The sequence below is a fragment of the Stenotrophomonas sp. 107298_Sma genome, from assembly GCF_056480345.1.
This window is the reverse complement of record NZ_CM151094.1, coordinates 4,340,406-4,569,058: the sequence shown is the minus strand read 5'-3', so window position 1 is coordinate 4,569,058 and position 228,653 is coordinate 4,340,406. Positions and strand designations below refer to the sequence as shown.

At 64.2% G+C, this 228,653-nt stretch carries 193 protein-coding genes, 3 tRNA genes and 6 pseudogenes (1 of these 202 only partly in view); 93 read left to right on the top strand and 109 right to left on the bottom strand.

Annotation, left to right across the window (positions count from 1 at the left end; genetic code table 11):
• From ACZK2G_RS21100 to ACZK2G_RS21085, 4 genes are all read right to left on the bottom strand, one after another.
• On the bottom strand, nt 1-83 hold the 5' end (the start) of the coding sequence (locus tag ACZK2G_RS21100) for an RtcB family protein (protein WP_478474283.1). The gene continues 1,138 nt to the left of window position 1, outside the view; the window shows 83 of its 1,221 coding nt (coding positions 1-83); its start codon is at nt 81-83; its stop codon lies beyond the left edge, outside the window.
• Between the two features lie 56 nt (nt 84-139).
• Entirely contained in the window at nt 140-1,264 is a 1,125-nt protein-coding gene (locus ACZK2G_RS21095; RefSeq protein ID WP_478474281.1) for a slipin family protein, read from the bottom strand.
• A 353-nt stretch (nt 1,265-1,617) separates the two neighbouring features.
• Nucleotides 1,618-1,690, bottom strand: a tRNA-Gln gene (locus ACZK2G_RS21090).
• Nucleotides 1,691-2,337: 647 nt separating this feature from the next.
• Nucleotides 2,338-3,294 (bottom strand): aldo/keto reductase, encoded by a 957-nt coding sequence (locus ACZK2G_RS21085; protein WP_478474280.1) that lies wholly within the window; start codon nt 3,292-3,294, stop codon nt 2,338-2,340.
• A 169-nt stretch (nt 3,295-3,463) separates the two neighbouring features.
• On the opposite strand from ACZK2G_RS21085, the gene ACZK2G_RS21080 reads away from it, so the two are divergent.
• From ACZK2G_RS21080 to ACZK2G_RS21070, 3 genes are all read left to right on the top strand, one after another.
• Nucleotides 3,464-4,321 carry a class I SAM-dependent methyltransferase gene (locus ACZK2G_RS21080; protein ID WP_426354855.1) on the top strand — a complete coding sequence of 286 codons (858 nt, stop codon included), beginning with the start codon at nt 3,464-3,466 and terminating at the stop codon, nt 4,319-4,321.
• A gap of 76 nt (nt 4,322-4,397) precedes the next feature.
• Nucleotides 4,398-4,718 (top strand): hypothetical protein, encoded by a 321-nt coding sequence (locus tag ACZK2G_RS21075; protein ID WP_248298505.1) that lies wholly within the window; start codon nt 4,398-4,400, stop codon nt 4,716-4,718.
• A gap of 188 nt (nt 4,719-4,906) precedes the next feature.
• Nucleotides 4,907-5,446, top strand: coding sequence for a pseudouridine synthase (locus ACZK2G_RS21070; protein ID WP_046983506.1), 540 nt, complete (start codon nt 4,907-4,909; stop codon nt 5,444-5,446).
• Nucleotides 5,447-5,539: 93 nt separating this feature from the next.
• Here the strand turns inward: ACZK2G_RS21070 and ACZK2G_RS21065 are convergent, their stop codons facing one another.
• Complete coding sequence (locus tag ACZK2G_RS21065) at nt 5,540-5,914, bottom strand: hypothetical protein (RefSeq protein ID WP_006401326.1); 375 nt, start codon at nt 5,912-5,914, stop codon at nt 5,540-5,542.
• Between the two features lie 187 nt (nt 5,915-6,101).
• On the bottom strand, nt 6,102-8,606 hold the full coding sequence (hrpB, locus tag ACZK2G_RS21060) for an ATP-dependent helicase HrpB (protein WP_478474277.1): 2,505 nt from the start codon (nt 8,604-8,606) through the stop codon (nt 6,102-6,104).
• Between the two features lie 67 nt (nt 8,607-8,673).
• Between hrpB and ACZK2G_RS21055 the strand changes: the two genes are divergently transcribed.
• Nucleotides 8,674-9,471 (top strand): TatD family hydrolase, encoded by a 798-nt coding sequence (locus ACZK2G_RS21055; protein WP_046983513.1) that lies wholly within the window; start codon nt 8,674-8,676, stop codon nt 9,469-9,471.
• Nucleotides 9,472-9,520: 49 nt separating this feature from the next.
• On the opposite strand, the gene ACZK2G_RS21050 is transcribed toward ACZK2G_RS21055, so the two are convergent.
• The 5 genes from ACZK2G_RS21050 to ACZK2G_RS21030 all read right to left on the bottom strand — a co-directional run bounded on the left by ACZK2G_RS21050 (nt 9,521) and on the right by ACZK2G_RS21030 (nt 14,423).
• Complete coding sequence (locus ACZK2G_RS21050) at nt 9,521-10,390, bottom strand: Rossmann-fold NAD(P)-binding domain-containing protein (RefSeq protein WP_478475609.1); 870 nt, start codon at nt 10,388-10,390, stop codon at nt 9,521-9,523.
• Between the two features lie 50 nt (nt 10,391-10,440).
• A complete protein-coding gene (gene panE, locus ACZK2G_RS21045; RefSeq protein ID WP_295381116.1) occupies nt 10,441-11,379 on the bottom strand; it encodes a 2-dehydropantoate 2-reductase in 939 nt (312 codons plus the stop codon).
• 187 nt (nt 11,380-11,566) lie between these two features.
• Nucleotides 11,567-12,334, bottom strand: coding sequence for a hypothetical protein (locus tag ACZK2G_RS21040; RefSeq protein WP_478474276.1), 768 nt, complete (start codon nt 12,332-12,334; stop codon nt 11,567-11,569).
• A 323-nt stretch (nt 12,335-12,657) separates the two neighbouring features.
• The gene (locus ACZK2G_RS21035; protein WP_426354864.1) at nt 12,658-13,458 is read right to left on the bottom strand and encodes an ABC transporter permease; all 801 of its coding nucleotides are present in this window, start codon (nt 13,456-13,458) and stop codon (nt 12,658-12,660) included.
• Nucleotides 13,455-14,423: an ABC transporter ATP-binding protein gene (locus ACZK2G_RS21030; protein ID WP_478474275.1), complete on the bottom strand. Its 969-nt coding sequence runs from the start codon at nt 14,421-14,423 to the stop codon at nt 13,455-13,457. Before ACZK2G_RS21030 ends, ACZK2G_RS21035 begins: the two co-directional genes overlap by 4 nt.
• 84 nt (nt 14,424-14,507) lie before the next feature.
• Here ACZK2G_RS21030 and ACZK2G_RS21025 point away from each other — a divergent pair, with 84 nt between their 5' ends.
• From ACZK2G_RS21025 to ACZK2G_RS21005, 5 genes are all read left to right on the top strand, one after another.
• A complete protein-coding gene (locus ACZK2G_RS21025) occupies nt 14,508-15,269 on the top strand; it encodes a ferredoxin--NADP reductase (RefSeq protein ID WP_197587235.1) in 762 nt (253 codons plus the stop codon).
• A 66-nt stretch (nt 15,270-15,335) separates the two neighbouring features.
• The gene (locus ACZK2G_RS21020; RefSeq protein ID WP_125899101.1) at nt 15,336-16,670 is read left to right on the top strand and encodes a site-specific integrase; all 1,335 of its coding nucleotides are present in this window, start codon (nt 15,336-15,338) and stop codon (nt 16,668-16,670) included.
• 23 nt (nt 16,671-16,693) lie between these two features.
• The gene (locus ACZK2G_RS21015; protein WP_008267993.1) at nt 16,694-18,664 is read left to right on the top strand and encodes a hypothetical protein; all 1,971 of its coding nucleotides are present in this window, start codon (nt 16,694-16,696) and stop codon (nt 18,662-18,664) included.
• Nucleotides 18,664-20,667 carry a site-specific integrase gene (locus tag ACZK2G_RS21010; RefSeq protein ID WP_125899103.1) on the top strand — a complete coding sequence of 668 codons (2,004 nt, stop codon included), beginning with the start codon at nt 18,664-18,666 and terminating at the stop codon, nt 20,665-20,667. The genes ACZK2G_RS21015 and ACZK2G_RS21010 overlap by 1 nt, the downstream gene beginning before the upstream one ends.
• Entirely contained in the window at nt 20,664-21,170 is a 507-nt protein-coding gene (locus tag ACZK2G_RS21005) for a hypothetical protein (protein ID WP_049459868.1), read from the top strand. The genes ACZK2G_RS21010 and ACZK2G_RS21005 overlap by 4 nt, the downstream gene beginning before the upstream one ends.
• A 42-nt stretch (nt 21,171-21,212) precedes the next feature.
• On the opposite strand, the gene ACZK2G_RS21000 is transcribed toward ACZK2G_RS21005, so the two are convergent.
• The 3 genes from ACZK2G_RS21000 to ACZK2G_RS20990 form a co-directional block, all read right to left on the bottom strand.
• Nucleotides 21,213-22,361: a hypothetical protein gene (locus ACZK2G_RS21000; protein ID WP_148565003.1), complete on the bottom strand. Its 1,149-nt coding sequence runs from the start codon at nt 22,359-22,361 to the stop codon at nt 21,213-21,215.
• Nucleotides 22,362-22,868: 507 nt separating this feature from the next.
• Nucleotides 22,869-25,037 (bottom strand): SIR2 family protein, encoded by a 2,169-nt coding sequence (locus tag ACZK2G_RS20995; protein WP_197573146.1) that lies wholly within the window; start codon nt 25,035-25,037, stop codon nt 22,869-22,871.
• A 585-nt stretch (nt 25,038-25,622) separates the two neighbouring features.
• Nucleotides 25,623-26,465 (bottom strand): LysR family transcriptional regulator, encoded by an 843-nt coding sequence (locus ACZK2G_RS20990; protein ID WP_080281918.1) that lies wholly within the window; start codon nt 26,463-26,465, stop codon nt 25,623-25,625.
• A gap of 348 nt (nt 26,466-26,813) precedes the next feature.
• On the opposite strand from ACZK2G_RS20990, the gene ACZK2G_RS20985 reads away from it, so the two are divergent.
• From ACZK2G_RS20985 to ACZK2G_RS20975, 3 genes are all read left to right on the top strand, one after another.
• Nucleotides 26,814-27,878, top strand: coding sequence for an SDR family oxidoreductase (locus tag ACZK2G_RS20985; RefSeq protein ID WP_008266446.1), 1,065 nt, complete (start codon nt 26,814-26,816; stop codon nt 27,876-27,878).
• 75 nt (nt 27,879-27,953) lie between these two features.
• A complete protein-coding gene (locus tag ACZK2G_RS20980) occupies nt 27,954-28,688 on the top strand; it encodes an SDR family oxidoreductase (RefSeq protein WP_075075813.1) in 735 nt (244 codons plus the stop codon).
• Between the two features lie 146 nt (nt 28,689-28,834).
• Nucleotides 28,835-30,886, top strand: a complete 2,052-nt coding sequence (locus ACZK2G_RS20975) for a TonB-dependent receptor domain-containing protein (protein ID WP_080347466.1) — start codon at nt 28,835-28,837, stop codon at nt 30,884-30,886.
• A gap of 282 nt (nt 30,887-31,168) precedes the next feature.
• Here the strand turns inward: ACZK2G_RS20975 and ACZK2G_RS20970 are convergent, their stop codons facing one another.
• The 9 genes from ACZK2G_RS20970 to ACZK2G_RS20930 form a co-directional block, all read right to left on the bottom strand.
• The gene (locus ACZK2G_RS20970) at nt 31,169-31,414 is read right to left on the bottom strand and encodes a hypothetical protein (RefSeq protein ID WP_008267212.1); all 246 of its coding nucleotides are present in this window, start codon (nt 31,412-31,414) and stop codon (nt 31,169-31,171) included.
• A gap of 39 nt (nt 31,415-31,453) precedes the next feature.
• Complete coding sequence (locus ACZK2G_RS20965; protein WP_032961297.1) at nt 31,454-32,095, bottom strand: hypothetical protein; 642 nt, start codon at nt 32,093-32,095, stop codon at nt 31,454-31,456.
• Nucleotides 32,096-32,111: 16 nt separating this feature from the next.
• Nucleotides 32,112-32,810, bottom strand: a complete 699-nt coding sequence (locus ACZK2G_RS20960) for a HupE/UreJ family protein (RefSeq protein WP_008264906.1) — start codon at nt 32,808-32,810, stop codon at nt 32,112-32,114.
• A gap of 29 nt (nt 32,811-32,839) precedes the next feature.
• Nucleotides 32,840-35,977, bottom strand: a complete 3,138-nt coding sequence (locus ACZK2G_RS20955; RefSeq protein WP_032961302.1) for an efflux RND transporter permease subunit — start codon at nt 35,975-35,977, stop codon at nt 32,840-32,842.
• Between the two features lie 9 nt (nt 35,978-35,986).
• Nucleotides 35,987-37,219 carry an efflux RND transporter periplasmic adaptor subunit gene (locus tag ACZK2G_RS20950; protein ID WP_040006894.1) on the bottom strand — a complete coding sequence of 411 codons (1,233 nt, stop codon included), beginning with the start codon at nt 37,217-37,219 and terminating at the stop codon, nt 35,987-35,989.
• Nucleotides 37,216-38,466 (bottom strand): TolC family protein, encoded by a 1,251-nt coding sequence (locus ACZK2G_RS20945; RefSeq protein ID WP_075075812.1) that lies wholly within the window; start codon nt 38,464-38,466, stop codon nt 37,216-37,218. Before ACZK2G_RS20945 ends, ACZK2G_RS20950 begins: the two co-directional genes overlap by 4 nt.
• A gap of 88 nt (nt 38,467-38,554) precedes the next feature.
• Complete coding sequence (locus ACZK2G_RS20940; protein ID WP_075075811.1) at nt 38,555-38,920, bottom strand: hypothetical protein; 366 nt, start codon at nt 38,918-38,920, stop codon at nt 38,555-38,557.
• Between the two features lie 129 nt (nt 38,921-39,049).
• Nucleotides 39,050-39,700: a hypothetical protein gene (locus ACZK2G_RS20935; RefSeq protein WP_008264806.1), complete on the bottom strand. Its 651-nt coding sequence runs from the start codon at nt 39,698-39,700 to the stop codon at nt 39,050-39,052.
• A 19-nt stretch (nt 39,701-39,719) separates the two neighbouring features.
• Nucleotides 39,720-40,370 carry a HupE/UreJ family protein gene (locus tag ACZK2G_RS20930; RefSeq protein WP_223224807.1) on the bottom strand — a complete coding sequence of 217 codons (651 nt, stop codon included), beginning with the start codon at nt 40,368-40,370 and terminating at the stop codon, nt 39,720-39,722.
• A gap of 379 nt (nt 40,371-40,749) precedes the next feature.
• Between ACZK2G_RS20930 and ACZK2G_RS20925 the strand changes: the two genes are divergently transcribed.
• Nucleotides 40,750-41,073, top strand: a complete 324-nt coding sequence (locus tag ACZK2G_RS20925) for a hypothetical protein (RefSeq protein WP_008264507.1) — start codon at nt 40,750-40,752, stop codon at nt 41,071-41,073.
• A 111-nt stretch (nt 41,074-41,184) separates the two neighbouring features.
• Here the strand turns inward: ACZK2G_RS20925 and ACZK2G_RS20920 are convergent, their stop codons facing one another.
• The 10 genes from ACZK2G_RS20920 to ACZK2G_RS20875 all read right to left on the bottom strand — a co-directional run bounded on the left by ACZK2G_RS20920 (nt 41,185) and on the right by ACZK2G_RS20875 (nt 51,792).
• Entirely contained in the window at nt 41,185-42,519 is a 1,335-nt protein-coding gene (locus ACZK2G_RS20920) for an MFS transporter (protein WP_008267238.1), read from the bottom strand.
• Nucleotides 42,520-42,616: 97 nt separating this feature from the next.
• Complete coding sequence (locus ACZK2G_RS20915) at nt 42,617-45,862, bottom strand: CusA/CzcA family heavy metal efflux RND transporter (protein ID WP_008266162.1); 3,246 nt, start codon at nt 45,860-45,862, stop codon at nt 42,617-42,619.
• Nucleotides 45,862-47,031, bottom strand: coding sequence for an efflux RND transporter periplasmic adaptor subunit (locus ACZK2G_RS20910; protein ID WP_032961315.1), 1,170 nt, complete (start codon nt 47,029-47,031; stop codon nt 45,862-45,864). Before ACZK2G_RS20910 ends, ACZK2G_RS20915 begins: the two co-directional genes overlap by 1 nt.
• Complete coding sequence (locus ACZK2G_RS20905) at nt 47,032-48,255, bottom strand: TolC family protein (protein ID WP_008266451.1); 1,224 nt, start codon at nt 48,253-48,255, stop codon at nt 47,032-47,034.
• Between the two features lie 87 nt (nt 48,256-48,342).
• The gene (locus ACZK2G_RS20900) at nt 48,343-48,906 is read right to left on the bottom strand and encodes an RNA polymerase sigma factor (protein WP_049400889.1); all 564 of its coding nucleotides are present in this window, start codon (nt 48,904-48,906) and stop codon (nt 48,343-48,345) included.
• A 14-nt stretch (nt 48,907-48,920) separates the two neighbouring features.
• Nucleotides 48,921-49,349 carry a periplasmic heavy metal sensor gene (locus ACZK2G_RS20895; protein WP_087786541.1) on the bottom strand — a complete coding sequence of 143 codons (429 nt, stop codon included), beginning with the start codon at nt 49,347-49,349 and terminating at the stop codon, nt 48,921-48,923.
• Nucleotides 49,350-49,366: 17 nt separating this feature from the next.
• Nucleotides 49,367-49,654: a CnrY/NccY family anti-sigma factor gene (locus ACZK2G_RS20890; protein ID WP_133308083.1), complete on the bottom strand. Its 288-nt coding sequence runs from the start codon at nt 49,652-49,654 to the stop codon at nt 49,367-49,369.
• Nucleotides 49,655-49,857: 203 nt separating this feature from the next.
• The gene (locus ACZK2G_RS20885) at nt 49,858-50,304 is read right to left on the bottom strand and encodes a cyclin-dependent kinase inhibitor 3 family protein (RefSeq protein WP_226053690.1); all 447 of its coding nucleotides are present in this window, start codon (nt 50,302-50,304) and stop codon (nt 49,858-49,860) included.
• Nucleotides 50,305-50,491: 187 nt separating this feature from the next.
• A complete protein-coding gene (locus ACZK2G_RS20880) occupies nt 50,492-50,947 on the bottom strand; it encodes an NIF family HAD-type phosphatase (RefSeq protein ID WP_032961321.1) in 456 nt (151 codons plus the stop codon).
• Between the two features lie 68 nt (nt 50,948-51,015).
• Nucleotides 51,016-51,792: a hypothetical protein gene (locus ACZK2G_RS20875; protein WP_125899104.1), complete on the bottom strand. Its 777-nt coding sequence runs from the start codon at nt 51,790-51,792 to the stop codon at nt 51,016-51,018.
• A gap of 120 nt (nt 51,793-51,912) precedes the next feature.
• On the opposite strand from ACZK2G_RS20875, the gene ACZK2G_RS20870 reads away from it, so the two are divergent.
• The gene (locus ACZK2G_RS20870) at nt 51,913-52,182 is read left to right on the top strand and encodes a helix-turn-helix domain-containing protein (RefSeq protein WP_075075810.1); all 270 of its coding nucleotides are present in this window, start codon (nt 51,913-51,915) and stop codon (nt 52,180-52,182) included.
• A gap of 177 nt (nt 52,183-52,359) precedes the next feature.
• On the opposite strand, the gene ACZK2G_RS20865 is transcribed toward ACZK2G_RS20870, so the two are convergent.
• From ACZK2G_RS20865 to ACZK2G_RS20855, 3 genes are all read right to left on the bottom strand, one after another.
• The gene (locus ACZK2G_RS20865; RefSeq protein WP_478474274.1) at nt 52,360-53,520 is read right to left on the bottom strand and encodes a lytic polysaccharide monooxygenase; all 1,161 of its coding nucleotides are present in this window, start codon (nt 53,518-53,520) and stop codon (nt 52,360-52,362) included.
• A gap of 160 nt (nt 53,521-53,680) precedes the next feature.
• Entirely contained in the window at nt 53,681-54,853 is a 1,173-nt protein-coding gene (locus ACZK2G_RS20860; protein ID WP_478474273.1) for a lytic polysaccharide monooxygenase, read from the bottom strand.
• Nucleotides 54,854-55,044: 191 nt separating this feature from the next.
• A complete protein-coding gene (locus ACZK2G_RS20855) occupies nt 55,045-55,572 on the bottom strand; it encodes a DUF1203 domain-containing protein (RefSeq protein ID WP_136639227.1) in 528 nt (175 codons plus the stop codon).
• 156 nt (nt 55,573-55,728) lie between these two features.
• Between ACZK2G_RS20855 and ACZK2G_RS20850 the strand changes: the two genes are divergently transcribed.
• The 4 genes from ACZK2G_RS20850 (at nt 55,729) to ACZK2G_RS20835 (ending at nt 60,450) form a co-directional block, all read left to right on the top strand.
• Nucleotides 55,729-56,931, top strand: a complete 1,203-nt coding sequence (locus tag ACZK2G_RS20850) for a GGDEF domain-containing protein (RefSeq protein ID WP_478474272.1) — start codon at nt 55,729-55,731, stop codon at nt 56,929-56,931.
• A gap of 68 nt (nt 56,932-56,999) precedes the next feature.
• Nucleotides 57,000-58,526 (top strand): alpha/beta fold hydrolase, encoded by a 1,527-nt coding sequence (locus ACZK2G_RS20845; RefSeq protein WP_295381102.1) that lies wholly within the window; start codon nt 57,000-57,002, stop codon nt 58,524-58,526.
• The gene (locus ACZK2G_RS20840; protein WP_136639224.1) at nt 58,523-59,269 is read left to right on the top strand and encodes an ABC transporter ATP-binding protein; all 747 of its coding nucleotides are present in this window, start codon (nt 58,523-58,525) and stop codon (nt 59,267-59,269) included. Before ACZK2G_RS20845 ends, ACZK2G_RS20840 begins: the two co-directional genes overlap by 4 nt.
• Nucleotides 59,266-60,450, top strand: a complete 1,185-nt coding sequence (locus tag ACZK2G_RS20835; RefSeq protein ID WP_136639223.1) for an ABC transporter permease — start codon at nt 59,266-59,268, stop codon at nt 60,448-60,450. The genes ACZK2G_RS20840 and ACZK2G_RS20835 overlap by 4 nt, the downstream gene beginning before the upstream one ends.
• 72 nt (nt 60,451-60,522) lie before the next feature.
• On the opposite strand, the gene ACZK2G_RS20830 is transcribed toward ACZK2G_RS20835, so the two are convergent.
• Nucleotides 60,523-60,951, bottom strand: a complete 429-nt coding sequence (locus ACZK2G_RS20830; protein ID WP_136639222.1) for a DUF7832 domain-containing protein — start codon at nt 60,949-60,951, stop codon at nt 60,523-60,525.
• Between the two features lie 67 nt (nt 60,952-61,018).
• Nucleotides 61,019-61,804 (bottom strand): AraC family transcriptional regulator, encoded by a 786-nt coding sequence (locus ACZK2G_RS20825; RefSeq protein WP_478474271.1) that lies wholly within the window; start codon nt 61,802-61,804, stop codon nt 61,019-61,021.
• Between the two features lie 77 nt (nt 61,805-61,881).
• Here ACZK2G_RS20825 and ACZK2G_RS20820 point away from each other — a divergent pair, with 77 nt between their 5' ends.
• Entirely contained in the window at nt 61,882-62,136 is a 255-nt protein-coding gene (locus ACZK2G_RS20820; protein WP_012512430.1) for a hypothetical protein, read from the top strand.
• 73 nt (nt 62,137-62,209) lie between these two features.
• Here ACZK2G_RS20820 and ACZK2G_RS20815 read toward each other — a convergent pair whose 3' ends face one another.
• Nucleotides 62,210-63,211 (bottom strand): energy transducer TonB, encoded by a 1,002-nt coding sequence (locus tag ACZK2G_RS20815; RefSeq protein ID WP_478474270.1) that lies wholly within the window; start codon nt 63,209-63,211, stop codon nt 62,210-62,212.
• A 200-nt stretch (nt 63,212-63,411) separates the two neighbouring features.
• On the bottom strand, nt 63,412-64,032 hold the full coding sequence (locus ACZK2G_RS20810; protein ID WP_136639219.1) for a TIGR00645 family protein: 621 nt from the start codon (nt 64,030-64,032) through the stop codon (nt 63,412-63,414).
• A gap of 112 nt (nt 64,033-64,144) precedes the next feature.
• On the opposite strand from ACZK2G_RS20810, the gene ACZK2G_RS20805 reads away from it, so the two are divergent.
• From ACZK2G_RS20805 to ACZK2G_RS20790, 4 genes are all read left to right on the top strand, one after another.
• Nucleotides 64,145-64,834 carry a glutathione binding-like protein gene (locus ACZK2G_RS20805; RefSeq protein ID WP_136639218.1) on the top strand — a complete coding sequence of 230 codons (690 nt, stop codon included), beginning with the start codon at nt 64,145-64,147 and terminating at the stop codon, nt 64,832-64,834.
• A 161-nt stretch (nt 64,835-64,995) separates the two neighbouring features.
• Entirely contained in the window at nt 64,996-67,221 is a 2,226-nt protein-coding gene (locus tag ACZK2G_RS20800; protein ID WP_253079689.1) for a S9 family peptidase, read from the top strand.
• 24 nt (nt 67,222-67,245) lie between these two features.
• Nucleotides 67,246-67,761 carry a cytochrome c oxidase assembly factor Coa1 family protein gene (locus tag ACZK2G_RS20795; RefSeq protein WP_295381087.1) on the top strand — a complete coding sequence of 172 codons (516 nt, stop codon included), beginning with the start codon at nt 67,246-67,248 and terminating at the stop codon, nt 67,759-67,761.
• Nucleotides 67,762-67,966: 205 nt separating this feature from the next.
• Nucleotides 67,967-69,766: a DUF885 domain-containing protein gene (locus tag ACZK2G_RS20790; RefSeq protein WP_136639215.1), complete on the top strand. Its 1,800-nt coding sequence runs from the start codon at nt 67,967-67,969 to the stop codon at nt 69,764-69,766.
• Between the two features lie 145 nt (nt 69,767-69,911).
• Here the strand turns inward: ACZK2G_RS20790 and ACZK2G_RS20785 are convergent, their stop codons facing one another.
• On the bottom strand, nt 69,912-70,376 hold the full coding sequence (locus ACZK2G_RS20785) for a hypothetical protein (RefSeq protein ID WP_136639214.1): 465 nt from the start codon (nt 70,374-70,376) through the stop codon (nt 69,912-69,914).
• 184 nt (nt 70,377-70,560) lie between these two features.
• Here ACZK2G_RS20785 and ACZK2G_RS20780 point away from each other — a divergent pair, with 184 nt between their 5' ends.
• The 4 genes from ACZK2G_RS20780 to ACZK2G_RS20765 all read left to right on the top strand — a co-directional run bounded on the left by ACZK2G_RS20780 (nt 70,561) and on the right by ACZK2G_RS20765 (nt 73,160).
• Nucleotides 70,561-70,809: a hypothetical protein gene (locus ACZK2G_RS20780; RefSeq protein WP_005420185.1), complete on the top strand. Its 249-nt coding sequence runs from the start codon at nt 70,561-70,563 to the stop codon at nt 70,807-70,809.
• A 122-nt stretch (nt 70,810-70,931) separates the two neighbouring features.
• Nucleotides 70,932-71,849 carry a bestrophin family protein gene (locus tag ACZK2G_RS20775; protein ID WP_012512425.1) on the top strand — a complete coding sequence of 306 codons (918 nt, stop codon included), beginning with the start codon at nt 70,932-70,934 and terminating at the stop codon, nt 71,847-71,849.
• Nucleotides 71,850-71,868: 19 nt separating this feature from the next.
• Complete coding sequence (hemB, locus tag ACZK2G_RS20770) at nt 71,869-72,858, top strand: porphobilinogen synthase (protein ID WP_032129123.1); 990 nt, start codon at nt 71,869-71,871, stop codon at nt 72,856-72,858.
• A gap of 32 nt (nt 72,859-72,890) precedes the next feature.
• On the top strand, nt 72,891-73,160 hold the full coding sequence (locus ACZK2G_RS20765; RefSeq protein WP_049461678.1) for a hypothetical protein: 270 nt from the start codon (nt 72,891-72,893) through the stop codon (nt 73,158-73,160).
• A 97-nt stretch (nt 73,161-73,257) separates the two neighbouring features.
• Here ACZK2G_RS20765 and ACZK2G_RS20760 read toward each other — a convergent pair whose 3' ends face one another.
• Nucleotides 73,258-74,121, bottom strand: a complete 864-nt coding sequence (locus ACZK2G_RS20760; protein WP_136639213.1) for a TolB-like translocation protein — start codon at nt 74,119-74,121, stop codon at nt 73,258-73,260.
• A gap of 48 nt (nt 74,122-74,169) precedes the next feature.
• Here ACZK2G_RS20760 and aroE point away from each other — a divergent pair, with 48 nt between their 5' ends.
• The 3 genes from aroE (at nt 74,170) to dinG (ending at nt 77,642) form a co-directional block, all read left to right on the top strand.
• Entirely contained in the window at nt 74,170-75,015 is an 846-nt protein-coding gene (gene aroE / locus ACZK2G_RS20755) for a shikimate dehydrogenase (RefSeq protein WP_006400656.1), read from the top strand.
• Between the two features lie 3 nt (nt 75,016-75,018).
• On the top strand, nt 75,019-75,372 hold the full coding sequence (locus ACZK2G_RS20750; RefSeq protein ID WP_478474267.1) for a hypothetical protein: 354 nt from the start codon (nt 75,019-75,021) through the stop codon (nt 75,370-75,372).
• Nucleotides 75,373-75,539: 167 nt separating this feature from the next.
• Nucleotides 75,540-77,642: an ATP-dependent DNA helicase DinG gene (dinG, locus tag ACZK2G_RS20745; protein WP_136639211.1), complete on the top strand. Its 2,103-nt coding sequence runs from the start codon at nt 75,540-75,542 to the stop codon at nt 77,640-77,642.
• A 57-nt stretch (nt 77,643-77,699) separates the two neighbouring features.
• On the opposite strand, the gene ACZK2G_RS20740 is transcribed toward dinG, so the two are convergent.
• Both ACZK2G_RS20740 and ilvD read right to left on the bottom strand, forming a co-directional pair.
• Nucleotides 77,700-78,311, bottom strand: coding sequence for a hypothetical protein (locus ACZK2G_RS20740; RefSeq protein ID WP_136639210.1), 612 nt, complete (start codon nt 78,309-78,311; stop codon nt 77,700-77,702).
• A gap of 138 nt (nt 78,312-78,449) precedes the next feature.
• The gene (ilvD, locus tag ACZK2G_RS20735) at nt 78,450-80,288 is read right to left on the bottom strand and encodes a dihydroxy-acid dehydratase (RefSeq protein WP_136639209.1); all 1,839 of its coding nucleotides are present in this window, start codon (nt 80,286-80,288) and stop codon (nt 78,450-78,452) included.
• A 509-nt stretch (nt 80,289-80,797) separates the two neighbouring features.
• On the opposite strand from ilvD, the gene ACZK2G_RS20730 reads away from it, so the two are divergent.
• Together ACZK2G_RS20730 and ACZK2G_RS20725 are read left to right on the top strand one after the other, a co-directional pair.
• Nucleotides 80,798-81,370 carry a DUF1190 domain-containing protein gene (locus tag ACZK2G_RS20730; RefSeq protein ID WP_014038869.1) on the top strand — a complete coding sequence of 191 codons (573 nt, stop codon included), beginning with the start codon at nt 80,798-80,800 and terminating at the stop codon, nt 81,368-81,370.
• Nucleotides 81,371-81,377: 7 nt separating this feature from the next.
• The gene (locus ACZK2G_RS20725) at nt 81,378-82,556 is read left to right on the top strand and encodes a glutathionylspermidine synthase family protein (protein ID WP_478474266.1); all 1,179 of its coding nucleotides are present in this window, start codon (nt 81,378-81,380) and stop codon (nt 82,554-82,556) included.
• A 536-nt stretch (nt 82,557-83,092) separates the two neighbouring features.
• On the opposite strand, the gene ACZK2G_RS20720 is transcribed toward ACZK2G_RS20725, so the two are convergent.
• The 9 genes from ACZK2G_RS20720 to baeS all read right to left on the bottom strand — a co-directional run bounded on the left by ACZK2G_RS20720 (nt 83,093) and on the right by baeS (nt 92,702).
• Nucleotides 83,093-84,391, bottom strand: coding sequence for a DUF58 domain-containing protein (locus ACZK2G_RS20720; protein WP_478474265.1), 1,299 nt, complete (start codon nt 84,389-84,391; stop codon nt 83,093-83,095).
• Nucleotides 84,388-85,374 carry an AAA family ATPase gene (locus ACZK2G_RS20715; RefSeq protein ID WP_478474263.1) on the bottom strand — a complete coding sequence of 329 codons (987 nt, stop codon included), beginning with the start codon at nt 85,372-85,374 and terminating at the stop codon, nt 84,388-84,390. The genes ACZK2G_RS20720 and ACZK2G_RS20715 overlap by 4 nt, the downstream gene beginning before the upstream one ends.
• On the bottom strand, nt 85,371-86,555 hold the full coding sequence (locus ACZK2G_RS20710) for a DUF4350 domain-containing protein (protein WP_136639204.1): 1,185 nt from the start codon (nt 86,553-86,555) through the stop codon (nt 85,371-85,373). Before ACZK2G_RS20710 ends, ACZK2G_RS20715 begins: the two co-directional genes overlap by 4 nt.
• Nucleotides 86,552-88,168 (bottom strand): DUF4129 domain-containing protein, encoded by a 1,617-nt coding sequence (locus tag ACZK2G_RS20705; protein WP_478474261.1) that lies wholly within the window; start codon nt 88,166-88,168, stop codon nt 86,552-86,554. The genes ACZK2G_RS20710 and ACZK2G_RS20705 overlap by 4 nt, the downstream gene beginning before the upstream one ends.
• Entirely contained in the window at nt 88,158-89,150 is a 993-nt protein-coding gene (locus ACZK2G_RS20700) for a stage II sporulation protein M (RefSeq protein ID WP_295380696.1), read from the bottom strand. Before ACZK2G_RS20700 ends, ACZK2G_RS20705 begins: the two co-directional genes overlap by 11 nt.
• The gene (locus ACZK2G_RS20695; RefSeq protein ID WP_136639201.1) at nt 89,147-89,836 is read right to left on the bottom strand and encodes an RDD family protein; all 690 of its coding nucleotides are present in this window, start codon (nt 89,834-89,836) and stop codon (nt 89,147-89,149) included. The genes ACZK2G_RS20700 and ACZK2G_RS20695 overlap by 4 nt, the downstream gene beginning before the upstream one ends.
• A 123-nt stretch (nt 89,837-89,959) precedes the next feature.
• Nucleotides 89,960-90,490, bottom strand: a complete 531-nt coding sequence (locus ACZK2G_RS20690) for a gamma carbonic anhydrase family protein (protein ID WP_295380699.1) — start codon at nt 90,488-90,490, stop codon at nt 89,960-89,962.
• 134 nt (nt 90,491-90,624) lie between these two features.
• On the bottom strand, nt 90,625-91,314 hold the full coding sequence (locus ACZK2G_RS20685; protein ID WP_295380700.1) for a response regulator: 690 nt from the start codon (nt 91,312-91,314) through the stop codon (nt 90,625-90,627).
• On the bottom strand, nt 91,311-92,702 hold the full coding sequence (baeS, locus tag ACZK2G_RS20680) for a sensor histidine kinase efflux regulator BaeS (protein ID WP_478474259.1): 1,392 nt from the start codon (nt 92,700-92,702) through the stop codon (nt 91,311-91,313). Before baeS ends, ACZK2G_RS20685 begins: the two co-directional genes overlap by 4 nt.
• 128 nt (nt 92,703-92,830) lie before the next feature.
• Between baeS and smeA the strand changes: the two genes are divergently transcribed.
• Genes smeA through smeC form a run of 3 tightly spaced genes read left to right on the top strand, consistent with a single transcriptional unit; the run spans nt 92,831 to nt 98,601 of the window.
• Nucleotides 92,831-94,027, top strand: a complete 1,197-nt coding sequence (smeA, locus tag ACZK2G_RS20675; RefSeq protein ID WP_295380702.1) for a multidrug efflux RND transporter periplasmic adaptor subunit SmeA — start codon at nt 92,831-92,833, stop codon at nt 94,025-94,027.
• A 12-nt stretch (nt 94,028-94,039) separates the two neighbouring features.
• On the top strand, nt 94,040-97,189 hold the full coding sequence (gene smeB / locus ACZK2G_RS20670; RefSeq protein ID WP_478474258.1) for a multidrug efflux RND transporter permease subunit SmeB: 3,150 nt from the start codon (nt 94,040-94,042) through the stop codon (nt 97,187-97,189).
• Nucleotides 97,186-98,601: a multidrug efflux transporter outer membrane subunit SmeC gene (gene smeC / locus ACZK2G_RS20665; RefSeq protein ID WP_337302344.1), complete on the top strand. Its 1,416-nt coding sequence runs from the start codon at nt 97,186-97,188 to the stop codon at nt 98,599-98,601. The genes smeB and smeC overlap by 4 nt, the downstream gene beginning before the upstream one ends.
• A 162-nt stretch (nt 98,602-98,763) precedes the next feature.
• Here smeC and mnmG read toward each other — a convergent pair whose 3' ends face one another.
• A complete protein-coding gene (mnmG, locus tag ACZK2G_RS20660) occupies nt 98,764-100,653 on the bottom strand; it encodes a tRNA uridine-5-carboxymethylaminomethyl(34) synthesis enzyme MnmG (RefSeq protein WP_295376509.1) in 1,890 nt (629 codons plus the stop codon).
• A gap of 548 nt (nt 100,654-101,201) precedes the next feature.
• Nucleotides 101,202-101,687 carry a hypothetical protein gene (locus ACZK2G_RS20655; protein WP_012512405.1) on the bottom strand — a complete coding sequence of 162 codons (486 nt, stop codon included), beginning with the start codon at nt 101,685-101,687 and terminating at the stop codon, nt 101,202-101,204.
• A 159-nt stretch (nt 101,688-101,846) separates the two neighbouring features.
• On the opposite strand from ACZK2G_RS20655, the gene ACZK2G_RS20650 reads away from it, so the two are divergent.
• Nucleotides 101,847-102,809: a pyridoxal-phosphate dependent enzyme gene (locus ACZK2G_RS20650; protein ID WP_136639192.1), complete on the top strand. Its 963-nt coding sequence runs from the start codon at nt 101,847-101,849 to the stop codon at nt 102,807-102,809.
• Nucleotides 102,794-103,438 (top strand): YdcF family protein, encoded by a 645-nt coding sequence (locus ACZK2G_RS20645; RefSeq protein ID WP_041864602.1) that lies wholly within the window; start codon nt 102,794-102,796, stop codon nt 103,436-103,438. The genes ACZK2G_RS20650 and ACZK2G_RS20645 overlap by 16 nt, the downstream gene beginning before the upstream one ends.
• A 167-nt stretch (nt 103,439-103,605) precedes the next feature.
• Here the strand turns inward: ACZK2G_RS20645 and bioC are convergent, their stop codons facing one another.
• The 5 genes from bioC to bioB all read right to left on the bottom strand — a co-directional run bounded on the left by bioC (nt 103,606) and on the right by bioB (nt 108,443).
• A complete protein-coding gene (bioC, locus tag ACZK2G_RS20640; protein ID WP_136639191.1) occupies nt 103,606-104,490 on the bottom strand; it encodes a malonyl-ACP O-methyltransferase BioC in 885 nt (294 codons plus the stop codon).
• Between the two features lie 12 nt (nt 104,491-104,502).
• Complete coding sequence (locus tag ACZK2G_RS20635) at nt 104,503-105,282, bottom strand: SDR family oxidoreductase (RefSeq protein ID WP_478474257.1); 780 nt, start codon at nt 105,280-105,282, stop codon at nt 104,503-104,505.
• 29 nt (nt 105,283-105,311) lie between these two features.
• Nucleotides 105,312-106,091, bottom strand: coding sequence for a pimeloyl-ACP methyl ester esterase BioH (bioH, locus tag ACZK2G_RS20630; protein WP_478474256.1), 780 nt, complete (start codon nt 106,089-106,091; stop codon nt 105,312-105,314).
• A gap of 17 nt (nt 106,092-106,108) precedes the next feature.
• On the bottom strand, nt 106,109-107,332 hold the full coding sequence (bioF, locus tag ACZK2G_RS20625) for an 8-amino-7-oxononanoate synthase (RefSeq protein WP_136639188.1): 1,224 nt from the start codon (nt 107,330-107,332) through the stop codon (nt 106,109-106,111).
• Between the two features lie 67 nt (nt 107,333-107,399).
• Nucleotides 107,400-108,443 (bottom strand): biotin synthase BioB, encoded by a 1,044-nt coding sequence (gene bioB, locus ACZK2G_RS20620; protein WP_478474254.1) that lies wholly within the window; start codon nt 108,441-108,443, stop codon nt 107,400-107,402.
• A gap of 203 nt (nt 108,444-108,646) precedes the next feature.
• Between bioB and ACZK2G_RS20615 the strand changes: the two genes are divergently transcribed.
• The 5 genes from ACZK2G_RS20615 (at nt 108,647) to ACZK2G_RS20595 (ending at nt 113,286) form a co-directional block, all read left to right on the top strand.
• The gene (locus ACZK2G_RS20615; protein ID WP_478474253.1) at nt 108,647-109,999 is read left to right on the top strand and encodes a chloride channel protein; all 1,353 of its coding nucleotides are present in this window, start codon (nt 108,647-108,649) and stop codon (nt 109,997-109,999) included.
• 255 nt (nt 110,000-110,254) lie between these two features.
• The gene (locus ACZK2G_RS20610) at nt 110,255-111,424 is read left to right on the top strand and encodes an L-dopachrome tautomerase-related protein (protein ID WP_478474252.1); all 1,170 of its coding nucleotides are present in this window, start codon (nt 110,255-110,257) and stop codon (nt 111,422-111,424) included.
• A 95-nt stretch (nt 111,425-111,519) separates the two neighbouring features.
• Nucleotides 111,520-112,209: a ComF family protein gene (locus ACZK2G_RS20605; RefSeq protein ID WP_295380157.1), complete on the top strand. Its 690-nt coding sequence runs from the start codon at nt 111,520-111,522 to the stop codon at nt 112,207-112,209.
• A 58-nt stretch (nt 112,210-112,267) separates the two neighbouring features.
• A complete protein-coding gene (locus tag ACZK2G_RS20600) occupies nt 112,268-112,819 on the top strand; it encodes an HdeD family acid-resistance protein (RefSeq protein WP_021203354.1) in 552 nt (183 codons plus the stop codon).
• Complete coding sequence (locus ACZK2G_RS20595; RefSeq protein ID WP_136639182.1) at nt 112,816-113,286, top strand: SecDF P1 head subdomain-containing protein; 471 nt, start codon at nt 112,816-112,818, stop codon at nt 113,284-113,286. Before ACZK2G_RS20600 ends, ACZK2G_RS20595 begins: the two co-directional genes overlap by 4 nt.
• Nucleotides 113,287-113,337: 51 nt before the next feature.
• Here the strand turns inward: ACZK2G_RS20595 and ACZK2G_RS20590 are convergent, their stop codons facing one another.
• The 6 genes from ACZK2G_RS20590 to ACZK2G_RS20565 form a co-directional block, all read right to left on the bottom strand.
• A complete protein-coding gene (locus tag ACZK2G_RS20590; RefSeq protein ID WP_478474250.1) occupies nt 113,338-115,140 on the bottom strand; it encodes an MFS transporter in 1,803 nt (600 codons plus the stop codon).
• 89 nt (nt 115,141-115,229) lie between these two features.
• The gene (nagA, locus tag ACZK2G_RS20585; RefSeq protein ID WP_253078392.1) at nt 115,230-116,345 is read right to left on the bottom strand and encodes an N-acetylglucosamine-6-phosphate deacetylase; all 1,116 of its coding nucleotides are present in this window, start codon (nt 116,343-116,345) and stop codon (nt 115,230-115,232) included.
• Nucleotides 116,342-117,118, bottom strand: a complete 777-nt coding sequence (locus ACZK2G_RS20580; protein ID WP_014038836.1) for a DeoR family transcriptional regulator — start codon at nt 117,116-117,118, stop codon at nt 116,342-116,344. The genes nagA and ACZK2G_RS20580 overlap by 4 nt, the downstream gene beginning before the upstream one ends.
• A gap of 33 nt (nt 117,119-117,151) precedes the next feature.
• Nucleotides 117,152-118,486 (bottom strand): D-tagatose-bisphosphate aldolase, class II, non-catalytic subunit, encoded by a 1,335-nt coding sequence (locus ACZK2G_RS20575; protein ID WP_478474249.1) that lies wholly within the window; start codon nt 118,484-118,486, stop codon nt 117,152-117,154.
• A 16-nt stretch (nt 118,487-118,502) separates the two neighbouring features.
• On the bottom strand, nt 118,503-119,441 hold the full coding sequence (locus ACZK2G_RS20570) for an ROK family protein (RefSeq protein ID WP_164157788.1): 939 nt from the start codon (nt 119,439-119,441) through the stop codon (nt 118,503-118,505).
• Nucleotides 119,434-120,588, bottom strand: a complete 1,155-nt coding sequence (locus tag ACZK2G_RS20565; protein WP_337302336.1) for an SIS domain-containing protein — start codon at nt 120,586-120,588, stop codon at nt 119,434-119,436. The genes ACZK2G_RS20570 and ACZK2G_RS20565 overlap by 8 nt, the downstream gene beginning before the upstream one ends.
• Nucleotides 120,589-120,910: 322 nt before the next feature.
• Here ACZK2G_RS20565 and ACZK2G_RS20560 point away from each other — a divergent pair, with 322 nt between their 5' ends.
• The 4 genes from ACZK2G_RS20560 to ACZK2G_RS20545 all read left to right on the top strand — a co-directional run bounded on the left by ACZK2G_RS20560 (nt 120,911) and on the right by ACZK2G_RS20545 (nt 129,363).
• Nucleotides 120,911-124,270, top strand: coding sequence for a TIM-barrel domain-containing protein (locus ACZK2G_RS20560; RefSeq protein WP_478474246.1), 3,360 nt, complete (start codon nt 120,911-120,913; stop codon nt 124,268-124,270).
• Between the two features lie 133 nt (nt 124,271-124,403).
• Nucleotides 124,404-127,379: a TonB-dependent receptor domain-containing protein gene (locus ACZK2G_RS20555; RefSeq protein ID WP_478474244.1), complete on the top strand. Its 2,976-nt coding sequence runs from the start codon at nt 124,404-124,406 to the stop codon at nt 127,377-127,379.
• A 65-nt stretch (nt 127,380-127,444) separates the two neighbouring features.
• A complete protein-coding gene (locus tag ACZK2G_RS20550; protein WP_478474242.1) occupies nt 127,445-128,800 on the top strand; it encodes a Gfo/Idh/MocA family protein in 1,356 nt (451 codons plus the stop codon).
• A gap of 155 nt (nt 128,801-128,955) precedes the next feature.
• Nucleotides 128,956-129,363, top strand: a complete 408-nt coding sequence (locus ACZK2G_RS20545; protein ID WP_426354911.1) for a hypothetical protein — start codon at nt 128,956-128,958, stop codon at nt 129,361-129,363.
• Between the two features lie 43 nt (nt 129,364-129,406).
• On the opposite strand, the gene ACZK2G_RS20540 is transcribed toward ACZK2G_RS20545, so the two are convergent.
• The 3 genes from ACZK2G_RS20540 to ACZK2G_RS20530 form a co-directional block, all read right to left on the bottom strand.
• Nucleotides 129,407-131,284 carry an aspartyl protease family protein gene (locus ACZK2G_RS20540; protein WP_426354912.1) on the bottom strand — a complete coding sequence of 626 codons (1,878 nt, stop codon included), beginning with the start codon at nt 131,282-131,284 and terminating at the stop codon, nt 129,407-129,409.
• Between the two features lie 82 nt (nt 131,285-131,366).
• Entirely contained in the window at nt 131,367-132,560 is a 1,194-nt protein-coding gene (locus ACZK2G_RS20535) for a helix-turn-helix domain-containing protein (RefSeq protein ID WP_426354913.1), read from the bottom strand.
• Nucleotides 132,561-132,569: 9 nt separating this feature from the next.
• Nucleotides 132,570-132,646 (bottom strand) — tRNA-Arg (locus ACZK2G_RS20530).
• A 149-nt stretch (nt 132,647-132,795) separates the two neighbouring features.
• On the opposite strand from ACZK2G_RS20530, the gene ubiA reads away from it, so the two are divergent.
• The 3 genes from ubiA (at nt 132,796) to ACZK2G_RS20515 (ending at nt 135,717) form a co-directional block, all read left to right on the top strand.
• Nucleotides 132,796-133,689, top strand: a complete 894-nt coding sequence (gene ubiA, locus ACZK2G_RS20525; protein ID WP_097049961.1) for a 4-hydroxybenzoate octaprenyltransferase — start codon at nt 132,796-132,798, stop codon at nt 133,687-133,689.
• Between the two features lie 168 nt (nt 133,690-133,857).
• Nucleotides 133,858-135,282 carry a short-chain fatty acid transporter gene (locus tag ACZK2G_RS20520; RefSeq protein WP_012512380.1) on the top strand — a complete coding sequence of 475 codons (1,425 nt, stop codon included), beginning with the start codon at nt 133,858-133,860 and terminating at the stop codon, nt 135,280-135,282.
• Nucleotides 135,283-135,555: 273 nt separating this feature from the next.
• On the top strand, nt 135,556-135,717 hold the full coding sequence (locus ACZK2G_RS20515) for a hypothetical protein (protein WP_167796845.1): 162 nt from the start codon (nt 135,556-135,558) through the stop codon (nt 135,715-135,717).
• Nucleotides 135,718-135,771: 54 nt separating this feature from the next.
• Here the strand turns inward: ACZK2G_RS20515 and ACZK2G_RS20510 are convergent, their stop codons facing one another.
• Entirely contained in the window at nt 135,772-136,398 is a 627-nt protein-coding gene (locus ACZK2G_RS20510) for a YiiX/YebB-like N1pC/P60 family cysteine hydrolase (RefSeq protein ID WP_046984148.1), read from the bottom strand.
• A gap of 81 nt (nt 136,399-136,479) precedes the next feature.
• Here ACZK2G_RS20510 and ACZK2G_RS20505 point away from each other — a divergent pair, with 81 nt between their 5' ends.
• Nucleotides 136,480-136,992, top strand: coding sequence for a hypothetical protein (locus ACZK2G_RS20505; RefSeq protein WP_478474238.1), 513 nt, complete (start codon nt 136,480-136,482; stop codon nt 136,990-136,992).
• A 73-nt stretch (nt 136,993-137,065) separates the two neighbouring features.
• Nucleotides 137,066-138,913 carry a M3 family metallopeptidase gene (locus ACZK2G_RS20500; protein ID WP_478474236.1) on the top strand — a complete coding sequence of 616 codons (1,848 nt, stop codon included), beginning with the start codon at nt 137,066-137,068 and terminating at the stop codon, nt 138,911-138,913.
• Nucleotides 138,914-138,936: 23 nt separating this feature from the next.
• Here ACZK2G_RS20500 and ACZK2G_RS20495 read toward each other — a convergent pair.
• Nucleotides 138,937-139,608: pseudogene (locus ACZK2G_RS20495) on the bottom strand (VOC family protein).
• A gap of 240 nt (nt 139,609-139,848) precedes the next feature.
• On the opposite strand from ACZK2G_RS20495, the gene ACZK2G_RS20490 reads away from it, so the two are divergent.
• Together ACZK2G_RS20490 and ACZK2G_RS20485 are read left to right on the top strand one after the other, a co-directional pair.
• Nucleotides 139,849-142,251 (top strand): TonB-dependent receptor plug domain-containing protein, encoded by a 2,403-nt coding sequence (locus ACZK2G_RS20490; protein WP_478474234.1) that lies wholly within the window; start codon nt 139,849-139,851, stop codon nt 142,249-142,251.
• Complete coding sequence (locus ACZK2G_RS20485; protein ID WP_478474233.1) at nt 142,251-143,552, top strand: aminotransferase class V-fold PLP-dependent enzyme; 1,302 nt, start codon at nt 142,251-142,253, stop codon at nt 143,550-143,552. Before ACZK2G_RS20490 ends, ACZK2G_RS20485 begins: the two co-directional genes overlap by 1 nt.
• Before the next feature lie 44 nt (nt 143,553-143,596).
• Here ACZK2G_RS20485 and ACZK2G_RS20480 read toward each other — a convergent pair whose 3' ends face one another.
• Genes ACZK2G_RS20480 through ACZK2G_RS20465 form a run of 4 tightly spaced genes read right to left on the bottom strand, consistent with a single transcriptional unit; the run spans nt 143,597 to nt 147,469 of the window.
• Nucleotides 143,597-145,111 (bottom strand): aminotransferase-like domain-containing protein, encoded by a 1,515-nt coding sequence (locus tag ACZK2G_RS20480; RefSeq protein WP_478474231.1) that lies wholly within the window; start codon nt 145,109-145,111, stop codon nt 143,597-143,599.
• A gap of 9 nt (nt 145,112-145,120) precedes the next feature.
• Nucleotides 145,121-145,720: a DUF6436 domain-containing protein gene (locus ACZK2G_RS20475; protein ID WP_012481503.1), complete on the bottom strand. Its 600-nt coding sequence runs from the start codon at nt 145,718-145,720 to the stop codon at nt 145,121-145,123.
• On the bottom strand, nt 145,720-145,998 hold the full coding sequence (locus tag ACZK2G_RS20470; protein WP_478474229.1) for a hypothetical protein: 279 nt from the start codon (nt 145,996-145,998) through the stop codon (nt 145,720-145,722). The genes ACZK2G_RS20475 and ACZK2G_RS20470 overlap by 1 nt, the downstream gene beginning before the upstream one ends.
• A gap of 55 nt (nt 145,999-146,053) precedes the next feature.
• A complete protein-coding gene (locus ACZK2G_RS20465; RefSeq protein WP_337302315.1) occupies nt 146,054-147,469 on the bottom strand; it encodes an aminotransferase-like domain-containing protein in 1,416 nt (471 codons plus the stop codon).
• A gap of 183 nt (nt 147,470-147,652) precedes the next feature.
• Between ACZK2G_RS20465 and cyoA the strand changes: the two genes are divergently transcribed.
• From cyoA to ACZK2G_RS20440, 5 genes are all read left to right on the top strand, one after another.
• A complete protein-coding gene (gene cyoA / locus ACZK2G_RS20460) occupies nt 147,653-148,558 on the top strand; it encodes a ubiquinol oxidase subunit II (RefSeq protein WP_049444335.1) in 906 nt (301 codons plus the stop codon).
• Nucleotides 148,559-148,563: 5 nt separating this feature from the next.
• Nucleotides 148,564-150,540 carry a cytochrome o ubiquinol oxidase subunit I gene (gene cyoB / locus ACZK2G_RS20455; protein WP_014038802.1) on the top strand — a complete coding sequence of 659 codons (1,977 nt, stop codon included), beginning with the start codon at nt 148,564-148,566 and terminating at the stop codon, nt 150,538-150,540.
• A complete protein-coding gene (cyoC, locus tag ACZK2G_RS20450; protein WP_478474226.1) occupies nt 150,537-151,166 on the top strand; it encodes a cytochrome o ubiquinol oxidase subunit III in 630 nt (209 codons plus the stop codon). The genes cyoB and cyoC overlap by 4 nt, the downstream gene beginning before the upstream one ends.
• A 1-nt stretch (nt 151,167) precedes the next feature.
• Nucleotides 151,168-151,500, top strand: coding sequence for a cytochrome o ubiquinol oxidase subunit IV (cyoD, locus tag ACZK2G_RS20445; RefSeq protein ID WP_005411473.1), 333 nt, complete (start codon nt 151,168-151,170; stop codon nt 151,498-151,500).
• Nucleotides 151,501-151,644: 144 nt separating this feature from the next.
• Complete coding sequence (locus tag ACZK2G_RS20440) at nt 151,645-152,316, top strand: SCO family protein (protein WP_308517456.1); 672 nt, start codon at nt 151,645-151,647, stop codon at nt 152,314-152,316.
• A gap of 179 nt (nt 152,317-152,495) precedes the next feature.
• On the opposite strand, the gene ACZK2G_RS20435 is transcribed toward ACZK2G_RS20440, so the two are convergent.
• Together ACZK2G_RS20435 and ACZK2G_RS20430 are read right to left on the bottom strand one after the other, a co-directional pair.
• Nucleotides 152,496-153,089 (bottom strand): S8 family serine peptidase, encoded by a 594-nt coding sequence (locus tag ACZK2G_RS20435; protein WP_006399785.1) that lies wholly within the window; start codon nt 153,087-153,089, stop codon nt 152,496-152,498.
• On the bottom strand, nt 153,089-154,855 hold the full coding sequence (locus tag ACZK2G_RS20430; protein ID WP_046984158.1) for a S8 family serine peptidase: 1,767 nt from the start codon (nt 154,853-154,855) through the stop codon (nt 153,089-153,091). The genes ACZK2G_RS20435 and ACZK2G_RS20430 overlap by 1 nt, the downstream gene beginning before the upstream one ends.
• 310 nt (nt 154,856-155,165) lie before the next feature.
• Here ACZK2G_RS20430 and ACZK2G_RS20425 point away from each other — a divergent pair, with 310 nt between their 5' ends.
• Nucleotides 155,166-155,606, top strand: coding sequence for a DUF2231 domain-containing protein (locus tag ACZK2G_RS20425; RefSeq protein ID WP_478474225.1), 441 nt, complete (start codon nt 155,166-155,168; stop codon nt 155,604-155,606).
• The gene (locus ACZK2G_RS20420) at nt 155,599-156,909 is read left to right on the top strand and encodes a PQQ-dependent sugar dehydrogenase (RefSeq protein WP_046984159.1); all 1,311 of its coding nucleotides are present in this window, start codon (nt 155,599-155,601) and stop codon (nt 156,907-156,909) included. The genes ACZK2G_RS20425 and ACZK2G_RS20420 overlap by 8 nt, the downstream gene beginning before the upstream one ends.
• 128 nt (nt 156,910-157,037) lie before the next feature.
• On the opposite strand, the gene ACZK2G_RS20415 is transcribed toward ACZK2G_RS20420, so the two are convergent.
• Complete coding sequence (locus ACZK2G_RS20415; RefSeq protein WP_065723628.1) at nt 157,038-157,700, bottom strand: exopolysaccharide biosynthesis protein; 663 nt, start codon at nt 157,698-157,700, stop codon at nt 157,038-157,040.
• Nucleotides 157,701-157,849: 149 nt separating this feature from the next.
• Between ACZK2G_RS20415 and yidA the strand changes: the two genes are divergently transcribed.
• From yidA to ACZK2G_RS20400, 3 genes are all read left to right on the top strand, one after another.
• Nucleotides 157,850-158,683 carry a sugar-phosphatase gene (yidA, locus tag ACZK2G_RS20410; protein ID WP_478474224.1) on the top strand — a complete coding sequence of 278 codons (834 nt, stop codon included), beginning with the start codon at nt 157,850-157,852 and terminating at the stop codon, nt 158,681-158,683.
• A 444-nt stretch (nt 158,684-159,127) separates the two neighbouring features.
• Nucleotides 159,128-161,446 carry a TonB-dependent receptor gene (locus tag ACZK2G_RS20405; RefSeq protein ID WP_478474223.1) on the top strand — a complete coding sequence of 773 codons (2,319 nt, stop codon included), beginning with the start codon at nt 159,128-159,130 and terminating at the stop codon, nt 161,444-161,446.
• A gap of 178 nt (nt 161,447-161,624) precedes the next feature.
• Nucleotides 161,625-162,011, top strand: a complete 387-nt coding sequence (locus ACZK2G_RS20400; protein WP_046984163.1) for a hypothetical protein — start codon at nt 161,625-161,627, stop codon at nt 162,009-162,011.
• 160 nt (nt 162,012-162,171) lie between these two features.
• Here ACZK2G_RS20400 and ACZK2G_RS20395 read toward each other — a convergent pair.
• A pseudogene (locus ACZK2G_RS20395) lies at nt 162,172-162,774 on the bottom strand (ATP-binding protein); the annotation flags it as partial.
• A gap of 61 nt (nt 162,775-162,835) precedes the next feature.
• Between ACZK2G_RS20395 and ACZK2G_RS20390 the strand changes: the two are divergent.
• Genes ACZK2G_RS20390 through ACZK2G_RS20380 form a run of 3 tightly spaced genes read left to right on the top strand, consistent with a single transcriptional unit; the run spans nt 162,836 to nt 167,358 of the window.
• Nucleotides 162,836-163,957 carry a tyrosine-type recombinase/integrase gene (locus ACZK2G_RS20390; protein ID WP_164083984.1) on the top strand — a complete coding sequence of 374 codons (1,122 nt, stop codon included), beginning with the start codon at nt 162,836-162,838 and terminating at the stop codon, nt 163,955-163,957.
• The gene (locus ACZK2G_RS20385; protein ID WP_141097644.1) at nt 163,954-165,570 is read left to right on the top strand and encodes a site-specific integrase; all 1,617 of its coding nucleotides are present in this window, start codon (nt 163,954-163,956) and stop codon (nt 165,568-165,570) included. Before ACZK2G_RS20390 ends, ACZK2G_RS20385 begins: the two co-directional genes overlap by 4 nt.
• Nucleotides 165,571-165,573: 3 nt before the next feature.
• Nucleotides 165,574-167,358 carry a hypothetical protein gene (locus ACZK2G_RS20380; protein ID WP_141097645.1) on the top strand — a complete coding sequence of 595 codons (1,785 nt, stop codon included), beginning with the start codon at nt 165,574-165,576 and terminating at the stop codon, nt 167,356-167,358.
• Between the two features lie 939 nt (nt 167,359-168,297).
• On the opposite strand, the gene ACZK2G_RS20375 is transcribed toward ACZK2G_RS20380, so the two are convergent.
• A tRNA-Ile gene (locus ACZK2G_RS20375) sits at nt 168,298-168,390 on the bottom strand.
• Nucleotides 168,391-168,838: 448 nt separating this feature from the next.
• Between ACZK2G_RS20375 and ACZK2G_RS20370 the strand changes: the two genes are divergently transcribed.
• Nucleotides 168,839-169,093: a helix-turn-helix transcriptional regulator gene (locus ACZK2G_RS20370; RefSeq protein WP_053443643.1), complete on the top strand. Its 255-nt coding sequence runs from the start codon at nt 168,839-168,841 to the stop codon at nt 169,091-169,093.
• Between the two features lie 174 nt (nt 169,094-169,267).
• Here ACZK2G_RS20370 and dndE read toward each other — a convergent pair.
• Both dndE and ACZK2G_RS20360 read right to left on the bottom strand, forming a co-directional pair.
• A pseudogene (gene dndE / locus ACZK2G_RS20365) lies at nt 169,268-169,717 on the bottom strand (DNA sulfur modification protein DndE).
• A gap of 474 nt (nt 169,718-170,191) precedes the next feature.
• The gene (locus ACZK2G_RS20360; RefSeq protein WP_088479540.1) at nt 170,192-170,983 is read right to left on the bottom strand and encodes a DUF3800 domain-containing protein; all 792 of its coding nucleotides are present in this window, start codon (nt 170,981-170,983) and stop codon (nt 170,192-170,194) included.
• Nucleotides 170,984-171,229: 246 nt separating this feature from the next.
• On the opposite strand from ACZK2G_RS20360, the pseudogene ACZK2G_RS20355 reads away from it, so the two are divergent.
• Nucleotides 171,230-171,526: pseudogene (locus ACZK2G_RS20355) on the top strand (transposase); the annotation flags it as partial.
• A gap of 213 nt (nt 171,527-171,739) precedes the next feature.
• Here ACZK2G_RS20355 and ACZK2G_RS20350 read toward each other — a convergent pair.
• On the bottom strand, nt 171,740-172,498 hold the full coding sequence (locus ACZK2G_RS20350; protein ID WP_088479541.1) for a YaaW family protein: 759 nt from the start codon (nt 172,496-172,498) through the stop codon (nt 171,740-171,742).
• 829 nt (nt 172,499-173,327) lie between these two features.
• On the opposite strand from ACZK2G_RS20350, the gene ACZK2G_RS20345 reads away from it, so the two are divergent.
• The 6 genes from ACZK2G_RS20345 (at nt 173,328) to ACZK2G_RS20320 (ending at nt 184,290) form a co-directional block, all read left to right on the top strand.
• The gene (locus ACZK2G_RS20345) at nt 173,328-174,260 is read left to right on the top strand and encodes a DUF4007 family protein (protein ID WP_088479543.1); all 933 of its coding nucleotides are present in this window, start codon (nt 173,328-173,330) and stop codon (nt 174,258-174,260) included.
• The gene (locus tag ACZK2G_RS20340; RefSeq protein ID WP_141097647.1) at nt 174,250-177,570 is read left to right on the top strand and encodes an ATP-binding protein; all 3,321 of its coding nucleotides are present in this window, start codon (nt 174,250-174,252) and stop codon (nt 177,568-177,570) included. Before ACZK2G_RS20345 ends, ACZK2G_RS20340 begins: the two co-directional genes overlap by 11 nt.
• Complete coding sequence (locus tag ACZK2G_RS20335) at nt 177,563-178,402, top strand: phosphoadenosine phosphosulfate reductase family protein (protein WP_088479546.1); 840 nt, start codon at nt 177,563-177,565, stop codon at nt 178,400-178,402. Before ACZK2G_RS20340 ends, ACZK2G_RS20335 begins: the two co-directional genes overlap by 8 nt.
• A 9-nt stretch (nt 178,403-178,411) precedes the next feature.
• The gene (locus ACZK2G_RS20330; RefSeq protein WP_088479547.1) at nt 178,412-179,569 is read left to right on the top strand and encodes a cysteine desulfurase family protein; all 1,158 of its coding nucleotides are present in this window, start codon (nt 178,412-178,414) and stop codon (nt 179,567-179,569) included.
• Nucleotides 179,570-179,644: 75 nt separating this feature from the next.
• The gene (locus ACZK2G_RS20325; protein WP_088479548.1) at nt 179,645-182,134 is read left to right on the top strand and encodes an ATP-binding protein; all 2,490 of its coding nucleotides are present in this window, start codon (nt 179,645-179,647) and stop codon (nt 182,132-182,134) included.
• Nucleotides 182,134-184,290, top strand: coding sequence for a hypothetical protein (locus ACZK2G_RS20320; RefSeq protein WP_088479549.1), 2,157 nt, complete (start codon nt 182,134-182,136; stop codon nt 184,288-184,290). Before ACZK2G_RS20325 ends, ACZK2G_RS20320 begins: the two co-directional genes overlap by 1 nt.
• A gap of 360 nt (nt 184,291-184,650) precedes the next feature.
• Here ACZK2G_RS20320 and ACZK2G_RS20315 read toward each other — a convergent pair whose 3' ends face one another.
• The gene (locus ACZK2G_RS20315; protein WP_088479550.1) at nt 184,651-186,963 is read right to left on the bottom strand and encodes a type I restriction enzyme HsdR N-terminal domain-containing protein; all 2,313 of its coding nucleotides are present in this window, start codon (nt 186,961-186,963) and stop codon (nt 184,651-184,653) included.
• Between the two features lie 473 nt (nt 186,964-187,436).
• Between ACZK2G_RS20315 and ACZK2G_RS20310 the strand changes: the two genes are divergently transcribed.
• Entirely contained in the window at nt 187,437-187,844 is a 408-nt protein-coding gene (locus ACZK2G_RS20310; protein ID WP_478474220.1) for an integrase core domain-containing protein, read from the top strand.
• Nucleotides 187,845-188,799: 955 nt separating this feature from the next.
• Here the strand turns inward: ACZK2G_RS20310 and ACZK2G_RS20305 are convergent.
• A pseudogene (locus ACZK2G_RS20305) lies at nt 188,800-189,735 on the bottom strand (YifB family Mg chelatase-like AAA ATPase); the annotation flags it as partial.
• Between the two features lie 217 nt (nt 189,736-189,952).
• On the opposite strand from ACZK2G_RS20305, the gene ACZK2G_RS20300 reads away from it, so the two are divergent.
• From ACZK2G_RS20300 to ACZK2G_RS20290, 3 genes are all read left to right on the top strand, one after another.
• A complete protein-coding gene (locus ACZK2G_RS20300) occupies nt 189,953-190,294 on the top strand; it encodes a regulator of G-protein signaling domain-containing protein (RefSeq protein ID WP_478474219.1) in 342 nt (113 codons plus the stop codon).
• Between the two features lie 239 nt (nt 190,295-190,533).
• Nucleotides 190,534-190,929, top strand: coding sequence for a hypothetical protein (locus ACZK2G_RS20295; protein WP_253079704.1), 396 nt, complete (start codon nt 190,534-190,536; stop codon nt 190,927-190,929).
• Nucleotides 190,930-190,984: 55 nt separating this feature from the next.
• Nucleotides 190,985-191,743, top strand: a complete 759-nt coding sequence (locus tag ACZK2G_RS20290; RefSeq protein ID WP_478474217.1) for a hypothetical protein — start codon at nt 190,985-190,987, stop codon at nt 191,741-191,743.
• Here ACZK2G_RS20290 and ACZK2G_RS20285 read toward each other — a convergent pair.
• A complete protein-coding gene (locus ACZK2G_RS20285; protein ID WP_478474215.1) occupies nt 191,697-192,221 on the bottom strand; it encodes a cold-shock protein in 525 nt (174 codons plus the stop codon). The two genes, ACZK2G_RS20290 and ACZK2G_RS20285, sit on opposite strands and share 47 nt — an antisense overlap.
• A gap of 45 nt (nt 192,222-192,266) precedes the next feature.
• Nucleotides 192,267-192,623, bottom strand: a complete 357-nt coding sequence (locus ACZK2G_RS20280; protein WP_046984191.1) for a hypothetical protein — start codon at nt 192,621-192,623, stop codon at nt 192,267-192,269.
• Between the two features lie 628 nt (nt 192,624-193,251).
• Here ACZK2G_RS20280 and ACZK2G_RS20275 point away from each other — a divergent pair.
• From ACZK2G_RS20275 to ACZK2G_RS20265, 3 genes are all read left to right on the top strand, one after another.
• Nucleotides 193,252-193,854: a DUF998 domain-containing protein gene (locus ACZK2G_RS20275; protein ID WP_478474213.1), complete on the top strand. Its 603-nt coding sequence runs from the start codon at nt 193,252-193,254 to the stop codon at nt 193,852-193,854.
• A gap of 75 nt (nt 193,855-193,929) precedes the next feature.
• Nucleotides 193,930-194,307, top strand: coding sequence for a hypothetical protein (locus ACZK2G_RS20270; protein ID WP_136639284.1), 378 nt, complete (start codon nt 193,930-193,932; stop codon nt 194,305-194,307).
• 92 nt (nt 194,308-194,399) lie between these two features.
• Nucleotides 194,400-194,834, top strand: a complete 435-nt coding sequence (locus tag ACZK2G_RS20265) for a DUF4279 domain-containing protein (protein ID WP_046984194.1) — start codon at nt 194,400-194,402, stop codon at nt 194,832-194,834.
• A 4-nt stretch (nt 194,835-194,838) separates the two neighbouring features.
• Here ACZK2G_RS20265 and ACZK2G_RS20260 read toward each other — a convergent pair.
• The 6 genes and pseudogenes from ACZK2G_RS20260 to ubiK form a co-directional block, all read right to left on the bottom strand.
• Nucleotides 194,839-195,181, bottom strand: a pseudogene (locus tag ACZK2G_RS20260) (NAD(+)--rifampin ADP-ribosyltransferase).
• Nucleotides 195,166-195,375, bottom strand: coding sequence for an accessory factor UbiK family protein (locus tag ACZK2G_RS20255; RefSeq protein ID WP_478475607.1), 210 nt, complete (start codon nt 195,373-195,375; stop codon nt 195,166-195,168). The pseudogene ACZK2G_RS20260 and the gene ACZK2G_RS20255 overlap by 16 nt, the downstream one beginning before the upstream one ends.
• Nucleotides 195,339-195,818 (bottom strand): hypothetical protein, encoded by a 480-nt coding sequence (locus ACZK2G_RS20250; RefSeq protein ID WP_478474212.1) that lies wholly within the window; start codon nt 195,816-195,818, stop codon nt 195,339-195,341. The genes ACZK2G_RS20255 and ACZK2G_RS20250 overlap by 37 nt, the downstream gene beginning before the upstream one ends.
• A complete protein-coding gene (locus tag ACZK2G_RS20245) occupies nt 195,815-196,366 on the bottom strand; it encodes a hypothetical protein (protein ID WP_478474211.1) in 552 nt (183 codons plus the stop codon). The genes ACZK2G_RS20250 and ACZK2G_RS20245 overlap by 4 nt, the downstream gene beginning before the upstream one ends.
• A gap of 550 nt (nt 196,367-196,916) precedes the next feature.
• Nucleotides 196,917-197,351, bottom strand: coding sequence for an NAD(+)--rifampin ADP-ribosyltransferase (gene arr, locus ACZK2G_RS20240; protein WP_478474210.1), 435 nt, complete (start codon nt 197,349-197,351; stop codon nt 196,917-196,919).
• Nucleotides 197,352-197,476: 125 nt separating this feature from the next.
• Nucleotides 197,477-197,728, bottom strand: coding sequence for a ubiquinone biosynthesis accessory factor UbiK (gene ubiK / locus ACZK2G_RS20235; RefSeq protein WP_049456468.1), 252 nt, complete (start codon nt 197,726-197,728; stop codon nt 197,477-197,479).
• A 136-nt stretch (nt 197,729-197,864) separates the two neighbouring features.
• Here ubiK and ACZK2G_RS20230 point away from each other — a divergent pair, with 136 nt between their 5' ends.
• The gene (locus ACZK2G_RS20230) at nt 197,865-198,203 is read left to right on the top strand and encodes a P-II family nitrogen regulator (RefSeq protein ID WP_032977217.1); all 339 of its coding nucleotides are present in this window, start codon (nt 197,865-197,867) and stop codon (nt 198,201-198,203) included.
• A gap of 185 nt (nt 198,204-198,388) precedes the next feature.
• Here ACZK2G_RS20230 and ACZK2G_RS20225 read toward each other — a convergent pair whose 3' ends face one another.
• Complete coding sequence (locus tag ACZK2G_RS20225) at nt 198,389-199,048, bottom strand: RIO1 family regulatory kinase/ATPase domain-containing protein (protein WP_253079714.1); 660 nt, start codon at nt 199,046-199,048, stop codon at nt 198,389-198,391.
• A 436-nt stretch (nt 199,049-199,484) separates the two neighbouring features.
• Between ACZK2G_RS20225 and ACZK2G_RS20220 the strand changes: the two genes are divergently transcribed.
• Nucleotides 199,485-200,390, top strand: coding sequence for an aspartyl/asparaginyl beta-hydroxylase domain-containing protein (locus ACZK2G_RS20220; protein ID WP_046984214.1), 906 nt, complete (start codon nt 199,485-199,487; stop codon nt 200,388-200,390).
• 123 nt (nt 200,391-200,513) lie between these two features.
• Here ACZK2G_RS20220 and speE read toward each other — a convergent pair whose 3' ends face one another.
• Nucleotides 200,514-201,368, bottom strand: a complete 855-nt coding sequence (gene speE, locus ACZK2G_RS20215; RefSeq protein ID WP_136639275.1) for a polyamine aminopropyltransferase — start codon at nt 201,366-201,368, stop codon at nt 200,514-200,516.
• A gap of 191 nt (nt 201,369-201,559) precedes the next feature.
• On the opposite strand from speE, the gene speA reads away from it, so the two are divergent.
• Complete coding sequence (gene speA / locus ACZK2G_RS20210; RefSeq protein WP_136639274.1) at nt 201,560-203,449, top strand: arginine decarboxylase; 1,890 nt, start codon at nt 201,560-201,562, stop codon at nt 203,447-203,449.
• A 43-nt stretch (nt 203,450-203,492) separates the two neighbouring features.
• On the top strand, nt 203,493-203,813 hold the full coding sequence (locus ACZK2G_RS20205; RefSeq protein ID WP_005411369.1) for a DUF6122 family protein: 321 nt from the start codon (nt 203,493-203,495) through the stop codon (nt 203,811-203,813).
• A 124-nt stretch (nt 203,814-203,937) separates the two neighbouring features.
• On the opposite strand, the gene ACZK2G_RS20200 is transcribed toward ACZK2G_RS20205, so the two are convergent.
• The 3 genes from ACZK2G_RS20200 to ACZK2G_RS20190 are packed head-to-tail and all read right to left on the bottom strand — an operon-like array spanning nt 203,938 to nt 206,203.
• Entirely contained in the window at nt 203,938-205,257 is a 1,320-nt protein-coding gene (locus tag ACZK2G_RS20200) for a sensor histidine kinase (RefSeq protein ID WP_478474207.1), read from the bottom strand.
• Nucleotides 205,254-205,913 (bottom strand): response regulator transcription factor, encoded by a 660-nt coding sequence (locus ACZK2G_RS20195; RefSeq protein WP_136639272.1) that lies wholly within the window; start codon nt 205,911-205,913, stop codon nt 205,254-205,256. Before ACZK2G_RS20195 ends, ACZK2G_RS20200 begins: the two co-directional genes overlap by 4 nt.
• Nucleotides 205,913-206,203, bottom strand: coding sequence for a PepSY domain-containing protein (locus tag ACZK2G_RS20190; protein ID WP_099589012.1), 291 nt, complete (start codon nt 206,201-206,203; stop codon nt 205,913-205,915). The genes ACZK2G_RS20195 and ACZK2G_RS20190 overlap by 1 nt, the downstream gene beginning before the upstream one ends.
• 151 nt (nt 206,204-206,354) lie before the next feature.
• On the opposite strand from ACZK2G_RS20190, the gene ACZK2G_RS20185 reads away from it, so the two are divergent.
• Nucleotides 206,355-206,789, top strand: coding sequence for a PepSY domain-containing protein (locus ACZK2G_RS20185; RefSeq protein WP_046984202.1), 435 nt, complete (start codon nt 206,355-206,357; stop codon nt 206,787-206,789).
• Nucleotides 206,790-206,969: 180 nt separating this feature from the next.
• On the opposite strand, the gene ACZK2G_RS20180 is transcribed toward ACZK2G_RS20185, so the two are convergent.
• The 3 genes from ACZK2G_RS20180 to ACZK2G_RS20170 form a co-directional block, all read right to left on the bottom strand.
• Nucleotides 206,970-207,452: a hypothetical protein gene (locus ACZK2G_RS20180; RefSeq protein ID WP_006399397.1), complete on the bottom strand. Its 483-nt coding sequence runs from the start codon at nt 207,450-207,452 to the stop codon at nt 206,970-206,972.
• 126 nt (nt 207,453-207,578) lie between these two features.
• Nucleotides 207,579-208,787, bottom strand: coding sequence for an NAD(P)/FAD-dependent oxidoreductase (locus ACZK2G_RS20175; protein ID WP_478474204.1), 1,209 nt, complete (start codon nt 208,785-208,787; stop codon nt 207,579-207,581).
• A gap of 13 nt (nt 208,788-208,800) precedes the next feature.
• Nucleotides 208,801-209,295 carry a lipocalin family protein gene (locus ACZK2G_RS20170; RefSeq protein ID WP_136639270.1) on the bottom strand — a complete coding sequence of 165 codons (495 nt, stop codon included), beginning with the start codon at nt 209,293-209,295 and terminating at the stop codon, nt 208,801-208,803.
• Between the two features lie 182 nt (nt 209,296-209,477).
• Here ACZK2G_RS20170 and ACZK2G_RS20165 point away from each other — a divergent pair, with 182 nt between their 5' ends.
• Nucleotides 209,478-209,726 carry a hypothetical protein gene (locus ACZK2G_RS20165; protein ID WP_006399378.1) on the top strand — a complete coding sequence of 83 codons (249 nt, stop codon included), beginning with the start codon at nt 209,478-209,480 and terminating at the stop codon, nt 209,724-209,726.
• A 147-nt stretch (nt 209,727-209,873) separates the two neighbouring features.
• Complete coding sequence (locus ACZK2G_RS20160) at nt 209,874-212,243, top strand: DUF3772 domain-containing protein (protein ID WP_295380034.1); 2,370 nt, start codon at nt 209,874-209,876, stop codon at nt 212,241-212,243.
• 554 nt (nt 212,244-212,797) lie between these two features.
• Here the strand turns inward: ACZK2G_RS20160 and ACZK2G_RS20155 are convergent.
• Nucleotides 212,798-214,903: a phosphoglycerol transferase I gene (locus ACZK2G_RS20155; RefSeq protein WP_295380032.1), complete on the bottom strand. Its 2,106-nt coding sequence runs from the start codon at nt 214,901-214,903 to the stop codon at nt 212,798-212,800.
• A gap of 241 nt (nt 214,904-215,144) precedes the next feature.
• Nucleotides 215,145-216,836, bottom strand: a complete 1,692-nt coding sequence (locus ACZK2G_RS20150) for an ABC1 kinase family protein (RefSeq protein ID WP_208043613.1) — start codon at nt 216,834-216,836, stop codon at nt 215,145-215,147.
• A 200-nt stretch (nt 216,837-217,036) separates the two neighbouring features.
• Here ACZK2G_RS20150 and ACZK2G_RS20145 point away from each other — a divergent pair, with 200 nt between their 5' ends.
• On the top strand, nt 217,037-217,963 hold the full coding sequence (locus ACZK2G_RS20145) for a DUF808 domain-containing protein (RefSeq protein ID WP_046984841.1): 927 nt from the start codon (nt 217,037-217,039) through the stop codon (nt 217,961-217,963).
• Nucleotides 217,964-218,070: 107 nt separating this feature from the next.
• Here ACZK2G_RS20145 and ACZK2G_RS20140 read toward each other — a convergent pair whose 3' ends face one another.
• Nucleotides 218,071-219,609 (bottom strand): diguanylate cyclase domain-containing protein, encoded by a 1,539-nt coding sequence (locus ACZK2G_RS20140; RefSeq protein ID WP_046984840.1) that lies wholly within the window; start codon nt 219,607-219,609, stop codon nt 218,071-218,073.
• 106 nt (nt 219,610-219,715) lie between these two features.
• Here ACZK2G_RS20140 and ACZK2G_RS20135 point away from each other — a divergent pair, with 106 nt between their 5' ends.
• A complete protein-coding gene (locus ACZK2G_RS20135; RefSeq protein ID WP_211195206.1) occupies nt 219,716-220,351 on the top strand; it encodes a Rossmann-fold NAD(P)-binding domain-containing protein in 636 nt (211 codons plus the stop codon).
• Nucleotides 220,351-221,058 carry a helix-turn-helix transcriptional regulator gene (locus tag ACZK2G_RS20130; protein ID WP_478474203.1) on the top strand — a complete coding sequence of 236 codons (708 nt, stop codon included), beginning with the start codon at nt 220,351-220,353 and terminating at the stop codon, nt 221,056-221,058. Before ACZK2G_RS20135 ends, ACZK2G_RS20130 begins: the two co-directional genes overlap by 1 nt.
• 55 nt (nt 221,059-221,113) lie before the next feature.
• Here ACZK2G_RS20130 and ACZK2G_RS20125 read toward each other — a convergent pair whose 3' ends face one another.
• On the bottom strand, nt 221,114-222,586 hold the full coding sequence (locus tag ACZK2G_RS20125) for a S1 family peptidase (RefSeq protein WP_478474201.1): 1,473 nt from the start codon (nt 222,584-222,586) through the stop codon (nt 221,114-221,116).
• A 353-nt stretch (nt 222,587-222,939) separates the two neighbouring features.
• Between ACZK2G_RS20125 and ACZK2G_RS20120 the strand changes: the two genes are divergently transcribed.
• Nucleotides 222,940-223,326 carry a VOC family protein gene (locus ACZK2G_RS20120; RefSeq protein WP_136639145.1) on the top strand — a complete coding sequence of 129 codons (387 nt, stop codon included), beginning with the start codon at nt 222,940-222,942 and terminating at the stop codon, nt 223,324-223,326.
• A gap of 189 nt (nt 223,327-223,515) precedes the next feature.
• Here ACZK2G_RS20120 and ACZK2G_RS20115 read toward each other — a convergent pair whose 3' ends face one another.
• The 4 genes from ACZK2G_RS20115 to pdhA are packed head-to-tail and all read right to left on the bottom strand — an operon-like array spanning nt 223,516 to nt 227,419.
• Entirely contained in the window at nt 223,516-224,925 is a 1,410-nt protein-coding gene (locus ACZK2G_RS20115) for a dihydrolipoamide acetyltransferase family protein (RefSeq protein WP_478474200.1), read from the bottom strand.
• On the bottom strand, nt 224,922-225,275 hold the full coding sequence (locus ACZK2G_RS20110; RefSeq protein WP_012512332.1) for an SH3 domain-containing protein: 354 nt from the start codon (nt 225,273-225,275) through the stop codon (nt 224,922-224,924). The genes ACZK2G_RS20115 and ACZK2G_RS20110 overlap by 4 nt, the downstream gene beginning before the upstream one ends.
• A gap of 1 nt (nt 225,276) precedes the next feature.
• Nucleotides 225,277-226,344 carry an alpha-ketoacid dehydrogenase subunit beta gene (locus tag ACZK2G_RS20105; protein ID WP_006474353.1) on the bottom strand — a complete coding sequence of 356 codons (1,068 nt, stop codon included), beginning with the start codon at nt 226,342-226,344 and terminating at the stop codon, nt 225,277-225,279.
• Nucleotides 226,337-227,419 carry a pyruvate dehydrogenase (acetyl-transferring) E1 component subunit alpha gene (gene pdhA, locus ACZK2G_RS20100; protein WP_046984835.1) on the bottom strand — a complete coding sequence of 361 codons (1,083 nt, stop codon included), beginning with the start codon at nt 227,417-227,419 and terminating at the stop codon, nt 226,337-226,339. The genes ACZK2G_RS20105 and pdhA overlap by 8 nt, the downstream gene beginning before the upstream one ends.
• 335 nt (nt 227,420-227,754) lie before the next feature.
• Between pdhA and ACZK2G_RS20095 the strand changes: the two genes are divergently transcribed.
• A complete protein-coding gene (locus ACZK2G_RS20095; RefSeq protein WP_136639147.1) occupies nt 227,755-228,630 on the top strand; it encodes a tryptophan 2,3-dioxygenase in 876 nt (291 codons plus the stop codon).
• The last annotated feature ends 23 nt before the right edge of the window (nt 228,631-228,653 follow it).

The following is a 228,653-nucleotide window of genomic DNA, read 5'->3' as shown; positions in this document are numbered from 1 at the left end:
TCCAGCGGCACACCGTTGACCCAGCCCTTGATCGGCGTGGTGCCCTCGGCGTGCAGCCATTGATAGTTGTGTTGAGTGTCCATGTCTTCGTGTTTGTCCTTGATGGGCCGGCGGCGCGTCCCTGCGCCGCCGCTACCCCCTACCTGATCGTCACCAGTTGCTTCAGCACGCCATCCAGGCCGCCGAACACGGTGAGCTTGTCGATCTTCTCGGTGACCTTCTCCAGTGCCTCCAGCTCCTTCAAGCGCATCAGCACCGGGTTGTCCTCGATCAGCTTTGCGGTGTTGAGCTGCGAACGCGTGGCGTTGGCCTCCTCGCGGCGACGGATCACGCTGGCCTGGGCCTGCTTCTCGGCCAGCACCACGCCGTTGAGGATCTCCTTCATCTCGCCCGGCAGAATCACGTCCTTGATGCCCACGCCGAGCAGCCGCACGCCGTGACCCGCGATCGCCGCCTGCACATGCGCGGCGATCTCGCCGTCCAGCGCGGCCTTGTCACCCAGCAGCTCGTCCAGGCTGCGCGAGGCGATCGCCTGGCGCAGGCCGAACTGCAGCTGCCGATAGATGAACTCATCGGCATTGCTGAGCGTGCGGTGTGCACGCACCGGGTCGACCACCTGCACGGTCGCGGCCAGGTTCACCCGTAGGGTCACCTTGTCGCGGCTGAGCAGTTCCTGGCCGGACACGTCCAGCGAACGCGCACGCAGCTCCACACGCTCCACCGACACGTTGCCGTTGAAGTTCCAGAACGCGTGCAGACCGGCGTCCAGCGTCTGCCGCAGCGTGCCATCGATGAACAGCAGGCCGACCGATTCGCTCGGCACGGTACTGATCACCGCTACACGCGGCAGCACGCCCAGCTGGCCCAGGCGCTGCTGCACGTCCGCCGGGATGCGCGGCTCGTCACCCAGCGCCATGACGCGCACCCGGGTATCGACCGAGCCCCGCCAGTACAGTCGGCGGCTGCTCGGTGGCAGCACTTCATCGATACGGCCGTTGCGCAGCAACAGACCGACCTCGGTGGCGCCGACATTGGCCAGCACGAAGTGCGTGTCCAGCCGTGCGCCCAGCGCCTCGATCAGGCTGTCCTGGTCGCTGCCGGTGTAGGCCGCGCCCTTCGATGCAGTGTGGATGTCCACGTGCGGGCGGCCGCCGAACGGCGACAGGCGGTGCACGCCCGGCAGCAGGATCTGCTGGAAACGACGGTTGCGATACACCAGGCCGCGCTCGCCGTCGCCGATCACGACCTTGATGGTCCAGAACATGGGAGTCTCTCCTTGTATGGCTCTGGTGGTTCGACCCGATGGAATGAATGCCATGACCCGGGTCGATCAGGTCGTGGCAGGGCTGGCTGCACACCTTGTGCAGCTGGCGGAAGAGGGCGGCCATCGGCGGACGGTCCGCACGCGGAGCCTTCGGTGCACCGGCACTGCTGCCATCGCCGTTCCCGGCAGGCAGCACCGGTGCGGAACGTGGCTGGCAGTGGCGGCGGGCCGGGGCCCGGCGTGCGGTCCGTTGCCGTTCCTGCGGTGCCCGAGGGTGTCTGCAGGGACGGCGACGATGGCCGCTGGGGCTTGCGCCCCGGGTGCTGCTTCAAGTCATGACGTGACAGGTCATGTGGTTTGGAGTGGGAGTCGAACCCACGACAGACGGAATCAGGATCCGTTGCTCTACCCTACTGAGCTATCCAGTTGGGGACCGCGCGGAATCGAACCACGTACCGGCGAACCGGTGCCTGCCTCCAGCAGGCGATCCAGGCGATGGCATGTCCGCGACCTCCGGCATACGCCACGGCAACGCCGCGCGCACCAGCCCGTGGTGGAAACGGGACCGTTGGAGAATCGAGGGTGCAGACCACCGACATTATCGCGAGCGATAATGTTTGGGGGCGATGCAGATAATGTCCAGGCGTCGCCACTCGCGCGAAGTAAATCCTTCGGCGGGGCGGGAAAACCTGGGTCAGTGAGCGGCGGGTTGCCGCGCGGGGTGCAGTTCTGGCATCGCGGGTCCTTGTGCCGACGCAAACGAAAACGCCCCCGGGACTTGCGTTCCGAGGGCGTCGTCAGGCCTCGGAGATCGGGGTGGCCGATCTCCGCAGGGCGGGTATCAGGCCGTTGTCAGCTGGACTTCCTTGCCGAACGCGCGCGCCAGCACGTCCATGCGCAGGCATGGCAGCAGTTTGGCGATGGCGACGGAATGTGCGTTCAAGGGAAGTTTCCAGTGGTTGTTGAAACGAGGTGCGCACGATAAACCACGATTTAGTCGTGCGCAACCATTTTGTTCAATTATTTTCTTCGGTGCGCGTGTCATGTCGGCCAGCGGCCGGCACTACCGTGTCTCAAGCTTCCGTGCTGGCGGCATCCAGCTGCGCGACATCCTGCACGCTCAGCGACACGTTGGCCGCCGCCAGCAGATCGTGCAACTGCTCGACGCTGGTGGCGCTGCCGATCGGCGCGGTGATCGACGGTCGCGCGATCTGCCACGCCAGTGCGATCTGCGCGGTACTGGCATTGTGCTTGCTGGCCACGTCATCCAGTGCCTGCAGGATGCGCAGGCCACGCGGATTCAGATAGCGCTTCACCACGGTTTCGCCACGCGCCGGGCTCTTGGCCGCATCGGCCGGCGTGCGGTACTTGCCGCTGAGGAAGCCACTGGCCAGCGCGTAGTAGCCGATCACGCCGATCTGTTCGCGCTGCACCAGCGGTTCCAGCTCCTTCTCGTAGCCGGCGCGGTCATACAGGTTGTACTCCGGCTGCAGGGTTTCGTAACGCGGCAGCTTGTAATCGGTGGACACCTTCAGCGCATCGGCCAGGCGCGTGGCGCTGTAGTTGGAAGCACCGATCGCACGTACCTTGCCGGCTTCGATCAGGCGGCCGAACGCGGCCAGGGTCGCTTCCAGCGGCGTCGACTCGTCATCCTCGTGGGCCTGGTACAGATCGATCACGTCGGTCTGCAGGCGGCGCAGCGAATCCTCGACCGCCGCATTGATGTTGTCCGGGGTCAAGCCGGGGCGCTCGGCCCACTTGGCCACCTTGGTCGCCAGCACCACCTTGTCGCGCTTGCCGCTGCGGGCAAACCACTTGCCGATCAGCGTTTCCGATTCGCCGCCGGCATTGCCCGGGACCCAGGCCGAATACACATCGGCGGTGTCGACCAGGTTGAAGCCGGCGTCGACGAAGGCATCGAGCAGGGCGAAGCTGGCCTTTTCATCGGCGCTCCAGCCGAACACATTGCCACCGAAGGCGAGCGGACGTACATGCAGGCCGGAACGGCCCAGTTCGCGGGTTGCCGTCATGGGCACGGACTCCTTGGGGGAAGTGCTCCAGAATAGAACGCGTTGTGTGACCGCGCTGCGGCGGCGACCACAAAACAGTGTTCCGCGACGCGCACGCAGCTAACGTTTTGTGAACACCTGGGACGCTGCGACTGCTAGTCTCGCCGCATCTTCCGCTGGAGTCGCCCTGATGATTGCTGCCTCTTCCCTGCGTGGTTGCCGCCTGCTGCTTGCTTCGGCCCTGCTTGCCGCTGTTCCCGCGTTCGCCGCACCGGCCACGGTGGCGCCGGCGAAGATCCAGGTGTCACCGGCCATCGATGCGGCGGTGAAGGCGTCGACCCGTGATGCCAACAACGTCAAGCGCGATGGCTATCGTCATCCGGCGCAGACGCTGTCGTTCTTCAAGGTGGCGCCGGAAAAGACCGTCATCGAGATCACCCCGGGCAACGGCTGGTACTCGGAGATCCTGGCGCCGTTGCTGCGTGACAAGGGCCATTACGTCGCTGCCGTGGTCGACCCGATGGCTGTTGCCGAAGGCCGCGGCCGTGACTACCAGCAGCGCAGCCGCGACAGCCTGGAAAAGAAGTACGCCGGTGCACCGGCACAGTTCGGCAAGACCGCCGTGGTCGCCTACGATCCGGCCAAGCCGGTGTTCGGCCCGGCCGATTCAGCTGACGTGGTGCTGACCTTCCGCAACGTGCACAACTGGCGCAAGGCCGGCCAGGCGCAGGGCATGTTCCAGGGCTTCTTCAACGTGCTCAAGCCAGGCGGCGTGCTGGGCGTGGTCGAGCATCGCGCCAAGGCCGCTGTGGCCGACGACGATGACACCGGCTACGTCGGCCAGCAGCAGGTGATCGCGATGGCCGAGGCCGCCGGCTTCAAGCTGGATGCGCGCAGCGAGGTCAACGCCAACCCGCGCGATACCAAGGACCACCCGAACGGCGTGTGGACGCTGCCGCCGACCAACCAGCACGACAAGGCCGATGATGCGAAGTACCAGGCAATCGGCGAAAGCGACCGCATGACCCTGCGCTTCATCAAGCCGTAAGGGCTGGTGCCGGGCTGGCGCATGTTGACTCTGTGGAGCCGAGCCCATGCTCGGCTCATCGCGCGTAGTGCGGCGCATGGCTGGTCCCAAGGCCGGCCATGCGTCGGAATTCAATCGTATGCAAGGACATGGACTGTTGAAGAAGGTTCTATACATCGCCGTTGCGGTGCTGGTGCTGACGCGGCTGATCGATTTCATGTTCTACGGCGGTCACACCCATGACCTGGTCGGGGCTGTTGGTTTTGCAGTGCTGTTCGCCGGCATCCTGCTGGATGAACGTGCACGCAGCGCAAGTCAGCCACCAGCTCGCCTGCGGCGCCGGGCCAATGTCATAGCGGCGTGCGGTATCGCACTGGTGCTGGGCTCGTTCCTACTGGAGTGGAAGGTCCTCGGCTGAGCCTGCCGTAATCGCGGCGGCAGGAAAGAGCAGCCGAGCATGGGCTATGCCGGCCGTCCTGACTGGCACCCTTCGTGCCCTCGCGCGCGACGTTGGAAGCGGCTCCTGCTGCTGCCTTCGGCTCTACAGCTGAGTGGCGCGTGGCGCGGCGTGGGACAATGCCCCACCCGCCGCCCGCCGTGCCCGCAATGCTGATTGCCTTCAACAAGCCGTTCAACGTGCTCTGCCAGTTCACCGACCGCAGCGTGCCGCCGCGACCGACGCTGGCCGGGTTCGGCCTGCCGCCGCGCGTGTATGCCGCCGGGCGCCTGGACCATGACAGCGAAGGGCTGCTGCTGTTGACCGACAACGGCACGCTGGCGCACAAACTGACCGACCCGAAGCACAAGGCCGACAAGACCTACTGGGTGCAGGTGGAAGGCATGCCCAGCGACGAACAGCTGCAGCAGCTGCGTACGGGCGTGGTGCTCAATGACGGGCCGACCCTGCCGGCGAAGATCGAGCGCCTCGATCCGGCGCCATCGCTGTGGACGCGTGATCCGCCGGTTCGCTTCCGCAAGACCGTACCCGACAGCTGGCTGGCGATCACGATCCGCGAGGGCCGCAACCGGCAGGTGCGGCGGATGACCGCGGCGGTGAACCTGCCGACGCTGCGGCTGGTACGCGCGTCGATGGGGCCGTACCGGCTGGACGACCTGCAGCCGGGGCAGTGGCGGCAGATCGGCTGATGCAGAAAGGGCCGGGTACTTTCCGGTACCCGGCCCTCTCGTAGCTGGTGGGGTCAGATCCCTTCCGCAGGAAGAGCTCTGACCCCCGCAGACTCAGGCATCGCTGCCGATGTCGCTGTGCTCGTCGACCACGGTGTCATTGCGGCGGTCGCGCGCATTGATGCGCTGGGCCTGGCCGTTCACCACATGGCCCTGCGCGGCCTTCTTCTTCTGCTGCTTGCGGTATAGCGCATAGCCAAGCAGGCCGACGCCAACGGCTGCGGCAGCCACGGCGACTGCCGGGTTGCGGCGCGCGAACCTGGTCGCGGCCTTGCCGCCAGTCTTCACCGCGCCAATGGCGGCACCGGTCTTGATCCAGTCGGCACTGCGCAGGCTGCCACCGGCGCTCTTGAGGCCGTCGCCGGCGGTGTGGGCCAGCTCCAGGGCGCGCTCCAAAGCGCGGTCGGTGATTACGGTCAGCTTGCTCATGCGGGGGGTCCTTTGCCTCGGGTCGAAGTCCAGTGTCGCGCGTTGCCCGTAAACGGTATGTCAGTCGGGGTCGCACGTGGTGTGACTCTACCGCAGCCATTCAGGATCAGGCAGGGTGGGGTTGGAGCGCTTTCCCTGGAGACGGGGTCAGAGCCCTTTGCGCTGCAAAGGGATCCGACCCCAGCAATCAGGTGCCGCGCGGCTTGGCCCGATGGGTGGCCGTCGCCGTCCACGGATCATCCGGCCACGGATGGCGCGGGTAGCGGCCCTTCATTTCCTTCTTCACCTCGGCGTAGGTGTTTTCCCAGAAGTTGCGCAGATCCTGGGTGACCTGCAACGGCCGCCCGCCGGGCGACAGCAGGTGCAGGGTGAGCGGCACGCGGCCATCGGCAATGCGCGGGGTGTCGGCCAGGCCGAACAGTTCCTGCAGTTTCACCGCCAGCACCGGCGGCAGCGGTTCGCCGCTCTCGCTGTCCAGCGCATAGGTGATTGGCCGCTCCAGTCCGGACGGCACGGTGATGCGGGTGGGCGCATGACGTTCGACCAGCTGCCGCTGCGACCATTCCAGCGGCGACTTCAGCGCCTCGCCGAAGCTGGCTTCGTCCAGCGCATCCAACCGTGTCTTGCCGGCGAACGCAGGCTGCAGCCACTGCGCACGGTTGGCCAGCAGGGCCACATCGCTGCAGTCAGGCAGATCCAGTTCCGGCATCCAGCGCCGCAGCGACTCCACCCGCGCCTGCCATTGGCGCAGGCCTTCGGTCCACGGCAACGCCTGCAGGCCGAGTTCGGCCACCGCGTCGGTCAGCGCCTGCGCGGCGTGCTGTGGATCAACCCGGCCGGCCGAGCGGCTGTCCAGCACGATGCGGTCGAAACGGGTTTCACGCAGCGCGACGAGCGCGCGACGCTCGCTGTCCCAGCGCACCACATCCTCGCTGACGAAGCGTTCCGGCCACGACTTGCGCAGCTGGCCTTCGTCCACCGGTGCTGCACGCAGCAGCAGGGCGTCGCGTGCCTCGAAGCGCAGTTCACTGGCCACAAGCCACGGCTCGCCGCGCAGGTCACTCAATTCGTGCAGGCGCGTGCTGCGGCCATTGGCCAGCAGGTAGCGCAGTGGGTCGCTGGGGTGCTGGAAACCGATGCGGTCGGGGAAGGCGTGCGCGAGCAGGTCACCGAGCTCATGGGCTTCGATGCTGGCTGGCGGTGCGGCATCGCAGCGCAGGCGACGTCGCCACTGTTTGGCGGCGGCATCAATCGCGGCCAGACCGCTGCGGTCGGCGTCGCCCGGTGCGCGGCCATTGCGGAACGCCGCCAGCGCACGCCAGCGCGCCGCCAGCGCGTCACCGCCCTGGCGCAGCGGGTCGCGCGCCTCCAGCAAGGCGGCCAGGTCGGCGGCCAGGGCTTGCGCACGTGCATCGGGCGCCGCCAGCAGCATCGCCGCCATCCGCGGATGCGTACCCAGCGCCAGCACGCGCCGGCCGAGTGCGGTGATCGCGCCGCTGCTGGACAGCGCGCCGAGCCGCTGCAGCAGTTCGCGTGCCGCGCCCATCGGGCCCGCCGGTGGCGGATCGAGGAATCGCAGGTCGCTGCTGCCCCAGGCCGCCAGTTCCAGCGCCAGCCCGGCCAGTTCCACCTGATCGATCTCGGCGCGACGCTGTGGTTCCAGCCGCTGCGACTGCGGCCACAGCCGCCACGCCACGCCCTCGGCGACACGGCCGGCGCGGCCCGCGCGCTGGTCGGCCGATGCCTGCGCGATGGCCACCACGTCCAGCCGGGTGAAGCCGCTGTTGGGGTCGTAGCGCGGCTCGCGTGCCTGGCCGCTGTCGATCACCACGCGCACGCCTGGCAGCGTTACCGAGGACTCGGCGACGTTGGTGGCCAGCACCACGCGGCGGCGGCCATCACTGGACGCCTGCAACACCCGCGCCTGCTGTTCCACTGGCAGCTCACCGTGCAGAGCCAGCACTTCCACGCCGGCATCCAGCGATTCCTGCAGCCCGGCCTGCACCCGCGCGATCTCGCGCTGGCCGGGCAGGAATACCAGCAGGTCACCCGGGTGCTCGGCCAATGCCTGTTGCACCGCGCGGCGCACCTGCAGTTCCAGCGCTTCATCGCGGCGCGCCGGGAAGTGACTGACCGCCACCGGGTAGCTGCGGCCTTCGCTGCTCAGGCGCGGCGCATCAAGGAAGCGGGCAAGGCGCTCGCCATCCAGCGTGGCCGACATCACCACCAGGCGCAGGTCCTCGCGCAGCTGCGCCTGCACGTCCAGCGCCAGGGCCAGGCCGAGGTCGCCACTGAGGTGGCGTTCGTGGAATTCATCGAACAGGATCGCGCCGACCGTTTCCAGCATCGGGTCGTCCTGCAGCATGCGGGTCAGGATGCCCTCGGTGACGACTTCAATCCGCGTACGCGCGGAGACCTTGTTCTCGAAGCGGATGCGGTAACCGACGGTGCCGCCCACCTCTTCGCCCAGCTGCCGCGCCATGAACAGTGCGGCGCTGCGCGCTGCCACCCGGCGCGGTTCCAGCATGATGATCTTCCGGTCCTGCAGCCACGGCGCATCGAGCAGGGCCAGTGGCACCTGGGTGGTCTTGCCGGCGCCGGGCGGGGCCTCCAGCACCAGCCGCGGGTGTGTGGCCAGGTGCTGCTGGATCTGCGGCAACAGCGGGGAAATCGGGAAGAGCGGGGCGTTCATGTGTAAAGGATAAAGGGCCACGGCAGCCGCAGGTACAATGCGCGGGCACTTTTCCCCCGCGATGACCATGCAACTGATCGATATCGGCGCCAACCTGACCCACGACTCCTTCGACCGTGACCGCGATGCCGTGCTGGACCGCGCACGGCAGGCCGGCGTGGTGCAGATGGTCATCACCGGCGCCAGCCGCGAGCACTCGCCGCTGGCCGTGCAACTGGCGCAGCAGCACCCCGGCTTCCTGTACGCCACCGCGGGCGTGCACCCGCATCACGCGGTGGAATACACCGAGGAATGCGATGCCGAGATGCGCGCGCTGCATGCTCACCCGGAGGTGGTAGCAGTGGGCGAGTGCGGGCTGGACTACTTCCGTGACTTCTCGCCGCGCCCGGCCCAGCACCGTGCGTTCGAGCGCCAGCTGCAGCTGGCCGCGGACAATGGCAAGCCGCTGTTCCTGCACCAGCGCGACGCGCATGCTGACTTCATGGCACAGATGAAGAACTTCGAGGGTCGCATCGGCCCTGCGGTGGTGCACTGCTTCACCGGCGAACGCGACGAGCTGTTCGACTACCTGGACCAGGATTGGTACATCGGCATCACCGGCTGGTTGTGCGACGAACGCCGTGGCGCGCACCTGCGCGAACTGGTGAAGAACATCCCGGCCAACAGGTTGATGATCGAGACCGACGCACCGTACCTGCTGCCGCGCACGTTGAAGCCGATGCCGAAGGACCGTCGCAACGAACCGATGTTCCTCTCGCACATCGTGGAAGAGCTGGCGCGCGACCGGGGCGAAGACGTGGCGGTGACGGCGGCCAATGCGACTGCAGCGACGCGTGCGTTCTTCCGCCTGCCCGACGCGGGTTGATTCCCTTCGTCGCGGCGACCCTGCGTCGTAGAGTCGAGCAAGCTCGACTCTACGGAAGCGGTGGTAGCGCTGGGCCATGCCCAGCGAACGCAGCGACCAGATCTTCCAATCCTTCCCGATACGTCGGGAACCTCGGCTCCCACCCCAGCGCTTCACGCGTGCCGCGACTGTCGATGCGCTTGTTGCTCTCGTAGAAGCGTCGCAGCGTCGGGCTCAGTGCAGGGTCGTCCCATGCCACTGCAGGTGGCATCGCAAAGCCGCCCAGCTGCGCGGCGAAGGCCAGTACCTCCTGCGACGGTGCCGGCTCGTCATCGGCCGGCAGATACAGCCCATCCACGCACGGCCGCCGCATCGATGCGATAACGACCGTTGCCAGGTCGTCCACGTGCAGCCGGTTGAATACCAGCCCAGGACGCACTACGTGGCGCGCACGTCCCTGTGCCAGCTGCAGCAGCGCATTGCGCCCCGGCCCGTACAGGCCGGGCAGGCGGAACACTGCCGATGCGATGCCGCGTTCTTCAGCAAGCGCACGCCATTGCGCTTCGGCCCGCAGGCGCATCACGCCGGCTGCTTCAGTGGCATCGACTGCACTGCGCTCGTCGACCCAGCCGCCGGCCCGATCGGCATATACCGACGTGGACGACAGATAGCCCACCCAGCGCAATGCCGGGCTGGCCTGCAGCGCGGGCAGCAACAGACGCAGTGCCGGGTCACCCTCGGCATCGGGCGGCACGCTGCACAGCACGGCCTCGGCCTGCGCGATCTCATCGAGCAGGGCCGTCGATGGCGTGGCGTCGGCGCGTAGCTGATGGCGCAGCAGGCCATCGTGCGGTGCCGACGCCGGGTCGCGCACCGTGCCGACCACGTGTACGCCCAGCACCCGCAGATGCGTGGCCAGCACGCACCCGCTCCAGCCCATGCCGAGGATCAACACCCGCGCGGGCAGGGCGTTGGCCTGCGTCGTATCGCTCACGCGCCGCGCAGTGCCTGGTAGGCCTGCAGGCTGCTGTAGGCGACCTGCAGCAGCAGGCCTTCCTGGTCGGCCTTGCGCGCACGCGCCAGCATGTCGCCGACAATCTGCGCGGCCTCCACCTGCTGGCCGGCCTCCAGATCGCGCAGCATCGAGGCCTTCAACGCTGAACCGGCCTGGGTCAGGGTCCCGCGCGCGGTGTCCTGCGCGGCATCGGGAATCGGCTCACCGGCAGCTTCGGCCACGGCCAGGCATTCGTCGTACAGGCCGCGCACTATCGCCTCGCCATCATCGGTGGCGACGATGGTTCCGATATCCGCACGCAGCAGGCAGGTAGCGGCGGCCAGCGCAGTCAGGAAGGTGTACTTGATCCACTGCTCCTGCCCAATGTGTTCGCTGGCCAGGTGGTCCAGGTTGGCCTGCGCACAGGCGGCGGCGAAGGCGCGCACGCGCGTGGAGATCACACCGCCGTCGCGCTCGCCGAAGGTGAGCTTGGCCGGCTTGCCCAGATGCAGCACGGCGCCGTCGGGTGCCTTGGTGGCGCTGATGAAGCACAGGCCACCGAGCACCGCTTCGCGGCCGAAGCGCGCATCGAGCGCGTTGTAGTGATGCAGGCCGTTGAGGATCGGCAGTACGGTGGTGTTCGCACCGACTGCCGGCGCGATGGCATCGATCGAGCTGTCCAGGTCGTAGGCCTTGCAGCTGAGGATGACCAGGTCGAACGGCTTCTGCGCGGCCAATGCGGGTAGTGCATCGGCGGTGACGTGCTGTACAGGGAAACTGGCATCGCCGAGCGGGCTGCGGATGACCAGGCCGTCGCGATCCAGCTGTGCGGCGCGTGCGGGGCGCACGAGGAAGGTCACGTCCACGCCGGCCTGGGCCAGGCGACCACCGAAGTAACCGCCGGTACCGCCGGCGCCAAGGATCAGGATGCGCATTGCACGTTCACCGTCTTCTGGGGAATCAGGAGTGCGATTGTGCCGGAGATTGCGGCCAACGGCGGTGCCCCTCGTGGTGGTTCGCGGAATGCACTGTTCATTGGGGTTGGTTGGGCGCGGCCACCACGGGAAGCAGATCAAGAGCGGAAGCGGGTCGCTCGCTGCGCTCGCTCGAGCAGAGCGGTGCTCAGCGCAGCTGTTCGCTGAAGTCTTCGGTGTAACCCAATAGAAGCGTGGTGCGGTTGGCCAGCGTTGCAGCCAGCTCTGACCACGTGCCGTGCGTTCCGGCCGCGTAGACGCGCTGCAGGTCCGCGACCAACGCGCTCGCCTCTGCAGGCGACGGTGCGCTGTCGCGCTGGAAGCCGAGCCACGATGCGCCGAGTCCGAACAGGCGGTAGTCGTAGTGCTCCTGCAGATGCCGTATGAGGGCGTGGTTCTGGAAGATGTCCCAGTCCGCGCTGAAGTAGCCGTTGGGCAGGGCGGCGATCAGCAGGTCATCACGGGTCACGGGCACCTGCTGCACGCAGACCACGTCATCGATGATGAGATCCGGTGTCGCATTGGCAGCGACCAGCGCCTCGGTGTCCTCGTTGCTGCACATCAACGTGCCGGCCAGCGCTGTCCACTCCAACCGATGCGTGGAATGCTCAAGCTGCGCGACCACATTCGCCAGCAACCGCTCGCGTGCCGCCAACGCATCTTCCGGCGTTGCCGGGTCTTCGTCCTCGTACAGCGCGATGCGCTCGTCATCGGACGCATGCATGCTGGTGTAGCGGCACTGGCCGACATCGTCGAGCGTGCACAGGTAGCGATGGCGGGGATCGGCCATGTGCAGCGAGGCCAGGCAATCCAGCACCTCATCCAGCGTGGGCGAATCGCTCAGCAGGACATGGCTGAAGGCATCGATCAGACCCTCCGATACGGCCTTGTCCAACGGAATGGAAATGATCTTCATCGCCACAGCCTAGCCGCAATCCGAAACGAAAAGAGCCAAGCATCGGCTTGGCTCTACAGGGAACGCTTCATCCACGCATGGCGTGGATCTACCGTGTCGACCAAGGTCGACACCCACCAACAGCAGCGGGAACCTGTCGAGGGCGGGGTGGGTCCGGTTGCGGGGGCGTGAGCCGCATGGATGCGGCGATCGAGCTTACATGGACGTACTTGCAGCGTCCCCCGCAACCGGACCCACCCCGCCATCCCACGGATAGTCAGCTGTTGAAGTTGCCGTTGACGTTGATTCGGCGGGTGCAGGGCCGCAGGCCCTGCAGAACATCCTCAGCTGCGCATGCCCACGCCACGGCGCAACAACCACAGCGCCAGCGCCGTCAGCACCACCACGAAACCGATCATCAGCGCATACGCCACCAGCACCGGCACATCGCTGCTGCCCAGCAGGCCATAGCGGAACGCGTTGACCATGTAGAAGATCGGGTTCGCGTGCGTGGCCGCCTCCGCCCATGGCGGCAGCAGCTTCACCGAATAGAACACGCCGCCCAGGTAGGTCAGCGGGGTCAGGATGAAGGTCGGCACGATCGCCACGTCATCGAACTTCTTCGCGTACACCGCATTGATGAAGCCGGCCAGCGAGAAGATCGTCGCACCCAGGATCACCGTGGTCAGCGTCACCAGCGGATGCGGAATGCGCACCGGGGTGAAGAACATCGCGATGATCAGCACGATCACGCCCACCATCAGGCCGCGCAGCACCGCACCGGCCACATAGCCCCACAGGATCACCCAGTTCGGCATCGGGCTGACCAGCAGCTCTTCCACGTGGCGGCCGAACTTGGCGCCGAAGAACGAGGAGCTGATGTTGCCGTAGCTGTTCTGGATCACGCTCATCATCACCAGGCCAGGCACGATGAACTGCATGTAGCTGTAACCACCCATGTCGCCAACGCGCGAGCCGATCAGGCCGCCGAAGATCAGGAAGTACAGGGTCATGGTGATCGCAGGCGGTACCAGGGTCTGGCCCCAGATGCGCATGATGCGGGCGACTTCGCGGCGCACGATGGTCATCAGTGCGATGCGGTTGCGCTGGCCGTCGGTCAGGACCGGGGTCGGGGTGCTGCTCATGCGGACGTCTCCTGGTTGCCAGTGAGGCGCACGAACAGTTCCTCCAGGCGGTTGCTCTTGGTACGCATCGAGCGCACGCGGATGCCCGCCGCGTTCAGTGCCTCGAACACGCGGTTGAGGTCCATCGCACGTGGCATGTCGATGTCCAGCGTATGGCCGTCGGTGGCGGTCAGGGTTGCCCCCTCGATCACCGGCAACCGGGCGGGCAGGATGCCGTCGATGTCCAGCAGGAAGCCTTCCACGTCAAGCTTGGCCAGCAGTTCGCGCATCGGGCCCTGGGTGACGATCTGGCCGTGGTCGATGATGGCCAGGTTGCGGCACAGGTGCTCGGCCTCTTCCAGGTAGTGGGTGGTGAGGATGATCGTGGTGCCGGCGGCGTTGATCTCCTTCAGCACCCGCCACATGTCGCGGCGGATCTCGATGTCCACGCCAGCGGTCGGTTCGTCCAGGATCAGCAGGCGCGGCCGGGTCATCATCGCGCGGGCGATCATCAGCCGGCGCTTCATGCCACCGGACAGGGTGCGGCTCATCACCTGCGCCTTCTCCCACAGGTGGGCGCGCTTGAGCTCGACTTCGGCCATCTGCTCGGCTTCGGCGCGCGGCACGCCGTAGAAGCCGGCGTAGTTCACCAGGATGTCGAAGGGCTTTTCGAACAGGTTGAAGTTGATTTCCTGCGGCACCAGCCCGATCAGGCGCATGGTGGCGCTGCGGTTGCGCACCAGGTCGCTTCCGAACACTTCCACCTGGCCCTCGCTGAGGTTGACCAGGGAGCTGATGATGCCGATCAGGGTCGACTTGCCGGCACCGTTGGGGCCGAGCAGGGCGAAGAAGTCGCCCGGGGCCACTTCCAGGGAAACGCCCTTCAGGGCCTGGGTGCCGTTGTCGTAGGTCTTGCGCAGGTCGCGCACGCGCAGGGCGGGCGCCGTATCGTTCAGGGAAGCCAAGCTCGAAGCCTTCGCGCCCATGGGCTGGCGCTGGAGAGGGGCGGGGAGGGGCTATTATAGAAGACCCCGAGGGCTTGCCCCGGCTACACACTGTCCCGAAAAGTCGTGCCTGTTCAATTCCCCCTCAAGCTGGTCGGCTGCCGCATGCTGGCCCCGACCGTCGGCCACTACCAGTTCGTGCGTGACGATGGACAGCCACTGGATTTCCAGCCTGGCCAGTTCATCCAGGTCCATTTCAGCTACGCCGACGGCACCGAAACCAAGCGCAGCTATTCGCTGGCGACCATCCACGACCACGCGCTGGGCCCGGGCGAGGCGGTGGATATCGCGGTCAGTTTCGTACCCGGTGGCGCCGCCACGGCCCTGTTCGAGGCGCTGGAGCAGGGCGGCCAGATCAGCGCGTCCGGCCCCTACGGCCGCTTCTGCCTGAATCCAGGTGACCACAACGCCCGTTACCTGCTGATCGCCACCGGTACCGGCGTTACCCCGTACCGCTCCATGCTGCCGCTGCTGGAGAAGGCCATGGCCGAGCGCGGTGTGCAGATCGTGCTGCTGCAGGGCGCGCGCAGCCCGGGTGAGTTGCTGTACAGCGAAGACTTCTACAGCTTCGCCGAAAAGCATCCGAACTTCCGCTATGTGCCGTGCCTGTCGCGCGAATTGCCCGCCGATCCGCACCCGGACGTGCAGCACGGCTACGTCCAGCAGGCGCTGTCCGGCTTCACCCCGGACCCGGCCACCGACATCGCCTACCTGTGCGGCAACCCGGACATGGTCGATGCCTGTGCCGAACTCCTCAAGGCCGCCGGCCTGGGCAATCCGCAGATCCGCCGCGAGAAGTACGTAAGTTCAACCCCTTCAAAGGCTTAAGTGGCCTATTGACCTTGGCGAACAGCGGGCGTACCGTCCGCTGCAGGTCAGCTCGGAGTCAATCCGATGCAAGTGGTTATGCCCCCTGAGGGAGCCTTTGCACACGCGCCTAAGTTGCAGCATGTACCGATTCTGATCGGTGACGATGGCTCATACCCAATTGAAGCCAACCGCTACCTCGATGAGCGCAGCAACGGGGAATGGCAACTTCCTCGCGACCGATCAAAAGCAAAAGCTGAGAGTGAGCTCTTTTACGGGCCCATCCCAACCTTGCGCTCGCGAAGAAACATGGCCGCAAGGCTTTCTATTTTTCTCGAATGGTGCATAGACCAAGCCACTGATTGGCGAGAAATTTCCTACAACGAGAATATCCTTCATCAGTATCAGCCGGCACTCCTGAGTGGAGACGGCTCCCCGAGTGGGAGGCAGTTGGATCCCGCTACAGTTAACCTCTACGTCAATGAGGCGTGTCTATTTCTGACCTGGGCCAGCGAGCGCGGCTATCGCCTGCCCATGCAGATACCTGTAAGAAAAGTTGCATACACCTACATATCGCCCACAAGCTCGCAAAGCGGAACACTGCGCTCAAAGACTGTGCGGATCGGGTCTCTAACTGCGCCGGAAGCTCCGATCATCCTCCCTCCTGACAGGGAGGTTGAGATGTGGTTGAAGTCGATTTCGGTGCGTGCGCCCGTAAAAATTCTGATCTTCGAGCTGATCATCCGTTCTGGCCTCAGGATCTCGGAAGCCAATCAACTACGGGTCACCTGTTTTCCAGCAAAAAGAACGAGCGAGAGAACCAACTGGCAACCCGACTGGATATTGGCTGGTGAGGTTCCGCTAGTGCTCAAGTATGGCACTAAGGGAGGCAAGGTCAGTCCTGGGTCAGACCTTGGCACAAGATGGCGTACGGTATTTGTGCCACTAGATCTTGCCGAAAGGATCTGGCACTACATTTCGGTGATTCGACCGACCCAGCTGACGAGATATCACATTGGTGATAGGAAACACACCAAGCGGACAGATCGTCTGTGGCTTGGAGAAGGTGTGAACCGACCTGTGAGCAATGAGATGCTTCGCCGGATTTGGACTTCCGATCGGCATTGTCCCAAAGGATGGCACCCTCATACAGGAAGGCACCATTTTGCGGTGGAGAAGATCTGCGCCCTGACGCGGGCGCAGTTGGCCCTCGCAGGCAACTCAGAGCTGAGTGGTGCTGACTTCGGTTGGTTGCATGGGCTCATGGCCGGACAGGTAAAGATGCTTCTCAGTCCGCTTATGGGGCACGTTGATGAGCGCACGACGATGCAATACTTGCGCGCTGCGGTAGCCAAAATTGGTCGTGATCGAGGGCATCCAGCAATTCGTTGGAATGCGATCATCGACGAGGCATTGACGTGAGAGCGCGTGAAGATACAGGGGGAATGCCTGGGAAATGGGTGGTGCCCTGTACACATCCGGACCTCATTAGCACGGGGAAGATCTATGACTTCTCGATTCTGGCGACTGGTGCAAGTGATGCCCCGCCCATTGCCGCAGTCAGGCATTCCTGGAAGGGGGGATTCACTGGTAGGCCGGAGCTGCTGCGCGATCTATGGCCTACGCTGAGCGCGAGTATTGAAGGCATCGCATCAGACGGTGCAGCTGCAAGAAGGGGGGCACTGGTGTCCTTCTGGAGATTCCTCGATGCACTTGAGGGATACATGGCCTCAAATGGAATTCCATTCAAACGGGTGGTTAGACTTCGCGATCTGACATCCCGGCACGTTGCCCTCTACACAAGCCCGGGTCCGGAGGGTGCATGGGATGCCACTATGGACAGCAGAGCTGCCGTCGTCCGCGCGATTATAAAGACCGCGATTAGCTACCATGAACTTCCAGAGCTAGTACTTCCAGTTTTCAGGATAGCCTCGAATCGCCGCGAGACCCCATCCGAAGAGCACGGATTGGCCGTCATTAGGCTGCTACGAGCGGAGGCACTGAAGGTTCTACAGCGGTGGAGGAGAACGGACAGACTCATTCCTCAAGGACGCGATCTGATCGAGTTGTACAGAGAGAATCCTGAGTTCATGAATGCCCCCGACTTCGTATGTACGGAAGCGGATGCGCACGCGACCTATCGCGCGCTCATAAGGCTGACGGGAAATCCAGTGCCTCGGCGATCTCAGTTGTTGGCGATCTTCGGCAAGCGCATCAAAAGACTCCCAAGCTGGTGGGCGCACTACCCCGATGACCACGAACGATCAGGAAGCGAGGTCGGCTGGCACGATCTGGTTGCCGGAACCTATCCTACTAGCGCAGATGTCTCAATTTTCTTCCTGCTCTTTGTAGCGCGGAGCGCCTGGAACCCCGCAACCGCAGCATCCATGAACTTGAGCGACTGGACGGCAGTCTATGATGAGCAGCATGCATGGATCTATGCGCCTAAGGACCGGGCCAAAGGGACCGCGCAATGGACTGTGTCACGGGTAGGCGATGCGACGGGCTGTCATTCGTTAGTTGAGCTTCTTCTGAAGCGGACAGAAGGGCTTCGAGGCCATATCGAAAGAAACCCGCGCCTGTGCCCTCTCCCAGACGTTGTCGCTCGTAGTCCATGGGTGGGCGTAACAGTGCGCGGACGGCGACAAGGGGTGTATGTAGTAAATCCCCGCACAACTCGAACTGCAAACAACTGGCTCGCCTCTCTGATAGAGCAACTCGATGACGGCACCCGTACAGCTTCCGAGACCATGTCAATTGGACAGTTCAGAGATGTCGCCGCGGCTGCGATCTTCAAGGATTCTCAATACTCGAACTGGGTAATGATGGTACTACTTGGTCACAAGAACCTCATGACCACTAGGCACTATGGCTACCGAAGATCTTCTTTTGAGGAATCCTTCTCGCTTGTGTCCGAAGTGATTGATGACTTGTTCTCCCAGCTTCGGGTCAATCGTGTGTTCGACGTAGCCTTGACGAGGGCGAAGCTCGCAAAGTTGGACGTCAGTGAAGCCGAGATCGAAAAGCTGAATCAAGCACGCCGTCATAAGACCTACGACGGAAGCGGATGTGCAGATCCTTACAGCCCGCCAGCAGTCATTGATCCAGGCAATCCGAGAGATGGATGCACTCTATGCGTCCAGCAGCATAGGTGTGCTTCCAGCGGCTGCCCCAACTGTTTTGTGTTCACGGACAGCCTGGACTTCATCTGCCGGCGTGTGGCAGAGCTAGAGGCAGTTCGGACCTCCGTAGGAATGGTTCGGTTCGATGCTGGATCAGATGCAAGTGACCTGGCGCGGCTTCGCCTAACCGTTCTTCAATGGCCAGCAGATGCAGTGAAGTTCGCCATTGATAAGTGGGCGGCAAGGATAGCCTCCGGTGAGCACATGCCAATCTACTTCGCAGGGCAGCACTGATGAAAATGGTCAACCGGTCTCTAGTAGCAGGCAACCATGAACTCCTAGCTCCTGACGTGGAGGTGTCGCTACTGTCGATTAGTCCGAATGAGCTGAGGTTGGCGCCGGAGGCAAAGCTGAAGCAGCTTCAGAAGCTTGTTGGAATGGGGGACAACTGGGGCGTTCTTCGTATTGACGACGAACATCAGTCTGGCCTACGGACCTCTGATCTCGATCTAAGGCTCTATTCTGGAAGGGGCAAGACGTGCAAGGGGAAGCACTCACCCTTCGTAGTTCGAGAGCTTATGAGGCTGGCGATCACGATGGCGATAATTCCAGGCAAAACCGGGAAGGTGTATAGATACACAACGATCCGGACGCTCATTGCCAATCTTAAGAGGGCGATCCAGCGTACAAATGTACGTCCAAGCTCCAAGAGACTCTGGAGCCTGGTCGAACGCGCTGGCCTGACGCAGAAGTACTCTGACTGCCTTGGGGTGGTTGAGTACTACCACCGACTGGGGTGTCTTCCCGATGGCCCCGCGCCCATGCGTCCAACGGTTCATGGAATGAAGGCTGCGCGAGATCGAACGGGTGAACCTGAGCATACAATCCCGGTCAGCATAGCGAAACCTCATCAGCCATACTCAGATGAGTTCGTCTCTGAAGCAGGCTCGATGGCACTGGTGATGATCGAAGTCGTTGGTCCTACTTTGTTGGATGCCGTAGAGGCCGCACTCGCCGCTACTGAAACTACTCGTGATCTGAAAGACGGTCCCTCGCCATCTCCCAGTCGCCGAGCTGCTCGCGTAAGCAATGCTGTGATCCGGTCATGGGAATGGCGGGGGCCTGACGGGGAGCCGCTTAGGGATGCCCCGCTTCAATTTTCGATGAAATCCGGGCGAAGTGGAAAAACCGTCGCATGGCCGCCTCGGACGTTACCCCAGGCCTTGCGCCTGATAGTGGTTCTACAGGGTGCACACGCTTTTCCGGTGGCTCTTTCTGGCGGTCCCCGACATGGTGAACTGCTAACGATGCAGATCGGCTCGCTTGGCAAGCGAGGTGGTTCCAGTGTTTACGAGTTCAGAACCTGGAAGTTTGAGAATCCCGGAGGGAGGCAGAGTGAAGCGCCAGCGCCGTCAATTGCCATTCAAGCGATTCTGCAGCAAGAGCGCCTAGCGAACATTTTTCGACGGCACCACGGCCTAAAGGGGAACGGCCTGTGGGTTTCCCCAAGATATCCAGATAAGGTGCCGAGCCTTGCGCATGTGTTCAATAGCTTCGTGGAGATACTTGGCCTGGAGCGCTGGCTCACCGATGGTGGTATGAACCCGCATCGATTCCGAAAGACCCTCGCTCGAATTGTTGCTCTAGCGCTTGTCCATGCGCCAAAGATTTTGATGGATGTCTTTGGGCACAGGGATGAACAAATGACAATCATGCGCTACATACTTTCGGATCCAGGAATTCTTTCCGAAGTACAGCAAGTTGTACGTGAGATGCTTATTCTAAAGGGAGTGGAGGCGATCAATAAGGCTGATGAGGTTCAGGGGGCCGGCGCAGAGAAGCTACGGGGGCGTGTGGCGCTGTTCGCGCGCCGGCTGGGTAAGTCCGCCCTTGATCCGCAGAACATCAGGGAGTTCGCCCGCGCGATGACTGCTGAGGGCTCTTCTTGGGCAGTTGTCGCACCAGGAATAGTGTGTACGAACTTCACCGATGGAGGCCTTTGCAACAAGGGGCATGGTCAGGCTAATCCACACTACTGTCATCCTGCATGTGAGAATCAGTTGATTCTCCCTGACGACGAGGATAAGGCGTCCAGAAGCGTTGTTCAGGCCATCGAGACAGTTCAGTACAATCTTGAGTTGCTAGAGCACGCTTTCGTGGATGATGACGTTATGCTCATTGCTCAGTTCCGGGGGCAGATCAAGTCCGTGCTCGGCAGGTGGAAGAAGGTGGACGAATACTTCTCGAAGAGCAGTTTGCTGACGCGCCTCGTACCCAATGTGGTACTTCTGAAATGAGACAAAAGAAGAGTCTTGCCGAGCTTGGAAAGGAGCGGACGGAGGCGTTCGTTGCACGCCTTCGATCAACTATGGCCGAGATTGACAGGGAGATATCGGAGAACGACGGAGTGTATCCACGGAACTCTGGTCGGCTGAATGTTGCAGAGCTGTGTCGGCGGGCAAAGGTAACAGCGGTATCGCTGCACGGAGAGAAGCATGCCGGCACCACAAAGCTCGAGGTGCAGGCCTGGCTCACGAAACTTCGAGTGGACGTTCCTACGAGCGTGAAGGCCGCCAGACGAAAGTCCTACTCACAAAGGCTGGGATGGAAAGAGAGGTACGACGGTATTTCTGCGCAGTTCAAGAACATGTACTCGATCGAGGTGGTGCAGCGAGATGCAAAGATCGCCGCCTTGAAGAAGGAGATTTCTGAGCTGAAGTCACAGATCAAGAAGCAGCGCGAGGCGGGCTCAAGGGTGGTTGGAATCGAGAGCGGGAGAAGGAGAAAAGCGAGTTCGTAATAGGGCATCTCGCAAGCTTCGAATGATGCCCCGCCAGAACTCTTAGGAGCGCGTTCGCACCAGCTCCTCAAGTCGATGAAACTGGTTGTTTCGCTCTAGGTCGGGAGCGGCGGCCCTTACTTGAGCTAGGCATTCATTCAGTCCTAGAGGCGCCCATTGTTGGGATCCAACAACGGCACCCAGCAAATCTAAAGCCTCAGTTGGCGACTGGCTACAAAGGCCAGATTCTAGTAGAAGATGGACGATGTAGTCCGAATTCGCTACCGGCTGAAGCCAGTCACGTACCGCCTTCAATGCGGAAGGGAACTCAACCCGGGCCGCGATGGCGAGTCGAGCTAAGGAGGCAGCAATGCTGGGTGTAGCTAGATTGCGCGATTTTGGCCAAATCTCCTGCCAGAAGGGTTGGACTCGATTTCTCCAGAAGTCTTCGCGTTGATCGCCTGCGGCCTCCAGTGCTTGGGAGAGCGATTGTGCGGACTTCTCCAGTCCATCCTGTGGAAGCTTGCCCAATGCAGATCTAAAGTCGTCCCGAGAGTAGCCTTCCAATTGCCCTAGGGCTGAGTGCGTTAGGAAAGCAGAGAACTGTCCTCGGTGTTCACCAAGGTCGGCGTAGTGACCGGCCGTCAATAGGAACTGCGACTTCAATGCCACCATCAATGGCTGGTACAGTCGCGGTGACCAAAGAAATCCTTCCCAGGCTGCTTTCGCTTCGACAGGGTTGGACCAATCGAAGAGCGGTAGTAGCGTCGCTTCGGTCCACGCCCGGTCTACGCGATACAGGGCGATGAGTCTAGATGCGAGCAACACCCTGCCATGGCGGAATCGATCTACTTCAACATCGCATATGGCGGAAAATGCCGCCTTAAGTTCAGGGGGAAGTAGGTCTCCATCGTTGGGCGCCCTCTTGAACCATAGATTGAGCAAGGCGCGCGTGGCATGCCCAATGGGGTGATTAATCGCCTCCGAGACAGGGTTATCGATTGGCTCGCCGTTCCTTGTCATGCCACTACTCAAGGGGATCGGAAGCGCAAGCACTCGACCGGCGAGAGTCAATAGGAGGTTCTCGCGATTCGCGCCGCTTCTTGAAGTGGCCTCCATCCACCACGCTACTGCAGGTGCGATCTCGGACAGAACTTCATCAGGCATTAGCAGTACCAAAGGCGATGCGTACTGCCAGGAGCGGGCTGCCATTGAATCGTCCGACCAAACCTGAAGCGCCTCGCGCCACCGAACTGCGGGCCAGACGTCTTGGTGAGCGAGGTCGCAGAGCGCGGCAAGGCTATGGAAGAAGCGAGTACGGCAGACATCCCGCCAAGTGTCCTCATAGAACGGTCTATGGGCAGGCCTCGGCGATTCAAGCCATTCAACTAGCTCCTTGCGAGTGCGAGGGGCGACATCGACCTCTCTGCCGTCCTCGAAATCCGGATCTCCGGTGCCGCTCATCCAGTGTGAGAATTCGTCCTTCTCGTTAGGGTCCAATCTCAACTCAGGATGCGCGATGGATATCTCCGCTAGGCGCCTTGCTGCAGACACACCAAGATGTAGGCCCGAGGACTCCAGCTTCGCTAGACGAATCCATACTGCGCGAGCAACCAGGCGATCCCAGCGTTCGGACTCCAGATCATCGCGATACATCTCGCGGGGAGGTCCTGCCAAGATGACATTCTCCAAGCGTGCTTGAGACGCGTTGTCTAGAATTCACCCCTGGAGAACAAGAAGCCTCAGCACTTCGCGTGCGGTGCACTGCGACCACAGCCACCGCCCCTCATCCAGTAGCAGCCAATCGACCCACTGCTCCTGCTCGATGCAATTGTCCTGGCTGGCCGCAAACAATGCCAGCCGCTTGAATGTGGGATACGGGATCTCGAACCATGCCTGAGCCATGAGCGTGGATCTCGACTCATCCGTAGCTCGAACTGCTAACCAAGCGTCGCGTAGCAGTTCAATCAGGCTAACCCAGTCTCGGAAGGACCGGTTCTGCCAATGGGGCGTGATTGATGGAAGGTCCCAGTAGGATCTATCGACAAGGTCATCTGCCTCTCCTAGATCTCGAAGAAGGCCCAGCGCGTCACAGAGCAGTTGCTGTAGGTCCGAATGCAGGAGCGGGAGTGCCTTCTCCCACTCACCCTTAGACTGATCCTGGAGGACCGCATGTACATTGTCCTCCGCAAGCACAAGGTCCCAGTCAACCAACTGCTTAATTCGCACTGTCTCGTCTGCACCATCGGCCACTTCGCCGTCCCAAACAAATGGACGCCTTAGTGTGATCTTTGGGCTGAGAAGGCTACGAAGTTCCATCCGAAGAGACGTGTTCAGTCCCTCACGTCTAAGACGCTTGATCCAACGATATAGCAGCCCCCCTGACAGTGGGGTCTTGAGTCGGCCACCGAGCACGATTCTCCAAAGAGTTCGCATCTTTGGATCGGGCACACCCTTTGGGGCGTCCAGGCGAATAAGATCCAGCTCCGAGACTTTGCCATCCCGTTCCAGTGTGGCCAGACGCTCAAGTTCGGAGTCGACTAGAGAGATCCAGCGACTATCCATCTGCCCGCCACGCTCTGCAATCCATATGATCAATCGTGGATCGTCCAGATGACGCACAAGCCAGCGTGCGAGCTGGAACATCAATCCATCCCATCGGCTGGCCATACTTCCAGAAGACGCCAGTGTCATAGGAGGAGCGTGATCATAAGGCGCAGGCCTACGAACCAAGCTGAATCTGAGTTCTGCATCCTCCTCCTTAACCGAGGAGAAGCCAAAGCGGGCTAGATCCCTCTGCAAGAATCGCTCATGGGAAAATGCCTCGAGGAGCCACTCAAGCGGGGGAACTGGATTGAACTCCGCGAAGCGCTTCGCGGGGAGGCCTGACTTGTCTGAAAGAGCCCACAGCATTCGTCCAACAAAATCGTCCTGGAGCGTGCTGTCCTGAGGTTGGGCCATGGCGTGCTTCGCAACAATGGCCTCTTTACCTTGAACTCCATCGCGATAGACATCTGCCCAAGTCCTGATTGTGTCGTGCAACGCAGAGTGGTCATGGGTAGCAGGCTGAACCCTGTAGAGGATAGGTCTAACGCCCTTAGCTTCCCATTCAATAGTCTTCAGATGCTCTTTCCCGGCTTCGCAATCTCCGAACGCCCACGCCTGCGGGGTAACCTCACCGAGCATTCGATCTGCTGCTAATGCGTCCATCATGTACCGGAGGACCGGATCGTCAATGCTGTATCCAATGAAGCAAACGACATAGTTGCGAAAAAGTTCGCTGACGAACCGCGCGGCCCAGCGTTCGGTCAAGTAAGCCAAGCCGAAGTCACCACTGGTGGCCACTAGTCGATGGAGTGCTGCATCATCCTCACTCTCCGGAAGCAGGCCATGCAGAAAGACAAGCCCATCCCAGCGGCTGCTCTTAGGGATCGGCAGCATTGGAGCGGGATAGGCCGGAAATGGTTGGCCCATGCGCTTCGCCGCCGCGTGGAAGGTTCGATCGAAGTTGGTAGTCACCAACCGCAACGCGCCATCCCGGCTTCGTGCTAACCGAAGAAGCGCTGCTTGGGTGTCAATTGCTCCCTTCCGACGAAGCTTGGGTCTCAACGATTTCGCTAGGGCGCGCCGAACCGCCAATCGCTGCCCAGGCAGTCGCCTTTCAAGTAGATCGAGAGTCGCGTCGAACTTTGAATGATCGAAGGCGGCACGCTCGATGTCCGTGAATGATGTCCCATTCGACGCATAGATTTGCTCAACCAGTCCTTTGAAACCAGGTAGTCCTGACGGGTAGGAGACTCCGGCGCCGCAGAAGAAGACTACTCGTCCTTCTTCGTGTGCCTGTAGAAGTGCTTCTGGGATGTCTGGCCCGTCGACGATGAACTGCATTGCAACTCCCTCTGAATGCTCTCGAACAGAGTGTAGGTTCAAATCAGATGGAATTGGCCAATCGCAGCGTCCAATTAAGTTCTTCTTTTGAAGTTTGTGCGGATTCAGTCTGATGGTCCAAGAGGTGAGATCTGTCCGAGCCCGCTCAACGCCTCGTCGTGGCAGTGCCAATCATTCTTCAGTAAATTCGGCTTCGAACTCGTGCTGATGTGGCAGTATTGAAGGTAGGGTTTTTGGTCTCATCCGCGTTTAGGAATGTTAAAGCCAACCACAGCGGAGGACCGCAACTTCAGCGCCTCAACAGTGGTTGGCAATTGAACGCTTCCATATGAAGGGACTGCATTCCGATACCCACTCATATGGACGAGGTGCTTATGGAACTAGCGAGTCCAGGGCATCCATTCTCGGAGTCCTCCGGACTGGCTCTGTCTGATGCCGGTGGCAAGAAGCGCTCTCATTGCCTCACAGCAACCTACATATGTGATCCAGAGGGAGAGTCTGGAGAGCACTCCGGTATCGAACTGGTGATGGAGTACGTTGGCAGACCATTCATGTCGATCCCAACTCCATAGTTTGGAGCATGTTTTAGCATGCATCGATCATCTGTGTCCGAATTACCTCCGCTAGCCCCTTGAGGCCGGGCAGGGATTGGCGACGAGTGGGGTAGTACAGCATGAATGGTGCGCCCATTGATGCCCAGTCTGGCATCACAACTTCAAGTGCGCCGGACGAGATTTCGTCCTGCACTCTGAGTTCCAGACAGTATGCCAACCCCAATCCCTGCAACGTTGCAGCGAGCAGAGAGTCGGTGCTGCTCACCCTCAGCATTCCGCTGGGAATTACCTTGACCATACGATCACCGTCGCCAAGTTCCCAGCGATAGATTGAGCCGTCGCCGATTCTGTTCTCAATACAAACATGCCGCCGCAGATCGCTTGGATTCTCAGGTCTCCCAGCATGTTGCAGATAGCTGGGCGCTGCCACGACCACCCACTTAAGCGGATGTGTAAGCTCCAGACCAACCATCCCCTCTGGCACTCGGTCACCGTATCGAATGCCGCCGTCAAAGCCTTCCGCTACTAAGTCCACCAGGCGTTCTTCTATCACTAGATCAAGATGGACGTTAGGCCAGCGTTGCTGAAAGCTCCACAGCACTGGCCAGAGTAGGAGGCGCGCCGCATCGTGTGATAGCGAGATCTTGAGCATCTGGATCTCTGACTGCTTCCGAGCCCGAATCGCGGCTAGACCCTCTCCAATTGTATCTAGGCCAGTGGCTGCATAGCGTTCCAGTTCGCGTCCTTCAACGGTGATCGAAAGCGCACGGGTCGTACGATTAACGAGACGCACACCCAGTCGATCTTCCAGCCGCTTTAAGGCGTGACTTAGAGCTGAGGCAGATAAGCCAAGTTCGAGGGCGGCGGCGCGCATTGATCCATGCCGAGCGATCTCGATGAACGCAGCTAGATCTGAAATGCTTATTCTCTCTAGATCACCTTTCAAGACACTTCACCCGGGTATCGATTACTAAACGTGCCAATGATCCGCCGCACAAAGCATGATTTATGGATCGAACGCAGTGCAGATGCTTCCCCATTATCGCCGAGGATGGCATGGCAAGAAGCTGCGCCGTCGACGCTTTCGATCATTTCTGAATTGAAAGAACTTCAGCAATAAAATTGCTACTTGCGCATGTTCGCCGCAGTAAAGTTGCGTCTCCTCCACGGTCGCTGTACTCAAATTTGCTTGGGCCAGAGTGACCAATCAACTGGGATGAACATGTCAAATTCGAATAGTGATTTGCCTGAGCACGACGATGAAGCCACGCCGGTCATCGGCCGCAGACAGTTTATTGCGGGAAGCAGTGTGGCCATCGCCAGCGGAATTGCTGCTTCCTCGGCATTCGGTGCTGTGCCCGCTGCGGTACTCTCGGAGGCGCAGGGTCAGGGCCGCCCGCGAGCCGGCCTGATCGACCCTCGGCAGGCATATCCTCGGCCACCCTACCCGCGCCAAGAACAGCCTTGGCCGGGGCTTGCGTCGAAGATGCGTCCGCTGCCGGACCACGGTGAGAAAACCTATCGAGGCAATCGGCGCCTTGAAGGCCGCAAGGCACTGATTACGGGAGGAGACTCAGGAATCGGTCGGGCCGCTGCCATTGCATACGCCCGCGAGGGTGCCGATGTGGCCATCAACTATTTGCCTGAAGAAGAGGAAGATGCGCGTGAAGTTATTGCGCTGATACGCGCAACCGGCCGTCAGGCATACGCTTTACCTGGTGATATTCGCAGCAAAGACTTTTGCCTGGATCTTGTGCGCAAGGCGGCATCGGCGTTGGGCTCGATCGACACCTTGGTGCTGAACGCGGCGTATCAGCAGCAGGAGCCGGACATTCTAAAGATTACCGACGAACACCTCGAGAACACCTTCCTTACCAACATCAATGCAATGGTATGGATGACCCAAGAGGCACTGCGTGTGTCTCTTCCGCCTGGAAGCGTCATCATCGTTACTACGTCTGAGCAGGGCTACGATCCGTCCCCCTACCTGGTCGACTATGCGATGACGAAGAGTGCGCAGGTTAGCTACGTTCGCTCGATGGCTAAGCAGCTTGGCCCTAAGGGGATTCGGGTAAACGGAGTTGCTCCAGGTCCTATCTGGACTCCGTTGCAGATCAGTGGCGGGACTGCATCCGAGAAGATTCCGAACTTCGGGGGGGACAAGCCGCTAGGACGCGCAGGTCAGCCTGCTGAGCTGGGTTCAATCTTCGTCCAACTTGCGGCAAGCGACGCCAGTTATGCGAACGGCCAGGTGTATGGGGCCGAAGGTGGCGCTGCACGCCCCTAACTTGCGTCACAGACGACCCCAACTCCTTTCATGACTCAACTACACCTGGTCGCCAACGAACGTAGGAGATAGACCTTGACAGAAGCAAGTTACAGCCTTAGAAACCGCTGCGTTGCCATTACTGGCGCCGGTTCGGGGATCGGACTGGCAACGGCGGAGATGATCTTACGCAGTGGTGGAAGCGTTCTTGGAGGATCCAGGCGTTTAGGTGACTTCAAGCGGCTACAGGATGAGTTCGGCGCTGATCGCGCCTACTGGATGCGTCTGGATGTGCGCGATCCGGATAGCGTGGGTGCCTTCGCATCTTGCGGCATTGATCACTTTGGAAGCGTACATTCGGTAGTGGCCAACGCCGGGGTTGGCTACTACGGCGGAGTCGCTGACGCAAGCGATGATCAAGTCATCGAAATGTGTGAAATCAACTATCTCGGAACGGTCCTCACGGTACGTGCTTTCCTCCCTCATCTTCGTAGCGTTGGTGGCGGGGATATTTTGATCGTATCGAGCGTCGCAGCTCATCGCAGTGGGGCGGACGAAGCCGTCTACGCAGGTACCAAGGCCGCCCAGCTCATTTTTGCGGGCGGCTTGGACCGAGAAGTAAGGAAAGATGGGATTCGCGTGAGTGCCATCTGCCCCGCAGGTACTCATACATCTTTTGCCGTGGGTCACGGTCGCACGGCCGACGATCCCCGTTTGAGCGAATTCATGGCCGCGCAGGATGTAGCCTCGCAGATTGTCTATTGCTTGCAGCAACCGCGGACCTTGCGGACCGGCGTATGGACGACTTGGAGCATGAGCCAGTCCAGCTGAGGTGCTGCCCAGACAGCATCGGTCGGCCACAGTTTGATACCTGACCTCAAGACGCAAGCCAGCCCTCGACCCGATATGGGCGTTTTCCGGAATCAAGCGAGGCAGCCATTCCCCAGCAATAATGCCCGTTACCGGATTACCCCGAGATGTCGCACACATACCTGAAGTCACGACTTGCTCTTCCCACGCTGACAGTTGCTATTGGTCTGGCCCTTTCTTCGCATGCCAGCGCTGAAGCTTTGACGCATGCCTCCTCCGTCAAGCAGTTGGACACCTTGGTCGTTACCGCCACCGGTGCCCAGCAGTGGATCAGGGATGCGCCAGCCAGCATTAGCGTTATCAGCCGCGAGGAGATCGAGCGTAAGCCGGTCACCAGCATCGGCCAGCTGCTGAGTACCGTCCCTGGAGTGACCGGTGGCTATGCACTGTCCGGAGCGCAGTCGAAGATCCGCCTGCGTGGACTGCCCGAGCAGTACACGCTGATCCTGATCGACGGCCGCCGCCAGGGCAACTCCTCCGGCGTGAACTACCGCGACGACCTGGGTCCGCAGGATCTGAACTGGCTGTCGCCGGACATGATCGAACGAATAGAAGTGGTGCGCGGCCCGATGTCGTCGCTATACGGTTCGGATGCGATGGGCGGCGTGATCAACATCATTACCCGCAAGATTTCCGACCACTGGGGCGGCTCGGTCACCTTGAACCACAGCGTGCCCGATTCATCCACCCGCGGTGATACCACGCAGATGGGTGCCCTTTTCAGCGGCCCACTGACCGACAACCTGGGGATCCGCATCGGGGCCAACGTGACCGACCGCAAGTCCGATCGCCTTGAGGGCCAGACTCCGGGCAGCAAGGCGGAGAATGCCAACCTGCAGTTCCACTGGCGCCTCAACGATGACCACGCACTGACCATAGAAGGGTCGCGCGGCGTGCAGCGCAACACCGGCAGCGGTGATGTATATGCCTGGGGTCTGTCCAAGCTGGTACAGACCGGTTACGTGCTGGGCCATGATGGCCGTTACGGCGACTCCACCACCTCCAAGACCACCCTTGTGCGGAACGACTACCAAGACAAGGGCAGTGCGGTGGGCAACCATTCGAAGGAAACGGTGTTCGATACTGCCTTCACCACCGCTTTCCATTGGGGCTTCGAGCACAGCCTGAACGTGGGTGGTCAGTGGAAGCGCGAGCAGCTGGAAAACAGCGACACCATCGGTACCGTACCTGTGACTTGGACCGGCAGCAGCCGCATCAGCCCGACCAGTGAAGCGGACTCATGGGCCTTGTTCGCCGAAGACCACATCACCCTGCACGAGCGCTTCGTGCTGACTCTGGGCGTGCGCTGGGACAACACCGACAACTACGACGACAACGTGAGCCCGCGCATCTACGGCGTGTGGCACCCGGCAGACGCATGGACAGTACGCGGCGGTGTCTCCAAAGGGTTCCGCGCGCCCAATCTTAAGCAGGGCACCGCTGGTGCGGCCACCCAGTCTCTGGGACGCGGCTGCGGCAGCCTGACCCCGGAAGGCTGGAACAGCCGGCTGATCAACGCCGACGGCACGACCGGCTGCTACATGGCCGGTAACCCGAACCTGAAACCGGAAACCAGCACCAACTATGAGCTTGGCGTGGGCTTCGACCAGAACGGCTGGTCCGCATCGGCCACCTACTTCCTGACCAACTTCGACGACAAGATCGAACAGGTGCCGCTGCGCGAGATCCCAGGCCAGAACACTAGCTTCGTAAACGGCTTCTGGTGGACGGTGGCGCAGAACATCCAGAAGGCTCGCACGCGAGGCGTGGAAGCCAGTGTGACCGTGCCGCTGCACGAGCGACTGAGCTGGACCACCAACGCCACACGCATGTTGGAATCGAAGAACCGCACCACCGGCGCCAGCCTGCTAGTGGTGCCGAAGATCACCGCCAACACTTCGCTGAACTGGAGCGTGTCCGATGCATGGTCGCTTAACCTCAGCGCGCAACACATCGGGAAGCAGCTTGTGTCTTCGTCCAGACCTACCTTCGCCAAGGCATACACCACGGTGGATCTGGTCACCGCTCTCGATGTGAACGAAAACCTGACCTTGCGCGTCGGCGTACTGAACTTGGGTGATGTTTCCACGCTTGAAGAAGGCAATAATTACGACGGCGGCGCACGCACGCTCTTTGTGGGCGCGACCGCGCGCTTCTAAGGCGGGTTGATCAGGTCAGGAGATTGCGTTCGGTTCAGCACGTTCGATCACGTCGATGATTGCAAATGAACTTTGCCGCACTCGGGTTTGGAGAATGTAAGCCCGAGTGCGGCTCTAATCGCAATCCTCCGGTCAAACGCTAGCATTCGAGAGCGAGCCTGTTGGAAGAATGAGGGTCTAACCGAGGTCTATTTGTAGGACGACGCTGGCACTATTCGCTTGGCTCAAGGGTAAAGACGAATGGTCCGACTTCACCCAAGCCGGACCATTCGCCGCAATCAATTACTTCTTCTTCGCAGCCGACTGCGCCTGAGCGTCGCACCTGTCCTTCAGCGCCTTGGTCTGAGGATCGGCAAGATCCACCTTGAACTTCGTCCGGTCAGCCAGCTGTTCACACGTAGCAGGCTTTGCCTTAGGCGCCTCCTTCACTTCCGACTCGGCATGAAGCGCCGGATCATGTGCGAAGGCCGATGCGGACGCTGCAATGGAAGCGAAAAGGACGCTGATGAGGGCAAAACGATTCTTCATGTTGCTTCTCCTAGGTTGATTTCGGCGTTATGCCGGGTGTCACGGCTGGTAGAGGTCGGCTTGGTAGCCGGTAATTTGCACCTCGATGATCACGGGGGTGCTGCCGCGGTTCTGCCAGTACCACCCATGGGTACCTTCAAAGGGAGCAATGAACGTTCCCTCGGCCTGACGCTGGGCGCCTTCAACGGCGTAGCTGGTCCAGGGGCCCTTCACGTCGGGACGCTCGCCGTGCATGTCCACGGCAACATCAGACGTGGCCTTCCAGCTGAAAACCATCCCAGCGCCCTGAGCCATATGGGCCTTCACCTCCTGGCCCTTACCAGGGGCAAGCTCGATCGTCAGTGAGTCCTGCCGTAAAGGAGTGCTGGCGAGAGAGACAGCGGCGGGTTCGAAGGCCTGCTTGCCATTGCTCCCGAAGGCAACCTTGGCCTTCTCGAACAGCGCCGAGACGGCTTCGGCGCTGCCAGCAGATGCCGGAACTGGGGGAGCTACGGCCTCTACCTGGTCAGTGGAGGCTAGGGCGTCCAGACCCAGAACCTTACCTACGCCCGTAGGGTCGATTCCGTACTCCGCGGGAAGCACGGTGGTGAGCAGAATCACCCCTGCAACGGCAGCGGCCAGGGCGGTGGATTTCAGCAGCTTGCGAGTGCTGGGCAGCTGATTGGAAAGCGTGATGGACATGAGTACCTCTGTAGATTCAGGAAACGAAGTAGCCGGTGAGCTGCATGCCAACAAGCACGAAGCCGGCGCACATAAGGGCGGTGTTGATGCTGTACGCCTGTCGATGGAATGACGGCAAGCGGCGCCAGAAGCCCATCACGATCAAGATGCCTGCGAGCGCGAGCAGCTGTCCGATCTCGACCCCCACGTTGAAGGCGAGCATGTTTGGGACAAGCCCGTCAGGTGAGAGCGAGAAATCCTGCAGCTTTGTCGCTAGACCAAAGCCATGGAAGAAGCCAAAGATCAGCACGGCGGCTTTGGTGTTGGGCTGTACCCCAAACCAGCGCTTGAACGCGCCCATGTTGTCCAGCGCCTTGTAGACAACCGACAGGCCAATGATTGCGTCGACCAGGTACGCATTCACATGCAATCCGCCCAGGACACCTAGCAGCAAGGTGGTGCTGTGGCCGATCGCGAACAACGTCACGTAGATGCTGACATCACGCATCCGGTACAGGAAGAAGATCACCCCGAACAGAAACAGGAGGTGGTCGTATCCAGTCACCATGTGCTTGGCGCCGAGGTACGTGAACGCGATGAGCTGCAGGCCGGTACTGTCTTCCAGGAAGGCCTGGTCGCCTTCACTGACGCCATGCGCCCAAGCAACGCAAGGCAGAAGGATGGCTGCAAGCAGGTAGAGCCACGCTTGGGTTCGTTTGGAAATGGTCAACTGCATGTTCCTGGGAGGGGTTGAGATGGACGGGTTCACGCTGCGTCCTCCTTCCGCTCATCCCCTTCGCGGTGGATGAGGCGATAGAGCGCCGGCAACACCAGCAAGGTCAGCAGCGTGGAGGAGATGATTCCGCCGATAACGACCGTCGCCAGCGGGCGCTGAACTTCCGCGCCAGCCCCAACGTTTAGGGCCATTGGCAGGAAGCCCAGGCTGGCAACCAGGGCCGTCATCAGCACGGGGCGCAGCCGGGTCAGTGCACCTTCGGTTACCGCTTGGTGCAGGGGAGTGCCCTGTTCCCTAAGGCTCTTGATGAAGCTGATCATGACCAGGCCGTTGAGCACGGCGACGCCCGACAGCGCGATGAACCCCACGCCTGCAGAAATGGACAGGGGTATGTCACGCATCCACAGAGCCACCACGCCACCGGTCAACGCAAGTGGAACGCCGCTGAACACGATGGCAGCATCCTTGCCCGAGCCGAACGCCATGAAGAGCAAGCCGAAGATCATCACCAGGACGACCGGCACGACCACGGACAGCCGCTTGCTGGCAGAGATGAGCTGCTCGAAGGTACCGCCATACTCAATCCAGTAGCCTTCCGGCAACTGCACCTCCTGACCAACCTTCTCTCGCAGCTCCTCTACGAACGAACCAAGGTCGCGACCACGTACGTTGCTGGTGATGACGACGCGACGCTTGCCGTTCTCGCGACTGACCTGGTTTGGGCCTGGCGCAACTTCAACTTTAGCCAGCTGCCCCAGCGGAACGAACGCTCTCTGTTCGCCGGAACTGGCCCCGACGGCGACGGCTACCGGTAGCGATGCGAGCGTCCGGGTGTCCTGACGCAGGTTCTCGGGCAGACGAACGACGATGTCGAAGCGACGATCACCCTCAAAGACCTGACCGACCGCCTCACCGCCCAGCGCAACAGAGATGGTCTTCTGGACCTCGTCGATCGAAACGCCATAGCGGGCCAAAGCACCCAGGTCAGGCGTGATGGTCATAAGAGGCAGACCACTGATCTGCTCTAACTTCACGTCTGCGGCGCCTGGGATGGAACCTGCGGCGTCCTCGATCTGGCTGCCGATCTGCGCCAGCTGATCCAGGTCGTCACCGTACAACTTCACCGCCACCTCGGCGCGTACACCGGCAATCAGCTCGTTCATGCGCATCTGCACGGGCTGGGTGAACTCGTAGTTGTTGCCGGGAATTGCTCGGACAGCCTTCTCCAGCTCAGCAATGAGCTGCGCCTTTGGCTTGCGGGGATCAGGCCATTGGTCGCGATCCTTGAGCATGATGAAGGTGTCTGCGACCGACGGTGGCATGGGGTCGGTCGCTACCTCTGCTGTGCCGATCTTTGCGACAACCTCATCCACCTCGGGGAACTTCTTGATGGTCGCTTCAAGCTGGCGCTGCATGCCGATGGCTTGCGTCAGACTAGTGCCGGGAATGCGCAGCGCGTGAAGCGCAATATCACCTTCGTCCAGATTCGGAATGAACTCAGTGCCCATGCGACTGGCCAGAAGACCCGCCAGTACGGTGAGGACGGCTGCACCACCCACAACCAGTTTGCGAGCACTGACTGCCCGCTCCAGCATCGGGCCATACAGCTTGGTTACGCCCCGCATAGCCTTGGTTTCCTTCTCCGAGACCTTGCCCGTGACAAACTGAGCAACCGCAGCGGGAACGAACGTGAGGGACAATGCCATCGCACCAGTCAGCGCGATAACGACGGTCAGGGCCATCGGGTGGAACATCTTTCCTTCCACGCCGGAGAGCGCAAAGATCGGGATGTAGACGGCGGCAATGATGAACAAGCCGAACAAGCTGGGCTTGATCACCTCGGCACTGGCGCTGGCGGCCAAAGCAAAGCGCTCATCCCGGGTCAACAGACGCCCCAGGGCGTGCTGACGCTCGCCGAAGCGGCGCAGACAGTTCTCAACAATGATGACCGCGCCGTCGACGATCAGACCGAAGTCCAGCGCACCCAAGCTCATCAGATTTGCTGAGACACGGTTCTGGACCATGCCGGAGATGGTCAGCAGCATGGTCAAAGGAATGACCGCGGCCGTGATCAGTGCGGCGCGAAGATTTCCGAGCAGAAGGAACAGCACCGCAATGACCAGCAGGGCACCTTCCAGTAGGTTCTTCTTGACGGTTTCAATGGTGCGGTCGACCAGCTCCGTACGGTCATAGACCGCATGCGCGCGGACACCTTCTGGAAGCGTCTCGTCGATCTCCTTCAGCTTGGCAGCGGTTCGCTGAGCGACTTCGCGGCTGTTCTCACCAATGAGCATGAATGCAGTACCAAGTACCACTTCCTTGCCATCTTTGGTCGCTGCACCCGTTCGCAGTTCGGTGCCCTCGTGAACGTCTGCGAGGTCACCGACGCGAAGCGGCAGCCCCTCGCGATTGGCGACCACGATCTTGCGCAGGCCGTCCATGTCCGCCACTTGGCCAGGAACGCGCACAAGGTACTGTTCACCACTCTTTTCAATGTAGCCGGCACCCACGTTCGCATTGCTGCGCGCCACGGCCTCCATCACATCCTGCATGGTCAGCTCGTACGCCTGAAGCTTGCGCGGGTCAGGCGTGATGTGGAACTGCCGCACATAGCCACCGACGGTGTTGACCTCTGTAACACCTTTCAGATGTCGCATCTGGGGGCGTACCACCCAATCCTGGAGGGTACGAAGCGCCATCGGCGTCCAGGTCTCTTCAGCACCCTTCTCGGCTTCCACGGTGTACATGAAGATCTCACCGAGACCGGTGGCGACCGGGCCCAGCGTTGGCTTCAGCCCAGTTGGGAGCTGGGATGCGGCTTGCTGCAAGCGCTCGGCCACCTGCTGCCGCGCGAAGTAGATGTCGGTACCGTCTTCGAATACAACGGTGACCTGGGAGAGACCATAACGCGAGATGGACCGCGTGTACTCCAGCTTGGCTAAGCCGGCCAAGGCTGTCTCGACGGGGAACGTTACCCGCTGCTCTGCCTCCAGTGGAGAGTAGCCCGGTGCTTCGGTGTTGATCTGGACCTGGACATTGGTGATGTCAGGGACGGCGTCGATTGGCAGCTTGCTGTAGTTCCAGATGCCCAAGCCTGACAGCGCCAGGACCAGAAGCAGCACAAGCCATCTATGCGCGATGGACGCGCGAATGATTCGCTCTAGCATGATGGATCCTTAGTGGTCGTGGCTGGCGCCAGACTTCTCGATGTCTGCACGGATCAGATAGCTCTGCTCGGCGACGTACCGCGTTCCGGGCTTCAGTCCGCCAAGAACCTCTGCCCACTCGCCATCACGCTTTCCAAGCTCAAGCATGCGCACCTCATAGGTATCGCCCACCTGCGCAAATACGACGGTAAAGTCGCGAAATCGCTGGAGCCCTGACTCTTTGACGGCCAGTGGAACAGGTGTCTCGGCAATGATGACCTCGGCCGAGACAGCCATTCCTGGACGCCACTTGCCGTCACCATTGGGGATACTCACGCGCGCAACCACGCTTTGGCCGCTGCTTGCCAGCGGAAGCAGGCTTTGGAGCCTACCTTCAGTCTCCAAGGCACCCGTGGCGGAACGGATCCGCACTGCTTGACCTGGAGCGAGACGCTCGGCGTCAGTGCCCAGAGCTCGTAGATCGACCCAGACCTCTGACAGATCGGCAACGTCGAACAGTGTGTTGTCGGCGGCCACATCACCAACACTGGTGTTGCGCGCAAGAACGATGCCGCTGAAGGGAGCAATCACCGCGTAGGTGCGCATGCTGTCATTGCCTTCAACCGTCGCCAGCGTCTGCCCTGCGGAAACGCGTTGGCCCATCTCGACCGACACGCTGCGGACAATACCTGGGAATCGTGCTTTGACGGCGGCCTGGCGGCCAGTGTTGACCGCGATGTTCCCCATCAGCGTGACCGTATCGCGGATAGTGCCAGCGGTAGCCTCTTCCACCACCACACCCGCATCCTTGGCAGCGCTTGGCTCGATGGTGGTACGGCCCTCATAGGACTGATAGGACCAGGTGTGTGTCTTTCCTCCTACCACTGCGTCTGCCTTCACGTCGAAAGAATGAGGTTCCACGACCTCGCCGTTCCCCACGAGATAGTCGTTTTCGGCGGTGAAAGTGAAATCATTGACCTCACCGTCGAGGCGCTTCAACTGCATTGTTGCCTTCACCTCATTCGGTGAGATCGGCTTGTCATTTCGATAGGCGTAGAGGCGGAACTGAGGAGGCGTGTTGGTTTCATAGACGGTGACTTCAAGTGCGAAATCACCATCGCGGAGCATGCGACCGCGGTTGGGGCCGCGCTCGTAGTCGCCGGCCGCGGCGGTGGACTCTGCGGCTTCTTTCTCAACCGGCTTTTCACCGCCACAGGCGGCCAGTGCCAGCGGAAGCAACATAAGAAGGGCGTAACGATTCATGGGCGGATATCCTGGGCGGAGGCGGTGAGGCGATCTGCCTCGACCAGCAATCGGAGATAGAGTGCGGCGGACTCGACTTCGCGCTCACGAAGGTCGAACAGCGTCTTCTGCGCCTGGCTCAATGCGAGATAGGAGAATCGACCCTCCTCGAAGCCACGACGGCTCTGATTCATCGCCTGCTCCGCCTTGGGGAGCTGCCGCTCACGAACGGAGGTGACCTCCAACTGCGCTTGGCGCAGCTGTTGATAGACTCCGAACAGCTCCTGGTTGAGCTCCAACATTTGTGCTTCACGGCGTGACTTGAGCGCACTCAGTTCGTAGTCGACTTCGGATACCGAGTAGGCTGATCGACGCCGGGTTCCCAAGGGAACCGAGATCGACATGACCAAGCCACTGTCCTTCGTTGCTTCAAGACGGCGAAGTCCAAATCCAACACTCACGTCAGGCTTCGCGCTGGAAACGGCGACATCGCGGCGCGCGGCAAGAATTCTGGACTGGGCATCGAAGGCACGTTGCTGTGGCGCGTTCTGAAGGCGTTCGGACAGCGTCTGGTAGTCATCCAGCGGGGGGAGGATGTTTGTATCGCCGGCGACGGTGTCGAAGTCAGCGGTGAAAGAGCCCCAGGAAGACGCAAGCGCCATGCGCGATGCCTCCAACCGCTGGACTGCTTGATCACGCTTGAGCTCTGCATCGGCCAGGGCGATTTCAGCGGCCCTCAGGTCTGAGTCCGGGTTCCGTGCCGCAGAGACCCAGCGGGCCACCTCTCGCTGGAGCGCGCGGGCCATACGAATCCGCTCTTCCGCATGCTCGACATGCTCCTGCGCCGCAAGCACGTCGATGAATCGACCAGCGGTGCGTGTGGCGATGGCCACCCGGGTCACATCAGCCTCTCGCTGGGCTGCATCGACCTCCGCGCCGCCAAGCGCTTGGCGGGCCGCCCGCTTGCCACCCAGTTCCAGAATCTTGGATACCCGGAACGTTGCCTCGGCAGCGTCCATACCTCGCACGCTGCCACTACCGGCCACGTTCTCCAGTTCTCCGCCGAGCACCAACGGGGCTGCTAAGCCCTCTCGCGCCGCACGGTTCTTTGTCGCCTCTATTTGTGCGGCATCTGCCTGCACGCTTGGGTGAGTGCCAAGGGCGCGGGCAACCGCATCCTCCAGGCGCAGCACTTCGGCGGCGTGGCCAGGAAGGGCCACACCGCAGGCGCCGGCAACAGCCAGCGCCCACACACTACGGAATTTCACGGAAGCCTCCGGAAAGAAAGTCAGAACGACGCGCCGCGTCCCGCTACACGGGAGGCGCGCTCAGGCTGCTAGAGCGCAGCTAGGGTCGTCAGACGATCGGAGGTCGGAAGGGTGACGCCGGGTGCCCTGCAGGCACCCTCAGAAGTCGCAGAGCATGGACTTCACCGGCCAGCGGTAGTGAAGCCAGGTAGACGTGGGGCGTGAACAAGCTTCCAGCGAAACTCGCGTCTGCCTGATGCAGTACCGCATGAGCGCCAGTGGCGTGATCCGGGTCCAGATTGTCGCCCGCACCGCCGGCATGTGAATGGCCATGATCCACCGCTGCTGCGATGTCATGTTCCAATCCGTGCAGTTCGCTGAGCTGGATCACCATCGGCCGCGCAACGACACTCAACAGCATCAGCGCAAAGAAGCTGATCCTGAGGGCAAGGCCGTGGCGGGCGGAAAGACGCATATGGGTTAGCTTAAGCGGGGCTGGCTGGGGTTGTCGAGGGGCCGAAACTGGGCGCAGCCCATCGGAAATACCCCACATAGGGCGGTGGCCGGGCCTTAAGCGCACCCGGCCACCGCTCACCGCTGCGGTTTACATCTTCTTGATCAACTCGTACTCCCCTCCGGTGCGGAGCAGAAGCGTTACGGGCTCCTCGCCCCTGTTGCGCCAGAACCATCCGTGGTTGCCATCGAAGGCAGCCAGGAGCACCCCCTGCTTGGTGGCTTCCCCTCGACCCTTCTCATAGCTGATCGCTCGACCGCCGCCGTCTCCGTGGGTGTCGAAGTTCACGACGCCGCCTTCAACAGACCACTGGTAGCTGGCGCGCTCGCCCGCCTTCATGACGAGCTTGATCTCGGTGCCCTGGCCCGGCGTCAGGACAACCTGTTCTTCGTCCCGCCATTCGGCAGCGGTGGCCGCATTACTCGCGGCAGGCTTCTGAGCAACTTCAACGGTCTTACGGTTCTGCGTGGACACCTGCGTCAGCAGGGCGGCTGCCTCGTCTTCGGCGGCCTTTGCGTCCATCGCAGCGTCAGCTGCCGCTTCCTCGGCAAGCTGTTCCTTGATCTCCCCCATTTCCTTCAGACCAAGTACCCGACCAACACCAGTGGGATCGATTCCGTACTCAGATGGCATCACCACTCCAACCAGGAGGATGATGGCGATGCCGGCGGCAATTGCGGTGGTGCGTCCCAGCTGGCGGCTGGTGGGAAGGTCGCCTTCGGCGGGCTTACTGTTGTACATGATGTAGTTCTCTTGAAAGTCAGGAAACGAAGTAGCCAGTGAGCTGCATGCCGATCAGAATGAATCCGGCGCAGAGCATGGCGGCATTGGCGGTGTAGGCGTGCTTGAAGAAGCTGGGCGTGCGGCGCCAGTAGCCCATTGCGATCAGAATCGCGCCAAGCGAGAGGATCTGGCCGATCTCCACGCCGACGTTGAACGCAAGCAGGTTGGGCAACAGACCATCGGGTGAGATGTCGTACTCGATGATCTTGGTTGACAGACCAAAGCCGTGGAACAGGCCGAAGATCAACGTCGCAACCTTTGTGTTTGGCTGGAAGCCGAACCAACGCTGGTAGGCGCCCAGATTGTCCAAGGCCTTGTAGACCACAGACAGACCAATGATTGCGTCGATCAGGTAGCTGTTGATGCCCACGTTGAACAGCACACCCAGCAGCATCGTTGTGGAGTGCCCGATCGCGAACAGCGTCACATACAGCGCGACATGCTTCATCCGGTACAGGAAGAACACCACGCCCAGGAGGAACAGGATGTGGTCATAGCCGGTGGCCATGTGTTTCGCGCCCAGATAGGCGAATGCGATCAGATTTACTCCAGATATTTCCTGGATGTAGCCCTTGTCGCCTTCGGCGATCGCGTGAGCCAACGCCCCGTCAGCTGTGAGTAGCAGCATGAACAGGGAAAGCAGTGCGAGTAGAGTTCGCGGCCAGTGCGACAGTAGTGGGGGTTGGAGAAGGACGCGCGAGAGCGTCCCGGATTCAGAACTGGGGATCATGATGAGGATCTACGAATGCGGTCAGCGGACCTCCGCCAAAGCTATCCGCTACGACACTGGGAACCGGCGCAACGTGCTACGAGTGCGCAGAAGGCGCGCACGGCACGTCACACGGATCACTGCGCGTAAGCGGGGTCCGGGCGGGGAACGAATGAATAATTTCTTGCAGCGACGAACGTCCAGTAAGGATTGACTGGACGGGCGCTGCCAAGCCTCTGCTCAGTGCGAGCACGATGCCTGGGTCTCAGGCGATAGGAGGCCTGAACAGGGATGAGCGATGATGCTGAAGCTCTGCCGCTGGCTGGTGCCAGGGATGGATATCGCTCAGATCAACTCGAGCGGGTCCAGCAAGGCTGGCCAAGATGCCTACAGAAGCCGTCAGATCGGCCTGGTGCAACAGGCTGTGCAATCCAACCGCGTGTTCAAGATCACGGTCTGCGGCATCACTCACCCCAACATGGGGGTGACCATGTTCCACCGCAGCCTGCACGATGTGCTGCAAGCCGTGCAGCTCACCCAGATGATTCAGGACGGGTCGCACGAGCAGACTCGCCACCAGCATCATGAAGATGCAGCTGCGCAACAGCACGCTGGTTGGTAGACGAAGGGATCGCACGGGCAAAGACTAGAGGCTTGTTCTGGCAAAGTCGATATGACAACGTCGGGCGCGAGCGGTGAAAATGCCCTCTCGCGCCCCTTGTTCAAGTTTCCGTCATCCAGGCCAACGAGGGTGCACGTCGTCGATGACATACCGATGTGAATGCTTGCCGTTGGAAGAGGCGTGTTCCGCCCAGTGGGGATGGTCCGCAGCCAGATCGTCGTGACCGTGGGAAATCTCGTCCGGGTCATGGGCGGGCCAGATTCTCCAGGCGAACACGAATCCGGCGATGCCGACTACTGCCAGTGCCATGATCGCCACTGGCATTCCAAACTTCGCACCCACGGTTCCCGCCAGAGGGTAGGCAATCAGCCAACACACGTGGGAGAGAGAGAACTGCGCTGCGAACAGGAATGGCAGATCGGTGGATTCCGCTGATCGTCGCAGCAATCTGCCGCCAGGAGTCACCAGCCCCGCATAGCTCATCCCCAACAATGCCCAGCCGGCGAGCACGATGGGCCAACCTATGGAGGAGGGCGAGAGCAGCCAGGTAAGACTGAGGGTCACAAGTACAATGCACATTGCAAGGGCTGCGGAGAGCATCACACGCCTGTCAGCCACCCGATCGAGAACCTTGGGGAGGACAAGCGCCGTCAGCATCGAACCGCCACCGAAAGCTGCCAGCGCCCATGCCACCTGTGACTCTGCTCCGCCGAGAACGTTGCGCACCACGACGACAGTGTTCACGAACACCATGGCGCCGCCGGCGGCCGCACACAGATTAAGGGCAAGCAACCCTTTCAGCCTGGGCGTCTTCAGGTAGATCCGCATTCCTCGAATCGCGCGGGCGTAGGGACCGTCCTTTCTCAGGGAAGGAGCAACGAAGGGGAATGCAGTTGAGAACACCAGCATGGCGGATATCACGAAGCCTACGGACGTACCAGCGAACAGGCCGTGGAAGCTGATCAGCGTCAGCAGAGCAGCGGCCAACGCGGGACTCAGCAGGCTCTCCAGGTCATAGGCCAGGCGCGACAGGGACAGTGCTCGGGTGTAGTCGCGTTCCTCCTTCAGGATTTCCGGGATCGTCGACTGGAACAGAGGGGTGAAGCACGCCGAGGCCGACTGCAGCAAGGCAATGAGCAGGTACACCTGCCAGATCTGGTTGACGAACGGCAGACAAAGCGCCGCGCCCGCCCGCACCAGGTCGAGGGCAATAAGCACCGGTTTGCGTAGATTTGCCGGGACGATCGCTCCGGACAGAGGGGCCAACAGCACGTAGACAATCATCTTGATTGCCAGAGCCGTACCTAGCACAGCGCCCGCCTCAGCCCCCGCCAGGTCATAGGCCAAAAGAGAGAGCGCCACGGTAGCCAAGCCCGTGCCGATCAGCGCGATAACCTGCGCAGCGAACAGGTTCCTGAATGTTGGAAAGCGTAGGACCTCGATCATGGCTCACCTCTAGATGGAACAGTGGAAAGCGCCGCTGCCCTGCGGATCGTAATCCGATCCGTAGGGCAGGACGTGAAGCCGTGGAAGGGGCTTGTGCTCAATCGACTTCGGGTACCGGCAGGGGGTCTTCAATGCCCGCGGCCTTCCTGCGCGCAGTTCTTCGGAGTACCAGCCCGCACAGCGCAGGCAGCACGAACAGCGTCAGTACGGTTGCCGTGGCAAGACCCCCGATAACCACTGTAGCCAGTGGCTTCTGCACTTCGGCGCCCGTACCCGTTGCAATCGCCATCGGGACGAAGCCCAGGGAGGCAACCAGCGCGGTCATAAGAACCGGTCTGACGCGCTCCATTGCACCCAGTTCGACCGCCTCATCTGGCGGAAGCCCCTCGTGCAGGCGTTTCTTGATCGCGGAGATCAGAACCAGGCCGTTGAGCACCGCGACACCAGATACCGCGATGAAGCCCACAGCGGCTGAGATCGAGAAGGGGATTCCTCTCAACGCCAATGCGAAGAATCCACCGGCCAGAGCAAGTGGCACTGCAGTCAGTACCGTACCTGTCAGCAAACCGTTGCCAATCGCCATGTAGAGGACGGCCGCAATGAGGATGAAGCAGAGAGGCACAATGATCGCCAGTCGCTTCGTTGCTGCCTGCAGATTTTGGAACTGCCCGCCCCATTCGATCCAGGAACCGGTGGGCAACTGCACCTGCTGGCCAATAGCCGCCTTGGCGTCGTCAACGAAGCTACCCAGGTCACGCCCGACCACATTCGCTTCCACATAGATTCGACGTTTGCCATTGTCGCGGCTGACTTCGTTCAGACCCTGCGTGAAGCGGAAGCTGACCAATTCACGAAGCGGAACAGACTGACGGCCTTCCTGACTGCCTGGCGGCAGCATGACCGGAACGGCTCCCAGTACATCGAGATCGCTGCGGTCCACACGGGGCAGACGAACCACTACGTCGAAGCGCCGATCACCTTCGAAGATCTGGCCCGCCATGCGACCTGCCAGCGCAGCAGACACTGTGTCGGCCACTTCCTTGACGGTCAGTCCGTAACGGGCGATCGCGGCCCGGTCGAATGCCATGTCAAAGGTCGGGAAGCCTCCCGTTTGCGCCACACGGACATCCGATGCGCCCGGAATCTTCTTGAGGACGCTCGCAATCTTGTCAGCGCTGCCGGCAAGCGCCGTCAGGTCTTCGCCATAGATCTTGACTGCAACGTCGCTACGAACGCCGCCGATCAGCTCATTGAAGCGCATCTCGATGGGCTGGGTGGCGTCATAGTTGTTACCAACAAGAAAGGCTGTCTTCTCTCGAATCCTCTCGATCACCTGCTCTTTGGTCTTCACTCCATCCGGCCATTGGTCCTTGGGCTTGAGGATCACGTAGTTGTCGGACGCGTTGGGCGGCATGGGATCTGCGGCCAGGCTTGCGGTACCGGCCTTGGAGTACACCGTCTGTACCTCCGGCAACGTCATCAGTGCCTTCTCAAGAGGAAGGTCGATGGCGACGGACTGCTCGATCGATGTGGACGGGATGCGAACGGAGGACAGGTTGAGATTCTGCTCATCCAATGTGGGCATGAACTCCCGACCCACAAAGCCAAAGGCCACAACGCCGGCCACCAGGACGCCAAGACCACCGGCCAGGTAGGGCATGGGTTGGCGGATTGCGCTGCGAAGCATCGGCTGATAGCGGCTCTTGGTGGCAGCGACTACCCGTACTTCTTTCTCGGAAATGTGGCCCTTGAGCATGACCGCCACCATCGCCGGAACGAAAGTGAGGGAGAGCACGAATGCAGAGGCCAGCGCCAGCATCAGGGTAATTACCATCGGGGAGAACATCTTTCCCTCGACGCCCTGGAAGGTCAGGCATGGCACGAAGACCAGGAAGATGACCGCCTGCCCATACACGGTCGGGCGGACCATCTCCTTGGACGAGGCGATCGTTTCATGCAGCCGCTCCGATAGATTGAGTGGGCGCCCAAGTGCATGCTGTCGCTCTGCCAAACGGCGCAGCGCGTTCTCGACGATGATGACCGCGCCGTCGATGATCAGGCCAAAGTCGAGCGCACCCAGACTCATCAGGTTGCCAGAGATCCCGAGCTTGTTCATGCCGATCGCGGTGATCAGCAGGGACAACGGAATCACCAATGCAGCAATGACAGCAGCTCGCCAGTTTCCGAGCAATGCAAATAGGATGACCACGACTAGAAGAGCGCCTTCGGCCAGGTTCTTGGCGACGGTCTTGATCGTTGCGACAACCAGCTGGGATCGGTCCAGCGTGGGAACAATCCTCACGCCCGGCGGCATGGTCTTGCCGATCTCCTGCAGCTTGTCACCCACTGCGGCCGCCACAGTTCGGCTGTTGGCGCCAACCAGCATGAGTGCGCTGCCAACGACGGTCTCGTAGCCATTGCGGCTGGCGGCACCGCGGCGGAGCTCACCGTCAACGACCACACGTGCGACGTCTCCCACTGTTACGGGAACTCCGTTGCGATTGCCCACAACGGCACGGGCAATCTCGTCCACGGAGCGGATGCGGGCGTCTGCGCGCACCAGATAGGACTCGCCCGACCTCTGGATGTAGTCTGCTCCGACCGACAGGTTGGCATCCTGCAACGCGTCGGCTAGGTCGGTATAGGAGAACCCGTACTCTGCGAGCTTGCTCGCATTGGGCTCAACGACATACTCCTTGACGTAGCCGCCGAGGCTGTCGACGTCTGCTACGCCCGGCGTCGTGCGCAGCTGAGGCCGCACAATCCAGTCCTGGACTGTGCGCAAGTAGGCCAGACGTGCCATGTTGTCCGTCAGCCGTTCCCCCTGATCAGTCAGGAACGAACCGTCGCTTTGCCAGCCAGGCTTACCATCATTTCGCGGGGCATCTTTGCCATCTGGGTGGGTGAATTCAACGCTGTAGTGGAATACTTCGCCCAACCCGGTCGAAACCGGGCCCATCAGCGGTTCGGCACCCTCCGGCAACTGGGGCCGAGCCTGAGTCAGTCGCTCGGTGACCTGTTGGCGCATGAAGTAGAGGTCTGCGCTCTCATCGAAGATCACCGTGACCTGGCTGAAGCCGTTGCGCGAGAACGACCGGGTGTTCGCGACGCCCCGAAGTCCTGCCATCGCGGTCTCGATCGGGTAGGTAACGCGCTTCTCGACCTCCACTGGACTCAGCGTCGGGATGACGGTGTTGATCTGGACCTGCTTGTTCGTGATATCCGGAGTCACGTCGATCGGTAGCAGGTTCAGTTGCCACCCGCCGATCACCGCAATCACCAGTGTGATGAACAGAACCAGCCAGCGGTGCCGTACGGCACCCGTAAGTACTTGCTCGATCATTACTCGTCTCCGCCCGACTTTTTCATCTCGGCCTTCACCAGAAACGCATTACGGGTAGCAACCGGGGTTCCCGCAGTGACGCCAGAAAGGATCTGCGCCATACCACCGCTACGGAGGCCAATGAAGACCGGCTGTGCAGTGAACCCCTTACTGGTTCTGACGAAGAGGACGTCTTTTCCGTCGATGTTCTGGACCGCCTCTTCCGAGACAGACAGCCCCTCACCCGATCCGGAAGCGGTGACCAGCCGGACCTGCACACCGTCACCCACAACCAATCCGTTCGCCTCTGCGCTCGGGGTGATTACGACTGTGGCAGCCCTTGTCAGCCCACCTACGGCGGCAGCAACTGAACGGACCTTGCCTGAGGTGACGCTTCCGTCGGAGCGGGTAATGGACGCGCTGTCGCCGGCCTTGATCCGACCGGTGTCACCCGCACGAACGGAGGCCTGAATCTCCACGCCATTGGAACCTGTGACCCTATAGAGGGAGGCCTGCGGCTCGACGAAAGCGCCCAGAGTCACTTGCGAGCTGCTGATGGTTCCATCGATAGGGCTGATGACGTTGACGCTACCTCCTCCATCCACATTGGCGGTGCGTGCCACCAGGGCAGCGCGTTGTGCTTCTGCTTGCGCTGTGAGATAAGCGGCGCGACTCGCCTCGGCCTCTTGTCGTGCCAACACGCCCTGTGCGAGCAACGACTCATCGCGCTTGACGTTCTTTTCGGCGAGGGAGAGGCTGGCGCTGGCCACACGAAGGTCAGCCGCAATACGGGCCCCATCAGGGCTGGCTACGCGTGCCAGCACTTCGCCCTTCTTCACCTTGTCGCCCACCTGCCGGATGACATCGGTGACGTTACCGGCCGCACGTGCCACCACGACGGCCTCACCACCGGGGATTGCCACGACCGAACCCGATGCGGTGATGTTCGCCGCTACCTGAGCGGAAGTGACGGGCTCCACCGAGATCCCCGCAGCGGCAACATACTCCTTGGGAATCGCGACTTCCTGAGCCGCCTCCGCCGGCGCACTGGCGCTGGCTTCGTCTTTCGCGGGGTCGACCACCGTCTCTGAAGGGGCGGATAAGCGTGCAATGCCAAATCCTGCGCCAAGCGCCAAGGTAGCCACGCCGATCATCGTCAGGGTGTTAACAGCCGGAATACTTCTCTTCATCTACATGTCTCCAAAGGCAATCTGACCGCTGGCCACGGCGAGCGATGCGTAGGCGGCAACGCGTGCGAGTCGTGCATCCACCACGCTCAGCCTCGCGTCCGTCAGCGTGCGACGGCTAAGCAGCAGCTCAACCAGTGGGGTTCTACCGGCCTCGTATCCCAAGCGCGCCATTCGGTAGGCTTCCGTGGCTGCTTCCTCTCCCTTGGAGGCAGCGATCAGTCCTCGCTTGGCGGCGTCAACACGCGCAAGCGCAGTCGCACGGTCCGCCTGGCTCTGGAGGCGTGCGGCATCCAATCGAGCACGGGCGGCGTCGCTCCGTGCTCGAGCCGCGCTGATCCCGCCACTGTTCCGGTCAAACAATGGGATGCTCAGAGACACGCCGACGACCAATGCGTCCCCACCGGCGGCGAAGTTGCGACGGCCTGCGGTGAGGTTCAGGTCCGGTGCCCGCTTGAAGCGTTCAGTGCGCAGAACCGCATCGCTCGCGTCGACGTCTGCCTTCGCAGACAGGACAGATGCCGAATCGACGTTCGCAATTGCGGGCGCAACCCACTCGCGCACCAGGAGTGACTCGGACGTGCCTGAGTAGGGTTCCGCTCTTCCCGCCAGTACTGACAGTTGCTCGAGAGCTGCAGCCGCCTCTGCCTCTCTTGAGGCGGCAATCGCTTCTGCTGAGCTCAAGCCTGCCTGGGCTTGTGCTACGCGCAGGCTGGCCTCCTTTCCTGCGTCAACCAGCGCCTGAGCTGCCTTCAGGTCGCCTCTGGCGCGATCAACATCTTCGGCAGCAATGTCGCGCCGTATCAGCCCAGCTTCGGAAGACGCGTAGGCAACAGCCAAGGCTGCGGCGAATTCGACTTGCGCCTGGTGCTGGCGAGCTTCGGCCGCCTGCAGCCCTTTCTCTCCCGCCTGGATTCGAGCCCCACGTTGGCCAAAGATCTCGAGTGGCTGGCTGATGGTGTAGGTCGTCTGCCGCTGGCTCGCGCCATTGCTGGGGGGAGCGTTGAGATTCTCTGCGAGGGCATCAATGGTGGGGTTACGTAGCGCTCGCGCTTGGCGGGCTTCGCCCGCAGCGGCAGCTGTGTCGAACCCCTTTTCCTGAAGGAAGGGGGATTGGGCCCTGCTCTGCTCGAGCAACGCGCTGAAGTTCGGGGCGTCCGAGGCATAGGCCGCAGAGATACTGGTCAGGGCCAGCATCACCGTCAGGGCAAGCAATGATGGTTTCATGAGGATCCGGTGCAGTGGGGCCGCAATCTCGGCCGTCTTTCTGCACTACGCGGCCTGCGCGGCCTTCCCCTCGAATCCGGCGAAAATTTATTTCCCGCGGCTCAGTGCATCTGTCAGTTTGGCCCGCGCTCTCAGGACGCGACCCTCTATCGTTTTGAGACTGATACCCAGGGCGGAAGCTGCTTCAACCTGGGAAAGGCCGACGAAGGCAGTCAGAACCAGAGCTTCACGCAGGCTCGGGTCGATCGTGTTGAGAACCCTTCTTACTTCTGCGAGCTCAAGCTGAGAACCGGCAACCTGCTCTGGCCCGGCCTGCTCGGAATGCAGGGCGCGTCCTTCCTCATCATCCAAAGGCTTGGCCCGAAACAGGAAGTGGCGGACGCGTCGAAACCGTTGCGTATCACGAACCTTGTTGATTCCAATACGCATCAGCCAAGGAAGTACCGAGCGCGTCGGATCGTACTCTGACAGGCCTCGCCAAGCGGCAACGAATGTCTCCTGCACGACATCATCGACGTCGGTTTCGGGCAGACCCATGCCTCGAACCATCTGCTTGATTGCTGGCGAGTGACGGCGGACCAGGCGAGCGAAGGCCTCAGCATCACCCGCCGCAGCTTCAACTGCCCAGTTGTTGTCGTCCTCGATGGTCACAACGTTTGTGGGGCTCAGGGAGAGTCGGTGCGAAGTGCTTCAAGGAGTGCCTTGTCGTAGGCCGGCCGGTGCTCGGGTTTCAAGCCCTCGCGCATCTCGAACACATGCTCGAGCGTGATGCGCTGGAGATCGCCCGCAGCCCGCTCCACCTCACGACTTGCACGTTCCACCTGGGGGTTCCATTTGGGGTCAGCCGCGATGGCGTCCGCCAGCTGGCGGTTGGCAATCCGCAGGCGCGCTTCGATCTCACCTCGCCTTGTTGCGAACAGCTGTTCCTTGGCCTGGAGGATCTGCTTCTCCGAGTCGTCCAGAGGCACCACGGCGTGAAGGCGTTCATGGAGATCGCTGTGCCCAGGATTGAGCGAGTGCCAGATCCAGCCGATAGCCAGCGCGCACACTACGCCAATGATGGCGCCAGCGATTGTTGCCAGCGGCAGCCTCATGAGGGGTCCGATTGCCATCAGCGTTCCACCAGTAGAGCGTATGGGGACATGGAAGCTGGGGCCGCGACCCATGTCGGGCGCGAGGGTGCCTGGGTGACAAAGAAGGCGGAGCCTACTCCTCCGCAGGTAAGCACCGCCGCGAGCGCCGCGCATGCGAGTGCCCGGCGGAACTCTCGCTTACCGGCCCATTGCGAAGGGGAAGCTTCCTGGGACAGGCGTCGGACCAGGCTATCGGTGGCCCGATCATGGCCGTCTGGCCTTGTAGCTGCCGAGGCTCTGGACAGCCAATCGTCTAGATCATTCATGTGGAGATCTCCTCATCCTTCCCTACTTATACGCCTGCCGTGGGGAGATCCCCTCAAACCTCTGATTGCTGACCTCCCCGCGGGTTCTCAGATTCACCGATGAGCACCGGGGCGAAGCTGATCCGGCACTGGGAGGTTCACAGGTCTGGACGTGATTAGTGCCGTGTCAAGAGTTCAGAACGGATGCTTCAGCGCACACGGTTCTAGAGCATCCGAGAAGCCCAGTGAAGAAGGAAGCGCTCTTGCTCCGCCGTTTCCACGGCTCCGGGACGAGCACTCCGAACTCTGGCCATAGCTTCTTCAGCGCTTAGGCATGATCTGCTCTCGAGCAGTAGCATCGAAGCCACGGTGCCCGCTCTGCCAAGCCCTCCTTTGCAATGAACGACTACTTTGTCACCGCGGAGCAAATCGTCAGTGAGGACGGGGCCTAGTCGTGTCCACTCGTCCAAGAACTGAGGATCCGGCGCTTCTCCATCACGAATCGGAAGACCATGCCAGTGCAGGCCATGAGCGCGCGCGCGTTCGGGTAGCGACCCTATCCCGAGATCGTCGAACTCCCACGGTTCAATCAAGGAAAGCAGATGGCGACATCCCCAAGCTGAGACGGACGCTAGATCGAGCTCGAGATCTCTACACCACGAGCCCGTCATTGCAACTTTCTGATGCTTACCGGGGGCAAAGGTAACGCCTATGGTTCCTCCGTTGGCACCGACGGAAAGTCCCGCAATCTGCAACGGATGAGACAAGCTAGTTCTGTGCACAGAATCCTCGAGTATTGGGGGCTGGCGGTGTCTCACTGCGGCGTCCGAAGATTGCATCCACGGCACACTCCATCCACTAAGGCCGCGCCTTGGGCTTTGTGCTGCCTGGATTGAGGCGCTCCTCAAGACGCTGGATCACCAGCTGCAGCCCCTCGTCTCCATCAGAATATGGTGCAGCGAAGAGAGGGGCTTCAATCCAGAGGAAGTGTTGGCCGGGATGCACGTAGGCCCCGTGATCATCCAGCAACAGTGCCTCGCCAAGTTCTGCCGAAACGAATCGAAGGTCCTTCGTCGGACCGTCCCATTCGATGTATGGGAGATGTTGAGACCATTCGGGAGCGCGTCCCTCCAGCACCAAGAGGGATGTAATCTCTGCAACAACCTTTTGGGGTACAGAGGTGAACATGACGATCCGATTGAAGGTGCTGCTGGCATAGTTTAGGAACTCCATCAGGCCGGGTCGGGGTATTTGACTGACGGCATTGGAGATAAGTGTTCCCTCAAGGTCCAGTGCAAGAATGATTGGACGCATCTATCAAGTCTCGTGATTCTTGGTTCAGCTGAGCCAGGGAAGTGGGTAATCGAGGGCCTCTGTTTTGACTAGATTTCGCCCAAGGATGGAGCTGCAAGCCAGTAGTCATCGCCTATCTTCAGTATGCTTTCCAGCGCTACATCGATCATCAGTGGTCGTCGCCAACCTGTGTCAGGAAGGAAGCAATAGTCGGTTCTTCGAAGTTCACCCGCGGCCGCCTTTACTACCAGCCAGCGCGTCCTCCTTCGCATCTCTCGGGAAAGCACTTCTAGTGCGGCGTCCTCGTTGCCACCGCTACTAAGGAACTGGCTCGCTGCTCCCCTTACAGATGACCAGAGCACGTATCGTTTCCGCCCCAGGCTCAGACGAGTCCACTCCTCATCCTGACTTCTCAGGATTTCATCTACGCGGTGCACTCCGATACGGTGACGGCGCAGCAATGATGTGAGATAGGCGCTTGCCTCTCGATCCGCTAGCTGGCGCCAGATCCAAAGTCTTGCGTGTTTATCAAGCGTCGGGCGCCAAGCATCAAGCATCCCCTTGAGCGCTGCATCAAGGTCATCAGGAAGAATCAGGTCATCGACGTAGGACCAACTGACCGGTTCGTAGAGAGAGCGCTTAACGGCTCCGTTGCCTGAACTGGAACCGGTCACAACACCTGCGCTTTTTAGGAATTGCAGGAGTTGCTGGGCGACAGCAGGGTCTGAGGAAACGGGCGCGCTAACGGAAGTGGAGCGTTCAAGCGCACACCAGGCGCAGGTGTAGAAAGGACCAAGCGATACGACAAGTGAGTCGAGCTCGGGCCACGAAGGAAGGAGGGTCTGTTGGCTACGGCCATAGATCACTCGATCCCCGGCAAATTAACCAGTCCGGATGCTACCAAGGCGGCACGATGTCGTCTACATGATTTTCATGTATGCCGTGCCCCGGTCATAGATTTCCATCCGCTCCTTGAGGCGGACCGGATGGCTACGAAGACGATCTATCAGAACCCGTACCTCCGTTTGGTCGGAAAGCTTCGGGAGCATCGGGAGATCTTGGGCATCAGTCAGACTCAGCTTGCTGCCCATCTGGGGTGGCCCCAACAGCGCATTTCTTCAATAGAGTCTGGATCACGTCGTCTAGACGTTCTCGAATTCTGCCAAATGGCATCTGCGCTGGGTGTCTCTCCAGCTGAGGTGTCTGATCTGATCTGCAAGGCTCTAAAGGCAGTGCGAGTCTCGAGGATCAATTGACAAGGCTCACATAAGTCGAAAGTCTTATTTCAAGCATAAGTAATTGATTTATATGCTTTAAATAAGTTTTCCGTTGTTATTTAGTCCTTCAGCAGTAAATAATCCCGGGTAGTGCCGGCCGCTGGCCGGCAGTCCCACGAACCGAAGGCGGCGTCACGCCGCCCCCGGTGCCGTGCCTCAGTACGCGATCCAGGCGTCACGCCAGGCATAGCCGGTGCCCGGGCGGTAGGCATCGGCGTTGATGTTGCACCAGGCGCCTTCCGGGAACGGGCGGCAGGCGTACAGCTTGCCGTCGGTGCCCTTGACCACGGTCTCGCCCGGCTTGTAGCTGCCGATACCGGCCGGATACACGAAGTCGTAGTCGTCACCCGGCGGCGGATCGACCGGACCCGGCAAGCGGGTATCGAGCTGGAACAGGTTGCCCGGCCTCAGATAGACACGGTTCTCGGTGGCCGAGGCGACGGGCGTGATCACGCCATCCTTCATCACGCCCACGCGTGCCTGTTGGGCGCTGCCATTGACCTTGCGGGCCAGCGCCAGCGGCCACTGGTTCGCAGCGGTCTGTCCGGCTGCCAGGGTGATCTCCGGGCGTTCCAGGTCGTTGCCCTGGGCATTGAACACGCGCAGGGTCACGGTGGTGCCAACGTCCAGCGCACCGCGGGCGGTCACCGGACCAGCATCCTGCCACTGCGGCGGCGGGGTCACGCCACCGCCCCCCTCGAAGCGCACGTCCGCGCAGGTGTAGAACGCTTCGCCCGAATCCGAGCGCTGCCAGGTGTTGTAGATGATGTGCTGGCCGCTGCGCTCGGGCAGCGGGCAGTCCAGCTTGTAGACGTCGCCGGAAAGCGGCACGTTGCCCAGCGTGCAGAACTCCTGCAGGTCCGCCCAGCGCAGCGGGCTGCCCGGCTGCCAGCCGTCGCGGGTGACGTAGAACTTCCACTCGCGTGTGGCATGCGGCGCCGGTGCCTTGAACTCGAAGGTGTAACGCCCGCGCGAATCGGCGCGGATCGGCGAGGTCGGCCAGTCACTGCGGTTCAGATCGAGGCCGCGGTACTTGCTGTTGCCGCCGCTGCACAGCTCACCATCTGGAACAACCGCTTGATGGTTGCCGTTGGCGTTGGCCTGGTTGACGCCGGCCCAGTCATAGAACGGCTGTGCGCCACCGATGGCCTTGGCGGCGGCACAGGCCGGGTTGGTCGGGTTCTCGGGGTTGCCCTGGTAACAGGAATAGACGCGGCTGGATGGCTTGGACAGAGTGCCGTGTGCGAAAGCGCCGCCAGATACGGCTACACCCGCGACAACGGATAGCGCGAGGACGGCCCGCTGGGACAAATGCATGGAGAATCTCCTGTGGGTGATGGAACCCCGCGGAGTTTCGACACGCGTTCCCCTGGTCGCTATAGGAATAGTTTGAAAGGGGAAGGTGCGTTTACTTTGCTGAGATGAAGCTCACATTGTTCGGGGAACGGCGTTCTTCCGCCGTTCCCCGAATGACATCTCAGTAGGGCACCCACGCATCGCGCCAGGCGGCACCCGCACCAGGCCGATATGCCTCAGCATTGACGTTGCACCATGCACCTTCCGGGAACGGGCGGCAGGCATACAGCTTGCCATCGCTGCCCTTCACCACGGTCTGGCCAGGCACGTAACTGCCGATGCCGGCGGGGTATACGTGGTCGAAATCACCACCCGGTGACGGCGTCCCCGGGTCCGGCACCTTGGTGTCGAGCTGGAAGCGGTTGCCGTTCTTCAGGTACACGCGGTTGTCGGTGGCCGAGGCGGAGGGCGTGATCACGCCGTTGTTCAGCACGCCCACGCGCGCATGCTGGGCACTGGCATTGACCTTGCGGGCCAGCGCAAACGGCCATTGCGCGGCCGCGGTCTGGCCGCTGGCCAGGATCGCTTCCACGCGTTCGACATCATTGCCGTTGGCATTGAACACGCGCAGCGCCAGGGTGGTGCCGACCGGCAGCTCGCCGCGCGCGGTGACCGGACCGGCGTCCTGCCACTGCGCTGCCGGCGGGGTGCTGCCGCCGCTTCCTTCAAAGCGCACGTCCATGCAGGTGTAGAACGCTTCGGTCGAATCCGAGCGCTGCCAGGTGTTGTAGATCACATGCTGGCCGCTGCGCTGCGGCAGCGTGCACTGCAGCTTGTAGGTGCCATCGGCCGACAGCGGCGTGTTGCCCAGCGTGCAGAACTCCTGCAGGTCGGCCCAGCGCAGAGGGCTGCCCGGCTGCCAGCCGTCGCGGGTGACGAAGAAGCGCCAGTCGCGCGTGGCATGTGGTGCGGTTGCCTTGAACACGAAGGTGAACCTGCCGTTGGCGTCTGCCTGGATCGGAGTGGTCTGCCAGTCGCTGCGGTTCACATCCAGCCCGCGGAAGGTCGGGTTGTTGCCGCTGCACAGCTTGCCGTCGGGCACTACGGCCTGGTGGTTGCCGTTGGCGTTGGCCTGATTGATGCCGTTCCAGTCGTAGAACGCCTGCGAACCACCGACGGCCTTGGCGGCGGCACAGGCCGGGTTGGTCGGGTTCTCCGGATTGCCCTGGAAACAGGCATAGACGCGGCTGATCGGCGTGGTCATCGTGCCATGGGCAAATGCATCGCTGGCTACCAGCAGGCCAGCGGCGGCCAATGAAGTGGCCAGCAACAGCGGTGTGGATCGGAATGACATGGCGCTTCCTTGTGGTCGTCGAAAGAGAGCGGTGACCGCAGGAGCTGCGCTGCACGGCGGACTTTCGGCGGCACCACGGCGAGTATCGAGTCGCGATGCGGGCTGAGGAACCACGGAAGCGCCGATCCGTGACTGTGGGTGTGAAGCCCTTCCCGCCAGCTTCACGTGGGGCTGAACGGATGCGTTGGCGGTCACGCGACAGGCGTGGCATCGATCACGTCGTGGAGATCGTGCTGGCCAATCTCGCGGTCGATCCGATCGGCCTGGCACGAAAAGCAGCCATGTGCCGCGTTGTGCAACTGGACGAAGGCCACCGCTGGGTCGGCGAACAGGGTGTCCAGCTGCGTGGCGACGTCGGTGCCGGCGCAGACCTGCGCAGCCAGCATCAGCGCAGCGTGGTCATAGGCGCGCAGCGAGATCATCCGCCGTTGCACATAGGGAGGCACCTCGCCCGCTGGCAGCACGCAACGGGTCACCCCGCGCTGCACGAAGATCGGGCCGGAGGCGTGATAGGGAGAGTGCAGGGGCAGATGGACATGCGACAACAGCAGCAGTTCGCTGCCACTGGGTGGATCGCTCAGGCTGATCCGGCAGGGATGGCCGCCGCTCTCGCCGGCCCAGCGACGCTGGATGCCCAGCGCGGCGAGTTCGCGCTCACTTTTCTCGAACAGGTGCTGGAAGGGGCGGTGGTCGAGGCCACCGAGGTACCAGGTGTGCACGGACGTCTCCTTGGATTTCCTGCGGAGTCTGCGCATGCGTCGCCAGTCCTGCTCGCCGTTTTCCGACCCCGCATCACCCCCGGACCGGACAACGCCAATGGGGACTGCACCACAAGGCGCTAAGATGCGCGCGCCGCCCCGGTCGACGAGCGCCGCATGTCCCTGGATTTCCCCACCATCACCGTGCTTGGCTTCCTGCTCTGCATCGGCATTGCGGTGGGGTTCTCGTTGCTGCTGGTCGTGCTGCGCGGGCAACCGGTGCTGCGCCAGTGGACCATCAGCCTGTGGCTGCTGACCGTGGGCGTGACCCTGCTGGCCTTGCGGCCGTACCTGCCGCTGGCCCCGGCCGTGCTGGCCGGCAATGCGGCGATGGCCGGTTGTGGCCTGATGATGCTGCGCGGCGTGGCACTGCACCTGGAGCAGCCGTTGCCGTTGTGGCGGCCGCTGCTGATCGCGGCCGCGTTCATGGCAGGCATCTTCGCCTTCCTGGTGCTCTGGCCGAACCTGCACCTGCGCCTGCAGGTGTTCAGTGTATTCGCGCTGATCGTCGATGGCTGGATCGCATGGCTGCTGCTGCGACATGCACCGGCGCAGCAGCGCACCAGCTGCCGGCTCGCGGCGGCGGTGTTCCTGGCCGAGGCTGCGCTGTACGCCGTGCGCTTGTTCCTGCCGGTGGCACCCGATGCCGGCGAGGACATCATGCGTACCGGCTCGCCGATGTTCGTTACCTACATCGCCGGCGTGATGCTGGAACTGGCGCGCTGTTTCGCGATGGTGCTGCTGCTGGTCGAACGCATGCTGGTCGATCTGCGGCATGCGGCACGCACTGATGGCCTGACCGGCCTGCTCAACCGTAGCGCGCTGCTGGCCGACGGCCAGGCACAGCTGCAGCTGATGCGCCGGCAGCAACGGCCGCTGGCCCTGCTGCTGGTCGACGTCGACCACTTCAAACGGATCAATGATCGCTGGGGCCACCTGGCCGGTGACCAGGTACTACGTCACTTTGCTTCGGTGCTGCAGCACAGCACGCAGGGGCGGACACACCTGTTGGGTCGCTATGGGGGCGAGGAATTCGTGCTGGCCCTGGCCGACGGTACGTCGAGCGACGCAGTGGCGTTGGCAGCGCTGATCCGCACCCGCCTGCAGCAGTACCCTGCATTGCTGGCCGGTGGGCCGGTGACGGTCACCGCCAGCATCGGCCTGGCCATGGACGAGGGCCAAGGTGAACTGTCGACGCTGCTGGCAGCGGCTGACGCCGCGTTGTACCGGGCCAAAGCCGAGGGCCGCGATCGCCTGGTCTGCGCCGTTCCGGCGCCGATTTCGGCCTTGCCCATCGCCGACGACGCCGTGCCCGTGTAAGTTGAGTCACATCTTCCGCGGCAGCCCGTCGTGGTTGCCAGGAACGTCCTCCAGGGGAAACGAGCACGATGCAAAGACACCACCTCGCGTTGGCCGCAGCGTTGGCCAGCCTGATGCTTGCCGGTTGCAGCCAGTTACCGTCACCCGGCGCCGAAGGCGCCAGCGATGCACCAAGCCGCCGCTTCGGCACGATCGATTTCCAGCCCTGTACGCTGTCCACCGAAGGTGCCAGCGCCAACGTCGAGGCGCAGTGCGCCACCCTGCAGGTGCCGGAGAACCGTGCACAGCCCGATGGCCGACGCATCGGCCTGCGCATCGCCTGGCTGGAATCGGGCAGCAGCGGCTCCAGCCAGCCCGACCCGGTGTTCTTCCTGGCCGGTGGCCCCGGCCAGGCGGCCAGCGAAGTGGCCGTCATCGTCGATACCGCGCTGCGCCAGGTGCGCAAACAGCGTGACGTGTTCCTGATCGACCAGCGCGGCACCGGCGGCTCCAATCCGCTCAGCTGCCACGGCACGGACGGCAAGGAACTGCAGATGGACGAGGACGCCGCCCCCACAGAGGCGTCGCTGCGCGACTACGCACAGCGCTGCGCGGCCTCGCTGCAGGGGCGTGCCGATGCACGCTTCTACACCACCACCGAGGCCATCGCCGACCTGGACGCCGTGCGCCAGGCCTTGGGCGTGGACCGGATCAACCTGGTTGGCGGCTCCTACGGGACCCGCGTGGCCCAGCGCTATGCCGGCGCTTACCCGCAGCACACCCGCAGCATCGTCATCGATGGCGTAGTGCCCAATGAACTGGTGGTGGGTGGCGACTTCGCCACAACGTTCGAGGATGCGATCGCCCTGCAGTCGGCGCAGTGCCGCAAGGATGCCGCCTGCAGCAAGCGCTTCCCGACCGACACCCGCGCGCAGCTGCGCAGCGTGGTCGAGACACTGCGCCGTGCCCCGGTTTCGGTCGAGTACCGCGATCCTGGCACCTATCAGACCCGCAAGGATGTGCTGAATCCGGACAGCGTGGTGGGTCTGGCCTTCGCTTTCTCCTACGTTCCGCAGTACGCCTCGCTGTTGCCGCTGGTGCTCGATGAGGCCGCGCAGGGACGCTACGCGCCCCTGGCCTCGCTCGCGCGTGGTGCGAACCGCAGCATGGATTTCCAGATCAACCGCGGCATGCAGTGGTCGGTGATCTGCAGCGAGGACGCGCCGCGCTACAGGGCGCCTGCCGAGGACCCGGAGCGACTGTTCGGAAACGAGGTGGCCAGCGCGTTCTTCGCCGCGTGCCCGGTATGGCCGCACCAGCCGGCGCCAGCCGCCAATGCCGTGCCGCTGCGCAGCGAGGTACCCGCGCTGCTGCTGTCCGGTGAACTGGATCCGGTGACACCCCCGCGCTACGCCGAGCAGGTACTCAAGGGCCTGCCGAATGGCCGTGCACTGGTCGCCCGTGGCCAGGGCCACGGCACGCTGAGTGCCGGCTGCATGCCGCGCCTGCTCGGCCAGTTCATCGACAGGACCGATGCCAAGGCGCTGGATGCCGGCTGCCTGGACACGCTGAGCTACGTGCCGGCGTTCACCTCGTTCAACGGATGGGAACCATGATCGTCGCCGACAACCTGCACAAGGCTTTCGACACCCGTACCGGGCGCATCCAGGCGGTCGCCAACGTCGGCTTCCGTGCCGAGGATGGCCGCATCACCGGCCTGCTCGGCCCCAATGGTGCCGGCAAGACCACCACCATGCGCATGCTGTACACACTGATGACTCCGGATCAGGGCAGCATCAGCGTCGATGGCATCGACGCGGCGCGCAATCCGGTGGAAGTACGCCGCCACCTTGGCGTCCTGCCCGATGCGCGCGGTGTCTACAAGCGCCTGACCGCGCGCGAGAACATCGCCTACTTCGGCGAGCTGCATGGCCTGTCGGCCGAGCGCATCCGCGAACGCATCGAAGTGCTGTCGCATGCCTTGGACATGGGTGACATCCTCGATCGCCAGACCGATGGCTTCTCGCAGGGCCAGCGCACCAAGACCGCGATCGCCCGCGCGCTGGTGCACGACCCGCGCAACGTCATTCTTGATGAACCCACCAACGGCCTGGACGTGATGACCACGCGCGCGCTGCGCCGTTTCCTGCTGGGCCTGCGCGAAGAGGGCCGTTGCGTGATCCTGTCCAGCCACATCATGCAGGAGGTGGGCGCACTGTGTGACCACATCGTGATCATCGCCAAGGGCACGGTGATGGCGGACGGCAGCGCCGATGAACTGCGCGCGCAGGCCGGCGAACCCAACCTGGAAGACGCGTTCGTGAAACTGATCGGCAGCGAAGAGGGCCTGCACGCATGAGCATGATGTCGACCCTGATGACGGTAATGCGCAAGGAACTGCGCGATCTTTCCCGTGATCGCCGCACGCTGCTGCTGACCCTGCTGTTCGGGCCGCTGCTGTACCCGGTGCTGCTGCTGGGCATGGGCAAGCTGGCCGAGAGCCGGGTACGCACCCAGATCGAACAGCCGCTGCAGATTCCAACCATCGGTGCGGAGAATGCACCGAACCTGGTGCGCTTCCTCGCCGCACAGGGGCTCAATACCGCACCGGCGCCGAAGGACCTGGCCGAGGCCATCCGCAGCCAGGACATCGACGTGGCGCTGCGCATCAGCGATGACTTCGGCAAGGACTGGGCCGACGGCAAGCCGGCGCTGGTGGAAGTGATCAAGGACAGTACCCGCCGTGCTGCTGAGGTACCCAGTGCGCGGCTGGAAGCGGCGCTGGCCACCTACAACGGCCAGGTCGGTGCGCTGCGGTTGATGGCGCGTGGCGTTGACGCGCAGGTGGCGCGGCCGCTGGATGTGGCACGCCAGGACCTGGCCAGTGCCGAGGCCAAGCGCGGCATGATCCTCTCGATGCTGCTGCCGGTGCTGCTCACGCTGACCTCGTTCATCGGCGGCGCCTATCTGGTGATGGATGCCACCGCCGGCGAGCGCGAGCGGCAGTCACTGGAACCGCTGCTGGCCACGCCCGGCTCGCGCAGCGCGATCGTCAGCGGCAAGATCGCGGCTGCCTGCGTGGTCGGCTTTGTGTCACTGCTGCTGACCCTGGTGGCGTTCAAGGTGAGCGCACAGATCGCGCCCGGCAACATCGGCCGCCAGTTCAACATGAACGTCGCTTCGATGCTGCAGATGCTGCTGGTGATGCTGCCGATGCTGATGATCGGTACCTCGCTGCTGACCTTCCTGTCGGCGGCGGCCAAGAGCATGAAGGAAGCGCAGAGCCACATGACCTGGCTGATGCTGCTGCCGATGATGCCCGGTTACGCACTGGTGGCGTACCCGCTGAAGAGCGAGCTGTGGCAGTACGCCGTGCCGTTCCTGTCGCAGAACCAGATGCTGCTGAAGGTGATCCGCCACGAGACGATCACGCCGGCGGTGTGGGCGATCTACCTGGGCGCCAGCCTTGGCCTGGCCGCGGTGCTGTGGTTCGCTGCCGTGCGTCGCTACCACAACGAGCGTCTGGCCATCTCGGGCTGACCCCCACTGGTAGCGCCGGGCCATGCCCGGCGGATTTGGAACGAGGCCCGGTCATTCCGGGCCTCGTTGTTTTCAGGATTGCGTTGCCTGCCAAGCGGCGAAGCGTTGGGCGATCACCGGTGCCAATCGATCAAAGTTCTCCCAGGTATCAGCGACGTGGTACAGCGAAAGGACGTCGGCCCCCAGCTGTTCCTCATAGTCTTCGAGATACTGGCCATTCTCGAGGTCGTAATACACAGCAGTGAACGTGTTGGCTTCATCACTGATCAGGTCATCGACGAATTTGCCGTCGCTGCATCGAAGCAGGAACAGGCCGGGCGTCGTACTACGTTCCCGCAGCGCCTGCAGGTCTTCTTCTGCGTCCTCGGCGAGCTCTTCGCTTGCCATGCCCTGTGACAGCAGCCATGCCAGGTACATGCCGATGTGGGTGGCGCTGGCTTCGGCCGGAAGATCCGAAGGGAAGTCACCCCCGGAATGCCAGCTGGCGTCGTCGTACTTCATCTGTTCTCCTCCTGAATTTGGAAAACAGCTTAGGTCGCGAGTACAGACAGCGGGAGCGTTGAATGCGTCATCCGCCGGCATACCGCGAAGGCGTCACCCCCATCTCGCGCTTGAACACGGCGATGAAGGCGCTGGGTGTGTCGTAGCCCATCGACAGCGCGACGCTGATCACCGGTTCTCCCGCCAGCAGGCGTGGCAGTGCCAGCAGCACCCGCAGGCGTTGCCGCCATTGGCTCAGCGTCATGTGGGTCTCGGCCAGCCAATGGCGCGCCAGACTGCGGCTGGACAGTCCAATCGCGGCCGCCCAGTCCTCGACGCTGCGAAGGTCGTCCGGTGAACGTGCAAGTGCGGCAGCGATCCGGCGCAGGCGACGGTCGCGCGGTTGCGGCAGGGCCAGCGGCAATGGCGAGCTGGCGGCGATCTCATCGGCGATCACCCCGGCCAGTCGCGCCTGTGTGGCATCCAGCGGAACATGCGGCCACTGCAACGCCCGGATCACTGCGGCCTGCAGCAGCGGCACTGGCTGGAAGATGCGAGGAGCTGCAGGCAGGTCGGCACAGGCCTGCGCGCTGAAGTACAGGCTCCAGCCGTCGAACGCACTGGTGCTGGCCAGTGCGTGGGGCAGCGAAGGCGGTATCCAGGCGACATGACCCGCCGGCAGCAGCCAGTGCAGGTCGCCGACCTCGATCCGCAGCAGGCCCTGATGTGCACCCAGCAGCTGCCCGCGGGCGTGCTGGTGGCGTGCCGTGCGGCGCGGACCCGGCAGGTGCAGCTGCGCCGCCAGCAACACCGGGCCGCCGGCGGCATCGGCCAGCGCCGGGTCAATCAATGCGGAGGATGTCTGTTCTGCCATATCGTGTGGCAGTTATACGGCAGAACAGTCGAACGGCAAGCCTGACACTGGGCTCCCCTCAATGGAGCACCCACACCATGCAGCCACAGGACATCCTCCCCGATCACCAGAACGACGTGCAGGTGAACGGCCTCACTGTGCGCAAGGGCAGTGTTGGCGCCTTTCTTGCCAGCGTCCGCGACTGGCAGGACCCGGCCAGTGATCCTACCCTTCGCACCACTGCCGAGGCCGACCTGCGCGCACTGTTGCCGGGCCTGCACGCACTGGGCCTGTTCCAGGTGCTGGCTGCGCGTGATCCGGCGCTGCAACGCCTGATCGACAGCGTCTGCTGAAACGGACAAGGCCCGGAACGCTCCGGGCCCTGTGGGCAACAACTGCCGCCGGGCGTGGCCCGGCGTTACCCGCTCAGCCGCCCGGTGCGAACACCAGCGTGCGGCGGGTGGTGACCGGTGCGCTGACCGGTTCGAAACGCCAACGCTTCACTGCGTTCATCGCTTCCCGGTCGAAGACGCGCGACGGCGTTGCGCGCAGCACGCGGGCATTGATCACTGATCCGTCGGTGCCGACGGTGATTTCCACCAGCACTTCGCCGGAGGTACCGGCGCGCAGTGCCTCGGCCGGATAGCGCGGTGCCGGCGTACTGACCGGGCGCAGGCTCGGTGCCGCCGCTGCCGTGGCCTGGCGTGCGGCACTGGCCTGCTGGGCGGCCGCCTGCTGCTGCTTCTGCTCGGCCTCGCGGCGGGCGGTGGCCTGGCGATCGGCTTCCTGACGCTCGCTGTCGCGGCGCGCGGCGTCCTGTTGCGCGGCGATCTGCTTGGCCGCATCGGCCTCCTTGGCGCGCTGCTCGGTCAGGCGCTGCTGTTCGGCCTGCTGCTTGGTCCGGTCTTCGGCGTCCTTCTTCGCCTTTTCAGCTTCGGTCTCGGTGCGCTTGGCCGCGTTCTCCACGCCCTTGGCCAGGCCTTCCTTCAGGCGCGGCAGGGCGGGGGCGGAGGCGTCCACCTTTTCGATCAGCGCTACCAGGCGCTGCGCCTCGGGGTAGTCCTCACGGCCCAGGTGCTGCTCGGCGGCGATCAGGGTGTAGGGCAGCAGATCGGTCAGCGCGCTCTTCACCGAAGCGTCGTCCGGCGTCTTGTCGCGCAGCGCCAGGTAGTACTCGATGGCGTTGTCGCCGGCCGGCGCATACATGCGGTTCTCACGCAGCGCCTGGCTGGCCGATTCGCGCAGCTGTTCGGTGCCCATCGACTGCACCTTGGCGGCGACCACCGGTGCTGTTGATGCAGCCGCGGCGGGCGTAGTGGCGGGTGCGGGTGCCGGGGTTTCTTCCTTGCCCGAGCAGGCGGCCAGCGCCAGTGCCAGGGCAACCGGCAGCCACCGGCGCGCGGCGGTGATCGTTGAGACGTGCGACATCCTGCTCCCCTCTAGAAGACGACGTGACGTAAATCATTGATATGCATGGCCGGGACCAGCGGTCCGGGCGCGGCAGGGTGACGTTTCCCGACGCCACCGCCGGCAACGGCGAGGGAGCAATCTAGCATCCCGGCCACCGCCGCGTACAAGGGCGATGGCCGGAACAGGGCAGCGGCAATGCGCCGCTGGTGGTCGCTACATCAGTGGTCGTGCGCCTTGTCGTGCGCCTTGCTGTGGCTGTTGGACATCAGCTTGTCGGTCCAGGCGATGCCGATCGCCGACAGGATGAACACGCAGTGGATGATGGTCTGCCACAGCACGCCTTCCTGGGTCAGCATCGAGCAGCGGGCGACACCGATGTTGGCCGCGGCCACGCTCATCTGCTCCGGGGTGCACAGCGGAATGCCACCCAGCGCACCACTGGCGATGAAGGTCTTCAACAGGTGGATCGAGGAGATGCCGATGATCGCCATCGCCAGCTTCACCTTCAGCACGCTGGCGTTGACGTGGCTCAGCCATTCCGGCTGGTCCGGGTGGCCTTCCAGGCGCAGGCGCGAGACGAAGGTCTCGTAGCCGCCGACGATCACCATCACCAGCAGGTTGGAGATCATCACCACGTCGATCAGGCCCAGCACGATCAGCATGATCTGCTGTTCACCCATCGAGGCCGAATGCGAGATCAGGTGCCACAGTTCCTTGCCGAACAGGAACACATAGACGCACTGCGCCACGATCAGGCCCAGGTACAGCGGCAGCTGCAGCCAGCGCGAGGCGAAGATCAGCGTGGACAGCGGGGAGAGCGGCGGGCGGTTTGCACTCATGCGGAGGATGCTGCGTTGCGGGGGAGTGGCGAGGTTACCGACCTGCCGTGACGGTGCCAACCCAACTCACGCACTAGACTTCAGGTTCCTTTCCGCACCCCGAGCCGCCGCCATGATCGACCTGTATTACTGGCCCACCCCGAACGGCCACAAAGTGACCCTGCTGCTGGAAGAAGCCGGCCTGGAGTACCGCATCCACCCGGTCAACATCGGCTCGGGCGACCAGTTCAAGCCGGAGTTCCTGGCCATCTCGCCCAACAACAAGATGCCGGCCATCGTCGACCATGCCCCGGCCGACGGCGGCGCCCCGCAGAGCGTGTTCGAGTCCGGCGCGATCCTGCTGTATCTGGCCGAGAAGACCGGTCAGTTCCTGCCCAGCGACCCGCGCGGCCGCGTCACCACCCTGGAGTGGCTGTTCTGGCAGATGGCCGGCCTGGGCCCGATGAGCGGCCAGATGGGCCACTTCAATGTGTACGCGCCGGAAAAGATCCCCTACGCGATCGAGCGCTACGACAACGAAGTACGCCGCCTGCACGGGGTGATGGACAAGCGCCTGGCCCAGCACGCCTTCCTGGCCGGCGATGACTACACCATTGCCGACATGGCCAGCTACCCGTGGATCGGTGCCTACGACAAGCTGCCGGTGGATTTCGCCGCGTTCCCGAACCTGAAGCGCTGGCATGAAACGATTGCTGCGCGCCCGGCCACCCAGCGCGCCTATGCCCTGCGTGAGCAGGTGAACCCGAACGCGGGCAAGCCGCTGAGCGACGAAGAGCGCAAGCACCTGTTCGGCCAGCGCTGACCCGCCGCGGGGGCGGATCCCTTTGCAGCGCAAAGGGCTCTGACCCCAGCACCGCGGCATGGGCAGAAGGTCATGCTGCCTTCCCGCACGGGCTTGGTTAGGATGGGGGACGACCGCCCCGCACCCACCGGGGGCGGACCTGCCGTTTGCCGGGATCCTCCATGCGCCACCTGTTCGCTTCGCTCGCCCTCATGCTCGCCACCAGTACTGCCGCCCACGCCGAAAAGCTGACCCTGGAAGCCATCACCGGCCCGCTGCCGTTGTCCGGCCCGACCCTGATGAAGCCGAAGGTCGCTCCCGACGGTTCGCAGGTCAGTTTCCTGCGCGGCAAGGACAGCGACCGCAACCAACTGGACCTGTGGACCTACGACATCAGCAGCGGCCAGACCCGCCTGCTGGTGGATTCGAAGGTGGTGCTGCCCGGCACCGAGACCCTCAGCGATGAGGAGAAGGCCCGCCGCGAGCGCCAGCGCATCGCCGCGATGACCGGCATCGTCGATTACCAGTGGTCGCCCGACGCGCAGCGCCTGCTGTTCCCGCTCGGCGGCGAGCTGTACCTGTATGACCTCAAGCAGCAGGGCCAGGCGGCGGTGCGTCAGCTGACCCATGGTGAAGGTTTCGCCACCGACGCCAAGCTGTCGCCCAAGGGCGGTTTCGTCAGCTTCATCCGTGGCCGCAACCTGTGGGTGATCGATCTGGCCAGCGGCAAGCAGCTGCAGCTGACCCGTGATGGCAGCGCCATCATCGGCAACGGCGTCGCCGAGTTCGTCGCTGACGAGGAGATGGACCGCCACACCGGTTACTGGTGGGCGCCGGATGATTCGGCGATTGCCTTTGCCCGCATCGATGAATCGCCGGTGCCGGTGCAGAAGCGCTACGAGGTCTATGCCGACCGCACCGATGTGATCGAGCAGCGTTACCCGGCCGCTGGCGACGCCAACGTGCGCGTGCAGCTGGGCGTGATCGCGCCGGCCGCCGATGCGCAGCCGCGCTGGGTCGACCTCGGCAAGGAACAGGACATCTACCTGGCCCGCGTCGATTGGCGCGATGCGCAGCACCTGAGCTTCCAACGCCAGTCACGCGACCAGAGGCAGCTGGACCTGGTGGAAGTGGCACTCGAGTCCAACCGCCAGCGCGTGCTCGCCCACGAAACCAGCCCGACCTGGGTGCCGCTGCACAACAGCCTGCGTTTCCTCGACGACGGGAGCGTGCTGTGGTCGTCCGAGCGCACCGGTTTCCAGCACCTGTACCGCATCGACAGCAAGGGCAAGGCCACCGCGCTGACCCACGGCAACTGGCCGGTAGACGAACTGCTGGCGGTCGATGAGAAGGCCGGCAAGGCCTACTTCCGCGCCGGCATCGAGACCTCGCGCGAAAGCCAGATCTACGCGGTGTCGCTGCAGGGCGGCGAGCCGCAGCGCCTGTCCAGGGCACCGGGCATGCACAGCGCCAGCTTCGCCCGCAACGCCAGCGTCTATGTCGACAGCTGGTCCAACAGCACCACGCCGCCGCAGATCGAGCTGTTCCGCGCCAACGGCGAGAAGATCGCCACCCTGCTCGAGAACGACCTGGCCGATCCCAAGCATCCGTATGCGCGTTACCGCGATGCGCAGCGCCCGATCGAGTTCGGCACGTTGATGGCTGCCGACGGCAAGACCCCGCTCAACTACAGCCTGATCAAGCCAGCCGGCTTCGATCCATCCAAGCGCTACCCGGTGGCGGTATACGTATATGGCGGCCCGGCCAGCCAGACCGTGACCGACAGCTGGCCCGGCCGTGGTGATCACCTGTTCAACCAGTACCTGGCCCAGCAGGGTTACGTGGTGTTCTCGCTGGACAACCGTGGCACCCCGCGACGTGGCCGTGACTTCGGTGGTGCGCTGTATGGCAAGCAGGGCACGGTGGAAGTGACCGACCAGCTGCGTGGCGTGACCTGGCTCAAGCAGCAACCATGGGTGGACCCGGCGCGCATCGGCGTGCAGGGCTGGTCCAACGGTGGCTACATGACCCTGATGCTGCTGGCCAAGGCCTCGAACCAGTACGCCTGTGGCGTGGCCGGTGCGCCGGTGACCGACTGGGGCCTGTACGACAGCCACTACACCGAACGCTACATGGACCTGCCGGCGCGCAACGAAGCGGGTTACCGCGAAGCGCGCGTGCTGACCCATATCGACGGCCTGCGCTCGCCGCTGCTGCTGATCCACGGCATGGCCGATGACAACGTGCTGTTCACCAACTCGACCAGCCTGATGAGTGCGCTGCAGAAGCGTGCACAGCCGTTCGAACTGATGACCTATCCGGGTGCCAAGCACGGCCTGTCCGGTGCCGATGCGTTGCATCGCTACCGCGTCGCCGAAGCCTTCCTGGGACGTTGCCTGAAACCCTGATCACCAGCCGGGAAGGAGCCCGTCATGACCCTGCCACCGCCGATTCCCACCCCTGGACAGACCTCCACCGGTTGGTGGTGCCGTCACTGGCGCTGGGCGATGCCGTTGATGGTCGTGCTGGTGCTGGGCGGCGTAGGCGGTGTGGTGGCCTGGAGCGTGCTGCGCTGGAGCGAGGCGGCACGCGAGAGCCCACCGATGCGCGAAGCACTGCGCCGCGCCGGTTGCAGCATCGAACTGGTGGAAGCCTTCGGCGAGCCGCTGCGCACCGAATCGATGCCGCTGGGCAGCATGCAGACCGCGATCAACGGCCAGCGCGATGTCGGCCTGACCGTGGCCCTGGAAGGCCCGCACGCGCATGGTCGCCTGTTCGTGAAGGGCACCCGCAGTGATGACGTGTGGGATTACCCGGTGATGTACGTGCTGGGCGAGGACAAGCAGACCTTCGACCTGACCGCGCTGGATGATGACGAGGCCGCACAGGAGTGCGAACTGCAGGCCTGCCGCGAGCGTGGCGACTGCCCACTCACTGCCGCGTTGTGACCTTCGGTCACGCGACCGGGTAAGGGCGACCATGTAGAGTCGGCTGTTGGTCGACTGCTCTCCACAAGACGCCTGAAAACCCCGCGCTGCGCGCGATAGTCGACTGACAGTCGACTCTACCCATAAGCCGCGCCGTGACCTCCAGCCGATTGTCGCCGCCGCCCTGAGCGCGTAACTTGCGGGCAACCCTTTGCTGGAGTGTCCCATGAAGCCGATTGCGCTGGCCGTTGCCCTGGCCCTGACTGCCGCCCCGCTGCTGTCCGCGCCACCGGCGCTGGCGGCACCCGCCGCCAAGGCCGCCACTCCGGCCAGCCCGGCCTGGGTCGCCCGCAGCAATGCGCTGGCGCAGATCCTGCTCGATGCGCAGGGCCCGTTCCAGCCAGAGGAAACCGGCTTCTTCGGCGTTCCCGGTTATGACGACAAGGTGGCCGACCTAGGCCCGGACAATGATGCGCGCTACCGCGCCGCCATGGCCAAGGCACGCGACGAACTGAAGGCGAAGCTGGCCACCGAGAAGGATCCCAATGTCCGCCAGGACCTGGAGATCATGATCCACGCCGCCAACCAGAACATCGAAGGCAGCGAGCTCAACGAGAAGTACCTGCTGCCGTGGAGCGATGCGCCGCAGACGGTGTTCAGCGGCCTCAACCTGCTGCTGTCCGATCAGGTGCCGGCCGAGCGCCGGGCCAAGGCGATCGAGCGCCTCAAGGCCTATGCCGGCCTGCAGCCGGGTGGCACCGCGTTCACCACGCTGGCGCGCCAGCGCTATGAAGAGCGATTGAAGGACAGCAGCCTGCTGCAGCCGACGAAGATCGAAGTGCAGCAGTCGCTGGACAACGTCGAGACCTACATCACCGGCATCGAGTCGCTGCTGAAGAAGTACCAGATCGCCGGTGCCGATGAAGCGATGAAGGCCCTGGCCGGGCAGATGAAGGACTACGCCAGCTGGACGCGCTCGACCGTGCTGCCGAAGGCGCGCACTGATGCACGCCTGCCGGCACCGTTGTACGCGTACCAGCTCAAGCAGGTCGGCATCGACATCGACCCGAAGCTGCTGATGCAGCGCGCGCAGTTGGAATTCATGGAAACCCGCTCGGCGATGCAGCAGCTGGCGCCGCTGGTGGTGAAGGACAAGGGCCTGAAGGTAGCCGACCCGAGCGACCCGGTGGCGGTGATCCGTGCGCTGAAGGCTGACAAGATCGCCGACGATCATCTGGAAGGCCACTACCGCAAGGTGATCGACGCGATCGATCCGCTGATCCGCGAGCACGCCATCGTCGACGTGCCCAAGCGTGCCATGCAGATGCGCCTGGGTTCGGCCGCCGAGAGCGCCGCCAGCCCGGCGCCGCACTTCCTGCCGGCGCCGCTGGTCAACAACACCGGGCAGCAGGGCACCTTCGTGCTGCCGCTGGGCAATCCGGCCGCCGGTCCGGGTGCGCAGTACGACGACTTCAACTTCGGCGCGGCGGCGTGGACGCTGAGCGCGCATGAAGGGCGTCCCGGCCACGAACTGCAGTTCACCGCGATGGTCGAGCGCGGCATTTCGCTGGCGCGCACCATGTTCGCGTTCAATTCGGTGAACGTGGAAGGCTGGGCGTTGTACGCCGAAGCCGAGATGGTGCCGTACGAGCCGCTGGACGGTCAGATGATCGCCCTGCAGTTCCGCCTGCTGCGTGCCGCGCGCGCGATGCTCGACCCGATGCTCAACCTTGGCCTGACCGATCGTGCCAATGGCGAGCGCGTGCTGATGGAGCAGGTTGGCCTGTCCAAGGCGATGGCCACCCAGGAACTGGACCGCTACATGGTGCGCATGCCGGGCCAGGCCGGAAGCTACTTCTACGGCTACACCCGCATCCTGGAACTGCGCATGCAGACCGAGCTGGCACTGGGCGCGAAGTTCGACCGCCTGGCGTTCAACAACTTCCTGCTCGACCAGGGCCTGCTGCCGCCGGACCAGCTGGCCGATGCGGTGAACAAGGTGTTCGTGCCGAAGTACAAGCGCTGAACGTTGCCCGGTAGTGCCGGCCGCTGGCCGGCATTACCCCATCCCATCAGGTAGTGCCGGCCGCTGGCCGGCATTCCCTTGGCGCAGGAAGCATTCCTGAGGTTGCCGGCCAGCGGTCGGCACTACCGGCGGTGACCCGAGAGGGTCACCGCTGCGGTTGCGGTGTGATCACCTGTGTCGGCAACCGCGCGGGCGGTGCCGGATTCGGCACCCAGATCGCGACGCCGGCGGCGCGCTTCTGCGTGGTCGGAATACCAATGCCTACCCCGCCACCGACATGCGAGCCAAACGAACCGGCGCCGACGGACATGCCCACCGGCGAGCCACTGCTGCCCACGCCCACCAGCACCACGCCATTGGCGCCCAGCGCCGCGGCCTCTCGCTTCAGGCGGGCCACGGCGGCATCGGTCTGGCCCTGGGTGCCGAAGCCCACCGCAGACGCTGATTCCAGCTGGGCGATTTCCTGTGAGCCGGCCGGCGGCGTTGAATAGATCTGCACCAGCGCCGGATCGATCGGTGCGCGGGCGCGGCCCAGCATCACCTTGGAAGTGCTGGCACAGCCAGCGGCGACCAGCAGGATGGCCGCCAGCGCGGCCCAACGGATGTTCATGGCACGACCCCTGTAGGACTGGTTGCGATCATCGGCGGGCCACTCTGAATCGGCGCCAACACCCGGGCCAGGGCACGCACGGCAGCACGCTAGCACGGTGGTGGTGACAGCCCCGCCAATGGCAGTAGGCGGCGGCAGCGGGAACGTCTATGGTTGGGGCAGGAACCAACTGCGGGAGAGCGGAATGGGTGTGATCAGTCTGTTGTGGGGCGTACTGGCGCTGTTGTGGATGATCCTGGCGCTGATTCCGCTGCTGGGCTGGGGCAACTGGTTCCTGATCCCGTTCGCCGCCGTCGGTGCGGTGATCGCCGCGCTGGGCATCCTGTTCACCCATCCGACCAAGCGTGGGCGGGCCTGGGCCGGGCTGGTGCTGAACGGCATCGTGGTGGTGGTTGGCATCCTGCGCCTGGGCCTGGGCGGCGGCGTGATCTGATCCCGGGCCGGGGTGCGACAGGGCGTCGCAGGCGCACGGCCCGTGGCCGGGCAGGGGCGTACAATGAATGGCTGCGCGAGCCCCCCGCGTGCCTGTGAATCCGCGCCCGGCGCGGCTGCCCCATGATCATCCGACCCCGTCCCCACGGCTGGCAACTGCTGTACATCCTGCGCGGCTCGATCGTAAAAGCGATCGCGCCGAAGGTGCTGGCCATCCTGATCCTGTCCATCGCCGTGGCCGCAGTGGTGGAACTGGCACCGCCGACCGGCATCGAGCGCGTCTCGGTCACGCCGTTCACCCTGCTCGGCCTGGTGCTGTCGATCTTCCTCAGCTTCCGCAACAGCGCCTGCTACGAGCGCTGGTGGGAAGGCCGCAAGCTGTGGGGCCAGCTGGTCTACGAATCGCGATCGCTGGCCCGCCAGGTAAACCTGCTGCTGGCCGATGACACCGGCCGTCGTCGCCGCATCGCCTACCTCACCACCGCCTTCGCCCATGCCCTGGCCGGTCGCCTGCGCGGGCGTATCGTCGCCCTGGTGGCCTTGCCATGGCTGGACAAGCGCCAGCGCGAACAGCTGGGCCAGCGCGAGAACGTGCCCGACGCGCTGTTGTCAATGATCGCCGCCGAACTGGCGCAGGCACTGCGCAGCGGTGAGCTGGACCCGATCCTCTACACCCAGCTGGAAGAACGCCTGCACGCGATGTCGTCGATCCAGGCCGGCTGCGAGCGCATTCTCACCACACCGCTGCCGTTTGCCTACACCCTGCTGCTGCACCGCTGCGCATGGATGTTCTGCGTGCTGCTGCCGTTCGGCCTGGCAAGTTCGCTGGGCTGGGGCACGCCGGTGCTGTCGGCGGTGCTGGCCTATGCCTTCTTCGGCCTGGACCAGCTGGGCGAAGAAATGGAAGACCCGTTCGGCCTGGAGCCGAACGACCTGCCGCTGGACGCGCTGGTGCGCACGATCGAGATCGACCAGCTCGACGCGCTCGGCGAACGCCCCTTGCCCGAACCCCTGCTGCCGCAGGGCTACCTGTTGCAATAGCCACTCCTCGGAGCCTGCCATGTCTCATCCGCTTTACCGCCCGCGCCGCATGCGCCACGACGAGTTTTCGCGCCGCCTGATGCGCGAGAACACGCTGACCACCGACGACCTGATCTACCCGGTGTTCGTGCACGAACTGGCTGGCCGCACCGCAGTGCCGTCGATGCCGGGCGTGGAGCGTCTGTCCATCGAAGAGCTGCTGAAGGTGGCCGAAGAGGCGCTGGAGCTGGGCATCCCGGTGATCGACCTGTTCCCGGTGATCGACCCGTCGCTGAAGTCGCTGGACGCGTCGGCGGCGTGGGCCGAGGACGGCCTGGCGCAGCGTGCGATCCGCGCGCTGAAGTCACGCTTCCCGGAGCTGGGGGTGATGACCGACGTGGCGCTGGACCCGTACACCACGCACGGCCAGGACGGCATCATCGACGACAAGGGCTATGTGCTGAACGACATCACCGTCGAGGCGCTGGTCAAGCAGTCGGTATCGCACGCCGAAGCCGGTGTCGACATCGTCTCGCCGTCGGACATGATGGACGGCCGCATCGGCGCGATCCGTCGTGCGCTGGATGCCGACAACCACATCAACGTGCGCATCATGGCCTACTCGGCCAAGTACGCCTCGGCGTTCTACGGTCCGTTCCGCGATGCGGTGGGCAGCGCGGCCAGCCTCGGCAAGGCCGACAAGAAGACCTACCAGATGGACCCGGCCAACGGCGACGAGGCGCTGCGCGAGATTGCGCTGGACCTGGAAGAGGGCGCCGACATGGTGATGGTCAAGCCGGGCATGCCGTACCTGGACCTGGTGCGCCGGGTGAAGGAAAAATTCGGCGTGCCGACCTTCGCCTACCAGGTGAGTGGCGAGTACGCGATGATGAAGGCCGCCTTCGCCAATGGCTGGTTGGACGAGCGCGCCTGCGTGCTGGAGTCGCTGCTGGGCTTCAAGCGGGCCGGTGCCGACGGCGTGCTGACCTATTTCGCGCCGCAGGTGGCGCGATGGCTGCGCGAGCGCTGACAATAGCGCCACGATAGACAGAGGACTACGCGATGGGACCCGAACTGGGATGGATGCAATGGCTGATCTGGGGCATCGGTACGCTGGTGTTCGGCGCCATCATCGTCGGTGTCTTCATCGCCGCCTGGCGGGCCGGCAAGCGCCCGCCGGAGCAGCTCTCCGCCGCCCGTCACGTGGCCCGTGAGCAGGCCCTGCCGGACAGCGTGCAGGCCGAGCTGGCCGCGCTGAACCAGCGCAAGGACAACGGCCAGCTGAGCGAGCTGGAATACGAGCAGCAGCGCGCCAAGGTGCTGTCGCGCTGACCCTCACGTTCTGGTAGCCGCCAACCTTGGTTGGCGCTTTCCCGCATGCCAACCAAGGTTGGCATCTACCAAACGATCATCCATCCGTTGCGTGGATCTACGGCATGCACCCGGCCACCGCCGCCACCTTCGGCACGGCCAACCGGTATACGTCCACGCCACCGGCACGCGGTGCCTTCGCCGCACTGCTGGCGACCATCATCTCGCCGGGCTTGGCGTTGTCGATCACCGGCGCGCCGGTCCAGCCGCCGGCCTGGTTGAACGACAGCCCCAATGGCTGCAGCGCCGCACCGGTCCACGCACAGCCGCTGCTCCACACCTGCGCGGTGCTGCCGCTGCCGCGGCTGAACACCACTGCGCCGTCATGGCCCAGCCAGTCGCCATCGGTCTCGTCATCGGCGCTGTTCAACGCGGTCAACGCCGTTGCAGGGCCACGCCTGCCCTGGGCATCCAACGTGGTCACGAACAGGTCCCAGCCCGCGCTACCGCCCTGCTGCCGAGCAAACAACAGCCGCTGGCCATCCGCGCTCAGGGCCGGCCCGCGTTCTTCCCGGCGCCCGCCATCACCGGCCAGGGCCTGCGCGCTGCCCAGCCGGCCATCGGCAGCCAGCGCGGCCCGGTACAGCGCCAGCTTGCCCTCGCGGCCGGCCGCGAACAGCAGCCAGCGGCCGTCACGGCTGAAGTAGGGATCACGGGCCTCACCGGCCACGCCTACCGGCAAGGCCTGCGCCTGCTGCCAGCGGCCGTCGACCACGCGCGCCTCCCACAGGCCCCAACCGGCCTCGCCACGGCGGGCGAAGACGATGCGCTGGCCATCGGCGCTGATCGTGGCGCGGCCCTCGTCGGCGCGGGTCGAGACCACGCCCATGCCTTCGATGCCGTACTCGTTCAACGCCATCGCCACGGGGGCAGAGAGTAGACTGGCGGCAAGCACCAGCAGGGGCGGGGTGATGCGCATCATCCGGGTCCGTGCACGAAAGAGCACCAGTCTAGCCAGCTTGAGGATTCCATGACCGACCGTTACGCCGTCTTCGGACACCCCGTTGCCCACTCGAAGTCGCCGCAGATCCATGCCACGTTCGGTCGCCAGGAAGGCATCGCGGTGGATTACCGCGCGATCGACCTGGCCCCGGATGCGTTTCTGGCCGGCCTGGAAGCCTTCGCCGCCGACGGTGGTGTCGGCGCCAACGTCACCTCGCCGCACAAGGAAGCCGCGTTCTCGGTGTGCACCACGTTGACCGCGCGCGCGCGCCGCGCCGGCTCGGTCAACACGCTGCTGCGCAAGGGCGACCGCTGGCATGGTGACACCACCGATGGCATCGGCCTGGTGCGCGACCTGACCGACCGCCACGGCCTGGACCTGCGTGGCCGCCGCATGCTGCTGATCGGTGCCGGTGGCTCCGCGCGCAGCGTCGCTCCGGCCTTCCTCGATGCTGGAATCACCGAACTGGTGGTGGTCAACCGCACGCCGGAACGCGCCGATGAACTGATCGACGCCATGGGCGAGCCGGGCCGCGCGATCAGCCGCTACTGGGAAGACCTGCGCGAGCTGGGCGACTTCGAGCTGATCGTCAACGCCACCTCGGCCGGCCGCGACCGCGACGTTGAGTTCAAGCTGCCACTGTCGCTGGTCAACTCGATGACCACCGCCGTCGACCTGAACTACGGCGAGGCCGCCATCGCCTTCCTGGCCTGGGCGCGCGCAGCGAACTGCCGCAATACCGTGGACGGCCTGGGCATGCTGGTCGAGCAGGCCGCCGAGAGCTTCCTGCAGTGGCACGGTGTGCGCCCGCAGACCGACGAGGTCTACCAGACGTTGCGGCAGGGTGCCGCCGTGCTTGCCGGCGAGGACTGATCGATGGACAACACGACCCTGATGGTGACGGTGCTGAGCATCGTGGGAGTGCGCCTGCCGGTGCTGATCGCACTGTGCGTGGGCCTGGTCTGGGTGGTCGGCGCACCACGCGATGCCACCCGCACAGGCGCCCTGGTCGGTCTGGTGCTGTTGCTGCTGTCCAGCCTCGGCGGCATGGCCGCCGGCATCCTGCCGATGTGGTTGATCAACAGCGGCAACTTCGACGCCATCTCGGGCATGAGTGCCATCCTTGGCGTGCTGCACTTCGCGCTGGCGATGGTCGAGGCCATCGGCGTGGTGCTGCTGGTGTGGGCGCTGGTGCGCCTGCTGCGTATCCGTTCGATCCCGGCATCCTGACCGGTAGCGCCGGGCCATGCCCGGCGTATCTGGCCCTTGAGCGGTCCGCCCATCGGACCGTGACCGCCGCCTGGCGTCGTCGCTGGCCCGTTCAGGCTGCCAGCGACGGTGAACGCGGCCGGCCATGCGACAATGACCGGCCTGATCCAGCCACGGTACTTCCCGGCGTGACCGAAACCGTCGCCGCTCCGCGCACGCTCGATGACCCCTTGAAGGACGCGATCCGCAAGGCGTACACGACGCTGCAGGCCAATACGCCCGGCTTCTCCACCCGCCGCTCGCAGAGCCAGATGATCGGCGTGGTGTCGCGTGCGCTGTCGAAAAGCGGTGGCGTCGGCGTGGTCGAAGCGCCCACCGGCGTCGGCAAGAGCCTGGGCTACCTCACCGCAGGCGTACCGATCGCGCTGGCCAGCAAGAAGAAGCTGGTGATCAGCACCGGCACCGTGGCGCTGCAGTCGCAGCTGGTCGAGCGCGATATCCCGAATTTCCTCAAGGCCACCGGCCTGGAAGCGACTGTCGCGCTGGCCAAGGGCCGTACCCGCTACCTGTGCACGCGCAATGCTGCCGAAGCGCAGGGCGAGGGCTCGCAGGGCGGCATGTTCGAGGATGACGCACCCTTGTTCGACCGGCCACTGGCGCCGATCGAGATGGATATCGCCAAGCGCCTGACCGATGCCTTCACCGGTGGCAGCTGGGATGGCGACATCGACAACGCGCCGGAGACCATCAGCCCCGGCCTGCGCAGTCGCATCACCACGCCGGCTTCGGGTTGCGCCGGGCGCCGCTGCGCCTATTCGGCGCAATGCGCGGTGCTGCGTTCGCGCAACACGGTGCGCGACGCGCAGATCGTGGTCACCAACCACGCGCTGCTGCTGTCAGCGCTGTCGATCGGCGACAGCGACAACGGCCAGCCGTTGATCGCACCGCCGTCGGACATGCTGCTGGTGCTGGACGAAGGTCATCACATCGGCAACGTGGCGATCGACCAGGGCGCGGCCAGCCTGGCGCTGGACGAGATGGCCAAGCGCACAGGCCGCCTGCAGATCCTGATTGCCGGTGCCTACCGCGCGGTCGACAAGGACCGCCTGGGCAACCTGCTGCCCAACGAAGCGATCGACGTCGCCAGCAACGTGGCCAAGCAGCTGCGTGCGTTCCGCGACCACATCGAACGGGTATGGATGCCGGCACCGGCCGACGAGGAACCGATGTGGCGCGCCGCCAACGGCCGCCTGCCCGAGGCCTGGCGCGAGCCGATCGAAGCGCTGGCCGACGACACCCGCAGCCTCTACAACTGGGCGCATGCCGCCACCGCGCAGGTGGCCAAGGGCAAGCAGGACGATGCCGCGCGCGAGCGCCTGCAGCGCAACCTGGGCATGGCGCTGGAAATGATCGAGCAGCAGTACAACCTGTGGCAGGCGTGGCGCCGCGAGGACAAGGATGGCGCGCCGCCGATGGCGCGCTGGGTGACTGCCACCCGCGATGGCGACCTGGTGCTGCACGGCTCGCCGGTGTCGGCCGCGCACGTGCTGCGCAAACTGCTGTGGGATGAAGTGGACTCGGTGGTGATGACCTCGGCGACGTTGACCGGCGGTGGCGATTTCCAGTCGCTGGCGATCGACAACGGCATTCCCGAAGAGGCGGAGATGGTCTCGCTGTCGTCGCCGTTCGACCTGCCCAACCAGGCCGAGCTGATCGTGCCGAAGTTCCCGGTCACGCCGGACGACCGCGAAGGCCACCCGCGCGAAGTGGCGCGTTACCTCGACACCGAACTGGACTGGGCCAAGGGCTCGATGGTGCTGTTCACCTCGCGCTGGAAGATGGAGAAGGTGGCCGGGCTGATGTCGGCCGCGCGCCGCAAGCGGGTGCTGGTGCAGGGCGAGATGTCCAAGACCCGGCTGATCGACGAGCACCTGCGTCGCGTGGCGGCGGGCGAAGGCTCGGTGCTGTTCGGGCTGAATTCGTTCGGCGAAGGCCTCGACCTGCCCGGCGAAGCCTGCACCACGGTGGTGATCACCCAGGTGCCGTTCGCGGTGCCGACCGATCCGCAGACCGCCACGCTCAGCGAGTGGTTCGAGGGGCGCGGGCTTAACGCGTTCAACCTGATCGCCATTCCGCATGCGCTGCGCACGTTGACCCAGTTCGCCGGCCGACTGATCCGCACCTCCACCGACACCGGCCGCGTGGTCATTCTCGATTCGCGGCTGCTGACCCGCCGCTACGGCAAGCGCATCATCGACGCGCTGCCGCCGTTCAAGCGCGTGATCGGCTGACACAGGGTCGGATCCCTTCCGCAGGAAGGGCTCTGATCCCACCACGCACTCTGTCGCTCAACCGCCCTCCGGATTCCGGCAGGACTGGTTGCCCATCGCATTGTGGTAATCGCGATCAAAGCAGCGCAGGAAGCCATCGAGCACGTCCAGGTTCGGCGGCCACGGCGCATCCACCTTCTGCCCGCCGGCGGTCGTGAAGTGATAGCGCCCATCCTTCAGCGCCCTGGCAATCTGCGCCGGGGCAGGAATCGCGATCAACCTTGCACGCGCTTTCTCCAGCGCCGCACGATCGCGCTGCAGGAACGCGATCGTGCCGTCCACGTAGGCGTTCCAGTAACCGGGATCGGTGTCGGTGGGCTTGTAGGTGCGCTGCATCAGCGCCACCGCCTGCGGGTACTGGCCCGCCTCCGCACGCATCTGGCCTTCATGCCACAGAATCATGGAGTTGCCTGCAGCCTTCGGCAACGCAGCATAGGCGGCGAGAAGGTCAGCGGCTTCGCGGTGGCAGCCACGGTCGGCCAGCGTGCGCCAGCCGCCTTCCATGTCCTGATCGAACGCATCCGGTTCCATCGCCAGCATCGCATCGCGGTCGTAGCTGCAGTCCGGGGCTTTGGGCGGTTCGGCTGACGTGCCCATGGCAGCGGCCAGCGCAAAGGAAAGCAACATCATCGCAACCTCCGTGTTGGTGACTTCCTGGAACACCATAACGGATCAGGATGGGTAGTGCCGGCCGCTGGCCGGCAACCTCATTGGTACGCGGATGCATCGTGCAGATGCCGGCCAGCGGCCGGCATTACCGCACACAGATCAGTCGCCGAGCAGGGCGGTGTTGCGTACGGCGCCCTTGTCGGCGCTGGTTGCGAGCAGGGCGTAGGCCTTCAGTGCGCTGGTGACCTTGCGCGGGCGCGGCGCACGCGGTTTCCAGCCGCGTGCATCGGCGTCGGCGCGGCGCTGGGCCAGCGTGGCTTCGTCCAGCAGCAGATCGATGCGGCGGGCGGGGATGTCGATGCGGATGCGGTCGCCATCTTCCACCAGGCCGATCGTGCCGCCGCTGGCGGCTTCCGGCGACACGTGGCCGATCGACAGGCCCGAGGTACCGCCGGAGAAACGCCCATCGGTGAGCAGTGCGCACTGCTTGCCCAGTCCCTTCGATTTCAGGTAGCTGGTCGGGTACAGCATTTCCTGCATGCCGGGGCCACCCTTCGGGCCTTCGTAGCGGATGACCACCACGTCGCCGGCCTTCACCTCGTCGGCGAGGATGCCGGCCACCGCCGCGTCCTGGCTTTCGTAGACGCGCGCGTTGCCTTCGAACACGTGGATCGATTCGTCCACGCCGGCGGTCTTCACCACGCAGCCGTCCACCGCCAGATTGCCACGCAGCACGGCCAGGCCGCCTTCGGCCGAATAGGCGTGCTCGACGCTGCGGATGCAGCCCTCGGCACGGTCAACGTCCAGCGTCGGCCAGCGTGTGGCCTGGCTGAAGGCCACCTGGGTGGGGATGCCGGCCGGGCCGGCACGGAAGAAGTCCTGCACGTTCGAGTCGCTGCTGACCGCCACGTCCCAGCGTGCGATGGCGTCGGCCAGGCTGCGGCTATGTACGGTCGGTACGCTGGTATCCAGCAGTCCACCGCGCGCCAGTTCACCAAGGATGCCGTACACGCCCCCGGCGCGGTGCACGTCTTCCATGTGGTACCTGGGCGTGTTCGGCGCCACCTTGCACAGCTGCGGCACGCGCCGCGACAGTGCATCGATGTGGGTCAGGTCAAAGTCCACTTCCGCTTCCTGCGCGGCGGCCAGCAGGTGCAGGATGGTATTGGTGGACCCGCCCATGGCGATGTCCAGGGTCATCGCATTGGCGAACGCGGCCTGGGTGGCGATGCCACGCGGCAGCGCAGTCGGGTCTTCGCCGCCATACCAGCGGTGGCACAGCTCGACGATCAGGCGGCCGGCGCGCAGGAACAGTTGTTCGCGGTCGGCGTGGGTGGCCAGCGTGGAGCCGTTGCCGGGCAGCGACAGGCCCAGCGCTTCGGTCAGGCAGTTCATCGAGTTGGCGGTGAACATGCCCGAGCACGACCCGCAGGTCGGGCAGGCACTGCGCTCGAACTCGGCCACTTTTTCGTCGCTGGCGGTTTCGTCCGCGGCGATCACCATCGCATCGACCAGGTCCAGCTTGTGCTCGGACAGTTTGGTCTTGCCCGCTTCCATTGGTCCGCCGGAGACGAACACCACCGGGATGTTGAGGCGCAGTGCGGCCATCAGCATGCCGGGGGTGATCTTGTCGCAGTTGGAAATGCACACCAGCGCATCGGCGCAGTGCGCGTTGGCCATGTACTCCACCGAGTCGGCGATGATTTCGCGGCTGGGCAGCGAATACAGCATGCCGTCGTGACCCATGGCGATGCCATCGTCCACGGCGATCGTGTTGAATTCCTTGGCGACGCCGCCGACTTTTTCGATCTCGCGCGCGACCAGCTGGCCGAGGTCCTTCAGGTGTACGTGGCCGGGCACGAACTGGGTGAAGGAGTTGGCGATGGCGATGATCGGCTTGTGGAAGTCGCCGTCCTTCATGCCGGTGGCGCGCCACAGGGCGCGGGCGCCGGCCATGTTGCGGCCGGCGGTGGAGGTACGGGAACGGTATTCGGGCATGGCTGGCGGAACGGGCGGGCCGTACGACGTGGGGGTCGCCCGATCATGGACAATTTTTTCGGTTGCTGCTGCAACCACCGGAGGTGGTCGGGCCGGGCTGCGCCCGGCACCCGCGGTAGTGCCGGCCGCTGGCCGGCAACCTCAACAGCAACAGCTGGGCTATCCGTGGGATGGCGGGGTGGGTCCGGTTGCAGGGGACGGCGCAAGTACGTCCATGTAGCCTCGGTCGCGCCTTGCTCGTGTGCGCTTCCCTGCGCACGCGGCAAGACCGGGGTTGAGCGTCCTGCCCAACCCGCCCGAGGCATGCCTCGCGCCCATGGCGCTCACGCCCCTGCCACCGCACCCACCCCGCCTTTGACAGTTGGCCGCGATCTGACGGGATCCGACCCCGATTCCTGATTGGAACGACGAAAATGAAAGTCCGTTCATCTTTCGGACTTTGCCGATTCCGGTTGCTGGTCCGGATTTGGCATCATTGGGGCATTGATCCGTCGACAGGGCATGAGGCCATGAAACGTTCCCGCACCACCGCGCTGCTGCTGATGAGCGCTGCGCCGCTGCTGTTCACCGCCTGCCAGAAGGAGCCGGAGGTGAAGGTGCAGGAAGGCCTGTACACCTCGGTCGAGGCCTGCACCGAGGCCACCGGCGATCCGTCGTCGTGCCGCAATGCCTTCGCGGAAGCGCAGAAGCAGGCCGCCGATGCCGCGCCGAAGTACGCCAGCAAGGAAGCCTGCGAGAAGGACTACAAGCCGGAACAGTGCGTGCAGCAGCACACCTCGGCCGGCACCTCGTTCATCGGCCCGATGATGATGGGCTTCTTCATGTCGCAGATGCTGAGCAACCGCGGTGGTCTCGCTCCGCAGGCGCCCGCGGCGTCGCCGGCCTACCAGGACAAGAGCGCCGGCTGGGCGCGTCCGGCACCGGGCGGCAGCGGTGGCCTGAATACCGCCAGCGGCATCGGCGCAGGCAAGGCGGGCCTGGCCCCGGTCACCAGCGAGCCGAACCGTGCGGTCACTGCCAGCCGTGGTGGCTTCGGCAACACCAGCGCGCGCCGCAGCACCAGCGGCAGCTACGGCGGCTGATCGACCCATGCAGCGTATCCGGATTGCCGAGCGTGCCCAGTGGCGGGCACGCGCGGAAGAGGCGGGTTTCCGCTTCCACACCATCGACGGCCAGCCGTACTGGGATGAGAGCGCGTACTACGCCTTCACCCTGCGCCAGATCGAACAGGACATCGAAGACCCCAGCGCCGAGCTGCACCAGATGGCCCTGGACCTGGTCGGCGATGTCGTCGGCAGCGAACGCCTGATGGACCAGCTGGCGATTCCATCGCATTACCGCGACTGGATCGCCGACAGCTGGCGCCAGCGCCAGCCGCATCTGTACGGTCGCCTGGACCTGGCCTACGACGGCAGCGGTCCGGCCAAGCTGTACGAACTGAACTACGACACGCCGACCTCGCTGTTCGAGGCCAGCTTCTTCCAGTGGCAGTGGCTGGAAGACCAGCGCAACGCCGGTCGCCTGCCGCAGCATGCCGACCAGTTCAACGCGATCCATGAGGCGCTGGTCGAGCGCTTCGGCGAACTGGCCACGCAGCTGCCGCCGCCGCTGTATTTCAGCGCCGTGGGCAGTTCGGAAGAGGACCGTGGCACCGTCGACTACCTGCGCGACTGCGCCTCGCAGGCCGGCCTGCATGGCCAGGCGATCGCTGTCGAGGATATCGGTCTGTCCGAGGACGGTCGCTTCACCGCGCTGGACGATTCGGTGATCGGCACGCTGTTCAAGCTGTACCCGCTGGAAGACCTGATGGCCGAGGAATTCGGTCGCGCGCTGCCGGGCTCGGGCGTGCAGCTGCTGGAGCCGGCGTGGAAAGCGGTGCTGAGCAACAAGGGCATCCTGCCGTTGCTGTGGCAGCGCAACGTGGGCCATCCGAACCTGCTGGAAGCGCATTTCGATGACGGCAGCACGCTGGCCTCGGGCTGGGTACGCAAGCCGCTGTTCTCGCGCGAAGGTGCCAACATCGAGATGCACCTGGCCGATGGCAGCACCCAGCGCAGTGACGGTCCCTACGACGGCCCGGCGATCATCCAGCGTGCGCATCCGCTGACCCGCTTCGAAGGCGGTTACCCGCTGATCGGCAGCTGGGTGATCGGCGACCACGCCTGCGGCATCGGCATCCGCGAGGACGACAGCGCGATCACCCGCGACAGTGCGCGCTTCGTGCCGCACGCGATCATCGATGAGGCGCCAACGCGGATCTACGTCTGATGGCGGTGCGGCGCCCCCGGGCCGGCGTGGGCAACCGACGCCGGTCGTAGAACAACCGCTGTAGGTAGTGGCCGACCTTGGTCGGCGCTGTTGATTCCGTGCCAACCAAGGTTGGCATCCACCAGAGCGATGCGTCGGTTGCTGCAGGGATAGCGCCGGCCGCTGGCCGGCAACCGCAGTTGGTAGAGTCCGACCTTGGTCGGCGCTGTGGGTTCTGTGCCAACCAAGGTTGGCACCCACCAGAGCGATGCGTCGGTTGCTGCAGGGTAGTGCCGGCCGCTGGCCGGCAACCGCCGTTGGTAGAGTCCGACCTTGGTCGGCGCTGCGGATTTTGTGCCAACCAAGGTTGGCACCTACCAGAGCGGTGCGTCGGATGCTGCAGGGGTAGAGCCGGCCGCTGGCCGGCAACCGATGTTGGTAGAGGCCGACCTTGGTCGGCGGTTTGGATTTCGTGCCAACCAAGGTTGGCACCTACCAGAGCGGCCGCGAACCAGCGCAATGCGTCGGTAGCGCCGGGCCATGCCCGGCGCCATCGATCAGAGCAGCCCTTCGCGCTTCACTGCCAGGTAGCGCTCGACCAGTGCGGCAGGCAGGGCATCGGCAGTCACGTCCAGCACCATCACCTTCTCGCTGCGCAGTGCCTCATGCGCCTTCGCGCGCTGCTGCAGGTACAGTGCAGCGGCACCGGCCTGGGTCGCGTCCTCCAGGGTCTGCACGTCACCTTCCAGCGCAGCGTCCAGTTCGCGTTCGCGCAGGCTGGCCACGCACACCAGATGGCGGCGCTGCAGCAGGCGCACCGCCGCCAGCAGGTCCTCGATATCCTCGTCGCGCACGTTGCTGACCAGCATCACCAGCGCCCGCCGGCGCTGGCGCAGCGACACCTCGGTGGCGGCGGCCAGGTAGTCGGTGGCGACTGCGCGCGGCTGCAGGTCGTAGCTGGCGCGCAGCAGGTGCTCGACCGTGCCCATGCCACGCTGCGGCGCCACCCAGCGGCGTTCGCCACCAGCAGCGAACAGGCCGGCGGCATCGCCTTGGCGCAGCGCCAGGTAGGCCACCACCAGCGAGGCGTTCAACGCGTGGTCGAAGTGCGAGAGCCCGCCTTCGCTGGCCAGCATGCGCCGGCCACTGTCGAGCATCAGCAACAGCTGCTGGTTCTTCTCGTCCTGGTACTCGCGCGAGATCAGCTTGCGCGCACGTGCGGTGGCCTTCCAGTCGAGCTGGCGCAGGCTGTCGCCGATGCGGTACTCCCGCATCTGGTGGAAGTCGGTGCCTTCACCCCGGCGGCGCTTCACGTGCGCACCGACCAGCCGCGAGGCCTGGTCGGCACTGAACAGGGCGAAGCGGGTGAGTGGCACGAAGTTCGGATAGACCCGCACCTCCAGCGCCGGCGGCAGCGTGCGTTGCTGCCACCACAGGCGCCACGGCGAGCGCATGCGCAGGCGCACGCCTTCGAAGCGGAAATGCCCACGCTGCAGCGGCTGCAGGTGGTAGTGCAGGGTGGAGGCACTGCCGCCCTGCAGGCGTACGCGCTGCGGCAGTGATTCCAGCGGCCAGCCGCCGGGCACCAGGTCGAACACCTGCACCGTCATCGATTGTCCGGCCTGCAGGCGCAGCGCGGCTTCGCGACGCACGCCCAGTGCCAGCGCCTCGGGCAGCTCGCGTTGCACCTGCGGCGACGGACGCCGCGACTGCCGCCACAGATCCATCAACGCCGGCACGGCAATCGCCAACGCCGCCAGCGCCCAGCTCCAGCGCGGCAGCACGCCGCCCAGCACCAGGCCGCCCAGCGCGGCCCAGGCCAGCAGCAGCGCCAGCAGCAGAGGTGCCGGTCTCATCGGCGCGGCGCTTCCACCTTGGCCAGCAGTGCGCCCAGCACGTCGTCGGCGTCCTGGCCTTCGATCTGCAGTTCCGGTGCCAGCGCGATGCGATGGCGCAGCGCAGGGCGCGCGATGTCGCGCACATCATCCGGAGTGACGAAATCACGACCGGCCAGCACCGCCTGTGCACGCGAGGCACGCACCAGCGCGATGCTGCCGCGCGGGCCGGCGCCGACCGCGATACCCGGCCACTGCCTCGTCGCCGCCACGATCCGCACCGCGTAGTCGATCACTTCGTCGTCAACCGTGATCGCGGCGGTGGCACGCTGCAGTTCCAGCAGCTCACCAGCACCGAGCACGCGCGGCACGTGGCTCAGGTCGAAATCGCTGGCAGCGCGGCCACTGGTGATCGCGGTCACCATGCGCTTCTCGTCCTCCAGCTGCGGATAGTCGATCAGGACCTTCAGCAGGAAGCGGTCCAGCTGTGCTTCCGGCAGCGGGTAGGTGCCTTCCTGCTCCAGCGGGTTCTGCGTGGCCAGTGCCATGAACGGCGGCGCCAGGGTGAAGGCCTTGCCTTCGATGGTCACCTGGCCTTCCTGCATCACTTCCAGCAGCGCCGACTGGGTCTTGGCCGGTGCGCGGTTGATCTCGTCGGCCAGCAGCAGGTTGGTGAACACCGGACCGCGACGGATCTTGAAGCTCTCGCTCTTCGGGTCGTACACGGCGTGGCCGCTGACGTCGCTGGGCATCAGGTCGGGGGTGAACTGCACGCGGCCATAGTCCAGTTCCAGGGCCTGTGCCAGTGCGCGCACCAGCAGGGTCTTGCCCAGCCCGGGTACGCCCTCGATCAACACGTGACCGCCGGCGAGCAGGGCCACCAGGATCTGGTCAAGCACCTCGGCCTGGCCGATGAAGGCGTGGCCGATAGCGTCGCGGATGGCATCGACGCGTTCGATCAGGCGGGCGTTCGCGGCCGCCGGCAGCTCGGGGACTTCGGTCATAGCAGGGATCTCATCTGGAGCAGCAAGCGGATGCGCTCGCGCAGGGCGGAGGAATCGTGCGGCGGAGGGGGGGAGAGCGCGCTGGCGACGCGGCTTTGCGGCCACTTCAGCAGCTCGGCGATGGCCTGATCGCGCGGCGCGCCGTCGAGTGCGGCGGCAACCGGCGCGCGCAGGCGCAGGCGGTGCAGGAACAGCGCGAGCACGGCCTCGTACAGGCGCGTGCCGTGACCGAAGCGCAGCAGCAGTTCGCCACTGGCACGCACGTGCTCCAGCAGCGAGCGGCGTTCCAGCACCGGCGACGGCAGCAGGCTGCCGAAGCGCTGCGAGCGGCCCCACAACCAGCCCAGCAAAGCCAGCAGCAGAGGCACCCACAACGGCCAGCCCTGGTAGAACAGGCGCGCCCACAGCGATGGCGGTTGACTGGCATAGACCAGCCAGACCGCCCCCTTGCCGTAGTTCGGATCGAGCAGGTAGCGGGTCAGGTCGCGGTGGGCGGGATCATGCAGGCCGTCGCTGGCCTTGCCGGCAGTAGCCGCCAGGCGCGCTGCAGGCGAGTCGACATCGCCGCGCATGAACTCCATGTCGGCCAATACGCTGACCCTGCCCTGTCCGTGGCGCAGGCGCGCGAACACCAGATCGCGATCACCACCCCAGCGTCGCTCGGCCTGCGCTTTGGCGGCAAAGCCAAGCGTGAAGCGGCGGCCACCGCAGAATTCGCTGTGACCGGTGTCGTCGTCGATGTGGAACGGCTGGCAGTCGCTGCGCTGGAACAGGCTGTCCACGCCCAGCTGGTCCAGCAGCGGCCCCTGCGTGCTGCTGGCATCGTCTTCGGCCGGCGGCGGCGTGCGCACCAGCAGATGGCCGCCACGGTCGACCCAGTCCAGCAGCTGCTTCACGGTGGGTGCCGGCAGCTCGCTGCTGTCCTGCAACAGCACCACGGTGTCGTGCGGCGCCAGCGCCATCTGCTGCAGCTCAAGCCGCGGCCGCGCGTGCACGTCGATACCGTCGGCGCGCAGCGCCTGGCCCAGCACGTACAGCGGGTTGTAGGCGGCTTCGCCCTGCGGCGGCAGCGGAAGCGTTTCGGTGACCCGCTCGTGCGTGCGCAGGTAGAGGATGGTCAGCGGCACGCCGAACAGCACCAGCACGCCCAGCAGCAACGACCAGAACAGGCGCGGGCTCATGCCTGCCACCGGTACTGCTGGCGCAGGGTCTCGGCCAGCGCGTCGAAATCGCTGCGGCTGGGCAGGCGTCCACCATAGGCGGCGTACTGCCACATGCGCACGATGCGCGCGAAAAGATCACGGTCGGCTGCTTCGGGCATGCGCCGCGATGCGCGCAGGCATTGTGCTTCGGTAGCACCGGGTGGCAACGCGATGCCGCTGCGCTCGCCGACGGTACGCACGCTGGCACGGTACAGCAGCGCCAGCGCCTGGCGTGGCCGGCCCTGGTCCCACAACAGGCCGGCCTGGGTGGCGACGTCCGGCGGCAGCACCACCGGCAACGTCACCTGTTCCTCCACCACCTGCGGTGCCGCCTCGGCCTTGCGCCGCCCGCTGCCGCGCAGCCACGGCAGCCACAGACGTGCGGTCAGCAGCAGCACCAGCAGCAGGACGCCGAGCAGGCCCCACAGGCCCCATTCGGCCAACCGTGCCAGCCAGGCGATGCCGTCCTTGCGCGGCTTGCGCTCGCCCTTGTTGCTGCTGTCGCTCTGCAGCGATTTGTCTTCCTTCTTCTTTTCCTCGGCCTTTTCGATCGGCTTCCAGTGCGTGACCTGACGGGTCGGGCGCTGCAGCGGATCCTCATAGGCACGGTTCACCGCCTGGCGGAAACCGGCGGTGTCCACCGGCAAGGTGCCGAAGATCGTTGCCGGGGTGTTGGCCGGGTCGATCGTGGCTTCGTCGTCGTCCGTATCGGCGCCGACGTCGCTGGGTTTGCCCAGCACACGCTCCGGCCCGGCATCTGCGTCCTGCGCATGCACCGGTGCGGAGACCAGTGGCAGCGCCAGGCACAGCAGCAGGGCCAGCGTCGATGCGGCCGGCAGCAGACGATCGCGCAGGCGGCGCAGGGCGATTTCCACGTCCCAGGCTTCCATCTGCGTGCGCCGGTTCAGATACAGGCCGAAGCCGCCACCGACGAAAAACGGGCCGATCATCACCGAGGCCAGCCAGCACGCCAGGTTGAAACCCAGCCGCGCCCACGCCGGTGTATCCCGGCCGATCATGTCCCACGCTGCGCGCCAGGATTCGGACATCAGCTCCAGCGGCATGAACATGAACACTGCGCCGATCGCACCCGATACCAGCGCCGCTTCGAAGGCCATGCAGGCCACGGTCAGTACCAGTGCTGCGCCAGCGGCACCGGCCGCCACTGCGCGCCGACGTGGACCACGCTGGTCGGGGGCGTTGCCCTCCAGCAGGTTCACCGGCAGGCACAGGCTGCGCAGCACGCTGAAGCGGCGCCATCCCAGATAGCCCCAGAAACCGTTGTTGCCCCAGTGACGCTGGACGCGCAGCGCTGACAGCGCACCGACCGGCTCGCCGAAGATGCCGCGCGACAGCACGTACAGCGGTGCGCGTTCGAACAGCGGTTTGCACCACCACATCGCCAGCCAGGCCCAGCCGAACGCATCCAGCCACCAGCCCAGCGCGTTGAAGATCACGAACAGCGGTGCGCTGGCCAGCAGCCAGCTGCCCCACACCGCACGCGCGTGCCGGCGGGCGAGGGCGTTGCCCAGCTCCATGGCTTCCCAGCCGCTGCGCGCCCGCAGCACCACGTCCAGGTGGTCAATGCGCATCGCTGCCTCCGCGTCCGCCGCGCCACAGCCACAGCAGCACGCCGGCCCACAGCACGCCGGCCACGCTGAACTTGCCCCACGCCGGCACTTCGGCGATCGATGACCAGAACGCTTCAATGAAGGCCGCGACCAGCAGCATGAAGGCGACGCCGAGGCACAGCCGGGCGCCGATGCGGCCGCCGTCGACCAGTGCATCCAGGCGGCTGCGCCGGCCCGGTGCCAGCAGCTTCATGCCCAGCTGCAGGCCGGCGCCGCCGGCAATCACGATCGCGGTCAGCTCGAACGCGCCATGGCCGACCACGAAGCGCCAGAACGGGCCACCATGGCCGATGTGCTGCAGGTGGCCGGCCACCGCACCAATGGTCACGCCGTTGAACAGCAGCACCAGCAGCGTGCCCAGCCCGGCCAGCAGGCCGCTGGCAAAGGTGCGCAGGGCGATGCTGATGTTGTTCATGATGTAGTGGCCGAACATCATCCAGTCGGTGCCGCTGTCGCGGCCCAGGCGTTCGGCGGCCGGGTCGTACATGCGCTCCATCGCGGCGATCTGGCGGTTGTCCATCAGCATGTGGATCAGGTCCGGGTGGACCTGCGCCAGCACGAAGCAGGCCAGCGCTGGCAGCGCGAACATCGCCAGCGCCACCCACATGCTGCGTGCCTGGCTGCGCACCAGCAGCGGGAAGTCGGCCACCAGGAATTCCAGCGCCGCGCGCCAGCGCGTCGGCGGTGTGCGGTACAGCACGCTGTGGCCCTGCTGCATCAACTGCTGCAGGCGCTGCACCAGCTGGGGGCTGTAGCCGCGCTCACGGGCCAGCGCCAGCTGCTGGCACAGGCGCCGGTAGCGCTGCGGGAAGGCGGTGTCGTGCAGCGACAGACCACTGGCCTTCCGGCGCGTGCGGCGCGACACGCCAGCGCGCAGCAGCAACCATTGCTCCAGGTCCTGCCATTCCTGCTGGTAGCGGGCGACGAACTGTTCCTGCTTCATCGCCGGCCCAGCAGCCAGTTGGCCATCGCGTACAGGCGCAGCACACCGATCTGGCCGTGGGTACCGGTCAGAGGTTCGACGATGCCGGCCAGCTCCTGCTGGCGCGCCGGTGACAGTCGAGGTGCGCGCTCGGCGAAGGCCATCAGTGCCGCCTGCTCTTCCGGCCGCAACGGTTGTGGCGGAGCCAGCACGCTGTCGATGGTCGGCGGTGGCGGCAGGTACAGCGCCGGTGCGTGCACCACCACGGTGCCTGCCACCAGGTCACCGAGGCGACGGCCATGCGGATCGAACAGGCTGCTGATCAGGCCCAGTGCATAGCCGAACGGCAGCATGTCCACGGTGCGCAGCAGGTTGCGGGTGACCGCGGCCATCCAGCCCACCGGCGCGCCATCGCGGGCGAGCACGCGCAGGCCCAGCGCACGCTTGCCCAGGGTACGGCCCCACAGCGCTTCGCAGATGATCGGGTAGGCCCAGTAGACCAGGAACATCAGCGCCAGGTAGAGCCCGGTGCCGAACTTGTCCAGCAGCGCCAGCGGGAACGACATCAGCACCAGTACCGCGATGCGCACGCCGAGATCGACCAGCCAGGCCATCGCCCGAGGCACCGGGCCGGCCGCCGGCAACTGCAGCGGCACACCCTCCGGCGTCACCACCTCGCGGTAGGTATCGAGCATCGGTGCGGCCATCAGCGCGATGGCCTTCGTTGTGGGCGCCGGAGTCCTCTCCAGCAGGCAGCCACAGGCATGGGGTTCTCGACAGGTCCTGGTCGGGCCCAGACTTTAACAGAGCCGCATGGCGGCGTTGGCCGCTCAGCCCAGGTATTCATCCTTCAGCCGCACGTAGTGGTCGGCTGAGTAATGCAGCGCTTCGATCTCCTTGTCGCTCAGCGTGCGTGCCGGACGGGCCGGATTGCCCACCCACAGCTCACCTTCACCCACCACCTTGCCCGGGCCGATCACCGCACCGGCACCGACGAAGCCATGGCGCTCCACGCGGGCGCCATCGAGGATGCAGGCACCCATGCCGATCAGGCTGTAATCGCCGATCGTGCAGGCGTGGATGATGCAGCCGTGGCCGACCGTCACGCCTTCGCCGATCAGGGTCGGGTAGCCGGCCTTGTTGTACGGGCTGTGGTGGCTGACGTGGATGATGGTGCCGTCCTGCACGTTGGTGCGTGCACCGATGCGCACATGGTTGACGTCGCCGCGGATGACCGTGCCCGGCCACACCGACACGTCGTCGGCCAGTTCCACGTCACCGATGAGGGTGCAGGCCGGATCGATGTACACGCGCTCGCCGAGGACGGGCATCTTGTCGCGGAAAGGGCGCAGCGGGTTCATCGGTGTCTCCGGAAATCAGGGCGTTCACGACGATGATACCTGCGTGGTGCGCACGGGTAGTGCCGGCCGCTGGCCGGCAACCACGGAAATCCAGGCGTGCCGCGCGGTTGCCGGCCAGCGGCCGGCACTACCCGCTACGGTTCGTAGCTGTAGCCCATGCCATACACCGAACGGATCGGCTCGCCTTCCATGCCGGCATCGGCCAGCTTGCGGCGCAGGTTGCGCACGTGGCTGTCGACGGTACGGTCGACCACCACGCGGTGGTCCAGGTACAGCCGGTCGAGCAGTTCGTCGCGGGCCCAGATCCGGCCCGGCGTGGCCAGCAGGGTACGCAGCAGGCGGTACTCCACCGGCGTCAGGTCCAGGCCCTTGCCGTTCCAGGTGGCGCGTGCCGCCGGTTCGTCGATATGCAGGCCGCCGTTGGCGCGTGCACCCGGGTCCGGGCGGTAGCGGCGCAGCACCGCTACCACCCGCGCGACGACTTCGCGCGGACTGAACGGCTTGCAGATGTAGTCGTCGGCACCGATCTCCAGGCCCAGCAGGCGGTCGATCTCTTCCACCCGTGCAGTGACCATGATCACCGGCACGTCGCTGCTGGCGCGCAGCTCGCGGCAGAGGTCCACGCCATCGCGCTGCGGCAGCATCAGGTCCAGCAGCACCAGGTCGGGCTGGTAGCGCGCAAACGTCTCGATCACCTGGCCGCCGTCATCCACCCATTCGCTGTCCATGCCGGCAGCGGCCAGGTAGTCGCGCAGTACCGAGGCCAACCGCGGCTCGTCCTCGACGATCAGTATCTTCGCGGGCGCGACGGGGGACGTGCTCATGCAGGCTCCGGCAGGGTGATGGCCACGCGCAGGCCGCCCCGTGGCGAGGGCTCGGCGTGGATGTGGCCGTGGTGGGCGAGGATGATGTTGTGGCTGATGGCCAGGCCCAACCCGCTGCCACCGCTGGCACGGTTGCGCGAGCTCTCAACCCGGTAGAAGCGCTCGAACAGCAGCGCGCACTTGTCAGCCGGTACGCCCGGAGCGGTGTCTTCCACGATCAGCTGCACGCCTGCAGGCACGCGCGCGGCCTGCACATGCACGCGGCCGCCGGTATGGGTGTAGCGCAGCGCGTTCTCCAGCAGGTTGGCCAGTACCTGCTGCAGGCGTCGCTCGTCGCCGGACACCTGCAGCGGTGTGGCGGGTAGATCTTCTTCCAGCGACAGGCCTGCGTTGGCGAAGCGCACGCGCATGCCATTGAGTTCGCTGCGCAGCAGCGCCACCAGGTCCAGCGGCGCGAAGCGGTAGGCGAGGCCGCCAGACTGGGTCATCGACAGGTCGTGCAGGTCGTCGACCAGCTTGCCCAGCTGGCGGATCTCGCTCTGCAGGCCACCGAGGTTGGCGCGGTCCAGCGGGCGGATGCCGTCCTCGATCGCCTCCAGCTCGGCGCGCACCACCGCCAGTGGTGTGCGCAGCTCGTGCGAGATGTCGGCGATGAACGCGCGGCGATTGCGCTCGGTATCGTCCAGCGCCTGTGCCATCCGGTTGAAGTCGTTGACCAGTGCGTCCAGCTCGTCATCGCTGGTGCGCTCGATGCGGGTGGCATAGTCGCCTGCAGCGAGCCGATGGGTGGCCGCAGCCAGCTTGGCCAGGCGCTGGCGCAGCGCACGCGACACCAACCAGGCCAGCAGCACCGTCACCAGCAGCAGGGCGACGCCGATCACCCACCAGGCGCGCACCTGGGTGTTGTAGAAGTTCAGATCGTTGGTGGCGATGACCGTCTGGAATGGCACCATGCCCAGCCAGCCGACGGTGTGCCCGTCCAGCTGCACCGGATGCGGCTCGTCATCACTGGTGGCATCGGGGTTGCCGGCCACGAACCGGTGCTGCGCATCGAACAGGCCCAGCCGCGACGGTACGCCGGTCTGGTCGGACAGCGGCGGCACCGGGCCCTCATGCCCATGGGCCAGATCCGGACGCAGCAGCCGCGCCCAGCGATCACTGTCACCGCGCAGATGCTCCCAGCCACCGTGCGCGCTGTACTCGCGCTGCAGGTGTGGCATCAGGCGCTGCATGCGCAGGTCGCCCTGGTCGTTGAGGTAGTCCAGGAAGCCGGTCTGGAATGCCACGCGGCTGGCAATGCCGTTCACTGCCAGCACCAGCAGGCAGGCGGTGAAGATCGCGAGGAAGGTCTTCGCGGTCAGGCCGAATTTGAGTCGAATCTTCACCATCGCGGGGCCATTAGCGGCGCATGTGGCGCTGAAAGCAAGCGCCAGCTGAGCTGGTCGCAGATTCTCCATATTCTCTGCACAGTTCCACGGCAGCGTGCACGGGTCAACGCAAGGCCCCCACGCCCCCCATGTCACTCCCGCGCCTGCTGTACCGCTCTCCCCATCCATTGTTGTTGCCCCTGCTGATGTCCCTGGCGGCCTGTACGGCGGGCAGGACCGACGCCCCGGCCACGCCTGAAGTGGGCGTCATTACCGCCAGCGCGCAGCCGCTGGCGCTGCAGCAGACCCTGCCCGGTCGCGCGGTGCCGTTCGAGGTGTCCGAGGTGCGGCCACAGATCGGCGGGTTGATCCGCCAGCGTTTGTTCACCGAAGGCCAGCAGGTCAAGGCCGGCCAGCTGCTGTACCAGGTCGATCCGGCGCCGTACCAGGCCGCCTTCGATACCGCGCGTGGCCAGCTGGCGCAGGCCGAGGCCACCGTGCTGTCGGCGCAGCCGAAGGCCGAGCGCACCCGCACGCTGCTGGGCCTGGATGCGGCCAGCAAGCAGGACGCCGACGATGCCACCTCGGCGCTGAAGCAGGCACAGGCCAATGTGATCGCCGCGCGCGCTGCGCTGCAGGCCGCCCGCATCAACCTCGACTACACGAGGGTGACCGCACCGATCGCGGGCCGCATCGGCACCTCCAGCGTCACTGCCGGCGCGCTGGTCGCTGCAGGACAGGAAGCGGCGCTGGCGACCATCCAGCGGTTGGACCCGGTGTACCTGGATGTCACTCAGTCCAGCACGCAGATGCTGGCACTGCGCAAGCAGCTTGATGCCGGCCTGGTGAAGGCCATCGACGGCAAGGCGCAGGTGAAGGTGCTGCTGGAGGACGGCAGCACCTATGCCCATGAAGGCACGCTGGAGTTTGTCGGTAGCGCGGTCGATCCGGGTACCGGTAATGTGGTGTTGCGCGCGGTCATTCCGAACCCGGACGGTCTGCTGCTGCCGGGCATGTACCTGAAGGCGGTGCTGCCGATGGCCACCGATGCGCGTGCCCTGCTGGTGCCGCAGAAGGCGGTGCTGCGCAATGAACGCGGCGAGCCGCTGCTGCGCCTGCTCGATGCCAAGGACCACGTGGTCGAGCGCCGGGTCAGTACCGGCCAGGTGGTGGGCAACCAGTGGCAGATCATGCAGGGGCTGAAAGCCGGTGAGCGGGTAATCGTCAGCAACGGCAGTGCGGTAGCGCTCGGCCAGCAGGTGAAGGCGGTCGCAGCCACCACCGCGCAGCTGGCCGCCATGCCGGCGATCGACCCGAACGGCAACACCGACGAAAAGTCGCACTGAGGCCCGCCGCGCATGGTTCGCTTCTTCATCGACCGGCCGATCTTTGCCTGGGTGATCGCCATCGCGGTCAGCCTGCTCGGCCTGCTCGCGATCCTGATCCTGCCGGTGGACCGCTACCCGCAGATCGCCCCGCCCACCATCACCATCCGCGCCACCTACACCGGCGCCTCGTCACAGACCGTGGAAAACGCGGTCACCCAGGTCATCGAGCAGTCCCAGCAGAGCCTGGACCACCTGATGTACATGACCTCCACCAGCGCCTCGGACGGCTCGGCGCAGGTCAACCTGGTGTTCGCTACCGGTACCAATCCGGACACTGCACAGGTGCAGGTGCAGAACCAGCTGCAGGCGGCTATGGCGACGCTGCCGCAGGCGGTGCAGCAGAACGGCCTGACCATCACCAAGTCCAGTGGCTCGATCTTCGAGGTGCTGTCGTTCACCAGCGAAGACGGCAGCATGGACAACTTCGATGTCGCCAACTTCATGGAAGCGCGCATCGACGACCAGATCAGCCGTGTCAGCGGCGTCGGCAACATCCAGCCGATCGGCCAGGAATACGCGATGCGTATCTGGCTGGACCCGGAGAAGATGCGCCAGTACGCGCTGATGCCGTCGGACATCGAAACCGCACTGCAGGCGCAGAATACCGACGTGTCGGCCGGTGAACTGGGTGGCCAGCCGGCGCTGAAGGGCCAGCAGCTGGACGCCACGGTGACCGCGCGCAGCCGCCTGCACACGCCCGAGCAGTTCGCGCAGGTGGTACTCAAGGCCGATGCCAATGGCAGCGTGGTGCATCTGGGCGACGTGGCGACGATCGGCCTGGGCCCGGAGAGCTACGACAGCATCAGCACCTTCAACGGCAAGCCGTCGGCCTCGCTGGGCATTGAACTCAATGCCGGTGCGAACGCGATCGCCGTCTCCAAGGCCATCGATGCACGGCTTCAGCAGCTGCAGAAGTACTGGCCGCATGGCTACACCGCCCACGTGGCATTCACCACCACGCCGTTCGTGACCATCTCGCTGAAGGAAGTGGTGATCACCCTGATCGAGGCGATCGCACTGGTCGTGCTGGTGATGTACCTGTTCCTGCAGAACTGGCGGGCCACGCTGATCCCGACCATCGCGGTGCCGGTGGTGCTGCTGGGCACGTTCGGCGTGCTGGCCGCGTTCGGCTATTCGATCAACACACTGACCATGTTCGCGCTGGTGCTGGCCATCGGCCTGCTGGTGGACGATGCCATCGTGGTGGTGGAGAACGTGGAGCGGGTGATGACCTTCGAAGGGCTGGCACCGAAGCCGGCCACGCTGAAGGCAATGGGCCAGATCACCGGTGCGCTGGTCGGCATCGTGCTGGTGCTGACCGCGGTGTTCCTGCCGATGGCGTTCTTCAGCGGTGTCACCGGCGTGATCTATCGCCAGTTCTCGGTCACGATCGCTGCTGCGATGATCCTGTCGGTGCTGGTGGCGATGACCATCACGCCGGCGCTGTGCGGCAGCATCCTGCATCAGATTCCCAAGGGCGGCCACCCACATGGTGACCACGGCGGCGAGCCGAGCCTGCTGGGCAAGTTCTTCATCTGGTTCAACCACCGCTTCGAGCGCACCTCCAACGGCCTGCGCCAGCGCGTGGATGGTTTCCTTGGCCGGCGCACGCTGGGCGTGCTGTTCTACCTGGTGCTGAGCATGGCCACCGGCCTGCTGCTGTGGCACCTGCCGGGCGCGTTCCTGCCCGATGAGGACCAGGGCATGCTCAACGCGCTGGTGAAGCTGCCGGCCGGTTCCACCCTGGAGCAGACCCGCGCGGTGATGGGCCGCCTCAGTGCCGCCGCGGTGAAGGACAACAGTGTGCTGTCGATCCAGGCAACTGCCGGTTTCAGTGTTACCGGCAGCGGCCAGAACGTCGGCCAGGCCTTCATCCGGCTCAAGGATTGGGATGACCGCAAGGACGATGCCGATACCATCGCCGCGCGGCTGACCGCAGCCATGGCCAGCGTGCCCGATGCGCAGGTGTTCATCACCTCGCCACCGGCCATCCTCGGCCTGGGCGATGCCGGTGGTTTCACCCTGGAACTGCAGGACGAAGGCGGTGCCGGCCATGCCGCCGCCGTGGCCGCGCGCAACACGCTGCTGAAGGAGGCCGCCAAGGATCCGAAGCTGGTCAACGTGCGTTATGCCAGCCTGGAAGACGCGCCGGTGTACGCCGTGAAGGTGGACGACGCCAAGGCGCAGGCCATGGGCGTGAATCCGCAGGACATCAATGACACCTTGAACGCGGCGCTGGGCGGCGACTTCGTCAACAACTTCATCTACAAGGGCCGCATCAAGAAGGTGTTCATCCAGGGCACCGCTGAAGCACGCATGCAGCCGCAGGACATCGAGCGCTGGAGCGTGCGCAACCAGGCCGGCCAGATGGTGCCGCTGTCGTCGCTGGTCAGCAGCCACTGGACCAGCGCGCCGGCCGCGCTGCAGCGCTACAACGGCGTATCGGCGATGGAAATCACCGGCCAGCCGGCGCCAGGCGTCAGCTCTGGCGAGGCGATGGCCGAGATCGCGCGCCTGGCCGACACACTGCCGGAAGGCTTCAGCCATGCCTGGTCGGACATGGCCTACCAGGAGCAGCTGTCAGGCAACCAGGCGCCCATGCTGTACGCCATCTCGCTGCTGTTCGTGTTCCTGTGCCTGGCCGCGCTGTATGAAAGCTGGGCGGTGCCGTTCGCGGTGATGCTGGCGGTGCCGGTGGGCGTGTTCGGTGCCGTGCTGATGATGAACCTGCGTGGCCTCAACAACGACGTGTACTTCCAGGTCGGCCTGCTGACCACGATTGGTCTGGCAGCGAAGAACGGCATCCTGATCGTCGAGTTCGCGCGCATCCTCGAACAGCAGGGCAAGAGCACCCGCGAAGCGATCCTGCAGGCGGTCTATCTGCGGTTGCGGCCGATCGTGATGACCTCGCTGGCGTTCCTGATGGGTGTGTTGCCGCTGGTATTCGCCACTGGCGCCGGTTCGGCCGCGCGCCGTTCGCTGGGTACCGGCGTGGCCGGCGGTACGGTCGCCTCGATGGTGCTGGGCATGTTCTTCGTGCCGTTGTTCTATCTGCTGGTGCGCCGCATGTTCCCGGGCCGTGCGCCGGCCGAAGCCACTGCCACGGAGGCAAGCCCATGAAGCTGATGCTGCTGCGCGCCCTGGCGGCCGCAACGATGACCACCGTGCTGGGCGGCTGCGTGAGCATGGCCCCGCACTACCAGCTTCCCGAAGCACCGGTGCCGGCACAGTTCGACAATGCCGCAACGGGCGAGGCCGGGCCGGCATTGGCGATGCCGGCCTGGCGCGAAGTGTTCCTGGAGCCGCGCCTGCAGCAGGTCATCGCGCTGGCACTGCAGAACAACCGCGACCTGCGCGTGGCGGTGCTGCAGGTGGAGAAGGAACGCGCGCAATACCGCATCCAGCGCGCGGCGCTGCTGCCATCGGTGGATGCCAGCGGCAGCGTCACCCGCTCGCGGGTGAGTGATGCCAACAGCGAGACCGGTACCACTCAGGTGACCGAATCCGATGCGGTGCAGGTGGGTATCAGCAGCTGGGAACTGGACTTGTTCGGGCGCATCCGCAGTCTGAAGAACGAGGCGCTGCAGAACTGGCTGGCCAGCGCCGAGAACCAGCGCGCCGCGCGCACCAGCCTGGTGGCCGAAGTGGCGACGGCGTGGCTGGCGCTGGCGGCGGACGAGCAGTCTCTGGCGTTCACCCGGCAGACCCTGGACAGCCAGCAGCAGACCCTGCAGCGCACCGAGGCCCGCCACGCACAGGGGTTGGCCTCGGGCCTGGACCTGTCGCAGGTGCAGACCAGCGTGGAAGCCGCGCGCGCTGCGCTGGCCAGGCTGCAGACCCAGCAGGCGCAGGATCGTGATGCGCTGCAGTTGCTGGTGGGCGCTCCGCTTGACGCGGCGTTGCTGCCCAGCGCGCAGGCGCTGGATGGCACCGTGGCGCTGGCACCGCTGCCGGCCAACCTTCCCTCAAGCGTGCTGCTGCAGCGCCCGGACGTGCTGTCCGCCGAGCACGCACTGCAGGCGGCCAATGCCGATATCGGCGCTGCGCGCGCCGCGTTCTTCCCGACGCTGACGCTGACCGCCAACTACGGCCACAGTTCCACCGTGTTGTCGACGCTGTTCTCGGCCGGTACCCGCGGTTGGTCGTTCGCACCCAGCATCACTGCGCCGATCTTCCACGCCGGCGCGTTGAAGGCCTCTCTGGATGCCTCGAAGATCGGCAAGGACATCGGCATCGCCCAGTACGAGAAGGCAATCCAGCAGGCCTTCAGCGAAGTGGCCGATGCGCTGGCCACGCGTGATCACCTGGTTGCGCAAATGGAAGCGCAGCGTGCACTGGTCGCCGCCAGCCAGCGCAGCTACACGCTGGCCGATGTGCGTTACCGCACCGGGCTGGACGGCTATCTGCAGGCGCTGGATGCACAGCGCAGCCTGTATGCCGCGCAGCAGGACCTGATTGCGTTGCAGCAGCAGGAGGCGGGCAACCGGGTGACGTTGTTCAAGGTGCTGGGAGGTGGCGCCGACGCACGGTAACGCGCCTGCGCGGGTGTGTGCGTCTTCCGCTCCGGTGGGTGCCGACCTTGGTCGGCACGGAAGCATGCGATCAGATGATTCGTGCCGACCAAGGTCGGCACCCACCAGGGCAGAGCTATGTGCCGACCAAGGTCTGCAGCCACCAGAAGCAGGTGCGACCGCTTACGCCACGCGGCCGCGGCGTGCGCGCTCCAGGTGCACCAGCAGCAGCGAGATCGCCGCGGGGGTCATGCCCGGGATGCGCTGCGCCTGACCGATGGTCTGCGGCCGCACGCGCTCCAGCTTCTGCAGTGCTTCGGCCGACAGCCCGCGCACGGTCGCGTAATCGAAGGCCTCAGCGATCGGCGTGGCCTCATGCCGCTGCTGGCGCTCGATCTCCTCGCGCTGGCGATCCAGGTAACCGGCGTACTTCACGCCGATCTCCACCTGCTCGGCCACCTTGCCGTCGGTCACCGCCGGGCCCAGCGAGGGCACCTGCATCAGCTTGGCGTAATCCAGCTCGGGGCGCTTGATCAGGTCCAGTACGTTGGTTTCGCGGCTGACCGCCACGCCCAGCGTTTCGTTCACTTCGCGGCCCAGCGCATTGGCCGGGGTCGCCCAAAGCGCGCCCAGTCGCGCGCGCTCGGCGTCCACCGCCGCCTGCTTGGTCTCGAATGCGCTCCAGCGGCGATCATCGACCAGGCCCATCCCGCGGCCGACCGGGGTCAGGCGCTGGTCGGCGTTGTCTTCGCGCAGCTGCAGCCGGTACTCGGCGCGGCTGGTGAACATGCGGTACGGCTCGTTGGTGCCGTGGGTGATCAGGTCATCCACCAGCACGCCCAGGTACGCCTCGTCGCGGCGCGGGCACCAGCCCTCCAGCCCGCGCACCTGGCGCGCGGCGTTGAGGCCGGCCAGCAGGCCCTGCGCGGCCGCTTCTTCATAGCCGGTAGTACCGTTGATCTGGCCGGCGAAGAACAGGCCGTTGACCAGCTTGGTTTCCAGCGACGCCTTCAGGCCGCGCGGATCGAAGAAGTCGTACTCGATCGCATAGCCGGGGCGGGTGATGTGCGCGTTCTCGAACCCGCGGATGCTGCGCACCATCTCCAGCTGCACGTCGAACGGCAGCGAGGTGGAGATGCCGTTGGGGTAGATCTCGACGATGCCCAGGCCTTCGGGTTCGACGAAGATCTGGTGGCTGGCCTTCTCGGCGAAGCGCACCACCTTGTCCTCGATGGACGGGCAGTAGCGCGGGCCGATACCTTCGATCTGGCCGCTGTACAGCGGCGAGCGATGCAGCGCGTCGCGGATGATCTGGTGGGTCTGTTCGGTGGTGTGGGTGATCCAGCAGCTGACCTGCTGCGGATGCTCGTCCACCGAGCCGAGGAAGGACATCACCGGCCGCGGCGTATCGCCGGGCTGCTCGTCCATCACGCTGTAGTCCAGCGAGCGGCCATCGATGCGCGGCGGCGTACCGGTCTTCAGGCGGTCGACCTGGAACGGGCGCTCGCGCAGGCGCGCGGCCAGCGTGGTGGCCGGCGGGTCGCCCATGCGGCCGGCGGCGTACTGGGTCGGCCCGACATGGATCTTGCCGGCCAGGAAGGTGCCGGCGGTCAGCACCACCGCTTCGGCGTCGAAGCGCAGGCCGGTCTGGGTGATGACCCCGCGCACGGCGTCACCCTCGATCACCAGATCGTCTACTGCGGCCTGGAACACGGTCAGGTTGGCCTGGCCTTCGACAATGGCGCGGATCGCCATGCGGTACAGGTTGCGGTCGGCCTGGCAGCGGGTGGCACGCACGGCCGGACCCTTGGAGGCGTTGAGCGTGCGCCACTGGATGCCGGCGCGGTCGGCGGCATGCGCCATCGCACCGCCAAGGGCGTCGATTTCCTTGACCAGGTGGCCCTTGCCGATGCCGCCGATGGCCGGGTTGCAGCTCATCGCGCCCACCGTCTCGATGTTGTGGGTCAGCAGCAGGGTGCGCACGCCGGTGCGGGCCGCGGCCAGCGCGGCTTCGGTGCCAGCGTGGCCACCGCCGATGACGATGACGTCGTAACGATGGAAGGACGGGTTCATGGGTGCTGTTCAGCTGGATGCGGGCGCGGCCGGGGGCGGCGCCGGGGTGGCGATTTTAGCGCCATTCCGGGCCGGGACGTCGTCGCCAGGCGCCTGGCGTCGAAATCAGCCCTAAAGTTGGCAGGATTTTTGCAGATAACCCAATAGCACCCACCGTGGCTGGCGCCGTAGGCGCCCGTGACCGGAATTGGAACAGGGGCCGGTACAGGCGCACGGTGGGGGAGCAGGGGGCCGGCAGTCGGGGGACTGTCCGGCCCTGTTTTTTTGGGGTTACCGGGAAAGCTCCATCCACGCATGGCATGGATCTACTGAAGCCGGGGCTGTCGCCGGTTGGCGACCCGTCAAAACAAACGGCCCCGCATTGCGGGGCCGTCTGCTTTCAGAGGTGCCGACATCCGACAGGGCCGGAACAGGGGGGATCCAGATGTTCCTGTCGGATATCGACGTAGAGCTTTTTGCGGCGGCCCGTGTCGTTTTTGTCACTTTGTGACGCGGGCCGTCACCATCCCCGTAGATTGCGGCTTAGACCGTGTGAAATGCAAGACGGTTCAGCGCTCAACTGTGCGCTGCGTCCCACGATCCATGTTGCGCCAGGGGGAACCGTTCATCCTCGGTGCGCTCGGCGCCGGCGCCGGACGCGCCTGCGGCGGGGGCGCCGATGGCTGCACGTTGGACTGCGGCGGGCGTCGCATCGAATCCATGTTCCGCCACGGCGAACCCCCGTTGTAGGACGGGCGCGACGGCGGCGGACGGTTCTCGCCGCCATTGCCCGGACGCGGCGGCGGGCGGTGATTGTGCGGCGGGCGGTAGATCGGGCGCGAGTAGTACGGATTGCCGTAGCCACCGTAGTAACCGCCATAGCCGCCGTAGTACGGGTAGCCGGAGTTGTAGGGATAGCCGGCCGGGTAGCGGTATTCCACCGACGGCGCACCGTGGTAGTAGCCGCCACCGCGGCCACCGCCGACGTAGTCGTAGGTGGTGCAGCCGGTGAGGGCCAGCATCAGGCCACCGGCAAGCATCAAGCGCGTTTTCATGGTGGGTCCCCCCAGAGGACGGGTGTGCAGTCAGCTTCGTGCGCGGGCATTGAATCGACCCTTAATTCCACCGGTCAGGATGAATGGAGGTGAAGGCTCGCATGCTGGCATGACCTGTGCCCCGGTCGCCAGCGCGGGGGCATACGTTAATCTTGCGTCATGAGCGATTCACTGTTGCCCCGCGCCGACGACGTCCTGCTTGCTGCCGCGAGGATCGCCCCGCATGCCAGCGTGACCCCGGTGCTGCGCTCGCACACGCTCGATGCGCTGGCCGGGGCACAGCTGGCCTTCAAGGCCGAGCACCTGCAGCGTGGTGGCGCGTTCAAGTTCCGCGGTGCCTGCAATGCGGTGTGGTCGCTGGATGCCGGCCGCGCCGGTGCCGGCGTGGTGACCCATTCGTCGGGCAACCATGGCGCCGCGCTGGCGCTGGCCGCGCGCACCCGGGGCATTCCCTGCCATGTGGTGGTGCCGGAAGGCGCGGTGGCGGCCAAGCTGGCCAATATTGCCCGGCATGGCGCCACGCTCTGGCACTGCCCGCCGACCATCGCCGACCGTGAAGCCACCTGCGCCAAGGTACAGGCTGATACCGGCGCAACCCTGGTCCATCCCTATACCGACCCGGCGGTGATGGCCGGACAAGGCACCGCTGCCCTGGAACTGCTGCACAGCGACGGCCCGTTCGACGTCCTGGTGGTGCCGGTGGGCGGCGGCGGCCTGGCCACCGGCACTGCGCTGGCCCTGCAGCACGCCAGCCCGCAGACCCGGCTGGTGCTGGCCGAACCGGCCGGCGCCGATGACACCGCGCGCTCGCTGGCTGCAGGCGAGCGTCTGGGCGCGTTCACCCCGGACACCATCTGCGATGGCCTGCGCACGCTGATCGGCGCGCCCAACTTCGCGCTGCTGCGCGCGGCCGGCGCCGAGGTGATCGTGGTCGACGACGCGTCGACAATGGCCGCGATGCGCCTGTTGTGGGAGGTCCTCAAGCAGGTGGTCGAACCGTCCTCGGCCACCGTGCTGGCCGCAGTGCTGGCGCAACCTGAGCGCTTTGCAGGGCTGCGCGTCGGGCTGGTGCTGTCCGGTGGTAACGTCGACCTGCCAGCGCTGCGCTGGGGGGCGCCGTGAGCCGCGACCGGCAGCGGCATCGCACCGGCCTGCTGGGCTGGCTGTGGCGGCTGTTTGTCCTGCTGGTGATCTGGCTGCTGGGCGTGACCGCGTGGATCGTGTGGGTTGGTGAACGCGACCAGGCCGCCAAGGCCGACGCCATCATCGTGCTCGGCGCGGCGGCCTATGACGCCAAGCCGTCACCGGTGTTCGAAGAGCGCATCCGCCACGGCCTGGATCTGTACGAGGCCCGCTACGCGCCGCTGCTGATCTTCACCGGTGGCTATGGCGGCACCGGTGCACGCTTTTCCGAATCACAGGTGGCGCGGCGCTACGCGCTCAAGCACGGCATCCCGGACGATGCGATCCTGATCGAGACCGCCTCGCGCAACACCGTGCAGAATCTGGTCGAAGCCAAGCGGTTGATGGAGCAGCGTGACCTGCACCGGGTGATCATTGTCAGTGACCCGCTGCACATGGCGCGCGCGCTGCGCCTGAGCAAGGCACTGGGGATCGACGCGCTGGCCTCGTCCACGCCCAGCACGCGCTTCCGCAGCTTCCACACCAGCTGGCGCTTCCTGGTGCAGGAGATCTACTTCTTCCACCGCGACCTGGTGCGCCCGCCGCTGAGTTCGCCGGCCAATACCTGAGGCGGAAGCCTGCTTGGTGTGGGTGCCAACCTTGGTTGGCACAATGCCGGCCGCAACGCGATCTGGCGTGCTGTGCCAACCAAGGTTGGCACCTACCAGTGCGGGTTGCGCCCGGTAGCGCCGGGCCATGCCCGGCGGTGCCTTTCAATCCCGGCGGTGCCTTTCAATTACGTCTGCCTGCGCCGGATCGGAATCGCCGACACCGGTACCGATGCCACGTCATGCCCACCCTCGCGGATCGGCGCGCCCGGGTCCGGCGCCCAGGCGTGGGCATAGATCACTTCCCAGCTGCTCGGCAGCTTGCCGTCGGCGCGGCGCATCGGCTCGTAGGCGGCCGCAGCAGCAGCGAAGCGGCCACGCCCGGTCAGCGTGTGGCGGCGGTCGACGCGGGCATTCGTTGCGCCCATCGCACGCAGTTCGCGCATCAGCGAGGGCAGGTCGTCGTAGGTCAGGGTGAACAGGTCGCGGTCCAGCACCGGGTCGCGGAAGCCGGCCATCATCAGCGCATCGCCGAACTGGGCGATCTGCGCGAAGCGGCTCACGTGCGGGCGGTCATCGGCAGCGGCGAATGCCTCGTTGAGTTCGATCAGGGTTTCCGGGCCGAAGGTCGAGCACACCAGCAGGCCGCCTGGTTTGAGTACGCGGCGGAACCCGGCGAACACCGCCGGCAGGTCGTCCACCCACTGCAGGCACAGGTTGCTGAAGATCACGTCCACGCTGTTGTCGGCCAGCGGCAGCGCGGCGGCGTCGCCGCACAGGCGCTGGAACGGCTTCCACCAGCCGGCCTGGCGCTTGGCCTGGTCCAGCATCGGCAGCGCCACGTCCAGTGCGATCACCTGCGCCTTCGGCCAGCGCTTCTTCATCAGCGCGCTGGCGTGTCCGGTACCGGCACCGATGTCCAGCACCACCTCGGGCTTGCGTGCCTCCAGGTAGTCCAGCGATTCGATCAGCCGCGACTGCACCTCGCGCTGCAGGGCGGCGGCGGCATCGTAGCTGTTGGCGGCGCGGGCGAACGCGCGGCGGACGTGGCGGGCATCGAAGTGGGACGGCATTGCAGGAGTCTCTTAGAACGTACCGGGGTAGGCGCCGCCATCGATCAGCAGGTTCTGCCCGGTGAGGTAACCGGCCTGTGCGCTGCACAGGAAGGCGCAGGCGGCGCCGAACTCATCCGGCGTGCCGAAGCGGCAGGCGGGGATCTGCTGGCGGCGGCGTTCGGCCACTTCGCCAGCATCGCCGTCCTTGCCGGCACTGTGGGCGAAGTTGGCACGCAGGCGGTCGGTGTCGAACTGGCCGGGCAGCAGGTTGTTGATGGTGACGTTGTGGGCCACGGTGCGGCGCGACAGGCCGGCGACGAAGCCGGTCAGGCCACTGCGCGCGCCATTGGACAGCGCCAGGATGTCGATCGGGGCTTTCACCGCCGATGAGGTGATGTTGACGATGCGGCCGAAGCTGCGCTCGATCATAGCGTCGACGGTGGCGCGGATCAGCGCGATCGGCGCCAGCATGTTGGCGTCCAGCGCAGCGATCCAGTCGTCGCGCTCGAAGGTGCGGAAATCACCGGGCGGCGGGCCACCGGCGTTGTTGACCAGAATGTCCACCTGCGGGCAGGCGGCCAGCGCTGCGGTACGGCCGGCCTCGGTAGTGACGTCGGCGGCGACCGTGCGTACTTCAGCGGCGCCGGCCAGTGCGCGCAGCTCCTCGGCAGCCTGCTGCAGCGCCGTTTCGCCACGAGCCACGATCACCACGTTGACGCCCTCGCGCACCAGCGCACGCGCGCAGCCCAGACCCAGCCCCTTGCTTGCGCCGCAGACCAGTGCCCAGCGGCCATTGATACCCAGATCCATGCGTCAGTCCTGCGGAATTCGGAAGGCGCTCATTGTCCGCCATCGGCCGGTGACAGGCCGGCAACGAAGTGTTGCAACGCGGTGGCCACCTCATCGGCATGGCCGAGGAAGGGCGCGTGTCCGCCATGGGCGATGGTCAGCACCTGTCCGCCCGGGGCCAGCGCTGCAGCGGCCTGCATCGCTGCTGGCGAAACCAGCCGGTCGCGTTGGCCGGCGATCCACAGGCTGGGCTTGCCCAGCGTCGGCAGCGCGCCACGCAGGTCGGTGCTTTCCAGCAGCCGCAGGCCTTCCAGCAGCGCGCGTTCGGTGGGCGCACCGCGCTCGACCAGGCGCTGGCGCAGGGTGCGCAGCTCTTCGCGGGCGTGCGCCGAGCCCATCACGTCCAGGGCGAGGAAGCGTTCCAGGGTGCCGGCGAAATCGGTGGCCAGCTCACGCCCGAACTGCTCGAACACGGCCGGTTCCACCGCGTGCGGCCAATCTTCGCCACGTACGAAGCGCGGTGTGGCGGCGATCATCGCCAGCCCACGCACCTTCGGCAGCGTCGCTGCCGCGTGCAGCGCGAACAATCCGCCCAGCGACCAGCCGCACCACACCGCCGGTGGCGTGGCCGCAGCAATCGCGTTGACCACGAACGGCAGGCGCAGCGGCGTGGTGTCGTCGCGGCTGTGGCCATGGCCGGGAAGGTCGACCAGGTGCAGGGTGAACCGGTCCGCCAGGCGCTGCACCAGCGGTGCAAACACGCCGCCCTGCAGGGCCCAGCCGTGGATCAGAACCAGGTCCGGCCCGCGGCCGGTGACTTCAATATGCATGGGGAACTACACGGAACTCAGGCAAAAGCGGGCAGCGGCGGTGGCGCGGCTTCACGCGCGGCCAGGGTCACGCGGTCGCGCGCGCTGGCGATGGCCTCGACCAGGCCGCGCACCTGTTCCGGCGTATGCAGTGCGGACAGCGTGACGCGCAGCCGCGCCTTGCCTTCCGGCACCGTCGGCGGGCGGATCGCACCGACCAGCCAGCCGGCCTGTTCCAGCGTCGTGGACATCGCCACGGCCGCGTGGTCATCACCGCACAGCAGCGGTTGGATCGGTGTATCCGAGGCCATCAGGTCCAGCCCATGGCGACGGGCTTCGCTGCGGAACAGCGCGATCAGGTCGGCCAGCTTGGAACGGCGCCAGTGGTCACGGCGCGCCAGGCGTACCGCTTCCAGTGCGGCAGCGGCCATCGCCGGTGGCACTGCGGTGGTGTAGATGTAGGGGCGTGCGGTTTCGGCCAGGTGCTCGATCAGGTCGTCGCGGCCCAGTACCAGTGCGCCGGAACCGCCCAGCGCCTTGCCCAGCGTGACCAGCTGCAGCGGCACATCGTCCACGCCCAGACCAGCGGCCGCGACGGCGCCGCGGCCATCACCGACCACGCCTACACCGTGTGCGTCATCGACGTAGAACAGCGCCTGCTGCAGGCGTGCCACAAGCGACAACGCGCGCAGCGGTGCGATGTCGCCATCCATGCTGAAGACACCGTCGGTGGCCAGCATCGCCGCGCCATCCGGCGCGTGCTTGAGCTGACGCATTGCGCCCTCCGCATCCAGATGCGGATAGCGGCGCAGGCGTGCACCCGCCAGCCGCGTGGCATCGAGCAGGCTGGCGTGGTTGAGCTTGTCCTGCACGCAGACGTCGTTCTCTTCGCTCAGCAGCGCCTGCTGCACCGCCAGGTTGGCGGCGAAGCCACTGCCGAACAGCAGCGCACGCGGATAGCCCAGCCACTCGGCCACTTCGCGTTCAAGCGCTTCGTGCATGGCGTGATGGCCGCAAACCAGGTGCGAGGCACCGGCACCGGCACCCTCACGCGCCGCGGCGTCCTGCAACGCGTTGACCACGCTGAACTGCTGGGCCAGGCCCAGGTAGTCGTTGCTGCAGAAGCCCGTCAGCCACTGGCCGTCCACCTCCAGGCGCACGCCATCACGACGGGTGACCGTGCGTCGCGGGCGGCGACGGCCTTGGGCATCGCGCAGGGCGCGTTGGGCGTGGAGGCGGGCGGTCAGGTCGGGGCGGGCCATGGCGGCTGAATGCGACGACGGGGCGGCTAGGGTAGCGCGTTGCCGCGACGCCTGCCTGCATCCCGTCTCAGGCCGCGTGAGCGCAGCCACAGCGGGGCGTATCGGCGCTGATATCGGCGTGCACGGTGCCGCCGTGGTCGTGGCCCTCGGCATCCACCTGCACCGCCATCGGCTGCAGTCCCAGCCGCGCGAACAGCGCCAGGTCGCGCTCGCTCTCCGGGTTGCCGGTGGTCAGCAGTTTGTCGCCGTAGAAGATGGAGTTGGCGCCAGCGACGAAGCACAGCGCCTGCAGTTCATCGCTCATCGCCTCGCGACCGGCCGACAGCCGCACCATCGAGCGCGGCATGACGATGCGTGCCACCGCGATCATGCGCACGAACTCGAACGGATCCAGTTCGGCGCTGCCATGCAGCGGCGTGCCCGCCACCTGCACCAGCTTGTTGATCGGCACCGAATCGGGGTGTGCCGGCAACGTGGCCAGCGCCAGCAGCAGGCCGACGCGCTGCGCGCGCGTCTCGCCCATGCCGACGATGCCGCCGCAGCAGGTCTTCAGGCCGGCATCGCGCACGTGCTCCAGCGTATCCAGGCGGTCCTGGTACTGGCGCGTGTGGATGATTGAATCGTAGTAGTCCGGCGCGGTATCGAGGTTGTGGTTGTAGTAGTCCAGTCCGGCGTCCTTCAGCGCACGTGCCTGCTCGCCACTGAGCATGCCCAGCGTGGCGCAGGTCTCCAGGCCCAGTGCCTTCACCCCGGCGATCATCGCCGCCACCTTCGGGATGTCGCGGTCCTTTGGTGAACGCCACGCGGCGCCCATGCAGAAGCGCGACGCACCGGCGGCCTTGGCCTGGCGTGCCTTGGCCAGCACCGCATCGGTCTCCATCAGCTTCTGCGCGTTCACCCCGGTGTTGTAGCGCTGCGCCTGCGGGCAGTACGCGCAGTCTTCCGGGCAACCACCGGTTTTCACCGACAGCAGCGTGGAGACCTGCACCTGCGAGGGGTCGAAGTGCTCGCGATGGACCGCTGCGGCGCGGAACAGCAGCTCGGGGAACGGCAGATCGAACAGCGCCTGCAGTTCGTCGTGTTGCCAGTCGTGGCGGATGGCAGCAGCCATGGCGGGACCTTGGGTACGAGTGGAGCGAGGGCGGCAGTGTGGGTGGGTGCGTCCGGACTGTCAACCATCTATTAATCAAAATAGTTTACAGACGGGCCGCTCAATCAAGTCCGAAGGATGCGCCGCATTTCACCGCATCCTGCAAGGCCTCTGGCCACAGTGGCCGCTGCCCAACGCAAGCGCTGGCGCGCAGACTCTTTCCCATGATCGATCTTTACCGCCTCCGCGGCCGTATCACCGCGCTGGTTCTCAGCGAGGCCTGGCGCCGCCGCGCCGCGCTCTGGGGCGGCGCCGTGGCCGTGGCACTGGTGGCGATCCTGTTCGCCAAGGCCAGCGACGCCGCGTTCCACCTGTTCCAGCGCATCACCTCGCACTCGCCGTGGTGGGCCCTGCTGCTCACGCCGGGCATCTTCGCGCTGTTGGCCTGGCTGACCGCGGGCGTGCTGAAACCCACCCGCGGCAGCGGCATTCCGCAGGTCATCGCTGCGTTGGACAAGCCAGATGAGTCGTTCCGGAAAACCAACCTTTCGCCTGCGGTGTCGGCCGGCAAGTTGCTGCTGACCTCGTTGTCGCTGCTCGGCGGCGCCTCGGTCGGGCGCGAGGGGCCCACCGTGCATGTGGGCGCGAGCCTGATGTATCTGTTCGGCCGCTGGTTCGGCTTCAAGGATCCACGCGAGCTCTCGCACTTCCTGCTGGCGGGCGGCGCGGCAGGCATCGCGGCGGCGTTCAACACGCCGCTGGCCGGTATCGTCTTCGCCATCGAAGAGCTCAGCGGCCGCTTCGAGCATCGCTTCTCAGGCACGTTGCTGACCGCGGTGATCGTCGGTGGCGTGGTGTCGCTGGGCCTGCTGGGCAACTACACCTACTTCGGCCATGTGAGCGCACGCCTGCCGCTCGGCCAGGGGTGGCTCGCGATCCTGCTGTGCGGCGTGGTGGCCGGGTTGCTGGGAGGCCTGTTCGCGCGTGCGGTGCTGGCGAGTGCGGCGGGCCGCCCGCGTTGGCTCGGGCAACTGCGGCAGCGGCATCCGGTTCTGTTGGCCGCAGGCTGCGGTCTGGTGGTGGTGCTGCTCGCCCTGGTCTTCGGTGAAGGCGCGTTCGGCACCGGCTACGAGCAAGCGCGCAGCCTGGTACAGGGGCAGGCGATGGTCGGCCACGAGTTCGGGTTGATGAAGCTGCTGGCGAACCTGGCGTCCTATGTGGCGGGCATTCCCGGTGGCCTGTTCTCGCCGGCGCTGGCGGTCGGTGCCGGACTGGGCCACAACCTGGCGGTCCTGATGCCCGGCGTGGACCCGCGCGCGTTCGTGCTGCTGGGTATGTGCGCTTACCTGACCGGCGTTACCCAGGCCCCGCTGACCTCGGCGGTGATCTCGCTGGAGCTGACCGACAGCGGCGATCTGCTGCTGCCGATCCTGGCCACGGTTCTGATCGCGCGTGGCGTGTCCGGGTTGGTGTGCCGCGTGCCGATCTACCGTGGGTTGGCGGAGTTGTTGATGGTGCCTGCGCCTGCGCATGAAGATGCCGAGGACCGCGGCCGGGACACCACCGCGGGGCGTTGAGCCTCTTCCGATCCGCTGCTGTGCTTCATCGCGCCGGAGCGATGCACGGTCAGGGCGCGCGGGCCAATAGCGTCAGCCGTCGCGAGCGTTGTCGATAGGTATCGCCCATTGCTGTGATCAGCGCGATCAATCCGCCTTCCATCTTCACTTTTGCAGTGAAGCTGATTTCCCGTTGCACCGTCTAGCCGATGCCAGGTGCGCCGCTGAAGATGCATACACGCCGGGGCTGCACCCGGACCTGCATCGAGAGCAACCATGATCAACTGCCGTATCCGCCGCCTGGCGGCTGCCGTGCTGGCCCTGGCCAGTTCCCCCGCGCTGGCGCTGGCGGGCACTCCTGTGCTGCCCAGCGAACGCAGCATCGGTGTCATTGAGCCGGTGGCGCGTTTCGAAGGTGCCATGCCCACCAGCGTGGCGGTGTCTGAAAGCGGACGCATCTTCGTCAACTTCCCGCGCTGGGGCGATGAGGTGCCCTACAGCGTGGCCGAGTGGCGTGATGGTCACGCCGTGCCCTATCCGGATGCGCGCATCAACCGCAAGGACGGTCCCGATCCGACGGCCCACTTCATCAGCGTGCAGAGTGTGGTGGCCGATGGCCAGGGCCGGTTGTGGGTGCTGGATACCGCCGCGCCCGGGTTCTCTGCGCCGCAGGCCGGTGGCGTCAAGCTGGTGGCGATCGATCTGGCCACCAACACCGTGGCCAGAACGCTGGTGCTCCCGGCCAACGTCATCGACGCGCGCACCTACGTCAACGATGTGCGCTTCGATTTCCGTGTCGGCCACGAGGGCGTGGCCTACGTGACCGACTCGTCGCTGAGCGGAATCGGCGGAATCATCGTGATCGACCTTGCCACCGGCGCCGCGTCCAAGCGCCTGGTCGGTCATGTGTCCACATCGGCGGATCCGGCATTCGTACCGATCGTGGAAGGGCAGCAGATGCGGCTGCGCAATCCGGATGGTTCGACGCAGCCGTTCACCGTGGCCGCCGATGGCATTGCCTTGTCACCCGATGGCGGGACGCTGTTCTATACCCCGTTGTCCAGCCGTCATCTGTACAGCGTGCCCACCGTCTTGCTGCGCGACCCCAAGGTAAGCGAAACGGCGTTGGCTGCGGCCGTGGTCGACCTGGGCGACAAGGGCGCCTCCGATGGGATGGAAATGGATGCCAACGGCCGGCTGTATGCGAGCGACTACGAGCACAACGCCATTCATGCCCGCGATGCGGATGGGCGATGGACGACCGTGGTGCACGATCCGCGCATCCTGTGGCCGGATACCCTGTCGATGGGACCGGACGGCTACCTGTACTTCACCGCCAACCAGCTGCATCGGCAGGCCGGATTCAATGGTGGCGTTGATCGCCGGCAGACGCCGTACATGGTGTATCGCACCCGGGTGGATGCGAAGCCTGCGCCAACGCGGTGAGGTGATCGGGGCAGCGGGTGGGCGACAAAACTCCTACGGCTCGTTGAGGACACACCCGATGGCGACGCGCTGACGGCTGCGTCACGCTGAAGCGCATGTCTGTTTTCTTCGACGCGGGCCGCCACGTGCAGGCAGCACTTCGCGTGCTGCTACCACTCCGTTGCCTGGTCTGCGGTGACCCGGGCCACGATGGGCTCGATCTCTGCGGTGCCTGCCTGGCCGGACTGCCCTGGGCTGGCCGCGCCTGCCTGCGGTGTGCACTGCCGTTGCCGGACAACGCGTTGATCGTCTGCGGTACCTGCCGTGAGGAAGCACCGCCGCAGGCCGCCACGCATGCCAGCCTGCTGTACCTGCCGCCGGTCGACCAGCTGCTGGTGCGCTACAAGTTCCATCAGGACCTCGCCGCCGGTCGCCTGCTGTCACAGTTGATGCAGCGGGCACCGCCGCCCTGGTCATGCCCACCGCTGGTGCCGGTGCCGTTGCACGGGCGCCGCCTGCGCCAGCGCGGTTACAACCAGGCGGCAGAACTGTGCCGCCTGCTGCCGATGCCGGTCTGGCAGGGGCTGTACAGGCGGCGCCACACCGCGCCCCAGTCCGAACGCACGGCCGAACAGCGCCGGGAGAACCTGTTCGATGCCTTCGATGTACGCCGTCCGGTGCCACCGCGACTGACGGTGGTCGATGACGTGATGACCACCGGCAGTACGGTGATGGAGATTACCGAAACGCTGCGCTGCGTGGGAGTTGGAGAGGTGCGCGTATGGGTGTGCGCGCGGGCGCCGTGATCGTCCTCTTCATCCACAGGGGCTAGGATGAGGCCGGTTCCGGATCGAAGGAGTGGCCATGAATTCCCCCTTGTCTCCCTTGCTGTCGGCGGTTGGGCGCAGCTGGTGGATCCTGCTGCTGTACGGGCTCGTCGCACTGGGTTTCGGCATCGTTGCCATTGGCTGGCCGCTGTCCGCGGCGATGGCACTGGCGTGGACACTGGGCGTGATGGCCATCGTTGAAGGTGTCATCAGCCTGTTCGCACTGATCAGCGGCGGCAGCGGTGCCTCGCGTGGGTGGTTGGCGCTGTATGCCATCGCCTCGCTGGGCTTCGGCATCCTGGCGGTGATCAATCCGCTGGCCACCGCCAGCGTGCTGGTGCTGTTCCTGGCAGCGTGGCTGCTGGTGGCAGGTATCTATCGCATCGTGTTCGCGATACGCGTGCGCAAGCAGATCCAGGGCGAGTGGCTGCTGATCCTCAGTGGCGTGCTGGCGGTGGTGCTGGGCCTGCTGTTTGCGGCCAATCCGTATGCAGGCGTTGCGGTGACCACGCTGTGGATCGGCATTGGCAGCCTGCTGTATGGGCTGCTGCAGGTGCTGGTGGCATTCAAGCTGCGGAAGCTGAAGTGAGGGCTGCGCTTCCGCTGTTGCTGGGCATGGCGTTGATCCTGACCGGATGCATGCCGGGCGCCACACCCGGTGCCTGGGCAGGCAAGGATCATGCGCCACGACCCGGAGTGGATGTGCGCCTGAGCGCGGTCGATGCAGCCGGCAAGGGCACGCCGGTGCAGTGGCAGGGCGAAACCCTGGCCCTGCGCGAGCCGCCGATTGCCGGCAGCGCAGACATCGCCGATGTGCGCTACGTGCTGGACGAACGCAAGCAGCCGGGCCTGCAGATCCGCTACCGGCCGGAGGCACATCAGCGCATCCACGATGGCACCGCTGCCTTGGTGGGCCAGCGTGCGGCGCTCAGCGTGGATGGCCGCGTGCTGATGGTGGCGACCGTGCAGGGGCCATTCGGTGAATCGATGATGCTGAGCGGGTTGTCCAGCGTTGCCGAAGCGCGGGAGCTGGCCAGGCACATCACCGGCGAATGACGGCGCGCCAACGCCCCCGCGCTGCGTGCGGAGGTCGACCAAGGTCGACCGCTACCGGGCGAACCGCGCTTCGATCTCTTCCAGCGACTTGCCCTTGGTCTCCGGCAGCCAGAGTGCAGCCACCAGGAAGAACACGAAGGTGCACGCCGCCCAGAACACGAACATGCTGGCGTAGCCGTAGTGGCCCACCGTGGGCAGGAAGATGGCGGCGATGGTGGTGGATACGAACTGGTTGATCAGCAGCGCGATGCTCATGCCATTGGAGCGGATACGGTTCGGCATCAGCTCCGACAGTGCCAGCCACACGCAGACGCCCGGACCGACCGCGAAGAACGCGACGTACACCAGGATGCAGGCGGCCACCGCCCAGCCATGTGCAGGCGGCGGCACCGGGCCGATGCGGGCCTGTTCGATGCGCAGCGGCGCCTGCGCAGCAGCGGCCGGGTCGGCGAACGGGTTCAGGCGCAGTTTGCGGAAGAACGCGCCGATCACGCTGTCCGGCTGCACGGTGCCGGCGCGCTCGATGCGCAGCTCGCGATCAATCAGGTTGTCGCTGCGCAGGGTGCGCACGTTGGTGAAGTCACCGTAGGCGTAGGAGACGGTCAGCTGCATCGGCCGGCCTTCGCTGTCGATGCCAGCGCCCAAGCGCTGCCACTGCGTATCGTCCAGTACCAGCTGCAGGCCATCGCCGCTGACCGCCGCCTGCAGCTGCGGCTGCACGTCGGTGCGACCGCGTTCGGCCTGGAAGAACAGCGTCGCCGCTGCCAGCAGGGCCACGCAGATGCCGCCACTGCCAAGCATCAGCAGGAACTTGCGGCCCTTGCGGTCGACCAGCAGCAGTGCGACCACGGTCATCACCGCGTTGAGCAGCTTGATCGCCACGTCGGCGCCATTGGCCACCGAGCCGGACAGGCCGGCCTGGTTGAGGATGTTCACCGCGTAGGCCAGCACCGAGTTGATGCCGGTGGCCTGGGTGCAGGCCAGCACTACGCACGCGAGCAGGAACGGCACCACATAGCGGCGGCTGAGCAGCGGGTCGCGCTTGCCGCTGCTGCTGCTCGATTCCGGCGCCTGGATCTGTGCAAGCGTGGGCTCCACCTCCGAAGCAGGCAGCACGCGCTGCAGGCTGCGGCGTGCGTCATCGATGCGGCCGCGGCGCACCAGCCAGCGCGGTGACTCGGACAGCCAGAAGATGCCGGCGCAGAACAGCAGGCCCGGCGCCAGGCAGGTCCAGAAGATGGTGCGCCAGGCGTGGTCCTTCACCGCAAACAGCTCCTGCGCCTGCTGTGCCACCGGCAGCGAACGCACGGCTTCAGCGGCGGCATCCACCGCATGCGCGTGATAGAGGCCGATCAGGGCCGCCAGCACCAGGCCGATGGTCAGCAGCAGCTGGAACATCGCCGCGCCGCGCCCGCGTCGTTCCGGGCTGAGCACTTCGGCCAGGTACAGCGGAATCACCACGCCGATCAGGCCGCCACTGATGCCCTGCAGCAGCCGGCCGAGCAGCAACGGCGTGTAGCCCGAGGCCAGCGCCATGATCGGAATCGAGGCGGTGAACAGCAGGCCGGCCAGCAGCATCGCGCCGCGGCGGCCGATCAGGTCGGCGACCATGCCGGCGAACAGCGAGGACAACACGCTGCCGAGCAACACCGCCGCCACGACGAAGCCGAGCTGCTGGCTGCTGAGCTGCCAGGCGTGGCTGGCGGTGGCTTCAAGATAGGGCAGGGCACCGGCGATGATGCCGATGTCGATGCCGTACAGCAGGCCACCGAGGCCGCCGATGAAGAGCAGGTAGCGTACGGGCCAGCGCGGAGCGGTGGAAGCGGGTACGGCAGGTGCAGTGGCTGCGGTCATCGACTCGTTCCTGGACTAACGGGATGGTGCGTGGCTGATGCAATGCGCTTGCGCGCCTTGTGTGCGGCATCCGGGCCGCATGGCCTGTGTCAGTTCAAATCGACCACGCGCCCGCCCACCACCACTTGCTGCAGGCGCAGTTCGGCATCCAGCACCACCAGGTCGGCGCGGGCGTCGGGCGCAATGCGTCCGCGATCGTCCAGGCCGAGATACGCGGCGGGGAAGGTGGAAACACGTTGCGAGGCATCGGCCAGGTCCAGGCCCACTTGCACCAGATTGCGCAGCGCCTGGTCCATGGTCAGTGCGCTGCCGGCCAGCGAACCGGTCGCCAGGCGCACGCAGCCGCCGCACTTGTGCACGCGCTGTTCGCCCAAGGCGTACTCGCCATCGGGCATGCCGGTGGCGGCGGTGGCGTCGGTCACCGCGTACAGGCGCGGAATCGCGCGCGCGGCCAGGCGGATTACGCCGGGGTGAATGTGCTGCAGGTCGGGAATGATCTCGGCGTACTGCGCATGTGCCAGCGCCGCCGCCGCAATGCCGGGGCGATAGTGATCGACGCCGGTCATGCCGTTGAACAGATGGGTGAAGCCGGAGGCACCGGCCTGCAGCGCGGCCACGCCTTCCTCGTAGGTGCCAGCACTGTGACCAAGCTGCACGCGGATGCCCATTGCCGAAAGCGCGGGAATCAACGCGGTGTGCTCGCCGATCTCCGGAGCCAGCGTCATCACCCGGATCGGTGCCAGCGCATGCAGCTGCTGCACCAGTGCCAGCGTCGCCTCGATCGTGCGGTTCGGCTGCGCGCCAAGACGCTGCGGGCTGATGAACGGACCTTCCAGATGCACGCCGGCAATGCAGGCGGCTTCGGCGTCGGGCGCTGCCATGGTGGCGGCAACACCCTGCAGTGCGTGCTCGATCTCGTCCAGCCCGGCGGTCATGGTGGTCGCCAGCAGCGTGGTGGTACCGAAGCGCAGATGGGTGCGGGCGATGGTGCGCGCCACGTCGCCGCCCTGCATCAGGTCCACGCCGGCGGCGCCATGCACATGCAGGTCGATGAAGCCGGGCAGGATCACCGGTAGCTGCAGATCATCGGCACCGCTGTGGTCGTCCACCTGCAGCTGGCGCACCTGCGAATCGAAGTGGACGTGGCCGCGTCGCCAGCCCAGCGGGGTGAGGATGCGGCCATGCAGGGTGCGGGTGTCGGTCATGCGGTGGGCTCGGCGATGATCACTTCGATGCCCAGCCGCTGCAGCCCCTCACGGGTCGCATCGTCGATGCCGGCGTCGGTGATGATGGCGTGGATCTGATCCAGCAGAGCGATGCGGTGCAGGCTGACGCGGCCGAACTTGGAGGCGTCGGTCAGCACCACGATGCGGCGTGCGCGCTCGACCATGCGGTGGTTGAGGCGGGCTTCTGCCTCGTCGTGGGTGGTCAGACCGAACTGCAGGTCCAGGCCATCCACGCCCAGGAACAGGGTGTCGAAGCTGTACGAGTTGAGGCTGGCTTCGGCCTGGCTGCCCTGCAGCGACAGCGACTGCTGGCGCAGCAGACCACCGGTCAGCAGTACGGTAATGCCCGCCGCATTGGCCAGTTCCCAAGCGATGTTCAGGCCGTTGGTCATCACCGTTACATCGCGATGCGCGCGCAGGTGGCGGGCCAGGGTCATCGTTGTCGAGCCGGAGTCGATGATGATGTTGTCGCCGGGCTGCACCAGGCGCGCGGCGCGCGCACCGATCGATTCCTTCAGCGGCAGGTTCAGCGCGTCCTTCTCGTGGATGTCCTGTTCCTGCGGCGGCGTGCGCACCAGGGTGGCACCGCCGTGGGTGCGGTTGGCCAGGCCCTGCGACTCGAAGTGGGTCAGGTCGGCACGGATGGTCACCGCCGACACGCCAAAGCGCTCGACCAGATCGGCCACCTGCACCGAGCCGTGCTCGATCAGCAGCTGCAGGATCTGTTGCCGGCGGGAGCGGGTGTTGCGCATGGCCATTCTCGGTTTCGCGGGAAAAGGTGGAGATTAGCCGTTCGCAAGAACGGCGGCAGCCGAACCTGCGTTCTGCGCGCGGGTACCGGCCTGGTTGGCGCTGCAGGCGCGGGCGTATTCGCCCAGGCACAGGCCGATACGGTGCTGCACCAGCGCGGTGGGCGTGTTGGCCAGGGTTCCCTCGCGCACGGCGCGGTACTGCTCCGGCAGGTACTGGCTGAGCAGCACCAGCGGTGGCGCGTGCTGCTCCAGGTTGGCGAACAGGGTCTGCACCGCTTGTAGCAGCGCCGGCTCGCCCCAGTAGTAGCGACAGCGGTCGCTGAAGGAATAGCTGCGCAGCAGGCGCAGCGCGGCGTCATCACCCTGGTAGTAGGACTGCCAGTATTTCGGCTGCGCCAGCATCACCTCGTCCAGTACCTGCGGCAGGCGCGAGCACTGCGCGGCCGGCAGCAGCTCGGCTTCGATCGCGGCCAGCGCGAACAGCGCTTCGCGGTAGGCGAAGGTCGCCGCCGGGCCGACCTTGAGGATGGCGAAGTGGTCGCGCACCAGCGCGTGCAGGCCACTCTCGCGCTGGTAATCGGTGGAGTGCGCCTCGAACACGATGCGCGGTTGCTGTTCCAGGAAATCAGCCAGCGTGCTGGCGGCGGCCGCGTCGTACTCGTGCACGCTGCTGTGGTCGAAGTCCACGCCCGGCTGCACCACCATCGCGATCACGCGCTGCCACGCATCGCGCAGCTGCGGCGTGTCGAACGCCTGCTGGTGGATGGCCAGGGTCTGCGCGGCGGCGGCCGGGGTGGTGACCTGCAGGCCACCGGCCAGCGAGGCTTCGCCACCGGGAATCGGCACTTCGGTGCCGATGACATAGACCGGCGGCGGCAGGCCGTGTTCGGCGGCGGTGCGCTCGGCGATCTCGGCCAGCTCGGCCGACCGCGCAGCGACGATGGCGTCCGGCAACGGCACCGGGTCATCGGCGCAGGACATGCTGCAGTCCAGGTGGATCTTGTGGAAGCCGGCCGCGACGTAGGCTTCGATCAGCACGCGCGCGTGGGTCATTGCTTCGGCGGCCGGGCGCTTCTGCCAGGCATTCGGACCAAGGTGGTCGCCGCCCAGGATCAGCCGTTCGCGCGGGAAGCCTTCTTCATCGGCCAGCGTGCCGACGTAATCGCGGTACTGCGGCGGGGTCATGCCGGTGTAGCCGCCGAACTGGTCGACCTGGTTGGAGGTGGCCTCGATCAGCAGCACGGTGCCATGCGCCAGCGCCACGTGCATGGCCGCGCGCAGCACCTGCTCGTTGCTGCAGCAGACGCTGTACAGGCCGACGTTATGGCCGGCGCGGTGGGAAGCAAGCAGGGTCTGCAACGGGGACATGGTCAAGCTCCGGACATCAGGAAAACGAGGGTTGGCAGGCGAGCAGGGCAGCACCACGTGCGCCACCGGCATCGCCGAAGCGTGGCGGCACGATGGGCGGTACCTGTACGCCGTTGAACAGATGCGCGGCGATGGCCGCAGGCAACTGCTGGTACAGCGGCGCATACTGCGAAAGACCACCGCCGAGCACGATCACGTGCGGGTCCAGCGCCAGCACCAGCGCGGCCAGGCTGTGGCCGAGCAGGTCGCGATGGATGTCCAGCGCCTTGCGTGCGCGGGCATCGCCGGCTTCGGCCAGTGCGATCACTGCGCTGGCGTCGGCGGCGCTGCCACCGAGGTGGCGTTCGATCATTGCCACGCCACTACCGGACACGTAGCGCTCCACGCAGCCCTGCAGGCCGCAGGCGCAGTCGATCAGCGGCAGGCCGTGGCGCTGCAGCAGGTGGCCCGGCACGCTCCAGTGGCCCCATTCGCCGGCCAGGCCGTTGAAGCCGGACAACAGGCGGCCCTGCAGGCAGAAGCCGCCACCGGCACCGGTGCCGAGGATGGCGCCGAACATGCTGGGGTAGCCATCGGCGGCGCCACCATGCGCCTCTGAGAGCGCAAAACACTGCAGGTCGTTGCCGAAATGCAGCGGGCGCTGCAGGCGTGCCTGCAGATCAGCCGCCACGCTGTGGCCGGTCAGCGCGGGAACGTTCGCGCTGAGCTGGCGGCCGCTGCGGCGGTCGCGCACGCCGGGCAGCGCAATGCCGATGGCCGCGTCACTGCGGCCCAGCGCCGCATCGGCCTCGACCACCAGTTCCACCACCGCCTGCAGGAAACCGTCGTAGTCACCCTGCGGGGTGGCCACGCGGCGGCGCCAGCTGACCTGCATCGCCGCATCGCACACCACCAGCTCGATCTTGGTGCCGCCGATGTCGATGCCGTAGCAGGCGTGGGCGATCAGCTCAGCCATGGTGGATGGTGACGCCCTTGACGACGCGGTTGACGGTGCCGTCCGGGAACGGATTGTCGGGGGTCAGCCCGAGCGCAGCCGAGCGCTGCAGCGCGAACAGCTGCGCAAAGCCCAGCCACACCGGCGCCAGCCACGGATCATCCAGTGCCGGTACGGTAAGGGTGTATTCGTCATCGGCGCCGATATCCGAATGCGGGCCGATTGCCAGTACCTGGCCGGCCACGCCATCGCGGCGCAGTTCTTCCAGCAGGTCCTGTTCGTAGCGGCGCGCCAGCGGCTGCACGCTGCGCAGCACCACCACCAGGGTGTTGCCATCCAGCGTCGACTTCGGGCCATGACGGAAGCCCAGCGGCGTGTTGGCCAGCGCCAGCACGCGGCCGGCGGTCAGTTCCAGCACCTTCAGCGCGCACTCGCGTGCCAGCGCTTCCAGCGGGCCGCTGCCGAGGTAGATGATGCGGTTGAACGGGCGCTGCGCCAGCGCCGCCACCGGTGCATCCCACTGTGCCTGGCCTTCGCGGGCCAGCACGGCAATCTGTTTCAGACGCGCGATACGCGCATCCCACGGCGAACGATCAAACACGGTCAGCGCGGCCAGCAGCATGCAGGTCAGGCTGCTGGTCATGGCGAAGGCACGGTCGCAGCTGGCCGACGGCATCAGCAGGGTGCAGGTATCGGCACGGCCGGCGCCACGACGGGCCAGTTCGCCATCGGCGTTGCAGGTGATGTCGAGGAAGCGCGCGTCATCCACGTCGCTACGCACGCGGTCCACCGCCGCCACGCTCTCCGGGCTGGAGCCGCTGCGGCCGAACGAGACCAGCAGGGTCGGGCGGTCGCGCTGCAGGTACAGCGCCGGGTGGGTCAGCAGGCTGGTGGTGTGCACCACGCGCACCTCGGCCGGCCATTGCGCATTTATCGCATCGGCCACCATTTCGGCGATGAAGCCTGAGCTGCCGGCGCCGGTGAACAGCACGCGCTGGTTGGGATCGTTGAGGCTGTCGCCAAGGAAGGCCTGCAGGCGGTCGCGGGCACGCGACAGGTCCTGTGCGAGGGCTTCCCACAGCGCAGGCTGCTGGGCGATTTCGGTAGCGGTATCGGCTCCGCCGCGGCGCTGCCAGGCGGACACATCGGAAAGCAGGGTGACGTCCATTCGGAGGTTCCAGTTGGGCCAGCGCACCATCTGCGTTTTCTTTCGAAATGTCAAACATCGAAATTAAAAAGAAAGAAAATGGCGGAGTGACTTTTGCCACCGCGAGGTGCCCAGAAAAACGAAAGGAAGGACCGAATGCCGTATCGCACAATGCTTAACAGGCAGCTGCAAGCGCTTACACAAAGTATTGCAACGCAACAACTTTCGTTTCAATGGAATATATCTTCCTTTTTTCTTTCAATTTGTTGACATCTTTCGAATCGCTGCCCTAGAGTCGGCCCAACCGCTTTCGAAACGCCCGGTGAACGGGTTGGGAGTCCGTGTGGAAATCTGCGTTCGTCGTTCGCCACTGCTGCTGGCCCTGTTGCCGGCACTGCTGTCGGCGTCCCTGTCGGCCCAGGCCGCACCGGTCGGCAACCTGCGCTCGGTCAGCGCCAGTGCCAGCACCGACGGTGTAAATGGCTGGGACCTGCAGACCGACAACGGCACGCGCATCCGCATTGAACTGCCGGCCACCGACATCATCCGCGTGCAGGCCGGCCGCAACGGCAAGCTGACCGGTGCCGGCGACAAGGCCGCGCCGATCGTGCTGCCACAGCCCAAGGCCAACGTGCAGGCACAGCTGGAAGAAGACGCGCAGGAGATCCGCGTGCGCACCGATGCACTGGTGCTGCATGTGCAGCGGCAGCCGTTGCGCCTGCGCCTGGAGCGCCTGGACAACGGCCAGCCCACCGCGCTCTGGCAGGAACTGCAACCGCTGGATCTGGATGCGGCGCAGAGCGTGCAGGTGCTGTCCTCGCAGGCCGATGAAGGCTATTACGGTGGCGGCCAGCAGAACGGCCGTTACCAGTTCAAGGGCCGCGAGCTGGAAGTGTCCTATTCCGGCGGTTGGGAAGAGGGCGACCGCCCCAGCCCGGCACCGATGCTGCTGAGCAGCCGTGGCTGGGGCATGCTGCGCAATACGTGGAGCGATGGCAGCTACGACCTGCGGCAGAGCGACCAGGCCACCCTGCTGCATCGCGAAGACCGCTTCGATGCGTACTACTTCGTTGGCGCCGATCTGCCGAAGCTGATCGAGCGCTACACCCAGCTGACCGGCCGCCCGAACATGGTCGCGCGCTGGGCGCTGTCCTACGGCGATGCCGATTGCTACAACGACGGCGACAACAGCAAGAAGCCCGGCACCGTGCCCGAGGGCTGGAGCGACGGCCCGACCGGCACCACCCCCGATGTGATCGACAGCGTAGCCAAGCAGTATCGCGCCAATGACATGCCCGGCGGCTGGATCCTGCCCAACGATGGCTATGGCTGCGGCTACAAGCAGTTGCCGGAGACGGTGAAGGGGCTGGCCGGGTACGGTTTCCGCACCGGCCTGTGGACCGAAAACGGCGTCGACAAGATCGCCTGGGAAGTAGGCAAGGCAGGCAGCCGCGTGCAGAAACTGGACGTGGCCTGGACCGGCAAGGGCTACCAGTTCGCGATGGATGCCAACCGCCAGGCCTTCAACGGCATCCTCGACAATTCCGATTCGCGCCCGTTCCTGTGGACGGTAATGGGCTGGGCCGGCATCCAGCGCTATGCCGTGGCGTGGACCGGCGACCAGAGCAGCAGCTGGGACTACATCCGCTGGCATGTGCCGACCCTGGTGGGTTCGGGCCTGTCCGGCATGGCCTACGCCAGTGGCGATGTGGACGCGATCTTCGGCGGCAGCGCCGAGACCTTCACCCGCGACCTGCAGTGGAAGGCGTTCACCCCGGTGCTGATGGGCATGAGTGGCTGGTCGTCGAATGCGCGCAAGCACCCGTGGTGGTACGACGAGCCCTACCGCAGCATCAACCGCGATTACCTGAAGTTGAAGATGCGCCTGACCCCGTACATGTATGGGCTGGTGCATGAGGCAGCGCAGACCGGTGCACCGCCGGTGCGTGGCCTGATGTGGGACAACCCGCGCGATCCGCACGCGCAGGATGAAACCTACAAGTACCAGTTCCTGCTCGGCCGCGACCTGCTGGTTGCACCGGTGTACCGCAGCCAGGCCGCCAGCCGTGGCTGGCGCCGCGACATCCACCTGCCCGCCGGCGGCTGGATCGACTACTGGGATGGCCGCCGCGTGCAGGCCGCCGCCGATGGCCGCCAGCTGGACCGCCAGGTGGACCTGGCCACCCTGCCGGTGTTCGTGCGTGCCGGTGCGATCCTGCCGATGTACCCGTCGATGCTGTTCGACGGCGAGAAACCGCTCGATGAAGTGACCTTCGACCTGTACCCGCAGGGTGATTCGCAGTACACGCTGTACGAAGATGACGGCAACACCCGCCGCTACCAGCAGGGCGAATCGAGCACGCAGCGGATCCGTGTGCAGGCGCCGGCACAGGGCAGTGGCCCGGTGCAGGTGCAGATCGATGCGGTACAGGGCCAGTACAACGGCCAGCTGGCACAGCGCCGCTATGGCCTGCGCGTGCTCAGCCGGCAGGCGCCGCGTGCGGTGCAGGCCGCTGGCCGCGCGCTGCCGGCGCTGGCCGACGCGACCGCATTCAACAGCGCCAGCGAGGGTTGGTACTTCGATGCCAAGGAGCGTCGCGGCACCCTGCATGTACGCACCGCGGCGCAGGACATCCGCCAGCCGCTGCAGCTGCAGCTGGACTTCGCCGTCACCGCAGCGGCCGCCGACGATGCCTATCCGGCCGCACCGGTGCTGGGCCGCGAACTGCCGGCCGACAGCCTGTTGGTGGTCAACCGCCCGGCCGAAGAACCCGGCCATGCGCTGGAAAATGCCTTCGATGATGATCCGGCCACCTGGTTCCGCAGCGTGCGCAACCAGGCCGTGCGCACCGGTGCCCATGAGTGGGTGATCGGTTTCGGCGAACGGAAGATGATCGATGGCATCGACATCGCGCCGCGCAACGACAAGAACTGGAAGCACGGCCAGGTGCGCGACTACGAGGTGTACCTGGGCGACAGCAACGGCGAGTGGGGTGAACCGATTGCCCGCGGCCACCTGCAGCTGAAGGAAGGCATGCAGCGCATCGACTTCCCGGCCCACGCCGGCCGCCTGCTGCGTTTCCGTGTGCTGAGCGTGCAGAACCCTGAAGGTGACGGTGCCTCCAGCACCGATCCGATGGTGACCGCTGCACAGGGCAGTGCGCGTGCCTTCGACGCGCTGCAACCGCGCGACGTCGGCCCGATTGCGCTGTCCACCTTCCACATCCTCGAACACCAGGAACCGGAGCGACCGGCCCGGCAGCGCTATCTCTCCGAGCTGCCGGTGCCGGCCGCGCTGGCCAGCCAGCTGCGCACCGACCAATCGTTCCGTGGCGACGCCGGCATGCGCATGAACGGCCTGCAGTTCCGCCGTGGCCTGGGTGTCGGCGCCAACAGCCGCATCGACCTGCGCCTGCAGGGCGGCTGGCACCTGCTGCGAGCCGACCTCGGCATCGACGACGCCTGCCGCACTGCCGGTGGCCTGCAGTTCCAGGTCTGGGGTGACAACCGCCTGCTGTACGACAGTGGCCTGGTGAAGGCTCCCGGCGTGGTCAAACCGGAGCTGGACATCCGTGGCCTTTCCACTCTGAGCCTGCGCACGCTGGGTGCGCAGGGCAGCCAACCCGCCCAGGTCTGTGCCAACTGGGCCAATGCCGTGCTGATCGGCCAGGAGGGCGACTCCGCCAGCCTCGTCGCCCCATGACCCCCTCGTAACACCGCTCCTCCCCCCGCCCATTCCGACTGCGGCCCTCATGGCCGTGGCCCGGGAGCGTTTTGCCCGCCGAACGCCCACGCGCTCACCTTTCGCGCCGCACCCCTGCCAGGAGAGAACCCCGATGTTGCCCGCACGCCACCACCGCCCCCCCTGTCGTTCCATCGCCCCGCTGACGCTGGCCATTGCCGGCGCACTGCTCTCGGTCGCCGTTCCTGCCGTTGCTCAGGAGAGCAAGGACAAGGCTACCGACCTGGCCCGCATCGAGGTCACCGGTTCCAACATCCGCCGTACCGACGTTGAAACCGCCTCGCCGGTGCAGGTGATCAGCAAGCAGGACATCCAGAACATGGGTGCGCGCACGCTGCTGCAGGTGCTCGACAACCTGCCGGCCGCGCGGCCAGCGCAGCAGGATGCGCGCTCACTGTTCACTGGTTCCGACGGTGCTTCGCAGGCCAATCTGCGCGGCCTAGGTGCACAGGGCACGCTGGTGCTGCTGAATGGTCGCCGCCTGTCGTACTACGGTGCGCCGGCGGGCTTCCAGACCCAGTTCGTCAACATCGATGCGATCCCGGCTGCGGCCATCGAGCGCATGGAAGTGCTGACCGACGGCGCTTCGGCCGTGTACGGCACCGACGCGGTGGCCGGCGTGATCAACGTGATCACCAAGCGTAACTTCCAGGGTGCCGAGGTCAGCTTCACCAACGATACCTCCTCGCGCATTGACTCCTACGGCGAGCGCCAGGCCAGCATCACCGCTGGCTTCGGCGACCTGACCGAGAACCGCTTCAACATCTACGGCGCGGTGAACATGTACCGCCGCGATGCGATTCCGCTCAGCGATTTCTACGACAAGCGGCCCGACCAGTACTACGTCAACAATCCGAACTATCTCAACAACCTGCGCCTGGGCGCGGGCAGCAGGCCGGGCGAGTTCAACCCGGGCAGCTACTTCGCCTTCGATCCGGTCACCGGCCGCCGCGTGCAGGAAGCCGCACCGGGCTGCAAGAACGTGCTGACCAGTGAAGCGGCCGGTCCGCGTTGCGTCTGGGAAACCTGGATGAACAACGAGATCGATGCCGGCGCCAAGTCCGAGCGCAACACCGCCTACCTCAACGGCACCTTCCTGGTGGGTGAGAGCACCGAGATCTTCGCCGAGGCGACCTACACCGACATCGACCTGCGCGCCAATGGCGGCACGCCGCGCACCTACGGCACTACCACCGGCAACCCGACCAGCTGGTTCTCGCGCAACACCGGCAACAACGTCAACCAGTTCCTGTACCCGTTCCTGGGCCCGAACAACGAGTACAACCACGCAAGCCCTGAAATGAAGGCGATGATGGGCGGAGTGGTCGGCCTGAACTACCTGCTGCAGGATGCCGGCGCCAACTACTTCGGCCAGCGCAACACCGACAAGAGCTACCGCGTGCTGGCCGGTGCGCGCGGCAGCAGGGGTGACTGGAACTGGGAGACCGCGTTCGCCAGCGCGGGTACCCACTCCACCACCTATCAGACGATCAACGTCAATACCAAGGGCTTCGAGAAGGCCTTCGGTCCGTACACGATCGATCCGGGTACCGGCCGCGTGATCATCTCCGACCACCCGGCGTACAAGTTCGGCGAGATCAGCGAAGCCAACGCTGCATTGATCCGTGAAGCGTTCCCGACCTTCGACATCCAGTCGTGGACGCGCCTGCATACCCTGGACGGCAAGATCGAAGGCCCGCTGTTCCAGCTGCCGGCCGGTGAGATGCGCGCCGCGTTTGGCTTCAACGCCAGCCGTGAGACCTTCTATACCCCGGGCAACGCCGATGCGGCCAACGGCCTGATCACCCAGCAGGGTGGTTCCTGGTTCGATGGCAAGCGCAACACCTACGCGCTGTTCGCCGAGACCGTGGCGCCGATCACCGACAAGCTGGAACTGGATGCGGCGGTGCGCGTGGACAAGTACCCGAACTTCAGCGCCAACATCGCGCCGAAGATCGGCTTCAAGTACCAGGCGTTCGATCAGCTGATGCTGCGCGGCACCTACTCCACCGGCTTCCGTGCACCGAGCCTGGCCGAGTCCGGCAACGGCGGCGTGTTCGCGCAGCTGGGCGGCTACCGTGACGAGCTGCGCTGCAACGAGACCAACGCCATCGCCAACCTGCTGCTGAGGTCGCAGCGCCCGGGTGACGTGGATCTCGGCAAGAACCTGCTGAACGTCGATTGCAGCCGCACCGTGGCACGCATGACCCAGCCGAACAAGGACCTGAAGCCGGAGAAGGCGAAGATCGCTACCCTTGGTTTCGTCTACGAGCCGGCAACCTGGCTGTCGGTGTCGGCCGACTACTGGTTCATCTACCGCGACAATGAAATCGTTGCGCCTGACTACCGCCGCATGGAAGACATCATCTCCTCGTCGCGTTCGCCGATCACCGACAGCGACCGTGCCAACCTGGCGCAGCTGGCGGCGATGTGTGCCGACCCGGCCAGTGGCGTGAACTGTCCCTCGACGCTGCCAAGCTACTCCGCCGGCAACGTGGCCAGCGTGGTGGGCCAGTACAAGAACCGTGGCAAGACGCTGATCGACGGCTTCGACATCGACGCGCGCAGCCGCTTCTCGCTGGGTGACTGGGGCAACCTGAACATCGGTCTGGCTGCCACCATCGCCAACCGCAACCGCTTCTACATGGATGAAGCGAGCGGCTGGTACTACGGCGATGTGGTGGGCTATTACAACAACCCGCGCCTGCGTGCCACGCTCAATGCCGACTGGACCTACAAGCAGGTCACCACCAGCATGTTCGTCAACTACGTGGGTGGCACCAAGTGGGCTACCGACCAGGTCGACGAAAAGAGCAACAACAAGGAAACCTGCACCGGCGGCTACCTGGCCCTGCAGAAGAGCAAGTGTGATGGTGCACCGTCATGGTGGACCGCCAACATGAGCGTCACCTGGCGCCCGGATGATGCGTGGAACCTGAGCTTCACGGTCAAGAACCTGTTCAACCGCCTGCCGTTCTACGACCCGAACAGCTTCCTGGGTGACTCCAGTGACTACGCGACCATCTTCGGTCGTGGTTACAGTGTGACTGTCGGTTACCGGTTCAAGTAATTCCGTTTGCGTGATCTGGCGTGCCGGCTTCGGCCGGCACGCTGCCAAGAGGAGAGATGTTTGCCATGAAGCGTAGGGAATTCATCGCGGCCAGCGCCGCTGTCGCCGCCAGCAGCCTGCTGCCGCAGACCCCGGCCTGGGCACGCGGGCGCAAGGTGCGCCTGGCCATGATCGGTACCGGCATGCGTGGCCTGGTGCTGCTGAAGGAACTGGTGCGCCGCGAAGACGTCGAGGTTGTCGCCGTCTGCGATATCGAGCCGATCATGCTCGGCCGCGCCGTGGAGATGGTCAGCAAGGCCGGCAAACCGGCCCCGAAGACCTACGGCCAGGACCGCGACACCAACGCCTGGAAGCGCCTGCTGGAACAGAAGGGCATCGATGGCGTGATCATCGCCACGCCGTGGGAGTACCACGCGCCGATGGCGATTGCCGCGATGCAGGCCGGCGTGGCCGTGGGCTGCGAAGTGGTGGCCGGCATCACCCTGCAGGATCACTGGGACGTGTTGAAGACCCAGCTGAGCACCGGCACCCCGTACATGCTGCTGGAGAACGTCTGCTACCGCCGCGACGTGATGGCCGCGCTGCAGATGGTGCGCCAGGGCCTGTTCGGCGAACTGGTGCACCTGCAGGCTGGCTACCAGCACGACCTGCGCGGCGTGAAGTTCAATTCCGGCGACCCGAACCAGCCCTACGACAGCGGCGTGGAATTCGGCCCCAAGGGCTGGAGCGAAGCTCGCTGGCGCACCGAGCATTCGGTGGAGCGCAACGGCGAGTTGTACCCCAGCCACGGCATCGGCCCGTGCGCGATGTATACCGGCATCAACCGTGGTAACCGCTTCACCCACATCAACGCCTTCGCGACCAAGGCGCGCGGCCTGCATGAATACACGGTGGCCAAGAGTGGCGGCACCACCCACCCCAGCACCAAGGTGAAGTTCAAGCTGGGCGACATCGTGACCACCACGCTGGCCTGCGAGAACGGCGAGACCATCCTGCTGCAGCACGACACCTCGCTGCCACGCCCGTACTCGATGGGCTTCCGCGTGCAGGGCACCAAGGGCCTGTGGATGGATGTGAACCATTCGATCCACATCGAAGGCCGCAGCCCGCCGCACCAGTGGGAAGAGTTCAAGAAGTACCAGGACCAGTACGAACATCCGCTGTGGAAGCAGAATGCCGACACTGCTGCGAGTGCAGGGCATGGTGGCATGGACTGGTTCGTGATCCATGCGTTCGTGGAAGCGCTGAAGGCCAAGGCGCCGATGCCGATCGATATCTACGACGCGGTGACGTGGAGTGCGATTACCCCGTTGAGCGAGCAGTCGATTGCCAACAGTTTCCAGACGCTGGAGTTCCCGGATTTCACTGCCGGTGCGTGGAAGCAGCGTAAGCCGATCTTTGCGTTCGACGGCAGGTATTGATCCGCTCTCTGTAGAGTCGAGTCATGCTGGACTGTTTTGAACACAACGCCGGGCACTGCCCGGCGTTGCTGTATGTGGGGCTCCCCTGCCACGCCCATGCTAGGCTCGGATACGTACCTGGCAGATGACGCCAATCGGTGGAGAGGAGCTTCCGGATGCGCGTGCTGACCTTCACGTGTCCACTTTGCGGCGCTGCCGGGCAGCGATTCCCGCTGCTTTGCGCATCGAGACGGCAGGCGAAGACGGCATGCAGGGAATGTGGCGTGGTGCTGCGCTCGGATCCCCGCTTGGGCCTGCATACGCTCTACCTGCTGTATACGCAGATCGTCGTGCTGCTGGCTGCATTGCCCATGATCTGGGCCTATGCCTCGGGTAGATGGTTCTGGTTGGCTGCGATCTGGGCCGTGGTGTTGGTGTTGTCCTGGTTCCCCGGCGTGATCAGGCACGCACGAAGTCCGATCGTGCGCGCCTGCCGGGATCCCGATTACAGCTATGCGCGCAGGCCGGGCGGACCATCCACCGGCGGCACCGCAGAACCGGCGCAGCGCAGCCGCATTCAATGATGGCTATCGATGGATGTTCTACTGTGTTCGCATCGGTCCCAGCTCAATCGGCAGGCCAGCGCTCCTTCACCCGGTCCGCCAGCGCCAGTTCGGTATCCACCTGCCGGCCATCGCGCAGATAACGGATGCCCACGCGCGTTCCGACCGGGCGCTCGCGCAGCAGCGCACGCCAGTCTCCCAGCATCTGAGAGGCAATCGGCTCTCCCGCAATCATGACGATGCGATCATCCTTGCGCAGCCCGGCGCGTGCACCGGCGCTGGTCGGCGCTACATCCGCTACCCGCAATGCGTCGTTCTCGGCCTGCAGCCACAACCCACTGCGGTCGAAGGCATCCGGCTGCGTACTTTCGGCATTGGGCACCAGATAGAGGCGCTTGGCGTCGTAATCGATGCCCATGGAGAATCGGCGCAGCACGCCACCGCCCAGGATCGCACCGTAGTCGGCCAGGGCCAGCGCGCCTTTGTCGGTGGTGGATAGATCACCGACCAGGCCGCTGACCTTGATGCTGCCCATGCCGAGCACACCGAGCCGGGCCGGTCGCGCGCGGCCCGGACCACCGATGCCCCACCCAAGGACCGCCTCCTCACTGGCGCGGTACTTCTCCAGCAGATGATGGGTGAGCACGAATGGGCTGCTCAGGCTCAGCGAGTTGCGTGAGCCGGTGTCCAGCCACAACCGCAGCGGGATGCCGTCCAGTTCGCCGTTCAATACCGGCGCGCGGTCGTCCTGCTCGAACGGCAGCACCACCGCGTTGGCAGGCGGCTGGTAGTGGCCCGGCCGGGTGAAGCTGAGCACGCGCGCGCCGTAGTCGAAGGTGGTGACGAAGCGCAGGAAGGTCTCGTAGCCGATGAAGCCATCGTGCGGCACGCCCATCGAGTTGATCTGCTGGCCGAGGTCGATGATGTGGAACACCGGGTTTGCAAGGTGCGCGCCACCGATGCGCAGGTGGCGGGCCTGTGCCAGGCCCAGGTCGCTGGCGTTGTCACCGGCACCATGCACGCTCAGGCGACCCGCCGTGGTCAGCCCCAGTCGCTTGGCGGCGGTCGGTGTCAGCAGGTTGATGGCGCCGGTATCCACCAGGAATCGCGCCGGCTGGCCGTCCACTTCGGCCTCGACGTAGACATGGTTGTTGATCAGGTCGAACGGGACGCGAGTGGTGCCTCTGGCATCCTCGATGTAGCTGTCGTCGGCCATCGCTGGTGGTGCATACAGCCCATCCGGCACAGGGAAATCCACCCGGTAGCGCTGCACCTGCACGTCGCTGCGCAATCGTGGATCGGCACGGCCTTGGGCATCGAGGGTGTCGGTGATGATGCGATGGGGCAGCAGCAGGCCATCGACCGCCCGGTAGTCTTCCAGCGTGGTGGCGGTGGGTGTGCGCGCGGAGGCGATGACCACCCGGTCGAGCAGGCCACTGCGGGTGTCGAACCAGAGTTCGATCGGGTCCGCGCCCTCCGGCTTCGTGGCCAGGACGGTATAGCGCCGGCCATTCAGAGCCTCGGTGCGGGGCGCGGCAAAGCGCGAGGCCGGATAGGCGCTCGACCAGTAGGCGCGGGTGGCCAGCCACGCCTGCGTGCGCGCGGTGCGGCGTGGCACGGTGCCGTCCAGCAGGCCGATCTCGCCGCCATAGTCACGCCGCCAGGACAGCTGGCCGTCGAACCCCTGGGCGACGGTGAAGGCTCCCAGCTGCGCCTGTTCGGCATAGCGACCGGCGCGCAGGTCCTGGTTGAGCTGCCAGCGCCCGTGCAAGCCACCGAGCGACTGCTCGCCCTCAGCCTGCAGGCGCTGTACCGACAGCCACGGCTCGCCGCCACTGGCTGCACGGGCCCGGGCCAGCACACCCGCCGCATCCCCCACCGCAGCCTGCACGGGAACCGCCAGCATCCACAGCAGGCCGAACATCATCCGTTGCCATCGCATCGCATCACCTTCTTCGTCGGGTCGAGCGCTGATGGCAACGCAGCGGCGGGCGTCGTTCGACCGGGCGTGAAGGATTGGACGTTCAGCCGGACGTGGCGCGGCTGCGGCGGTACTCGCTGGGCGTCTTCCCGGTGGCGCGCTTGAACGCACTGTTGAAGGTGGACTTGCTGCCGAAGCCGGCGGCAAGGCCGATGTCCAGCACGCTGCGTGGGTCAGCCGGGTCGGAGAGGAAGGACTTCGCGGCCGTGATGCGGAAACCGGTCACGAACTCGGAGAAGCTCTGGCCCAGACCTTGGTTGAGCGCCTGCGAGACCTGGTTGGGTGACCAGCCGCTGTGCTGGCTCAAGCCCTGGAGATCGAGTCCCGGGGCCTCATGCAGGCGTTCGCCCTGCATCAATGCGGTCAGCGCGCTGGCGATGGCCGCGCATTGCGCCGCGTCGATGCCCGAGCGCTCGTAGCGTGCGACAGCGACGTCTTCGATGGGCGCGGGGATGAGATTCTCCATGCCCGGTGCTGCGATGCTCATCGGTGCGCGCAGCTGCTGGCGCACTACGTGGCAGGCCAGCAGATACATGCCGGCGGTGGTCAGCAGACTGAGCCCGATGCTGGCCAGCAGTGGAGCGGCATCCGGCGGCCACCGGTTCATCGTGCTGGCAAGCCAGCAGCCCGCCATCACGATCGCCAACCCGCGCAGTCCGCTGTGTTGGATGGCGGTTCCGCGCGGAGACGAAGACGTGCGCAGTGACAGCCACAGCGTGGCCAGCAGGTAGGGCGCGCCCTGCAGCAGCCAGCCATGGAAGCTGAGCTGGAACAGCACCTTGCCCAAGGGCGAGGCCTCGAAAGGCGCAACAGCGTTCAACAGGGAAATGACGAACGCGAGCATTGCCGGCAGCAGATGCGCGAGCGGCAGCAACGATGCGCGGTCCGGCGCAGGCGCCAGCAGCGCACGCGCATGGCCGTACAGCAGCGGGCCCAGAAGATAGACCAGCGGCACTTCGATGACCCGCAACCAGCGTACGGCATCGGGTGAGAGCCAGGCCTGGCCACCCAACAGCACCAGTCCGAACAGGTTCGCGGCGGCGAAACAGGCGAAGAAGGTGGTGAGCAGGTAACTGCCACGCCGAGCGCGGCCGAAGCTCACTCCGGTGGACAACGCGGCCAGGCCGAGAATCGCAGCGCCTGCCGCCAGCTTCAGCAGATCCGGTGGCGTCATGCGCGCAGTGTTGATGAAGCACGCGGCATCGTCCAGCGCGGGCTGGCAGCGTGCAGGCAACAAGAGGGGAGATGGCGCGCCCGGAGGGATTCGAACCCCCGACCAATGGCTTCGGAAGCCACTACTCTATCCGGCTGAGCTACGGGCGCGTTGTAGAACCGCCGCGCCACCGACCAGTGCCGGGGCGGGCATCGCAGCGCCATGAGGCGGTGCGGGACCGGCATTCTATCCAGTTTCGCCGAACAAATCTCCCCCCATGGGCAAAGCCCGGCAAGAGGCGCAGGAGTATCCTATCGCCATGGCTGATACCCCCCTCACTTCGCCGCAGTCGCCGGCGACGCCGCGTTGGCGGCATTACTGGAGTCTGATGCGCGCTGATCGCCCGATCGGCACGCTGCTGCTGCTGTGGCCCACCTGGTGGGCGTTGTGGTTGGCCGCAGGCGGCCTGCCGCCGCTGTGGACCCTGTTCGTGTTCACCGCCGGCGTGTGGCTGACCCGCTCGGCCGGTTGCGTCATCAACGACTATGCCGACCGCTGGCTCGACCCGCATGTGGAGCGCACCAAGGCGCGCCCGCTGGCCACCGGTGCGATCAGTGGCCGCGCTGCGCTGGCGTTGTTCGCCGTGCTGATGCTGGTGGCGTTCGGCCTGGTGTTGACCCTGAACGGCCTGACCATTGGCCTCAGCTTCATCGGTGTGTTCCTGGCCGCCAGCTACCCGTACCTGAAGCGCTACACCCATCTGCCGCAGGTCTACCTGGGCATGTCGTTCGGCTGGGGCATCCCGATGGCGTTCGCCGCCGTGCAGGGCGAGGTGCCGCTGCTGGGCTGGCTGCTGTATGCCGGCAACATCCTGTGGTCCACCGCCTACGACACCTGGTACGCCATGGTCGACCGCGAGGACGACCTGAAGATGGGCTCTCACTCCACCGCGATCCTGTTCGGTGACCTCGACCTGGTCATCCAGGGCGTGCTGTACGCGCTGTTCCTGGCGACCATGGCGCTGGTCGGCGTGCGTGGTGGGCTGGGTGGCTACTACCTGGCCGGCGTGGCGGTGGCCACGGTGCTGGTGGTGTACGAGTTCTGGATCTGCCGCAACCGCGAGCGCGGCCCGTGCTTCAAGGCGTTCCTGCACAACAACTGGGTGGGCGCCGCGCTGTTTGCCGGCATTGCCGTGGATCTGGCGCTGCGTTGAGCCCAAGGTGAGGTAGAGCCGGCCGCTGGCCGGCTGCACCCGTGCGTAATCCCGAGGTTGCCGGCCAGCGGCCGGCACTACCGCCACCGGCCACCTACGACCAATAGGTGGCTGACAGCCCGCACCCCACCGCCCAGAATCGAGCCATCGAACCTGGGAGGGTAGGCGATGGCCTCGACGGCAGCAGTACAGGACGGCTGGATGGCGCGCGCTGCGCTGCGCTCGGCCGCCTGGGCGGAAAAATGGTTCCCCGATGCGTACGTGTTCGCGGTGCTGGGCGTGGTCATTGTCGCGCTGGCGGCGATGGGCTTCGGCTCCACCCCGCAGGCTACCGCCAGTGCCTTCGGCGACGGCTTCTGGAGCCTGATTCCCTTCACCATGCAGATGGCCTTCGTGGTCATCGGTGGCTATGCCGTGGCCACTGCACCGGTGGTCGCACGCTTCATCGATTTCCTTGCCCGTGTGCCGCGCACCGGCCGTGGTGCGGTGGTGTACGTGGGCCTGGTCAGCATGCTCGCCTCGCTGCTCAGCTGGGGCTTCTCGCTGGTGTTCGGCGGCCTGCTGGTCCGCGCGCTGGCTCGCCGCACCGAGCTGCGCATGGACTACCGCGCGGCCGGTGCCTCGGCTTATCTCGGTCTGGGTGCGGTGTGGGCGATGGGATTGAGCTCGTCGGCCGCGCAGCTGCAGGCCAACCCGGCCAGCATGCCGCCGGGGCTGGTGGAGATCACCGGCGTCCTGCCGTTCACTGAAACCATTTTCCTGTGGCAGTCGATCGCACTGACCGCGGTGTTGATCCTGGTCTCGTTGCTGATCGCCTGGCTGACCGCACCGGCCGCCGGCAGCGCCCGTACCGCTGAAGACTTCCCCGGCGCTGCGCAGGCCGAGCCGGAACCACTGCAGCGCCGCACGCGCCCGGGCGAATGGCTGGAGTACAGCCCGCTGCTGACCGTGCTGCTCTCGCTGCTGGCGTTCGGCTGGCTGTTCAACGAGTTCGCCAACAAGCCGCTGGTCACGGCCATCGCCAACCTCAACACCTACAACTTCCTGTTCATTTCGTTGGGCCTGCTGCTGCACTGGCGGCCGCGCAGCTTCCTCAACGCGGTCGCGAAGGCGGTACCGAGCACCACCGGCGTGCTGATCCAGTTCCCGTTGTACGGTGGCATCGCGATGATTCTCACCCACGCTGCCGGCGGCGATGGGCAGACACTGGCGCACCGGCTGTCGAGCCTGTTCGTACACGTGGCCAGCACCGACACATTCGCGCTGGTGATGGGCGTCTATTCGGCGGTGTTGGGCTTCTTCGTGCCCTCCGGTGGCGGCAAGTGGATCATCGAAGCGCCGTACGTAATGCAGGCCGCCAACGAACTGAAGGCACACTTGGGCTGGGCGGTGCAGGTCTACAACGCGGCCGAAGCGCTTCCGAACCTGATCAATCCGTTCTGGATGCTGCCGCTGCTGGGCGTGCTGGGGCTGAAGGCACGCGACATCGTGGGTTTCACCTTCATCCAGCTGCTGGTGCACATTCCGCTGGTGCTGGGCCTGCTGTGGCTGCTGGGCATGACCCTGGCGTATGTGCCGCCGGTGATGCCCTGAATGGAGGGTAGGCTTCCCTGCGTGCGTTGGGAAGCCAGCCTCGTTCAGCGCGTGTTTCCGGGTGCGAACGCCATGAATGCGTGCACCGTTGGCAATGGCATGAACACATGCCGAACCCGCATGAATCCTTCAGCCGCTTGTGCCACAAGGGCTTCCGCGCGTTCATTCACAGGCGTACACACAGATGTAGCCGCCCACCCACGCGTGATTAACCATTTGCTGCAGACGATGGCCACGTCCACCGCATTCCGCGAGTGGCTTTGGAGATCGGACATGGCACAGCAGAACCAGAACCCGAACCAGAAACAACAGGGCCAGCAGAACCAGCAGGATCAGCAGCAGGGTCGTGGCCGTGACCAGCAGCAGCAACAGCAGCAGGAACAGCAGAAGCGTAACCAGAACCAGCAGCAGGGCGGCAACGACGAAGAAGAATGACCGCGCCGTGCATGCGGAGTGACCGGTGAAGCCCCGCCACGTGCGGGGCTTCGCTTATTCGAGCACGCCAATGCGCTGCAACACCGGTGCCGCCGACATGTCGTTGGGATTGCTGCCGGGCTGATCCTGCGGCACCTCCATGCCCATGCCCCGATACAGGTCAATCCAGTGCTGGGAAATCTCCCCGGTCTGCGGGTTGCGGAAGTTCATCGGCTGCAGCGCAAACACGTGGTGCGCACGGAATGCCCGTTCGATGAAGTCCGAGCAGTAGTAGCTGTCCTCGTTCAACACATACGACGTGTTGTACGGCTTGCCGAGCATCGTGCGCGCGGTGGCGATTGCATCCTTGATGGCCGCCTGCTGCGGTGCGCGCAGGCGATAGACCACGATCTGCCGCTGCTTTGCTCTCGCGTCCTGGCGGAACTCGGACAGCGATTGCCGCCGCGATCCCTTCTCGTCGGCATGCAATACCTCCCAGCCCTTCGGCGCGGAAGCGACCAGCGCGACATGATCGAAGCTGGGCGCGCCCTGCTTGCCGGTGGCATCGTCGATGGCGGCGCTGAGGCCGCTGCGGCCGGCGGTGACGAACAGCAGGTCACCCTCGTGGACATCGACGGCCATCGCCACCGCCGGCCACAGGGCGGGCAACAGCAGGCCGATCAGGAGCAGGAGGCGGTGCATGGAATTCTCGGACAGGCGGAATGCCGGAATTGTAGGGTGCGCGGTAGCATGGAGCGACCGGACCGGATTCAGGATAAGCCCATGCGTCGATATCGTTTCCAGGCACTGCTGATGCTCGCCGTTGGCGTAGCGTTGGTCGCCTGCAGACCTGCGCCGCAGTCGACGCTCACGGAAACCGCACCTGCACGTCCCGCGCCGTCGTCCACGGCGGCAGCGATCCAGCCCGCACCGGTGCCTGCCAGCAGTGAATGCCCGTACCCGGACTTCGATGCGTTCCTGAAGCACTTCGGCAACGAGATCACCCTGCAGGAAAAGGCCACCGCCGATCCGCTGCTGGACAGCTACATCGATGCCGAGGCCGAGCCGGAACCGCGCAAGGTGGAAAGCCGGTTGGCGCGGGCCGATGTCGAGTGGCCGGTGATGCCCGATCCCGCCGCCTTGGCCGGGCAGGGCCGCGAAATGCAGGTCAGCACGCTGGCTGACGGGCAACGCCAGGTGCAGATCCGCACGCCGGACAGCAGCGACCAGCAGACCTATACCTTCGCGCAGTCGCCCTGCTGGCTGCTGGTCAAGCGTGAGGATGAGTCGATCTGAGGCCTGATCCGGCACAGGCACGGCGGGGCAGCGGCTGCTAGGCTCGAGGCCTGGTCCAGGCAGGGAGACGCCGATGCAGGCTTTCAGGAAGCACGCCACCACCACCGTCATCGCCGCTGTATTGGCGATGGCCCCCTTCAGCGGCACCCAGGCACAGTCGGTGCATGCCGACGATCGCGTCTACTTCGCCAACGCCGCGGCTGAACAGACCGCGCGTGATGCGCTGGGCAAGCGCGTCGAGGCCCTGCAGCACGCTTCCACCCTCGCGCCGGTGGAACGCTTCCAGCAGGCCGAGGTATTGGAAGCGCAGTGCCTGCGTCATCTCGCCTACCTGCATCTGCAGTCCGCCCGCAACGCACGTGATCATCGTCCGGCACAGGCGATGGAGCAGGCAATGGGGCTGTGCAGCCGCATCGCCCGCACTGGTCGCGCCGCCCTGCGCGAGGCGCCTGCGGACGCGGCGTGGGCCGTGCCCTACCGTTTCCTGCGCGCGCGTGGGCTGAAGGAGGCTGCCGCTCCGGCCAATGCCGCGCTGGACGAGGCGGTGGATGCGCTGGCCGATCCGGCGTTGGACAGTTTCGCGCGCCTGCGTGGGCAGATCCTGCGAAGTGCCGAGTACCCGCAGATCGAGCGTGATGGTCGGCACTGGGATGCTGGGCGCGACAAGCGGGCACTGTCGCTGCAACCGGATCGCGCATTGCGCGAAGCGGGCTGGAAGGGCTACTGGCAGGGGCTGCAGTCGCGCCGCGAGCCAATGGCCTCGGTGCTGTTGGGGCTGGTGCAGGTGAACGACGCCGCCGCACGCCTGCAGGGCGATGGTTCGGCGCCGGCACGTGGCTACCAGCGCATGGGCCTGGACACCGCCGCAGTGGATGCAACGCTGGTAGCGATCGAACATCACGCCGGCGACCGCCGCGCCTATCAGGATATGCTGCTGCACCACGCTGCGCGATCCGGCATCGACGCGCCGCAGATCTGGGACACCACGCTGCCCGATGCCGGCTATACGCCACCGGTGCTTACGCTGGCGCAGCTGCGCGACAACGCCGCCGATGCCATGCAGCACCTGGGGCCTGCGTACGTCGCCGAACTGCGCGCGCTGCTCGATCCGGCCAACCAGCGTATGGATCTGGCCACCGAACGCGGTGACCGCAGCCAGGACGCGTTCTCGGTGAGCGTTCCCGGTGTGCCGGCGATGTTGTTCGTTGGCGTGCGTAGCGGTGATCTGGAAAGCGATGTCGAGATCGCACATGAAGCCGGTCATGCCGTGCATGGTGAATGGATGCAGCGCGGTCATGCGTCGCCGCTGCAGCGCAATGGCAGCCAGTGGCTGACCGAGGCGTTCGCGATCTACAACGAGCTGCGCTTCCGCGACCAGCTTTACCAGCAGGCACAGGATCCGCGTGCCAAAGCTTATTATCTGAAGTCACTGCTGGACGACATGGTGCTGCAGCTGTTCACCTCTTCCGAGGAAGCGCAGCTGGAGCAGTCGATCTATCGCGGCGTTGCCGCAGGCACGTTGGGTACCGCCGACGATCTGGATGCACTGACCGGCCAAGTGCTGGCGCGCTTCGGCCAGCAACCGGAGCGCTATCCGCAGCTGCGCAACAGCTGGATCGCCAAACGCCTGATGTATGAAGACCCGAACTATCTGGTGAATTATCTGTATGCGGGGCTGCTGGCCGTGCAGCTCTATGTGCAGGACCAGCGCGATCCGGAAGGGTTCCGCCAGCGCTATCTCGGCGTGCTGGGCGAGGGCTTCGACCGCGCGCCGCAGGAACAGGTGGCACAGCTGCTGGGCCACGCACCGGATTGGCAGGTCTTGGTGGACGCGGATCTGCAGGTGTTCAACCAGACCGCCGCGCAGCTGCAGGTGCTGCATGCGCAGATCGAGGCGGGGCAGGGCACGCGCATGCAGTAGCGCGTCACGCTTGGCGCGTCGCCTCAGGTCGAAGCGACGCGCCAGCCCAGTGCGTCGTCGCAGAGTTCGCCGATGCCGGCGACATCCCCCACCCGCAGCTGCAGGCCCTGCGCATTGGGCAGGTCTTTCTGCTCGGGGAACCAGCGGCGATCGGCAGCGACCACGATCAGCAGGCCCTCGTCGTCGCCCATCGGCGCGAACTGCGGCGAAGGCGGGCTGATCGGCTGCAGCCCGAACTGCTGCTGGGATTGCTCGCGCACGGCATCGACATCGTGGCTGGGCAGGCCGACTTCGCTCAGGCAGGTCAGCTCGCTGCCATGGAACGCGCCTTCGCGCGCGCTGGCCGGCAAACGGCGGCGGCCGATCAGTTCCAGGATCAGGCCGTCAGGGCCGGTGAAGTACACCGACTGCGACTGCCAGCTGCTCTCCAGCGCGAAGTAGTCCAGTCCCGCCGGATTGCGTTGCAGCGGCGTGCGCTCACGCAACCAGGTCATCGCCTCGCTGAAGCGGTTGTCCGGTACGTTGAAGGCCAGGTGCACGCCACCGACAGGGTGGTCACCCGCCGGCTACAGTTCGATCGTGCTCCAGCCGATGTGCACATGATTGCCGACCACGCGCTGCTGCAGTACATCGTGGAAATACGCGGCGACGGTGGCGACGTCGGATACCGGCAGGGTGAGGTGCAGCAGGCGCATGATCGATCCTCCGGGGACGCACCCACTGTAGCGCCGGGCCATGCCCGGCGGCCACTAGCGCAGGGACAGGCCAAAGAGCCGCAGCGCTGCGTCCACTGCCTGCGCGTGCGCCCGTGCGGCATCAAGCTGTCGCACTGACGTCATGGCTCCTTCACACATCGCGCCGAGACTGCGCGCCTTGTCCACGCCTGTTGTGTCCGCACAGGTGCTGGCCCTGTCGCGTCCTCCCGGAGCCCTGCCGTGCATCGTTCGAAGCTTTCGCGTTCCATCCTCCTTGCCCTTTCCATGGCCAGCGCAGGAGGCGCGATCGCAGCGGAGGCCGATGCGGTCGATGCCCCGGCGGGCAGCCGTACGGCGCCCACCCAGCTCGACGCGATGCTGGTCACCGGTACCCGCGCCTCCAACCGCACCCAGTTCGAAACGCTGGCGCCGGTGGACGTGTTCACCAAGGAAGACATCAAGTCCGTTGAATCCACCGACCTGAAGGACGTGCTGGCGCAGCTGGTGCCGTCGTTCGTGGTGCAGCGCCTGCCGATGGCGGACGGCCAGGTGTTCGTGCGCCCGGCCACGCTGCGTGGCCTGTCGCCCGACCAGACCCTGGTGCTGGTCAACGGCCGCCGCTTCCACCGCAGCGCGCTGCTCGGCAACCGTGGCGCGCAGGCGGCTGACCTGGCACAGATTCCGACCAGTGCGATCAAGCGCATCGAAGTGCTGCGCGATGGTGCCTCGGCGCAGTACGGTTCGGATGCCATCGCCGGTGTCATCAACATCATTCTCGAAGATGGCCCCGGTACCGAGATTACTGCCGGCTACTCGCAGTACGCACAGGGCGATGGTGCCTCGCGAGACTTCAGTGCACGCACCGGCTGGTCGCTGGGTGACTACGGCAGCCTGGTGCTGTTCGCCGAATCGTCCAACTCCGACGCCACCTCGCGCACCCGCCAGCGCCCGGATGCGATCGCCTTCCAGGCTGCACATCCGGAGCTGGACGTGCCCAACCCGGTACAGCGCTGGGGCCAACCGGAACTGGAAAGCCGCCGCGTCGGCTTCAACGTGAAGGCCAACGCCAACGACACGCTGGAGCTGTACGCGTTCGGCCTGTACAGCCACAGCGATGGTGTCAGCGATTTCAACTGGCGCAATCCGGACACGACCACCGGCGCGTATCGTACTACCGCCATCTTCCCGGGCTGGAACCTGCGCTCGATCTATCCGGTGGGCTTCAGCCCGCAGTACGGCAACGTCCAGAACGACCTGCAGCTGGTCGGTGGCCTGCGTGGCGAGATCACACCGAGGCTGCGCTGGGATGTCAGCGCCTCGTATGGCCGCAACGCCATCGACTACAGCCTGAAGAACTCGATCAACGCCTCGCTCGGCCCGGCCAGCCCCACCGCATTCGATCTCGGCCGCCTGACCCAGACCGAGAAGAACGCCAACGCCGACTTCAACTACGAGTGGGACGTGGGTGGGCTGTCCAAGCCGATCAACGTCGCCTTCGGTGGTGAGTTCCGCCAGGAGACCTACCAGGTGCGTGCCGGTGATCCGGCCTCGTACGCGGTGGGCCCGGGCGCAGCGGCAGGCCTGGAGGCCAATTCCAACGGCGCGCCGGGCTTCTCGGCCAGCCAGGCCGGGCAGTGGAGCCAGCGCAGCAAGGCCGCCTACGTGGATATGGAAGTGCCGCTGGGCGAGCGCTGGAGTATCGGTGCGGCCAGCCGCTATGAAGACTTCTCCAGTTTCGGCAGCACGCTGGACGGCAAGCTCTCGGCACGTTTCGCGATCACCCCGGACCTGGCCCTGCGTGGCACGGTGTCCACCGGCTTCCGTGCACCGACCCCGGCGCAGCTCAATACCACCAGCACCACCCAGGGCCTGGATACGCGCACCCTGCAGATCTTCACCAGTGGCCGCCTGTCGCCGAACGACCCGCTGGCGCAGCTGCTCGGTGCCAGGCCACTGAAGCCGGAAGAATCGCGTACCGCGTCGCTGGGCCTGACCTGGCGCACCGACCTGGGCCTGTCCGGTTCGGTGGACGTCTACCAGATCAAGCTCAGCGACCGCTTCAGTCAGTCGGCCAGTTTCGCCATTCCGGCTGGTACTCCCAATCCGCTGGGCTATACCTCGGTGAACTACTTCACCAATGACTTCGATACCACCACCACCGGCGTGGACGTGGTCGGCAACTACCTGCGCGATCTCGGTGCCGGCCGTATGACGCTGACCCTGGCCTACAACTACAACCGTACGCGAGTGGACAACGGCAGCACCTCGGTGGCCACCAATGAGACCCAGCGCGTGTTGTTCGAAGATCGCCTGCCCGAGCACAAGGGCAGCCTCACCGGCAGCTGGGACATCGGTGCCTGGTCGTTGATGGCGCGCATGCGCTACTACGGTGCCTGGACCGACGCCAGCGGCAATGCGGTGGGCGATATCTACCAGCGCTTCGGCGCGATGAGCTTCCTCGACCTCGCCGTGGGCTATCGCATCAACGAGCACCATAGTCTGCGCGTCGGCGCCGACAATGTGCTGGACCGCTACCCGGACGAGGCGGTCTTCCAGGCCAGCCGTGGCCTGGTCTACTCGCGCAACGCGCCGTATGACACCGACGGTGCCAACCTGTACGCGCAGTACCGGCTGAGCTTCTGATGGACAGCCGCCGCCGTAACCTGCTGCGAGCCGGTACCCTGCTGCCGGCCGCAGCCGCACTGTCTTCACTGCCCGCCACGGCCGCCGCGCGCTACGCTGCGCCCATGCAGATTCCCGCAACGACCGTGGCGCCGGACGTGCTGGCCCGCGATGAAGGCTACTGGGCCGCTGTGGCCAGCCACTTCGACATCACCGATGAAGTGAACCACCTGGAGAACGGCTACTGGGGCGCGATGGGCAAGCAGACCCTGGCCAGCTACCAGCGGCATACCGCCGAAGTGAACCGGGGCAATGCCTGGTACGGTCGCTACGCGTTCCCGGCGCAGTACATGGCCGTGCATCGGCAGGTGGCCGACATGCTTGGCGTCGGCGCCGACGAGATCGCGCTGACCCGTGGCGCCACCGAAGCGATGCTCGCGCTGATCGGCGGCTACAACCGGCTGGCTGCAGGCGACCAGGTGTTGTACGCCGACGTCGACTACGACAGCATGATCAACGCGATGCGCTGGCTGCAGCAGCGTCGTGGCGTGCAGGTCGAGCGCATCGCACTGCCGGTGGTGCCCACCCATGAGCAGATCCTGCAGGCCTACGATGAGGCGTTCGCGCGCCTGCCGCGCCTGAAACTGGTACTGCTGACCCAGGTCAGCCACCGCCATGGGCTGGTGCTGCCGGTGGCCGAGCTCGCCGAGCGTGCGCGGGCGCGCGGCATCGATGTGATTGTCGATGCTGCACATGGCTTTGGCCAGATCGACTACGCGGTTCCGGACCTGAAGGCCGATTTCGTTGGCATCAACCTGCACAAGTGGATCGGCGCACCGGTGGGCGTGGGCGCGATGTACGTGCGCAAAGGACGCGTGGCCGACCTGGATTCGTACATGGGGGAGACCGACGACGGCCGCGTGGGCAGTCGCGTGCACACCGGCACGGTCAACTTCGCGGCCTATCTGGCGCTGCCGGAGGCCATCGCGCTGCATCAGCGCATCGGCGCAGCGAACAAGCAGGCGCGGCTGCGCTACCTGCGTGAGCGTTGGACGGTGGCGGCGCGGCAGATGGCGCATATCGAGGTGCTGTCGTCACCGGATCCGGCGTTGGCCAGTGCATTGGCCAGCTTCCGCCTGCGGGGGCGCACCAGCGTGGCCGACAACATCGCGTTGCAGAAGCGCCTGCTGGATGAGCATCGCGTGTTCACCACCCATCGCGACGGGTTGGAGTCCGGCGCGTGCGTGCGGGTGACACCGTCGGTGTTCACCCGTCCGGAGCAAATGGATGCGCTCGTGCAGGCCCTCTCCGCTCTGGCCTGACCCTGCTCTGGTAGGTGCCAACCTTGGTTGGCACTTCCTTGCGCCTACCGTTCGATCGCCGGCAACGCATCCGACAACAACAACCGGTCGATTCTCCGCAGCGCGCTTTCCAGCTGCCGGCGGTCCGCGGCCAGTCCCAGCGACAGCCGCACACCGCTCTGATGCAATACCCCCGGCGGACAGAACGCCGATGACGGCGCGATCGCCAGCCCCTGCAGCTGTGCGGTACGCACCAGGGTGGCATCGGTCCACGGTGCCGGTATCCGGCACCAGGCATGCAGCCCTTCCGCGCGCTGCAGCAGCGAAGGCGCAAGCAGATGTCGCGCCAGGCGCACGCGTTCGCGCGCCTCGGTGCGCACCTGCGCCAGCAGTGACTGCGCCGAACCATCCAGCAGCAGCTGGCTGGCCAGCGCCGAGACCAGCGGATGGCCCATCAACCGCGTCGCTCGCAGTGCGGCCGTCATCGCCTCGGCATGCGCGGCGCTCGGGCAACGCACGAAGGCGGTGCGCAGGCCAGGGCTGATCACCTTCGACAGCGTCGCCACGTAGAACACGTGACGCGGTGCCAGGGTTGCCAGCGGTGTCGGCGCATCTTCGGCGAGATGCCAGTAAGGATCGTCCTCGATCGCCAGCAGGCCTTCGCTTTCCAGCGCGTGCGCCAGCGCTTCGCGCCGATGCAGCGGCAGGGTCAGTGCGGTCGGGTTCTGGCAGGTGGGATTGAGATAGACCAGCCGCGCACCGCTTTCGCGTGCCAACCGCACCAGAGCTTCGGGGCACATGCCGTGCTCGTCGCTGTCCACCGGCAGCAAGCGCCGACCGAGTGCGGCGGCCGCCTGCAGCAGGCCCGGATAGACCAGCGCATCGCACAGGATCGCGTCGTCGTCGCGTCCCTGGCTGACCAGGATCGACGCCAGCGCCACCTGTGCACCCTCGGTCAGCAGCAGGCAGGCATCGTCCACCGCGCCCAGCATCGGCTGCAGCCAGCGCGCCGCTGCGTGGCGGTCGGTGGGGTTGCCACCGCCCAGGTGATAGGTCATCAGGTTCGGTGCGTTGCTGCGTGCGAGTACGGCGGCCGCGCCACGCCGCAGCGTTTCGGCCAGCGCATCGGCGTCGGGCACCGGCGGCACGTTCATGCTCAGGTCCACCACCTGGTCGAAACCGGCCTTGGGTGGTGCGATGAAACTGCCCTGCGGTCCACGCGCTTCGATCAGGCCGCGCTTGCGCGCTTCATCAAAGGCCCGCGTCACCGTGGTCAGGTCGATGCCGAGCTGCTGCGCCAACGCGCGCTGCGAAGGCAGGCGCTGGCCCGGTGCGAGACCACCGCGGCGCACTGTGCGTTCCAGCGAATTGACGATGCGCAGGTAGATCGGCCCGTTGTGCGCGAGCACGTCCTGCACCCATTCGCGTGCTGCGACATCCGGTCGCGGCATGTACGGAGCATGTCGGGGCGTATCGTTGCTTCCAACGGCGGGAGCCTGTCCATAACCATCGGTCGGTTCGGACAGGTGACCGCCGTTGTTGTTTGCGGCGGCCACGCCGGCCAGTGTCAGTGATGTCATTGCGCGTCCTCAGCGCTTGGCCTGCCACGGGCAGTAGCAGCCCACGGCAAGCAGTCCTTTCGGGCGCACGGTCTCACCGCGTACCAGTCTGTCCAGCAGTGGTTCGACGAAGCTGTTGGCCGAGTTGCAGACCATGCCGATGCTGTAAGGGCCGGCGTAGGCGAGGTGGCCCTGGCGATCCCAGATCGCGACAGCGGGGCTGGCCGGGATGTGTTCGATGCCGTCGATGGTCGGCAGGTTGATCACCTTGTTGCGCAGCGGCTCGGGCAGCTCGCCCTGGGTACCCGGGCGGCGGATCGCATAGAAGTCGATGCCGGCGCGGCGGTACATGCTGATCAGGTAGCTCAGGTGCGCACCGGTCTCGCGGTTGCACACGCCGCAGGCCGGGTCCCAGAAATGCACCACGCGGATGCGGCCGGTATCACCGGCCAGGTCGGCCGGCAGGCGCAGCTGAGAATCGTCGAAGACGATGGCCTGTTCGGTGAAGGTGGACTGCGCGCTGTAGCCGAAGTACTGCCACAGCGCAGCCGCGACGCCGGCCATGAACAGGCAGGCGAGGGCGATCATCGTCGGCAGCAGCCAGCGGCGACGCGGCGCGGCTGCGCCCATCAGGAATCTTCCCGGCCGAACTTGTGCACGTACTGCTTGCGCATCTCGCGGCAGGAATCGGCCTGGGCGCGGCGCTGGATCTCGCTACGCGACGGATCCTCGCTGCGCTGCACGCATTGCTCGATGGCGTGGCGTTCGGCGGCCTCTACGTCCACGGTCTGCGGCTGCAGGCAGACCCAGGCCAGCGCGGCCAGCATCAGCACCACAAAGCCGCCGCACCCGGCCATCACCAGGTGGAATTTCAGTTTCTCGGCGCGCATCGATGCACGTCCCTTCATCCATACATTGAATACAAAATATCATCTTGTATGGATAAAGCGCCATGCACCCCGTTCAGACGATGGCGTTGTGACGTGCCTCGGGGGCCTCGGACAGGATCTCGTTCAGCTTGGCCAGCGCCCCGGCCAGCGCGCCCTGGTCAACCGCGCCACCCAGCGACAGGCGGATCGCATTGCCCGGTGGCGGTTCTTCCACACTGAAGGCATCGGAGCTGGCGATGCCGAGCCCCTGCTCCTGTGCGGCCTGGATCAGCCGGTATTGGTCCAGCCGCGGTGGCAACGGCAGCCACACATGCAGGCCGGCCGGATGCGCCTGGGCACGGGCCGGCAGGTACCGGGCGGCAATGGACTGGCGCTCGCGCAGCTCCTGCTGGAAGCGCTGCACCATGTCCTGGGCCTGGCCGCTGCGGATCCACTGCGAGGCCACTGCCACCATCGACTGGGTCGGCATCAGCGCGATCGCGCGCAGGGCGTCCAGCACTGGCTCCATCGGCTCGCCGGCCGGCACCACCAGATAGGCGGTGCGCAGGCCCGGGGCCAGGCACTTGGACAGGGTGGAGATGTAATAGACCGGGCAGCCGGCATCGCGGTGGGCGGCCAGCGGCGGTGCAGCGTCACCGGCCAGCAACCAGTAGGGATCGTCTTCGATCACGGTCAGATCGTGGCGCTTCGCGATCGTCAGCAGGGCCTGCCGGCGCTGTGCCGACATCGTCGCCGTCGTCGGGTTCTGGATGGTCGGCACCAGGTACAGCAGGCGCGGGCGACGCAGCTGGCAGGCCTCTTCCAGCGCTTCAGGCAGCATGCCTTCGGCGTCCATCGCCACTGGCACCACGCCCCGCTGCAGCACGCGCGCGGCAGCCAGCAGGCCCGGGTAGGTCAGCTGCTCGGCGGCGATCAGCTCGCCCGGCTGGGTGCGGGCCAGGATCAGCGCGCACAGCGCGGTCTGCGCGCCGGGGCAGATCACCACCTGGTCGGCACCCACCGTGCCCAGCATCGGCGCCAGCCACTGCACTGCGGCGGCGCGGTCCTCGCGGGTGCCGGCGCCGACGTGGTAGCTCATCAATTCGCCCTGGCCCAGCTGCTGGCCGACGTGCTGGAAGCCGGTCTCCATGCCCTGCGCGAACGGCGCGCTGCCCAGCAGCGGCGGGATGTTCATGCTCAGGTCGACCGAGGTGCTGCGGTTGCCGGCCGACAGCGCGATGAAGGTGCCACCGGCGCCCTGGGCGTCGAGCAGGCCGGCCTGGCGCAGCTCGGCGAAGGCACGGGTGACCGTGGTCAGGTCCACGCCGACCTGCTGGGCCAGGTCACGCTGCGGCGGCAGGCGGTCGCCCGGGCGCAGCACCCCGTCATCCACCGCCTCGCGCACCTGCTGGGCAATCTGCAGGTACAGCGGGCCGGCGCCTTCGCGGAAGGGGCGAACCCAGGTGCGATTGGGGTGTTTCAGGCGGCGGCCGGCGGCAGGTGGCGTCATCGGTCAGTTTTTTCCATACGTGCAGATGCACAAGTCCATACAATGCTGTATCTTGTATGGGCTTGATTGGAGTGGTTCGCCTGCTTGTAGGCGACCTCGTACCCACAGTGTAGCCGCTCCACGCCCGGGCGCTGCGCGCAGGCGAGCCGGTCAAGCGCGCTTCTTCAACAGGGTTGACCTCCAATGAATATCTGCTGGAACCGCATCCGCCTGGCGCTGGTCGCCCTGGCCTGCGTCGGCCTGTCGGGCTGTGACTGGGTGCTGCTGGATTCGAAGGGCATGGTCGGGCTCGCCCAGCGCGACCTGATCCTGATCTGCATCGGCCTGATGCTGATCGTGGTGATACCGGCCATCGTGCTGACCTTCGTGTTCGCCTGGCGCTACCGCGCCGGCAATACCAAAGCGAAATACATGCCTGACTGGTCACACTCCACCAAGGTGGAGATCGTGGTCTGGGGCGTGCCGCTGATCATCATCGCGGTGCTGGCGGTGATCGTGTGGAAGTCGACCCACGAGCTGGACCCGTACAAGCCGCTGGACGTGGCCGGTGAGCCGCTGCACGTGGACGTGATCGCCACCGACTGGAAGTGGGTGTTCGTGTACCCGGACCTGGGCATCGCCACGGTCAACCAGCTCAACTTCCCGGCCAACCGCCCGCTGGCGTTCAACATCACCTCCAACTCGACGATGAATACCTTTTTCATCCCGCAGCTGGGTGGGCAGATCTATGCGATGGCCGGCATGCGCACGCAGCTGCACCTGATCGCCAACGAGCCCGGCCAGTTCCGCGGCATGTCGGGCAACTACAGCGGGCATGGCTTCTCGAACATGAAGTTCATTGCCACCGCCAGCAGCAACGAAGACTTCGAGCGCTGGGTGGCCGAGGTGCGCAGTGCGCCGCAGGCGCTGGATTTCAACCAGTTCAAGGCGCTGGCCGCGCCGTCGAAGAACGCACCGGTACAGCACTTCTCCAGTGTTGAACCACTGCTGTTCAAGAAGGTCATCGACCAGTTCATCGGCGTTGGTGAGAACACCGCTGCTGCGACCCCGGCGGGCGCTGCCGGCGGTGCCCAGGTTTCCCAGGAGTAACGAACATGTTGGGTAAATTGACGTGGGAGGCCGTGCCGCTGCACGAGCCGATCGTCGTGGTCACATTGGCGGCCATGGTGCTGGGTGGCCTCGCGCTGCTTGGCGCGGTGACGTACTTCAAGCTGTGGGGCCCGCTGTGGCGTGACTGGTTCACCACCGTGGACCACAAGAAGATCGGCATCATGTACGTGGTGGTGGCGCTGGTCATGCTGGTGCGTGGCTTTGCCGATGCGCTGATGATGCGCGCGCAGCTGGCGGCGGCTGGCCCGGGCAGTGATGGCTTCCTGCCACCGGAGCACTACGACCAGATCTTCACCGCGCACGGCGTGATCATGATCTTCTTCGTGGCCACCCCGTTCGTGGTCGGCCTGATGAACATCATCGTGCCGCTGCAGATCGGCGCGCGAGACATGGCGTTCCCGTTCCTCAACGCCTTCAGCTTCTGGATCTTCGTGGTCGGCGCTGCACTGATGATGATCTCGCTGGGTGTTGGCGAATTCGCCATGACCGGCTGGGTCGCCTATCCGCCGCTGTCGGGCATCGAGTTCAGTCCAGGAGTGGGTGTCGATTACTACATCTGGGCGTTGCAGGCGTCCGGCATCGGTACGTTGCTGACTGGCGTCAACCTGTTCATCACCATCCTGCGCATGCGTGCGCCGGGCATGACCCTGATGAAGATGCCGGTGTTCACCTGGACCGTGCTGGTCACCAGCGTGATCATCATCGCCGCCTTCCCGATCCTGACCGTAGCCCTGGGTGCGCTCACCCTGGACCGCTACCTGGACTTCAACTTCTACACCAACACGTTGGGTGGCAACCCGATGATGTACGTGAACCTGGTGTGGGCCTGGGGCCACCCGGAGGTGTACATCCTGGTGCTGCCGGCGTTCGGCATCTTCTCTGAAGTGACCGCCACGTTCGCGCGCAAGAAACTGTTCGGCTACAAGTCGATGGTCGGCGCCACGCTGGCAATCGGCATCCTGTCGTTCATCGTCTGGCTGCACCACTTCTTCACCATGGGCTCCGGTGCCAGCGTCAATGCCTTCTTCGGCATCATGACGATGATCATCGCCATCCCCACCGGCGTGAAGATCTTCACCTGGCTGTTCACCATGTATGGCGGCCGCGTGGAGTTCAGCGTGCCGATGCTGTGGACGATCGCCTTCCTGGTCACCTTCACCATCGGCGGCATGACCGGCGTGCTGCTGGCCATCCCGGGCGCGGACTTCCTGCTGCACAACAGCCTGTTCCTGGTCGCGCACTTCCATAACACCATCATCGGCGGCGCGCTGTTCGGCTACCTGGCCGGCTTCGCCTACTGGTTCCCGAAGGTGTTCGGCTTCACCCTCAACGAGCGCCTGGGCAAGTGGTCGTTCGCCTGCTGGGTGATCGGCTTCTACCTGGCCTTCATGCCGCTGTACATGCTCGGCTTCATGGGCATGACCCGCCGCATGAACCAGTACGACAACCCGGCGTGGACGCCGTACCTGATCGCCGCCTTCATCGGTGCACTGTTCGTGTTCGCGGGCATCATCCTGATGCTGGTGCAGATCTACGTGAGCGTGCGCGACCGCAAGCGCAACCTGGACCTGACCGGCGACCCGTGGAATGCACGCACGCTGGAATGGGCCACGCCGTCGCCGCCGCCGTTCTACAACTTCGCCGTGGTGCCCAAGGCCGATGAGCTGGACGCCTTCCACGAAGCGAAGAAGCGTGGCCTGCCGCCGCCGCCGAAGAAGTACGCACCGATCCACATGCCGAAGAACACCGGCGTGCCGCTGATCCTCAACATCTGGATCCTGGTGCTGTGCTTCGCCCTGGTCTGGCACATCTGGTGGATGGCCGCGGCCAGCTTCATCGCGATGATCGTGACCCTGATCGTGCGGTCCTACGACGAGGACGTGGACTACTACGTCAGTTCCGAAGAGGTGGCGCGCACCGAAGCGGCCAGCCTTGCCAAGCTGAAGGAGGTACGCGCATGAACCTGTTGACCCGCCCGGAGCTGGCCAGCGACACGCAGGCGCACGAGGGCCACCACGACCACGGCCACGAACAGGGCGGCATGAAGGTGTTCGGCATGTGGGTATACCTCATGTCCGATCTCGTGCTGTTCGGTTCGCTGTTCGCCTCGTACGCGGTGCTCAGCACCGCCTACGCCGGCGGCCCAACCGGCAAGGACCTGTTCTCGCTGCCGCTCGTGATGGCCGAGACCTTCCTGCTGCTGGTCTCCAGCATCACCTATGGCCAGGCCGTGCTGGCGATGCATCGCCACGACACCTCCGCAGTGCTGCGCTGGCTGGGCGTGACCTTCGTGCTCGGTGCCTCGTTCATCGGCATGGAGATCTACGAGTTCTCGCACCTGATCCATGAAGGCGCGGGCCCCAGCACCAGCGCCTACCTGTCGGCGTTCTTCGCACTGGTCGCCACCCACGGCCTGCACGTGGCCAGCGGCCTGATCTGGATGGCGGTGGTCATGCACCAGGTCTACAGCCGCGGCCTGACCCCGACCAACATCACCCGCGTGTCGTGCCTGAGCCTGTTCTGGCACTTCCTGGACCTGGTGTGGATCTGCGTCTTCACCTTCGTCTACCTGATCGGAGCCTTCTGACATGGCCCACGTCGAAACCTCGCGCGCCGGCAATGCGCACGGTTCCACCAAGTCCTACCTGATCGGCTTCGTGCTGTGTGCGCTGCTGACCGTGGTGCCGTTCGCACTGGTGATGAATCCGGTGCTGTCGCGGCCGCTCACGCTGTTCCTGCTGGTCGGCTTCGCGGTGGCGCAGATCCTGGTGCAGCTGGTCTATTTCCTGCACATGGACCGCAAGTCCGAAGGCGGCTGGAACCTGGCCAGCTTCGTGTTCACCCTGGTGATCCTGTTCATCATCGTCGCGCTGTCGGTGTGGATCATCTGGAGCATGCACTACCACATGATGATCAACTGACCGTGGTCGGGGTGATCGGCATGGACCGCGCGATCACCCCGGCACCTCCGTCCTCTTTCCCCCCAAGGGCAGGCCTGACCGAGACCCCGCCCGCGTCTGCGTTGGTGGTACCCCGTGAAGCGTCCTGCTGCTGTTGTCCGTTCGTTGTTCTCTCCCCGTTTCCGCCTGCCGCTGCTGGCATGCCTGGCCATCGGCCTGCTGGCCGGCTGCAGTGCGCAGTCGCGCATGGACTTCTATTCCAAGGACATCGCCTGCGAAGAGCTCGGCCAGCAGTGGTCGATGCCCGACAGCCACGGCACCCTGCGCGGCCCGAAGGACCTGCAGGGGCAGGTGACCTATCTGTTCTTCGGTTTCACCAGTTGCCCGGATGTCTGCCCGACCACCATGGTCGAGCTCAGCCAGGTCAAGCACCTGATGGGCAAGGATGCCGACCAGCTGCAGGTGGTGTTCGTCAGCGTCGATCCCGCACGCGACACGCCCGAAGTCGCCCGCACCTATGTGGAAGCGTTCGACCCCAAGGCGATCGCACTGGTCGGCAACGAAGCACAACTGGCCGCGATGGCCAGCGACTTCAAGGCGTTCTATGAAAAGGAACCTGGCCAGGTGCCGGAGACCTACACCATGAGCCACATCGCGGGCGGTTACGTATTCGACCGCCAAGGCCGCCTGCGCCTGTTCGCGCCCTATGGCATGCCGGTGGACAAGCTGTTCTCCGACGTGCAGCGCCTGCTGCTGGAGCCGGCCCATCCAGCCGCCGGCAACGGCCCGCTGGCCAGCTGCAGCCGCAAGCACAGCGACACACTCGCTGCCCGGTAGTCCCGGGCCATGCCCGACTGATACCAACCGTTCGTTGCGCCTGCTGCCCTGGTAGCTGTCGACCTTGGTCGACACGCGGTGAATGAATCTGGTGGGTGCCGACCGTTGGTCGGCACACCCCAAAACCAATCCCCCGGCCGGCCAGGAGAGCCAACCGACCGGGGGCACCACTCAACGCCTTACTTGGTTTCTTCCCACTGCACCACGTCCGGCTCGGCCGCCTTGATGCCGGCGGTCGACAGCAGCTTGGTGGTCGCATCCAGCGCCGCGTTCACCGACGGGTACTCCACAATCGCGCGGCCCGAGGCCTTGGACACCTTCACCACGGTGCCGCCGGTGGCGGTGGCCGCACGCTGGGCCGAGGCCGCATCGGTGAAGAACACCTTGACCCGCGAGGTCGCCACCACCGGCGCGCCATCGTTGGAGACAGCGGCCGCAAACTTGCTGGCACCGGCATCCGCACGTGCGGCCACACCGGTAGACGCATCGGTGGACCGCTTGCTGCGGGTGCCGACGGCCGCAGCGCTGGCATCAGCCCCGGTGGTGATCCGGAACTGACCGCCGCTGGCCTGCTGCACGGTTGCCGACGGCGCCAGCTGGAAGCGCGAGCCGCCCACATTGAACGAACGGCCAGTGGCCTCCGCCTTCAACTGCTGCGTGTCTACGGTCGACAAGGTCTTCGCCGGAGGTGTCTGGCCCGAGCTCTGTGCCCAGGCGGTGGTGGTCATCGCCGCCAGGGCGAGGGTGCTCAACAGAATGGTCGTCTTCATCATCAGTGCCCCAGAACGCGGATCTTGAAGAATTCGAGGTTGCCACGCGATGCAGCGTTCGCGGCCTGCCCCAGGTCGGTTACTTCCAGTGTCCAGGTGCCCGTGGCGTTCTCATCCAGGAAGGCATTGCTGGACAGCAGGTCCCAGTTGGTGAAGTTGCGCTGGACACCATTGAGGCCAGAGCCGATCGCGGTGAATGCCGGCTGCACCACGCTGCGCGTGCCACTGGGCGAAACCAGCACGAACTGCAACTGGCGGGTGTTGCTGTGATTGACCCGGAAGCCCAGCTGCACGCTTTCGATGTTGCGCGCGCCATTGGCCAGCTGGAAGGTCAGGCGTGCAGCGGCGGCCGAGGTATTGCCGATGGCCACGGTGCGCGTCGTACTGCGCCAGCCGCTGTCCACCAATGCACCCAGCGACTGGAAGTTCTCCGCTACCTGCACCGCGCGCGCGGCGTTGACTACGCCGAAGCCGTACCAGTTGCTGTAGGCGCGGCCGGCGGCATTCACCGTCCAACCCGGCACCAGCACGCGGCCATCGGAGTGCGTTACCGCAGCCTGGTTCGGATCGGTCCGGTTGGCGGTGGTGGCCAGGATGTACTTCACATCGCGGTAGGACAGGTTCGGATTTGTCTCCAGCAGCAGTGCCGCCACGCCCGACACCATCGGCGTGGCCGCCGAGGTACCGTTCATCTTGCCGGTGTAGTTGCAGGTGCTGTCGATGGCGGACTGGTCGCCGTCCAAGGTGTTGCGCAGGCTCGTGTTCTTGTTGCTGCCCTGCGCGCAGCCGGTGACGTCGGTGGTGAGAATGGCCGGATCGTAGCGGATCGCCAGCTGCCCCGGCACGACCTGCCGCTGCCAACCGTTCTCGCCGCCGAAGCCGGACACCCACAGCGCCGAGCCGGTGGACGAGTAGGACGAGCGCACGCCATCGGCGCGCACGGCGGCAACGGTGATCACGTTGAACAGGTTGTTGCGCGGGTCGCGGCCGGCCGGAATGCAACCCGTGTTGCGGTTCTTGGTGTCTGCCGAGCAGATGTCGGTGCCATCCGAGCGTGCGCCGTTGTTGTGATTGTTGCCGGCGGCTTTCACGTAGATGCCACCGCGCCCGCCACGGGTGCCGGACATGGCCTGCTCATAGGCGGTGATGTCGTTCTGGCTGTAGGCCAACGGCAGGTTGGGGTTGCCCGGGCTTGAGCCCCAACTGTTGTTGAAGACGCCCACGTCGGCCACTTCGGCGCCGTCCCACCACGAGTACTCGATGTTGGAATTCGAATTGCCCTGGGCATTGGACGCCAGGAAATTGAAGCCCTTCAGGGTGGCCGCCGAGGCCACGCCGCGCACGCCCAGGTTGTTGGCGCCCACCGCACCGGCGATGCCGCCGACCATGGTGCCGTGATTGTCGCGGTCCGGATTGGACGGTGAAGGGTTGTTGCTCTGGTTGGCGAAGTTCTTGCCTGCGACCGCCGCGACGTTGGCGGCCAGGTCCGGGTGCGCGATCTGCAGGCCGTCATCGACGATGGCGATGGTGACGCCCTGGCCACGGATGCCATTGCGGAACAGGCCATCCACGTTGAGATCGTTGCCGGCCACCGGCAGGGTATCGCCCAGTACGGCCTGTCCGGTGTTGAGCAGATGCCACTGACGCCCGGCCAGCGGATCGGCCTGCTGGGCCTGGGCGGTGACGGCCAGGCTGCCCAGGACCAGGGCAGTGGCCAAGGCCAGGCGCGCGGAGCGCGGTGGCGCGGAGCGTTGCGTGTGTCGCTTCATACACGAATCCTTCTGTTGTGAATCGGCATGGCAGGACGGCAGGGCGGAACTGCCCCATCGCAACGAGCCAAACGCGACACAACGAACAACCCCCTACCTCTTCACACCCGCAATCTGCAGATGTGCCAATTGCGTCACAAACACTTATGCCGTGGGGTAATGACGACTGCAGCGGCCCGCATCTGGTAGGTGCCCACCTTGGTTGGCACGCGTATCGACGCATGGCGTGGATCTACCCGGCATCGTCGCGCGCCCTCACATCCGGCTGTGCTACTACAGCCCGTGCACCCTTCCGCATCGGAGCACGATGATGGTCAACCCTCTGGCCCAGGCCCATCGCGGCCTCGGCACCACGCTGTTCAGCCTGTTGAACCCGATACCCTTCGGCTTCTTCGTCGGCGCGCTGATCTTCGACGCGATCTATCTCAACAGCGCCGAGGTGATGTGGGGCAAGGCCGCCGCCTGGCTGATCACCTTCGGCCTGCTGCTCGCCATCATTCCGCGCCTGATCAACCTGTTCACGGTCTGGCGCCGCAACGGCACCGCCACCCGCATCGACCGCATCGACTTCTTCCTCAACCTGATCGCAGTGCTCCTGGCCATCTGGAACGCCTTCGTGCACAGCCGCGATGCGTATGCCGTTGCGGTGCCGGGCACGATCCTGTCGGCGCTGACCGTGGCCCTGATCGCACTGGGCCTGATCCTGCTGTCGTTGCAGCCGCCGGTGCTGCAGGGAGGTCGTCATGGCTAAGTACATCCTGCCCACAGTGGCCGCCCTGGCGCTGGCCGTGACCCTGTCGGCCTGTGCCGGCAAGGCCGAATACCACCCCACCGACCAGTCCGGTGCGAAGCCGCCGTTGCCAGCACCGAAGAACTTCCTGATGCCGCCGATGCAGGTACCGCGCGGCGTGGGTTGGGCCGAGGGCCAGTCACCCACGGTGGCCGATGGCCTGAAGATCGAACGTATCGCCGCCAACCTGCTGCATCCGCGGCGGTTGCTGACCCTGCCCAATGGCGATGTGCTGGTGGTGGAAGGCAACGGGCCTGGCGAAGAACCGGTCACCACGCCCAAACAGTGGATCGCCGGCAAGGTGAAGGCGCGCTCGGGCAAGGCCGGCAAGGGCGGCAACCGGGTCACCCTGCTGCGGCGCACGCCGGGCACGAACACCTGGACCCAGCATGTCTATATCGAAGGGCTGCACTCGCCGTTCGGCATCCAGCTGATCGGTGACACGCTGTACGTGGCCAACACCGGCAACATCATGCAGTACCACTATGTGCCGGGCGAAACCCGCATATCCGACAAGGGCCGCGAGTTCACCGACTTGCCCAGCACCATCAACCACCACTGGACCAAGGAACTGCTGGCCAGCCGCGATGGCAGCAAGCTGTACGTGGGCGTGGGCTCCAACAGCAACATCACCGAGAACGGCCTGGCCGTCGAATACCGTCGCGCGGTGGTGCTGGAAGTGGACGTAGCTACCCGTGGCAGCCGCATCTTTGCGTCGGGCATCCGCAACCCGACCGGGCTGGATTGGGAGCCGAGCACCGGCCAGCTGTGGGCCGTGGCCAACGAGCGCGACGAGATCGGTGCCGACCTGGTGCCGGACTACCTCACCTCGGTGAAGGAGGATGGCTTCTACGGTTGGCCCTACAGCTACTACGGCCAGCATGTGGACGAGCGCGTGCAGCCGCAGCGGCCGGACCTGGTGGCCAAGGCGATCGTGCCGGACTATGCCATCGGCTCGCACGTGGCACCGCTGGGCCTGTTGTTCTACACCGGCCAGGCACTGCCGGCGCAGTACCACGGTGGCGCCTTCATCGGCGAGCACGGCAGCTGGGATCGCTCGCCGCTGAGCGGCTACGAAGTGGTCTACGTGCCGTTCAAGGACGGCAAGCCGACCGGGCGGCCGCAGACCGTGGTCAGTGGCTTCGCCTCGAAGGACGAGAAGACCCTGATGGGTGCGCCGGTAGGTATGGCCATGGACGCCGAGGGTGCATTGCTGGTCGCCGACGACGTGGGCGACGTGGTGTGGCGGGTGTCTGCCAAGTAGCTGTGTAGCGTCGAGCCACGCTCGACTGCTTTGAATTGGCCTGTGTAGAGCCGAGCCATGCTCGGCTTACGCGCGCAGCGCGGGGTTTCGGGAAACCGGCCGAACAGCAGCCGGGCATGGGCTCGGCTCTACATTTCCGAAGGCGCAGCGCGGAATCCACTGAACACCGACTCGGCGGCAAACCCCACGCCACCCAGCAGCACGCCGAAATACACCACCGTAGCCACCACGAAACCATAACCAGCCGCCACCGCCGCACCATCGCGCTGGATGAAGCCAATCGCAAACGACATCAGCGCCAGTGCCGGCAACGTATTGCTGAAGGGAATCGGCCCGGCCGGGGCCATCAGCAACAGGGTCGCGAACACCAGCATCAGGTTGTTCAGGCGCATCATCTTCTTCGAGCGCACCATCACCGCCAGCCGCATCGGTCGCGACAGGCGCTCCATGCGGTGCACCCACTTCAGCGCACGGCCGAGGTTGGCCTTCAGCTTGTCGGTGGCGATCTCGCGGCGCGCCAGCTTTTGCGGCACCCACAGCGGGCGGTTGCGTACGCGGCTCAGGCCGATCAGCAGGATCGAGGCACCAAACACCGTACTCAGTCCGGGAATCGACACCGGAATGATGAAGATGGCCGAGAGCAGGATCACGATCAGCAGCAGGCCTTCATCGCCCAGCGCGCTGAGCAGGGTGCCGATACTGACCTGCTCACCGGGCAATTCGTCGATCATCTGCTCGATCTGCTCGGCCAGGGGCGCGCTGTCATTGGTTTCGGGGGCACGGTAGGTCATGCGTCGCAAGGTTCTCCAGGGAAGGGCGGTCAATGGGCCGTCCTGCGGTGGGGGACGCACAGGCTCCCGAAGTATCCCGGCCAACGTGGGCAAAGAGGTGAACCGGGCATGAGGGGGTAAACTGGCGTGCCCCGCACGAGTTGAACGCAATGGACATGGGCCGCAGGCAATCGACCATCGAACTGGTCGCCATCGACATGGATGGCACCCTGCTGGCCCCCACCCACACGCTCACCGCCCGGGCCAAGCAGGCCATTGCGCAGGCGCGCGCGCTGGGCGTGCATATCGTGCTGACCAGTGGCCGCCCGGTTCCCGGCTTGGCGCCGTTCCTGCATGAGCTGGCCATCACCGGCGACGACGACTACTGCATCGCCTGCAATGGCGGCCTGGTGCAGCGCATCGGCACGCGCGAAACCGTGGTCGAGTATCCGCTCAGCTTCGACGACTTCCTGTTCTGCGAGCAGGTGGCCCGCGAACTGGGTGTGCATTTCCAGGCGTTGGACAGCCAGCGCATGTATACGCCCAACCAGGACATCAGCTACTACACCGTGGCCGACTCGCATCTCTCGCGGATGCCGCTTTCCTACCGTCGCGTGGAAGACATGGACCCATCGATGTCCTTCATCAAGCTGATGATGATCGACGCGCCGGACGTGCTGGATGCCGCCATCGCGCGCCTGCCCAGCGAACTGACCGAGCGCTTCGCGGTACTGAAGAGCGCACCGTTCTTCCTGGAAGTGTTCGACCACCGTGCCGGCAAGGGCCCCAGCCTCCAGAAGCTGGCCGAGCACCTGGGCATCGACCGCGCCAACGTGATGGCGATCGGCGACCAGGAAAACGACTTGACCATGCTGCAGTACGCCGGTACCAGCGTGGCGATGGGCAATGCCATCGACGCGGTGAAGGCGGTGGCGCGTTTTGAAACCACGAGCAATGCCGATGAAGGCGTGGCGCGCGCCATTGAGCGTTTCGTCCTGCAGTAACCGCGCGTCCAGCTGCCCCGGTAGGTGCCAACCTTGGTTGGCACCCGCAAACGGCACGCGCCGACCAAGGTCGGCCCCCACCACGCCCCATCCGCCCAAGGTGGTTGCCAACCTTGGTTGGCACACGCAGACGGCAAGCGCCGACCAAGGTCGGCCTCCACCACGCCGGGGCTATACCCACGTATAGCCCACCCATCCCCACCGCCATCGGCGCTGTACCACGGTGCAATGGCGGATGCGGCACTGCGATGCAAGAATTTCGCACGTCGAAATCACGCCATCGAATCCTGAGGCAGAGGATCGTCGTTCTCTGCCACTGACCGGCGCGCACTGCGCTGTCACTCCCTCAACGCAATCGCACCGCCAGCCAGGGCGCCGACACCGGTGCTGCAACGCGCTGGGCGTGCGCCTGCGCCGCTCTCTCCCTGCACCCTGGATCTGCCCATGAACACCCCACCCACGACGCGTCTCGCCCTGGCCATCATCACGGCCATCGCCGCACCTGCGTATGCCGCCGAGACCCACGACGCAGCACATGACACCCCCACCACCTTGAACGCGCTGCAGGTGATCGCCACCCCGCGCGGTGCGGCCGTTGCGCCCACCCAGGTGGTCGGTCCAAACCGCTACATCATCAAGGCCGAAGACCTCGACGCGATGGTCACCGGCAACAACGGCCTGGCCATGCTCAAGCAGGTGCCGGGCGCCAGCTACACCGCCACCGACGGGCTGGGCCTGGATATCTCCGCCACCAGCCTGTTCGTGCGCGGCTTCCGCATGAATGAAATGGGCATCACCTTCGAAGGCGTGCCGCTGAACGACAACGGCTTCCTCTCGCTTACCGGCACCAGCGTGGTGAACGTGGGCGTGCCCGATGGCATCGGCGCGATCACGGTCAGCCCCGGTGGCGCCCCGGTCAGCGTGTTCTCCAGCAGCGTCAACGGCGGCAGCCTGGAATACCGCCTGCGCGAGCTGCAGGACACGCCCAGCCTGCGCGTGAAGCAGGGCGTGGGCAGCAACAGCACGCTGGTCACCACCGTATCCGGGCAGAGCGGCCAGCTCGGTGAGCACGGCCCGAAGGTGCTGGTCGACCTGCAGCGCGTGTCCGCCGACAAGTACCAGGGCGAGGGCACGCAGAACTTCCTGCGCGGCGACCTGAAGCTGCAGCAGGACGTCGCCTGGGGCGATTTCACCGTGTTCCTGTCTGACAGCAAGGCCAAGGTCTGGGGCTACAACAACATCTCCTTCGACATGATCCGCAAGCTGGGCTGGAAGGCCGACATCTTCTATCCGGATTATGCGTGGGCGTGGTACGTAGCCTCGCCGGAGAATGCGGACAAGTCCTGCGGCGCCTACACCTGCGGTGAGCTGTCCGAACTGATCCCGTACGACACCGGCCAGACCACCCGCGACCGCGTGTCCTCGATCAACCATCGCTTCCAGATCAGCCCGGCCCTGAGTGGCAACGTGCAGCTGTACAACGCCAACAGCCACACCCAGGCCACGCTCACCGACCCGACCGTGCCGTCGCCAAACGGCGCACCGTTCTCCGAACAGGTGCAGACGCCGCGTGTGAATCGGCTGGGTGGCATGTTCAACCTGCAGTTCGAGACCGGCGCGCACACGTTCACCGCCGGCTTCTGGCAGGAGAAGAGCAAGGCCGCGGCCAAGACCGAGTGGTACCAGCAGCCGCTGCTGGGCGAGGGCCCGCCGCTGAAGGCCACCGGTCCGTTCGATGTGTATGGTCCCGCGTTCAAGACCGACAACGCGTCGAGCTGGGTGACCCGCTCGCGCCAGTTCTACCTGCAGGACGACATCGTGTTGAACGACACGCTGAAGCTGGGTGTCGGCTTCAAGGCCGTGGACTTCCGCACCAGCGGTGGCGGCCTGGGTGATGCCAAGGACCGGCCGGTGAACGGCACGCTGCGCGCCAAGAGCAACTTCCTGCCGCACGTCTCGCTGTTCTGGAGCCCGACCGAATCCACCGACGCCTTCATCGACCTGGCCAATACCATGAATGGCTATCGCGTGGCCCAGCGCGGCAACATCGGCTACACCGCCTCGGCATGGACCATCACCGACCAGGAAGAGTTCGACCGCGTGGCCGGCACGCTGCGCCCGGAGAAGAACTGGAACCTGACCGTCGGCGCGTCGCATCGCTTCGACCGGCTGACGATCACCGGCGACATGTTCTACAACGACATCCGCAACCGCCTGCTGTCGGCGGCCATCGGCACCCAGTTCGCGCAGATCAACACCGTGCGGCTGATGCCGAAGATGCACGTGATCGGTGCTGACCTCGGCATCACCGCCGACCTGACCGACCACCTGCAGTTCTACCAGGGCGTGGCCGTGGCCCGTTCGTACTACGACAGTGATTTCGTGGTGGGTGATACGGTGTATCCGATCAAGGGCAACGCCCAGCCGGGCTACCCGCAGATCTCGCTGGTCAGTGACCTGTCCGCCCACTTCGGTGACTGGCGCTTCGGTGCCACCAGCACCTCGTATCTGCGCCAGCCCTTCACCTACGAGAACGACATCCGCGTGCCGACCTTCTGGCAGGTCAACACCTATGCCGCCTACCGCTTCGGTGTGGACAGCGCCGTGCCGGGGCTCGAGCTGCGGCTGGACGTGAGCAACCTGTTCAACCGCCACAACATCGGCACCGCCACCATCGCCGGCTCGTCGTTCTCGGGGGATTACCAGACCCTGCAGCGCAGCGCCCCCCGGCAGCTGATGTTCAGCACCTCGATGGCGTTCTGAGGCAACGAGAGGTGGGGTCAGAGCCCTTTGCCGCGCAAAGGGATCCGACCCCGCAGCCATCCCGTGATCGGGGGTCAGATCCCTTTGCACGCAAAGGGCTCTGACCCCCAAAACCCGCCTACAAACCCGCATTGCGCAAACAACAGGGCTTTTCTGGCGAAGACGCAAGGTTCCCACAATGTTGCTGGGCCATCCTGTTGGCATGGCACAGCACAACCCGCGAACCCCGCTGTTCGGCATCCGGGGCCCAGGACGGCCCCGGCAGGCGCTGTCCGTGGCGCCTGTAATCGACCTGCAGGCCGAATATCAGTTCTGGCAGGTCTACGAACGCGTGGTGCGTCCGTTGCCCGGTGGGGGGCTGCGGCTGGCCTGGCTGGTCTGCCAGAAGGTGTACCGGGACCGGTGGCAGCATCCGCACGACAGCGACGAGGCGGCGTTGTCGCGGGTGCTGTTCGGCGGGAACATGACGGCTGACCGGGCGTCGGAGCTGGCGGAGCTGCATGCGCTGGTCAGCCGTCGGGTGGCATTGCTGGCCAGGCGCGGGCGGATTGATTCCGCAGCGTGATGCGCGGGGACGTCCCTTGCGTCGCTGGGCGGCCATGACCCGCCCTCGGTGGGGTCGACTGTTAGTCGACCGCTCTTCGCATCTACCCCACAGAGAGCCGCGCTTCGCGCGCGAGTCGACCAACGGTCGACTCCACCAATAGCCAACTCGACCGGCGTTTCTATGGCTTTCCCCGGTCCAACTGCCGATAGCCAATCGCCTCAGCCAGATGCGCCGTCTGGATCGTTTCACACCCCGCCAGATCAGCAATGGTGCGCGCCACCCGCAGAATCCTGTGCATCGCCCGTGCGGATAGCTGCAGACGCTCAATCGCCTGCTCCAGCAGATCCTGATCGGCCTCACTCAATTTCGTGCACGCACGCAGCGCAGCCGGCGGTAGATGTGCATTGAGCCCACCACGCGCATGCTGCCGGGCATGGGCGGCTTCCACCCGCTCACGCACCGATGCACTGGGCTCACCCAGCGGTGTGCTCTCCCGCAGCTCCACCGCGTCCATGCGCGTCACGCCGATATGCAGGTCGATACGGTCCAGCAACGGACCGGACACCCGCGCGCGGTAGCGGTTGATACGTTCGTCGCTGCACAGGCAGCGGTTGCTGCGGTCACCGGCCCAGCCGCACGGGCAGGGATTCATCGCTGCAACCAGCTGGAAGCGCGCGGGATACTGCACACTGCGCGCCGCGCGTGCGATGCGGATGTGTCCGGATTCCAGTGGCTCGCGCAGGGTTTCCAGCGCGCTGCGGTTCCACTCTGGAATTAGGTCATCCTGTGTCATGTCACGCGGCTACACTGTATCCGAGGGACTCCACTCGGGAGATCATCCTATGCTTCTGCTGATAGTGAAGGTGCGTGATCCCAGCCTGTTCAGTCAGTATCTTCCTGCCGGTACTCAACTGGGGGCCAACATAGCAAGCAGGCTTCCTGAAGGCTTTCCATTGCTCATCGATGGTGAGGGGAAGCTAAATTGGGCCTGCTTTTGCTATCTCTTGGAGAAGTACCGGATAGATAGTGCTCGGGATCGTCGGAGAACGCTCCAGACCTATGCCGAAGGATTGAAGGACTGGTTACAGCACCTTGACGCTCGGGGTATGGACTGGACCAGGCCACCTCCAGTGGCACTGAGTGATTTCAGAAGGTCCATGGCACAGGGTATCGGGCGAGGGCATCCTGTCTCAAACTCTACAGTCAATCTAAGAACTGCAATTGTCAGGGACTTCTACGCCTTCTTGGTCGATTGGACCAGATGGCGCCTCCATCATCCTTCTGAAGAGATCGACCGATATCCGATTGATAGGTTTCTGCATGCGGCATCGAAAGTGGCAGCCGCCAAAGCCTACAAAAAAGTTCCGAAGGCGCTCTCTGCGCAAGATGCTCAGAGCATCTCTGCTGGACTGAAGCTTCCCTACTCGCTGATGTTCAAGTGGTGCATAGCCACGGGGCTTAGGCGGACCAACGTTGCAAATTTAACTATCGCGCAACTCCCTGAAGAAGTTGACGAAATTGCCTATGTCACGCTGACGGTAAAGGGAGGAAAGCCGCTAGATGTCCCTGTTACCAGAGCTCTAATGAGTGTGACTTGGGACTACATTGAAACGGTTAGGCCGAGGCTTCTGTCGAAGACGCGCATAGAAACGGATCGCATCTTCGTCAATGAAAAGGGAATGCCTGCTACTTCCAGCTCCTACTACAGCGCATTTCGACGTGCCGCAATGCTGGCGGGAATACGCGCGTCACCTCACTGTACACGTCATACCTTTGCCGCTCACATGAACGCTGCCCTCGAGCGTTGTGTAGCTAGTGGTGTCGGGATAAATCCGACCAAAGTTCTGCAGCACATTCTTGGTCATTCCAGTCCTGCGACAACAGAGCTGTACCTGGATGCCGTTAAAGCGATGGACCTCGGAGTGCTGCGAGCGCTGATCGAAGTGCAGGAGAGTCTTGAATGAAGAATGAGAGCCTAGTGATCAGGTTTGTGAGCGACATTCCCGGACGGGACGTGGATTCATACGATTTTCGTTTGTTGGGTCTTAGTCCTGCCGTCGCCTCGCATCTAGCAAGGTCATTCCAAGCATTGACGGCGACCTACAGATCCGTAAGCAGAAGGCAAGCTTGGGCCTCGGTAAGAAAGTACTGCAGATACTTGGCAACTCAGCATGACCCTGATGCGGCAATGAAGCGTCAATCAGTCATTAAGGACTTCCTCTGCTCCATGGATAGGAGTGTTCGCCAGTCAACTGCGATCTCTCACTACAACTTCATTGCAGCGATCTATAGATGGCTGTCGCTGAACGACGTAGCGAACACAATTTTGTGGATGAACGTTGATTCTGGTCCTTGCGGATTGACGCGAGAGGCGAAGTCTGTTCGCAGTATCAGATTGTCTGTCAGCGACCTATCTATGATTTTGTCGGCCAGTAAGAAGGGCATTGATCGTGTGCGTCGACGATTAGAGCTGGGCGAGACCGCGATCAGAACTGGTGAATGTGAGGAGCTCTCTGGCCGTGACGTTGCCACATTGGTTGGCATCCAGAAGGGGTTGCAGCGAGGAGTGCTAGCAAAGCACCAGCTGACAAGGAGGGGCTTGATTCAGCACAGCTGCCGGTACAGGGAGGTTCGTCGCTACGTCGTCCTGGACGCACGTGATTTCATCCCATATCTCATTTGTCTGATGTGCCAGACACTCGCTAATCCTCAGTCAGCAATGGAGATCTCCGTGGACTGTGTTGAAGCGCACCCGGTTGACCCGTTGAAAAGGCGTGTCATATGGGACAAGTACAGGGCCGGGCGGCAACAGGTGCTAGACGTAAGTGCAGATGGCCGTTACTCAGTTCCTGCTCTGGTAGACGATATCACTCAAAAAACTCGCGTCCTACGCCCGATTGCTGGTGATTTTTCAGCGCGCTTGTTCATCAGTCCGTTCGGGGCAGGAGCGAGGACTCCTAATGTCCAGGGTTGGCACAACGCGCTGGCCGAATTCATCAAGGAGCATGATCTTCCGGACTTCAACTTCGTCGACATTCGCGCGTCTGGTGCAGAAGCTCTGAGTACATCCGGTGTTGGAATTGAGTCCATACAGAGGAAGATGCAGCACAGCCATCCTAGGACAACGCAGCGGTACCTGAGTCAGCATCCTCCCTCGTCACAAGCTCGAAGAAGAGTTGCGACGTTCATTGGCAAGGTTCTGGAAGAGGCCAGGCGTCCAACTGTGCGTCGCTACGAAACAGTGACGGGTTTGCAGTGCTCTGATCCATCCTCGGGGGTCGCGCCGCAGTCAGTTGTTGGGAAGGAGTGTCTCCAGTACCTGCAGTGCGCGACATGTCCCAATAGCATTGTGGTGATTGACAGCGCGAAGCATGTGTCCAGGATGCTCGCGACACTAAGTTCGCTAGAGCGAATGAAGAAGGAGGCCGCTAAATCAGTCGATGTCCGAGCGCGCTATCTGGCAGCTTTTGAGGAAACGCACCAGGTCCTGCTGGCATTAATGGAAAGAATTCCCGAAAGAGTGCTTGAAGTAGCGAGGCCGCTCGCTCTGAAGATCCCGCATCTGAGTATGGAGTGATCTATGAAGAGGGTCCGATCTGCGCCGGAGAAGGTTGATTTCGATCTCGCAAAATTTGGTGTCCGGTATGAAGACGGCTGCTGGGAGCTCCGTCAGTACGTCGTTGGCGATTCCTATCATAGGGTCTGTTTAGACTTCCATAAGTTTCCCTCCGCTTGGAGGTCTTCCGCGAAAGACTACTTTGCTAAAACTCTTCTAGGGTTGGTTCCGCGGGCGTCGACTATCCCATTGACGTTGAGAGAGCGGTTCTACGCCATCAAGTCTTTCGCTGTCTGGTGTAAAGAGCAAGGCGCTGCGTCGCCCAAAGAAATTGATTCTGAGCTGATTGAGTATTGGGGCCGCGAGATTGTCGGATTTCAGAAGGGTAGGCGGATTACGCCACGTGCGGAGGGCTGTCGGTCTGCGAACGTGGAGGATTTTCTGAGAGGGCATACTGACTGTTCTGTCGAGGTACGGGCGGCCTGCTCTGCGGTCGCGCAGCGATCGCGCAAGAGAATTAGGATGGCTGGGAATGAGGCCGGAACAGACGCTCTCGGCGAGGATCTGATTCTAAGGGTGCTGAGGGACGCACTGGTAGTGGTACAGGAGGACGCACCGGAGGTACTTAGGCTCGTCAGCAAGTTCTCCGGACCCAGGGCTACAAGGACTGCCAGACGTGGACGTCGTCATTGGCACTCAGAGTGGGTAGGGGATCGGCCGAACTTTAGCTCTGAGGCCATGAAGAGGCTTGGAGAGCGCACGTGTTTGAGCGAAGAGCGAATGATTGGGACGGTGATCGGAGCTGCTATCGCGGTGATCGCGCTTCTTTCGGTTATGCGAACGTCTGAGTTGCAGCGACTATGTGTCGGGTGTGTTGAGAAAGAGGGTGACGGTGAGTTCGGCAGTTGGGTCATCAAAGGAATTCTCGCCAAAAGTGGGCGTGCCCACACTTGGATAGTCGTCCCAGAGGTCAAAGCTGCTGTGGAGGCAATTGAACTATTGGGGGCAGAAGTACGAGCTAATAGCGGCACTAAGGCGCTCCTGGCGGCGCGAGTGGTGAGCAGAAAACCGTATCTAAGTGGCCGGACGCGCGCACCATCTAAGGTTGCATGGGCTTCGATGTTGCTATGCAGGGTGAGAGAATTCGCCCAGCTGTCGTGCCCTGAGGGAGGAACGGCGCTGGAGCACCTGACTTTTCGGAAGACCAGGAGGTTCTTAGCCCGATTCGTTGCAAGGCGAGATCGCTCCAGTCTCGGCGCCCTCGCATTTCAGTACGGCCACTTGGATGTGCAGATCACTGATACGTACTATGTCGGCAACGACCCAGAGCTGACCAAGCTACTGAACGAAGAATCCAGCTTAGAGGTGATCAGGGCCATGGAGGATCTTGCGCGCTCTGATTCAGTACATACGAATGTTCCTGCTGAAGTGATGGAAGCGACTAGGCAGAGGATCGAAGCTGTACTGTCGCGCGTGAGTACCCAGAAGGAGGTGTTTCGAATGCTGGGTGCCGGGGTTGTTCTGGGTCCTTGCGATTGGGGATACTGCTTCTACCGGCAAGAGCGATCTAAGTGCGAGGGGAATGAAGACGGACCGAACAAGGCGAATAGAACTCCAACTACCTGTGCGAGCTGCTTGAACTTCGCAGCGACGCCTCGGCATGCCGAGTGGTGGAGGCGGCGCGTTGCTGACTTGGAAGAGTTCGCCAGGTTTCGAGGAACCCCGGCGCAGTCCAAGAGGATCGCCGCTGAGAGACTGGCACAGGCAGTGAAGATTCTCTCTGTTATTGGGGGAGGCGATGAACCGTGAGTGTCTTTTGACCGAGTTCGAGCTGCAGCTGGTGGCTTGGAGGGCGGGTGGCAGAAAGCCCTCAGTTAGATCGGTTGCAGAGGCTTGTGGGATCTCGAGACAGTCCGTCTATCGCTCCCATCAATGCGTGGTTGCAAAGATTGCTGAGCTCTCAGACCCGCAGAAGCGCGAGAGGGACGTGGCCTTGAAGATCGATCTTCTTCGAGAGCGACTCAGACGTGAAGTTGAGAAGGTCGGGATTCTTACCACGTTGTGTGGTGAGCTGGCAGCGGCCCTACATGATGCCCGTGAGGACCTGGCCTTTGCGCAGTCAACGGTTGAACGACTCCGAATGAAGAAGGGGCTAGGATGAGGTTCGGCAAGCGTGTAGCCACCTTCTGAGGACTTTTCTGCCGATGCCTGGTCAGTTCTCTGACTGGAATTCAGCAAGCGCGGCCCTCAAGACTTGGTAGGGCATTGTTGCGAGCAGCTCTGCAGGCGATCGCCCATCCAGAAGGGCATGGCCGGCGATAAACCACTCAATCTCTGCCCAGCCAGTTGTTCTTCCTTTGGCATCGAGAGCTTCGCCTGTGCCCCAAATCGATCCGAGGATGTCCGCGAGGTAACGGACCGGCTTGCCATCCCTGCCGAACTGCCAGGGTGGAAAGCGCCAGCTACCACCCGAATCAGGAAGATAGGCCGCCAGAAGCCTTCCTTCACAAACCATTTGCATAGCGGATGGCGCTGGGCGACCTCGTTCGACACCAAGAGCTTGCTCAACTTCGGCTGCAGTCGGCCATTGACTGGCGAGTTCGGTTCGCCGCGCGACTGCAAGATGCTCCAGTGGGATCGGCCTTCCAACGCTTCGCATAGAGGCTAGCTCCGGCTAAGTGAGGCACGTCGAGTGAGGGTGACTCGAGGGGATTGACACGAGTCGATACAACAGGTCCGTGCGATAGATGGTGCCCCTGGTCGGGCTCGAACCGACACAAGCCGCTTATCTGGCGCTGACGGGTTATAAAACCGCTGCTCTACCTATTGAGCTACAGGGGCATGTCAATGGACCACGCCCCCGTATTCGGTGATATGAAGTAAAAACCCTATTCATCGCGCGGCTTCACCGGCGAGCAGGTCCCGGCGGTGCTCTGCTACGCGTACCACATCCAAGAAGACCGTTTCCGCCAAATAAATGGACAGCTGTCGAAGAAGGCTATCCCTGAAAGCCTCAGCACCCGAATTGCGCGCCCCCACACCGAGCCGGAAGTCAGTCACGGCTTGGACTTCTGGGCCAGGTACTCCGTCTCGGACCTCACGAACAGACCAACTCAAGATCACTTCGATCATTTTGTCTCCTGATCCGGCTGGACGCGGCCAACGCGTCAGGCTGAAAGCGCCCGGACGTCCACGGCCACGCTCCACGGCCGAACCGATACTACACGATTTTCATGTAATCGGTGCGTGAGCCATACCTTGCCAATCGCCCAAGTCCGGCGATGGTTCGATGGCTCGAAAAACGATCTACCAGGCCGAGTATAGAAGCTTGATCGAAGCCCTACGGCTTCGACGTGAGGCGCTGGCGAGAAGTCAGACAGAGGTGGCGAGGGCACTGGGCTGGTCCCAGCAGGCACTGTCGGCGGTAGAAGCGGGGGCGCGTCGTCTCGACGTTGTCGAGTTCGTCCAGCTGTGCCGCGTACTCGAGATCTCCAAGGAGGACGCATTCGCCCTCCTAACGGATCTCCAGTCCGATTCGGTCTGATGATCACGGAATTTTGCCCCTAAGCTGTCGCATCTGAGGATGGAGAGCGTCACATCTCACGTCATCGCACCCTCGGCGCCGGCCAAACCAAGCGGTTCTTAGCATCTATTGTCCCCCCGCTTAGCATCGCATCCTGAGCATTGGGCGTTCCGGCTTAATGCGACTAAGACCAGACTAGTTTGCGAAATCGGTGGCTGGAAGCGCCATCTGGCACAGTGAGTGAAGAGCGGGCAACGAGTCGCCGCTTGCCAGCATCGCAATTCCTCGGTGTACGTGACGACGTAGAAGAACCGTCAGGGCGCCATCATCGGAGGCCGAGCCATCAATGGCACACCTTTGCTTCAGCAGCGCAAGATAGACATCTCCGTGATCGCCCGTGAGGACTTTCCAGCTAAGCTCGACGTTGCTTGCCGCGATCAGGCGTCAAGCTCCAACTGGGCGAGGGTCGGCGATGGATCTACAGAGCGCCCACCGGCACAATGCGTTCCAGTGTTTGATTCCTGTGGATCGCCGAAGACGCATGAGCTGGTCTTTGGCACTGTCGGATAAGACTCTGCTTGAGTGCGAATATTTGCTGGATAGCGCTCCGGCGTGTGCAGCTCTGCACGCGAAGGGAGATGCCATCCCTCCCGCCTTCATGTGGGATAAGCCAGGGCCAGTTCTGTCCCAAGCGCTGAACCAGCGGGTTGCAGAAATTGATGACGCCTTCCAGGGCGTGGGGCATGGCGTGCAGACGCTCATCGACTCTGTGAAGGGAGCTAGACCAGAATCAGCGACTGATCGCCTATCATTTCTGCTCCGTTATGTTGACACCAAACGATTGATACGCCGCCTGACACACGTGTTGGGGCTTAGGGACAGTCGTGAGTTCAAGTGGACACTTTCGGCCATTCAACGCTCTCAAGGACGGCGTCCTGCAGAGTTTGAGATGATGCTGAACAACGCACGAGAGCGATACGGCGTTTGCTGACGATTCCATGGAGTCTGCTGAAGTCGTCCCGGCCTTCGTTTAGTCGTTCGATTTCCAGGGGGTGAGTACCTCCGCAATTGGTTTCCTAGCACTCAGGATGCGTTTACTGGGGCGGCGACGTCCCCCCGTCATCTTGGCTCGAGACCCTTTGCTTTGCGGTCCTCAAGGTGAAGGGCGTCGAATTCTGCACGACCGAATTCTGGTCGCACCTTGGCGATCCTCACGTCATCGCTATTGAGATCGAGCTGACCCAAAATTCTGATCTGCTCTTGCTCGCGCGAGCTCCGATTGCTCTTCGTCGACAAGTTGGTAAGCCTGTTGATCGCATAGGCAATGAAGTCCGCAATCTGCAACAAGGGCTCTTGCTTTGAGCTTTCGTAGTAACCCTCAAAACTCCCGGTCCAATCAGGAAAGAAGTCCTTTCCGAACTCGTCGCCGGGATCCCCGCGCCCTTCGTCCATGATGAGCACAACCTTCTGACCCTTCAAGAACTGACGCAACTTGAGGATCAAGAGGAACAGTGATTGATCCTCCTTCTTCTGAGGATCTAATCCGTGCACATTGGTCGCGATCGCAACTCCGTGATCAGCGAAGGTACGGTCATCGACCGTCTGAATCAGAACTGGCCACCGGTAATGGTTGTAGATTTTCACAAAAAACGAAAGCAATCTCAGGACGTGATCGTCACTTAGCGAGATCCAGTCGCGTTTCTTGTTGACGATCTCTACGAAATGAAATTCGCTCGGTCGCTTTCCAAGCAGTTCTGTGAGCTCATCAAGACAGCTATTAAGCTCCTCGCGAACATGCTCAACCTCATCGTCTGCGAAGCAAACCGCCACGTTTGTCCTCCGATTCGAAGTTACATAGTTTGAATCGATCGTGACGTTGGATGAGTAGGTGTCGTCAATCGCAATGTACATGATGCCCTCCTTGAGCCACGGCCACTAGAAGCCACATCAGGCTCCTAGCCAGATAAGTTCACGCTTCCGTTCAACAGTCTGCTGTTGATCGATTTGATCCTAGAACGTTACCGCATTGCGAACAAGTGGGCTGCCATATTAGTGAGGCCGAGCATTGCGCTGGTCCGACCCAGGCGCGAAGGGTGGACCGGCCAGGATTTTGTAGACATCTCAGAGCCATAATCAATGGAAGCGAGAGAGGTGTCTATGGCGAGCAAGCAGTACACGGATGAGTTCAAGGCCGAAGCGGTCAAGTAGGTTACCCAAAGGAGCTTTGCTGTAGCCTAGGTTGCCAAGCGGCTGGGGGTCTCATCCCACAGCCTTTACCAATGGCTCCGCAGGGCCAAGAGCGAGGCCTTGGCGGGCACGCCAAAGGGGGGGGCGATGTTGCCGACGCCCCAGGACTCAGCCGAGGTTCGGCGTTTGAAGGCCGAGGTGAAACGTCTGACTGAAGAGCGCGACCTTTTTACTGCCACGCGTCGGCTGCAGCAGCGGATGAGCTCCCTGGCGCTGCAAGCGTTGCCGCCTTGTCAAATATAGGTTTTTGCAGTTGTGCGTTTACTCGCCATCTCCGATCTGCACCGTGAAATCTGGCGTGATGCGAGGCCACTTCGAGCGGGCGAAAATTGCTGTGCGGTCTCTGCGGGCTTAACGTAGTGAACCGCACCTCCTGCTGAGTTGGGGAGCGCAAGTGTCCAGCGCTCCCCAGGTTGGAGATCAGTTGTCGAAGCTAACCTCTTGAGCGAGATGCTGGTAGAGATGCTTCTGCCGAAGAGCAGCGACCTGAATGACCGCGGGGATGGTGACTCGATATGCAGCGCCTGCGACGTCGATTGCCGTCCACAGTCCGGTGATGACCCATCCAATCGGACCGGTCAGCAGCGCCATCGTCTTGGAAAGCAGGATGTTGCCACCAAAGGAGAGTCCGCGGCCAATGAGTGCTTTCAGGATAGCGTTGACGATGATTGTGGTCAGCTGGTACGACCTGAAGCCCCCCATGCGGAACACCGTCTGGAACACGCCGACCATGGTTTCGGCCGTGACGCCATTGGTGTTCTTGACCCCGGTGGACTGTGCCAACTCTCTCAGTTCCTCCGGAGTCATCTTCTCAAGTGCATCCGTAAGGATCTTCATTAGAAGATTGCTTTCAATCTTCTCTACGCTCGAATTCTTGCTGTAGTTGACCTTCATCTTGTCGCAGACGTCCATCAGCACTTCCTTGTACTGAACGCCCTTGCCGCCTCGGAACATGGTGGCAAAGGTGTTCGCTCCGAAGCACTGGACTTCTGCGGCAATCTGTTCCCAGTACTGATGATGATCTGGACTGAAATTCTTGTATCGCTCATGCATGGTCAGCTCCTCCGTGAATCGCGGCGAGCCATCCTTGTCATGCGTAAGGCAATAGACGAGGTCGTTCAGGTCTTCTGACTGCAGCTGGCCCAGAAATTCAAGGTCAGCGTCACTGCGGTAAGCCATGTAATTCCCTTTTGTGTTGCGATGAAATGTGCCTGTGGGCGCCGCCGGACAGGCCTGTGGCCGCTTTTGGGTGGATCCCGATTGAGCCCGCACCCGTGGGCTGATCAGACGCCGTAGAAGCCCGCGCGGACCTTAGGTACAGGTCACGGTGCTCTGGACGCATGCGCCGGGCGGGAGAAGGGGGTGTTGGTTGGGGGTGATCTGCGCGGCGAGCAGGTAGTCCCGCAGCGATCCCGCTACTGAATGCTGAGAATTACGATGCTCTCAACCTGCTTGGCGGATGCGTACTCTCGCTTGCGGATTGCTTCCATTACCGCGCTCTCCGTCTTGGCCTGGGCAGAGATGCCGATTGGGCCTACGTTGCGGAGTGAGTAGCCCTTGATCTTGATCTGGTACTTGACCCTGACGCTGACTACCATGGACGTGCTCCTTTGTCTCATCCTTGATGGGAAGCGCTTCTGACGCTGTGCGCGCGAAGCCATGTCTCCTATCGGCAGGTTGATGCGCTTCTTTAGTGGCTTTTTGACTTCTTCGAGCGCACGCTGCTCGGCACCTGCAGGTCTTGTAGACCTGGCGCCTTAAAGCCCTCGAGCTTTGGAGGGCCCGCCGTGCTGGCTAGCAATCGCGCCGAAGCATCGATCAGACGTGTTTTCGCGCACTTGGACGAGACCCGGGGAAATTAGCGTCTGAGGTCAAATCGTCGAAACTTCCAGATATATCCTTGTGTGTCAATGGGTTAGGTGTATTTTTTGCTGCGGAGGCAGTTGTAGCTGGTGGATGCCACCAGATGCAACTTTGAGCTGGTGGATGCCACCAGTAGACTCTGCCCATGACCTCGATTCCGCTCCCTCCGCTCGTTCAGTTTTCTGGCCACGAAACGTTTCCTCTCCGGCAACTGTGGTTGCGAAAGGCTTACGACGCTGCCGTAGAGGGAGAGGGGCGCCCGGCCAAGGAGGTCTTTGCCCCTGAAGTTGGGATACGCCGCTTTGGTGTGGGCAAGAACATGGTGGCCGCCATTCGCCATTGGGCAATGGCCTGTGACGTCATGACAGAAGCGCGGGATGGACGCATTTCCATCGGCACGACCGGTCATGCCCTCTTTGGTAGTGGTGGCCTAGATCCATTCTTGGAGCGCCCGGCCACCGCGTGGTGGGTTCATTGGCTCCTCGCCGGACGAGCACAGCGCTCAACCACGTGGTGGTGGGTCTTCAATCAGGGGGCGCAACACGCATTTGATGTGGAGCGACTGACCGATTCGCTGAAGTCGACGGTCGAGCAGGCCGGTCACAAGACATCCAGAGTGACCCTCAAGCGTGACGTCGAGGTCTGCCTGCGCTGCTATGCAGCCAAGCGCGATGGGCGCGGCGGTGACGAAGCGGTTGAACCTCTTTTGTCTGAGCTTGGGCTGATCAATGAAGGGGCGGGCGGAAGCTTCTCCTTCCTGCGCAGCTCGCAGCGCTCTTTGCCCGACGGAATATTTGCGATGGCGTTGCTCGAGTTCTGGGCAGAGCGTGACCTGCGGCTCGGTACCGGTCAAGCGACCCTCTCCTTCGAGGCCATTTCGCACGAATACGGTTCTCCAGGAAGAGTGTTCAAGCTTGACGAGAGGGGGATCGAAGACCGGTTGTCAGGGCTCGAGTCGCTGACGGATGGTCAGCTCAGATGGACTGATACCGCCGGGGTGAGGCAAGTCAGTCGTCAGATTCGCGGGGCTCACGAAGAGCTTACTGCAGACCTATTCAGGAAGGCTTATGGCAAGTAATGCGCGTCCGATGGTACAGGTCGCCTCGCGCTTTCAGCGCTCGGTGCAGCTCGAATCTGATCTTGCTCGAGAGGATGCGCTCGATGGCTATGTCCTGCATGGCAGTGGCGAGCTCGCTCTAGAGACGACGGCGCGCTACGTAGCGTCTTCCCAGCAGCGAGCTTTTACCTGGACAGGACCATACGGTGGTGGCAAGTCAACCCTTGCCCTGGCGCTGGCGCAGTTGTCAGGTGGTACGCCGCAGGTGCGCAAGCGGGCCAAGGCTGCGCTTGGTCTCGATGCAGCCAGCGAAGTCACTCGTGCCTTCGGCGGCCGCAAGGCGTGGGCTGTAATTCCCTTGGTCGGTCGACGGCAGTCGCTTGAGGCAGCCTTGAGCCAAGCGATTGATAAGTACGCACCTCTACGTGGCGCTAAGCGCATGCGAGAGGGGGTGCGTGATGTTGTCGGTGAGCTAATCAAGCGCGCCGAAAATCCTGATGTTGGTGGCGTGCTCGTCATCCTTGACGAAATGGGTAAGCTGCTTGAGGCTGCCGCTGCAGCGGGCGAGGATATCTATCTGCTGCAGGAGCTGGCCGAAGCAGCTAGTCGCTGTGAGGGGCGTCTTGTCATCGTCGGCGTACTGCACCAGGCATTTGAGCAGTACGTCGGCAGGTCGCACCGTGGCATTCAAGCCGAATGGGCCAAGGTCCAAGGCCGCTTTGTAGACATCCCTGTTGTCGCTGGCACGGACGAAGTTATTGGTCTCATTGGTGGCGCGATAGAGTCCGAGCAGGCGCATCCCAAATCGCTCAAGGTCAGCCGATCGATTGCGGACCAGATTAGGTTGCGACGCCCGTCTTCGCCCCCTACGCTTGCCGCTGCGCTGGACGCATGCTGGCCACTTCACCCTGTCACCGCAGCTCTGCTGGGGCCGTGTTCACGTCGGCGCTTTGGTCAGAACGAGCGAAGCGTGTTTGGGTTCCTTAGTTCGTCCGAGCCATTGGGGTTCCAGGAGTTCCTGCGAGGTCAGACGGGGGAGATTTCCAGTGTCTATAGCCCGGCACGTTTCTGGGACTATCTGCGCGTCAACTTTGAGCCGGCGATCCTGGCATCGGCCGACGGACACCGTTGGGCGGTCGCGAGTGATGCAATTGAGCGTGTTGAGGCTCGCTTCCATGAACTTCATGTAGCTCTGATAAAGACGATCGCTCTGATTGACATGTTCCGCAACGGCTCTGGCGTTGCGGCGACCAATGAGGTTCTCCAGCAGAGCATTCCTGGCCACAGTTCAAAAGACATCGCAGGCGCTCTCGCGGATCTTGTGACGTCCAGCGTTGCTGTGTACCGAAAGCACCTGTCTGCCTGGGCCGTGTACGCCGGCAGTGACTTTGATATTGAAGCTGCGGTTGAGCAGGCTAAAGGCAAGCGTACTCTCTCTATTGACCAACAGTTCCGCCAAGTGGGTACGCTGCCGGCTTTGAGTGCCCGTAAACACTATTTCCTGACCGGGACGCTGCGTTGGTTCGAGCGGGTGGTCGCCACGCCGAAGGCCGCCGGTGACATGCTCGATTCCTCCAGAGAGTCCACTGCAGGGCGTTTCATCTTGCTTGTCCCGGATGAAGAGACCACTCCCCAGGCGCTTCGTGATGCAGCTATGGCCTTGGTCAAGCGCTGCGAGGATTCGCTCAATGCCATCGGTGTGCCCAAGCTCCACTTGGGCTTGGCTGAACAGGCAACCGAGCTGGCGGCCTTGGAGCAGGTGGCCAAGGCGACGCCTCAGCTTGACGGCGATGCTGTGGCCAGGCGGGAGATTTCCGCCAGGTTGGAACATGCCCGCCACGCGCTGGACGCCGATCTGCGCGAGGCGTTCTCCACGGCTACGTGGCATATTGGGTCAGAGGTTCTGACTAGTACTGTCGACGATGGCCTCTCACCCATCGCCAGTGTCGTGTGCGAGAAGGCCTTTGCCAAGGCGCCTCTGGTCTTTAGTGAGCTCGTCAATCGAGACACGTTGTCCTCCAATGCCGCGAAGGCACAACGCCTTCTGATGCACCGCATGCTCTCCCATGCCGATCAGGAAGAGCTCGGCTTTGAGGGTTACCCAGCTGAAGCTGGCCTCTATCACACCATACTGGCGCCGCTCCAGCTCCACGGACTCAACGGGACATCAACGGGCTTCCGAACGCTCGCTCAACTGGAGGAGATGGGGGGCTCAAGCATCGTCGCGCTCTGGCAGGACTGGAAGGCGCAGTTGGTCCAGTCGCGGTCGACGGTTCCCCTGTCCGCGCTGTTTGAAACGGCCAGGCAGGCTCCTTATGGCGTGCGTAATGGATTGCTTCCCATATTCGCATTGGCCTTCTTCTTGGCCCATCGAAGCGAGATCACCTTGTACATCGATGGCATGTTCACGCCGGAGATGAGCGACGCGGATTCCGATGCGTGGCTCCAGGATGCAGCTCGAATTGGTTGGAAGTGGCTTCACATTGATGAGAGTGCGCGCAAGATGCTGCGGCAGCTTGCTCGCCGCCTTGAGCCTATTGCTGATCGACCTGTGCAGGCCGACCCGTTGGACTCGGCTAGAGCGCTTGTGGCTTGGGCATTCTCGCTTCCTACGTGGACTCGCAAGACTACATCGGTCAGTGAGCCGGCCCGGAATGTCCGATCTGTTCTGCTGCGCGCATCTGATCCGCTCAAGACGATCTTCGTTGACCTTCCCGACGCACTTGGCCTCAAGCCGGGCAAAGAGATCGTTGATGTCATCATCAACGTCGTCAATGAGCTCGACTCCGCCTACAACCAAGTACTAAGTAAGCTCGGGGATCAAATGCTGATTTCTCTGGCGCACACTGGGCCGCTGTCTCGACTTCGGTCGCGAGCGAAAGCCATTGCAGGCAGGACAGGCGACTTCCGAATCGATGCATTTGTCTCGAGACTGGCTGAATACGATGGGCTTTCTACTCAAAATGAGAGTCTGGCCTCACTCGCCACCAACCGTGCTGCCCGCGACTTCACCGATCAGGACGTAGAGCGCGCTGGCATTCAGCTGGCCGACTGGGCGTTTCAGTTCCGGCGACTGGAGCTCTTGGCTTCTGTCCAGGGGCGTCCGTCGGGCCGTCATGCGCTAGCTGTGGCCTTCGGTAGCCAGAAAACCGTCAGTGCCACCATCGATGTGGCAGACGAGGATCGAGAGGTGATCTCTCAGGTTCGCGACGTAATTCTGGCTGCAGCGAAAAGAGACGGCCTGACGAAGGAGCTGTACCTCGCTGCCTTGGCAGAGGCGGGCGCAGCGATGCTTGAGGGCGCAATGGAGGCGGAGGTCAGTAATGGCTGAACATCATGTTCTGGGTATCTCTGGGGGCAAGGACAGCGCGGCACTAGCGGTCTACATGCGGCTCAACCATCCTGAGTTGGATCTCAAGTACTTCTTCACTGACACCGGCAAGGAGCTGCCGGAGGTCTACGACTTCCTTGGTAGTCTCGAAGGGTTCCTAGGTAAAGAAATTCTCAGGCTCAATCCTCAGCGCGATTTCGACTTCTGGCTGCGCGAGTACAACAACTTTCTTCCTTCGCCTCGGAGCCGTTGGTGCACCCGTCAGCTCAAGCTGACCCCGTTCCGGAATTGGATCAAGCCTTGGCTCGATGCGGGAGACACGGTCCATAGCTATGTAGCTATTCGTTCGGATGAGAACCATCGCGAAGGATACGACTCTGGTCATCGTAACTTGACCGTACACCTCCCATTCCGAGAAGCAGGCGTCGACCACTCGGGCGTGATGGAGCTACTGGACGGTGCCGGCGTCGGACTGCCCAAGTACTACGAATGGCGGTCTCGCAGTGGTTGCACGTTCTGCTTCTTCCAGCAAAAGATCGAGTGGGTACGGCTTAAGCAGCAGCATCCCGAACGATTTGAAGAGGCAAAGATGTATGAGAAGACTGCCTTGGAACATGGTTCACCATTCACCTGGAGTGACCGTGAATCCCTGACTGAACTGGAGCAGCCCGAGCGCATCGAGGCGATCGAGCGGGACTTTGAGCGACGGAAGGAGAAGTCCGCGAGCCGTGGTCGAATCAATCCACTTCGACAAGGGGTGGAGTTGCCGGCTGGCGTGGAAATGGAAGAGGTATTTGGCGAGACCACCTCCTGTGTTATTTGCCAGAAATAGAGATGCCCGATGAAGTCTCCAGCGCCCATCTATGCCGATTTTGCCTCTTCCGCCCCACCGTTGCCCGAAGTCGTAGATGCAATGATGGAATGGCTAGGCGGCTCGCATGCCAATCCTCACGCTGACCACTTGCCTGGTCATCGCGCGGCAAGAGCTGTTGAGGATGCGCGTCAACAGATCGCTGACCTCATTGAAGCTGACCCGGATGGCGTAGTTTTCACTTCCGGCGCGACCGAATCAAACAACCTGGCCCTGAAAGGGCTGGCTGGCTCATGCGGCGAGGGGCTGCTCTTCAGCCCTTTGGACCACAGCTCTATCGTCGAGGTGGCCCGCTATCTTGGCCAGAGTGGCTCCTGCCGCGTCCGACAGCTCAAGCATGATGCACACGGTAGTGTCTCCGCCGGCGAGGTAGAGAATGCACTAGCGGCTAGTCAGGGGAGGGTTCTGGTCGCGCTCGCGCACGGCAACAATGAAATCGGCACTATTCAGCCGCTGACTGAGATCGGCACTGCTGTTTCAGACCGGGGCCACCTTCTCCATCTGGATGCTTCCCAGACGGCGGCGCATATCGGCATATCCGTTCAGGACATGCACGTGACTACGCTGAGTATCTCTGGTCACAAGCTCTACGGGCCGGCGGGGATCGGAGTGCTCTGGGTAGATCCCAGTCATCAGGCGGACTTGCTTCCAATATTTCACGGCGGGGGGCAGCAGGCGGGGATTCGATCAGGCACTGTTCCCACGTACCTGGCCGTTGGATTGGGGGTGGCCGCTCGGCTTGCTCGGGATCGTATGGAACAGGCGCGTAATCACCTGCAGGCTATGGCTTCGCAGTTCATTGCGGCCCTCGCCGGCCGCGGTCTAGCGCCTGTTGTCATTGGTCACCCCTCCGATCGCCTGCCTGGGCACCTTAGTGTCCGGTTCCCGGGTGTGGCGGCACCAGACTTGCTTGCCAGGCTATTGCCTCTATTGGCAGTGTCCACTGGGGCGGCGTGTTCAGCTGGCGAGCTAAGGGCATCTAGGGTGCTGAGGGAGCTTGGCTTGGATGAGGAGACGGCAAGTGAGGGACTCAGGATCAGCTTTGGGCGGACGACTACCTCTAAAGAAGTTGCACTGGCTGCCGAATACATGTCAGATGCCGTCCGTGAAGTCCTAGATTCAATCTAGGGGCGCCTGCTGGAGTGAAATAGAGCTCGGCGGGGATGGAAGTCTTGGCGGAACTAGCAAAGGGATGTGGAAGCGATGGCAACCCGCAATAAGAAGGCAGTGTCAGTTCGACGGCAGAAGCTGAAGGTGGCTTCGAGTAAAGGCAAGAAGCCGGCAGGCCCGAAGTCATTCCGCGTGGCCGCGCGCACCATCCTGCATCTTGGCCGCGAGCTGATCACGTCCGATGAGATCGCGATCAATGAGTTGGTCAAGAACGCCTTTGATGCAGGCTCTCCCAATGCCGACGTCACGATCGTCTGCCCGGTTCCTCCTTCCGAGGTAGCAAGCCTGATCCAGATGGTCAGGGATAGCACAGAGTCGCTTGCGAACGTTAAGAGCGGTGTCATCGTAGAGTTGAACAATGCGGCAGAGGAGCGTGACCTCAAGAAGATCGCCGCGGATCACTTTGGTCTGTGTATCGAAGAAATTGGTCGCGCTCGCAACGAAGACACTGTTGTGGACATCCTGGAGAGGTTGAATTACCTCGAGGTCTCTGACACAGGTCATGGAATGGCTCCTAGTACGATTGTCCCAGTCTTCCTCACAGTGGGAACTGACAACAAAGTACTGAATCCAAGTAGCCCCGACGGCACTGAGCGCTTGGGCAATAAAGGGATTGGTCGCCTGGCCATGATGAGATTGGGTGATCGAGCGAAAGTGACGACTTGGACCGTTGGTTCCTCGCGAGCTACGGCTGTCGAGTTTGACTGGCGCCAATTTGATACTGCTGATCTACAAGTCAGTGACATCCCTATCGCCACGAGTACCTCCAAGGTGCCGGAAGGGATCGTTAGCGGCACTTTGGTGCGTGTCTTCCCGCTTAGAAATGACTGGACCGAGAACAATGAGCAGCTCGGGGGCTTGAAATCATTCATCAGGCGCCTGCGCAGTCCCTTTTCGGCCGTCAGAAAATTCAAAATTCGTGTGTCAGTGAACGGTTCCAGGCCGATTGCGACACCTCCACTTCATGACTCGATGCGTGCTCACGCCGACCAGGTACTTGAGCTTCGGTTCGATCCCCGGGGGGTCTCATCGCTGATTGACCCTCTTCTGTGGATGAAGCTGAGTACTGGCGGAGAGGTGGACCAGGCCGAAGAGCAGCCGCGCTCAGCTAGTGCGGTCTTACGCATCCTGACTGATACCGATGGCGCAAGGAAGAAGGCCAAGAAGCGCGCCGTTGCGTCAAATGAGCAAGCGACACCTATCGATCTTGATACCTTGAAGGCCATTGGGCCATTCAAGCTCCACATCCTTCGTTTCAATCGCCGTCAGCTGCGCGAGAAGGTCAAGCAGGATTGGGACCTGATACGAAGAGAGCTCGATATGTGGTCTGGCGGAATTGCTATCTATCGCGATGGTTTCCGTGTCGGCTTCACTGGATCCGAGAAGGATGGCGACTGGCTGGGCCTGGATGCCAAGGCTCTTCGCGGCAGTGGCTATGTGGTCAATCGGATCCAGGTCATGGGTGCTTTAGAGATCACCCATCGTGGCAATCCTAATCTCAGGGATCTGACTAATCGAGAAGGACTGATTTCGACGCCTGAGGTAGAGGCACTCAAAGAGCTCCTTATTCGCGTTGCAATCAACCCGCTGCGTGCGTTGGTGCAGATGGAGGATCAGAAGACCCGGCAGCAAGATCTTGAGCGCCTGGTTAGCGATGGAACCTCGACCCTCGCAGACCGACTGATACTTGCTAAGCAAGACATTGCTTCGCTTCGCGTTGCAGCTCCTGAGCCACTCAAGGCGGCCATCGGCTCTCTAGACTCGCATCTGCACTTCATCTCCGCGCAGGTTACGAAATTTGAAAACGCTGTAGAGAAAGCGGGGGAAGGACGGGAGGAAATTCTCGAGCTCGCCGGCGTCGGCAATGTGATGCATGGCGTGATGCACGAGCTGACTCGGACCACGGCTCAAACCAGGGAGCTTATAAGGAAGATCTCTGGGCGAACCGACCAAGAGACCCAGGAGCTGCTAGACAAGCTTGAGCAGGAGATCAGCGCAATCAATGTCCGTCTGCGGCAGATGGACCCCCTGATGCCGGGCGCGCGCCACGTGAAGCGAGAGATCGACGTGGAGCGCCTGGTCAGGACGATTGTATCTGGCTATCAAACGCGCTTCGCCAGGCACGATATCTCCCTGGCCATCGAAAAGCCAAGCGACTCTGGGAACTTCCTTGTGAACATGGTTCCAGGGTTCCTCAGCCTTGCTCTTGAGAACCTCATCAGCAACTCGGTCTATTGGTTGGGCGAGCGGCATGACAAGACCGTGCCGGCGAAGATCACAATTGACATCGACCCGCGCTCAAATACCGTATCGGTTACAGACAATGGACCGGGTGTCAGAGTCTCAGACAGAGAGCGTGTCTTCCATCCCGGGTTCAGCCTGCGAGCCAAGGGCAAGGGGTACGGTCTTTATCTGGCTAGAGAGGTCGCCGAGTATCACCAAGGGAAGCTGTTTCTTGAAGCTTCCGTCGGCGATGGGGGCGGGCTGAACACGTTCGTACTTGAGCTACCAAGGAAGCAATGATGGACATCAAGGAACTGATCCAGGACGCCAGCATTCGACGGGTTCTGTTCGTCGACGACGACCTGCGTGATAGGCCGACTCTCGGAGAAGTCGACCTGGCCTCACATCCTTCACATCTGGTGTCGGACATCTTGCGCGATGCTGACGATGATGACACAGAGGAACTCATTGCCATTGCGAGCGAGCATGGCGCGAAAGCCGGCAATGAGAATGAGCTGTTTGACAGTCTGCACAAGCCGCAAGTGCTGGCGGCAGCGCCGGATTCCATTCGAGTCCCCTATGAGACCGCCAGGGACAAGATCAAGGATGCGGGTGCGCCGGTGCGCAAGATCATTGAGTGGGTGAAGGAGTGGACCGGCCACGATCCCGTCCTGCGCACGGTGCCTAGCGCTACCGTGCAGGCGCCAGCGGATATCTTTGATCTTCTGGTGATTGATTACTATTTGGTAGGGGACAGCGAGGCCGAGACTGCGCCTTACATCAGGAGAATGTTGGACCTTCACGAAAAGGAGGACAAGCCCCTTCTCGTAGTGTTGATGACGTCTAATGGTGGTGGTGTGGTGGCCAACATGCAGACGATTAAGACGGATATTTCTCGATCGAGCGCTCGCTTCCGAATTCTAGAAAAGCCATCGCCCGCACCAGGCAATGGAGGCCTGATCGCCAAGGAGCGGTGGGCGCAGGCCCTGACGCAGCTCGCGACTCAGCGGCGCCTGATCATTCCCATGGAGAACTTCGTCCGGGCTTGGAAAGCTAGCCTGGAGCAAGCCGCAAAGGCCATGGAGCTCCGGTTGCTGGATCTAGACGGCAGTGCCTTTGCAGTGCTGGAGGCGACTGCAAAGGAAGACTCCATGGAGATTGAGGAGTATCTGTCAGATCTACTCAGCCGTCGTGTCACCGCTGAGGCTGAAGAGCGCGGTGATGTTCTCAGGAGCGTCAAGGCGCTCCAGTCGGCGATGGACAACGACCGCGACAAGATAATGCCCATCCTTAACAGGGGTGTTGAGCTCCGTGATGCTCAGTTTGGCATTCGTAGCCTGATGTCTGACGTGATCTGGCATCGGCCTGCTTGGTGGCAGGTTCATGAGGATGTTCCCGCTGTACCTGACGCGGAAAGGGGTGAGGCAGAGCCGGTCGTTGAAGTGGCCGGAGACGCCGAAGCGGCTGCGGGAGACAGCGCTGATCCGGCTCATAGGGCTGGCAGGCAGGACGTGGTTAAGCGACTGGAAGAAGTGATTGCGGGAGCTCGTGAGGAGCAGCTCGATGAGCACGCAAAGCGACTCCAGCGTTCCGCTACCGCTGAGCGTCTCCAGTGGCTGAAGCGGCATGTGCGATTTGGCACCGTACTGCAGGAGCGGCGCCCAAACGGCCGCTTCATTCTGAATGTCACCCAAGCATGTGATGTCCAGCACGTGTCGCTCGACCAGGTGACGGACGCCGGATATCTCTTCATCCGTGGCGACTTGGCGCCGGTAGATGTCGGAGTGAAAGGTGGTGGGAAGATGGTCGAGTCCCAGTATTTCCACCGCGATCGCAATGTTGATAGCTTCCAGGCATTTCACTGGAATCTGCGCCAAGCGTACACGCCAAGGATCTCCGATCTACTAGGTGAGCTGGAGGATTATCAAATTGTTGGGCAGCTTCGTTACGAGAGCGCCTATCGCGTCCTGGCCAAGTTCGCTTCGCAGGCAACGCGCGTTGCCGAAATCCGTATGCCCAAGTTCTACCGGTGGCCAGTGCACATCTTCCAGCTCAATCGAGAGAAGAAGTGGGTGCTTATCAATCGAGAGGTTCCACTCTCGTCCAGTGCTTGGAGCATGACCCAAGATGTGCAGAGCTGGCAAATCCAGTTCTCTATTGAAGAGGCTGCCGCCGCGGTGGAGCTTGTTCGCGATTTGATCGCGCCTCACCGCGAGGGTGAGGCTGATGAGCCGATGACTGAAGAGAACAAAGGGAGCCTCATGAATGCGCTGTCCAGGGGTGTCACACTTAAAGGCGCTCAGCCAATCGGTGGAAACCTAGCCACAGCTGTCCGAGTGGTTTCAGTCACTGATCAGAGTGAATCGGATCTCGCCGAAGCACTTGAGAAAAAAGTCAACGCAAGGTCGAAGCCGGTCGGACATGTAGCTTTCGTATTGGTGTCGGGCCACAAGTAAGACGTGGCGCGTCAGTCTCGCAGGGGAGCCAGACCCTCTTCAACGAGCGATCTTCACTGCGGCCGGTGCTGCGAGCGGGATCCAGCAAAGCTGTTCCAGGTTGCTCGCCATGTAGCAATGCGGTGGACCCGCGCGGTGGCCCAAGCCTTTCGCCTGTCTGGTGCAGATCCGTTGCGCTCTCCCGGTCTATCCGCCGGGAGGAGCGCGCAGGGCATGCGTAAGACTAGGCATGCCTTCTACCGAGCGACTCTACGGATCATCGTCCGGGTTGAGTCAACTAGCTGATCGTCGTCCGGCAATCACGCCGAGGAGAGGCAGTCGCACCCTCGGCATTCAAGAGCTGCGCTGGGTAATGAATCTTCAGTGGATTTCCTTCCAGTTTGGCTGGCAGTGATCTCTGAGCATCGTCTCAGCCCATTCTGAATGCCCCGCGACCTGCCTGAGGTGTTGCAGTGCTTGAGTTACACGAGCGAGCAGGGGAACACTGTCTGACTCAGCTGCCCGCTTGACCCAGGCATCTCGGCCATCGCGGAAGGGCCTGCCCGAAAGTAGCTCTGCGATCGCCCAGGTAACTGGCTCAACAATGCCCATGTCCGAGCACGGTACTTCTGTGCTGCCGACGTTATGGAAGTGGAACTCTTCTGCCTGTTCGCCGGGCCTGCGCAGCATTACCGGGCAAGTTCCAACTTCGAGCAAGATCTCGGCGGCAGCGTTCATGAGATTTGAATGACCCTTGGATCCGACAAGAACATTGAACAATCGAGTTTGAGAGAGAATCAGCCACGCATGCTGATCCGCGATGGTCGGCATCTCATGATCGTCCAGTTTGACCATGTATTCTTTAGATCGGTTGCTACGTGGACGTACCAAGAGGTTGCGGCCCTCGGCCAGTTCAAGCTCGACGTTGCCGACACCAGGGATTTCTGCGAGCCACTTCGCCCCTGGTACGAGTTTTTGAAGGGCAGGCTTCATGTCCAGCAGTGCATTCACTAGCGGCAGCGCGGCCTCGCCTGGAGTGAGCGTGAGTAGACGATGGACGACCGCAGCGCCGATTACATCTCCAAACGGCATGCGAGAGCAACGATTGATGAGCCAGCCTGCGATGGTTTCGGGGTCTTTGTCACCCGACAGCATGTTCTCAACGGAGACATGGAGTCGCTTTGTTATGGCGGCGGCAAACAAGGGTGGCACACGAACGTGGTACAGCGTGGCGGTAGCCCGCGAGCGTCTGGCTTGAAGAATTCCGGCCTGTACGAGAGCCTTGATGTCATCCTTCTCGACGCGATCGCGCAAGAACTGGTAGTCAACAAGGAAGTCATAGAGAGAGGCCAAATCCAAGTCGCCTGACTTGGAAGTGACAATGAACTCAAGGTACGCCCGAGCCACGCTCTCCAGGGCATCTTGAGGATCGCCCAGACGGTCAAATCTTTGCTCGGCGATACGAAGCGTGTCCCATCCTAAGGTGGGTGGCAGCACGGCGATGCGCTCGGACTCTGCCGCCTCCATCTGTGGCGCCACCGCGGCTCGAAGAACCCAGGGCGCTCGCAGTTCCTGCGAGAACGACGAGCCGTCAACAAAGCGTCCGCCGAGCTCAACTAGGCGACTGCTGGCTGCCTCGAACTCCTTGTCACTGTAGTGGTCTACAGTAACCACCTTGCCTTTTTTACCCAGTCGAGATTCATTGCGGCTTCCGGGCTTCATAAGCCAGTTGTCCAGCTCTGCCTCGTCAAGGGCAAGAACCAGGCGAACATTGCCTACATCGCCGGTCATTATTTCGTCGATCTCTGCACGGAGGCGCGAGGAGTCGCCTGGTGCGTCAATGCACAGCACGACAGGTCGGGCCGGATCAATCGCTACTTTCCTTAGCCAGGCCCGGGCCTGGTCAGGGTTGGTGGACCAACCAAACTTGGCCGATAGCACGTTGGCCAGGCGGCGGAATAGGCCCTCAGAGCAATTGTATCCGTCGATATATAGAGGAATTGCCTCCGTAGTCGGCATGGTGGTTACGAGCTCCCGCAGCACCGAGCTCTTGCCACACAGTGGAGCGCCTGACACCACTACTGCGCGGTGCTCGCCCGCCTGCAGGATCGAACGGACCTCATCTGTAACTGTTCGTGGCACAAGGAAGTCTTCAACAAACGGCGCGCGCTCCATCCAACTGCCACTCTGCTCACCTAGCTCAACGTTGTTGATTGCCTGGGTGGCAGGCAGGCCCAAATCGGTGCCAAGCAGTCGCTCAATGGCATTGGTGACCGACGCTTCGGCAGCCGACGCCGCAAACTGCAACTGCTTTGTCAGTTCGGCTGCATCCAATGATGAATCTGAGATCGGGGCGCGATCATGCGTTCTAAGGATGCGGGTGTCCGATCCATTGCTGATTACGACGAGCGGTGCCCCCGCCAGTGCAGCGTAGGACCAGCCTTGGGTGACGTCATCATCAGTCAGCGGAAGGCCGGAGCGCTTGAGTTCCAGTACGGCCAGATTCTCGCCGTCTCGCTTAACCAAAACATCGGCGCGACCATTCACGTAGTCTCGGCTCGACTTCTCAAGGACCGTGTGACCGACATGAAGTTTGAAGTACCGCTGGTGCTCGAGATCAACTCCGGGGAAAATCTGGGCAAGTGTTGCATCAATGCGTGACTCTAGGTCGGTTTCGTTGTTCTGGTCGGTCATCTACTGGCCTCTTTCCTTGTGTGTAGAGCAATCTTGATGTAGTCAACGATCGAGCGGATCGACATCCTTCGTATGCGGTGCCCGCAGGTGGTGGCTCGTGCCAGACACAGCGCTGCCAGCGCTGTTATGGCAAGTATCCATTCTGCGCCGCGCGACATAATAGTTCCTTCCAGCGCTGATGGCGTAGGGGCCAGGAAGCTTCTGCGACACGAAAGGAACTCCTCAGCACGTGGGTTCCATGACGAGCCCCTCTCGGCATCTTGCTTTGCCCCGAGACAAATGTGTCCGGCTTGGATATACGGTCAACGAATGGCATTCTTTGGTTGCGTGCTTGGTGCGAGCGCCCACAGGTGTTGTCTAAGCCGTTGCGTAGCTGCCAAGGCCTAACCTGTTGGCCTGACAGATACCGTTAGTAGTCACCGCTCTACGGAATTGACCCCCGCGCTCAGCATGCAGGATCACGGCGTGGCGACGTGGATCAGTCCTTGCGTGCAGACGATGTAGCCGAAGCGGTGGCGCGGCTGGTCGCGCAACGGCGCAGTCCGGACGCGATCAACGTGGACAACGGCCGGGAGTTTACCGGCAAGGTCATGGACCGCTGGGGCTATGAGAACGGTGTGGAGCGGGAGCTTTCCCGGCGTGGTATGCCGACTGACAATGCGATGGTGGAAAGCCTCAACGGCCGACTGCGGCAGGAGTGTCTGAACGAGCACTGGTTATTGTTGCTGGCGGACGAAAGGGGCGATATCGAAGCGTGGCGGCGTTTCTATAACGAGGAGCGTCCCCACAGCGCACTGGCGTGGAAAATCCCTGCGGCAATCACCGGAGAACATGGGCCCCAAGCGAATTCCCTGGCGCCAAAAAGAGGGCGGAATCTCTAACGGCTGATGACCCTGTGGGCAGCGATCTGGATATCAGATTAGGCGGGAGATGTGCTGCGCTACATCAGCTTGGGTGGCGACGGCGGGGGAGTTTCCCGACCATTGACTACCTCATGAGCAGCGGCAGTCAGCCTCTCGTTCTGCTCGCCAGCCAAGAAGAGCTCCTCCTTTATTCTGAAGACCTGAGCCTCCGTCGCGACCCTCGTGGACTCAACCAACGAGTCAATCAACTTCATGATACTTGGGCTAATGGCTGTGCTCATCTGTTACGCCTTGCGTGAATTCATGGGGAAGTACATGTGAATGGCTTCATTCAACCCAAAAGAGGTAAGACCATCCATTCTCTGTCCGAAGTTCCGGTTTAGACCCCGGACGACCATCGAGTAGCAATGTGGCTCTGAAAGCGCTCACTATTGGAGGGTACGAAGGGGTTTCCATAAGAGCCATAGGTAATGTCTTCACGCCTACAAGATCAACGTGGGAAAAATCGACGTACAGACGGTCCCCGATGCATTGGAACGACCACTTGAATCCAATGTCGACTTTGGAACTGGTTGAATTCTGATCAACATACACGCCTGCACTGCCATGTCGGATAGTGGCCGCATCCACAAAGGTGTAGGGATAGCCTTCAAAGAACGCAGCGTCTCCCTTGTTCACGTCCGAGATGAAGCGGGCCTTCTGGACATTGCCCTTGCTCGCCTCGATTGTGAGAGTTGACAGAGGACAAGCGACGGCAGCTGCGCAGTTCGCTACCGCTAGGATAGAAGCCACAATGAAGTTGGTGCCTCGTGAGTGTTTCATTTTCGACTCTTCTGGGACTACGACGCGAACGGACCTCTCAGCGATGAGCGGACACTCCAGTGATGCCAATGCACTTATATTGATAGTCTGGATAGACCCACGAGTGGATAGCGGCCCCTTTGCTAAGAAGTTTAGGGCGACGGCGCAGCGGAGTTGTCAGACAACTTGACAACCTAACGACCAGCTCATCGAGGAACAGCACGCCGTGATGGGCCAGCGAGATCTCGCCGGGGCAGGGCGGATTGCCGCCACCCACCAGCGCCGCCGCGCTCGCACTGTGGTGGGGAGAACGGAACGGCCGTTGCCGCCAGCGCCGCGGGTCCAACCCTTCACCACTCACCGAGGCAATCGCGGCCAGCTGCAACGCTTCGGCTTCCTCGGTGTCCGGCAGCAGGCTGGGCAGGCGCGAAGCCAACAGCGTCTTGCCGCAGCCAGGGCTACCGATCAGTAATAGGTGGTGTCCACCCGCAGCGGCGACCTCCAACGCGCGCCGTGCATGCGCCTGCCCGCGCACGTCGGCCAGATCGGGCAGTGGCAACGGTGTCGTGTCCACACGCTCTACTGGCGGCAGCAGGCGTGGGTTCCCCAACCCAGCGCAGCACTCCAGCAACGTACGCGCTACCCGCACGTCAGCGTGCTCGGCCAACGCAGCCTCGGCGGCATTGCCCGGCGGCACCACCAGGATGCGCCCGGCTTCGGCGGCTGCAATCGCGGCGGGCAATGCACCGGCCACCGGGCGTAGCTCGCCGGTCAGGCCAAGCTCACCCAGGAATTCGTACTGCAGCAGCGACTGCGGGTCGACCTGGCCGCTGGCCGCTAAAATGCCCAGTGCGATCGCCAGGTCGTAACGCCCACCTTCCTTGGGCAGGTCGGCGGGCGCGAGGTTCAACGTGATGCGCCGCTGCGGAAAGTCGAAGCGTGCACAGAGCAGGGCGGCACGCACGCGCTCGCGGGATTCGCGCACGCTGGTCTCGGCCAGTCCGACAATCTGGGTGGCAGGCAGGCCGCCAGAGAGGTGCACTTCCACCCGCACCAGCGGGGCGTCGACCCCGGCGCGGGCACGGCTGTGGACCAGCGCCAGGCTCATGTGTGGTTTCCCGCAGAAAGACGCTTGATGGTGAAGCAGGCAATCTGCGTTGGACTATCGGGGATTGCTGGCGAAGCGGCTAGGGGGATTCTGGAGCGGCATGTTCAACAGCGAAGTTTGAGGGCGATATAGTGGTCCCATGCGCACGGGCGTGTCTGCTTGCGCGTCAAGGTGGGGACGCAGAAGGCTTGCTCAGCTCTGACATGGATGAGTGGCGATGCGAAAGTCGATTCTGCTGTGGGCTGGGTTATTCTCATTCATTGGCTGCAGTTCGCCGCCCGGCCTGCGCGTGAATGTGAGCAATGAATCCGGAGAGGCGATCTACCAAGTCAGATTGCAGGCCGGAGGGAACACGTTCGATGAGAGCCAGCTGCCGGCGGGCATGAAAGCGTCTGGCCGAATGGATGTTGCCTTGGACTCGGCAGTAGAGGTCACCTATATAAGGTCACCGGATTCGGAGGCAACCCATTGCCAGGGTGATGTCTATGTTGCCGCCGGCGTTCGCCAGACATTGAACGTCGTGGTGGGCAAGGATGGGTGCACGTTCAGTATTGAATGAAGGGAGTGGTGATGGTTCCTGCGTCTTCCCCCAGTGATTCCTGGTACAGGGCTGAGCCTCGGATGCGCGACTGCTCCATGAGTGCCGCTGTATGCGTCGTCCTGGCTGTTTGGCTTGGTCTGATGGGGCAGGTAAGGGCGAGCAGCGGCGACGGCGCTGGTCCTAACACAGGAGGGCCTGGCGCTGCTTCGTCGGCGGCCCTCCCTGAGATGAGGGCATGCGGCGTTGATGTGGACCACATGGACGTGAATCGGGATGTCGTCCAGCAAGTTCGCGAGCTGAAAGCACAGCCGAATGCGGATCGAAGGGCCCTGGCCATGAGATCCTTGCTTGAATGTCTGTCGAGTCTCGGGGAACGACAGCTTGATACGGCCAGCCCTTCCGGCGTGCAAGAGATCGCTTCTCTGCTGAAGGTGGATGGGGATGTGGGCCGGTTCTACGCCTCCAGGATGCTGGCGATGCTGGGGTGTCGAGCTCGTCCAGTGCTGCCTCTTCTGCATGATGCGCTGGACAAGACGGCGCCCATTGAATCCAATCTCGGCCCGATGGTCCTGTCGCCAGCAGTAAGCCCCCGCGAAGAAGTCGCAAGGGCGATCAGAGCGATTGAAACTGCGCATCCGTGTAGAACGCAGTGAGAGTGACGTGTTGGCGTCGTCTGCTGGGCCGCTGCTTCCTTTAAGAGATCAACGCATGAGCGAACGTATCACCGCCTCGCAGCTGATGGACACGCTGATGTCCGATCCGGAGTTCGTACGGCGTGAGCAGGAAAGAGAAGCACAACGAATGAAAGCCGCTGGGATCCTCGCGGAAGCGGAGGCCGGACTGGTCCGGGAGCTTCGCGGGGCCGGAATGAGTGTCGATTCCGTATGGGACCTTGTGGGTTGGAAGGGTGACAACGATGCGGCCCTGCGTGTGCTTCTCGCGCACGCACCGATCCTATATCCAGAGCGCGTTCGCGAGGGGATTCTGCGCGCCCTGGCCACACCCGGCGCACGAACGTGGTGGCCGCACCTGGTTGAAATGTATGAAAGTGACACGCTGGCGCTACCGCCACAGATCGACTATCTGACCGCTGGTGTCCTGTCCGCTGCAGCCGATGACACCGTCATTGATGATGTCATCAGGCTGGCGAGTGATCCCAACGCTGGCTTCAAGCGGGTGCTGCTGCTGTTCGCCCTGAAGAAGTCCCGCAACCCCAGGGCGAAGATGCTGCTGAACGAGCTGCGATCCGACCCTGTAATAGGCAAGGAAGTAAAGCGGATGCGGCGGCTGGAGCGGCTGCAAGGTGTGATGGCGTGTGGGATGTGCAGCCGGCTGATCTTTGTCGGTGGACCAACGCAGAGGAAGGAATCGGGCCTGGTGCGGCTGGACGAGCAGAAGTTGATCCCAGTCCGAGGGGCCATCATAGTCTGCTGGCGAAGCGGCCACGGGGATTCTGACGGGCGCTGAGCTGACCCCCAAAGTGGCACCGCTGCTCATCAGGCACCAACCCAGTGAAGCGCCCAAACCGCGCCTCAACCCACGAAGGCCCCGCACTTTCCACCAGCAACTTTCCTTGGCGCTGGTGTAGATCCAGCCAGCGTTCGAAGCTGCTGCGCAGGCGTTCGATATCCGGCGCCCGCCACCGTGCATCGGCAGGCATCCGGATCAGCACGCGCGAGGGTGCGTTCTCCACCTCCATCACCAGCACGCCCTTGCATCGGATCTCGAAGGACGTCGCTCCGGCATGGCGCGCATACAGTTCAAAGCCCTCGTATGCCTTCGCGGTAACGAAGCCGAGCGCATCACTGTGCAGCAGGCGGTAATCGGCCGGCCGCAGCTTCTGGTAGGCCCAGACCTGATCGCCCGCTGGCTCGGGCCACTCCACCCACATCGCGCCGATCACCGCGATGCACACCACCGCAGCGGCAAGGCCGTGCATCTTCATTCGTCACCCCGCACACAGGCAGAAAGGTCCGCGCCATAAGCGCGCTCAGTCCTTGGGTCGCATCCGCTCGTGGATGAAGGCAGTCAGCGCGAGATCGGCCATCACCAGCCCCTCCATCACCCGGTCGCCCACGTACTGCTCCGGCTCGCCGTTCTGGCGCGTGCGCTCGGCCGCCAGCAGGATCTCCTGCACGATGCGTTGGCCGGTGAGTGCGCAGTCGGCGTCGGACAACTGCATCTGCCGGCTGCGTAGATGGTGCCGCTCGGGCCAGGGCTGGCCGTCGGCCGCAGCGCCCGCGCCGATGGCGTGCAGGATGGCGATGAGGCTGTTGGGGTCCAAGGCCGGAGCGGCCAAGGGCGCTTCCTGGATGGGGCGCGGGGGTGGGGAGTGCGGTGTGGTCATGGCAGGCTCCGTGCATGCAGGCGGACGCCGCCACCGATAAAGGTGGCGGGCAGAGCGTGGCTCGAAAACCGGATGTTGGGAACCGGCGGGTACAAGACCCCCACGCCCCGCCCGCCATAGCCGGCAGACGGATTGCCAGCCGGCACCACGCGCGATGGTGCCGGCTGGCAAGCGCAAACTACTTCCCAACAAAACGGGCTTTCGAGTCCCGACCACCGATGCACGGTGGCGCAGTAACGATTACCTGCAGTTGTTCGGAATGCCAACGGGTAGGGGTCAATGCCGCCAAAACCCGAGACGCTTTTGGCATTGTCGCATAGCGTGGAAAGGGGCGAGAGCCTTGGTGTGCTAGGCGGAACGGCACTTCTGGAACGGAGTCGACAGAACCTTCCGTCAGAGACGCAAGGGGCGGCAAATGCGACAACATTGGTCCGACGGCCGCTGATGGGTGCCGCGTACTTTGCCCCAAGGCGTGAGTGACTTTCTGCCTATTGACCCCACAGGGCGTCACGCAGAATCTGACTACTGCTGTAGTCACCCGGAACTGTCCTGCCCGGAGCAGGAAGGATCTGCGGCGTTTGAACGGATTCCACCCACCGGCGCAGGCCAAAAACAAGGATCACTGCACGTGTTACGCCGCAATCGACTTCTTCTGTCTGCGGGTCTGGTCCCGCTTCCGTGGTTCCTGTTCTGGACCAGCGTTGCCGCCGTGTTCGCGCCGGGCTACAACCCGCTTGCACAACACGCCAGCGAGCTGCTGCAGGCGCCAACGATCGCAAGCGTTTGCGGCAGGATTGCCGCCATCGGCTCCGGCGTGGGCTTCGTGGCATTCTCCATCGGGGTATGGCGGGAGTCCGGTCGCCGGATTGCCGTAGGCGCGATCTGCTGGATGATCTTTGGCATCTCCATGCTGACCAACGGGCTCTGGCCCATGGGCCATCCGATGCACGGCTTCTACACCATCGGTATCGCAAACATCATCGCACCGGCGATGTCGCACATCGAACTGAGTGCGTGGTCTGCCAACCGAAGGGCGTACGCTGTGACCGCATTGGTGAGCATCGCGGGAATCGTCTATCTCTGGTTGAACGTGGTGGGAGCGGACCCGGAAGGCTACCGGGGGCTGACTCAGCGTCTGTTCTCGTCGATCAACTCGCTGTGGCCATTTGTGGTTGCGCTGTACCTGCTGCGCAGGGGTTCCAACGAGCTGAAGACGCACCTCGTGCACTGATGGGGACACATGCGGGTTGATGTGTTCAAGTAGTGGCCCGCCCACTACTTCTGACTGGATGAAGGACCTCACGCGATGAAACTTCCAGCCCGCTTCTGGGTGCATCTTTTCAGCCATCTGGGGTTCGTCGCGATCCTGGCCGGGTTGTTGGCCGGCTGGGTCGGGACGTTCTTCGAAGCCCTTGCCGGTCATTCCGTCACCGCGACCGACGGCGCCAGGTTGGGCAACGTTGGAACGCTGTTCGGGTTCTGCATGCTTGCCCTGTTGCTGCTGGGAGCACTGACAATTACCGGCGAACTGTTCGGGCTGATCAGGCCATACGATCGCAAGGCGCCCTACCGGCACGAGGCGCAGGCGGTGCATCGGAAGGTGCTGCTGGTCGTCGTGGCGGTACTGTCCTGGGCGGGCCTTACGGCGGCGTTCGTCATTGGGTCGATGATGCGCTCCGGCTAGGCGGAGTTGGTGCTGGGTCCGTCTCTGGCCGGTAGTGACATCAAAGCGGCGCACGTACTGGAAGAGATTCAGAAGAGGACAATTGGATTCCGATGGCCGCATTCGATCATTCCCTGGTAACCCTCCGATTCTTCGGGGACGACCTCTTGCCAGACGAGATCAGTGCCTTGCTCGGGGCGACTCCAACCGTTTCGCATCACAAGGGGCAGGAACTTAAGGGCAGCCAATCAGGCACCGTGCGTATCGCCAGGACCGGAAGCTGGCGACTCAGCGCGCCTCGTCGTGAGCCAGAAGATCTGGAGGCTCAGATCTTCGAGATCCTTGATCAACTCACCGGAGATCTCGCCATATGGGAATCACTGGCGCGGTTTCGGCCTGACCTGTTCTGCGGTCTCTTCATGGGCAGTGGCAATGATGGTGTCTCGCTTTCGCCCCGCGCGCTGCTTGCCTTGGGACAACGTGGCATCGAGCTCGGGCTGGACATCTACGATGCCGAGGAAGAGGTGCGCAATGCCCAACGCCAGTAGATCATCAATTGATGATCTCCCCACTCCCTGACGCAACATATTCCTTCAACTGCCGAACGAACTCCGCGTCGTAGAGCTCCCACTCCACAAATTTCCTCGACCACCCGCAAGAGCTGTGCACTCCGATACGACCGCGTCGGGTTCCCGGGAAACTTCTTGTTGGTCACGTTCGGATCGTCCTCGAACGGCCCGGTCGGCACCACCACATACACGCGCGGCCGCCCCTCACTGCGAGCCATCTCCGCAGCCAGCCCAGCGCCTTTGGCAATCGTGGTGAAGTAGATGTGGTTCATCACCACGCTGTCGCGATAGTTGGACCGGAACCCCGCGCTCAGCGGTTCGCCCACCGCGAGTCCAGATCGCGCACGGCTGTTTCCAGCGCATCCAGCTTCTCGCGGGTCTTCAGCAGCATGGCGCGCTGCGCTTCGCACTCTTTGCGGGTGAACAGGTCGAGCTTGGCCAGGCCGGCCTGGTCAAGCTCTTGACGGTGGCCTGCCGTTCCGCTCAATTGCTGTGGCGCTTGTTCACATCCACGCGGGATTCATTGCTGAAAACGATGTGGTTCAATTCTTCGTTGAGGCAGGCTGCGACGAAGCCATTGGACATGGCCCACTCATCGCAGCCGATGATCCCAAGGTTGTCCGTGGGAGGTCCATATATCTTCTCCAGTTCTGCACGCACACGCGCTCGTTCACCCTCGGACATCGAAGGGAACTCCATGGCAAGCATGGTGGCTTTCCCATCGCGGAGAAAGGCGACGAATTTCCCGGAAGTCCCCAGGTAGACGGCGCCTTGTCCCACGCAACTGGATTCACAGCTGGCAGTAGGAAATGCCTTGCGAATCTCTGCTGCAGTGGCACCAAGGTGGAGGCCATTCATGTTGAAAGTAGCAGCTGTCGCTGCTGCTACGTTCTGCGAGAGCCAGAGTGATACGCAGAGCAACAGCAGTGACGTAACCGCGAGCCGCAAGATCGATTGATTCATCGGGATATTTCCATGGCGCGACGAGCTGCCAGGATTGCTTGCTGATCCATTCCTGGGTGATTCGCTTCGTACGTGAGCAGTAGGGCGCTTGCCCGTGGATCACCAGCATCACGGGCGGCCATGATCCCTGCAGCGGCAGACTCTGGTGACTGTGGGTAGGCCAGCGTGGAGAACATCGCACCGAGGAGATAGCCCGAGAATGGACTCTTGTGGCTAGACTGAACCTGGGTCGAAAACTCGTAGGCTTTGAGGGCGTAGGATGCGGCGGGGCTTGCTTTGTAGGCGGTGTCATCGACGCCGCGCAGGTGCAAATATGGCGTGGCACGCTCGAGCATCCTGTCAATGTAGAAAGCCATCGCCTTACCGTCACCGCTGCTCGCCCATTGCTGCAGCTGGTTGTCGCTCATCGCTCGTGCCTGGAGCCACTCGTCGATACTGGGGAAGCCGGACTCCTCCAGGTAACGCCGCTCCTGTTCGTTCTCATAAGCGACGGCGCCGAAGTAGCGGTTATTGATAGAATCCAGGTACGCGGCCTTGTCTTCAGGCATGCGGCGCACTTCCTGCTCCCATGAGATGGAAGCAGAACTGTCCGCGTTGGGGCGATCGGGTTTTGGCTGAATGATTGTGGCGGGTGTCCTGCTTGTATGGTCGTTGTCAGCAGCCGTTGGAGGGGGCTGCGTTGTGTCGGACACAGGATTCTCGGTAGCCGTGCAGCCGAAGAGCAAAGCCAGTTGAGCAAGCAAGAGGAGGAGGCGAACGCGCATTGTCATGTGAGTTCTCTACAAGCACTAGTTGCAGGAGTTGGCGCGGGTGCCATCTACCCACACTGCGCGCGATCTTCCCGCATTTGAACTTGAGTGAGCGAACTATGCAAACCCCGACGCCGGGACCGCCCGATCATAGAGGCCAGCACAGCCGGGTTATACGTTTCATTCAATTGAGCTTGGGTTCTGATTTGTCAGACCGATAGCCATCATTCGGTCCATGGCGCGCGGCTCCATTGTCGAAATGCCTTCAGTGCAGAGAGCCGGGGCGCAGGAAGTAATGCCCCGTGGCTATTGGAAGAGGTCGCGGCACGACTTCGGTGTCACATGGACGTCAGTTGATAATGTCGCCGGTGCCCGAAGCAACAAACGCCTTCAACTGCCGAACGAACTCCGCGTCGTAGGCTTCCCACTCCATAATCTCCCCAACCACCCGCAACGGCTGCGCACTGCGGTACGACCGCGTCGGGTTGCCGGGAAACTTCTTGTTGGTCACATTCGGATCGTCTTCAAACGGCCCGGTCGGCTCCACCACATACACACGCGGTCGCCCCTCACCCTTGGCCATCTCCGCAGCCAGCCCGGCGCCCTTGGCAATGGTGGTGAAGTAGATGTGGTTCATCACCACACTGTCGCGATAGTTGGAGCGGAAGCCCGCGCTCAGCAGTTCACCCACCGCCAGGTCAGCTCGGGTGCCGTGGTAGAACGGCCCGGCGACCTGGTCGCAGGTGTCATGCGAAATGGGTGTCCATTCGGTGTCCTGCGCCATCGGCACTGCCCCTGCGTGTCCTGCCGGATCGACAGGCCGGCGAGTCTAGGGCGCCCGGTGCGCCTTGCTGCAAGGCCCCATCCGGGAAATAATCTGTAAACGGGAGGCGCGGTGCGCCTCCTTCTTCATTCTGCGGCGCCGCGCCCTTCCAGCTCGCGCACGGCGGTTTCCAGCGCATCCAGCTTCTCGCGGGTCTTCAGCAGTACGGCACGCTGCACTTCGAATTCCTCGCGGGTGACCAGGTCGAGTTTGGCCAGACCCGCCTGCAACGCGCTCTTGAAGGTGGCCTGCAGTTCCTCGCGCGATTCGCGCAGGCCCGGCGGCACCAGGTCGCTGAGGCGACGGGCGAGGTCATCGATGTGGTTCAGGTCGATCATGGGGTGCTCCGTGGGGTAGGGCGGGCCGTGCAGGCCACAAGGATACTGCTGGGCCGGGCGCCCGCACAGGCATGGGCTGTTTCGCACTGGGCGTGTTCAGGCGCTATCCTCCACGCCGGAAGACAGGAGATAGACGATGAAGATGGTCATGGCGGTGATCAAGCCGTTCAAGCTCGACGACGTGCGCGAAGCGCTGGCCGAGCGTGGGGTCACCGGGATCACGGTGACGGAAGTGAAGGGCTTTGGTCGCCAGAAGGGCCACACCGAGCTGTACCGTGGCGCGGAGTATGTGGTCGATTTCCTGCCGAAGGTGAAGCTGGAAGTGGCGGTGACCGATGACCAGGTTGAGGTCGTGGTTGAGGCGATCGTGAAGGCGGCAGGCACCGGGAAGATTGGTGACGGCAAGGTGTTCGTGTACGACCTGGGCAGCGTGGTGCGTATTCGTACCGGTGAGTTGGACGCGGACGCGTTGTAAGCCTTTTGGCGGGATGTTGTAGAGCCGAGTCGATGCTCGGCTGCATTTCGCGCGAGGCAGGAAGAGCAGTCGAGCGAGCTCGATCTCTGCAGGTGAAGCAGGTAAAGCGGTCGAGCAAGCTCGACCTCTACAGGTGAAGCAGGTAAAGCGGTCGAGCAAGCTCGACCCCTACCAAAGCAAAGCACTTACCGGCGCTTCGCCCACTTATAGAACCGCTTCCAGCCCTGGCGCACGGCGGCGACCCAGCCTGGGTCGGCCACCAGTGCGGCCTGCGCGGCACTCGGGGCCTGGCCGGTCACGCGCTGGCGGATCTTCAGCAGGTTCTTCATGTCGCTGCGGCGCATCTGCCGGCTCAGCGGGCCGCGACGCAGCCAGCGGGGTACGCGCCAGGCCGAGGTGAAGTCCAGCAGCACCGGCACGCCACCACTGACCACCACATTGGTGCCGTGCAGGTCGTTGTGGGTGATGCCGGCGGCGTGCAGGCGGCTGAGCGCTTGCTGCAGCTGCTCGAACACTTCATTGCCCACGGCCTGCGCGGTGCTCAGGGTCTGGCCGGGGATGAACTCCATGCCCAGCGCCAGGCCACCGAGGGTGCCGAGCAGCGCGGGGGCATGCTTCCAGCCGCCGAGGCGCTGCAGCATGCGGGCTTCACGGCGCACCATCAGTCGCGCGATCAGTGAAACGGGAGTGCCGCGATAGCGGGAATAGTCCTTGATGACCGCCTCGCGCCCGTCCAGGCAGGTGCGATAGACGTCGGGGGCCAGGAAGCGTTCGCCGCGCTTGAGCAGCAGCGGGGCTGCGGCGTCGTCGCCGCAGGAGGAAGGGGGCAGAGCAGGAAGATACATGTCGGGGTCTCGGACGACCCGGTGGGTGGCGCAAAGCGTCAAGCGAACCGGTGTTACAGGGAGTTACTAAGTTTTCGTTAATTTTAGTACTCGTCAGTTCGCTATTCCACGATTTGTCGGAGAAATGTCGGGGTCGTGGCTGGAACAGTTCGTCACGCCGAATCGGACAATTCCGTCTCACTTGTTGGAATGGGCCTTTCAGATCAGGCAGTTGTGCCTTCCTGCCGTCCATTCATTCGCGTTCCGCTGAACGCCATGCACGCCCGGCTTGACCCCGACGCACGGCCTGCCGACCATAAGCTGTTAATTCGCGACATCGGCGGCCGCCCCTCTCCGGCACGTCCCCGTCCCCTGCCGCGGTCCCCTCCGGTGCTGGCTGTCCGGCCGTGCATCGCCCTGTTTCCCGTTCCGGCTGCGGCTGGAGGAAAGTGCTTTGATCATCAAAATCGTCATCGCAGCGCTGTTCGTCGCCTGCGTGCTGTACATCCACTTCCGTGGCAAGGTCCGTGCGCGCTGGTCGCGCCAGCTGCTGGACCACTCCAGCTTCATGGCCCCGATCAACGTGGTCATGTACATGTTCTCGAAGGTACCGACCACGCCGTTCCTGGACCCGGCCAAGGAGTTCCCGCAGCTGGAGCCGCTGCGCCAGAACTGGCAGATGATCCGCGACGAGGCGCTGGCGCTGCGCGATGCGCAGAAGATCGCTGCGTCCAGCACGTTCAACGACGCCGGCTTCAATTCGTTCTTCCGCCGTGGTTGGAAGCGCTTCTACCTGAAGTGGTATGGCCCGTCGCACCCGTCGGCGAAGGCGATGTGCCCGAAGACCACGGCGCTGTTGGAGTCGCTGCCGGACGTGCGCGCGGCGATGTTCGCGCAGCTGCCGTCGGGCAGTGAACTGCGCCCGCACCGCGATCCGTTCGCCGGTTCGCTGCGCCTGCACCTGGGCCTGGCCACGCCCAACAATGACGGCTGCTACATCGAAGTGGACGGTATCAAGAAGAGCTGGCGCGACGGTGAGTGGATGATGTTCGACGAGACCTACATCCACCACGCGCACAACGAGACGCCCGATGACCGCGTGATCCTGTTCTGCGACATCGCCCGCCCGCTGCACTTCGGCCTGCCGGGCCTGTTCAACCGTGCGGTGGCAGCCACGCTGCTGGCCGGTGGTGCGTCGCCGAACCTGCCGGGTGACCCGACCGGTGGCGTCAACAAGGCGTTCGGCAGCGTCTACAAGGTGCGCCTGAAGGCCAAGGCACTGCGCGAGCGCAGCGTGGTGGCTTACCAGGTCATCAAGTGGGGCTTGGTGGTGGCGGTCATTGCCGGTATCTGGGCGCTCTGATCGTTACATGAGGTTGCCGGCCAGCGGCCGGCACTACCGGGACATGAAAAAACCCGCGCTGGTGACAGCGCGGGTTTTTCTTTTGCATGGGTAGGTGCCAACCTTGGTTGGCACGCTTTCCGATCAGCCCTTCAGTGCCGCCTGCACGAACGGCGGGGTCACCAGCACGCCGGTGTGCAGCGCGGCGGTGTAGTACAGGGTCTCGAAGGTCTTGGCGGCCGAGTCGGCCTGGCGGAAGTCGAAGCTGCTTTCGCCCTTGCGCGCCAGGGTCACGCTCCACCAGCCGGTGGGGTAGCACGGCTGCGGGAACGGCAGGGTCTTGAACGAGCCGAAGCCGGCCTTGCCCATCTCGGTGCGCATTTCGTTGATCAGTTCCAGCTGCATCAGCGGCGACTCGGACTGCTGCACCAGGATGCCGTCGTCCTTCAGGGCCTTGAAGCAGCTCTCATAGAACGCCTTGTTGAACAGGCCTTCACCCGGGCCGACCGGATCGGTCGAATCGACGATCACCACGTCCACGCTGCCGGCCGGGCAGTTGGCCATGTAGGCCACGCCGTCGTCGAACATCAGCTCGGCGCGCGGGTCGTCGTTGGAATCGCACAGTTCCGGGAAGTGCTTGCGCGCCATCACCGTCACCTGCTCATCGATGTCGCACTGGGTCACGCTCTCCACGCCCTTGTGCTTGAGCACTTCGCGCAGGGTGCCGCAGTCGCCGCCGCCGATGATCACCACGCGCTTGGGCGCGGCATGGGTGAAGAGCACCGGGTGGCTGATCATCTCGTGGTAGAAGAAGTTGTCCTTGCTGGTCAGCATGATGGCCCCGTCGATGGTCATCAGGTTGCCCCAGTCAGTGGTCTGGAAGATCTCGATCTTCTGGAACGGCGACTGCACCTCGTCCAGCTTGCCGGTGATGCGGTAGCCGATGGCCGAGCCCGTGCGCTCGAAGTGTTCGATGTACCAGTTGTTGCTGTCAGTCATTGGAAAACAGTCCTGTTCGGAGGGGTGAAGCCGGGCTGGCGGGCGGGGCCGCGTGGCACAGATGCCACATCCGGACGGATCGGCCCGTTCAGGTTGGAACCTGCCACGGGCGCGGGCGCGCATGATAACGAACCTGTGGGCATATAGGCGTTATCATGCCCCCCCTTTTATTGCCAACAAGGCCGACTGCAATGACCGATTGGTCCCTCGACCAAGCCCGCAAGACCTACTCGATCCCGCATTGGGCGGACGGTTACTTCGACGTGGATCAGGCCGGGCACATGGTAGTGAGACCGACCGGGGCAGACGGCCCGGTGGTGTCGCTGCCCAAGGTGGTGGACGCGGCCCGTGCGGCCGGTGCCAAGCTGCCGCTGCTGGTGCGCTTCCCGGACATCCTGGGCCAGCGCCTGGGCAAGCTGCAGGCGGCCTTCACCCAGGCCCGCGCCGATTGGGATTACGCCGGTGGCTACACCGCCGTCTATCCGATCAAGGTGAATCAGCACCGCGGTGTGGCCGGCACCCTGGCCAGCCATCACGGTGAGGGCTTTGGCCTGGAAGCGGGCAGCAAGCCGGAACTGATGGCGGTGCTGGCGCTGTCGCGCCCGGGCGGCCTGATCGTCTGCAACGGCTACAAGGACCGCGAGTACATCCGCCTGGCCCTGATCGGCCGCAAGCTGGGCCTGCAGACCTTCATCGTTATCGAGAAGCCGTCCGAGCTGAAGCTGGTGCTGGAAGAGTCCAAGGCGCTGGATGTGAAGCCGGGCCTGGGCGTGCGCATGCGCCTGGCCTCGCTGGGCGCTGGCAAGTGGCAGAACAGCGGTGGCGACAAGGCCAAGTTCGGCCTGTCGCCGCGCCAGCTGCTGGACCTGTGGAAGTCGCTGCGCGATACCGAATACGCCGACTGTCTGAGCCTGCTGCATTTCCACATGGGCTCGCAGATCTCCAACGTGCGCGACATCGCCAACGGGATGCGCGAAGCCACCCGCTACTTCGTCGAACTGTCACAGCTGGGCGCGAAGATCACCCATGTGGACGTCGGCGGCGGCCTGGGCGTGGATTACGAAGGCACCCGTTCGCGCAGCTTCTGCTCGATCAACTACGGGCTGCATTCGTATGCCAGCAACATCGTGCAGCCGCTGGCCAATGCCTGCGAAGAACACGGCCTGCCCCCGCCGCGCATCGTCACCGAGTGCGGCCGCGCGATGACCGCGCACCATGCGGTGCTGATCGCCAACGTGTCTGAAGTGGAACAGGCGCAGGAAGGCCGCGTGCCGGACCAGCACGACGACGAGCCGGCTTCGATCCGCCACCTGCGCGAGATCCACGAGGAACTGGACGTGCGCCCGGCGGTGGAACTGTTCCAGGAAGCCCAGCATTTCCACGCCGAAGGCCTGTCCAGCTATGCGCTGGGCCAGATCGACCTGCCGCAGCGTGCGCGCATCGACGATCTGTTCTACGCCATCGCCCACGGTGTGCGTGCGCGCCTGAGCTATGACGAAAAGAGCCATCGCCCGGCGCTGGACGAACTGAACGAGCGCCTGGTAGACAAGTACTTCGTCAACTTCAGCGTGTTCGAATCGATTCCCGATGCGTGGGCGATCGACCAGGTGTTTCCGATCGTGCCGATCGAGCGCCTGAACGAGACGCCGGACCGTCGCGGCATCATCGCCGACATGACCTGCGATTCCGATGGCATGGTCAAGACCTATGTCGAGAACGAAAGCCTGGACAGCTCGCTGCCGCTGCACGCAATGAAGCATGGCGAGAGCTACCGCATCGGCTTCTTCATGGTCGGCGCCTACCAGGAGATCCTGGGCGACATCCACAACCTGTTCGGCGATACCGACGCGGTGGAAGTGCTGGCCGATGCCGATGGTTACGCCATCACCCAGCAGCGCCGCGGCGATACCACCGACGTGATGCTGGACTACGTGGGCTACAAGCTGGATGACCTGCGTGCGGCCTATGCCGAACGCGTGGCCTCGGCCGACCTGTCGCCGGAGCGCGCGCAGGAACTGTCCGAAGCGCTGGAAGCGGGCCTGACCGGCTACACCTACCTGTCCGACGAACCGCTGGTCTGAGGTAAACGGGAACGCCGGGCATGGCCCGGCGCTACCGGCCCTGATGAGCGCCCGCGCAATCTTCCATCTGTTCCTGCATGCCGCCGTGCCAGCGTTGCTGGCATGGCTGTTCTGGCGCAAGCGCTTCGCCTCGGCCTGGCTGCTGATGCTGCTGGGCTGGATCATCGATCTGGACCACCTGCTGGCCGATCCGATCTATGCACCGAACCGCTGCAGCATCGGTTTCCACCCGCTGCACACCGCACCGGCGATTGCGGTCTATGCCGGGCTGTGCGTGCCGAAGAAAACGCGATTGTTCGGCATCGGTTTGATCATCCACATCGTGCTGGACGCGATTGACTGCTGGTGGATGCATCACCGTTGATGCATGGGTGGATGCCGACCTTGGTCGGCGCTTTTGATGCGTGTCGACCAAGGTCGACACCTACCGGGTGCACGGCGACCAGTCGAATTGACGCTTGGTAGAGCCGGCCGTCAGGTTGGCCGCGTCACCCCAATGGCAACCACAACGTCGCACGCAATCCCGGCTGCGCATTCTCAAGCGCCAAGCGCCCGCCATAACTGGCGGCGATATCCCCCACAATCGCCAGGCCCAGCCCACTGCTGCCCTCGCGCTCATCCAGCCGCACGCCACGCTGCGTGACCTGTGACAGTGACTCCGCGGCCAGGCCCGGGCCGTCATCACGTACTTCGATGCGTAGCTGCCCGTCACTGCTGTCTGCGGTGACGTCCACCTGCTGTTGCGCCCACCGCCCGGCGTTATCCAGCAGGTTGCCCAGCATTTCTTCCAGATCGGCACTGGCACCGGCGAACTGCAGCGCCGGATCGATGCCTTCCGCCGTGAACGCAATGCCGTGTTCGCCATGCACGCGTGCCATCAGCCTGCACAGTGCTTGCGCGACAGCGGCCACGTCGGTGCGCTGGCGATGGTCGGCGGCCAGCCCGGCAGCCAGGTAACGGTCAACACTGGCCTGCATGCGTGCGCTTTGCTCGCGCACGGTGGTGCGCCAGTCCGCGCCGTAGCCATCGGCCTCGGTGGCCAGCACGCTCAGCGGGGTTTTCAGCGCATGCGCCAGATCCTGTGCGCTGGTACGCGCGCGCGCCACCATGCGTTGCTGGTGCTCCAACAGCGCGTTGAGTTCTTCGCCCAGCGGTGCGACCTCCGCACCCAGCCCCTGTGTATCGATGCGCTGCGCGTCGCCGCGACGCACCCGTTCCAGCTGCGCACCGAGGCGATGCAGCGGGCGCAATCCAAAGTGCACCTGGCTGGCCAGCACCGCCAGCCACGCGGCTACCAGCACGGCCAGGGCGATGGCCGTGCGCTGACGGAATGCGGCCACATCCGCATCCAGCGCACTGCGGTCGGTGGCGACCACGACCACGAACGGCTCGCTGGCGCGCGGCAACCGCACCTGCTGCACACGTGCGCGCAGGGATTGCTGCAGCGGCCCGCTCAGATTGCGCGTGGCCGGCCCGCTGGTCGTGGCCGGCAGGGTTTCATCCCACAGCGAGCGCGACTGCAGCAGCACACGGCCATCGGCACCGGCGATCTGCCAGTACGCACCGGAAAACACCCGCTGGAAGCGCGCGTCGTTCGGTTCCTGGCGCAGGCGCAGCTGTCCTTCCGGATCCACTTCGGCCTGTGCCAGCAGGGTCAGCATGTCCTGCTGCAGTTCGTGGTCGAGCCGGTCACGCGCGCTGCGCTTGAACAGTTCGCCCAGCAGTGAACTGGCCAGCAGCGAGACCAGCAGCAGGCCGACGCCGCCGGCCAGCAGCAGGCGCCGTCGCAATGAAGGCTGCCGGGTCATGGCGCGGCCAGCCGCCAACCCTGGCCACGCACGGTTTGGATCAGTTCGGTACCTAGCTTGCGACGCACCCGCCCCAGCAGCACATCCAGCGCGTTCGAGTCCGGATCGTGGCCGCCATCGAACACCTGTTCGCCCAGACGGTCGCGGCCGATCACCTGGCCGCTGTGGTGGATGAAGTAACTGAGCAGGCGGAACTCCTGCGGGCTGAGCGACAGCGCCTGCCCATCCAGTTCGAAGCGGCCTGCATTGACGTCCAGTTGCAGCGGGCCGCAGTGCAGGCGTGGGCTGGCGTGGCCGTGGCTGCGGCGGATCAGGGCGCGCAGGCGCAGCACCAGCTCATCGGCCTGGAACGGTTTGGTCAGGTAGTCATCGGCGCCGGCGTCGAAGCCGGCCAGCTTGTCGTGCCAGCGCCCGCGTGCGGTCAGCACCAGCACCGGAAAGCTGCGGCCGTTGCCGCGCCAGCGCTCGATCACGCTCAGTCCATCCAGCCCGGGCAGGCCCAGGTCGACGATGGCCGCCTGCAGGTCTTCGATCTGGCCGATTTCCTCGGCCTCGCGCCCGTCGGCAACCACGTGCACCACGTAGCCGGCCTGTTCCAGCAGGGGCAGCAGGCGCTGTGCCAGCGCAGCATCGTCTTCGGCCAACAGGATGCGCATCAGTCGTCCAGCTCCGTCTTCAGCAGCTTTCCGCTGCGCGCATCATAGTCCAGCTCCACCACCACGCCGTCGCCGCGCAGGATCTCCACCTCGTAGACGCCATCGTCCAGCTCCACTTCCAGCAGCTGGCCCGGGTAGCGCTTGAGGGCATCGCGCACCACGCTTTCCAATGGCACGTAGCGGCCCTGCTGCACGGCGCGGCGCGCGACCTGCTGCGCCGGATCCTGTGCGGGCGCGGCGGCGGTCGGGGCGCTGGCCAGGGCCAGCAGCAGGGGCAGGGTCGCAAGCATGGCGGATGCGGAAAGGTAAGGGGAACGGGCGTGAGTGTGCTGGTGGCGACTAACCGTTGGCTAACAGGGGCGGCTAAGACGCTGTTAACCACGGGGTGCATCGTGGCGTTGCCGGGATGGTCCGGTCACGAACACGAACAGGAGAATCCCCATGTTGAAGTCGCTCACCCTCGCCACTGTTGCTCTGCTGGCCATCGCACCGGCTGTACAGGCCGCGCCGCTGGGCATGGCCCAGGTCGAACAGACCCTGCGCAAGGCCGGCTACACCCAGATCCACGAGATCGAACGCGATGACGGCCTGTGGGAAGCCGACGTGAGCCGCGCCGACGGTCGCTTCAGCGAGGTCTACGTTGACCCCAAGACCGGCGAGATCTTCGATGAGCACAGCAGCCGCGCACTGTTGACCACCGAGCAGGTGCTGGCACGGGCACAGGCGCATGGCCTGCGCGAGATCCATTCGCTGGAACGCGATGGTGCGACCTGGTCGCTGGAAGCGCGCAATGCCCGCAACCAGAAGGTGGACGTGCGCCTGAGCGGTTATGACGGCCGCATCCTGCACAGCGAGCGCGATGGCTGGCTGGATTGATTCGCGTGCCGGTAGGTGCCGACCTTGGTCGGCACGGAAAGCAGGCAGAGCGTGTCGACCAAGGTCGACACCCACCGGCACATGCAAGGTCGACACCCACCGGCACATGCAAGGTCGACACCTACCGGACACGTGCACCGGTAGTGGCCGACCTTGGTCGGCCCAGGCCCGACGCGGGGCTTACCAACCAAACGGCGGCGGGTAATCCCAGTAGCCCGGGCCGCGGCCGTAGTAGCCGCCGTACGGGCCGTAGAAGCCTGGGCCCTTGCCTTCGCTCACGTGGATGTTGACGTTGACCCCATGGGTCTTGCCTTCATCGGTGGTGTAGTTCTTGCTGAGGTTCAGGGTGGCGGCGTTGTAGTGGCTGTTGCCGCCGTTCTTGGAATAACCGATGCCGGTGGTGAAGCTGCCAGACACCTTGACCTTGTCGTCGGTGACGTCGGCGATCTTCGCGTCGTCGTGCACGCGCGGGCCGCTCTTGTCGCCGTAGAACGTGCCCGGCGGGTCCTGCTTCAGGCTCGCATCGTTCAGATAACGCATCGGTGCCTGCGGCAGCGACAGATCCAGCCCGGTCGCCTGCGGCGCGGTCGCGCCAGCAGCGGACTGGGCCAGCACGGTTCCCGGCAGGGCCAGGCACAGCAGCAGGGTCAGGGGGCGGATCATGACGGCGCTCCAGCGGACAGGTGGCCACGCAACACGCGGCGGTACAGGCCGACGCTAGCAGGGGCTGCTTGAATGATGCCTGTCGGCGCCGGATTGGGGTAGAGCCAGGCCATGCCTGGTTGCGCGCTACAACCGCCCGAACCCGAACAGCCCCTGCAGCGGGTGCTTGCGCCGCTCGATCCGGGCCCGCAGCAGCTGCGCGCCGATCATCGAATAGGTGATGCCGTTGCCGCCGTAGGCCATGGCGAAGTGCACCCGTGGCCCCCATTGATCGTGCGGGCCGAAGAACGGCAGGCCGTCCGCCGTTTCGGCAAAGGTGCCGGCCCAGGAAAACGCCGGCACCGGGTCCAGCCGTGGGAACCAATGCAGCAGCTGTTTCATCAGCTTGTCGGCCTTGCGTTCTACGCGCCGATCACGGCGGGCGGGAATGTCGATGGCGTCGTCCAGGCCGCCCACCAGCAGGCGGCGATCGCCGGTGGCGCGCAGGTACAGGTAGGGACGTGCACTCTCCCACACCATCGTGTTGCGCAGGCGGCCCAGCACTTCTGCATCGATCGGGTCGGTAATGAAGGCATAGCTGCTGCGGTTACGTGCGACGCGCTGCTGCAGCCACGTCTGGTTGGCGTAGCCCATTGCCAGCACCACATGGCGGGCGTGAATCGTGGCGCCGCCCTCGGTGAGTGCGGTCACCCCCCGCGCGCTGGGCGTGAGCGTGTGCAGCACCGTACGGTCATGCACATTGCCGCCGCGCCGGCGCACGCGCTGCAGCAACCCATAGGTCAGGCGATAGGGATCGACCCGTGCCGCCTGGCGTGTGAGCAGGGCACCACCGGCGTCCACGTCGAAGCGTTCCTGCAGTGCCTCCGGGCCGAGCCAGCGGGCATCCAGGCCAATGCTGCGCCGGGCCTCACCCTCGGCCATCAGGGTGGGGACGTCACGGTGGCGGCTGGCCAGGTACAGGCTGTCCATGCGCTGGAAATCAACGTCTTTCAGACCGCGAGCGACCTCGCCCAGCGCCGGAATCGCCTCGGCACAGGCCCGGTAGGCCAGCGCGGCGGCGTCCTGGCCATAGCTTTGGGCCAGTTCCAGCAGATGGGCATCTATCTCGTACTGCAGCAGCGCTGTGCTGGCGGCGGTACTGCCCCAGCCGATGTCGCGCTGCTCGATCACCGCCACGTCGTGGCCATGCCGGGACAGTTCGTCGGCAATCAGCGCGCCGGTGATGCCGCCGCCGACCACCAGCACGTCGCAGCGCAGGTCCTGCTGCAGCGGGGGAAAGGCGTGGATCAGGCCGTTGCGTACCGCCCACCACGGGTAGCCACTCTTAAGGTCCATGGTCGTGCGTTGCTCAGGCGGTGGGGCGGCCGGTGTGCGGGGTCTGGATCAGTTCGGACAGATCGAAGCCCTGCAGGCGGGCCGCCGCCAGATAATGGTCCTGCACGGTCGCGTCCAGGCGTGGCTCGCGGGCCAGCAGCCACAGGTACTTGCGATCGGGGCTGCCGACCAGCGCCACGCTGTAGTCCGGAGCAACCTGGATCACCCAGTAGTCGCCCTTGGCGAACGGCAACCAGCGCAGGCCCTTGGGCAGGAAGCTCACCTCCAGCCGCGCGCTGTCGTTGTCGACGGCACAGGCCTCGCCGGTGGCTTCCTCGACCTCGCCGTCCATACGGCAGCGGTTGGTGACGCCGACGTTGCCGTTGTCGAGCAGGGTGTAGTGCGCCGACACGTCGGTGCAGCCCTCCGGTTCATGGCGCATAGGCAGGCGCGCGATCTCGTACCAGGTGCCCAGGTAGCGCGGCAGCTTGAGGTCGGCAACGGTCTTCAGCGGCGGGTGATCGGTCATTGGCGGTCGTTGCAGGGGTGGGCCTCCACGATGCCGATGGCCTTGCCATGGGCGGGTGAAGCCGGGGCGATGGCCGTGTCCAGAACGTTCCGTCGCCCCGACGGAGCGCCCGTTGTCACCGGCGCGGCGGTATCCTGCAGCCAGCGCCGTGTTTTCCTGATCCAGACGAGGTGGAGGTGCCGATGTACCAGGTGATCCTGTTGAAGAGTGAATCCGCGTTCGCACGCGAACAGTGGCCGCAGGTCGATGACCTGGTGGACTACGAAGGCGTGGCCTACAGCCTGCGTGCCGGCCCGCGCCAGCCGCTGCCGACCGACCACGACTGGCACCCGGTGGCGGTGTATGCGCCCGATGAGATCACCGAGGAAGAGTTCCAGGACTGGTACGCGCTGCAGCAGCCCACGGTGGAAGAGCTGCGCCTGAAGTACTGATGCTCGACGCTGCCGGGGCCGCCCATCCGCCCTTTACCGGCTCTGCCGTATAGTCGCGCGCAGGCGCGGTGGTCCGCGCGAACCGGTGTGGCTGGCTTGTCTTCTTTCCTGCGATCGATCCGTGCACGAGGGCCCTGGTGGGTCCTGATGCTGTGCTCCGCCCTCCTGCTGTCCGCGCCGGTGCTGGCACAGGATGAGGACCTCACGCCAAAGCAGCAGTTGGCGCAGATCGAATCCAGCCTGAAGGAGATCGACCGCAAGCGCGGTGATGCTTCGGCCATCGAGACACTGGCCATGTTGTCCGAGAGTGCCTCGCAGGCACGGCGAGACGCTGAGGCGCTGGAAAAGGAGCTGCAGCCACAGTTGGTTCGCCTCGACGAACAACTGGCGCAGTTGGGTACGCCTGCCGAGGGCACTACCGAGCCGCCGGAACTGGCGGCGCAACGGCGCAGCATCACCAAGCAGCGGGACGGACTGGCCGCGTCGGTAGCGCAGGCCAAGACCAGTGCCGTGCGTGCCCAGCAGCTGGCGACCGACATCGACCAGCAACGCGTCGCGCAGCGCACCGAAGAACTAGGGCAGAAGGTTGCCTCGCCGTTGTCTCCCGCGCTGTGGAGCAAAGTTGCCGAGCGCCTGCCGATCGATATCGCACGCGTCGCGCCGTTGGCCGAGCAGGGGCGCGATACCTTCGTCGCCGGCATCCGGGCCAATGGCTGGGGCACGCCGCTGCTGGGCCTGGTGGCTGCACTGGTCATGATGTTCCCGCTACGGTTGTGGCTGCGCCGGCTGGGTCGTCGCTTTGCTGCGTCCGAGCGTGCGCCCGATGGCCGCCTGCGGCGTTCTGGCCTGGCCATGTGGCTGCTGCTGGTGGGGACACTGCTGCCCGGCTATGCCGTGGTGGTACTGATGGCGGCGCTGGACGCCATCGATGCCATCGCGCCGCGCCTGCAGGTGGTGGCCGACGGCCTGGAGACGGCTACCTTCCGCGCCGCCTTCATCGCCGCGCTCAGCGCCTGCATGCTGGTTCCCAAGCGTCCGTCGTGGCGGTTGCTGAATCTGGATGACACCGCCGCACTGAAGCTGCGCAAATACGCCTGGGGTGCGGCGGCGCTGGCCTGGCTGAGCACGGTGCTGGTCGCCCTCGATCAGGCCACACGTACCAGCGACGTCACCACGGTGGCGCTGGATGGCCTGATTGCGCTGACCTACCTCGGCCTGATCATGGCCATGCTGGTGACCCTGGCGCGCCTGCATCGCCGGCAGACCGCCGAGGCCGAGGCCAAGCTGGAGGCGCAGGCCGATGGCGTGGGTGCGGCCACGCCGGTGCGCCGCAGCAGTTGGCTGGTATTGGCACGCGTGGCGGGCAACATCGCTGTGGCAGCGGCCATCATCGCCACCCTGCTGGGCTATCTGAACTTCGCCAAGTTCGTGAACCAGCAGTTGATCGGCGGCAGCATCGTGGTGCTGGCGGCGACGCTGCTGTTCAAATTCGTCGATGACCTGAGCACGTGGATGCTCAATGCCGACAGCAAGGTCGGCCAGACCATTCTGCTCAGCACCGGCCTGAGCGTATCGCGGCTGGAGCAGGCCGGCGTGCTGCTGTCGGCGGTTCTGCGTACCTTCGTGGTGCTGATCGCGCTGCTGGCACTGGCAGCGCCGTTCGGCAACATCGGCTCGGTCGTTGAACGCGTGGCCTCGCTGGCCAACGGCATCCCGATCACCAAGGACCTGACGCTGCAACCCGGCCGCATCGCCATTGCTCTGCTGGTGATGCTGGTCGGCCTGGCTGTGACCCGGCTGCTGCAACGCTGGCTGACCGACACCTATCTGCCCAAGACCGAGCTGGACCTGGGGGCGCGCAACTCGATCAGCACCATTGCCGGTTACGTCGGCATCATCCTGGTGGGACTGTGGGCGTTGACCGCCATGGGCCTGAACCTGAAGAACCTGGCGCTGCTGGTCAGCGCGCTGTCGGTGGGTATTGGTTTCGGCCTGCAGGCGATCATCCAGAACTTTGTCTCGGGCCTGATCCTGCTGGCCGAGCGCCCGGTGAAGATCGGCGACTGGGTGAAGCTGGGTGACCAGGAGGGTGACATCCGCCGCATCAACGTGCGTTCGACCGAGATCCAGGTGAGCGACAAGTCGACGCTGATCGTGCCGAACTCGGAACTGATCACCAAGACCATCCGCAACATGACGATGGGCAACAACCAGGGCCGCATCCAGATCCAGTTCGCGGTGCCCACCAGCACCGATGTCGGCAACCTGCGCCAAGCGTTGCTGGATGCGTACACCGCGCACACCAACGTGCTGAAACAGCCGGCGCCGACGGTCTACATCGACAGCATTGCCGGTGGCCAGATCACCATCAACAGCTTCGCGTACGTGGCCAGCCCGCGGCAGGTGTATGCGACCCGCAGCGATCTGTACTTCAGCCTGCTGCAGATCCTGGCGGAGCGGAACATCCCGCTGTCGACCCCGACCGACATCCACATCACCCGCGATCCGCAGGAGTAGGGGTTTCTTTGCAGGGCTGCGCCCTGCACCCGCCGAAGCAACAGCAACAGCAACGGCAACAGCGTGCATTCCGTGGGATGGCGGGGCGGTGTCGGAGTGCGGGGACGCCGTAAATCCGTCCATGGAGGCTTGGCAGCCGCATCCATGCGGCTGACACCCCGCAATCCGACACCGCCCCACCTCTGACAGATTCCTGCGGCTGTCGGTAGGTGTCGACCTTGGTCGACACGTCTGTCAGATATCGAAATCAATCTGGGGTCAGATCCGTTTTCCTCCGGAAAACGGATCTGACCCCAAGAGTATTTCCGACAGATCGCGGAAAACTGTCGAAGGCGGGGTGGGTCCGGTTGCGGGAGTGTCCGCGGCATGGATGCCGCGGCCAAGCCCCCATGGATGGGTTTACGGCGTCTCCCGCAACCGGACCCACCCCGCCATCCCACGGAATGCCCGCTGTTGCCGTTGCTGTTGCTGTTGCCGTTGCCGTTGCTGTTGCTGTTGCTGTTGCTTCGGCTGTTGCTTCGGCGGGTGCAGGGCGCAGCCCTGCAAAGAAACCCCTACCCTCGTGGCCGGCTGCGCGAGGGCACCAGTGCGAACGTGTCCACCGCCAGCTTCTCCGCATGGTTCAACCACGCGCGGATCTCCAGATCATCTACTTCGTGGTCCAGCCCGAACGACACGTTGATCTTGCCGTTGGCATCGGGCTGCACCCACTGCTGCGCCAGCACCACCTTGCGCTGCGAGGACACCGCCTCGATCCAGAAGCCGCGATCCGGGCGCGTGCTCGCCACCAGCTGCAGCATGTACTGGCCGGCACGGGTGCGGCGGCCCTTCTGGGTGATCATGTGCGCCTGGCGCACGCTCGGGCGCGGGCCCTGGAACGCATCCAGCGGTGCATCCACCGCGATGCCCCCGCGCAGGTCGTTGTCGCGGTACAGCTTGATGCCGTTGTCGCGGTTGACCAGCAGGGCGCACCAGTCACCGTCGGCTGAGCCATCCTCGAATGCGGTGCAACGGTCGACGTAGGCCAGGGTGTTGTCCGGGTTGGCATCATCGAACTGGCGCGAGGTGTTTTCCAGATACACGGACTTCAAACCCCAGTCCTTGTCGTACTCCAGCAACACCGGTGGCTGCACGTGCTGCAGGCCCACCACCACCTGGTCATCGCCATCGATCTTCAGCTCGCGGGTCGGTTCGCCCAGCCACAGTGAGCGGGCGAAGGCCAGGTACTGCGGATAGTCACGGCCGCCATCGCGCTGGGTGGCTACGCTGGCGCTGGGCGCGCGCTGGGTATCGATCAGGGAACGGCCGAAGCCCATCGTCTTCAGGTTCGGGTCCAGCAGGCTGAGCAGGGTCGCACCCGAATCCAGGGTGGTGCCGGCATCGGCGCTGAGCTGCTGCGGGGCAATGCCATCGCCCAGGAACAGCAGCAGGTTCTCGCGCTTCTGCCGGGTCAGGATATGGGTCAGATCGTTGGGCATCGCCAGATGGTCGGAAGCGATCACGATCAGCGTGTCCTTGCCGTACGGGCTGGCCTGGATGCGCTGCACCAGCTGCGAGATCAGCCGGTCGCTGCACTTGAGCGCGTTGAGCATGTTGATGTTGCCGTACTGGCTCTGGTAGCGCTCGCCCTTGCACGACACCGGCAGATGACCGGCCGGGTGGTGGGTGTCCATGGTCAACGTGGTCAGCATGAACGGCGAACCGGCGCGCGAGAGCTGCTCGAAGCGCTGGTAGGCGGTATCCAGCAGCACGTCATCGTGCACGCCCCACGCCGAGTAATGGATGCGGCCGATCTTCTTCTGCTGCTTGAACCACGCCAGGTCATGCACTTCATCGAAGCCGTGGCTGGCCAGGAACTGGCCCTTGCCAGCGAACTGGCCGTTGGCACCACCCAGGTAATGGTTGGTGTAGCCCTGCTGCTTGAGGTAATCGCCCAGGCACACGGCCTTGGGCAGGAAGCTGCCCATGCGGTCCATGCTGTTCTCATCACCCTGCGAGGTGGTCAGCGGCACGCCGCACATCGATGACACCAGGCCGGCGATGGTCCAACCGCTGCCCTCAGCGGAGGCAAGGCCGCGCACGTCCAGCGACTCAGATGCCAAGCGGTTGAGGTTGGGCATCAGGCCCGGGAAAGCGCTCTCGTCCAGATAGGTACGTTCCAGGCTTTCGCCGTAGATCCAGACGATGTTGCGCGGACGCTGCAGCGGCTGCGTCGGCACCTGGTACTCGGGGGCGATGCGGGCGAAGTCGACCGGACGCAGCTGCTGGTACAGGCGCTGGCCGTCGCGGGCCAGCGGGCTGATCATGATCGCGGCCACCCACACGGCCGCGAAACCGGCGAACAACGCGCCACCGTGGCCGGGCCGGCGCCAGCGCTTCACCCGCGTCGCGAACAGCGGCAGCAGCGAGACCAGCGCCAGCGCGATGAAGCCGGCGATATAGCCCTTGAAATCGGAGACACCGGCGCCTTCCATATCGGCGCCGAGGTGGTACAGGGTGGCGGCATTGAGCCCATCACCGGAGAGTTTGTCGATCAGCCACCATGCGCTGAGCATGAGCAGCAGCAGCGAGAGTGAACCGGCCTTCCACCACACCCATTTGCCGGATGCGAGAAACAGCCAGCACAGCAGCAGCAACGACAACAACAGTATCCAGAGCATAGGCAGCTTCGGCAGTGACGGGATGTTGATGGACGTCGTACCGACGCGTGTCCATCCGACCGGCGCTGTCGCAAGCACATACACATGACAGGCCGATGACCCGATAGTGCATGCACGAACCTGACTGAAATGTTTGTTGAAATAACGCGCGCGCAATCGCGTTCAGAAGGTAAAACGAGCGTGAAAGGGTTCGTTGGATTGCATTAAAAACCGCATGAATACGGATATTTTCATTGATGCGCTAGCGATGCCCGCGTTCTTCGCGCGCCCGCGCACGACGATCGAACAACAACGCGCTGGTAACGATGCCCAGCCCGAGCACCACGCCGATGAACAACAGAATCAGGGCGATGAGCGGGTAGCCGAACAGATGCCAGCCGGTGTCGATCTTCATCATCATTGCCGCAGCCATGATCAATGCCGCGCTGATGATGCCGGCCGCCACACGGTTGGCGATCTTCTGCAGGTTCTCCATCAATCGCGATTCTTCCAGGCCGGTCACCTTCATCTGCAGGCGGTTCTCGGCCAGCAGCGCCATGATGTCCGACAGCTTGCGCGGCCCATCGCGCAGCAGCTGCTGCAGCTCCATCGCCTCGCTGGCGAGGTTGGCGGCAGACAGCGATTTCTTCAGGCGTGCGCGCATCACGTGCTGCAGCTGGCGCTCGACGATGCGGCGGGTATCCAGGTCCGGTGCCAGCAATCGGCATACGGTTTCCAGATTGAGCAGGGCCTTGCCCAGCAGGCTCAGCTCCGGCGGCGTGCGCAGGCCGCAGGCGGTGGCGATGCGCACCAGGTCCAGTACCACGCGGCCTTCCGAGAAGCTGCCACTGGCGGCGTAGCGCGCAATCAGCTGGCCGGTCTCGCGCAGGTAGCGCTCTTCGTCGAATGCCTCCAACCGCGTGCTGATGCTGATCAGGTCGTCGGCCACTTCTTCGCCACGGCCATCGACAGCGGCGAACAGGATCTTCAGCAGCCGCTCGCGCAGGCGCGGCGGCATGTGCGCGACCATGCCCAGGTCGAAGATCGCCAGCCGTCCATCGGGCATCACCCGCAGGTTGCCGGGATGCGGGTCGGCATGGATCTCGCCATGCACGAAGATCTGGTCCAGGTAGCCGCGGATCAGCGCCGCCGCCAGCGGGTCCATTGATTGTTCGGTGCGGCGGACATCGGGAATCGCATCCACGCGCACGCCGGTGGCCAGTTCCATGGTCAGCACGCGCTGACTGCTGTAATCCCACAGCGGCTGCGGTATCCACAGGCGGCGGAACGGCTTGAGATGGCGGCCGAAACGGGCCAGGTTCTCGGCCTCGGCGTGGTAGTCCAGCTCCTGCATCAGGGTCTTGGCGAACTCGTTGAGCCAGTCGCGCAGGCGCACCCGACGGCCAACCTGGGTCAGATGGTCGGCGGCCAGCGCGAAGCTGCGCAGTGCCTCCAGGTCCGAGCGCAGCTGAGCAGCGACCTCGGGTTTCTGAACCTTCACCGCCACCTGGCGGCCATCGTGCAGCACCGCGCGATGCACCTGCGCGATCGAGGCACAGCCCAGTGGCTCGGGATCGAACGCGGCGAACAGCTTGTTCACCGGCGCGCCCAGCTCCTGTTCGACGATGGCATGGATGCGAGCGACCGGAATCTCGGCCACCTTTTCCTGCATGCGCTCCAGCGCCGTAGCAAACTCCACCGGCACCATGTCCGGTCGCGTGGACAGCATCTGGCCCAGCTTGACGAAAGTCGGCCCCAGGGCTTCCAGGTCGCTGACGAACTGTTCCGGGTTTCCGTCGGCGGGCACGTCGGCCTGATTGCTGGCGGCGTCCAGGTTCATGCCCGAGAACACGCCCGAATGGCGATAGCGCATCAGCAGGCGCAGGATCTGGCTGCGCCGGTTCATGCCCTTGACCAGCGGAGGGTTGCCATTGGTGGTGGGCGGATTGCTCAAGCGGAACTCCCATGCGACGGATACAGGTAGTGCCGGCCGCTGGCCGGCAATGTCCGGAACTGCGCGGTTGCCGGCCAGCGGCCGTCACTACCGGATTCCGCAGTGTCGCCGGGGGGCGGTAGGCATGCAGTGAATCCGACCGCTTCCGCAGTCGCCCCGGTATCGGTCAGAATCCGCTCATTCCCTCACTTGGACGCCCCATGGCCGGTGCCAGCCTGTTCGCCCTGCTCGACGATATCGCCTCCCTGCTCGACGACGTCTCGGTCCTGACCAAGGTCGCGGCGAAGAAAACCGCCGGCGTGCTGGGCGACGACCTTGCACTGAACGCGCAGCAGGTGACCGGGGTCAACGCCAACCGCGAACTGCCGGTGGTGTGGGCGGTGGCCAAGGGCTCGCTGGTCAACAAGGTGATCCTGGTGCCAGCGGCGCTGGCGATCAGCGCGCTGGAAGCTTGGCTGCACAGCCGCGGCTGGAACGTACCGCTGATCGTGCCGCTGATGATGATCGGCGGCGCCTTCCTCTGCTTCGAGGGCGTGGAGAAGTTGGCGCACCGGTTCCTGCATTCCGCCGATGAGGACGCCGAACACCAGGCCGAGCGGCGCAAGGCGCTGGCCGATGCGCAGGTGGACATGGTCGCGTGGGAAAAGGACAAGGTGAAGGGCGCCATCCGCACCGACTTCATCCTCTCGGCCGAAATCATCGTGCTGTCGCTGGGCGTGGTTGCCACGGCGTCGTTCATCAACCAGGTCAGCACCCTGGTGGTGATCGCGCTGGCGATGACCGTGTTCGTCTACGGGCTGGTCGCCGGCATCGTCAAGCTGGACGACCTGGGCCTGTATCTGTCGCGCAAGGGCGCGGCGCTGGCGGCAGTTGGCCGCGGCCTGCTGGTGTCGGCCCCGTGGCTGATGAAGTTCCTGTCGGTGGCCGGTACCGCGGCGATGTTCCTGGTCGGTGGCGGCATCCTGGTGCACAACGTGCCGGCGCTGCACCACGCGGTGCAGGCGCTGGGCGGTGAAGGCCAGTGGGGCTGGCTGATCAGTGCCGTGGCCAACATGGTGGTCGGCATCATTGCCGGTGCGATCGTGCTGGCGGCGGTGACCGGGTTCCAGAAGCTGCGCGGGAAGTAAGCAACGGCCCTTTGTCCGGTAGAGGCCGACCTTGGTCGGTGCTTTGTTTCCCGCGTGTGCCAACCAAGGTTGGCACCTACCGAAGCAGTTTCCGGTGTGCCGGGAAACTACCCTGCCTGCACCCGGTTCTTGCCCTGCCGCTTGGCCGCATACAGCGCGTCATCGGCGCGCCGCAGCAGGGTTTCTATATCGTCGCCGGGCTGCCATTGCGCCAGTCCGGCACTGAAATGCACTGGTACGCGCCGATCCTGTACGGTCAACACGCGGTGCGCCAGCGAGCGCTGCAGGCGCTGCACGGTGGCCATGCTGTCGGCACCCTGGGTTTCCGGCAGCACCAGCACGAACTCGTCGCCACCCAACCGCGCGATGCCGTCGGTGGCGCGCAGCAGCAGCTTGCACACAGACACCAGGTGTTGCAGCAGCGCATCGCCACCGGCATGGCCGTGCGCATCGTTGGTCTGGTGGAAATCATCCAGGTCGATCACCGCCACGCCCAGCGGTGAGTTGTTGCGCGTGGCGCGGGCCAGCTCGCGCTGCAGCAGTTCGTCCAGGCCGCGGCGGTTCAGTGCCTGGGTCAGTGGATCGATGCGGGCCAGGTCGCCGGCCGCGCGCAGTTCCTGCTCAAGCTCGGCGATGCGCTGCTCGGCACGTTCCACTTCCTGGCGCGCGCTGGCCAGATGATCGCGCGCCTGCGCGGCCTGCTGCTGCACCTTGCCGGTATCGCGCATCACTTCCTGCAGCAGCTGGTTGAGGTCGGCGATGCTGCGTGCCTCGCGCAGCTGCAGTGCATAGCTGCCGATGCGATCGTGGTACTCACCGGTGCTGGTGGCCATGCCATCCATGCGTTCGATGAACTCACCCATCAGCCCGCGCATCGCCGCCTTCGAATCGTCGATGCCCTGGCGCAGCAGGCCCTGCTTGTAGATCACTTCGCGCAGTTCGGCGCGGGTGCGCTCCACCGCTTCGGCTTCCAGCGGTCCGTCCAGCAGGTGGCGCACTGCGGCGATCTGGCCCTGCAGCCAGCTGCGGTCGTCCAGCAGTTCGCTGACGTTCTCCAGCAGCAGCGCGAACAGCTCAAGCAGCAGCGCCTGCTGCTCCTGCCAGCTCTCGGCACGCACGCCGACCTGGTGGCCGAGCTCGCGCACGCCCTGTTCGATCGGTTCCAGCGCCGTGCCCGGTTGCCACTGGCGCAGCTGCATGGCGAGCGTCTGCGCCTGCTCGCGCAGGTCCGGATCGTGCTGCAGCAGGGCCACCACCGCGCCGCCCAGCAGCAACCGCAGCTGCTCGGACAGGCGCAGGCTTTCGGGCTGGCCATCCGGCGAATGCTGTTCGATGGTTCGGATGTACTTGTCGATCAGCTGCCGCATCGCGCGCCCGTAGCGCGGCCAGTCGGCACTGGCCTGCGCCGACTGCAGGCGGTCGCCCATGTCGCCCAGTTCACCGGGCAGGGTGGCCATACCGTTGGCGAACGCGGCCAGCAGTGGTTCCGGTGCATCGGCGCCGGCGAACAGCTGCTGCAGGGCCACGCCGCCACCGCCCTGCAGCACCACGCGGTCTCCCAGCCCGTCATCCACCACCGCGCGCACGCGTGCCGGCGGCCCAAGGGCGGTACCGGGGGCAGGGCGGTGGTCGGGCTGGTCCGTCATGGAGCAAATCCTGGGGGCTGGCAGGGACTGGTTCCAGCATATCGGCGCGGCCGCCGACGGCTTGAACGGCTAGGATGGGCGACAGGATGCCGCAGTGGAGGTGGTGATGCGCGTGATGTTGCTGGGGGCGACCGGGCTGGTGGGCGGGCTGACCCTGCGCAAGCTGCTGGACGACCCGCGCTGCAGTGTCGTGGTCGCTCCCACCCGCCGCCCGCTGGGCATGACCCACGGGACGCTTGAGAACCCGGTCCTGGCCTTCGATGCACTGCCCGCCGCAGCCGAATGGGCCCGCGTGGACGCGGTCATCTGCGCGCTCGGCAGTACCATTGCCCAGGCCGGCAGCCGCGAGGCCTTCCATCGAATCGACCATGACTACCCGCTGGCGTTCGCCCGGCTGGCGCGGGCGCAGGGAGCGCAGACCTATGTGTTGAACTCCGCAGCCGGTGCCAACCCGCAGTCGTCGATCTTCTACAGCCGGGTGAAGGGTGAGCTGGAGCATGACCTGCGCGCGCTCGACTTCGCTTCGCTGACGCTGGTACGTCCAGGATTGATTGGTGGCGAGCGTAACGAGGTGCGCCGCGGCGAGCGTTTCGCATTGACGGTACTCGGCGCACTGGGGCCAGTACTGCCACGGGCGTGGCGGATCAATCCGGCCAGCGAAGTTGCCAAGGAACTGGTCGAGGCCGCACTCGCCCCGCACCCGGGTGAACACGTAGTGGCATCGAGCGCACTGGCCGGCTGATGTCGCGTGCGCTGCGCCTGACCCAGCTTCAACAGTTGCTCCGCCGCCATCGGCGGCCGGTGGCCGGACAGGTTCTGGCCGAAGCCCTGGGCATCAGCCTGCGCACGCTGTACCGCGATATCGAGACCCTGCGCGAGCAGGGTGCCGACCTGCGCGGCGAGGCCGGCGTCGGCTACCAGCTGGCACCGAGCGATACCCTGCCGCCGATGACCCTGCCGCCCGCCGAGATCGATGCGCTGGTGCTGGGCCTGCGCTGGGTTGCGGCCCGCACCGAACCCGTGCTGGCCGAGGCCGCACGCGATGCCCTGGCGCGCATCGCGCATGTGTTGCCTGCCGCGCGTCGCGAAGCGCTGCGTGACAGCGGCCTGCGCGTGGGTCCCTCGCGTGCGGCAGCCAAGGTACCCGCTGCGCGCCTGCAGGCTGTGCGCGAAGCGGTGAGCGCGCAACAACGACTGCAGTTCGGCTACCAGGATGCGCAGGGCCAACGTACCGAGCGCATCGTCTGGCCGTTCGCGCTGGGCTACTTCGATGAAGTGCCAATGCTGGCGGCGTGGTGCGAAAGCCGCGAGGACTTCCGTCATTTCCGCTTGGACCGCATCCGCCAGGTGCGCGTGCTGGAGGATCGCTACCTCGTGCCACGCGCCACCCTGCTGCGGCGCTGGCAGAAGGCGCAGGGCATCGCACCGGATTGGTTGGACCGCTCGTAACCCCAACGAGGAATGGCGCTGTGCATCAACGCGGTGGGCTTACACAGCTGGTGGGCTATGTGCCGGGGGAGGCCGGGGTGGTACAGGTAATCGTCGACTCTATGGCCTGGGTTACGAGGCCCGACGCATCTTCCAAGAATGTCCTGACTCTCGAAACTTGAGGTTCACCAGGTTTACTGGGTGTACAACCCCAAGTGAAGGTGATGGGGGATGGGATGTTCTTATCGACTTTAGCGCGGCCCCCGTAGCAGATCCATCTGGCGGGACACGTCACGATCTCGAGGTTGATGTATACCGGAAACCTCGGATACCCACTGAAGTTCATCGTGGCAGTAACACTGGCGCCTGTTCCAGACACGTTCGGAACGCTGTCCAGCTGAAATGGCTTCGTCAGGGTAGCGACGCCCAGGGTGGACATTCTCTCTATGGGCATGAAGAAAAGGTCATTCTCCCAAGGAGAGCCATCTTTTCCCCTGCCATGAACAAGGCCATAGGCCGAGTTGCCGGCATAGACGGGCCCACCACTATCGCCGCCTTTGTTCATCACGGTTCCATCAAGGCTGACGACTTGGACGTAGGTGCCAGCTTCCCCATTCCAGTTGGCTGCGAACTCTGCGTCTTTGATGGATCCGCATGTGCGACCGGTCGTTACGCCGAACTTGCAGACCGTTGTGCCTGGTGTCATGTCGGCCAGTGATGCCTCATCGGTTATCGCCAGTTTTTCCCCATCGACAATGATTTCGTTCGACTGAGAGAAGATGACGCCGCCACGCTGCTGTGCACCCCACTGAACGTCGTAAGATCCTTTGTTGCGTTCACTCTTGAACAGAATGCGAGCGGTTGGATTGCGCTGATAGTTGTCATTGTCACAGTGACCCGCAGTGGCCAAGCCTAGTTCGCGAGTTGCAGTTTCGACCACGTTGAAGCCGGCTGTGCAGAGCTGCTGCTGGTAGCCTTCCAGTCGCCGCCCGCCCGCTACAGTGTTTGTTGGCTCTATGAAACCTGTGGTCTCTTTTATGCGGATGAAGTCGGCGACAGAGAGAAGTTTGGAAAGTCTGGCGCGTACGGCATCGGGATCGCGTACATATACCTCGACGATAGAGCTCTTTATGTCTACCGTGGCTGCAAACTCAATGCCCGCCTTGACGAGCTGATCGGACACCTCCTCTTGGGTGGCGCGGAGAAGCTCGAGAGAACGTGGCGCGGCTTCTGCGACGTAGAGGCGGTCCTTGGTGTAAGCAGAAAGTTGGCGTGAGGCATCGCCGGTGAACCTCACCACGATCCTGAATTCAGGGGAGTGCTCGATGTAAAGGCCGGCGAACGTCTCCGGCTTCTCCCTCTGAAGCCGTGCGCTGAGTTTACCGGCGGCCCGTTCCGCATCCATTCGTTGCGCGGCTTCGAACGTGCCTACGTGCATGGTTTCCGCGTAGTGCTGTATTGCTACATCCTTGGGGGCGTCGTCCGCAAGGGCGGGAGAGGCGGTGAGGATGGCTGCCAACAACGGGAGATATCTGCGTATTGTGGTCATGAACTTTCCTTTTCATGTGTATTACGTGAAGCGGCGTTCCATCTGCATTTGACTCTAAATCACTTCTGTCTGTTGCAACTGGTAACTGCGTCTCCCTTTGATTGGTCCGGGGGGCTCCAAAAGAGCGAAGGTTCATCGCCGACGACAGCTCCCATCATGACTTGGCTTTGCGATATATCGCGAGATCACAGTGGGTCGCCTGCCTTTCCATCCGGTGGCGGAAGTGCCCGCAATACGCGAGATGTTCGAACGACGATCGACTCTACCTGGCCGATTTCATCTGCTTGATCTACTGACAGAATCTGTCAGCAGGCCCGTACCACCATGATCGCTCCCAACAACGGAGCTTTCCCATGTTCACGCCCAGCACCCTGCTGCAGTACGTGCGCGACGTTGCCACCAGCGCCACCTTCTACAGCGGCATCCTCGGCACGGCACCGGTCGAACAGTCACCCGGCTTTGCCCTGTTCCTGCTCGGCGATGGCGCCGCACTCGGCCTGTGGCAGCGCGATGACGTGCAGCCACCTGTGTCTGCGCAGGCCGGTGCCGCCGAACTGGCGATGGTGGTGGCCAATCCTGATGAAGTGCGGCAGTTGCACGATGCCTGGCGCGCACTCGGTGTGCAGATCGCGCAGGCGCCGGTGACGCTGGAATTCGGCCACACCTTCGTCGGGGTCGACCCCGATGGTCACCGGCTGCGTGTCTACAGCCGCGCCGAGGGCATGGTCGCGCGCGATTGATCCTCCCCTGACGCAGAACAACGGCGAGCCCACCGCAGCGACAGGTCGTTCAGTAGATCCACGCCATGCGTGGATGGCGCGCGATCCAGCAGGCACAAAAAAACGCCAGGCAGTGCCCAGCGTTTTCTCCAATTCATGTGCCAACCAAGGTTGGCACCCACCGATCAGTTCCTCGGTGGGCCTACCCGATCAGCTGGCCAGTGCCAGATCGTCCATCATCGCGCGCAGGAAGCGGGCCGCTTCACCACCCGTGGCCGCGCGGTGGTCGAAGGTGACCGACAGCGGGATCACCTTGTGCGCTTCCACGCCGCCCATCACCGGGGTCATCTGGTGGCGGGCACGGCCGGCACCGACGATGGCCACGCACGGCGGCACCACGACCGGGGTGGCGTAGCGGCCGGCGAACATGCCGAAGTTGGACAGCGAGATGGTGTAGCCGCTCAGTTCCGAGGCGGCGATCGAACGCGATTCGACCTGCTCGCGCAGGCGGTTGACGCCTTCACGGATGCCGCGTGCATCGAGCATGTCGGCATTGCGCAGCGCCGGCACGAACAGGCCGTCGTCGGTGTCCACGGCAATGCCGATGTCGACCTGGGCGTGCAGGGTGCGGGTCAGCGCTTCACCGTCGAACCAGGCGTTCATCGCCGGCACCTTCTGTGCGGCGACCACGATCGAGCGCACCAGGCGCGCGGTGACGTCGTTGCCCGGCAGCCAGGCGTGGATGTCGGCGTCGTCGTTCAGCGTGGTCGGCACCACCTTGCTGTGCGCATCGGCCATCACGCGCGCCATGTTGCGGCGCACGCCCTTCAGCGGTTCCGGCTGGCCCTTGGCGACCACGCCCGGCGGCTGGGTACGCATCGGCTTGCCGGCAGCAGACAGCGGGGTGCGCGCTTCGCTCTGCACCGGGGCAGACACCTGCGCCGGGGCCGGCGTGGCATAGGCGGCAGCAGCGGCTGGAGCCGGAGCGGCACCGATCTTTGCGCTGCCATCCGCAGCTGCCTGCTTGACGTCGGCCATGGTCACCGCGCCATCGGCGCCGGTGGCGCGTACGCGGGACAGGTCCACGCCCAGCTTGCGCGCGGTGGCACGCACGGCCGGTACGGCCTTGACGCCACCGACGGCCAGCGCCTGCTCGGCGTGCACGGCGTTGGAGCTCTGCATCGCGCCGACCACGGTGCCGGCGTCATCACGCTCGGCGGCGGCGGGCTTGGCGGCTTCGGCGGCCACCGGTGCGGCAGCGGCCGGCAGCGGTGGCGGGGTCGGGGTCGGGGTCGGTGCTGCGGCAGGTGCGGCAGGTGCGGCATGACCGTGGCTGTGGCCGGTGTCCTGGCCATCGGCGCGCTGCGGCAGGTTGGGGTCCAGCTCGAAGCTGGCCAGCACCGAGCCGGTCGGGATGATGTCGCCGGCAGCGCCGGACAGCTTCAGCACCTTGCCGGAGAACGGCGACGGTACTTCGACGACGGCCTTGGCGGTCTCCATCGAGACCAGCGGCTCGTCCAGCTTGATCACATCGCCTTCCTTGACGAACCACTCGACGATGGTCGCGTCCGGCAGGCCTTCGCCCAGGTCGGGCAGGTTGAAGTTCTTGGTCTGGCTCATTTGCAGTTCTCTTCCAGCAGTTCCAGTTCGCGGGCCGGCAGCCAACCCGTCGCGCCATTGGCGCGCTCGGACCACCACCACCCGCCGTGTTCGTGATGAAGCTTCACCATCTCGCCGCTTTCCACATCCAGCTCGCGGGCGTCGTAGTCGCACAGCGCTTCGGCGCGACCCTCGTCCAGCAGCTGCAACCAGGCGATGGGCGCCCATCCAGCGCGCCCATCGTTGGTGCGTACCCAGGCAAACGCCGGCCATTCCTCGTCACGGACACCTACTTCGACGATCTGGCCGGTGCGGAACCGGAGCGGGTTGGGATACTGGCTGCGGTAAGCCCCCAGAAGGCGGGCCCGCATGTCAGCCGGCCGCCACCGCGCGCTTGGCCGCAGCCACGATCCGCTCAACGCTCGGCAGGTACTTCATTTCCAGGCGGAACAGCGGAATGTGGGTGTCGTAGCCAGTGACGCGCTCGACCGGGGCCAGCAGGTCGTAGATCGATTCCTCGGCCAGGCGCGCGGCGATCTCTGCGCCGAAGCCCGCGGTCTTCGGGGCCTCCTGCACGATCACGCAGCGGCCGGTCTTGGCCACCGATTCGGCGATGGTGGCGAAGTCCAGCGGACGCAGCGTGGCCACGTCGATGACTTCGGCACTGATACCTTCGCCGGCCAGCTTGTCGGCCGCTTCCAGCGCTTCCTTCACCTGCGCGCCCCAGGTCACCAGGGTCACGTCGGTGCCATCGCGCAGCACGAAGCAGACGTCCAGTGGCAAGGCTTCGCCGTCGTTGACGACCACTTCCTTGTACTGGCGGTAGATGCGCTTGGGCTCCATGTAGATCACCGGATCCGGCTCGCGGATCGCGGCCAGCAGCAGGCCATAGGCACGCTGCGGCGACGACGGCAGCACCACGCGCAGGCCCGGCACGTTGGTGAAGATCGCCTCATTGGCTTCGCTGTGATGTTCCGGTGCGCGGATACCACCGCCCCACGGCACGCGCAGCACCATCGGGCAGTGCAGGCGGCCACGCGTGCGGTAACGCAGGCGTGCGGCGTGGCAGACGATATGGTCGACCATCGGGTACATGAAACCGTCGAACTGCGCTTCGGCCACCGGCTTCATGCCCTGTGCCGCCAGACCGATGGTCAGGCCGGCGATGGTGGTTTCATCCAGCGGGGTGTCGAGGATGCGCTCGGAGCCGAAGCGCTGCTGCAGGCCGGCGGTGGCGCGGAACACGCCGCCGTTGACGCCCACGTCCTCGCCCAGCACCAGCACCGACGGGTCGTGCTCCAGCTCCCAGGCCAGTGCCTGGGTGATGGCTTCGATCAGGGTGATGGGGGTGGTGGTCATGCTCTGTTCTCCGCGCGCGACGGCGGCGCTGTCGGCGGCGTTGGTGTGCGCGCCGGGCGCGCCGTTCTTGATCTCATCCATGGCGCTTCTCCAGGGCGATCGCCTGGGCACGCTGGGCCAGCAGGTCCTGCGGCGGATCGGCGTAGAGGAAATCGAACATCGCCTCGACCGGCTGCACCGGCGTGTTGAGGTACAGGTTCACTTCCTCGTCCACGCGCGTGCCGCACTCGGCGACCCAAGCGGTTTCCTCTTCCTCGCTCCAGACGCCGGCGTTGATCAGGTACTTGCGCAGGCGCAGCATCGGTTCGCGCTGCCAGGCATCCTTCACTTCGGCGTCGTCGCGGTAGCGGCGCGCGTCATCGGCGGTGGTGTGGTCAGACAGGCGGTAGGTCATCAGTTCCAGCACGGTGCCACCGTCGCCGGCCAGCGCACGTTCGCGCGCCTGCTCCATCGCCGCCAGCACTGCGATCAGGTCGTTGCCGTCCACCTGCAGGCAGTGCAGGCCGCCGGCCAGGCCCTTCTGTGCCAGCGTTTCGGCACCGGTCTGGGCCGAACGCGGGACCGAGATGGCCCAGCCGTTGTTGACGATGCACAGGATCAGCGGCAGCTTGTAGGCGCCCGCCGAATTCAGTGCCGCGTAGAAGTCGGTCTTGGAGCTGCCGCCGTCGCCACACACGGCCACCGCGATCTGCGGTTCCTTGTTGAGCTTGAACTTCAGCGCGGCGCCTGCGGCATGCAGGCACTGGGTGGAAATCGGCACGCAGAACGGGAAGTCCTTGGCCGCGTTGCCGCCGTAGTCGTTGCCGCGTTCGTCGCCGCCCCAGTACATCAGCACGTCGTGCGGGCGCACGCCACGCATGAACATCGCGCCATACTCGCGGTACGAAGGCGCGAACACGTCGTCCTTCTGCATCGCAGCGCCGATACCCACGTGCGCGGCTTCATGGCCCAGGCAGGCGGCATAGGTGCCGAGCTTGCCGGTGCGCTGCAGCGCGATGGATTTGCTGTCGAACGTACGTACGAACAGCATCTGCTTGAACAGCGGTACCAGGACCTTGGGGTCGCGCAGCGACGCGGGCAGGTCATCGCGGACGAGCGTGCCGTCCACGTCCAGGTACTGCAGGTATTCGATCTTGAATTCAGCGGCAACCGTCATTGCGTACTGCACCTTCGACAGAGAAGTTACAAATGATATGAATCGCCATGTTAAGGAACGCGTACGGAATAGCCTTCCTGCGGCGCAACACGGCGATGCCCTGTTTTACCCCTGCCGGCGGGTGGGGGGCCAATAACAACAACGTATTCAGTCGTTGCTGCAAAGCATCAGAATACGCCTCTGGCTGACTGCCCGTGCAACGGCCCGAACGGTTCCACGCGCAGCCCCCATATCGGGGGATGCTCCACGGGCCCCCGGACGCCCCGGTATGGACGCGGCGGCTGCCAGCATGGCGGCAACGCGCTACCCTTGCCGCCCCCGATCTGGTCCCGCCCATGTCCGTCGACAACAACCAACGCGATCTCGAAGCTGGCATCCACACCGATCTGCAGGGGCGGCTGACCTATGGCGGCTACCTGCGGCTGGACCAGCTGCTCAGCGCGCAGCAGCCGTTGTCCAACCCGCCGCACCACGACGAGATGCTCTTCATCATCCAGCACCAGACCTCGGAGCTGTGGCTGAAGCTGCTCGGCCACGAACTGCGTGCCGCGATCGGCTTCCTGCAGCGCGATGAAGTCTGGCAGTGCCGCAAGGTGCTGGCGCGCAGCAAGCAGGTGCTGCGCCAGCTGACCGAGCAGTGGTCGGTGCTGGAAACGCTGACCCCGTCCGAGTACATGGGCTTCCGCGACGTGCTGGGCCCGTCCTCGGGCTTCCAGTCGCTGCAGTACCGTTACATCGAGTTCCTGCTGGGCAACAAGAACGCGCAGATGCTGCAGGTGTTCGAGCACGACCCGGCTGGCCAGGCGCAGCTGCGCACCGCACTGGAAGCGCCGAGCCTGTACGAGGAATTCCTGAAGTACCTGACCCGTTTCGGCCACGCCGTCCCGGCGGTGTACGAGGCCCACGACTGGACCCAGCCGCATGTGGCCGATGACGCACTGCAGCCGGTCTTCGAACGCATCTACCAGGACACCGATCGCTACTGGCGCGAGTATTCGCTGTGCGAGGACCTGGTGGACCTGGAGACCGCCTTCCAGCTCTGGCGCTTCCGCCACATGCGTACGGTGATGCGGGTGATCGGCTTCAAGCGCGGCACGGGCGGCTCGTCCGGTGTCGGTTTCCTGGCCAAGGCGCTGGATCTGACCTTTTTCCCCGAACTGTTCCAGGTGCGCACCAGCCTGCAGGCCGCACCCCCGGCCGATCTGGCCTGACTCCCATTCAGCTTGGTTCCCGG

Bases quoted from the DNA above. Each gene is read 5' to 3' on its own strand.
- ACZK2G_RS21095 (WP_478474281.1), bottom strand. From the start codon at position 1,264: ATGTTCTGGACCATCAAGGTCGTGATCGGCGACGGCGAGCGCGGCCTG.
- ACZK2G_RS21085 (WP_478474280.1), bottom strand. From the start codon at position 3,294: ATGACGGCAACCCGCGAACTGGGCCGTTCCGGCCTGCATGTACGTCCG.
- ACZK2G_RS21080 (WP_426354855.1), top strand. From the start codon at position 3,464: ATGATTGCTGCCTCTTCCCTGCGTGGTTGCCGCCTGCTGCTTGCTTCG.
- ACZK2G_RS21075 (WP_248298505.1), top strand. From the start codon at position 4,398: ATGGCTGGTCCCAAGGCCGGCCATGCGTCGGAATTCAATCGTATGCAA.
- ACZK2G_RS21070 (WP_046983506.1), top strand. From the start codon at position 4,907: ATGCTGATTGCCTTCAACAAGCCGTTCAACGTGCTCTGCCAGTTCACC.
- ACZK2G_RS21065 (WP_006401326.1), bottom strand. From the start codon at position 5,914: ATGAGCAAGCTGACCGTAATCACCGACCGCGCTTTGGAGCGCGCCCTG.
- hrpB (WP_478474277.1), bottom strand. From the start codon at position 8,606: ATGAACGCCCCGCTCTTCCCGATTTCCCCGCTGTTGCCGCAGATCCAG.
- ACZK2G_RS21055 (WP_046983513.1), top strand. From the start codon at position 8,674: ATGCAACTGATCGATATCGGCGCCAACCTGACCCACGACTCCTTCGAC.
- ACZK2G_RS21050 (WP_478475609.1), bottom strand. From the start codon at position 10,390: ATGGGCTGGAGCGGGTGCGTGCTGGCCACGCATCTGCGGGTGCTGGGC.
- panE (WP_295381116.1), bottom strand. From the start codon at position 11,379: ATGCGCATCCTGATCCTTGGCGCCGGCGGTACCGGCGGTTACTTCGGT.
- ACZK2G_RS21040 (WP_478474276.1), bottom strand. From the start codon at position 12,334: ATGAAGATCATTTCCATTCCGTTGGACAAGGCCGTATCGGAGGGTCTG.
- ACZK2G_RS21035 (WP_426354864.1), bottom strand. From the start codon at position 13,458: ATGAGCAGCACCCCGACCCCGGTCCTGACCGACGGCCAGCGCAACCGC.
- ACZK2G_RS21030 (WP_478474275.1), bottom strand. From the start codon at position 14,423: ATGGGCGCGAAGGCTTCGAGCTTGGCTTCCCTGAACGATACGGCGCCC.
- ACZK2G_RS21020 (WP_125899101.1), top strand. From the start codon at position 15,336: ATGCAAGTGGTTATGCCCCCTGAGGGAGCCTTTGCACACGCGCCTAAG.
- ACZK2G_RS21015 (WP_008267993.1), top strand. From the start codon at position 16,694: ATGCCTGGGAAATGGGTGGTGCCCTGTACACATCCGGACCTCATTAGC.
- ACZK2G_RS21010 (WP_125899103.1), top strand. From the start codon at position 18,664: ATGAAAATGGTCAACCGGTCTCTAGTAGCAGGCAACCATGAACTCCTA.
- ACZK2G_RS21005 (WP_049459868.1), top strand. From the start codon at position 20,664: ATGAGACAAAAGAAGAGTCTTGCCGAGCTTGGAAAGGAGCGGACGGAG.
- ACZK2G_RS21000 (WP_148565003.1), bottom strand. From the start codon at position 22,361: ATGGCAGCCCGCTCCTGGCAGTACGCATCGCCTTTGGTACTGCTAATG.
- ACZK2G_RS20995 (WP_197573146.1), bottom strand. From the start codon at position 25,037: ATGCAGTTCATCGTCGACGGGCCAGACATCCCAGAAGCACTTCTACAG.
- ACZK2G_RS20990 (WP_080281918.1), bottom strand. From the start codon at position 26,465: ATGCGCGCCGCCGCCCTCGAACTTGGCTTATCTGCCTCAGCTCTAAGT.
- ACZK2G_RS20985 (WP_008266446.1), top strand. From the start codon at position 26,814: ATGTCAAATTCGAATAGTGATTTGCCTGAGCACGACGATGAAGCCACG.
- ACZK2G_RS20975 (WP_080347466.1), top strand. From the start codon at position 28,835: ATGTCGCACACATACCTGAAGTCACGACTTGCTCTTCCCACGCTGACA.
- ACZK2G_RS20970 (WP_008267212.1), bottom strand. From the start codon at position 31,414: ATGAAGAATCGTTTTGCCCTCATCAGCGTCCTTTTCGCTTCCATTGCA.
- ACZK2G_RS20965 (WP_032961297.1), bottom strand. From the start codon at position 32,095: ATGTCCATCACGCTTTCCAATCAGCTGCCCAGCACTCGCAAGCTGCTG.
- ACZK2G_RS20960 (WP_008264906.1), bottom strand. From the start codon at position 32,810: ATGCAGTTGACCATTTCCAAACGAACCCAAGCGTGGCTCTACCTGCTT.
- ACZK2G_RS20955 (WP_032961302.1), bottom strand. From the start codon at position 35,977: ATGCTAGAGCGAATCATTCGCGCGTCCATCGCGCATAGATGGCTTGTG.
- ACZK2G_RS20950 (WP_040006894.1), bottom strand. From the start codon at position 37,219: ATGAATCGTTACGCCCTTCTTATGTTGCTTCCGCTGGCACTGGCCGCC.
- ACZK2G_RS20940 (WP_075075811.1), bottom strand. From the start codon at position 38,920: ATGCGTCTTTCCGCCCGCCACGGCCTTGCCCTCAGGATCAGCTTCTTT.
- ACZK2G_RS20935 (WP_008264806.1), bottom strand. From the start codon at position 39,700: ATGTACAACAGTAAGCCCGCCGAAGGCGACCTTCCCACCAGCCGCCAG.
- ACZK2G_RS20930 (WP_223224807.1), bottom strand. From the start codon at position 40,370: ATGCTGCTACTCACAGCTGACGGGGCGTTGGCTCACGCGATCGCCGAA.
- ACZK2G_RS20925 (WP_008264507.1), top strand. From the start codon at position 40,750: ATGATGCTGAAGCTCTGCCGCTGGCTGGTGCCAGGGATGGATATCGCT.
- ACZK2G_RS20920 (WP_008267238.1), bottom strand. From the start codon at position 42,519: ATGATCGAGGTCCTACGCTTTCCAACATTCAGGAACCTGTTCGCTGCG.
- ACZK2G_RS20915 (WP_008266162.1), bottom strand. From the start codon at position 45,862: ATGATCGAGCAAGTACTTACGGGTGCCGTACGGCACCGCTGGCTGGTT.
- ACZK2G_RS20910 (WP_032961315.1), bottom strand. From the start codon at position 47,031: ATGAAGAGAAGTATTCCGGCTGTTAACACCCTGACGATGATCGGCGTG.
- ACZK2G_RS20905 (WP_008266451.1), bottom strand. From the start codon at position 48,255: ATGAAACCATCATTGCTTGCCCTGACGGTGATGCTGGCCCTGACCAGT.
- ACZK2G_RS20895 (WP_087786541.1), bottom strand. From the start codon at position 49,349: ATGAGGCTGCCGCTGGCAACAATCGCTGGCGCCATCATTGGCGTAGTG.
- ACZK2G_RS20890 (WP_133308083.1), bottom strand. From the start codon at position 49,654: ATGAATGATCTAGACGATTGGCTGTCCAGAGCCTCGGCAGCTACAAGG.
- ACZK2G_RS20885 (WP_226053690.1), bottom strand. From the start codon at position 50,304: ATGACGGGCTCGTGGTGTAGAGATCTCGAGCTCGATCTAGCGTCCGTC.
- ACZK2G_RS20880 (WP_032961321.1), bottom strand. From the start codon at position 50,947: ATGCGTCCAATCATTCTTGCACTGGACCTTGAGGGAACACTTATCTCC.
- ACZK2G_RS20870 (WP_075075810.1), top strand. From the start codon at position 51,913: ATGGCTACGAAGACGATCTATCAGAACCCGTACCTCCGTTTGGTCGGA.
- ACZK2G_RS20865 (WP_478474274.1), bottom strand. From the start codon at position 53,520: ATGCATTTGTCCCAGCGGGCCGTCCTCGCGCTATCCGTTGTCGCGGGT.
- ACZK2G_RS20860 (WP_478474273.1), bottom strand. From the start codon at position 54,853: ATGTCATTCCGATCCACACCGCTGTTGCTGGCCACTTCATTGGCCGCC.
- ACZK2G_RS20850 (WP_478474272.1), top strand. From the start codon at position 55,729: ATGTCCCTGGATTTCCCCACCATCACCGTGCTTGGCTTCCTGCTCTGC.
- ACZK2G_RS20845 (WP_295381102.1), top strand. From the start codon at position 57,000: ATGCAAAGACACCACCTCGCGTTGGCCGCAGCGTTGGCCAGCCTGATG.
- ACZK2G_RS20840 (WP_136639224.1), top strand. From the start codon at position 58,523: ATGATCGTCGCCGACAACCTGCACAAGGCTTTCGACACCCGTACCGGG.
- ACZK2G_RS20835 (WP_136639223.1), top strand. From the start codon at position 59,266: ATGAGCATGATGTCGACCCTGATGACGGTAATGCGCAAGGAACTGCGC.
- ACZK2G_RS20830 (WP_136639222.1), bottom strand. From the start codon at position 60,951: ATGAAGTACGACGACGCCAGCTGGCATTCCGGGGGTGACTTCCCTTCG.
- ACZK2G_RS20825 (WP_478474271.1), bottom strand. From the start codon at position 61,804: ATGGCAGAACAGACATCCTCCGCATTGATTGACCCGGCGCTGGCCGAT.
- ACZK2G_RS20820 (WP_012512430.1), top strand. From the start codon at position 61,882: ATGCAGCCACAGGACATCCTCCCCGATCACCAGAACGACGTGCAGGTG.
- ACZK2G_RS20815 (WP_478474270.1), bottom strand. From the start codon at position 63,211: ATGTCGCACGTCTCAACGATCACCGCCGCGCGCCGGTGGCTGCCGGTT.
- ACZK2G_RS20810 (WP_136639219.1), bottom strand. From the start codon at position 64,032: ATGAGTGCAAACCGCCCGCCGCTCTCCCCGCTGTCCACGCTGATCTTC.
- ACZK2G_RS20805 (WP_136639218.1), top strand. From the start codon at position 64,145: ATGATCGACCTGTATTACTGGCCCACCCCGAACGGCCACAAAGTGACC.
- ACZK2G_RS20800 (WP_253079689.1), top strand. From the start codon at position 64,996: ATGCGCCACCTGTTCGCTTCGCTCGCCCTCATGCTCGCCACCAGTACT.
- ACZK2G_RS20795 (WP_295381087.1), top strand. From the start codon at position 67,246: ATGACCCTGCCACCGCCGATTCCCACCCCTGGACAGACCTCCACCGGT.
- ACZK2G_RS20790 (WP_136639215.1), top strand. From the start codon at position 67,967: ATGAAGCCGATTGCGCTGGCCGTTGCCCTGGCCCTGACTGCCGCCCCG.
- ACZK2G_RS20785 (WP_136639214.1), bottom strand. From the start codon at position 70,376: ATGAACATCCGTTGGGCCGCGCTGGCGGCCATCCTGCTGGTCGCCGCT.
- ACZK2G_RS20780 (WP_005420185.1), top strand. From the start codon at position 70,561: ATGGGTGTGATCAGTCTGTTGTGGGGCGTACTGGCGCTGTTGTGGATG.
- ACZK2G_RS20775 (WP_012512425.1), top strand. From the start codon at position 70,932: ATGATCATCCGACCCCGTCCCCACGGCTGGCAACTGCTGTACATCCTG.
- hemB (WP_032129123.1), top strand. From the start codon at position 71,869: ATGTCTCATCCGCTTTACCGCCCGCGCCGCATGCGCCACGACGAGTTT.
- ACZK2G_RS20765 (WP_049461678.1), top strand. From the start codon at position 72,891: ATGGGACCCGAACTGGGATGGATGCAATGGCTGATCTGGGGCATCGGT.
- ACZK2G_RS20760 (WP_136639213.1), bottom strand. From the start codon at position 74,121: ATGATGCGCATCACCCCGCCCCTGCTGGTGCTTGCCGCCAGTCTACTC.
- aroE (WP_006400656.1), top strand. From the start codon at position 74,170: ATGACCGACCGTTACGCCGTCTTCGGACACCCCGTTGCCCACTCGAAG.
- ACZK2G_RS20750 (WP_478474267.1), top strand. From the start codon at position 75,019: ATGGACAACACGACCCTGATGGTGACGGTGCTGAGCATCGTGGGAGTG.
- ACZK2G_RS20740 (WP_136639210.1), bottom strand. From the start codon at position 78,311: ATGATGTTGCTTTCCTTTGCGCTGGCCGCTGCCATGGGCACGTCAGCC.
- ilvD (WP_136639209.1), bottom strand. From the start codon at position 80,288: ATGCCCGAATACCGTTCCCGTACCTCCACCGCCGGCCGCAACATGGCC.
- ACZK2G_RS20730 (WP_014038869.1), top strand. From the start codon at position 80,798: ATGAAACGTTCCCGCACCACCGCGCTGCTGCTGATGAGCGCTGCGCCG.
- ACZK2G_RS20725 (WP_478474266.1), top strand. From the start codon at position 81,378: ATGCAGCGTATCCGGATTGCCGAGCGTGCCCAGTGGCGGGCACGCGCG.
- ACZK2G_RS20720 (WP_478474265.1), bottom strand. From the start codon at position 84,391: ATGAGACCGGCACCTCTGCTGCTGGCGCTGCTGCTGGCCTGGGCCGCG.
- ACZK2G_RS20715 (WP_478474263.1), bottom strand. From the start codon at position 85,374: ATGACCGAAGTCCCCGAGCTGCCGGCGGCCGCGAACGCCCGCCTGATC.
- ACZK2G_RS20710 (WP_136639204.1), bottom strand. From the start codon at position 86,555: ATGAGCCCGCGCCTGTTCTGGTCGTTGCTGCTGGGCGTGCTGGTGCTG.
- ACZK2G_RS20705 (WP_478474261.1), bottom strand. From the start codon at position 88,168: ATGCGCATTGACCACCTGGACGTGGTGCTGCGGGCGCGCAGCGGCTGG.
- ACZK2G_RS20700 (WP_295380696.1), bottom strand. From the start codon at position 89,150: ATGAAGCAGGAACAGTTCGTCGCCCGCTACCAGCAGGAATGGCAGGAC.
- ACZK2G_RS20695 (WP_136639201.1), bottom strand. From the start codon at position 89,836: ATGGCCGCACCGATGCTCGATACCTACCGCGAGGTGGTGACGCCGGAG.
- ACZK2G_RS20690 (WP_295380699.1), bottom strand. From the start codon at position 90,490: ATGAACCCGCTGCGCCCTTTCCGCGACAAGATGCCCGTCCTCGGCGAG.
- ACZK2G_RS20685 (WP_295380700.1), bottom strand. From the start codon at position 91,314: ATGAGCACGTCCCCCGTCGCGCCCGCGAAGATACTGATCGTCGAGGAC.
- baeS (WP_478474259.1), bottom strand. From the start codon at position 92,702: ATGGTGAAGATTCGACTCAAATTCGGCCTGACCGCGAAGACCTTCCTC.
- smeA (WP_295380702.1), top strand. From the start codon at position 92,831: ATGTCACTCCCGCGCCTGCTGTACCGCTCTCCCCATCCATTGTTGTTG.
- smeB (WP_478474258.1), top strand. From the start codon at position 94,040: ATGGTTCGCTTCTTCATCGACCGGCCGATCTTTGCCTGGGTGATCGCC.
- smeC (WP_337302344.1), top strand. From the start codon at position 97,186: ATGAAGCTGATGCTGCTGCGCGCCCTGGCGGCCGCAACGATGACCACC.
- mnmG (WP_295376509.1), bottom strand. From the start codon at position 100,653: ATGAACCCGTCCTTCCATCGTTACGACGTCATCGTCATCGGCGGTGGC.
- ACZK2G_RS20655 (WP_012512405.1), bottom strand. From the start codon at position 101,687: ATGAAAACGCGCTTGATGCTTGCCGGTGGCCTGATGCTGGCCCTCACC.
- ACZK2G_RS20650 (WP_136639192.1), top strand. From the start codon at position 101,847: ATGAGCGATTCACTGTTGCCCCGCGCCGACGACGTCCTGCTTGCTGCC.
- bioC (WP_136639191.1), bottom strand. From the start codon at position 104,490: ATGCCGTCCCACTTCGATGCCCGCCACGTCCGCCGCGCGTTCGCCCGC.
- ACZK2G_RS20635 (WP_478474257.1), bottom strand. From the start codon at position 105,282: ATGGATCTGGGTATCAATGGCCGCTGGGCACTGGTCTGCGGCGCAAGC.
- bioH (WP_478474256.1), bottom strand. From the start codon at position 106,091: ATGCATATTGAAGTCACCGGCCGCGGGCCGGACCTGGTTCTGATCCAC.
- bioF (WP_136639188.1), bottom strand. From the start codon at position 107,332: ATGGCCCGCCCCGACCTGACCGCCCGCCTCCACGCCCAACGCGCCCTG.
- bioB (WP_478474254.1), bottom strand. From the start codon at position 108,443: ATGGCTGCTGCCATCCGCCACGACTGGCAACACGACGAACTGCAGGCG.
- ACZK2G_RS20615 (WP_478474253.1), top strand. From the start codon at position 108,647: ATGATCGATCTTTACCGCCTCCGCGGCCGTATCACCGCGCTGGTTCTC.
- ACZK2G_RS20610 (WP_478474252.1), top strand. From the start codon at position 110,255: ATGATCAACTGCCGTATCCGCCGCCTGGCGGCTGCCGTGCTGGCCCTG.
- ACZK2G_RS20605 (WP_295380157.1), top strand. From the start codon at position 111,520: ATGTCTGTTTTCTTCGACGCGGGCCGCCACGTGCAGGCAGCACTTCGC.
- ACZK2G_RS20600 (WP_021203354.1), top strand. From the start codon at position 112,268: ATGAATTCCCCCTTGTCTCCCTTGCTGTCGGCGGTTGGGCGCAGCTGG.
- ACZK2G_RS20590 (WP_478474250.1), bottom strand. From the start codon at position 115,140: ATGACCGCAGCCACTGCACCTGCCGTACCCGCTTCCACCGCTCCGCGC.
- nagA (WP_253078392.1), bottom strand. From the start codon at position 116,345: ATGACCGACACCCGCACCCTGCATGGCCGCATCCTCACCCCGCTGGGC.
- ACZK2G_RS20580 (WP_014038836.1), bottom strand. From the start codon at position 117,118: ATGCGCAACACCCGCTCCCGCCGGCAACAGATCCTGCAGCTGCTGATC.
- ACZK2G_RS20575 (WP_478474249.1), bottom strand. From the start codon at position 118,486: ATGTCCCCGTTGCAGACCCTGCTTGCTTCCCACCGCGCCGGCCATAAC.
- ACZK2G_RS20570 (WP_164157788.1), bottom strand. From the start codon at position 119,441: ATGGCTGAGCTGATCGCCCACGCCTGCTACGGCATCGACATCGGCGGC.
- ACZK2G_RS20565 (WP_337302336.1), bottom strand. From the start codon at position 120,588: ATGGACGTCACCCTGCTTTCCGATGTGTCCGCCTGGCAGCGCCGCGGC.
- ACZK2G_RS20555 (WP_478474244.1), top strand. From the start codon at position 124,404: ATGTTGCCCGCACGCCACCACCGCCCCCCCTGTCGTTCCATCGCCCCG.
- ACZK2G_RS20550 (WP_478474242.1), top strand. From the start codon at position 127,445: ATGAAGCGTAGGGAATTCATCGCGGCCAGCGCCGCTGTCGCCGCCAGC.
- ACZK2G_RS20545 (WP_426354911.1), top strand. From the start codon at position 128,956: ATGCGCGTGCTGACCTTCACGTGTCCACTTTGCGGCGCTGCCGGGCAG.
- ACZK2G_RS20540 (WP_426354912.1), bottom strand. From the start codon at position 131,284: ATGCGATGGCAACGGATGATGTTCGGCCTGCTGTGGATGCTGGCGGTT.
- ubiA (WP_097049961.1), top strand. From the start codon at position 132,796: ATGGCTGATACCCCCCTCACTTCGCCGCAGTCGCCGGCGACGCCGCGT.
- ACZK2G_RS20520 (WP_012512380.1), top strand. From the start codon at position 133,858: ATGGCCTCGACGGCAGCAGTACAGGACGGCTGGATGGCGCGCGCTGCG.
- ACZK2G_RS20515 (WP_167796845.1), top strand. From the start codon at position 135,556: ATGGCACAGCAGAACCAGAACCCGAACCAGAAACAACAGGGCCAGCAG.
- ACZK2G_RS20510 (WP_046984148.1), bottom strand. From the start codon at position 136,398: ATGCACCGCCTCCTGCTCCTGATCGGCCTGCTGTTGCCCGCCCTGTGG.
- ACZK2G_RS20505 (WP_478474238.1), top strand. From the start codon at position 136,480: ATGCGTCGATATCGTTTCCAGGCACTGCTGATGCTCGCCGTTGGCGTA.
- ACZK2G_RS20500 (WP_478474236.1), top strand. From the start codon at position 137,066: ATGCAGGCTTTCAGGAAGCACGCCACCACCACCGTCATCGCCGCTGTA.
- ACZK2G_RS20485 (WP_478474233.1), top strand. From the start codon at position 142,251: ATGGACAGCCGCCGCCGTAACCTGCTGCGAGCCGGTACCCTGCTGCCG.
- ACZK2G_RS20480 (WP_478474231.1), bottom strand. From the start codon at position 145,111: ATGACATCACTGACACTGGCCGGCGTGGCCGCCGCAAACAACAACGGC.
- ACZK2G_RS20475 (WP_012481503.1), bottom strand. From the start codon at position 145,720: ATGGGCGCAGCCGCGCCGCGTCGCCGCTGGCTGCTGCCGACGATGATC.
- ACZK2G_RS20470 (WP_478474229.1), bottom strand. From the start codon at position 145,998: ATGAAGGGACGTGCATCGATGCGCGCCGAGAAACTGAAATTCCACCTG.
- ACZK2G_RS20465 (WP_337302315.1), bottom strand. From the start codon at position 147,469: ATGACGCCACCTGCCGCCGGCCGCCGCCTGAAACACCCCAATCGCACC.
- cyoA (WP_049444335.1), top strand. From the start codon at position 147,653: ATGAATATCTGCTGGAACCGCATCCGCCTGGCGCTGGTCGCCCTGGCC.
- cyoB (WP_014038802.1), top strand. From the start codon at position 148,564: ATGTTGGGTAAATTGACGTGGGAGGCCGTGCCGCTGCACGAGCCGATC.
- cyoC (WP_478474226.1), top strand. From the start codon at position 150,537: ATGAACCTGTTGACCCGCCCGGAGCTGGCCAGCGACACGCAGGCGCAC.
- cyoD (WP_005411473.1), top strand. From the start codon at position 151,168: ATGGCCCACGTCGAAACCTCGCGCGCCGGCAATGCGCACGGTTCCACC.
- ACZK2G_RS20435 (WP_006399785.1), bottom strand. From the start codon at position 153,089: ATGATGAAGACGACCATTCTGTTGAGCACCCTCGCCCTGGCGGCGATG.
- ACZK2G_RS20430 (WP_046984158.1), bottom strand. From the start codon at position 154,855: ATGAAGCGACACACGCAACGCTCCGCGCCACCGCGCTCCGCGCGCCTG.
- ACZK2G_RS20425 (WP_478474225.1), top strand. From the start codon at position 155,166: ATGGTCAACCCTCTGGCCCAGGCCCATCGCGGCCTCGGCACCACGCTG.
- ACZK2G_RS20420 (WP_046984159.1), top strand. From the start codon at position 155,599: ATGGCTAAGTACATCCTGCCCACAGTGGCCGCCCTGGCGCTGGCCGTG.
- ACZK2G_RS20415 (WP_065723628.1), bottom strand. From the start codon at position 157,700: ATGACCTACCGTGCCCCCGAAACCAATGACAGCGCGCCCCTGGCCGAG.
- yidA (WP_478474224.1), top strand. From the start codon at position 157,850: ATGGACATGGGCCGCAGGCAATCGACCATCGAACTGGTCGCCATCGAC.
- ACZK2G_RS20405 (WP_478474223.1), top strand. From the start codon at position 159,128: ATGAACACCCCACCCACGACGCGTCTCGCCCTGGCCATCATCACGGCC.
- ACZK2G_RS20400 (WP_046984163.1), top strand. From the start codon at position 161,625: ATGTTGCTGGGCCATCCTGTTGGCATGGCACAGCACAACCCGCGAACC.
- ACZK2G_RS20390 (WP_164083984.1), top strand. From the start codon at position 162,836: ATGCTTCTGCTGATAGTGAAGGTGCGTGATCCCAGCCTGTTCAGTCAG.
- ACZK2G_RS20385 (WP_141097644.1), top strand. From the start codon at position 163,954: ATGAAGAATGAGAGCCTAGTGATCAGGTTTGTGAGCGACATTCCCGGA.
- ACZK2G_RS20380 (WP_141097645.1), top strand. From the start codon at position 165,574: ATGAAGAGGGTCCGATCTGCGCCGGAGAAGGTTGATTTCGATCTCGCA.
- ACZK2G_RS20370 (WP_053443643.1), top strand. From the start codon at position 168,839: ATGGCTCGAAAAACGATCTACCAGGCCGAGTATAGAAGCTTGATCGAA.
- ACZK2G_RS20360 (WP_088479540.1), bottom strand. From the start codon at position 170,983: ATGTACATTGCGATTGACGACACCTACTCATCCAACGTCACGATCGAT.
- ACZK2G_RS20350 (WP_088479541.1), bottom strand. From the start codon at position 172,498: ATGGCTTACCGCAGTGACGCTGACCTTGAATTTCTGGGCCAGCTGCAG.
- ACZK2G_RS20345 (WP_088479543.1), top strand. From the start codon at position 173,328: ATGACCTCGATTCCGCTCCCTCCGCTCGTTCAGTTTTCTGGCCACGAA.
- ACZK2G_RS20340 (WP_141097647.1), top strand. From the start codon at position 174,250: ATGGCAAGTAATGCGCGTCCGATGGTACAGGTCGCCTCGCGCTTTCAG.
- ACZK2G_RS20335 (WP_088479546.1), top strand. From the start codon at position 177,563: ATGGCTGAACATCATGTTCTGGGTATCTCTGGGGGCAAGGACAGCGCG.
- ACZK2G_RS20330 (WP_088479547.1), top strand. From the start codon at position 178,412: ATGAAGTCTCCAGCGCCCATCTATGCCGATTTTGCCTCTTCCGCCCCA.
- ACZK2G_RS20325 (WP_088479548.1), top strand. From the start codon at position 179,645: ATGGCAACCCGCAATAAGAAGGCAGTGTCAGTTCGACGGCAGAAGCTG.
- ACZK2G_RS20320 (WP_088479549.1), top strand. From the start codon at position 182,134: ATGGACATCAAGGAACTGATCCAGGACGCCAGCATTCGACGGGTTCTG.
- ACZK2G_RS20315 (WP_088479550.1), bottom strand. From the start codon at position 186,963: ATGACCGACCAGAACAACGAAACCGACCTAGAGTCACGCATTGATGCA.
- ACZK2G_RS20300 (WP_478474219.1), top strand. From the start codon at position 189,953: ATGCGAAAGTCGATTCTGCTGTGGGCTGGGTTATTCTCATTCATTGGC.
- ACZK2G_RS20295 (WP_253079704.1), top strand. From the start codon at position 190,534: ATGGACGTGAATCGGGATGTCGTCCAGCAAGTTCGCGAGCTGAAAGCA.
- ACZK2G_RS20290 (WP_478474217.1), top strand. From the start codon at position 190,985: ATGAGCGAACGTATCACCGCCTCGCAGCTGATGGACACGCTGATGTCC.
- ACZK2G_RS20285 (WP_478474215.1), bottom strand. From the start codon at position 192,221: ATGAAGATGCACGGCCTTGCCGCTGCGGTGGTGTGCATCGCGGTGATC.
- ACZK2G_RS20280 (WP_046984191.1), bottom strand. From the start codon at position 192,623: ATGACCACACCGCACTCCCCACCCCCGCGCCCCATCCAGGAAGCGCCC.
- ACZK2G_RS20270 (WP_136639284.1), top strand. From the start codon at position 193,930: ATGAAACTTCCAGCCCGCTTCTGGGTGCATCTTTTCAGCCATCTGGGG.
- ACZK2G_RS20265 (WP_046984194.1), top strand. From the start codon at position 194,400: ATGGCCGCATTCGATCATTCCCTGGTAACCCTCCGATTCTTCGGGGAC.
- ACZK2G_RS20250 (WP_478474212.1), bottom strand. From the start codon at position 195,818: ATGAATCAATCGATCTTGCGGCTCGCGGTTACGTCACTGCTGTTGCTC.
- ACZK2G_RS20245 (WP_478474211.1), bottom strand. From the start codon at position 196,366: ATGCCTGAAGACAAGGCCGCGTACCTGGATTCTATCAATAACCGCTAC.
- arr (WP_478474210.1), bottom strand. From the start codon at position 197,351: ATGGCGCAGGACACCGAATGGACACCCATTTCGCATGACACCTGCGAC.
- ubiK (WP_049456468.1), bottom strand. From the start codon at position 197,728: ATGATCGACCTGAACCACATCGATGACCTCGCCCGTCGCCTCAGCGAC.
- ACZK2G_RS20230 (WP_032977217.1), top strand. From the start codon at position 197,865: ATGAAGATGGTCATGGCGGTGATCAAGCCGTTCAAGCTCGACGACGTG.
- ACZK2G_RS20225 (WP_253079714.1), bottom strand. From the start codon at position 199,048: ATGTATCTTCCTGCTCTGCCCCCTTCCTCCTGCGGCGACGACGCCGCA.
- speE (WP_136639275.1), bottom strand. From the start codon at position 201,368: ATGACTGACAGCAACAACTGGTACATCGAACACTTCGAGCGCACGGGC.
- speA (WP_136639274.1), top strand. From the start codon at position 201,560: ATGACCGATTGGTCCCTCGACCAAGCCCGCAAGACCTACTCGATCCCG.
- ACZK2G_RS20205 (WP_005411369.1), top strand. From the start codon at position 203,493: ATGAGCGCCCGCGCAATCTTCCATCTGTTCCTGCATGCCGCCGTGCCA.
- ACZK2G_RS20200 (WP_478474207.1), bottom strand. From the start codon at position 205,257: ATGACCCGGCAGCCTTCATTGCGACGGCGCCTGCTGCTGGCCGGCGGC.
- ACZK2G_RS20195 (WP_136639272.1), bottom strand. From the start codon at position 205,913: ATGCGCATCCTGTTGGCCGAAGACGATGCTGCGCTGGCACAGCGCCTG.
- ACZK2G_RS20190 (WP_099589012.1), bottom strand. From the start codon at position 206,203: ATGCTTGCGACCCTGCCCCTGCTGCTGGCCCTGGCCAGCGCCCCGACC.
- ACZK2G_RS20185 (WP_046984202.1), top strand. From the start codon at position 206,355: ATGTTGAAGTCGCTCACCCTCGCCACTGTTGCTCTGCTGGCCATCGCA.
- ACZK2G_RS20180 (WP_006399397.1), bottom strand. From the start codon at position 207,452: ATGATCCGCCCCCTGACCCTGCTGCTGTGCCTGGCCCTGCCGGGAACC.
- ACZK2G_RS20175 (WP_478474204.1), bottom strand. From the start codon at position 208,787: ATGGACCTTAAGAGTGGCTACCCGTGGTGGGCGGTACGCAACGGCCTG.
- ACZK2G_RS20170 (WP_136639270.1), bottom strand. From the start codon at position 209,295: ATGACCGATCACCCGCCGCTGAAGACCGTTGCCGACCTCAAGCTGCCG.
- ACZK2G_RS20165 (WP_006399378.1), top strand. From the start codon at position 209,478: ATGTACCAGGTGATCCTGTTGAAGAGTGAATCCGCGTTCGCACGCGAA.
- ACZK2G_RS20160 (WP_295380034.1), top strand. From the start codon at position 209,874: ATGCTGTGCTCCGCCCTCCTGCTGTCCGCGCCGGTGCTGGCACAGGAT.
- ACZK2G_RS20155 (WP_295380032.1), bottom strand. From the start codon at position 214,903: ATGCTCTGGATACTGTTGTTGTCGTTGCTGCTGCTGTGCTGGCTGTTT.
- ACZK2G_RS20145 (WP_046984841.1), top strand. From the start codon at position 217,037: ATGGCCGGTGCCAGCCTGTTCGCCCTGCTCGACGATATCGCCTCCCTG.
- ACZK2G_RS20140 (WP_046984840.1), bottom strand. From the start codon at position 219,609: ATGACGGACCAGCCCGACCACCGCCCTGCCCCCGGTACCGCCCTTGGG.
- ACZK2G_RS20135 (WP_211195206.1), top strand. From the start codon at position 219,716: ATGCGCGTGATGTTGCTGGGGGCGACCGGGCTGGTGGGCGGGCTGACC.
- ACZK2G_RS20130 (WP_478474203.1), top strand. From the start codon at position 220,351: ATGTCGCGTGCGCTGCGCCTGACCCAGCTTCAACAGTTGCTCCGCCGC.
- ACZK2G_RS20125 (WP_478474201.1), bottom strand. From the start codon at position 222,586: ATGACCACAATACGCAGATATCTCCCGTTGTTGGCAGCCATCCTCACC.
- ACZK2G_RS20120 (WP_136639145.1), top strand. From the start codon at position 222,940: ATGTTCACGCCCAGCACCCTGCTGCAGTACGTGCGCGACGTTGCCACC.
- ACZK2G_RS20115 (WP_478474200.1), bottom strand. From the start codon at position 224,925: ATGAGCCAGACCAAGAACTTCAACCTGCCCGACCTGGGCGAAGGCCTG.
- ACZK2G_RS20110 (WP_012512332.1), bottom strand. From the start codon at position 225,275: ATGCGGGCCCGCCTTCTGGGGGCTTACCGCAGCCAGTATCCCAACCCG.
- ACZK2G_RS20105 (WP_006474353.1), bottom strand. From the start codon at position 226,344: ATGGATGAGATCAAGAACGGCGCGCCCGGCGCGCACACCAACGCCGCC.
- pdhA (WP_046984835.1), bottom strand. From the start codon at position 227,419: ATGACGGTTGCCGCTGAATTCAAGATCGAATACCTGCAGTACCTGGAC.
- ACZK2G_RS20095 (WP_136639147.1), top strand. From the start codon at position 227,755: ATGTCCGTCGACAACAACCAACGCGATCTCGAAGCTGGCATCCACACC.